Raw genomic sequence first — 228,726 nt, 5'->3', positions numbered from 1 at the left:
GCTTCATCGATCGCCACTTCCATCATGTTGACCTTGGCGTCGCCTTCGATCACGCGCTTGGCCAGCTCGCCATCCTGATTGTGCATCGCGGTGATGGCGTCGGTCAGCTGCTGCTCCACCAGCCCGCCCATGGTCAGCACCTGGGTGCGGATATGCTCGAGCTCTGCGTTGAACTGGCCGGAAATGTGTTTGTTTAAATTCAGGTTATCCATGATGCTTCCTATCAACCATAACGGCCAGTGATGTAGTCTTCAGTCTGCTTTTTCTGCGGCGCAGTGAACAGGTTATCAGTATCACTGAACTCGATCAGCTCGCCCAGATACATAAATGCGGTAGAGTCGGAGCAGCGCGCCGCCTGCTGCATGTTGTGCGTCACGATCACCACGGTGTAATCAGCCTTCAGCTCGCTGATCAGCTCTTCAATCTTGCCGGTGGAGATCGGATCCAGCGCCGAGCAAGGCTCATCCAGCAACAACACTTCCGGACGAATGGCGATGCCGCGGGCGATGCACAAACGCTGCTGCTGGCCGCCGGAGAGGCTGTAGCCGCTCTGGTGCAGCTTGTCCTTGGTTTCATTCCACAGCGCCGCCTTGGTCAGCGCCCACTGCACGCGCTCGTCCATATCGGCGCGCGACAGCTTTTCAAACAGGCGAACGCCGAAGGCGATGTTGTCGTAAATCGACATCGGGAACGGCGTCGGCTTCTGGAACACCATGCCGACCTTGGCACGCAGCAGCGCGATATCCGAGTTGTCGGTCAGGATGTTCTGGCCGTCCAGCAGGATGCCGCCTTCCGCACGCTGTTCCGGGTACAGCTGGTACATCTTGTTGAAGGTGCGCAGCAGGGTAGATTTGCCGCAGCCGGACGGGCCGATAAACGCGGTGACCTTGTTCTTGGCGATATCCAGCGTGATGTTCTTCAGCGCATGGAATTTGCCATAGTAGAAGTTCAGATCGCGTACCTGAATTTTGCTGCTGGAAGCGTCAGTAACCATACTCATCAAGACTTCTCTCTTTTCATCAGCGCCGCCAAAGCGGCGCTCAAAATTTTATGAATGCTTTTTCTTGGCGAAAACCACGCGCGCCAGGATATTCAGTAACAGTACGCACAGGGTGATCAACAGCACCCCGGCCCAGGCCAGCTGTTGCCATTCGGCGAACGGGCTCATGGCGAATTTGAAGATGGTCACCGGCAGGTTGGCGATCGGCTGCATCAGGTCGGTGCTCCAGAACTGGTTCGACAGCGAAGTGAACAGCAGCGGTGCGGTTTCCCCCGCGATGCGTGCAATCGCCAGCAGCACGCCGGTGATGATGCCGGACACCGACGCCTTCAGCGTGATGGCGGAAATCATGCGCCATTTCGGCGTACCCAGGGCATAAGCGGCCTCGCGCAGCGTATCCGGTACCAGTTTCAGCATGTTCTCGGTGGTACGAATGACGATCGGCACCTGCAGCAGCGCCAGCGCCACGATGCCGGCCCAGCCGGAGAAGTGTTCCATCTTCGCCACCACGATGGTGTAAACGAACAGGCCCACCACGATCGACGGTGCGGACAGCAGAATGTCGTTGATAAAGCGGATCACTTCCGCCAGCCAGGATTTACGGCCGTATTCCGCCAGGTAGATGCCGGCCATGATGCCCAGCGGCGTACCGAAAAGGGTCGCCCACAGGATCAACAGGCCGCTGCCGGCGATAGCGTTGGCCAAGCCGCCGCCTGCGGTATTCGGCGGCGGGGTCATCTCGGTGAACAGCGCCAGCGACATGCCGTCGAAGCCTTTGGTGACGGTGGCGATCAGGATCCAGATCAGCCAGAACAACCCGAACGCCATGGTCGCCATCGACAGGAACAGCGCGAGGCGGTTTTTCTGCCGGCGCCAGGCCTGCATTTTGCGGCGGCTTTCCGCCAGAACGACTGCGTTTTGCATATCCATCGTCGCCATGTTAACGCCCCTCATTCTTGGCCAGACGCATGATCATCAGTTTCGACAGCGCCAGCACGATAAAGGTGATAACAAACAGAATCAGGCCCAGCTCCATCAACGCCGCGGTGTGCACGCCGGACTCAGCTTCGGCGAATTCGTTGGCCAGCGCCGAGGTGATGCTGTTGCCCGGCATATACAGCGAAGCGCTGTCGAGCTGGTAGGTGTTGCCGATGATAAAGGTCACCGCCATGGTTTCCCCCAGCGCACGGCCCAGGCCCAGCATCACGCCGCCGATGACGCCGTTTTTGGTGAACGGCAGCACGATGCGCCAGATGACTTCCCAAGTGGTGCAGCCGATGCCGTAGGCCGACTCTTTCATCATTACCGGCGTCTGTTCGAACACGTCGCGCATAACCGCAGCGATGTAAGGAATGATCATGATCGCCAGGATCACCCCGGCGGCCAGGATACCGATGCCGAAGGCCGGGCCGGAGAACAGCTCGCCGACGATAGGAATGCCTGACAGCACGTCGCCCACCGGCGTCTGGAAGTATTCGGCGAACAGCGGGGCGAACACAAACAGGCCCCACATGCCGTAGACGATGCTTGGGATGGCCGCCAGCAGCTCAATGGCGATGCCCAGCGGCCGCTTCAACCAGTTCGGCGCCAGTTCGGTCAGGAACAGCGCGATGCCGAAACTCACCGGCACGGCGATGATCAGCGCGATGAGCGAGGTGACCACGGTACCGTAGATCGGCACCAGCGCGCCGAACTGCTCCGCCGGTGCGTCCCACTCTTTGGTCCACAGGAAGGCGAAGCCGAATTTCTGCATGCTTGGCCAGGAGGCGAAGATCAGCGAAACGATGATGCCGCCCAGCAACAATAGGGTAATCAGCGCAGCCAGTCTCACCAGCGCGCTGAAAATGATGTCACCGTTTTTGCCCGGTGCTTTGATGGTCGGCTTGTACTCAGCCATAGATTACTCTCTGTTTGAACCCTGGCAGCCCCAACCGGGATCGGAGCCTGAAGAACTGTGTGGGGCGCGGCGAACCCGCGCCCCTGCGTTGTTAGTACAGCGCTTTACCTGAACTGTCTTTTACGTTGGTTTTCCAGGCCGCGCGCACCTGCTCAACCACTTCTGTCGGCAGGGTGGCGTAATCCAGCTCGTTAGCTTGTTTTGCACCGGTTTTGTAGGCCCAGTCGAAGAACTTCAGCACTTCGGCGCCCTGAGCAGGGTTTTTCTGCTCTTTGTGCACCAGGATGAAGGTGGTGGAGGTGATTGGCCACACGTTGTCGCCTTTCTGGTCAGTCAGATCCTGAGCGAAGGTTTTGCTCCAATCCGCACCTTTGGCGGCGTTGCTGAAGCTCTCTTCGGTCGGGCTGACCGGTTTGCCGTCGGCGGACACCAGCTTGGTGTAAGCCAGGTTGTTCTGCTTGGCGTAAGCGTATTCTACGTAGCCGATAGAGCCAGGCAGACGCTGAACGAAGGCGGCGATGCCGTCGTTGCCTTTGCCGCCCAGACCGGTCGGCCAGTTAACGGTAGAACCGGCGCCGATCTTCTCTTTCCACTGCGCATTCACCTTGGACAGGTAGCTGGTGAACACGAACGAGGTGCCGGAACCGTCGGCGCGGCGCACCACGGCGATGTTCTGGTCAGGCAGTTTCACGCCTGGGTTCAGCTTGGTGATAGCCGGATCGTTCCACTTTTTGACGTTGCCCAGGTAGATATCACCCAGGGTTTTACCGTCCAGCGTCAGTTCGCCGGATTTGATGCCCGGGATATTCACCGCCAGTACCACGCCGCCGATCACGGTCGGGAACTGGAACAGGCCATCGGCCGCCAGTTTGTCGTCAGACAGCGGAGCATCGGAAGCGCCAAAGTCAACGGTGTTGGCCACGATTTGCTTCACGCCGCCAGAGGAGCCGATGCCCTGATAGTTAACTTTGTTGCCGGTTTCTTTCTGATAAGAATCTGCCCACTTGGCGTAAACCGGAGCGGGGAATGTCGCACCTGCACCGGTCAGGCTGGCAGCAGCGAACGCGGACACGGCGGTCAGGGAGAAGGTCGCTGCCACAATACTGGCGACGGTGGTACGCATCAGTTTCATAATCCCTCCTAATGGGATACTTAAAATCGACTTCGAGTCGTTTTAATCAGAGTAAGTATTGCTGCAGGAGGGAAAATAGGACAGTTTGGTGACAGAAAAATGTACGCAATATGACAGTTATATTACAGTGCGTTTGATGGGTATTGTTTTATCTATAAATCAAAAAGTTAGCTGTGAAGCAGCACATTTTCCAAGCAATAAAAAAACCGTTTTGGCGCGGCCTATCCGCTTGAATATGACAACGTTTATCGCCGAATCGGTCGCGCTGTCATCTTTAAGGCCGCTCATGAAAAAAGCCGGCGCGAAGGCCGGCTTTTGCAGTTTACCTGCGGCAAATTACTCTACGGTGACAGACTTCGCCAGGTTGCGTGGCTGGTCAACGTCGGTGCCTTTGATCAGCGCCACGTGGTAAGACAGCAGCTGCAACGGCACGGTGTAGAAGATCGGCGCGACGATTTCCTCGACGTGCGGCAGAGGAATGATGGTCATGCCTTCGCTGCTGACAAAGCCGGCGTCCTGATCGGCGAACACGTACAGCTGGCCGCCGCGCGCGCGCACTTCTTCAATGTTGGACTTCAGCTTTTCCAGCAGTTCGTTGTTTGGCGCCACCACGATCACCGGCATATCGGCGTCGATCAGCGCCAGCGGGCCGTGTTTCAACTCGCCCGCCGCATAAGCTTCGGCGTGAATATAGGAGATCTCTTTCAGCTTCAGCGCCCCTTCCATGGCGATCGGATACTGATCGCCGCGGCCGAGGAACAGCGCATGGTGCTTGTCGGAGAAGCCTTCCGCCAGCGCTTCGATCTCTTTATCCATCGACAGCATCTGCTCGATACGCGCCGGCAGCGCCTGCAGGCCGTGCACGATCTCCTGCTCCACGCTTTCCGCCATGCCTTTCAGGCGGCCCAGGCGCGCCACCAGCATCAACAGCACGGTGAGCTGCGTGGTGAAGGCTTTGGTCGAGGCTACGCCGATTTCCGTGCCCGCTTTGGTCATCAACGCCAGATCGGATTCACGCACCAGCGAAGAGCCCGCAACGTTACAAACGGCCAGCGAACCAAGATAACCCAGCTCTTTGGACAAGCGCAGCGCCGCTAACGTGTCGGCGGTTTCACCGGACTGCGACAGGGTGATGATCAGGCTGCCCGGACGCACCGCCGATTTGCGGTAACGGAATTCGGACGCGATCTCGACGTCGCACGGCACGCCGGCCAACGCTTCAAACCAGTAGCGCGCCACCATCCCGGAGTGGTAAGAAGTGCCACAGGCGATGATCTGCACGTGTTGCACCTTGGCCAGCAGCTCGTCGGCGTGCGGGCCCAGCTCGCTCAGGTTGATTTGGCCATGGCTGAAACGCCCTTCCAGGGTGTTTTTCAGCGCCAGCGGCTGTTCGTAGATCTCTTTTTGCATGTAGTGACGGTAAGCGCCCTTGTCGCCGGCGTCATACTGCACCTGGGATTCGATCTCAGGACGCTCGATGGCGTTGCCCTGCTTGTCGAAGATGTTGACGGTGCGGCGAGTCACTTCCACCACGTCGCCTTCTTCCAGGAAGATGAAGCGGCGGGTGACCGGCAGCAGCGCCAGCTGATCGGAGGCGATGAAGTTTTCCCCAACGCCGCGGCCGATAACCAGCGGGCTGCCGGAGCGCGCCGCGACCAATACGCTCGGATCGCGGCTGTCCATCACCACGGTGCCGTAAGCGCCGCGCAGCTGTGGGATCACGCGCTGAACCACTTCCAGCAGCGTACCGCCCTGCAACTGTTCCCAGTGCACCAGGTGCGCGATCACTTCGGTGTCGGTTTCGGAGCTGAAACGGTAACCACGTTCGATCAGCAGCTCGCGCAGCGGTTCGTGGTTTTCGATGATGCCGTTATGCACCACGGTAATGTAGTCGGAAACATGCGGGTGCGCGTTCGCTTCGGTCGGTTCACCGTGAGTTGCCCAGCGGGTGTGAGCGATGCCGGTACCGCCGTGCAGATCGGTTTGCTCCGCCGCTTCGGCCAGTTTTTGTACCTTGCCTACGCGACGCAGGCGGCTGACGTTGCCTTTTTCATCGACCACCGCCAGACCGGCGGAGTCATAACCGCGGTACTCAAGACGACGTAAACCTTCCAACAGGATTTCTGCGATATCACGTTGCGCTACTGCGCCTACAATTCCACACATCAGTTATATTCCTAATGAACGCCCTTCATGGGCGCTTTCGATGCCTTGACCTGATTTTTGCCGGTTTTTACCGTGCGTCCCCCGAGCCTGTAGATGGTGGGGGTTATTATGTTTTGTATTGGGCTCGTGAACAGAGCCCAACGCAAAACACACTATGACTTCTTCTTCACCGGACGTTGCCAGCCCTGAATGTGCACCTGCTTGACGCGGCTCAGCACCAATTCGTTCTCGGCAATATCGCGCGTCACCGTGGTGCCTGCGGCGATGGTGGAGCCTTTGCCGACCGATACCGGCGCCACCAGCTGAGTATCGGAACCGACGAACACCCCATCGCCGATCAGCGTCTTGTGCTTGTTGGCGCCATCGTAGTTACAGGTGATGGTGCCGGCGCCGATATTCACGTCATCGCCGATTTCGGCATCACCCAGGTAGCTGAGGTGACCGGCCTTGGAACCTTTGCCCAGACGCGCCTTTTTCATTTCCACGAAGTTGCCGACGTGAGCCCCTGCCGCCAGCTCCGCGCCTGGGCGCAGGCGGGCGAATGGCCCCACGGTGCAGTCGGCTTCCAGCACGCTGTCTTCCAGCACGCTATAAGGACTGATCTCGCAATCATCACCGATTACGCAGTTTTTCAGCACGCAGCCGGCGCCGATTTTCACCCGATCGCCCAGCTTGACGTGACCTTCGATAATCACATTCGCATCAATAGTGATGTCGCGGCCGTGAACAAGTTCCCCACGCAGATCGAAACGCGCCGGATCCAGCAACATCACGCCGGCCAACAGCAGCTTTTCAGACTGTTCCGACTGGAATACGCGCTCCAGGGTCGCCAACTGCAGGCGGTTGTTCACACCTTCCACTTCACTCAGGCGCGACGGGTGTACAGCCTCGATTTTCTTGCCGTCGGCATGGGCCAACGCAATGATATCGGTGATGTAAAACTCGCCCTGTGCGTTATCGTTATTCAACATCCCCAGCCAGCGCTTCAGATCGCGCCCGTTCGCCACCAGGATGCCGGTATTGATCTCATTAATCTGACGCTGTGCCTCGCTGGCGTCCTTGTGTTCAACGATGCCCACCACGTTGCCCTGCTCGCGCACGATGCGGCCGTAACCGCTCGGATCGTCCAGTTTCACCGTCAGCAGACCGATGCCGCCCTGCGGCTTGGCCGCAATCAGGCGTTGCAGCGTATCCACGGAAATCAAAGGCACGTCACCGTACAGCATCAGCACGTCTTCATCGTCGGCAAAATGCGGCGCCGCCTGCTGCATTGCATGGCCGGTGCCCAATTGCTCCGCCTGCAGCACCCAGTTCAGCGCGCCGTCCGTCAGCGTGCTTTTCAATAAATCGCCGCCGTGGCCGTATACCAGGTGAACATGTTGCGCGCCCAGTTTCATCGCGGCATCAATGACGTGCTGCACCATCGGCTTACCGGCCAACGGATGCAACACTTTGGGAAGATCGGAATACATGCGCGTACCCTTGCCCGCGGCGAGGATGACCACGCTCATTGCGCTGTTCGACATAAGCAACCTGATAACTCCATTTTGATAGACGAAAGTAAAACCGTTTAGCGACGATATTACTACATATTTCTCATCACGAACCCGGCGCAGGCCGCGCGCCTCTTGGCCTGCCGCCATCATGGCCGATTCGGCTTCAGGACGAAAAAACTGTCGGCGTTCGGCGACGTTTCTTTCCCGATATCAGGGGTTATACACCACACCGCCCGCCGGGCTGAAATGCTTATTTTAAAGTAAAAAAAAAGCGACCCTATAGGCCGCTTTCTTAAAGTTGGGTGCAGAGCACCCAAACATTACATCGCTTTTCTGGTGAGCTCGATAACGCGCAGTTTTGCGATCGCTTTCGCCAGTTCAGCGGATGCCTGAGCATAGTCGACATCGCCATGAGAGCTGCGAATGTGTTCTTCAGCTTTACGCTTAGCTTCCAACGCTCTCGCTTCGTCGAGGTCAGTACCACGGATAGCAGTGTCCGCCAGCACGGTAACCACGCTCGGCTGCACCTCGAGGATGCCGCCGGACAGGTAGATGAACTCTTCTTCACCGTGCTGCTTAACAATACGCACCATGCCAGGCTTGATGGCAGTCAGCAGCGGCGCATGGCCAGGGAAGATCCCCAGTTCACCTTCGCTGCCTGTCACCTGGATCTTCTGCACCAGGCCGGAAAACATCTGTTTTTCCGCGCTGACTACATCCAGATGGTAAGTCATAGCCATATCACCCTCCTCTCAAGGCGTTACAGTTTCTTGGCTTTTTCCACTGCTTCTTCAATGGTGCCAACCATGTAGAACGCCTGCTCCGGCAGGTGGTCATAGTCGCCGTCCATAATGCCTTTGAAACCACGGATGGTGTCTTTCAGCGATACGAACTTGCCCGGAGAACCGGTGAAGACTTCTGCCACGAAGAACGGCTGAGACAGGAAGCGTTGGATCTTACGCGCACGGGATACGACCAGTTTGTCTTCTTCAGACAGCTCGTCCATACCCAGGATCGCGATGATATCTTTCAGTTCCTGGTAGCGTTGCAGAATGGACTGCACGCCACGCGCTACGTCGTAGTGCTCCTGGCCAACAACCAGCGGATCCAGCTGACGGCTGGTAGAATCCAGCGGGTCAACGGCCGGGTAGATACCCAGAGAAGCGATGTTACGGCTCAGTACCACGGTTGCGTCCAAGTGCGCAAAGGTGGTGGCTGGTGACGGGTCAGTCAAGTCATCCGCAGGAACGTAAACGGCCTGTACGGAAGTGATGGAACCGGTCTTGGTCGAGGTGATACGTTCTTGCAGAACGCCCATCTCTTCCGCCAGCGTTGGCTGATAACCTACCGCGGATGGCATACGGCCCAGAAGTGCGGACACTTCGGTACCGGCCAGGGTGTAACGGTAGATGTTGTCAACGAACAGCAGAACGTCACGGCCTTCGTCACGGAATTTCTCCGCCATGGTCAGACCGGTCAGCGCAACGCGCAGACGGTTACCTGGTGGCTCGTTCATCTGGCCGTAAACCAGGGATACTTTGTCCAGAACGTTGGAGTCGGTCATTTCGTGGTAGAAGTCGTTACCCTCACGAGTACGCTCGCCCACGCCCGCAAACACGGAATAACCGGAGTGCTCGATCGCGATGTTACGGATCAGCTCCATCATGTTTACGGTTTTACCTACGCCCGCACCGCCGAACAGACCAACTTTACCGCCCTTGGCGAACGGACAAATCAGGTCCATTACCTTGATACCGGTTTCCAGCAGTTCCTGGGAGCTGGACAGCTCTTCGTAGCTTGGCGCCGCGCGGTGAATCGCCCAACGCTCTTCTTCGCCGATGTCGCCTTTCATGTCGATCGGTTGGCCCAATACGTTCATGATACGGCCCAGGGTAGCTTTACCCACCGGCACTTCAATCGGGTGGTCCAGGTTGTTCACTTTCAGACCGCGACGCAGACCGTCGGAGGTCCCCATTGCGATACAGCGAACCACGCCACCGCCCAGCTGTTGCTGAACTTCCAACACCAGTTTTTCGGTGCCGTTTTCTACCTCAAGGGCATCGTACACTTTTGGTACGGCATCCTGAGGGAACTCGACGTCCACCACGGCGCCGATTACCTGGATAATCTTTCCAGTAGCCATCTTGAATCCTCTACGTAATTCGTAAACCTAGCTTAAACCGCGGAGGCTCCCGAAACGATCTCGGTGAGTTCCTGAGTGATGCTGGCCTGACGCGCCTTGTTGTATACCAACTGCAGCTCTTTGATCAGGCTACCGCCGTTATCGGTTGCGGCTTTCATCGCGACCATTCGTGCGGCCTGCTCGCTGGCCAGGTTTTCCACGACGCCCTGATAAACCTGCGACTCCACATAGCGGCGCAGCAAGGTATCAAGCAGCACTTTTGGATCGGGTTCATACAGGTAATCCCAAGGCGTTTTCTTCAGCTCTTCGTCATCGGCTGGCGGTAACGGCAGCAGCTGAAGCACCTGTGGCTCTTGGGACATCGTATTAACAAATTTGTTGCTGACAATGTACAGCTTGTCCAAACGACCTTCGTCGTAGGCCTGCAGCATCACTTTCACCGGCCCGATCAGATCCGACAGGGAAGGTTTGTCCCCCATGCCGGTCACCTGGGCAACCACGTTGCCGCCCACGGAACCAAAGAAAGAGGCCGCTTTAGAGCCAATCAGCGCCAAATCGGTTTCGACGCCTTTTTCGGACCAGGCTTTCATCTCCGCCAGCAGCTTTTTGAACAGGTTGATGTTCAAGCCGCCGCAGAGACCACGGTCAGTAGACACCACCAGATACCCGACGCGCTTAACGTCACGCTCATCCAGGTACGGGTGCTTGTACTCCAGATTCCCTAACGCAAGGTGACCAATCACTTTGCGCATGGTCTCTGCATAAGGACGGCTGGCCGCCATGCGATCCTGCGATTTACGCATTTTGGAGGCGGCGACCATTTCCATCGCTTTAGTGATCTTTTGCGTGTTTTGCACGCTAGCGATCTTACTACGTATCTCTTTTGCGCCGGCCATCTCTGCTTCTCCTCAGTGCCAGACGGCCTGCTGTCTTTCAACAGCAGGACCGTTCGGCGTTACCAGGACTGGGTTTTCTTGAAGGTCTCGAGGACGTCTTTCAACTTGCCCTCGATCTCATCATTGAAGTTGCCAGTTTGGTTGATGTGGTTCAGCAGTTCGGCGTGCTCGCGGTCCGCATAGGCGACCAGCGCGGCTTCGAAGCTCACCACTTTGGCTACTTCGACGTCGTTCAGGTAACCGCGTTCTGCGGCAAACAGCACCAGAGACTGTTGTGCAACCGACATCGGCGCATACTGTTTCTGTTTCAGCAGCTCGGTCACTTTCTGACCGTGGCTCAGCTGTTTGCGGGTCGCGTCGTCCAGATCGGAGGCGAACTGGGAGAACGCAGCCAGCTCACGATACTGTGCCAGCGCGGTACGGATACCACCGGACAGTTTCTTCATGATCTTGGTCTGCGCGGCGCCACCAACACGGGATACGGAGATACCCGGGTTAACTGCCGGACGAATACCGGAGTTGAACAGGTTGGATTCCAGGAAGATCTGACCATCGGTAATCGAGATTACGTTGGTCGGAACGAACGCGGAAACGTCACCCGCCTGGGTTTCAATGATCGGCAGAGCGGTCAGTGAACCGGTTTGGCCTTTAACTTCACCTTTGGTGAAGGCTTCAACGTATTCGGCGTTAACGCGCGCTGCACGCTCCAGCAAGCGGGAGTGCAGGTAGAATACGTCGCCTGGGTAAGCTTCACGACCTGGCGGACGACGAAGCAGCAGGGAAATCTGACGGTAAGCAACGGCCTGTTTGGACAGGTCATCGTATACGATCAGCGCATCTTCACCGCGGTCACGGAAGTATTCACCCATTGCGCAACCGGCATATGGTGCCAGGTATTGCAGTGCAGCGGATTCGGAAGCGGTCGCCACCACCACGATGGTGTTGGCCAGTGCGCCGTGCTCTTCCAGTTTGCGCACCACGTTAGCGATGGTGGACGCTTTCTGGCCGATAGCCACGTAAACGCATTTGATGCCGGAGTCGCGTTGGTTGATGATCGCATCGATCGCCAGCGCGGTTTTACCGGTCTGACGGTCACCGATCACCAGCTCACGCTGGCCACGGCCGATTGGAATCATGGCGTCAACGGATTTGTAGCCAGTTTGAACCGGCTGATCAACGGACTGACGCTCGATAACGCCTGGCGCGATAGCTTCTACCGGAGAGAAGCCGTCGTTTTCAATCGGGCCTTTGCCGTCGATAGGTGCGCCCAGGGTGTTAACTACGCGGCCCAGCAGACCACGACCGACTGGAACTTCCAGGATACGGCCAGTACATTTAACCTTCATGCCTTCGGCCAGATCCGAGTACGGACCCATGACCACGGCACCGACAGAGTCGCGCTCCAGGTTCAATGCGATTGCGTAACGGTTGCCAGGCAGCGCGATCATTTCGCCCTGCATAACTTCGGCCAGGCCGTGTACGCGGATGATCCCGTCGCTGACGGAAACGATAGTACCTTCATTGTGAGCTTCGCTCACTACATTGAACTGAGCAATGCGCTGCTTGATCAGTTCGCTGATTTCGGTGGAATTCAGTTGCATGCTCCAGTCCCCTTAAGACTGCAAGACGTCTGTCAGGCGTTCAAGACGACCGCGAACGCTGCCATCAATCACCATATCGCCGGCGCGAACAACGATGCCGGCCAGTACAGACTTGTCAATTTTGCAATTCAGCTTAACTTTGCGTGACAGACGTTTTTCCATCGCAGCGGCGATTTTCGCCTGCTGTTCGTCGCTCAGCGCGCTCGCAGAGAGCACTTCGACTTCGACGGTGGATTCCAGCGAGGCGCGCAGTTCGATGAACTGCTGCAGCACGGCAGGAAGAACCAGTAAACGTCCATTTTCGGCCATTACACGGATAAAGTTCTGGCCATGTTCGTCGAGCCGATCGCCACAAACCGCGATGAACGTCTTGGACAGCGTTTCTGGCGCAACCGCGCCAGACAGCAGTTCAGAAATCTGTTCATTGCGAGTGACTTCAGCCGTAAACGCCAGCATCTCCTGCCAGCGCTCTACGCTTTGGTGCTCAACGGCAAAGTCAAAAGCTGCTTTGGCGTAGGGGCGAGCTACAGTTACAAATTCAGACATCAGCCCCTCCCTCCTTACAGTTCAGCGACCAGTTTATCAACGATGTCGCTGTTAGCAGCTTCATCCACGGAACGTTCGATGATCTTCTCGGCGCCGGCAATTGCCAGCATCGCGACTTGCTTACGCAACTCTTCACGAGCGCGCTTACGTTCGGCTTCGATCTCAGCCTGAGCCTGCGCCACGATTTTGTTACGTTCCTGCTCGGCTTCGGCTTTCGCTTCATCCATGATCTGAGCTTTGCGTTTGTTCGCTTGCTCGATGATCACCTGAGCTTCTGCTTTAGCAGTTTTCAGCTGGTCGGTCGCATTGGCTTGCGCTAAGTCCAGATCTTTTTTGGCACGCTCTGCAGAAGCGAGGCCGTCAGCGATTTCTTTCTGACGTTTCTCGATGGCAGCCATGATCGGCGGCCATACGTACTTCATGCAGAACCAGACAAACAGAACGAACGCGATGGCCTGGCCGAGGATTGTTGCGTTAAGATTCACAGCACAATGCCTCTTTAAAAGTTAATAGTTTGGTTACGTCGTAGAGGGTTACTCTACTTACGCGACGGCGAACATCACGTACAGACCCAGACCTACAGCGATCATCGGGATGGCGTCGACCAGACCCATAACGATAAAGAACTGTGTACGCAGCAGAGGAATCAGGTCAGGCTGACGAGCAGCGCCTTCCAAGAATTTACCACCCAGGATGCCGATACCGATCGCAGCACCGATTGCCGCTAAACCCATCATCACAGCGGCAGCCATGTACAGCAGATCCATACTCAGGTTTTCCATGACAGTCTCCAGTTTGTTTCAGTTTAAAAGTGCAAGTGTTTTAAGAAAATCAGTGCTCTTCAGACGCCATCGACAGATAGACGATCGTCAGAACCATGAAAATAAAGGCTTGAAGCGTAATGATCAGGATGTGGAAGATAGCCCAAGGCAAGCTCAGGACCCACTGTGACCACCACGGCAACAGGCCGGCAATCAGGATGAAGATCAACTCACCCGCATACATGTTGCCGAACAGTCGCAGACCCAGTGAAACAGGTTTGGACAGCAGGCTGACACCTTCAAGAATCAGGTTGATAGGAATGAATACAGGGTGGTTGAACGGCTGCATGGTCAACTCTTTAACGAACCCGCCAACGCCTTTCATTTTGATGCTATAGAACAGAATCAGGATAAACACGCCCAGCGCCATAGACAGCGTGACGTTCACGTCAGCGGTAGGCACCACGCGCAGCGCAGGCAGACCGAGATGCGCCCCGATGAACGGCAGGAAGTCTACCGGAATCAGGTCCATCAGGTTCATCAGGAACACCCAGACGAACACGGTCAGCGCCAACGGCGCAATCACCTTGCTCTTGCCGTGGTACATGTCGCGCACGCTGCTGTCGACGAAACCAACCACCAGCTCCACGGCGGTTTGCAGTTTACCCGGCACGCCGCTGGTGGCGTTTTTAGCCACTTTGCGGAAAATCACCAGGAACAAAACCCCGAGGACGACGGAGAAAAACATCGAGTCGAGGTTAATCGACCAAAACCCAGTCCCGACCTGAAGCTGCGTCAGGTGGTGACCGATATACTCCTGTGGACTGTTGTATCCCTCTGCAGACATGATGCCTCTACCCTTTATTTAGTTAATTTCGGTAACTGTTAATCACGGCCGGTGCCACTATCTGCACCACTAACACCGCTAAATAGGTCAGGCCAAGCGGTATAAACTCCGCCTTGAACACCCCCAGCGCCACGATCAGCAAAACGATGGTGATCACGACCTTTAGCCCCTCGCCGATGGCGAACGACCAGGCAACCCTACCGGGCGCCGGCGTTTGCACCTGATGGCGCAAGGCAAACAGCATAAACATTGCACTCGGCAACCAGGCGGCGAGACCGCCTGCCAGCGCCGAAGCGCTCCATTCCGGGCTTTTCAGCCAGAAAGCAACGCTGATCAGAACAAAAGTCATTAACTGCAAAAACAGCAGTTTGCGTGCGACTTTCCCGCTGTAAAGGGACACAGACATGACGTTTGTTCTCTCCGTACCCCTGAGGGGGTATGCTGAGTGACGTATACAACTGTTTTTGCTGTCCTGAGTCAAGCAGCAAAAAACGAGCAAATTATACGGGGCATACCAACGAATTCAATCGATAAGTAGCGAAAAGGTGAACAATTATTTAAATTTCCCTATTCCAGCCTATTTTCACAAGAAAACGGTCGGAATAATAGGACGCATTTAATTGTCTGATTATTCCAGCGTTGCGTTTAGAAACGCGAAGCCGATCACAGTAATACCCCTTCCTGATTTATAGCCGATGGTCAACCAAACCGTCTTTAGCAATTTGAGCGATCAAAAGATTATATAAATCAAAACATTATCAGTTAACTGTTCAAAAACAATCCGTATACCCGACGAAAACCTTTTATTGACAAGCAGCGAGGCAATATTCCAACAGCCAATTAACATTAGCAGCAAAGGCCAATCTTTCGCACATGATTGCTAACGTGACTATTTCAAAATGCAATTACTCTATTGTCGCTAATTAGCCGCGTTTTTTGTGTTAATAGAAAGTAAATTAACTAAAAAAAGCGACCAATTAATTAGCCTGCTTATCTTTACGCTTAGTACTACCTTTAATTCACGCTTGTTTGATCAAAAACAAACTCAGTTTGCCTTAAGCACCACCAGATGGCGTTCACCTTCCAATTCAGGCACCTGAAGCCGCACAATGGATTCCAGGCTGACGCCTTCCGGCAAGCGCGCCAATTCTTCATCCGGGCGCACGCCTTTCAATGCGTAAAAACGCCCCTGCCCTTTCGCCGGCAGGTGATGACACCAGGACAGCATATCCTGCAACGAAGCGAACGCCCGGCTTATCACGCCGTCGAACGGCGGCTCGGCGGGGAACGCTTCGACGCGGCTCTGCACCGGCTCGATATTGTTCAGACCCAGCTCATGCTGCACCTGGCGCAGGAAACGCACGCGCTTGCCCAGGCTGTCGAGCAGCGTGAAATGCGCGTCCGGGCGCACGATCGCCAGCGGAATGCCCGGTAAACCGGGGCCGGTGCCGACATCGATGAAACGCGAGCCTTGCAGATGCGGGTTGACCACGATGCTGTCGAGAATGTGGCGCACCAGCATTTGCTGCGGATCGCGCACCGACGTGAGGTTATAAGCCTTGTTCCACTTATCCAGCATGCCGACATAGCCCAGCAGCTGCTGTTTCTGCTGATCGGGCAGCTCAATGCCAGCTGCCGCAAGCAGCGAGTCTAATTTTTTTTGCACAACGGATCCTCTGGCAGGCGCTGAACGACCAGCGGATGGTTAGCTGGCGCAATGAGGCGACTATGATAATTCAGGGCGCAAGTGATGTCAGCGGCCGTTTGGCTACGGGATGAACAAACGGCCGCCTGGATGCGGGATTTATGCGCTGCGGCGCAGCAGTCCCTGCTTTTTCAGCCAGATCAGCAAAATCGAGATCGCCGCCGGCGTAATGCCGGAGATGCGCGAAGCCTGGCCGATGGAGTTCGGTTTGTGATCGTTCAGTTTGGCGATCACTTCGTTCGACAGCCCCGAAACCTGACGGTAGTCGAGATCCAACGGCAGCACGGTATTCTCGTTGCGCTGCTGTTTTTCGATCTCTTCCTGTTGGCGAGCGATGTAGCCCTCGTATTTGACCTGGATCTCGACCTGTTCGGCCGCTTGTACGTCGTCCAGCGGCGGTGCGAAGGCGTCGGTGCCGGTTAACTGCGCGTAATCCATCTCCGGACGGCGCAGCAGCTCTTCGCCGTTCGCTTCACGCGACAGCGGCGCTTTCAGCAGCGCATTGACCTGTTCGACGTTCTCGGCGTGCGGGTGCATCCAGATGTCGCGCAGGCGCTGGCGTTCGCGTTCGATTCGCTCCAACTTCTCGCTGTAACGTGCCCAACGCACGTCGTCCACCAGGCCCAGTTCACGGCCTTTTTCCGTCAGGCGGAGATCGGCGTTGTCTTCGCGCAGCATCAGACGATACTCGGCGCGTGAGGTAAACATGCGGTACGGCTCTTTGGTGCCGAGGGTGCTGAGATCGTCCACCAGCACGCCCAGGTAAGCCTGATCGCGACGTGGCGCCCAGCCTTCTTGTTCGTCGGCGAAGCGCCCGGCGTTTAAACCGGCCAGCAGGCCCTGCGCAGCGGCTTCTTCATACCCGGTGGTGCCGTTGATCTGACCGGCGAAGAACAGCCCCTGAATGAATTTGCTTTCCAGCGTCGGCTTCAGATCGCGTGGATCGAAGAAATCGTACTCGATAGCATAACCAGGGCGAATAATACGCGCGTTTTGCATTCCTTCCATCGAACGGACGATCTGCATCTGCACGTCGAACGGCAGGCTGGTGGAAATCCCGTTAGGGTAAATCTCGTTGCTGGTCAGGCCTTCCGGCTCGAGGAAGATCTGGTGCGCATTGCGATCGGCAAAGCGCATGACCTTGTCTTCGATCGACGGGCAGTAACGTGGGCCGATCCCTTCGATGATCCCGGCATACATCGGGCTGCGATCGAGGTTATTGCGGATCACGTCATGGGTTTTTTCATTGGTGTGGGTGATGTAGCACGCCATTTGTTCCGGGTGTTGGCTGGCATCGCCCAGGAACGAGAATACCGGTACCGGCGTATCGCCGTGTTGCGGCGCCAGTACGCTGAAATCGATAGTGCGGGCGTCGATGCGCGGTGGCGTACCGGTTTTCAAGCGGTTAACGCGCAGCGGCAGTTCTCGCAAACGTTGCGACAGCGAGATCGAAGGTGGATCCCCGGCGCGGCCGCCGCTGTAGTTTTCCAGACCGATATGGATCTTGCCGTCCAGGAAGGTGCCTACGGTCAATACCACCGCCTTGGCGCGGAATTTCAGGCCCATTTGGGTGACGGCGCCGACTACGCGATCGTTTTCGACGATCAGATCCTCAACAGGTTGTTGGAAGATCATCAGGTTGGGCTGGTTCTCCAACGCGGTACGGATCGCCTGGCGATACAGTACGCGATCCGCCTGAGCGCGTGTGGCACGAACGGCTGGGCCTTTGCTGGCGTTTAGTATCCTAAACTGGATGCCGGCGTGGTCGATCGCCGTCGCCATCAGGCCGCCGAGTGCATCAATTTCCTTAACCAGATGCCCTTTACCAATACCGCCAATCGCCGGGTTACAGGACATCTGTCCCAGCGTATCGATATTGTGTGTCAATAATAAAGTCTGACGTCCCATGCGTGCCGCGGCCATGGCGGCCTCGGTACCTGCATGGCCACCACCGATGATGATGACGTCAAATTGATCTGGATAAAACATGGAACTGCACCTCGCCGTATTGCGAACGATCGTATTTGCCCTGGGGTCGGGGATTCTACTCAAGTTTAGACGATCGACCAAGTGGTCAGGATCGTCGGTAATTAAAAGAAGATCTTTTTTATTTAAAGATCTCTTTATTAGATCTCTTATTAGGATCGCGATCCTCTGTGGATAAGTGACTATTCACGATGAAGATCAGCAGATTAAGGAGGATCGTTTGCTGTGAATGATCGGTGATCCCGACGCAGATAAGCTGGGATCTAAAAGGCTTGTTATGCACAGGACAAAAAGCGCACTACGGTTGTTATTGGGATAACTACGGCTTTTACCCTGCTTTTAAGCTTAGTTATCCACAATCGTTCGCGCGATCTTTAGACGAATTAGAGTAAATTAATCCAGTTTTTTACCCATTCCTCGGCCGGATCCTCGGGAATTTCATGCTCGGTCACGTCGATCTCGAGACGATCGCCGATCCTTTTAGCGCCTCTGGCGATCAACAGATCGTCGATCTGTTTGATCGCGCCGCAGAAGGTGTCGTATTCCGAACTGCCCAAACCGACGGCGCCGAACTGCACCTCGGAAAGATCCGGCTGCTGCTCTGCGATCTGTTCCAACAGCGGCTGAAGGTTATCCGGCAGTTCGCCGGCGCCGTGCGTGGAAGAGACCACCAGCCAGCGGCCGGTCAACGGCAGTTCATCCAGTTCAGGGCCGTGCAGCATCTCGGTAGAGAAACCCGCGTCTTCCAGCTTTTCAGCCAAATGTTCAGCCACGTATTCGGCGCTGCCAAGCGTACTGCCACTGATCAGAGTAATGTCTGCCATGAACCAACGATCCCAACCTTCTCACTCAAAGTGGCTGCATTGTACGCTGTGAATCGGCTGGGATCTACCTGTGGATAATGTGGGTATGCAATTTGGCGGGTTACGGCACGATGGTGCGCATAATGGGGTTCTGCAGCGAGATCAGCGTTTCGGTAGACTGGATCTCGTCGATGGTCTGGATCTTGTTGATAAGTACCTGTTGCAACGCGTCGATCGATCGGCACATTACCTTAATAAAGACGCTGTAGTGGCCGGTGGTGTAATAGGCTTCTACCACTTCTTCCAGGCTTTCCAGCTTCTTCAGGGCCGAAGGGTAGTCCTTGGCGCTCTTTAATATGATGCCGATAAAGCAGCACACGTCGTAGCCCAGTTGTTTGGGGCTGACGTCGATGCGCGCGCCGGTGATGATCCCGGCCTGTTTCATCTTCTCCACCCGCACATGAATGGTGCCGGGGCTGACGGCGAAGTTTTTCGCCAGTTCGGCGTACGGTGTGCGCGCATTGTCCATCAGGGCGTTGAGGATGCCACGATCGAGATTATCGATCTGATAAATTTCCGCCATTTAATCCCCCATTAATTAACGATTGTTGAATTCTGTCCGGGTAAAAATGAACGATTAAAAGTGAAAAGGCAATATTGATTAATGGATATTGAATTGACGTGTCATTTTGTTGCTTAATCGATGTCAACAGAGACAGGTTTACAAGAGATACGGCAATGAAAAAACAGTTTATCCAAAAACAACAACAAATCAGCCAGGTCAAATCCTTCTTCTCCCGCCAGCTGGAGCAACAGCTCGGCCTGATCGAAGTGCAAGCGCCGATCCTCAGCCGTTTGGGCGACGGCACGCAGGATAACCTCTCCGGCAGCGAGAAAGCGGTGCAGGTTAAGGTCAAAACTCTGCCTGACGCCACCTTCGAAGTGGTGCATTCGCTGGCGAAATGGAAACGCAAAACCCTGGGCAGCTACGATTTCGGCGCCGGTGAAGGCCTGTACACCCATATGAAGGCGCTGCGCCCGGATGAAGATCGCCTGACGCCTATCCACTCGGTGTACGTCGATCAGTGGGACTGGGAGCGGGTGATGGGCGACGGTGAGCGCAGCCTGGACTACCTGAAAAGCACCGTGCGCAGCATTTACGCCGCCATCAAGGCGACGGAGGCGGAAGTCAGCCGCGAGCATGGCCTGACTCCGTTCCTGCCGGAACAGATTCACTTTGTGCACAGCGAAACCCTGCTGCAGCGCTACCCGGATCTGGATGCCAAAGGGCGCGAGCGGGCGATTGCCAAAGAGCTGGGCGCGGTATTCTTGATCGGCATCGGCGGCAAGCTGTCGCACGGCAAATCGCACGATGTGCGGGCGCCGGATTATGATGACTGGACCACCCCGGCGACGGATGGCCTGGCGGGCCTGAACGGCGATATCGTGGTGTGGAACCCGGTGCTGCAGGACGCTTTCGAGCTGTCTTCCATGGGCATCCGCGTCGACGCCGCCGCGCTGAAACATCAGCTGGCGCTGACCGGCGATGAAGAACGCATGAAGCTGGAATGGCACCAGTCGCTGTTGCGCGGTGATATGCCGCAGACCATCGGCGGCGGCATCGGCCAGTCGCGTTTGGTGATGCTGCTGTTGCAGCTGTCGCATATCGGCCAGGTGCAGTGCGGCGTGTGGTCGCCGGAAGTGCGTGGGGCGGTCGAAGGCCTGCTCTAACCGCCTAGCGCCGCCAGCGGCGCATTAAACGGCTTTTCAGCCCGGTATCAAAGCGCCAGATATGATCGAAGATGCGCATGATGCCGGGTTTGCCGTAGGCGGACATCGCCACCGCATGGAAACGCTGCTGGTGGCTTTGCTGCTGTTGTTTCACCTTCTTTATTACCTCCTCCGGCAACCGCTGGGCGATAAAATCGGAAATGATCACCGCATCGGCGTCGAACCAGCCACTCTCCGCCATTTTGGTGACGGTGGCGTTCAGGCAGGCCGCCAGATCGGTGCCGCCGCGAAATTGCTGGCCGAGAAAGCGCACCGCCTGCTCGATGCCGCTGGCGGCGGTGAGCTCGTAATGCACGATCTGGTTGGCGAACAGCATGATGTAGCAGCGGCGGTTGTCCGCCAGCGCAATGCGCAGCAGCGCCAGGCAGAACGCCTTGGCGCACTGTTCGTTGAAGCCGCCCATCGATCCTGAGGTGTCCACGCAGACGATAAACGGCCCGCGTGGTTGCTGATCCTGCTGCTGGTGGGTGACCTGACGGATCAGAACCTGTTCCTGCCAGACGTCGCCCTGCAGGCGGTAGCTCAGCAGTCGCTTTTCCAGCAGGCGGCGATAAAACTCGAACTCCAGCTCTTCAATCCCCAGCGTCGCCAGCTCCGGCGGCAGCAGGCGCAGGATGTCGTCGCTCTGATGAATGCCATTTACTTCTTCCGGCAGCGTGGCCGGCACCTGCACCATGACCCTGAACGGTTCCGGCTGCGCGTCTTGTTGCTGCACCGCCTTGGCCTGGTAGCTGCGGCCCAGCTGCTGTGCCAGCTTTTTCAGCTCCGGCTGCTGCTGCAAAAAGTTGCCGTACTCCACCAGCCGTTGGTAATCGCCGCGCTGCAGCTGGCCTTTGCTCATATCCCACAGCCTGCCGGCGGCGGTGTCGTTTTCCGACAGCAGCGGCTCCAGCGCGCCGCTCAGCGCCAGACGCTCCTGCAGTTCCGCCATCAGCTGCTCGCGCTCTTGTTCCAGCAACTGGTGGTGCAGCATAGTGGCCTGCAGCGTCAGGCTGATGCGCCAGCGCTGCAAGAACAGGGTTTGGAAGCTGTCGTCCAGCGGGTGATTGGGCAGATCGGCGGCGTCCACCAGCGCGCGCGCCTGTTCATAAAACGGGGAAACCAGCTGGCGCAGCAGCTCCATCGTGTCGTTGAGGTTGTGATAGAACTGGGTATTGTTCTCCAGCTGGCACTGTTGGTAGCGGTAAAATTCCTGCGCCAGCGCCGGCGGCACCATGGCCTCCTGCAGACGCTCCTTGAGCTGCAGTTTCCAGCGTGGCAGATCGCGATCCAGCGCCCGGCGAAGGGCCGGAAACTTTTTAAAGAACACCGACAGCTGCGGCGCCGCCAGCATGCCGACGATCATCTCCTCGATCATCTCGCCTTCGGTGATCGCCAGAAGCAGATCGAGCGTCTCCAGACTGAGCATGGTTACTGGCCGCGCATTTGCTGCTGTTGCTGTTTAACCTGTTCCGCCACTTGCAGCAGACTGGCTTCGATCTTGGCCAGGCCAGCGGCAGGCGTGAACAGACAGGGCTGATGTTGGCTGAAGGCGCGGCGCTGCTCCGCCAGGCGCTGGGCCAACGCGTCCATTTCATCCAGCAGCGCCTGCGGCGTGGCGGTGGCCTGTTTGCCCGGCAGCGCCAGCAGCGAAGGCTGGCGGCTGACGTCCAGCACCGTCAGGTGCAGTTGGTCATCGACGTCCAAATCGATCGGCTGCGCGAAGCCAATGCCGTTCAGCTTGGCGCGCACGTCGCCGCCTTTTTGCAGCCAGTTATCCAGCACGCTGCTCTCAATGCTCAGATGGTTGACCTGAATGTCATGCAGCTGCAGCGGTTTTTGCAGCAGCAGGGTGAGGGTGCCGCCGGCGAACGGCGTGGCCGGCGCATATTGCGGTTTGCGGCTGAACATGCCGCCCTTTTTCACCAGGCTGATGGCCTGCCGATCGCTTTGCTGCTGCTGGTCCTGCAGCCAGCGGGTATGGATCTGTTGCAACTGGATCAGCATCGACTGCTGCTGATAGGCCGACTCGGTCAGCAGCTGATCGATCTGCTGTTGCAGCAGCTTCAGCGAGGTGAGATCGTGCCACAGGCAGTCTTTCAATAGCATCAGGTCGAGCGGGGCGATGGCATCGCGCCCGCTGAAGAAGGCGCAGGCCTGCAGCAGACGCAGGGCTTTTTTCCAGCGCCGATCGGAGACGTATGGCGCCTGCTCCAGCGCGTCCAGCCGCTGACGCAGCTGGAAAATCAGCTCAAAGCAGGCTTCCGGCAGCGCCACCTTGTCGATCTGCGGCTGCCACTGCAGAAACTCTTCGTCGCTGATGCTCAGCGCCGCCGGCACCGGGTTTTGGCTTTCGCTCTGGCGGTTGACCAGCAGCGAGCGGAAATTCTGTTTATCCTGCACCTTGTCCAGCCACAGGCGGATAAGCATGCGGTCATATAAGGCTTCGAGGCTGTTGTCCGCTTCGGGCAGTTCGTTGGAGGCGGTGACCAGCAGGCGCAGCGGGATCGGTTCTTCGCTGTTGCCGTTGCGAAAGCGCCGTTCGTTGATCGCCGTCAGCAGGGTGTTGAGGATCGCCGGGCCGGCCTTCCAGATCTCGTCCAGAAACACGATCTCCGCTTCCGGCAGATAGCCGGCGGTCAGGCGCTGATAGCGCCCTTCGTCTTTCAGCGCCTGAATCGAGAGCGGGCCGAAGACCTCTTCCGGCGTGGAAAAGCGCGTCATCAGGTATTCAAAGGAGCGGGCGTTGCGGAAGGCAAACTTCAGCCGGCGCGCGATCAGGCTCTTGGCGATGCCGGGCGGGCCGAGCAAGAATACGCTTTCGCCGCTCAGCGCCGCCAGCAGGCACAGGCGGATTGCCTCTTGCCGCTCATAGAGGCCGCTCTCCAGCGCGCTGCTGAGGCGGGAAATTCGTTCTGCCAGAAGGGATGATGGCGTCATATAATCGTCGTATTGTCCGAGAGTTAGCCAATCTTGGTCGATAATTCGATGATAAACCACCATTATTTTTAATGGTATAGCTTATTGATTAGTAAAATTTTTCTCAGTTGAGTCGGATATCCGGTTCACATTTTGTTTATTTTTCGGCTCTGATATAAGGGTAGGCAAGCCGTATAAATGGTGCATACTGTGCGGCTTTCTGGTGGGCGTGACGGATCTTTGAGCCCGTATTTTGCCTGATGCGGATGCATCGCTAACGGATGTTCTGATAAAGAAACGAATTATGAGCGCAGAGCATAAGCAGTCCCTATCGGCGGTAACCCTGGCTGCCATCGGCGTGGTCTACGGTGATATCGGCACCAGTCCTCTCTATACGTTGAGAGAGTGTTTCTCCGGCCATTACGGCTTCGATGTTCGTCCAGACGTGGTTTTCGGCTTCCTGTCGCTGATTTTCTGGATGCTGATCGTGATCGTTTCCCTCAAATATCTTACCTACGTGATGCGGGCGGACAACGCCGGCGAAGGCGGCATTTTGACGCTGATGTCGCTGGCCGGGCGAAATACCTCGGCGCGCACCACCGCAGTGCTGGTGATACTGGGCCTGATCGGCGGCAGCTTCTTCTATGGCGAGGTGGTGATCACCCCGGCGATCTCGGTGATGTCGGCGATAGAGGGGTTGGAAATCGCCGCGCCTGCGCTCGACGCCTATATCGTGCCGCTCTCGATTCTGGTGCTGACCCTGCTGTTCGTTATCCAAAAACACGGCACCGGCAGCGTCGGCAAGCTGTTCGCCCCGGTAATGCTGCTGTGGTTCATCGTGTTGGCGGTGCTGGGCGCGCGCAGCATCATTTCGAACCCGGAAGTGCTGCAGGCGCTGAATCCCAAATGGGCGCTCAACTTCTTTATGGAATATAAGAAGGTGTCGTTCTTCGCGCTGGGGGCGGTGGTGCTGTCTATCACCGGCGTTGAGGCGCTGTATGCCGACATGGGGCACTTCGGCAAGTTCCCGATCCGCCTGGCCTGGTTCACCGTGGTGCTGCCTTCGCTGGTGCTCAACTACTTCGGCCAGGGGGCGTTGCTGCTGAAAAACCCTGAAGCGATCAAAAACCCATTCTTCCTGCTGGCGCCCGACTGGGCGCTGATCCCGCTGCTGATTCTGGCGACCCTGGCGACGGTTATCGCCTCGCAGGCGGTGATTTCCGGCGTCTTCTCGCTGACCCGCCAGGCGGTGCGTCTGGGGTATTTGTCGCCGATGCGCATCATTCACACCTCGGAAATGGAATCCGGCCAGATCTACATTCCGGTGATCAACTGGACGCTGTATATCTCGGTGGTGCTGGTGATCATCGGGTTCGAGCACTCCAGCAACCTGGCGGCGGCTTATGGCATCGCCGTCACCGGCACCATGGTGCTGACCAGCATTCTGGTCACCTCGGTGGCGATCAACAACTGGCACTGGAACCGCTTCCTGGCGATCGGCATCGTGACCATATTGCTGATCATCGACGTGCCGATGTTCTCCGCCAACGCCCTGAAGCTGTTCTCTGGCGGTTGGTTGCCGCTGACCTTGGCGCTGGTGATGTTCATCATTATGACCACCTGGAAGAGCGAGCGCTTCCGCCTGCTGCGCCGCCTGCACGAACACGGCAACTCGCTGGAGGCGATGATCGCCTCGCTGGAGAAATCGCCGCCGGTGCGGGTGCCGGGTACCGCGGTGTTCCTGTCGCGCGCCACCAACGTCATTCCTTTTGCGCTGCTGCACAACCTGAAGCACAACAAGGTGCTGCATGAACGCGTGGTGCTGCTGACGCTGCGCACCGAGGATGCGCCTTACGTGCACAACGTGCGCCGGGTGACCATCGAACAGCTGTCGCCGACCTTCTGGCGGGTGGTGGCCAGCTACGGCTGGCGCGAAACGCCGAACGTCGAGGAAGTGTTCCACCGCTGCGGGCTGGAAGGGTTGCCGTGCCGCATGTCGGAGACGTCGTTCTTCATGTCCCATGAATCGCTGATCCTCACCAAGCGGCCATGGTACCTCTACCTGCGCGGCAAGCTGTTCGTCGCTCTGAGCCGCAACGCGCTGCGGGCGCCGGATCAGTTTGAGATCCCGCCGAACCGGGTCATCGAGCTCGGCACGCAGGTCGAGATCTAACCCGCCTGACAGGGGCTCAGCATGGCTGAGCCCCTTTTGTTTGCGCTTTTTCCACGCGCGAACGAAACGTTTCGATAGCGATCACACTTCTGCATTGTCCCGGTTGCCTTCCCCTGCCGTTTTTTTAAACTCCTCCAGAGAGCGAAACGTTTCGCTAGCGGAGTGAGAAGATGAAAAAAGGCGTATTACTGAATTCCGACGTGTCTGCCGTGATTGCCCGGCTGGGGCACACCGATCAGCTCACCTTGTGCGATGCGGGCCTGCCGATACCGGCGGCGACGCAGCGCATCGATCTGGCGCTGACGCAGGGCGTGCCGACCTTCATGCAGGTGTTCGCGGCGGTCACGCAAGAGATGCAGGTAGAAAGCGCCATCCTGGCGGAAGAAATCGTGAAACAAAATCCGTCGCTCCACGAGGTTCTGTTGGCGGAACTGACCGCACTGGGCCAACGCCAGGGTAATACCATCAGCGTGCGCTATATCAGCCATCAGGCGTTTAAAGCGCAAACCGAACACAGCCGGGCGGTGATCCGCAGCGGGGAGTGTTCGCCTTACGCGAACGTGATCCTGTGCGCCGGCGTAACTTTCTGAGGCGCGTATGCAACCTTTACTGCAACTGAAAGGGATTGATAAAGCCTTTCCCGGCGTGAAGGCGCTTTCCGGCGCCGCCCTCAGCGTCTATCCCGGCAAGGTGATGGCGCTGGTGGGGGAAAACGGCGCCGGGAAGTCCACCATGATGAAAGTGCTGACCGGCATCTACCAGAAAGACGCCGGCAGTCAGTATTTTCTCGGTAAAGAGGTGGTATTCAACGGGCCTAAGGATTCGCAGGAAGCGGGCATCGGCATTATCCATCAGGAGCTGAACCTGATCCCGCAGCTGACGATTGCGGAAAACATCTTCCTCGGCCGCGAGTTCGTCAACCGTTTCGGCCGCATTGACTGGAAGCGCATGTACGCCGAGGCCGATCGCTTGTTGGCGCGCCTCAACCTGCGCTACAGCAGCCACCGGCTGGTGGGGGAGCTGTCGATCGGCGATCAGCAGATGGTGGAGATCGCCAAGGTACTGAGCTTCGAATCGAAAGTGATCATCATGGACGAACCGACCGATGCTCTGACCGACACCGAAACCGCCTCGCTGTTCAAGGTGATCAACGAGCTGAAGGCCGAAGGGCGCGGCATCGTTTATATCTCGCACCGCCTGAAAGAGATTTTTGAAATCTGCGACGACGTGACCGTGTTTCGCGACGGGCAGTTCATCGCTGAGCGGCCGGTGAGCGAGCTGCAGGAAGATTCGCTGATAGAGATGATGGTCGGCCGCAAGCTGGAAGAACAATACCCGCGCCTTGATTTGCCGCGCGGGGAAAAGCGGCTGGACGTCAGCCACCTTTCCGGACCCGGCGTTGAAGACGTCAGCTTTACGCTGTACCGCGGCGAGATCCTCGGCGTGGCCGGGCTGATGGGCGCCGGGCGCACTGAATTGATGAAGATCCTGTACGGCGCCGCGCCGCGTAAGGCCGGCACCGTCAGCCTGGACGGCCGCGACGTGGTCACCCACTCGCCGCAGGACGGGTTGGCGAACGGCATCGTCTATATCTCGGAAGACCGCAAGCGCGACGGCCTGGTGCTGGGCATGTCGGTGAAGGAAAACATGTCGCTGACCGCGCTGCGCTACTTCAGCCGCGCCGACGGCAGCCTGAAACAGGCCGACGAGCGGCAGGCGGTGGGGGATTTCATCCGCCTGTTCAATATCAAAACGCCGTCGATGGAGCAGCCGATCGGCCTGCTTTCCGGCGGCAACCAGCAAAAAGTGGCGATCGCCCGTGGTTTGATGACCCGGCCGAAAGTGCTGATCCTCGATGAGCCGACGCGCGGTGTCGACGTCGGCGCCAAAAAAGAGATCTATCAGTTAATCAACCAGTTCAAGCAGGAAGGGCTGAGCATCATTCTGGTGTCTTCGGAAATGCCGGAGGTGATGGGCATGAGCGATCGCATTCTGGTGATGCACGAAGGGCATCTCAGCGGCGAGTTCCCGATTGAACAGGCCACCCAGGAAGCGTTGATGGCGGCAGCCGTCGGCAAGCAATACGGCGTAAAGCAGGAGTAATCAGATATGAGTTCCCAGACTATCGCAGCCAAGCGCTGGTTCAGTAAAGAGTGGCTGTTAGAGCAGAAGTCGTTGATTGCGCTGCTGGTGCTGATCGCCGTGGTCTCTTCCATGAGCCCGAACTTCTTCACCCTGAACAACCTGTTCAATATTCTGCAGCAGACTTCGGTGAACGCCATCATGGCGGTGGGGATGACGCTGGTGATCCTCACGTCCGGCATCGATCTGTCGGTAGGATCGCTGTTGGCCCTGACCGGCGCGGTGGCGGCGTCGATCGTCGGCTTTGAGGTCAACGCGCTGGTGGCGGTGGCGGCGGCATTGGCGCTGGGCGCTGCGATTGGCGCCTGCACCGGGGTGATCGTCGCCAAAGGCAAAGTGCAGGCCTTTATCGCCACGCTGGTGATGATGCTGCTGCTGCGCGGCGTCACCATGGTGTACACCAACGGTAGCCCGGTCAACACCGGTTTCACCGACGTGGCCGACACCTTCGGCTGGTTCGGTATCGGCCGCCCGCTGGGCGTGCCTACACCGATCTGGATCATGGCGATCGTGTTCATCGCCGCCTGGTATATGCTGCACCATACGCGCCTGGGCCGCTATATTTATGCCCTGGGCGGCAACGAAGCGGCGACCCGCCTGTCCGGCATCAGCGTCGATAAAGTGAAGATTATCGTCTACTCGCTGTGCGGCCTGCTGGCGGCGCTGGCCGGGGTGATCGAAGTGGCGCGCCTGTCGTCGGCGCAGCCGACCGCCGGCACCGGCTATGAGCTGGACGCTATCGCCGCCGTGGTGCTGGGCGGCACCAGCCTGGCCGGCGGCAAGGGGCGTATCGTCGGCACGCTGATCGGGGCGCTGATCCTCGGCTTCCTGAACAACGGCCTGAATTTATTGGGTGTTTCTTCCTACTACCAAATGATCGTGAAGGCAGTGGTGATACTGCTGGCGGTTCTGGTAGATAACAAAAGCAACAAGTAACCTCCCCCTACAGGAATCACGATGATGAAAATGAAAAAACTGGCAACCTTAGCTTCCGCCATCGCGCTGAGCGCCACCCTGAGCGCCAATGCCATGGCCAAAGACACCATCGCGCTGGTGGTGTCCACCCTCAACAACCCGTTCTTCGTCTCGATGAAGGATGGGGCGCAGCAAGAGGCCAACAAGCTGGGCTACAACCTGGTGGTGCTGGATTCCCAGAACAACCCGGCGAAAGAGCTGGCCAACGTGCAGGATCTGATGGTGCGGGCGCCCAAGCTGCTGTTGATCAACCCGACCGACTCCGATGCGGTGGGTAACGCCATCAAGATGGCCAACCAGGCTAAGATCCCGGTCATCACGCTGGACCGCGTGGCGAGCAAGGGTGACGTGGTGAGCCACATCGCTTCGGATAACCGCGTGGGCGGCAAAATGGCCGGTGATTTCATCGCCAAGAAAGCGGGCGCCGATGCCAAGGTGATTCAGCTGGAAGGCATCGCTGGCACCTCTGCCGCGCGTGAACGCGGTGAAGGCTTCAAGCAGTCGCTGGATCAAAATAAATTCAAACTGTTGGCCAGTCAGCCGGCCGATTTCGATCGCACCAAGGGCCTGAACGTGATGCAGAACCTGCTGACCGCGCACCCGGATGTGCAGGCGGTGTTCGCCCAGAACGATGAAATGGCGCTGGGTGCGCTGCGCGCGCTGCAAACCGCCGGTAAAACCGACGTGATCGTGGTAGGCTTCGACGGCACCGCTGACGGCGTGAAAGCGGTCGAAGGCGGCAAGCTGGCGGCGACGGTGGCGCAGCGTCCCGATCAGATCGGCGTGATCGGCGTGGAAACCGCCGATAAAGTGCTGAAAGGCGAAAAAGTGCCGGCGACCATCCCGGTCGATTTGAAACTGGTCACTCAGTAAGTCATACCAGCGCCATCGGAACGGGGCGTTTACGATGGCGCGCAATTCAGGAATCAATGCGATGGAAACAGGTAAGCTGGTGGTTCTTGGCAGCATCAATGCCGACCATATCCTCAATATTGAACAGTTCCCCCACCCGGGCGAAACGGTGATCGGGAAACAGTATAAGGTGGCGTTTGGCGGCAAGGGCGCGAATCAGGCGGTGGCGGCCGGGCGCAGCGGGGCGAAGATCGCCTTTATCGCCTGCGTGGGCGCCGACGATATCGGCGAACGTGTCCGCCGGCAGCTGGCGAGCGATTGCATTGATACCCAGCCGATTGAAGCCATCGCCGACACCACCACCGGCGTGGCGCTGATCTTCGTCAACGCCGAAGGCGAGAACGTGATCGGCATCGATGCCGGCGCCAACGCCGCGGTAACGCCGGATTACCTGGCGCGCTACCAACAAAAAGTGATCGACGCCGATGCCCTGCTGATGCAGCTCGAGTCGCCGCTGGAGACGGTGATCGCCGCCGCCCGCCTGGCGAAACAACATCAAACGCAGGTGATCCTCAACCCGGCTCCGGCGCGCGAGCTACCTGACGAGCTGCTGGGGATGATTGATATGATCACCCCGAATGAAACCGAAGCCCAGCGCCTGACCGGCATCGCCGTGGACAGCGACGCCGATGCGGCGCGTGCGGCGCAGGCGCTGCACGACAAGGGCATCGCGACGGTGATCATCACCCTCGGCAGCCGCGGCGTGTGGCTGAGCGAAAACGGCAACGGCAAACGGGTGCCTGGTTTCAAGGTGCAAGCGGTGGATACCATCGCCGCCGGCGATACCTTTAACGGTGCGCTGGTGACCGCCCTGTTGGAAGGCAAGATCATGGCTGATGCGGTGCGTTTCGCCCATGCGGCGGCGGCGATCGCCGTGACCCGCCCCGGCGCGCAACCTTCGGTGCCCTGGCGTGAAGAGATCGACGCCTTCTTGCAGCAGCAGGGGTGATCCTTTGGCCACCATGAAAGATGTCGCCCGCCTGGCGGGCGTTTCAACCTCTACCGTGTCGCATGTGGTCAACAATAATCGTTTTGTCAGCGACAGCGTGCGCGACAAGGTCATGGCGGCCGTGGAACAGCTGAACTATGCGCCTTCTGCGCTGGCGCGCAGCCTGAAGCTCAATCAGACGCGCACTATCGGCATGCTGGTGACCGCCAGCAACAACCCGTTTTATGCCGAAGTGGTGCGCGGCGTGGAGCGCAGCTGCTATGAACGTGGCTACAGTTTAATCCTGTGCAATACCGAAGAAGACGCCGCGCGCATGAACCGCAGCATGGAGACGCTGCTGCAAAAGCGCGTCGACGGTTTGTTGTTGATGTGCACCGAAAACCACCGGCCATCGCAAGATGCCCTGAGCCGCTACCCGTCATTGCCGATCGTGATGATGGACTGGGCGCCGTTCGAGGGCGCCAACGACATTATTCAGGATAACTCGCTGCTGGGCGGCGAGATGGCGACCGATTATTTGATCGCCCGCGGCTACCGCAAGATTGCCTGCATTGCTGGCCCGGAGGATAAAACCACCGCTCGTCACCGACTGGAAGGCTATCGCAACGCAATGCGTCGCGCCGGATTGCCGGTTTCGCCAGGGTATGAAGTGCATTGCGATTTTGAGTTTGAGGGCGGGGTAAACGCCATGCGCCAACTGCTGGCGCTGGACGAGCCGCCGCATGCGGTGTTCGCTGGCAACGACGCGGTGGCGGTAGGCGTTTATCAGGCGCTGTATCAGGCCGGGCTTTCCGTGCCGCAGGATATGGCGGTGATGGGCTACGATGACATTGAGTTGGCCCGTTATCTGGCGCCGCCGCTGAGCACCATTCATCAGCCGAAGGATTCGCTGGGCGAACTGGCGATCGATGCGCTGATCAACCGCCTGCAAAACCCGGAGCGCGCGCCCCAGGTGCTGGTGCTGACGCCCGAGCTGGTGGAACGCGCCTCGGTGGGCCGCCGTTAGCTCGCCACCTTCGCTTCTTTCTTGCTTTCCTGGCCGCTGATCAAATTGCGGCCATCTTTCCTTCTCAGCAACATAAACACCAGCGCCGACGCCACGGTGACGATCCCCATGGTGATAAAGGTGTAATGGAAGTGGTCGATCATGGTGCCTAACGACAGGGATTCGTAAAAACGCAGCACCGCTGCGCTGATCGCCACGCCGAAGCTGATGGACAGCTGCTGGGTGACCGCCAGGACGCTGTTGCCGGCGCTGGCGTTGGCGTCGTTCAAATCCGCCAGGCTGATGGTGTTCATGGCGGTAAACTGGGTGGACATCGCCATGCCCAGCACGAACAGCGGCAGGATCATTAGCCACAGCGGCATGCCCGGGCTTTGCAGGGCGAACTGGGCGATCAGCACTCCGATGATAACGGTAATGCCGACCAGCGTTTTACGGTAGCCGAACCAGCGCAACACCTGAGTGACGGTGGATTTCGCCATCAGCGAGCCGATGGCGGTTGGCGCCATCATGCAACCGGCGACGATCGCCGTATAGCCGAATCCCACCTGCAGCATGAGCGGCATTAAAAATGGCACGCAGCCGGTGCCCAGCCTGGAGGCGACGTTGCCGGCGATACCGACCGAGAAGGTACGGGTTTTGAACAGGTCGAGACCGATCAGCGGCTGAGGATGACGGCGGGCGTGCGTGATGTAGCCGAACAGCATTACGAAGCCACTGAGCAGAATACCCAGCGAAACGTAGCTTGCCAGTACCCGCTCGCCAAACAGCTCCAGCCCGGTGGAGATCAGCACCAGGCTTAGGCCGAACAGCATGAAGCCAAGAAAATCGAAGCGGCGTTTGGGCGTGGTGAAGTCCGGCATGTATTTGCGCGCATAGAAGATGCCGAGCAGGCCGATAGGGATATTGATCAGGAAAATCCAGTGCCAGGTGGCATAGGTGACCAGCCACCCCCCCAGCAACGGCCCCAGAATCGGCCCGACCAGGCCGGGCATGGTGACGAAGTTCAGCACCGGCAGCAGTTCGCTGCGCGGGTAGGCGCGCAGCAGCGCCAACCGTGCGACCGGCATCATCATCGCGCCGCCGATGCCCTGCAGCACGCGAGAGGCAACCAGCGCGCTCAACGTGGGGGAGAGGGCGCACAGCAGCGAGCCGAGGGTGAATAGCGTGACGGCGAAGATGAACACGCGCCGGGTGCCGAAGCGGTCCGCCAGCCAGCCGCTGACCGGGATCAGCATTGCCACCGTCAGCGTGTAGCTGATGACGGCCGATTGCATCGCCAGCGGCGATCGCCCCAGGCTTTGGGCGATCGCCGGTAGCGCCGTGTTGAGGATGGTGGCGTCCAGAGCCTGCATAAAGAACGCCATTGCGGCGATCCACGGTAGCCCTGCCATACTGCGCGCGGATTGGGTCATGGTCGGTCCTGGTTAAATGGTCGTCTGTCCCTCGTCTCTTTCTTCTATATATAAGCGGGGAGCGTGTCTAGTCTTTCTCTTTCAACAGCACCTGGCAGGCGACGAGCGCGCCGGCGCTGTCCCCGGCGAGTATTGCATCGACGATAGCCTGATGATGGCGCAGCTTGATCACTTCATTACCGGTGATGGCACGGAAGTAGCTTTGGTACACCGAACTGAACAGGTTGGCGAACGAGGTCAGGAACGGGTTGCCGCTGGCCTCATAGATGAGCTGGTGGAATTGGGTATCGACCTGGATCCAGCGCTCGCGATCAAACTGGGTATGCAGCGCGCGCATTTCCGCCATCAGTTCCGCCAGCAGCTTGGTTTGCTGCGGGCTGGCGTGGTTTGCCGCCAACGCGCAGGCCTGTGGCTCCAGCGAGGTGCGCAAGATAAGGAAGTGTTGCATCACCTGATCGAAGTTTTCCCGCGTCATCCACCAGGTCAGTAAATCCTGATCGAGGAAATTCCATTGGCTCTGCGGCATCACGCGGGTGCCGATGCGCGGGCGTGGTAGCAACATGCCTTTGGCGGCTAACATCTTTACCGCTTCGCGTACTGCGGTGCGGCTGACGCCGAATTGCTCGCCCAGTTCCATTTCACCGGGCAGGATGCTGCCGGCCTGATAATCGCCCGCCAGAATTTGTTGGCCGAGTTTCTCTGCAAGCAGATAAGAAAGATTGCGTTGGGCGGCCTGTTGTTGTGCATTTAACGGCATGGCTGCGGGTCCTTACTGACATCGTTATTTCTATTTTACTCCAGCGATCGCCAGCTTTTATGGCTGTTTGCCTGAAAAAGTGACATAAATTCGTCGCTTTTTCGCCCTTTTGCCGAAAAAATCCGCGCTTGAAAAGTTTTTTGCATTTAGGGGTTGCGGCCCGCCGAGAACTCCCTATAATGCGCCTCCACTGACCGGGAACAACGACTGACAAGCCGCCGGGTCAGCGAGAGAAAAGCGAAATAAACGCTTGACTCTCCGGGTGAAAAGCGTAATATACGCCACCTCGAGTTAGCAAGCGAAAGCGCCTAACTCACTGCTCTTTAACAATTTATCAGACAATCTGTGTGGGCACTCCACAAGACGATATCCAGCATCTTCGGATGCAAAAAAATATCAAGTCTTGAAGAGTGACTAACTGAAGTAAAATTCATGCAGTAAATCTTTGAGCATCGCTTCTCGAGTGGAAGCAAATCAAGCTTTTAATTGAAGAGTTTGATCATGGCTCAGATTGAACGCTGGCGGCAGGCTTAACACATGCAAGTCGAGCGGTAGCACAGGGGAGCTTGCTCCCTGGGTGACGAGCGGCGGACGGGTGAGTAATGTCTGGGAAACTGCCTGATGGAGGGGGATAACTACTGGAAACGGTAGCTAATACCGCATAACGTCGCAAGACCAAAGAGGGGGACCTTCGGGCCTCTTGCCATCAGATGTGCCCAGATGGGATTAGCTAGTAGGTGGGGTAATGGCTCACCTAGGCGACGATCCCTAGCTGGTCTGAGAGGATGACCAGCCACACTGGAACTGAGACACGGTCCAGACTCCTACGGGAGGCAGCAGTGGGGAATATTGCACAATGGGCGCAAGCCTGATGCAGCCATGCCGCGTGTGTGAAGAAGGCCTTCGGGTTGTAAAGCACTTTCAGCGAGGAGGAAGGTGGTGAACTTAATACGTTCATCAATTGACGTTACTCGCAGAAGAAGCACCGGCTAACTCCGTGCCAGCAGCCGCGGTAATACGGAGGGTGCAAGCGTTAATCGGAATTACTGGGCGTAAAGCGCACGCAGGCGGTTTGTTAAGTCAGATGTGAAATCCCCGGGCTCAACCTGGGAACTGCATTTGAAACTGGCAAGCTAGAGTCTCGTAGAGGGGGGTAGAATTCCAGGTGTAGCGGTGAAATGCGTAGAGATCTGGAGGAATACCGGTGGCGAAGGCGGCCCCCTGGACGAAGACTGACGCTCAGGTGCGAAAGCGTGGGGAGCAAACAGGATTAGATACCCTGGTAGTCCACGCTGTAAACGATGTCGATTTGGAGGTTGTGCCCTTGAGGCGTGGCTTCCGGAGCTAACGCGTTAAATCGACCGCCTGGGGAGTACGGCCGCAAGGTTAAAACTCAAATGAATTGACGGGGGCCCGCACAAGCGGTGGAGCATGTGGTTTAATTCGATGCAACGCGAAGAACCTTACCTACTCTTGACATCCAGAGAACTTAGCAGAGATGCTTTGGTGCCTTCGGGAACTCTGAGACAGGTGCTGCATGGCTGTCGTCAGCTCGTGTTGTGAAATGTTGGGTTAAGTCCCGCAACGAGCGCAACCCTTATCCTTTGTTGCCAGCGGTTCGGCCGGGAACTCAAAGGAGACTGCCAGTGATAAACTGGAGGAAGGTGGGGATGACGTCAAGTCATCATGGCCCTTACGAGTAGGGCTACACACGTGCTACAATGGCATATACAAAGAGAAGCGACCTCGCGAGAGCAAGCGGACCTCATAAAGTATGTCGTAGTCCGGATTGGAGTCTGCAACTCGACTCCATGAAGTCGGAATCGCTAGTAATCGTAGATCAGAATGCTACGGTGAATACGTTCCCGGGCCTTGTACACACCGCCCGTCACACCATGGGAGTGGGTTGCAAAAGAAGTAGGTAGCTTAACCTTCGGGAGGGCGCTTACCACTTTGTGATTCATGACTGGGGTGAAGTCGTAACAAGGTAACCGTAGGGGAACCTGCGGTTGGATCACCTCCTTACCTAAAGATATTAGTTCGAGTGGCGTGCTCACACAGATTGTCTGATGAAAAGTAACGAGCAAAGCGCTACCTGTTGATGCCATGAGTCATTCATGCTGATACGAACCGATTAAGTTATTCAGTTTAATCGGATTTTCGTGTCCCCATCGTCTAGAGGCCTAGGACACTGCCCTTTCACGGCTGTAACAGGGGTTCGAATCCCCTTGGGGACGCCATTCCGATAATGAGTGAAAGACATTATCACCGGTTAGCGATAACCGAAAAAATCTTAAAGATGACTTGCGAGTCATGTTTAAGATATTGCTCTTTAACAATCTGGAACAAGCTGAAAATTGAAACATGACGGCTGAAATTTATCCCTCCGTAGATGTACTGGGATAAAGAGTAACCTGTCATAGAGTCTCTCAAATGTTTGCAGCACGAACGATGGAAACATCTTCGGGTTGTGAGGTTAAGTGACTAAGCGTACACGGTGGATGCCTAGGCAGTCAGAGGCGATGAAGGGCGTGCTAATCTGCGAAAAGCGTCGGTAAGGTGATATGAACCGTTATAACCGGCGATACCCGAATGGGGAAACCCAGTGTGTTTCGACACACTATCATGTCATGAATACATAGTGGCATGAGGCGAACCGGGGGAACTGAAACATCTAAGTACCCCGAGGAAAAGAAATCAACCGAGATTCCCCCAGTAGCGGCGAGCGAACGGGGAGGAGCCCAGAACCTGAATCGGCTTGTGTGTTAGTGGAAGCGTCTGGAAAGTCGCGCAGCAAAGGGTGATAGCCCCGTACACTAAAATGCACAGGTCGTGAGTTCGATGAGTAGGGCGGGACACGTGACATCCTGTCTGAATATGGGGGGACCATCCTCCAAGGCTAAATACTCCTGACTGACCGATAGTGAACCAGTACCGTGAGGGAAAGGCGAAAAGAACCCCGGCGAGGGGAGTGAAATAGAACCTGAAACCGTGTACGTACAAGCAGTGGGAGCACCTTCGTGGTGTGACTGCGTACCTTTTGTATAATGGGTCAGCGACTTATATTTTGTAGCAAGGTTAACCGTATAGGGGAGCCGTAGGGAAACCGAGTCTTAACTGGGCGAATAGTTGCAAGGTATAGACCCGAAACCCGGTGATCTAGCCATGGGCAGGTTGAAGGTTGGGTAACACTAACTGGAGGACCGAACCGACTAATGTTGAAAAATTAGCGGATGACTTGTGGCTGGGGGTGAAAGGCCAATCAAACCGGGAGATAGCTGGTTCTCCCCGAAAGCTATTTAGGTAGCGCCTCGTGAACTCATCTTCGGGGGTAGAGCACTGTTTCGGCTAGGGGGCCATCCCGGCTTACCAAACCGATGCAAACTCCGAATACCGAAGAATGTTATCACGGGAGACACACGGCGGGTGCTAACGTCCGTCGTGAAGAGGGAAACAACCCAGACCGCCAGCTAAGGTCCCAAAGTCATGGTTAAGTGGGAAACGATGTGGGAAGGCATAGACAGCCAGGATGTTGGCTTAGAAGCAGCCATCATTTAAAGAAAGCGTAATAGCTCACTGGTCGAGTCGGCCTGCGCGGAAGATGTAACGGGGCTAAACCATGCACCGAAGCTGCGGCAGCGACGCTTAGGCGTTGTTGGGTAGGGGAGCGTTCTGTAAGCCGTTGAAGGTGGCCTGTGAGGGTTGCTGGAGGTATCAGAAGTGCGAATGCTGACATAAGTAACGATAAAGCGGGTGAAAAGCCCGCTCGCCGGAAGACCAAGGGTTCCTGTCCAACGTTAATCGGGGCAGGGTGAGTCGACCCCTAAGGCGAGGCTGAAAAGCGTAGTCGATGGGAAACAGGTTAATATTCCTGTACTTGGTGTTACTGCGAAGGGGGGACGGAGAAGGCTAGGCTAGCCGGGCGACGGTTGTCCCGGTTTAAGCGTGTAGGGGGTGTGACCTGGTAAATCCGGTTGCATACTAACCCTGAGGCGTGATGACGATGCACTACGGTGCAGAAGTAGTTGATGCCCTGCTTCCAGGAAAATCCTCTAAGCATCAGGTAACATTAAATCGTACCCCAAACCGACACAGGTGGTCAGGTAGAGAATACCAAGGCGCTTGAGAGAACTCGGGTGAAGGAACTAGGCAAAATGGTGCCGTAACTTCGGGAGAAGGCACGCTGGCATGTAGGTGAAGTCCCTCGCGGATGGAGCTGAAGCCAGTCGAAGATACCAGCTGGCTGCAACTGTTTAATAAAAACACAGCACTGTGCAAACACGAAAGTGGACGTATACGGTGTGACGCCTGCCCGGTGCTGGAAGGTTAATTGATGGGGTCAGCCGCAAGGCGAAGCTCTTGATCGAAGCCCCAGTAAACGGCGGCCGTAACTATAACGGTCCTAAGGTAGCGAAATTCCTTGTCGGGTAAGTTCCGACCTGCACGAATGGCGTAATGATGGCCAGGCTGTCTCCACCCGAGACTCAGTGAAATTGAACTCGCTGTGAAGATGCAGTGTACCCGCGGCAAGACGGAAAGACCCCGTGAACCTTTACTATAGCTTGACACTGAACATTGAGCCTTGATGTGTAGGATAGGTGGGAGGCTTTGAAGCGTGGACGCCAGTCTGCGTGGAGCCATCCTTGAAATACCACCCTTTAATGTTTGATGTTCTAACTCGGCCCCATAATCTGGGGTGAGGACAGTGTCTGGTGGGTAGTTTGACTGGGGCGGTCTCCTCCCAAAGAGTAACGGAGGAGCACGAAGGTTAGCTAATCACGGTCGGACATCGTGAGGTTAGTGCAAAGGCATAAGCTAGCTTGACTGCGAGAGTGACGGCTCGAGCAGGTACGAAAGTAGGTCTTAGTGATCCGGTGGTTCTGAATGGAAGGGCCATCGCTCAACGGATAAAAGGTACTCCGGGGATAACAGGCTGATACCGCCCAAGAGTTCATATCGACGGCGGTGTTTGGCACCTCGATGTCGGCTCATCACATCCTGGGGCTGAAGTAGGTCCCAAGGGTATGGCTGTTCGCCATTTAAAGTGGTACGCGAGCTGGGTTTAGAACGTCGTGAGACAGTTCGGTCCCTATCTGCCGTGGGCGTTGGAAGATTGAGAGGGGTTGCTCCTAGTACGAGAGGACCGGAGTGAACGCACCACTGGTGTTCGGGTTGTCATGCCAATGGCATTGCCCGGTAGCTAAGTGCGGAAAAGATAAGCGCTGAAAGCATCTAAGCGCGAAACTTGCCTCAAGATGAGTCTTCCCTGGGCCTTTAAGGCCCCTGAAGGAACGTTTAAGACTAAGACGTTGATAGGCTGGGTGTGTAAGTGCAGCGATGCATTGAGCTAACCAGTACTAATGATCCGTGAGGCTTAACCTTACAACACCGAAGGTGTTTTGGTGAGACCAAGACGATATTCAGCTTGTTTACAGATTGATTCTGATGGCTTCATGGAAGTGAGGCGGTTGGAATGAAACAGAATTTGCCTGGCGGCAATAGCGCGGTGGTCCCACCTGACCCCATGCCGAACTCAGAAGTGAAACGCCGTAGCGCCGATGGTAGTGTGGGGTCTCCCCATGCGAGAGTAGGACACTGCCAGGCATCAAATAAAGCCGAAAGCCCTGAACTGACGTTCAGGGCTTTTTGCTATGCGTAAAACGTAAAAAAGCGCAGCTACGCTGCGCCTTTCAACCACTCGACAATAAAATCGGCGATGCTTTCCGGCTGATTGAGATCCAACTGCTTAGCCGTGATGGATAGCGGTCGGTCGCTGGCTACCGCCACGACAAACTGATCCAGCATGTCTTCTAGCGGCCTACCGATCTCGGCCCGATAAAGCAGGATCTTGCTGACCGGCTCATGTTTGAACCCTTCCACCAGAATCAAGTCGACCTTATCGGCATCAAAACGCTCTGCCAGGTAGCGTAGATCCAAAGGTTGTTGCTCCGGCGTTTCGGTCATCAATGCCCAGCGGCGATCGCTGGCGACCAACGTTTGGTCGGCACCCGCTTTGCGCAGCTCATAGCTGTCTTTACCCGGTATATCCACATCCATATCGTGGTGCGTATGCTTTATCAGCCCAACCCGCACCTGGCGCTGTTTCAGCAGCGGGATCAGCTGTTTGAGCAAGGTGGTTTTTCCCGTTCCGCTATAGGCACCGATGGCCAGCAAAGGGGGCAATGAACGATTCATTACTTTAGCTCTCGTGCTTGCTGCCAATTCCGGCAGTCTTCCGGCGTATTCAGGTTATGAAATGCCGCTTGTTGTCCGCAGAACGCCACGCGTTGTGCCCCAATTTGATGCAGGAACAGCATCAGCTTGCGTTCACCTCGGGCCAGATAGTCAGCCAGCTGCGGTGCTATTTGGCTATGCAATAATGCCAGCGTAGGGTGATCTCGTTCACCATCGCTGGCAAAGGCCGCCTGCGCCGCGCCTTTTTGCCGCCAGAGTTGTGCGACTAAGTCGGCGGGAAAGTCGGGGACATCACAGGGGACAAAGACCACCCATTCGCTGTGAGCCAGTGTGAGCCCGGCGAGCATCCCGGCCAACGGCCCGGCGAAGTCGGGCGTCAGATCGCCAATCACCGGCAAACCGCTCGCCTGGTAACGTGCCTGATTGCGATTGGCGCTGATGGCGACGGAGGCCACTTGCGGGCGTAACCGAGCCAATACGTGTTGATAGAGTGCGATCCCGCCAATCGACACTAGGCCTTTGTCTTCACCGCCCATGCGCGTGGCCCGTCCGCCGGCCAAAATGACGCCGCTGATTTCTTTATGCATCTCGTTTATCCCGCCTTGTCGATGCGCTGATTGTAGCGCTAAAGCCAGCGCGACATCAGGATTTACCTTTATTGACAAGCCGGTTCTTTCACTGCGTGGGTAAGCCTGTTACTTTGTGAGTTTATTCATGCTATTGGACGATATTGAGATGAAAACGCATCGCGTAAACGAGTTGATCGAGCTGTTGCACCCGGCCTGGCAGGAAGATCCCGATCTCAATTTGATGCAGTTTTTGCAAAAGCTGGCGAAGGAAGCGGGCTTCCAGGGCGAGTTGTCCGAATTGAGCGATGATATTCTTATTTACCACCTGAAAATGCGCGGTAGCGCCGGCACGGATCAGATCCCGGGTCTGAAGAAAGATTACGAAGAAGATTTTAAAACGGCGCTGTTGCGCGCTCGCGGCGTTATCAAGGACTGATCCTCGTGCGGTGCGAGAAAGCATAGCGCGTGAAATGCGCCATTAATGCTACTATTTCTCATTCCCGGCACCATGCTGTCAGCGATCAAACGAACGTTATGAATAACTCTGCTTTTAATTTCGACACCCTGTCGCCCGATTTGATTATGGACGCGCTAGAAGGGATTGGCCTGCGCGTTGATTCCGGCCTGACGGCGCTGAACAGCTATGAGAACCGCGTCTATCAGTTTATGGACGAAGATCGCCGACGCTACGTGGTGAAGTTTTACCGTCCGGAGCGCTGGAGTGCCGCACAAATCGGTGAGGAACATCAGTTCGCTCTGGATCTGGCCGGCGCGGAGATCCCGGCGGTGGCGCCGCTGGCGCTGCAAGGCACTACGCTGCATATGCACGGCGGTTTTTTCTTTACGCTGTTCCCCAGCGTGGGGGGCCGGCAATATGAGATAGACAATCTGGATCAGTTGGAATGGGTAGGCCGTTTTCTGGGGCGTATCCATCAGGTCGGCGGTGAGCGTTTGTTTGCTGAGCGGCCGACCATGGGGATTGAAGAGTATCTTATTGCCCCGCGTCAGGCGCTGGCCGATTGCGAGCTGTTGCCGGCAGCGCAGCGTGAAGCGTTCCTGCAGGCGACGGATAACCTGATTGCGGCGAGCAAGCCGCACTGGCATCTGAACTGGCAGCCGCGCCGTTTGCACGGCGATTGCCATCCGGGCAATATTCTGTGGCGCGACGGCCCGCTGTTTGTCGATCTTGATGACGCGCGCAACGGCCCGGCGGTGCAAGACTTGTGGATGCTGCTGCACGGCGAGCGGCGCGATCAATTGATGCAGCTGGACGTCTTGCTGGAAGCGTACGGCGAATTTGCCGAGTTCGATCAGCGCGAGCTGGCGTTAATTGAGCCACTGCGGGCGATGCGTATGGTGTATTACCTGGCCTGGGTCGCTCGCCGTTGGCAGGATCCGGCCTTCCCTAAGAGTTTTCCGTGGATGGCGGAGTCTGATTTCTGGTTGTCTCAGACTGCGGCCTTCACCGAACAGGTTAAGCTGTTGCAGGAGCCTCCTCTGCAGCTGACGCCAATGTATTGAAGCTTTAACACAATGGAGAGTTTAGTCTTATGAAAAAAATATGGTTGGCGCTCGTTGGCATGGTGATGGCATTCAGTGCCTCGGCGGCACAGTTTAGCGATGGCACTCAGTATGTGACCCTGGACAAGCCGGTGACCGGTGAGCCGCAGGTACTGGAGTTCTTCTCCTTCTACTGCCCGCACTGCTACCAATTCGAGCAGGTCTATCACGTGTCCGAAAACGTGAAAAAGGCGCTGCCTGCCGGCACCAAAATGACCAAGTACCACGTGGAGTTCCTGGGGCCACTGGGCAAACAGCTGACTCAGGCGTGGGCGGTGGCGATGGCGCTGGGCGTGGAAGATAAAGTAAGCCCGCTGATGTTTGAAGCGGTGCAAAAAACCCAGACCGTGCAAACGCCGGACGATATCCGTAACGTCTTCGTAAAAGCGGGCGTGACCGCCGCAGATTATGACGCAGCTTGGAACAGCTTCGTGGTGAAATCTCTGGTGGTTCAACAGGAGAAAGCCGCGGAAGATCTGCAGCTGCGCGGCGTGCCGGCGGTATTTGTGAACGGCAAATACATGGTTAAAAACGATGGCCTGGATACCAGCTCGATGGACGCTTACGTGAAGCAGTTCGCCGACGTGGTTAAATTCCTCAGCCAGCAGAAATAAGCCTGATTCAACATGAAAAACGCCGGCATTGCCGGCGTTTTTTTTATCCATATTGCCGCTTCAATTTATCCAGCAACCGGTCTTTTTCCTGCCACAGCGTATTCAGCCATAGCTGGAAGCGCCGCTTGAACAGCTTGTCGTTGAAGTAGTCCCCGTGCAGGGTTTCATCGATCGGCAACGTCTCAATTCTTACTACGATACGCGTCAGACGACCGCACAGCATGTCCAGAAAAGGCCGTTGGTTATTTTCCGGATAGAGCAGGGTAACGTTCAGCACTTTGTCGAACTGATTGCCCAGCGCGCTAAGGGTAAACGCGATGCCGGCGGCTTTGGGCGCCAGCAAATTGCGGTAGGGTGAATTGCTTTTAATTTTCTTGGCTTCGGTGAAGCGCGAACCTTCGACGAAATTGACGATGGTGGTTGGGCGCTGGCGGAATTTTTCGCAGGAACGGCGCGTCGTTTCGATATCCTTGCCGCGTTTCTCCGGGTGCTTGAGCAAATAGGCACGGGAGTAACGTTTCATGAATGGCATATCCAGCGCCCAGCAGGCCAGGCCGACGAAAGGTACCCAGGCGAGCTGTTGCTTGAGGAAATACTTATTCATTGGAATATGATTTCTGAACAGCACGCACAACACGACAATGTCTGACCAACTTTCGTGATTGCTGATCAGCAGATACCAGTTTTTACGATCCAGCCCTTCCAGCCCTTCAATATCCCAACGCAATTGCCCGTTAATACGCAATAACAGCGCCAGCCCCTGACACCAACACCACATCATGAAATCGGCGAAAGCCGAGATATATCGCCAGACGGCGGGAATGGGCACCAGGAGTTTCACGATGCCGGCCAACGTGATGGGGATGGAACACAACACCGTCACCAGAATGGTGAGTATGACGGAAATGATAAAGATAACAGGCGTTAACAATCTTGGCATGGTTATGGGCTGACGGTTGTTGGGAACATCGTTGCATGCCAAAGCGCATGAACAAAAGCCTATTTTAACAGAGATCGTCGGGGTAAAGCGCCGCTAAAAATCACTGTTTTTCGTCTCATCGGATAACCATTTGCTGAGTTTTCGTGCAACTTTCCCAGCTTGTGCTAGGGTAATTGAGGCGCCGAATTTGATTAATAGTGCGATTAAAATCCGGCGAAAGTTATATCCACAAATTCAATAAAAGCCAGTAATAAAGCGTCGCCGGAATTCGTTCTTTTAACGCGGTGATTTAAATAGGAATTTTATTCGCCGTTATAACGATAATCACAGCGTTATAATTCGGTCTCTTTTCTATGCACAAAGTTATCCACAGGTAAGATCTTGCGGATCCTCGCGCACCATCACATCATTTTCGTCCGCAATGCACGCTAAGGTTCGTCTCCGGCGGCCAGCTATGGCATGCTTACCCCTATGTCCGATCACGATAAAGAAACGCTATGGCCCAGATTGCAGAAAACCCACTAATCCTGGTTGACGGTTCCTCCTACCTCTACCGCGCTTATCACGCCTTCCCGCCGCTGACCAACTCGGCGGGCGAGCCAACCGGCGCGATGTATGGCGTGCTGAATATGCTGCGCAGCCTGCTGCTGCAGTATCAACCGAGCCACGTTGCCGTGGTGTTTGATGCTAAAGGGAAGACCTTCCGCGACGATCTGTTCGCTGAATACAAGTCACACCGGCCACCGATGCCGGACGATTTGCGTGCGCAGATCGAGCCGCTGCACAGCATGGTCAAGGCGATGGGCCTGCCGCTGCTGGTGACGCCCGGCGTTGAGGCGGACGACGTCATCGGTACGCTGGCGCTGGAGGCCGAAAAGGCCGGCCACGCGGTGCTGATCAGCACCGGCGACAAAGACATGGCGCAGTTGGTGACGCCGAACGTCACCCTGATCAATACCATGAACAACACGATCCTCGGCCCGCAGGAAGTGTGCGATAAATATGGTATTCCGCCGGAGCTGATCATCGACTTCCTGGCGTTGATGGGCGATTCATCGGACAACATTCCCGGCGTGCCGGGCGTGGGCGAGAAAACCGCCCAGGCGTTGCTTCAGGGGATCGGCGGGCTGGATGCGCTGTACGGCAATCTGGAGAATATCGCCACGCTGAGCTTCCGCGGCGCCAAAACTATGGCGGCCAAGCTGGAACAGAACAAAGAGGTCGCGTATCTCTCCTATAAGCTGGCGACGATCAAAACCGACGTCGAGTTGGATCTGACCTGTGCGGACCTGACGGTCTCCGCGCCGGATGTCGACACGTTGCAACAGCTGTTCAAACAGTACGAGTTCAAACGCTGGCTGGCGGACGTGGAGGCCGGCGTCTGGCTGGAAAACAAGAAAGGCGCGGGCGCGAAAGCTGCCGGCGCCGCCAAATCGGCCATCGCTGCGGAAACGCCGAAAGCGCTGGCGGAGGCCAAGCTGTCTCAGGACGGTTATGTCACCATCCTGGACGAAACGACCTTTACTGACTGGCTGGCGCGGCTGAAAAAGGCCGACGTATTTGCCTTCGATACCGAAACCGATGGCCTGGATACGCTGACCGCCAACCTGATCGGCCTGTCCTTCGCGATCGCGCCGGGTGAAGCGGCTTATTTGCCGGTGGCACACGATTATCTGGATGCACCGCCACAGCTGGATCGCACCTACGTGCTGGAAGCGCTCAAGCCGCTGCTGGAGGACGAGAAGGCGCTCAAGGTCGGGCAAAACCTGAAGTTCGACATGAGCCTGCTGGCGCGCTACGGCATCGAGATGCGCGGTATCGCCTATGACACCATGTTGGAGTCCTATGTGCTGGACAGCGTCGGTGGCCGTCATGATATGGACAGCCTGGCCGATCGTTATCTGGGCCACAAAACCATCACCTTCGAAGAGATCGCCGGCAAGGGTAAAAACCAGCTGACGTTCAACCAGATCGCGCTGGAGCAGGCGGCGCCTTACGCCGCCGAAGACGCGGATGTCACGCTGCAGCTGCACCTGGCGATGTGGCCGCAGCTGAAACAGAGCGCGGAGCTGCTGACGGTATTCAATGAGATTGAAATGCCGCTGCTGCCGGTGCTGTCGCATATCGAACGCACCGGGGTGCTGATCGATCCGGCCATTTTGTCGGCCCACTCCCAGGAGCTGGCCAAGCGTTTGGCGGAACTGGAGGTGCAGGCCCATGAGCTGGCGGAAGAGCCGTTCAACCTGGCGTCGACCAAGCAGCTGCAGGCTATCTTGTACGAAAAACAAAAGCTGCCGGTGCTGAAGAAAACCCCGGGCGGGGCGCCGTCCACCAACGAAGAGGTGCTGGCCGAGCTGGCGCTCGACTACCCGCTGCCGAAGGTGATCCTGGAATACCGCGGCCTGGCGAAGCTGAAGACCACCTATACCGATAAGCTGCCGCTGATGATCAATCCGGTCAGCGGCCGGGTGCATACCTCGTACCATCAGGCGGTGACCGCTACCGGCCGTCTCTCCTCGAGCGATCCGAACCTGCAGAACATCCCGGTGCGCAACGATGAAGGGCGACGCATTCGCCAGGCCTTTATCGCGCCGGAAGGCTACCGCATCGTCGCGGCCGACTACTCGCAAATCGAGCTGCGCATCATGGCGCATTTGTCACAGGATGAAGGGCTGCTGAAGGCCTTCGCCGAAGGGAAAGACATTCACCGCGCCACGGCGTCGGAAGTTTTCGGCGTGCCGTTGGATAAAGTGACCGGCGAGCAGCGCCGCAGCGCCAAGGCGATTAACTTCGGCCTGATTTACGGCATGAGCGCCTTCGGCCTGGCGCGTCAGCTGGGGATCCCGCGTGGGGAAGCTCAGCGCTATATGGATCTCTACTTCGAGCGTTACCCAGGCGTGCTGGACTACATGGAGCGTACCCGCCAGCAGGCCTCAGAACAGGGCTATGTCAGCACGTTGGATGGTCGCCGTCTGTACCTGCCGGACGTCCGCTCCAGCAATGGCATGCGCCGCAAGGCGGCCGAGCGCGCCGCTATCAACGCCCCGATGCAGGGCACGGCAGCTGATATCATCAAGCGTGCGATGATTGAGGTCGACGCTTGGCTGCAAGGGCAGGAGAAGCCGTTGGTGCGCGCAATCATGCAGGTGCACGATGAATTGGTGTTTGAGGTGCACGAGTCGGTGCTCGAAGAAGCCAGCCAACGTATCCGCCAATTGATGGAAGGCAGTATGACCCTGGCGGTGCCGCTGAAGGTTGACGTGGGCGTCGGCATGAACTGGGATGAGGCGCACTGATCGTCGGGTTATCGCCGGATGCGCTAACTGGCGATAACCTAAGCACTTTTCGTAATTAAGCTACAAGATTCGGCGATAGTTTCCCCAACTTCGCCGTTCTTGCGCCGCAAATTGTGTAAGTAAACTACAAAAAATTCTTTTGCCCTGCGAAAAAATGATGTAGAGTTACAGGCGTAGGGTACAGAGGTAAGATGTTCTATCTTTCAGACCTTTTACTTCACGTAATCGGATTTGGCTGAATATTTAGCCGCCCCAGTCAGTATTGACTGGGGCGTTTTTTATTGTAAAAACAGCAGCAAACCATACGTTTTTCCTATCGCTCCGCACCGCTTTTCGTTCCTGCTTCCATCCTTTCGACTCGCGTAATCCGGCGAGATAAGCCAGCCCTGGCGATAAGTTTTTATGATGGCTTTATTTCAAAACTGTAATTAGATAACAAAAAATTTCGTCTGCGGCCGTTCGACGGGGATAAAAAAGCCGATGCGGTGAGGCATCGGCTCTGGCGTTAGGCCTGGGCTTATTCGCCGGTTTCGTCTTCCGGCAGCACTTCCGGCGGGATCTCGTTAAACCAGGTGTCCAGCTTCTGGCGCAGTTTGTCGACGCCGATCTTTTTCAGCGATGAGAAGGCTTCGACCTGGATATCCCCCATAAACGGCAGCACCGCTTCACGCACCATGTTGAGCTGCGCCTTGCGTGCGCCGGAGGCCAGCTTGTCGGCCTTGGTCAGCAGCACCAGCACCGGCGTGCCGACGTCGACCGCCCACTGGATCATCTGCTGGTCGAGATCTTTCAGCGGATGGCGAATATCCATCAGCACCACCAGGCCTTTCAGGCTGTTGCGCATCTGCAGATATTCGCCCAGCGCGCGCTGCCATTTGCGCTTCATCTCTTCCGGCACTTCGGCGTAGCCATAGCCCGGCAGGTCGACCAGGCGGATGCCGTCTTCCACTTCGAACAGGTTGATCAGCTGGGTGCGCCCCGGCGTTTTACTGGTGCGCGCCAGGCTTTTTTGGTTGGTCAGCGTATTCAGCGCGCTGGATTTACCGGCGTTGGAACGGCCGGCAAAGGCGACTTCAATTCCTGCATCCCCCGGCAGATGGCGAATATCGGGTGCGCTGGTGACGAAATGGGTCACATGATAGTTGTAGTTCTTGCTGGTCAAAATTTTTCGTCTCCGTGAGGATGGCTAACTGGTTGGCGATTATAACTGCATCAGCGGTAAAAATGGCGTGTTTCTCCGTTTTTAAGCGGCGGGACGCGATAAAACGGCAGTTATGCCGCGCGTGCGTTGTGAGACATTTGCCATTCGAATCGCGGGTAATGTCGCTTTATTCGAAAGTGATATTTTTGTTTTTGTTTTAAAAACAAAGCGTTGTTTTTTCGTTGTAGGGAAATGTCGTTCAAATTGGCGTCAGGTGCCTTGAGCCTTCGCAACAATAACGTAAAGTAGTCGTTAACGCAGGGTTGCGTAGGATTAGGGAACATCCGGGAAGGATGACAAATCTCAGGGAATGCACAGGGTGTGCAATGAGTGCCAGGATGAACGCAAAAGGAAGTGACCCTTTCGCACCGGAACAGGCGGCAGGCACATCGGATGGTGAAGTATCGGCAGTTTGGATGCCCGCAGGAAGCGCGCTCGGGAAGAGCGGATGCGAATGGATTGCGCCATGGACGATTTTCCTTTCAGGATGAAGGACGTAGTGGCAGGGAATGCGGTTATAGCAGAAGGAAAAACCGGGATGTTGCATGTACGCAAGGAGCGCGTAACAGGAATATCCTTCGCAAGAAGGTGCGAAATAGGCGGCAGGTTTAACCTGCCGCCTTTTTTCTTTGTCCGCTTTCTGCTAGATTCCGCCGCAATTCTATACTGAATCTACATACCTAAGAGCACACGCTATGAACCAGCCATCAAAAGCACCTCGCGGCAGCGCGGCGAAGTCAAAAACGAAAAAGAAAAGCCGTATGGAGCTCGATCAGGAAGCGCGTGAGCGCAAACGCTTGAAAAAGCGCCGCGGCCTCGCTTCCGGTTCGCGCACCCAGGTCGAGTCCGGCAGCCAGAAGAACAAATCGGCGGCAGAAGCCAAAGATCCACGTATCGGCAGTAAAGTGCCGGTTGCGCTGGTGGTCGACGAAACCAAAGTGAAGGCCAAACCGCAGCCGAAGCCGAAGGCCGAAGCGAAACCACGCCTGTCGCCGGAAGAAGAGTTGGCGAAGCTGGAAAATGACGAGCGCCTGAACGCGCTGCTGGATCGCATCGACGACGGCGAAACGCTGAACGCGGAAGAGCAGACCTATGTCGATAAAACGCTGGATCGCATCGATGTGCTGATGGACGTGTTGGGTATCGAACTGGGTGAAGACGACGACGAAGAAGAAGAGAAGCAGGAAGATATTCTGAAGCTGCTGAAAGGCGGCAATCCGAAAGACGCCTTTTAACGCGCCATGTGGCTAATCCCGACAATAGCCCTACTCTTGATGTGTTATCTGCTGTGGTTATTCGGTAAACTATGGCGGCTGTCTAAGCGCAAAGCGCGTTTTCGCAGTGCTTCCGTGGCCAGACAGCGCAGACAACCGCCTCTCTCCCGGCCCGGTAGAAAAAGATATCGGAAGGAGTGAGCATGTCAGAGCAGACGATTGTCTGGGATTTGGCCCTGATCCAAAAATATAACTACTCAGGGCCGCGTTATACCTCATACCCCACGGCGCTGGAGTTTAACCAGTGCTACGACGAAGCGGCGTTTCAACGCGCCGCTGCGCGCTATCCTGAGCGACCGCTGTCGCTGTACGTGCATATCCCCTTCTGCCATAAGCTGTGCTACTTCTGCGGCTGCAACAAGCTGGTGACGCGCCAGACGCACAAGGCCGACGAATATCTGAACGTTTTGGCGCAAGAGATCGCCAGCCGTGCGCCGCTGTTCGCCGGCCGTAAAGTCGGCCAGATGCACTGGGGCGGCGGTACGCCAACCTACCTGGACAAAGCGCAAATCAGCCGGCTGGTGGCGTTGCTGCGCGAACACTTTGATTTCCTGCCCGATGCGGAGATGTCGATCGAGGTCGATCCGCGCGAGATAGAGCTGGATGTGCTCGATCATTTACGCGCTGAAGGCTTTAACCGTCTGAGCATGGGGGTACAGGATTTCAACAAGCAGGTGCAGCAGCTGGTCAACCGCGAGCAGGACGAAGCCTTTATTTTCGCCCTGATCGAGCGGGCCAAAGCGCTGGGCTTCCGCTCAACCAATATCGATCTGATCTACGGCCTGCCGAAACAGACGCCGGAAAGCTTCGCTTTCACGCTGCAGCGGGTGGCTGAGCTGAATCCCGATCGCCTCAGCGTGTTCAACTACGCGCATATGCCCAACTTGTTCGCCGCCCAGCGCAAAATCAAAGACGCCGATCTGCCGGGCGCGCAGCAGAAGTTGGATATCCTCCAGCAGAGCATCGCGTTCCTGACCGACGCCGGCTATCAGTTCATCGGCATGGATCACTTTGCCCGCCCGGACGACGAGCTGGCGATCGCGCAGCGCGAAGGCAAGCTGCACCGCAATTTCCAGGGTTACACTACTCAGGGCGACAGCGATCTGCTGGGGCTGGGCGTGTCGGCCATCAGCATGCTCGGCGACAGCTATGCGCAGAACCAGAAAGAGCTGAAGCGTTACTATGACAGCGTGCAGGCGCAGGGCAACGCGCTGTGGCGCGGGCTGGCGCTGACGGACGACGATTGCCTGCGGCGCGATCTGATCAAAACGCTGATCTGTAACTTCCGATTGGCGTATCAGCCGCTTGAACGGCAATACGGCATCGATTTCACCGCTTACTTCGCCGAAGACCTGCAGCTGCTGGCGCCGTTTGAACGCGATGGGCTGGTGGAGCGCGACGAGCAAGGCATTCGCGTCACGCCGCGCGGGCGCTTGCTGATCCGCAATATCTGCATGTGCTTCGACCGCTATCTGCGGCAACAGGCGCGCAGCCAGCAGTTCTCTCGGGTGATCTGAGGATGAAAAAACAGCCGCTGATGCGGCTGTTTTTTTAACTGAAGAAGTTAATCAGCGCGGCGCACAACACCGCGGCGACCGCCGCCTGCGGGGTGTGGCTGGCGGCGGAGCCCAGCTCCGCGCCCTGAGAAATGAACACGATGAATGAGTCCAGCATCGTCAACCTCCAGAGTGTGCGACACGATCATACTGCGCCCGCTCCGGCTGTAAAGCCTGAGGTTGGCGTTTTTTTGTGCGCCGGACTGCGTTTTTCATCATCCACCCACGCTCCTATTCCATGCCCAGCTCTTTGAGCTTGCGGGTCAGAGTATTACGCCCCCAGCCCAGCAGGCGTGCGGCTTCCTGTTTGTGCCCCTGGGTGTGGCGTAGGGCGGTGGTGAGCAGCGTACGCTCCATCTCCGGCTGCGCTTCCGACAGCAGGTTTTGATGACCGGAACGCAGCGCGCGATCGGCCCACTGAGCCAGCAGCGTGGCCCAGCTGTCCGGCAGGCTGTGGCTGGGGCTCTCCGGCGCGGCGGTTTCGAACAGTTCGCTCGGCAGATCCTGAATCAGCACCTCTTGCCCGGCGGCCATCACCGTCAGCCAGCGGCAGGTATTCTCCAGCTGGCGCACGTTGCCCGGCCAGGGCAGGCGGGTCAGCGCGGTTTCGGTTTCCGGATGCAGGTTCTTGGCCTCGACGCCTAACTCTTTGGCGGCGATCTGCAGGAAGTGGCGCGCCAGCCGCGGGATGTCTTCCCGGCGCTCGCGCAGCGGCGGCAGGTGTACGCGGATCACGTTCAGGCGATGGAACAGGTCTTCGCGGAACTTGCCTTCCTGTACCCGCAGCTCCAGGTTTTGGTGCGTGGCGGCGATGATGCGCACGTCGACCTTCACCGGCGCATAGCCGCCGACCCGGTAGAACTGGCCGTCCGCCAGCACCCGCAGCAGGCGCGTTTGCACGTCGAGCGGCATATCGCCGATCTCGTCGAGGAACAGCGTGCCGCCGTCGGCCTGTTCAAAGCGTCCCTGACGGATTTGGTTCGCACCGGTGAAGGCGCCTTTCTCGTGGCCAAACAGCTCCGACTCGATCAGGTCTTTGGGGATGGCTGCCATGTTCAGGGCGATGAACGGCGACTTGGCGCGCGGGCTGTGGCGGTGCAGCGCATGCGCCACCAGCTCTTTGCCGGTGCCGGATTCGCCGTTGATCAGCACGCTGATCGACGAACGCGAGAGCCGGCCGATGATGCGAAATACGTCCTGCATCGCCGGCGCTTCGCCGATGATGTCCGCCGCCGGATCGCTGGCCGGCTGGCTGCGCACCGGCTGCTGCTGCTCCTGATAATGGCTGATGGCGCGCTCGACCAGCGCCACTGCTTCGTCGATGTCGAACGGCTTCGGCAGGTAGTCGAAGGCCCCTTGCTGATAGGCGCTGACGGCGGCGTCCAAATCCGAATGCGCGGTCATGATGATCACCGGCAGCATTGGATGGCGCTGTTTGATCTGTTTGAGCAGCGCCAGACCGTCTATACCCGGCATGCGGATATCGGATAGCAGCACGTCGGGGGTTTGCGTGGCCAAGGCTTCCAGCACGTCATTGCCGCCTTCGAAGGTGGCGCAGCTCAGGCCCGCGCCGGTGAGCGCGCGCTCAAGCACCCAGCGGATGGAGCTATCGTCATCGACGATCCAGACTATCCCTCGTTGCATAGCAAACCTCACTGACGAATGGGCAGGTAGACCGAGAATTCGGTATGACCTGGCCAACTGTTGAATTCAATTTTTCCGCAATGCTGATCGATCAGATTGCGGGCGATGGATAATCCCAGGCCGGTACCGCCTTCACGGCCGCTGACCATCGGGTAGAACAGCGTGTCCTGCAGCTGCGCCGGCACGCCGGGGCCGTCGTCTTCGACGTCGATACGTGCCGCCAGGCGGTAGCGGGTACCGTGCAACGTAATCTGAAACGCGGTGCGGGTGCGCAGCGTGATGGTGCCGCCCGCCTCGCCCAGCGCCTGCAGCGCATTGCGGGTGATGTTCAGCAGCACCTGTTCTATCTGATCCGGGTCATGAGCCATTTCCGGCAGACTCGGATCGTAGTCGCGCACCAGCGTGACGTTATCCGGCATTTCCAGGGACACCAGTTGGCAGACGCGCTCCGCGACCTGATGAATGCTCTGGGTAATATGCTGGCCGGGCCGCTGCGGCCCGAGCAGACGATCCACCAGATTACGCAGCCGATCGGCCTGCTCAATGATCACCTTGGTGTATTCGGTCAGCGCCGGATCGGGCAGCGCTTTGGCCAGCAGCTGCGCTGCGCCGCGCAGGCCGCCCAGCGGGTTTTTAATTTCGTGCGCCAAACCGCGCACCAGATCGCGGGCTGCCACCTGTTGGGCATGTTGCAGCTGTTCCTGGCTCAGGCGGCGCTGATTGTCCATCGGCGCCAGCTCGACCAGGATATAGCCTTCCGGCAGCGCCTGAGCGGTCAGGGAAAGGATATGCGCGCGGCCGTCGACCACCAGGGTCACTTCGTTGTCCGTGAAGCCCTGCCCGGCGCGCAGGCTTTCACGCATCAGAGAGACGTTCAGCGAAAAATAACCGAGCAAATCGGGCAGCGGCGTGCCGAACAGCTTGCGGGAGCTTTGCGCCAGCAGCTGCTGTGCCGCCGGGTTGGCGTAGTGAACCGCCAGAGAGTCATCCAACAGCAGGATGCTGTTGATGAGTGAATTGAGGATCTGCCCAGCATCGGGCAGCTTGCCAGTTGCCATACAGCAGACTCCTGCACCTTTTTAGTGCATCTATCCTACTCCATCCGGGATCGGCGCGGTATGGAATAGTTTTGCAGAAAATACGGTGGAGAAAAAAACCCATCCGAAGATGGGCTGAAAGTTTCCACGGCAACAAAAAAGCGATAACAAAAATATGGGCACCGTCCGCCTGCGCAGACGGCGCGGGTAGGGCTTAGACGCTGTAGTACAGTTCGAACTCAACCGGGTGTGGCGTCATACGAACGCGGTCCATCTCTTCTTTGCGCAGTTCGATGTAGGCATCGATCGCATCGTCGGTGAACACGCCGCCGCGGGTCAGGAACTCGCGGTCTTCGTTCAGTGCGGCCATCGCCTCGTCCAGCGAGCCGGCCACTTTTGGGATCTCGGCTTCTTCTTCCGGCGGCAGGTCGTACAGGTTTTTGTCCATGGCGTCGCCAGGGTGGATCTTGTTGATGATGCCGTCCAGGCCGGCCATCAACAGTGCGGCGAAGCACAGGTATGGGTTAGCCGCCGGATCCGGGAAGCGGGCTTCGATGCGGCGCGCTTTCGGGCTGGCGACCACCGGGATACGGATGGACGCGGAGCGGTTACGGGCGGAGTAGGCCAGCATCACCGGCGCTTCGTAGCCCGGTACCAGACGCTTGTACGAGTTGGTGGTCGGGTTGGCCAGCGCGTTGATCGCCTTGGCGTGCTTGATGATGCCGCCGATGTAGAACAGCGCGGTTTCAGACAGGCCGCCGTATTTGTCGCCGGCGAACAGGTTGGTGCCGTTCTTGGACAGCGACATGTGGCAGTGCATGCCGGAACCGTTGTCGCCGAACATAGGCTTCGGCATGAAGGTCGCGGTTTTACCGAAGGCGTGTGCCACGTTATGCACCACGTATTTGTAGATCTGAATTTCGTCGGCTTTTTTGGTCATGGTGTTGAAGCGGGTTGCCACTTCGTTCTGACCGGCGGTCGCCACTTCGTGGTGGTGCGCTTCAACCACCAGGCCCATCTCTTCCATGGTCAAACACATGGTGGAACGCAGATCCTGCGAAGAGTCGACCGGTGGAACCGGGAAGTAACCGCCTTTCACCGCCGGACGGTGGCCTTTGTTGCCGCCGTCGTATTGGGTGCCGGAGTTCCAGGCGCCTTCGATGTCGTCGATAGCCACGTGGGAACCGCGGATGCTGCTGCCGAAGCGAATGTCGTCGAACAGGAAGAATTCAGGCTCTGGCCCGAACAGGACGGTGTCCGCGATGCCAGAGGAGCGCAGGAAGTCTTCGGCGCGTTTGGAGATGGAGCGCGGGTCGCGATCGTAGCCTTGCATGGTGCCCGGCTCGAGAATGTCGCAGCGAATGATCAGCGTAGGTTCTTCGAAGAACGGATCCAGAACCGCCGTGCTGGCGTCCGGCATCAGCACCATGTCAGATTCGTTGATGCCCTTCCAACCACCGATAGAGGAGCCGTCAAACATTTTGCCTTCTTCGAAGAAGTCGGCGTTTACCTGATGAGCCGGGATAGTCACGTGCTGTTCCTTACCCTTGGTGTCAGTGAAACGCAGGTCTACGAATTTCACTTCATGCTCATTCAGCATCGTCAAAACGTGTTCAGCGGACATACTTAACTCTCCCGGTTTATCATTGTCGTCGTCGTGGAACGAATCTGTGGAACTGGCTTTTTTTCGCCTTGAAAAGACTAAAGCGAAAAGCGTGCCAACTTTTTAAAAAGGCGTTCATCGCCTTTCTGCGCGGGTTTTACCCAGCCACAGTATGCACCATCAGCGATAAATTGCACTGTTATGGTGCAATCAGGGTGGGCGTGGGCACTGAAATGGTGCAAAAGTGCAACGATTGCGGCTTTTTGCACCGTGAAAGGGATCACAAACTGACCGGTGCGCGGTTGTTTATAAGAGATGGTTGTGATCTTGTTTAGTCCCTCGCTTAATACGTGTACAATAGCGCGCTATTTCTAATGCCCGAGGCAAAGCTGTGATCGAAAATTTGCGTAACATCGCCATTATTGCCCACGTTGACCATGGTAAAACCACCCTGGTTGACAAGCTGCTGCAACAATCCGGTACTTTCGGAGAGCGTGCGGAAGCGACCGAACGCGTAATGGACTCCAACGATTTGGAGAAAGAGCGTGGGATTACCATCCTCGCAAAAAACACCGCCATTAATTGGAATGGTTACCGTATCAACATCGTGGATACCCCAGGACACGCCGACTTCGGCGGTGAGGTAGAGCGCGTGATGTCGATGGTTGACTCGGTGCTGCTGGTTGTGGATGCAATGGATGGCCCTATGCCGCAAACCCGCTTCGTGACCAAGAAGGCCTTCGCCAACGGTCTGAAGCCGATCGTGGTCATCAACAAGGTTGACCGCCCTGGCGCGCGCCCTGACTGGGTTGTGGATCAGGTGTTCGACCTGTTCGTGAACCTCGACGCGACTGACGAGCAGCTCGACTTCCCGATCATCTACGCTTCTGCGCTGAACGGCATCGCCGGCGTCGACCACACCGACATGGCGGAAGACATGACCCCGCTGTATCAGGCGATCGTCGACCATGTGTCTGCGCCGCAGGTTGAGCTGGAAGCGCCATTCCAGATGCAGATCTCCCAGTTGGACTACAACAACTACCTGGGCGTTATCGGCATCGGCCGCATCAAGCGCGGTAAAGTGAAGCCGAACCAGCAGGTCACCATCATCGACAGCGAAGGTAAAACTCGCAACGGTAAAGTGGGTAAAGTGCTGGGTCACCTGGGTCTGGAGCGTATCGACAGCACCCTGGCGGAAGCGGGCGATATCATCGCCATCACCGGCCTGGGCGAGCTGAACATCTCCGACACCATCTGCGACACCAATGCCGTAGAAGCGCTGCCGGCGCTGTCCGTCGACGAACCGACCGTCACCATGTTCTTCAACGTCAACACCTCGCCGTTCTGCGGTAAAGAAGGTAAGTACGTGACGTCGCGTCAGATCCTTGACCGTCTGAACAAAGAGCTGGTGCACAACGTAGCGCTGCGCGTTGAAGAAACCGACGATGCGGACGCCTTCCGCGTCTCCGGCCGTGGTGAACTGCACCTGTCGGTGCTGATCGAAAACATGCGCCGTGAAGGTTTCGAGCTAGCGGTTTCCCGTCCGAAAGTTATCTTCCGCGAAATCGATGGCCGCAAGCAGGAGCCATTCGAGAACGTGACGCTGGATATCGAAGAGCAGCATCAGGGTTCCGTGATGCAGGCGATGGGCGAGCGTAAAGCTGACCTGAAAAACATGGATCCGGACGGTAAGGGCCGCGTGCGTCTCGACTACGTGATCCCAAGCCGCGGTCTGATCGGCTTCCGTAACGAATTCATGACCATGACTTCGGGAACCGGTCTGCTGTACTCCACCTTCAGCCACTACGACGACGTGCGTCCGGGCGAAGTGGGCCAGCGTCAGAACGGCGTGCTGATCTCCAACGGCCAGGGCAAAGCGGTCGCGTTCGCGCTGTTCGGCCTGCAGGATCGCGGTAAGCTGTTCCTGGGCCACGGTGCGGAAGTGTATGAAGGCCAGATCATCGGTATTCACTCACGTTCCAACGACCTGACCGTAAACTGCCTGACCGGTAAGAAGCTGACCAACATGCGTGCTTCCGGTACCGACGAAGCGACTACCCTGGTTCCGGCCATCAAAATGACCCTGGAGCAAGCTCTGGAGTTCATCGATGACGACGAACTGGTAGAAGTGACGCCGACCTCGATCCGTATCCGTAAGCGTCACCTGACGGAAAACGATCGTAAGCGTGCCAGCCGCGGTCCAAAAGATGCTTAATCGCTGATTGAGTGTCCCCTGCTTAGGGCGCGGTTCTCGCGCCCTGAGTTTTTTCCTCTGTTGTTCCCCGTTTGTGCGGCGCGCTATGCGCTTTTCCGTTCGTTCCCTGTTCAGCTGTTCCTTTTCCCGCTACAGTGAAATCTCACCGGCCCATAGGAGAGGACTATGCTGTATATCTTTGATTTAGGTAATGTGATCGTCGATATCGATTTCAAGCGTGTGCTGGGTGTGTGGAGCAATTTGAGCGGCACGCCGTTGGCGGTGCTGTCCGATCGTTTCACCATGGGTGAGGTGTTCCAGCAGCATGAGCGCGGTGAAATCAGCGATGAAGACTTCGCCGGCAAACTGTGCGATGAAATGGGCATCGCGCTCAGCTTTGAGCAGTTCGCCACCGGTTGGCAGGCGGTATTCGTCGCGCTGCGCCCGGAGGTGATCGACATCATGCAGCGCCTGCGCAACGAAGGCCACCGGGTGGTGGTGCTGTCGAACACCAACCGTCTGCACTGCAACTACTGGCCGCAGCACTACCCTGAAGTGGCCGCCGCCGCCGATCATCTCTATTTGTCGCAAGATCTCGGCATGCGCAAACCGGAAGCCAACATCTACCAGCATGTGCTGGCCGCGGAAAACACCGCTGCCGCCGACGCGGTGTTCTTTGACGATCATCCGGCGAACGTCCTCGCCGCGCAGGCGCTGGGAATCAAGACGGTGCACGTCACCGATCGCGACGTGGTGCCGGCCTATTTTGCTCAATGAGTGCAGAGCGCGTTAAGCTTAAGGCGTATCAACGGACATCAAGGAGTGACCATGTCGTTTTTCCGCCGCAAGAAGCTACCCTCTGCGATTAAGCCAAGCGTCACCTTCGGACGGCTGCTGTACCAACGCATCGACCACGATGGCCTGACGATGTTGGCGGGCCATCTCGCCTACGTTTCCCTGCTGTCGCTGGTGCCGCTGGTCACCGTGGTGTTCGCCCTGTTCGCCGCTTTCCCGATGTTTTCCGACATCAGCGAACAGCTGAAGAGCTTTATCTTTTCCAATTTCGTGCCGGCCGCCGGCAATGTGATCCAGAACTACCTGGAACAGTTCGTCGCCAATTCCAACAAGATGACCGCCGTCGGCACCTGCGGGCTGATCGTTACCGCGCTGCTGTTGATTTCCTCGGTGGACAGCGTGCTGAACACCATCTGGCGCAGCAAGAACAAGCGGCCGATCGTCTTCTCCTTCGCCGTGTACTGGATGGTGCTGACGCTGGGGCCGCTGCTGGTGGGCGCCAGCATGGCCATCAGTTCTTACCTGCTGTCGCTCAACTGGTTGGCGCAGACCGGCGTCAATGGCCTGGTGGATCAGGTGCTGCGCATCTTCCCGCTGATTTTGTCGTGCATCTCCTTCTGGCTGCTGTATTGCATCGTGCCGACGGTGCGCGTGCCGCCCAAAGATGCACTGATTGGCGCGGTGGTGGCCGGATTGCTGTTCGAACTGGGCAAGAAGGGATTCGCGCTGTACGTCACCATGTTCCCCTCCTATCAGCTGATTTACGGCGTGCTGGCGGTGATCCCGATTTTATTCCTGTGGGTCTATTGGAGCTGGTGTATCGTGTTACTCGGTGCGGAAATCACCGTGACCATCGGCGAATACCGCGACTACCGTCGGCAGAAGGCGGAGCAACAGGAACAAAAACCAGAAGGGCAGCAGGAATGATTGCGTTGATTCAACGGGTGTTAAACGCCAGCGTCACGGTGGGTGGCGAGACAGTAGGCAAGATTGGCCCCGGTTTGTTAGTGTTATTGGGCGTGGAGCAGGGCGATAACGAGCAAAAAGCGCAGCGCCTGTGCGAACGCGTGTTGGGATACCGCATTTTCGGCGACGAAAACGACAAGATGAATCTCAACGTCCAGCAGGCCGGGGGCAGCGTGCTGGTCGTTTCGCAGTTCACCCTGGCGGCGGACACCCAGAAGGGCATGCGGCCCAGCTTTTCTCGCGGCGCCGCGCCGCAGGAAGCCGATCGGTTGTATCAATATTTTGTAGGCCAATGCCGTGAACGCGGCGTAGAGACCCAGACCGGCGAGTTCGCCGCCGACATGCAGGTGGCGCTGGTCAACGATGGTCCGGTGACATTCTGGCTACAGGTCTAAGCATTCGGAGAACAGGCGTCTATGTATCACCTACGAGTACCCGTAACAGAGCAAGAACTGAAGGAGTATTACCAGTTTCGCTGGGAAATGCTGCGCAAGCCGCTGCACCAGCCGGTGGGTTCGGAAAAGGATGCCTATGACGCCATGGCCCATCACCAAATGGTGGTGGACGAGGCCGGTAAAATTGTCGCCATCGGGCGGCTGTATATCAATGCCGACAACGAGGCGGCGATCCGTTTTCTAGCGGTAGACCCGACGTTGCAGGATAAAGGGTTGGGAACGCTGGTGGCGATAACGCTGGAGTCCGTCGCGCGGCAGGAAGGCGTGAAGCGGGTGGTGTGCAGCGCCCGTGAAGACGCGGTGGATTTCTTCGCCAAGCTGGGCTTCGTCAATCAGGGCGAGATCACCGCGCCGCAGACCACCCCGATCCGTCACTTTTTAATGATCAAACCGGTGGCGACGCTGGACGATATCCTGCATCGCCCTGATTGGTGCGGCCAATTGCAGCAGGCCTGGTATGAACACATTCCGCTGAGCGAAAAGATGGGCGTGCGCATCAGCCAATACACCGGCCAGCGCTTCGTCACCACCATGCCGGAGATCGGCAACCAGAATCCGCACCACACGCTGTTCGCCGGCAGCCTGTTCTCGCTGGCGACGCTGACCGCCTGGGGGCTGATTTGGCTGCTGCTGCGCGAGCGCCATCTCGGCGGCACCATCATTCTGGCGGACGCGCACATTCGCTACAGCAAACCGATTACCGGCAGGCCGCGTGCGGTGGCGGATCTGGGCTCGCTGAGCGGCGATTTGGCGCGTCTGGCGCGCGGCCGCCGCGCGCGCGTGCACGCCGAAGTGCATCTGTTCGGCGACGAGGATAAGGGCGCGGTATTCGAAGGCACCTACATGGTGTTGCCGGCTGAGCCGGATGTGCCGCTGGATCAGGGTGGCTCTGAAGCGCTGGAAGAGTAGGGTGGCGGCCCTGCCCTGAGGGCGGGCCGCGCAGTGCATTACGGCAGTTGTTGGTTCACCGCTTGGCCGTCGCCGGCGGTGGCCTGCAGATTGCCTTTCAATGAGGCCTTGAACGGCCCGTCGCTGTTCAGCAGCCCTTTCAACTGCAGCTCAAGGTTGCCGTCGCCCGTCAGCGGCACCGGCTGCCATCCCCATTGCTGCAAGGTATTGATCGGTACCGAACGGCCGTGCAGCATCAGCTGGAACGGCTTGCCCGGCAGCTGATCGACGGTCGCTTTGGCCTCCAGCAACCCATTGGGCATAAAGGCGCTGAGCTCGGTGACGGTGATCTGGTTGGCGTCGGCGTTCAGCGCCAGCGAAGGGCGCCGCACGTCGATTTTGTTGAAGGTGGCCTCGCTGCCGTTCAGGTTTAGCGAACCGGACCAAATGCCCCACTGGTGGTCGCGCGCCAGCAGCAGGTTGCTGCCGTAACCGTCCAGCGCGGTGATCTGGAATGGGAATGCCGGGTTGATATCGATGATCAGATTGCGGTTGGTGGTCAGCTTGGTGACGTACACCTCCGCCAGCCAGCCCGGCAGCGGTTTCAGCCACAGCTCGCGCCAGTCTATCGGCAGGGTGTACTCTAGCGCCGCCATGGCCACTTCATCCAGCTGCAGGCGTTTGCCGGCGCGCAGCCAGTTGCCGGAGGTGCGCAGCAGCCCGCCTTCCCAGCGGGTGGTGAATTGCTGAATGGCGATGCCGGCGGAAGAGAGCCGTAGGGTGGCGATCGGATCGATCAGGTGGAAACCGCCGTTGATCACGTCGCTGGCGTTGAAGTTGAGCGAGCCGTCTTCGCTGCGCCAGTCGCCTTTTTCGACGCTGACGTTTTGCAGCGACAAATCGAGATCGTTAACCGCCCATGCCTTGCCTTCCAGGCGCGCGTCGATAAGATCGAAACGCTTGAGGGTGACCGGCGGCAGAGTGGTAAAGCGCTGCATGAATTCTGCCAGCGTCAACGGGGTCTGCAGGCGCACGCCGCTCAGCCGCAGGCGCTCCACCCGCCAGCTGCCGTCGGCGGCGCGGCTGGCCACGCCGGTCAGGTCGCCCTGCGCCAGATCGGCGCCGAAGTTGTTCAACAGCAGTTGGCCCTGCTTTTGCTCCCCCTGCACCAACACCTTCGAGGCGGGGATGCCGTTCAGCGTCATCGAACCGGCGCTGAACTGAAACTGGTTGTTGTCCCCCAGCAGATGGCCGGCCAGCGGGCGCCACGGCGTGATGCCGGCAGTGACCTGCTGCGCGTTGAGCTGCCACTCGTTATCGTTGGACTGCAGCGCCATGTTGCTCAACTGCAGCACGTCGGCCTGTACAGGCAACGCCGCCGCCTGTGGCTGCACGTTCAGCGTGCCGTCGCGCAGCGTGACGCTGTGAAAATAGCGCGGCTCGGTGATTTGGCGCAGGCTGAGGCCGAGATCGACGCGTTTGGCAACCAGCGCCTGCGGCTGGCCGCTGCGCGCCAGCTGCACGTCTTCCAGACCGATCTGGTCCGGTTGGCTCCACGAATGGGTGATTTTTCCTATCGACAGGCGGTATTCGCTGTTGTCGCTGATCCAGGCACTCAGGCGGCCTGCCGCCCAGCGGGTTTGCCCGACCAGGTACAGCACCACCACCGCCAGCACGATCAGCAGCAGCAACGTCAGCAACAGCTTTCCGATAAATTTCATCGTCTACATCCGCATCGGTCAAAAAAGATACCCTGTTTATGCCGCAATTGGCCGGGCATCTCAAGGGCAATGGTCTGATAGACAATAAAAAACGGCCGCAAGCGGCCGTTTGAACGCCAATGGGCGGGTTACTTTTTCTCGTGTTCCTGCGGGAACACCAGGTTCAGCACGATGGCGGTAATGCCGCCGGCGGCGATGCCGGAAGAGAGTAGGGTTTTCAGCCAGTCCGGCGCGAACTGCAGGATCAGCGGCTGCTGGGAGACGCCCATGCCGACGGCCAGCGACAGCGCCATGATCATGATGGCGCGGCGGTTCAGGCGCTCGCGTGACACGATGCGCACGCCGGAGGCGGCGATGGTGCCGAACATCACGATGGTCGCACCGCCCAGTACCGGCTCGGGGATGTGCTGCACGAAGCCGGCTACCGCCGGGAACAGCCCCAGCGCGATCAGCATCAGCGCCACCACAAAGCCGACATAGCGGCTGGCGACGCCGGTCAGCTGGATCACGCCGTTGTTCTGGCCGAAGCAGGAGTTGGGGAAGGTATTGAACACCGCCGACAGCATCGAGTTCAGGCCGTTGGCCAGTACGCCCCCTTTTAGACGCTTCATGTACAGCGGCCCGCTGACCGGCTGTTCGGAGACATCAGAGGTGGCGGTGATGTCGCCGATGGTTTCCAGCGAGGTGACCATAAAGATCAGCATCAGCGGCAGCAGCAAGTTCCAGTCGAAGCCCAGGCCGTAATAGAGCGGCGTGGGAATAGTGATCGCCGCCGTGGGTGCCGCCGGAGCGTCGGCGGGCAGCATGTCCATCGCCCAGGCCAACAGATAGCCGACCGCCATGGCGATCACCAATGAAGCGACGCGCAGGTAAGGGTTGCGCTGGCGGTTCAGCAGGATGATGACCGCCAGCACCGCGCCGGCCAGCAGCAGGTTTTTCGGTGAGCCGAAGCTGTGATCGTTCATCGCGGCATAACCGCCGCCGATCGAGGTCAAACCGACCTGAATCAGCGACAGGCCAATGATCATCACCACGATGCCGGAAACCAGCGGGGTGATGATGCGGCGCGCCAGATGCAGCACGCGCGACAGCAAAATTTCGGTGCAAGAAGCGACCATCAGGGTGCCGAACAGCGCGGCCATCATGGTCGGCACGTCGGCGCCGCCGTTTTTCAGCGCCAGACCGCCCATGATCAGCGGCGAAACGAAGTTGAAGCTGGTGCCCTGAATCGACAGTAGCCCGGAACCCACCGGCCCCCAGGTTTTGATTTGCAGAATGGAAGCCAGGCCGGAGGCGAACAGCGACATGCTGATGATGTGCTGGGTATCCTGCGCCGGCAGGCCCAGCGCCTGGCAGATCAGCAGCGCCGGAGTGATCACCGCAACGAACATCGCCAACAGATGCTGGCCGGCGGCAAACAGCGTTTGCGGCAGCGGCGGGCGGTCTTCGAGGCGATAAATCAGTTCGCTGGCGCGGGATTCTGAGGCGGCTTGGCGTGTGGCATCAAGCTCGGAGGATGACATGCTCATGGTGTGGCGTTTCCAGATACGGCAAAGCAGGCATTTTAATGCGCCGCCCCGCAAAAGCAAACGGTTGCGCCTAAATATTATATTGTCAACTTTCCTGTTTATGTCGCATTTTCATTCATTTTTTCTTGTCATCTTAGCGTTTTTTACTTCTAATCCTGGACTCATCAAGTTTAAAAACTCAGTGGTTTTCTATAACTTATTATTTTTATTTGGATCTTTTCCCTTACATGGAGTACCTGGATGTTTCATCTTGATACTTATGGCACGTTAGTCGCCGCGACGCTGGTTTTGCTCCTCGGGGGCAAGTGCGTCAGAAGCATTCCTCTGCTGCGAAAATATACCATTCCTGCCCCCGTCGCCGGCGGTTTGCTGGTGGCCCTTCTGTTGTTAGCCCTGAAAAAGTTCGCCAACTGGGAAATCAGCTTTGACATGTCGCTGAAGGATCCGCTGATGCTGGCCTTTTTCGCCACTATCGGGCTGAATGCCAACCTGGCGCGGTTGCGCGCCGGCGGCAAGGCGCTGATGGTATTCCTGTTCGTGGTGCTGGGGCTGCTGTTGGTGCAGAACGCCATCGGCATCGGCATGGCGAAAATGCTGGGGTTGGATCCGTTGATGGGCCTGATCGCCGGGTCGATCACCCTGTCGGGCGGCCACGGCACCGGGGCGGCCTGGAGCAAGCTGTTCATCGAGCGCTACGGCTTTGAAAACGCGACGGAAGTCGCCATGGCCTGTGCCACCTTCGGCCTGGTGCTGGGCGGCCTGATCGGCGGCCCGGTGGCGCGCTATCTGGTCAAACACTCCTCTACGCCGGAAGGCACGCCGGAAGACAGCGTGCAGCCGAGCGGTTTCGAGAAGCCGGAAAGCGGCCGCCTGATCACCTCGCTGGTGATGATCGAAACCATCGCCATGATCGCCATCTGTCTGAGCCTGGGGCAGCTGATTGCCGGCTTGCTGAACGGTACGGTGTTTGAGCTGCCTAACTTCGTTTGCGTGCTGTTCGTCGGGGTGATCCTCAGCAACACGCTGGCCTTCACCGGTTTCTATACCGTGTTCGAACGGGCGGTATCGGTGCTGGGTAATGTCAGCCTGTCGCTGTTCCTGGCGATGGCGTTGATGAGCCTGCGCCTGTGGGAGCTGGCTTCGCTGGCGTTACCGATGCTGGCGATCCTGGCGGTGCAGACGCTGGTGATGGCGCTGTACGCGATCTTTGTTACCTACCGGGTGATGGGCAAGAACTACGACGCGGCGGTGCTGGCCGCCGGCCACTGTGGTTTCGGCATGGGCGCCACGCCGACGGCGATCGCCAACATGCAGGCGATCACCGATCGCTTCGGCCCGTCGCATCTGGCGTTTCTGGTGGTGCCGATGGTGGGAGCGTTCTTTATCGATATCGCCAACGCCATCGTTATCAAGCTGTATCTGCTGCTGCCGGTGTTCCCGGCGGTGGGGTAATATCGCGAGTCATCATGAGAAGGGCGCCTGCGGCGCCCTTTTTTATGCGTTGGAGTAGCGCGCCTTCTCCGGCAGCCAGCGTTCGATCAGCGCCTGGGCGTGTTCCGGGTAGTGCTGATGGAGATGGCGGGCGACGCGTTGCACTTCGGGGATCATCGCCTGGTCGCGCAACAGGTCCGCCACCTTGAATTCGGCGCTGCCGGTCTGGCGGGTGCCCAGCAGCTCGCCCGGGCCGCGGATCTCCAGATCGCGCTGGGCGATGACAAAGCCGTCGTTGCTGTCGCGCAGCACTTGCAGGCGCGTTTGCGCGGTTTTGCTCAGCGGCGTTTTGTACAGCAGCACGCAGTGTGAAGCCACCGCGCCGCGCCCTACGCGGCCGCGCAGCTGGTGCAGCTGCGCCAGGCCCAGCCGTTCCGGGTTTTCGATGATCATCAGGCTGGCGTTGGGCACGTCGACGCCGACCTCGATCACCGTGGTGGCGACCAACAGCTGCAGCTTGCCCTGTTTAAACGCCTGCATCACCGCCTGCTTTTCCTGCGCTTTCATGCGGCCGTGCACCAGCGCCACCTTCAGCTCCGGCAGCGCGGCTTTCAATTCTTCCCAGGTGGCTTCCGCCGCCTGCGCTTCCAGCAGCTCGGACTCTTCGATCAGCGTACATACCCAGTAAGCCTGCCGTCCTTCTTCCAGACAGGCGCTTTTCACCCGTTGAATGATGTCGGCGCGGCGGGTATCGGGAATGGCGACGGTGGTCACCGGCGTGCGGCCCGGCGGCAGCTCGTCGATGACCGAGGTATCGAGATCGGCATAGGCGGTCATCGCCAGCGTGCGCGGGATCGGCGTGGCGGTCATGATCAGCTGATGGGCGTGGAAGCCTTGCTCTTCGCCTTTCTCCCACAGCGCCAGCCGCTGATGCACCCCGAAGCGGTGCTGCTCATCAATGATCACCAGCGCCAGGCCGTTGAACTGCACCTGCTCCTGGAAGATGGCATGGGTACCGACCACCATCGATACCTGGCCGCTGGCGATGGCTTCCTGCTGCGCGATGCGCGCCTTGCCTTTCTGTTTGCCCGCCAGCCAGCCGACCTGCAGCCCCAGCGGTTCGAACCACTGGCGGAAGTTGTTGGCATGCTGTTCGGCCAGCAGCTCGGTCGGCGCCATCAGCGCCACCTGCTTGCCGTGCGCGATGGCGCGCAGCGCCGCCAGCGCCGCCACCAGCGTTTTGCCGGAACCGACGTCGCCCTGTACCAGCCGCATCATCGGGAAGTCTTTTTGCATGTCGGCTTCGATGTCGGCCACCACGCGCGTTTGCGCGCCGGTCGGCGAGAACGGCAACTGTGCGAGAAAACGGTTTTTCAGCCGATCGTCCGGCAGCAGCGGTTGCGCCTGATAACTCTGCGCGCCGGCGCGCACCGCCAGCATGCTGAGGTTATGCGCCAGCAGCTCTTCGAGGATCAGGCGTTTTTGCGCCGGGTGTTTGCCCAGTTCCAGATCCGCCAGCTGAATGTCCGGCGGCGGGCGATGCAGGGTGTGCAGCGCCTGCGGCAGGCTCATCAGGCCGCCGCTCAGCTCCGGCGGCAGCAGTTCGGCGATGGCGCAGGTATCCAGCAGCGCCAGCGCCTGGTCGGTCAGCTTGCGCAGCGTGGCCTGCCGCACCCCCTCGGTGGTGGGGTAGACCGGCGTCAGCGACTCCTGCAGCTCGACCTCGCTGGCTTCGCCCTGAATACGGTATTCCGGATGAATGATCTCCGCGCCGTGGTTGCCGCGTTTGATCTCGCCGTAGGCGGTCACGCGGCGGCCGGTGGCCAGGCTGTTCTTCATTGCGGCGTTGAAATTGAAGAACCGCATGGTGAGGATGCCGGTACCGTCGCTGATCTGGCAGGTCAGCATGCGACGGCGGCCGAAGCTGATGTCGCTGCGCAGCACTTCCCCTTCTACCGTGGCGTAGATGCCCGGCAGCAGATCGTTGATCGGGTAGAGGCGGGTACGGTCTTCGTAGCGCAGCGGCAGGTGCAGCAGCAGATCCTGAATGGTCTCGAGGCCAAGCTTGGCCAGTTTGCCCGCCTGGCTGGCGCCAACCCCGGAAAGCGTGGTGAGTGGGACAGCATCCAGCAGGCGGCCTTTCATTTGCGCACCGTCGCCTGCATGGCCGCCCACCATTCGGCGCTGGCGACCACCTGGCCCTGCTCGTCAATCTGCGGGCGTGGCAGCCCTTTGCGCTTGGCCACGTTGGCCAGCACCGGGTAGCCGCCTTCGAACAGCAGACGCTGCTGCTCTTCTTCATCCAACATGCTGTTGTCGCGGCGATACAGGCCGGCATTCTGCCGCTGGCGCTGCGCTTCATACAGGATCAGCGCCGAAGCCACGGAGACGTTGAGCGATTGCACCATGCCGATCATCGGAATGACGATGTCCTGGTCGGCGAGCGCCAGCGCTTCTTCGGTGATGCCGGTTTTTTCCTGGCCGAGCAGCACGCAGGTTGGCCGAGTGTAGTCCACTTCGCGGAAATCGACCGCGCGCGCAGACAGGTTGGTGGCCAGAATTTGCATGCCCTGCGCTTTCAGGTGACCGACCGCGTCGCCGATGGTGGGATGGGTTTTAACGCTGACCCAGCTGTTGCTGCCGGCGGCGGAGGAAACCAGGGTGCGCATGCGGGTGGTGGGCCACACGGCGTGGACCTGATGCACGCCGACGGCGTCGGCGGTGCGGATAATGGCGGAGACGTTATGCGGCTTGTGCACTTGCTCCAGGCAGACCGTCAAATCCGGCTGCCGGGTCGCGAGCATTTCACAAATCCGCGCATAGCGTTCAGGACTCATAAGCGCTAGTTTCGGTTGCGGTTAACTTTGATCACATCCGGCATGATACGGATTTTACGCATAATGTTTGCCAAATGGATGCGATCGCGGGTGGTCAAGCGGATAAAGGCGCTATAAACCCGACCGTCTTTCTCTTCGGTGTTCAGGCTCTGAATATTGGACTCGGCCGCGTTGATCGCTGCCGTCAGGTTGGCCAGCGCGCCCTGGTGGTTAAACATATCCACCTTGATCTCGGCGATGAACTCCTGCTCGGTCTCTTTATCCCACTCGACCGCCATGAACTTCTCAGGCTCTTTCTGATAGCCGCGAATATTGCGGCAAGATTCATGGTGGATCACCAGCCCTTTGCCCGGGCTGACGTGAGCGATAATCGGGTCGCCCGGAATCGGACGGCAGCACTTGGCGAAGGTGATCAACACGCCGTCGGCGCCCTTGATGGCCAGGTTACGCACGCCGGAGGTGGTGCCCAGGCTGGACTGATCGCCCTGCAGATTCTTCGCCACCACCACGCTCATGGCGTTGCCGAGGCCGATTTCCGCCAGCAGATCGTCCAGCGTCGCCAGCTTCATGCGGTCCAGCTCGTGCTGAATGTTTTCCTGCGGGATTTCGGCCAGCTTGCGGCTGCCGCCCAACGCATGGTTGAGCAGACGGCGGCCGAGGCCAACGGAGTCATCGCGCTTGAGATTCTTCAACATCTGGCGAATTTTGGCGCGTGCTTTCGAGCTGACCACGAAGTTCAGCCAGGCGGCGTTGGGCCGCGCGCCCGGTGCGGTGATGATCTCGACGGTCTGGCCGCTGGTCAGCGACTGTGACAGCGGGTATGGCTGACGATCGACGCGCGCGCCGACGCAGGCATGGCCGATATCGGTATGCACCGCATAGGCGAAGTCGACCGGCGTGGCGCCGGCGGGCAGCTCGACGATGCGACCTTCCGGGGTGAAAACGTAAATCTCATCCGGGAACAGATCGGATTTGACGCTCTCGATAAATTCAAACGAACTGCCAGCGCTTTGCTGCAGCTCCAGCAGGCTTTGCATCCAGCGTTGGGCGCGGATCTGCGCCGTGGTGCCGGTTTCGCCCTGTTCTCTTTCCTTGTAAGCCCAGTGCGCGGCCACCCCCATCTCAGCCATCTGGTCCATGTCTTCGGTGCGGATCTGCACTTCGACCGGTACGCCGTGCGGGCCGATCAGCGAGGTATGGAGCGATTGATAGCCGTTGGCCTTGGGAATGGCGATGTAATCTTTCACCCGCCCCGGGCGCGGTTTATACAGGCTGTGCACTTGGCCGAGTACGCGGTAGCAGGTATCGACCTCTTTCACGATCACCCGGAACGCGTAGATATCCATGATGGAATGGAAACGCTGTTCTTTCAGGTGCATCTTGAGGTAGATGGAGTAGAGGTGTTTTTCCCTTCCGCTGACGCGGCAGGCGATGCCGGCCTCGGTCAGCCGCCCTTCGATCTCGGAGAGGATTTTTTGAATCATCTCTTTGCGGTTGCCGCGCGCGGCTTTCACCACTTCCTTGATCACGCGATAACGGTTTGGGTACAGCGCCTCGAAGCCCAGCTCTTCCAGCTCGGTTTTCAGGTGATGAATACCCAGACGGTGGGCGAGGGGGCTGTAGATTTCCAGGGTTTCACGCGCGATGCGCCGGCGTTTGTCGGGGCGCAGCGAACCGAGGGTGCGCATGTTGTGCGTACGGTCGGCCAGCTTGATCAGCACGACGCGGATATCCTGCACCATCGCCATGATCATCTTGCGGAAGTTTTCCGCCTGCGCTTCTTTCTTGTCCTGGAACTTCAGCTTGTCGAGCTTGGAGACGCCCTCAACCAGTTCGGCGACGCTCTTGCCGAACAGCTGTTCCATATCTTGATAGGTGGCTGGGGTGTCTTCGATGACGTCGTGCAGCAACGCCGCCATCAGCGTCTCGTGATCGAGACGCATTTCCGCCAGGATGCAGGCCACGGCGACCGGGTGAGTAATGTAGGGCTCACCGCTGGAGCGTGTCTGGCCCTCGTGCGCGTCGCGCGCGACGAGGTATGCCTGTTTGAGGCGCTTAATCTGCTCCTCGGGCAGGTAACGTTGAATCAGCAGATTCAGGCTTTCAAACAGGTACAAGGCGGACTCGCAGTCTAATTAACGACGACCTTCAGCAATCGCGGTAACCGCTTGAATCTCTGCGGCTTCCTGCTCTTGCTGTTCCTGGCGCTCACGCACGTCGAGGATCTGGCTGGTGATCAGGCCTTCTTCGATTTCGCGCAGGGCGATAACGGTGTACTTGTCGTTCTCTTCCGGAACCAGTGCATCTTTGCCGCCGGTCTGGATCTGACGCGCCCGACGAGCAGCGACCAACACCAGGTCAAAACGGTTACCAATTTTCTCTACAGCGTCTTGAACAGTTACGCGTGCCATATTTGTGCTACTCCACAGGTGACGAAAAGACTGGGCATGATACTGAAACTGCCTTCAGTCTGCCAATAGTTTGCTGATTAAAGCGTCATGCCGCAGCAACTGGCGGCCCAAACGCAGGCGTTCGGCGCGAATGATGGTCTTCAGATCGGACAGCGCCAGATCGAAATCATCGTTCACGATCAGGTAATCGTACTCCGCGTAATGCGTCATTTCCGCCACGGCCTGAGCCATGCGTTTGGCGATCACCTCTTCGGAATCCTGCCCGCGCCCGCGCAGGCGGCGGCCCAGTTCTTCCTTCGACGGCGGCAGAATGAAGATGCTGCGCGCCTGCGGCATTTTGGCGCGGATTTGCTGCGCGCCCTGCCAGTCGATATCCAGAAACACATCCACGCCGGTCGACAAGACTTGTTCGATGGCGGCGCGCGAAGTGCCGTAATAGTTGCCGAACACTTCGGCGTGCTCAAGAAACGCGTCCTGCTCGATCATCCGGCGGAATTCGTCTTTCGAGACGAAGAAATAATGCTCGCCGTGATTTTCACCCGGGCGACTGTCGCGCGTGGTGTGCGAAACCGAAACCTGCGTGTCGTACAGCGGTTGCGTCTTTAACAAAGCCTGAATCAGACTTGATTTACCTGCGCCACTGGGAGCAGAGACAATATAAAGCGTGCCTTGAGCCATGATGATGTTCGTTGATAACGGTTGATATGCCAAAAACAGCGGATGTGTATTTTCTCCGCACAGTATACACGGCTAACGCGCCGGGTGCAGCGTTAGCTCGCATTTTGCCCGCGGCTTTGCGTGGAAAAAGCGTCGAAAGGGCGAATTTGCGCGCCGAAGGGCGACATTTTTGCAGTTTTGGCCTCGGCGGCGGCGCGTTGCCGCCCCGAGATCAGTGATCCGGATGCTGGTAGTTGAACACCGGCAGGCCGAGGCGGAAGCGCAGGGCGATAAGACGCGCGCTCAGGCCGGCGACCAAGGTGAGGATCACCACCAGATTGTGCGGCAGGCTGAGGTGCTGCAGGCCGATATACAGCCAGGCGGCGCTGAAGGAGATGCCGGCGTAGATCTCTTTCTGGAAAACCAGCGGGATGCGGTTGCAGAACATATCGCGCAGCACCCCGCCGAAGACGCCGGTGATCACCGCGGCGATGGCGGCGATAATGGCGCTGTGCCCCATATCCAGGGCCACCTGCGCGCCGATGATGGAGAAGACGATCAGGCCGACGGCGTCGAGCACCAGGAACAGGCGGCGCAGATGGCGCATCAGAGGAGCCACCCAGGTGGTGACGATCGCCGCTATCGCGACGATGACGATGTATTCCGGGTGTTTGACCCAGCCCAACGGAAAATGCCCGAGCAACATATCGCGCACCGACCCGCCGCCGATTGCGGTGACAGAGGCGATGATGATCACGCCGAACATGTCCATTTGACGGCGGCCGGCGGCCAGCGCGCCGGTCATGGCTTCGGCGGTGATGCCGATGATATAAAGGATGCTCAGTAACATAAGGGGTTCACAGCGTACTTGCCTCAGAATGATGGCCGGCAGGGTAATCGCCGCCGAGGACGCGCGCCACTGAGTTTTTTTCACCGATGGTGTTTCGGATTAATATAGCTAATCCAAAATCCGTTTTTATTGCCGATAAACAGCTTTTATTAACATCTTGATGTTAATAAAAGCATTAGAAATTTAGCGCTGATTTCCATTGCTGACTATGCTTTTTGCAGCGAATTCTTCAACCGAGAAACCGAGACTGCTGATGAAAAACTCCTCGAAACTGGCCGCCGGCGCCGTGATGGCCGCCCTGCTGCTGAGCGGCTGCGTGGCGCCAGGCCACCAGGCAACGTCACCCGCCCCGGCTTGTCGCACCGGTGATCCGCTGGTGCAGACAACGCTCTACTTCGGCCTGAACCGCCCTGCGGGGCCGGCGATCACCGCCGCCGAGTGGCAAACCTTCGTCGATAGCCAGGTAACGCCGCGCTTTAAAGACGGGCTGACGGTCTTTGATGCCAAAGGCCAGTGGCTGGGCCACGACGGCAAACTGGCGCGCGAGAACAGCAAGGCGCTGCTGCTGATCCATGCGCCGGACAAAGAGAGCGAGGCGAATATCGAGGCGCTGCGCAGCGGCTATAAGCAGCAGTTTGCGCAGGATTCGGTGATGCGGGTGGATGCGCCGGTGTGCGTGGCGTTTTAAAGCGAACTCCCGGCCCTGCGGCCGGGAGTGGGGATTACAGCACCAGGCCCGCGATGGCCGCCGACAACAGGCTCACCAGCGTCGAGCCGTAAACCAGCTTCAGGCCAAAACGGGAAACCACGTTGCCTTGCTGCTCGTTCAGCCCTTTGATGGCGCCGGCGACGATGCCGATGGAGGCGAAGTTGGCGAACGACACCAGGAACACCGACAGAATGCCCAGCCCGCGCGGCGACAGCTCCGCCGCGATCTTCTTCAGTTCAATCATCGCCACGAATTCGTTGGCTACCAGTTTGGTCGCCATGATGCTGCCCGCCTTCAGGGCCTCTTCCGCCGGGATGCCGATCAGCCAGGCCAGCGGATAGAACACGTAGCCGAGGATCTGCTGGAAGCTGATGCCGAGCACCGCAGAGAACAGCGCATTGACGGCGGAGATCAGCGCGATAAAGCCGATCAGCATCGCCGCGATGATCATCGCAATCTTGAAGCCGGCCAGAATGTACTCGCCCAACATTTCGAAGAAGCTCTGATCTTCATGCAGTTTGTTCAGCTTCAGCTCCGGCTCGTCTTCAACCTGATACGGGTTGATGATCGACAGGATGATGAAGGTGCTGAACATATTAAGGATCAACGCCGCCACCACGTATTGCGCGTCGATCATCGACATGTAGGCGCCGACGATGGAGAGCGAAACCGTCGACATGGCGGTCGCGGCCATGGTGTACATGCGGCGCGGCGAGATATCGCCGATGATGCCTTTATAGGCGATAAAGTTCTCCGACTGCCCCAGCACCAGCGTGCTGACGGCGTTGAACGATTCCAGCTTGCCCATGCCGTTGACCTTGGACAGCAGGGTGCCGACCAGGCGGATGATCAGCGGCAGGATGCGGAAATGCTGCAAAATGCCGATCAGGGCGGAAATAAAGATGATAGGGCACAAAACGCCGAGGAAGATGAACGCCAGACCATCCTTGCTCATGCCGCCGAACACGAACTCCGATCCTTGGGCAGCGTAGGCGAGCAGAGTGTCGAAGAAGCCGGCGACGTGTTTGATCACGCTGAGCCCGCTGGCGGAGTGCAGGAAGAAATAGGCCAGCGCGCCTTCGATCACCAACAACTGGATGATATAGCGCAGGCGGATTTTCTTGCGATTATTGCTGACCAGCAGCGCCAGGGCGATGATCACCACCAGGGCCATAATAAATTGCAGAATTTGTGGCATAAACGGTCCGTACGGTTCACGGGCAGGAAAAAAACACATTTAGCCACAGCATCGCCATCCTTTCATTACCTTGCGTGATAATTAGAACAAAATACTTATGGCATGCGGGATATCTTGCCGATTGTCATCCGCACGCGCTGCTCGGCAGTTTTTCATAAGCCCCCGGTGAGCCGTCTCCCCAGAGGCCTGCCGGCTCGCAACTTGATGTAATCCCCGTTACTTATGTGCAAACGCCTGGAATCTGGTTCGCAATCGGCGATTTTTCCCGACGTAAAGCGTGGTTTTCTTGGCTGAGGAAGAGAAACATGTTTGGAACAGGCGCCGTGACCGGCGCGCATTTTCTCGGACAAGGAGGCGAACGATGAATATTGGCACTTTGCTCAGGGCGCTGGCCAACGGCGTTAATCCCGACACCGGCGAGCTGTTGAAACCGGCTTCAGCGGCCTGCGCACCGGAGGCTATCCGGCTGCTGTTCGCGTTAGCCAACGAGTTTGGAGGTGAGGCCGAACTGCAGAAAAAAGCCCGGTTGACGCCGGAGGAGAAACGGCAGAAGAATCTGGTCGAGGGCCGACCTGCCAATGCCTACTTCCCCTGGCCGGAAGAGGAAAAACTGCGGCTGCGCGAGAGCCATGCGGCCGGGGCGACGCTGGAAGCGCTGAGCGATGAGTTCGAGCGCTCAACCTGGAGCATTGCGGTGCAGCTGCAGAAAATGGGGTTGATCGGTGAGGAGCAGGTGGCCGCCTATCGCTGATTTGCAGCCATAAAAAAGCCCGCGTGGCGCGGGCTTGATGACATTAGGGGCAGGATCACTCGATATTCTGGATCTGCTCGCGCATTTGCTCGATCAGCACTTTCAGCTCGATGGCGGAAGCAGTGACGTCGGCATTGATCGACTTGGAGGCCAGGGTGTTCGATTCGCGGTTGAACTCCTGCATCATAAAGTCGAGGCGGCGGCCGACGGCTTCTTTCTTTTTCAGGATGTTGTGCGTCTCTTTCACGTGCGCTTCCAGACGGTCCAGCTCTTCGGCGACGTCGATACGCTGCGCCATCAGCACCAGCTCTTGCTCCAGGCGGGTGTTTTCCAGCTGTACCTGCGCCTCTTCCAGCTTGCTGACCAGGCGCTCGCGCTGCCATTGCAGGATGTTCGGCATCTGGGCGCGCACTTTGACCACTTCGGCGCTGACGCCGTCGAGGCGTTGTTCGATCAGCGTCTTCAGCGCGGCGCCTTCGCTCTCGCGTGCGACGATAAAGTCATCCAGCGCGCCGTCCAGCGCCTGCATCAGCTCGACGCTGATGGCGTCCAGATCCTGCTCCTCCGCGGACATCACGCCCGGCCAGCGCAGCACGTCGATCGGGTTGATTTCCCCTTCGTCGCTCTGCATTTTCACCCAGTTGGCGGCTTCGACCAGCTGTTTGGCCAGTTTTTCGTTCAGGATCAGCGAGCTTTGCGCGCTTGGATCCAGTTCGAAACGCAGGTTGCATTCGACTTTGCCGCGGGTCAGGCGGCCACGGATACGTTCACGGATCACCGGCTCCAGGCTGCGGAATTGCTCCGGCAGACGGATGTAGGTTTCTAAGTAGCGCTGGTTAACGGAACGCAGCTCCCAGGCTGCGCTGCCCCATTCACCCTTGATTTCACGCCGGGCGTAGGCGGTCATGCTGCGGATCATTGATGCGTACCCGTAATAGGAAAAGATGGGGCGATTATAGCGTCGCGACTGCGGGCAGGATAGGCATTACGTCACGAAGCCCGTATAATGCGCAGCCAATAGTTGATTTGAAGCCGGAGAGAGCCCATGCGTCCTGCAGGCAGAGCACCACAGCAAGTTCGCCCCCTGACACTGACCCGTCACTATACCAAACACGCTGAAGGCTCAGTGCTGGTTGAGTTTGGCGATACCAAAGTCTTGTGCACCGCCACGGTAGAAGAGGGCGTTCCGCGCTTCCTGAAAGGCCAGGGGCAAGGTTGGATCACCGCCGAGTACGGCATGCTGCCGCGCTCCACCCACAGCCGCAACGCACGTGAAGCCGCCAAAGGCAAACAAGGTGGCCGCACGCTGGAGATCCAGCGCCTGATCGCGCGCTCGCTGCGCGCCGCGGTGGATCTGAAAAAGCTCGGTGAATTCACCATCACCCTCGACTGCGACGTACTGCAGGCCGACGGCGGTACCCGCACCGCCTCCATCTCCGGCGCCTGCGTGGCGCTGGCCGATGCGCTGAACACCCTGGTGGCCAACGGCAAGCTGAAAGCCAACCCGATGAAGGGCATGGTAGCGGCGGTTTCCGTCGGCATCGTCAACGGCGAAGCGCTGTGCGATCTGGAGTATGTGGAAGATTCCGCGGCGGAAACCGACATGAACGTGGTGATGATGGAAGACGGCCGCATGATTGAAGTGCAGGGCACCGCCGAAGGCGAGCCGTTCAGCCACGATGAGCTGTTGGCGCTATTGGCGCTGGCCCGAGGGGGCATCGAAACCATCTTCCAGGCGCAGAAAGCGGCGCTGGCGGACTGATTTTTTAAGGCGACTGAGAAGTCGCCTTTTTTATGCCCGACGATCGGGCGGCAGTAATGACAAGACCCAAGCAGATTCAGACGAGGAGAAGCAGTAATGAAAGCCTATCAGCGCCAGTTTATCGAGTTCGCGCTTAACAAGCAGGTATTGAAATTCGGCGAGTTCACCCTGAAATCCGGCCGCACCAGCCCGTATTTCTTCAACGCCGGCCTGTTTAATACCGGGCGCGATCTTGCGCTGTTGGGGCGCTTCTACGCCGAAGCCCTGATGGACTCCGGCATCGATTTCGATCTGCTGTTTGGCCCGGCCTATAAAGGCATTCCTATCGCCACCACCACGGCGGTTGCGCTGGCGGAACACCATGAGCGCGACGTGCCTTACTGCTTTAACCGCAAGGAAGCCAAGACCCACGGCGAGGGTGGTTCGCTGGTCGGCAGCCCGCTGCAGGGGCGTGTGATGCTGGTGGATGATGTGATCACCGCCGGCACCGCGATCCGCGAGTCGATGGAAATCATCGGCGCCAGCGGCGCTTCGCTGGCGGGGGTGCTGATCTCCCTCGACCGTCAGGAACGCGGCCGCGCGGATATCTCCGCCATTCAGGAAGTGGAACGCGACTATCACTGCAAGGTGATTTCGATCGTGACGCTGAAGGACCTGATCGCTTATCTGGAAGAGAAACCGGAAATGGCGGACCACCTGGCGGCGGTGCGCGCTTACCGCGAGCAGTACGGGGTATAAATAAAAACGCCGGGCATGCCCGGCGTTTTCGTTATTGCAGCTGTGCCGCCAATAGCGGCCAGCGGGCGTCGAATTCCTGCGTTGGACGATAGCGGAATTCCGAACGCACATAGCGCGACAACATGCCTTCGCAGAAGGCCAGCAGTTGGCTGGCCAACAGCGTTTCATCGACGATGAAGCCTTTGCCTTCGCGCAATTTGCGCTCTTTCAGCACCTGACGCAGCTGCGCCTCGATACGTTCGAACAGCTGGTTGATGCGGCCCTGCAGGCGATCCTGTTCAAACATCAGCGCGTGGCCGGTCATGATGCGCGTCAGCCCTGGGTTACGTTCCGCAAAGCCCAGAATCAGCAGTAAAATCAGGCGCAGACGATTAAACGTCTCTTTCTCGTCCTGCAAGATCAGGTTGATGCGGGTGATCAGGCTGTCTTCGATAAACTCGATCAGACTGTCGAACATCCGTGTCTTGCTGGGGAAATGCCGGTACAGCGCAGCTTCAGAAACACCCACGTTTGCGGCGAGCTTGGCGGTGGTAATGCGCTGGCTGCCGTCGCTGGATTCCAGCATCTGGGCTAACGCCTGCAATATTTCCTCGCGCCGATTCCTTTTCGTATTTTCTTTTTCTGCCATGTCTGATTAGACCCTTGCTAAAACTTAACTGACGGAAACCCGGGCACCGGCCGCTGCAGAGCAGGCTCTGTGCGGCTTATGTGATAGCTTTTTTACGATACTGGGGTCAGCGGCCTTAACGGCCTTTTTCCGCGCTGCCTGGTGTGCGCTGCAATTGTCGCGGTAAAACCTTGCCGCAGAGACATCCTTCTCCCCGGAAAGGCAAGGTTCAGGCGACGTTTCCCTGCCGGCCATCGTGCATTGGGTGGCGCTTAGTGGCGCCCCGAGTGGCCGAAGCCGCCTTCGCCGCGCTCGCTACTGTCGAACTCTTCCACCAGGTTGAATTCGGCCTGCACCACCGGCACGAAGACCATCTGCGCGATGCGTTCGCCCGGCTCGATGGTGAAGTGCTTCTGGCCGCGGTTCCAAACGGACACCATCAGCTGGCCCTGGTAATCGGAGTCGATCAGGCCGACCAGGTTGCCCAGCACGACGCCGTGCTTATGGCCCAGGCCGGAGCGCGGCAGGATCACTGCCGCCAGGCCGGCGTCGGCGATGTGGATCGCGAGGCCGGTGGGCAGCAGCGTGGTTTCACCCGGCGCCAGCTCTACCGCGCTGTCCAGGCAGGCGCGCAGGTCGAGACCGGCGGAGCCCGGCGTGGCGTAGGTCGGTAGCGGGAAATCCTGACCGATACGCGGGTCGAGGATCTTAACGTCGATTTTTTTCATCATAACGGCTGACTATCTCGTCTATTAAACGTTGGCCAAGGAGTGCCTTGTCGCTCAGCGCCAGGCGCTTTTCTCCATCCTGCCAAAAAAGGTGCAGGGCATTGGTGTCGCTGTTGAACCCGTGCTCTGCAAGCGATACATCGTTAGCGCAAATCAAATCCAGCTTCTTACGCGCCAGTTTTTGCCGCGCGTATTCTTCCACATTCTGGGTTTCGGCGGCAAACCCCACGACAAACGGTCGATTTTTGGTCATCGCGGCCACGCCGGCGACGATATCGGGGTTTTTTACCATCTTGAGGACGATTTCATCACCCTGTTTTTTTATTTTTTCATCGGCGATCTGCTCGGGGCGGTAGTCGGCCACGGCGGCGCAGGAGATGAAAATCTGCTGCTGCGCCGCGCGCTGTTGCACCGCCTGCTCCATCTCCAGCGCGCTGGTGACGTCCACTCGGGTGACCGATGGCGGCGTCGGCAGGCTGACCGGCCCGGCGATCAGCGTCACCTGCGCGCCGCGGGCGGCGGCGGCGCGGGCGATGGCGAAGCCCATTTTGCCGGAGCTGTGATTGCTGATGAAACGTACCGGATCCAGCGCTTCACGCGTTGGGCCGGCGGTGATCATAACCTGCAAATGTTGCAGATCCTGCGGGGCGGAGAAATGCGCGTTCGCCAGGTCGACGATGTCCAGCGGATCCAGCATGCGGCCCGGGCCGACGTCGCCGCAGGCCTGGCTGCCGCTGTCCGGCCCCCAGAGCAGCATGCCGCGCGTCTGCAGCGTTTGCAGGTTGGCCTGCGTGGCGGCGGCGCGATACATCTGCTGGTTCATGGCGGGGGCGGCGGCGATAGGGGCGTCGGTCGCCAGGCAGACGGTAGTCAGCAGATCGTTGGCCATGCCGGCGGCGACGCGCGCCAGCAGATCGGCGGTCGCCGGCGCCAGAATCACCAGATCCGCCCACTTGCCCAGTTCGATGTGGCCCATGGCGGCTTCGGCGACGGGATCCAACAGATCGTCGGACACCGGGTAGCCGGAAACGGCCTGCAGCGTCAGTGGCGTAATGAACGCCTTGGCGGCGTGGGTCATCACCACGCGCACTTCTGCACCCCTGTCGCGCAGGCGGCGCACCAGCTCTGGGCATTTGTAGGCGGCGATGCCGCCGCTGATGCCAAGCACAATATGTTTGCCGGAAAGTCCCGTCATCATCATTGTCCGATTGAAAGCCGAAAGATGCGCCATTTTAGCATATCCGCCGTTCAGGTGAGTGATTCCGCAATGGCTGCAGGGCGTTACATTGTGCTTTGCGAAACACTTCGCAATGTTATCAAACACCTGTCGAACGCGCCGGGCAGCACATGGCATGCTGTAGCCCTTTCAGGGAGGAACACGATGAGCAACCCGATTGTGGCGTGCTGGCCGGGCGCGCTGGCGCCGCGTGAAAAGCTGTTGATGCAGGGGGCGGCGGCGCTGTCCGACGCAGAGCTGTTGGCCATTTTCTTGCGCACCGGATTGCCCGGCGTGCACGTGATGCAGCTGGCGGAGCAGCTGCTGCGCCGGTTCGGCTCGCTTTATCACCTGATGTCGGCCGATCATCAGGCTTTTTGTAGCCAAAAAGGCCTGGGGGATGCCAGCTATACGCAGCTGCAGGCGATTGCCGAGCTGGCGCTGCGCTTCTTTTCCAGCCATTTGTCGCAGGAAAACGCCATGCTCAATCCGCGCGTCACCCAGCATTATCTGCAAAGCCTGCTGGCCCATCGCGAGCGAGAGGTCTTTTTGGTATTGTTTTTAGACAATCAGCACCGGGTTATTCGCCATCAGGAGATGTTTGCTGGTACCATCAGCAGCGTCGTCGTCTACCCGAGAGAAATTGTGCGTGAAGCGTTGAAGGCTAATGCCGCCGCGCTGATTCTCGCGCATAATCACCCCTCGGGTAAGGCTGAACCCAGTCATGCCGACCGTTTGATAACGGAACAGGTGGTGAAAGCCTGTCAGTTATTGGAGATCCGAGTGCTCGATCATTTGGTGATCGGTCGGGGTGAATGCGTCTCTTTTGCCGAGCGCGGATGGCTTTAAGCGATTTTTTCGCGATCCTTGTGGGATCTTTAGCTGTTCGGGACTTGAGCACTTACGCTTCAGAGCGTATACTACGCCACCTTTGAGAATCTTGGGTTTGGCGCAAGAGCCTATCTCAGCAGGTTTCTGACCTGATGTGTGGTTTCTACCTGATGACGAGAGTCTCCTCAGTATGAAGTTTGCTGAGATGGGCTCTAAAAGCCTGACGAGGCGGCCATACCCTATACGAAGCTCGAGCTGATTTGATTTTTGGAGAATAGACATGTCCCGAGTCTGCCAAGTTACTGGCAAGCGCCCGGTGAGCGGTAACAACCGTTCCCACGCAATGAACGCGACCAAACGCCGTTTTCTGCCTAACCTGCACTCACACCGTTTTTGGGTTGAGGCTGAGAAGCGCTTTGTAACTCTGCGTGTATCTGCTAAAGGTATGCGTGTTATCGATAAGAAGGGTATTGAGACGGTTCTGGCCGATCTGCGTGCCCGTGGTGAGAAGTATTAAGGAACTGAATCATGGCTAAAGGTGTTCGCGAGAAGATCAAGCTGGTTTCTTCTGCTGGTACTGGTCACTTCTATACCACCACGAAGAACAAGCGTACTAAGCCGGAAAAATTGGAACTGAAGAAATTCGATCCAGTTGTCCGTCAGCACGTAGTATACAAAGAAGCTAAAATTAAATAATTTTAGTGGATTAATGAAAAACCCGGCCTTGGCCGGGTTTTTTGTTTTATAAAGGGTAGAAAACGTCGGAGGGGAAGCCAGATGCCTGAATTACCGGAAGTTGAGACGAGCAGACGCGGTATAGAGCCTTATCTTGTCGGCCACAGCATTCAGTATGCGGTGGTGCGCAACGCGCGCCTGCGCTGGCCGGTTTCCGAGCAGATCCTGACGCTGAGCGATAGGCCGGTGCTCAGCGTGCAGCGCCGTGCCAAATACCTGCTGATCGAGCTGGAGAACGGTTGGATTATCGTGCACCTGGGCATGTCGGGCAGCCTGCGCATGCTGCGCGAGGAGAACGAAGATGAAGCGGGCAAACACGACCACGTCGATTTGGTGATCAGCAACGGCATGATCCTGCGCTATACCGATCCGCGCCGTTTCGGCGCCTGGCTGTGGTGCGAAGACCTGGCGACCAGCAGCGTGTTGGCGCATCTGGGGCCGGAACCGCTGAGTGAAGCGTTCAACGGCGACTACCTGTATGAAAAATCACGCAATAAGCGCACGCTGATCAAACCGTGGCTGATGGATAACAAGCTGGTGGTCGGCGTCGGTAACATTTACGCCAGTGAATCGCTGTTCAGCGCCGGGATCCTGCCCGATCGTCCGGCGGGATCGTTGAGCAAAGCCGAAGCGGAACGGCTGGTGAAGACCATCAAGGCGGTGTTGCAGCGCTCCATCGAGCAGGGCGGTACGACATTGCGCGACTTTTTGCAGTCGGACGGCAAACCGGGGTATTTCGCGCAGGAGTTGCAGGTTTACGGGCGGGCGGGAGAACCTTGCCGCGCGTGCGGCACGCCGATCGAATCCGCCAAGCACGGGCAGCGCAGCACCTTCTTTTGCCGGCGCTGCCAGCGCTGAGCATCACTCGGCGGCGAGCTTCGCCATCAGCGCCTGCGTAACCACGTCAGGCAGGAAAGGCGCGATATCGCCGCCGTGACGCGCGACCTCTTTCACCAGTGAAGAGGAGATGAACGACCACTCTTCGGAAGGCATCAGGAACACGCTTTCCAGCGTCGGCATCAAATGGCGGTTCATGTTCGCCAGCTGCAATTCGTACTCAAAGTCAGACACCGCCCGCAGGCCGCGCACCAGGATATTGGCATTCTGGTGAGCGGCAAAGTGCGCCATCAGCTCGCTGAAACCCAGCACTTCCACATTGCCCAGATGCGAGGTGACCTGCGTCGCCAGCGCCACGCGCTCATCCAGGCTGAACAGCGGCTTTTTGCTCGGGCTGGCGGCGATGGCCAGAATCACGTGATCGAACATCAGCGACGCGCGCGTCACTAAATCCAGGTGGCCGTTGGTCATGGGATCGAAGGTCCCGGGATAGATGGCTTTGCTGGTCATGATTCACTTCTCTGAGTAGTTGCGGCCCAATGCCCATAATGCGGCATATTTATTGAAGGTATATTGCGCGTTGACCACCGCTAACAGCAACCCCTGTTTACCGTCAAGGAAACCGGCCCGCAGCAGCCAGGTTTTGACGAAGGCACCGAGCGTGTGGGTCAGGATGGACAGATAGCCGCAACGCTTGCCGGCCCGGTGGCGTTGCGTGGCCCACTCTTCGGCATAGCGCAGCTGTTTGCGCTGGAAGGCGAAGAAGTCGCGGCAGGTCAGGTGCAGCATATCGCCGCTGAGGGGGATCACTTTGGCGTCGCCGATGTTCAGCGATTCGTGCACCAGATCGTCGTTATAGCGATAGCGTTGGTTGGCGTACAGGCGGTTGACGCGGTCGGGATACCAGCCGCTGTGGCGCATGAAACGGCCAAGGAACAGGTTGCGCCGCGCACAGCTGTAGACGGCGCCGTCGTCCGGTGCGTTCAACACCCGCTCGATGGATTGCCGCAGCTCGGGGGTGACGCGTTCGTCGGCGTCGATCATCAAAACGTAGTCATGACTGGCGTAGCTTTGCGCCAGCTGACGCTGCTTGCCGAATCCTTGCCAGTCGGTGTGCGTGAAGACTTTGGCGCCCAGACTTTCGGCGACGGCGACGCTGTCGTCCTCGCTGCCGGAGTCCAGCACGATGATTTCATCGGCCCAGGCGACAGAGCGCAGGCAGTCCGGCAACAGCCCGGCTTCGTTTTTGGCGATCATCACCACCGACAGGCTTTTGCGGCTGCTCATTCAGTGGCTCCGGGGCGGCAGATGCGGTTCAAGCAGCTGCAGCAGGCGCTGCAACGCTCCCTGATTCTGATACAGCACTTCCACCGCATGGCGGCCGTAGTAGCGACGGTAGTCTTCGTCGGTCAACAGGGTTTCCACTTCCTTCACCAGCGAATCCACGTCGGTCACGGTGATCAGGCCTTCGGCCTGCGAGAGCTTGGCGCAGATGTCTTTAAAGTTGAAGGTATGTGGGCCCATCAGCACCGGGATGGCGTGCGCGGCGGCTTCCAGCGGGTTGTGCCCGCCGCGTTCCACCAGGCTGCCGCCGACAAAGGCCAGATCGGCGATGCCGTACAGCAGCATCAGTTCGCCCATGGTATCGCCGATCACCACCTGGGTGCTGCCGGACGGGATTTCGCCGCTGCTGCGCAGGGTGTAGCTGAAGCCGGCCTTCTGCACCAGCTCTTTGGCGGTCGGGAAGCGCTCCGGGTGACGCGGCACTAGGATCAGCAGCAGGTCGGGGTGTTTTTCCAGCAGTTTGCGGTGCGCTTCAAGCAGGATGGTTTCTTCACCGTCATGGGTGCTGGTGGCGATCCACACCGGGCGGCGCGGCGCCCATTGGCGGCGCAATGTAACGGCGCGGGCGGCCAGCTCCGGGGTGACGGAGATATCGAATTTCAGGCTGCCGGTTACGGCCAGCTGCGAGCGTTTCAGGCCCAGTTCGATAAACCGATCGCCGTCTTCCTGGTTCTGTGCGGCGATCAGCGTAATGCGGCGCAGCATATCGCGCATGAATCCGCCAATTTTCTTGTAGCCAGCGGCGGAGCGAGCCGACAGGCGCGCATTGGCGATCACCAGGGGGATTTGCCGCTGATGCAGTGCGTTGATCAGGTTAGGCCATAGCTCGGTTTCCATGATGATCACCAGCTTGGGATTCACCTGGTCGAGGAAGCGGTTCATGGAACCGGGCAGATCGTAGGGCAGATAGACATGATGCACGTCTTTGCCGAAAGCGGACTGGACGCGTTCTGAACCTGTCGGGGTCATTGTGGTCACAGTTATCGGCAAAGCGGGGTAACGATGGCGCAGCGCCCGCACCAGCGGGATGGCCGCCAGCGTTTCGCCGACGGAGACGGAATGCAGCATAATGCCGCCCGGCACGACTTTCCCGGCGCAGAAGCCATAGCGTTCCGCCCAGCGTTTACGGTAGGCTGGAGCTTTGCGGCTGCGCAGCAGTAAGCGGAGCCAGATCAGGGGTTGGATGAGGTAGAGTAGTACCTGATATAAACGCAGCAACATTCTATCAATTTCATTTATATGGGTTATTCGGAATAGTACCATAACTGGAAGGGAAAGGCGCTAATTTGGTAACCTTGGGTGTCAGTTTCAGACAACCGGCGAGCGATTTCGCCGATAGGCTCGGAATGAAGAATATTTTAATTATTCGCCGCGACAACATCGGCGATCTTGTTTGCACTACGCCCTTGATTGAAGGGGTGAAAATTGCCTATCCAGACGCAAAAGTTTATCTGCTGATCAATAAAGTCAGCCAGGACGTTGTTAAAAACAACCCTCATCTCGAGAAAGTCTTTGTCTATAAAAAGGCCAAGCACAAGGCGAAAAATGAAACGACGTTGGGCGTTTATTTCGAACGTCTGATGATCTTCCTGAAGCTGCGCAAAATAAAGTTCGATGCGGTCATTCTGGCCAACCCGGTGCCTTGCAAATACAGCCTGCGTTTAGCAAAAATGGCCGGCGCCACCCATATCATCGGTGCCGATCTGGGCACGAAAGAGATTCAGCGCCCGTTCCGCAAGGACGATTTCCGCGGCCTCCATCAGGTCGAACACACCTACAGCTATTTATCGGCGATCACCGATCAAGCCATTCCGATCCCGCCGGTGCGGGTATTCCTGACGCCGGAAGAGCGGCAATTGGCGGTGCAGTGGCTGCAGGAACGTCTACCGTCGGTCGAACGGGTATGCGCCGTGCATATCAGCAGCCGCAGCCCGAAAAGACGCTGGCCGGTTGAACGCTATGCCGAAATCATCAACCGTCTGACCGCCGATCCCCACACCGGCGTGCTGATCTTCTGGTCGCCGCAGGGCACGCTGGCGCCGGACGACATCGGCGATCGGCAGCGCGCCGAACAGCTGCTGGCGCTGTGCCAAAACGAACGCGTCGCGCTTTATCCGACGGCGTCGGTGCGCGAGCTGTTGGGCGGGTTTGATTTATGCGACCGGGTGCTGTGCAGCGACGGCGGGCAGATGCATCTTGCCGCCGCGTTGAATAAGGACATGGTGGTGTTCTTTGGCGATACCGATAAAACGTCCTGGCATCCATGGACTGGCCGCCATCATATTTTGCAGAGTGAGTCGGGGCACTGTGAAGATGTTTCTGTCGATGAGGTTTGGCAGAAAATGCAGGCACTCAGCTAACGAAGAAAATAAGGCAGGTATCACCTGCCTTATTTATTTTTTTATTATTTTTCTTTCAGCTCAATATATTGACGGCAAATAGGGTCCAGCCCATAGCTTAGCAATTGCTGTTGATTTATCTGTGGCGGATTGGCGTAAATTTCCGCCATTTTTTCTGCCAGCGACGCTTCGTTTAATTCCGCCAACGCGTTAGCCATGCCGGCTTTTTCCAGAATTTCCGCAGGGCCGCCCGGACAGCGGGTGCTGACCACCGGCGTGCCGCACAACAGCGATTCTACCAGCACGTTGCCAAACCCTTCACTGTCGGAGCTGAGCACCAGCAGCGAGGCATGGCGAATAAATGGGTAGGGATTGGCCTGGAAACCGAGGAATAGCACGCGCTCTGCGATGCCCAAGTCTGCCGCCAGACGTTTGACCTCGGCGACGCGGGCGTCATCCCCGGTGCCGATCAAAGCCAGCGGCGCCTGAATGCCGGAGAGCGCATAGGCTTTCAGCAGGCGGTCATGCCTCTTGGTGGCGTGAAAGCGGCCGACGTGCACCAGATACTCCTGGCCGGCCAGTTCGCAAGGCGCCGCCGCCTGTTGCCGGATGGCGTCGATGTCGAACGGATTGTTGATGACCGCCAGGCGGCGCGGGCGGATCGGCAAGTTCCGCTGCAGGTCGTCGCCGACCGCCTGTGAAACGGCGACGATATTTCTCCCCTGGTAAACGTTGGCGATTTTACGTTGCTTGAGCCAGCGATCCAGGCCTTTGCGGTGGCCGAGGTAGGAAGTGGAGAGGATGCCGTGAATGCAGAACCACAGGCGATCCGCGGCCAACCGCTTGCTGCGGCTGACGATGCGATCGGTTTTATGCAGATTCGAGAACATCAGATCGAACGCGCCGTGTTGGCGCTCGTGTTCGGCTATTGCCCGATCCAGCGCGACAGCGCGGCGTGAGAGCTCGGTCAGCTTGCGCCAGGGGGCACGGCTGCGATCGGCCACCACCTGATAATCAATACCCGGCGGGATAGGGTAATTGCAGACGTCGCGCAGCGAGATCAGACTAACTTTATGCCCCTGTTGCTGCATGCCCTGGCACAGGGTCAACACCACTTTTTCCGCGCCGCCTCCCGGCAGGCCATCGATGATCATCAGAATACGCATAGCTAATCCAGTAACCGGTTATAGAGGGAAATGAGCTGTTCGGACAGATGCGCCGGCGTAGCCGTCATAATGCGCAATCTCGCCGCTTCGCCCATGGATGATCCCAGCGCCTGGCGCGGCAGCGCCCGAATGGCCTCCGTGATGGCCGGCACGTCGAGCGCGTCGGTCACGAAGCCGTTCTGGCCCGGGGTGATAAACTCGGCGCCGCCGCAGGTGGTGCTGGTGATAACCGGCAGGCCGCAGGACATCGCTTCCAGAATCACATTCGGGAATGGATCGTACAGCGTCGGCAGCAGCAGCGCATCCGCGGCCTGATAGAACGGCAAGGTCTGTTTCTGCACGCCCATAAAGTGAATGCGATCGCCGCAGCCTAGCGACTGCGCCAGCGCCCGGTAGCGTTTTTCGGCCTTGTCTTTGCCGACCACCAGGAGGTGGCTGTCGGTCACCGCCACGGCGCGGATGGCGGCGGCCAGCCCTTTGCGCTCGAAACCGGAGCCGACGAAGACCAGGCAGTGCGCCTGTTGCGGGATCTGATATTGCTCGCGCAGACGCCGGCGCTGGGCCTCGTCGGCGGGCGGGAACTTTTGGTTGTCGATGGCGTTATAGATCACCGTGATTTTGTCGGCGGGCACGCCAAAGTCGGCGATGATTTCCTGCTTGATCATCTCGGCGTTGCAGATGACGGCTTTCAGCTCCGGCGCGGCGTACATGGCGCGTTCGGCGCACATCACATAGCGGTGATAGCGGTTGGAGAACAGCCACTTGCGGCGCCACTCCGGCAGCAGACGCGCGCGTTGCAGCAGCCAGCGGCGGTGTACGCCGTCGCCGGCGCGGTAGATGTCGCAGCCGGGAATGCGTTCGTGGCTTTGCACCAGATCGAAGCGCTCTTTCTGCCACAGCGCCCTGGCCGCCACGGCGAAGCCCCGTTCGCGGCTGATGCGGCCGAGCTTTAACGGATTGCACAGGTGAATGTGCCAGTTGGGATTGGCGTCACCTTGCCATTCGCGGGTGATGACGTTCAGATCGAGATCCTGTTGTTCCAGCGCTTCCAGGGCGCGGGAAACGAAACGTTCGGCTCCGCCGTCCGGGCGGTATTTTTGGCGAACGATCGCCAAACGAAATGCTTTCATGCCAGCGTGCTCCGCGCGGCTGCAATCACCGCGTCTGTAGGAATAAGGTCGAGATACCGTTCGTCTGTGCCGGTATCAATGGCGTCCGGATCGGGCAGTTCGCCGAAGTCGCCGGCCCAGATCACGGCGCCGGTAGCCTGCCATGGCCGCCAGAAAGTCAGCTTGGAAGGGCCGAATAACGCCACGCACGGCGTTTGCAGCGCGGCGGCCATGTGCATCGGCACCGAATCCACGCCGATAAACAGCTTGGCGTGGTCAATCAGGGCAGCCAGTTGGCGCAGCGTCAACTGGCCGGCCAACGAGATTACGCCCTGCGGCGGGCAGAGCGCCAAAATGCGCTCGACCATGGCTTTTTCTCTGGCGTCGGGGCCGGAGGTGATCACCAACTGGTGTCCGTCGGCCTGCAAGGCGGTGAGGGTGGCGGCCATTTTCTCTTCGCTCCAGCATTTGAAGAACCAGCGCGAGGTGGGCTGCACCACAATATAACTGCCGGCGATGCCCTGTTTCTGCAACCGTTGCTCACAGGTCTGCCAATCCTGCGGATCGTAACTCATGGTGACATGCTCATTGAGCGTGGGCAGGTTCAGCGGCGCCAGCAACGAGAGATTTTGTTCGACGGTATGCAGGTGGGCGTGATTGTCGACCGGCACCAGCTGCGTGTGACAGTGGCGCCACAGGAAGCCGCGACGTTTGGGGAAATCGAAGCCCAAACGGATGCGCGCGCCGGTCAGGCGCGTGATGATGGCGCTGCGCCACTGATCGGCCAGATTGACCACCAGATCGTAGCGCTGCGCCTTCAGGCGGCGCAGCAGCGCCAGCTCGTGCCCCAGATGCGCGCGGACGCCCTGTTTCTTCCATTGGCGGTCGATGGCGAACAGCGTCGACAATTCCGGATTACTGGCCAGCATCTCCTGCGTTTCCTGATACAGCAGCACATCGATCTGCGCCTGCGGGTAGTTTTGCCGCAGGCTGCTGATGACCGGCGTGACCAGCAGCATATCGCCGTGATGGCGCAGTTTTATGATCAAAATACGCTGTACGGATGGGGCGGAAGTTAGTGCTGGCGCGTCGTTCATCATGAGTCGCTTTCTGGGAAACCAATCTTTGATTCTAAATGACCCGATCGCATGTGGCTACTGTTGCACGGTTTTCTTGCCGGGCCGCAAAAAAATCGCCGAGCCGGGGACGAATGCGCTTCAACGTTGTCCAAACCAGGCAGCAAAGTCGTTTGCCCTGGCGAAACGGCCTGCGTAACATAGTGCATTCTGTTGATATCAGGCTCGATATTCATGACTAAACCGGCGTTTCTCATCACCATTGATACCGAAGGCGATAATCTGTGGCAAAACCACGATCGCATCGCGACCGAAAACACGCGTTTCTTGCCGCGCTTTCAGGCGCTGTGCGAGAAATACGCCTTCAAGCCGGTTTATCTCACCAACTATGAAATGGCGATGGACCCGGCTTACGTCGAGTTCGCGCGCGACGTGATCGCCCGCGACGCCGGCGAGGTCGGCATGCACCTGCACGCCTGGAACAGCCCGCCGTTGACGCCGCTGACCGACGATGACTGGCGCCACAAGCCTTATTTGATCGAGTATCCCGCCGATCAGATCCGCGCCAAGGTCGATCACATGACCAAGCTGCTGGAAGATGCCTTCCAGACCAAAATGCTTAGCCATCGCGCCGGTCGTTGGGCGTTCAACGAATACTATGCCTCACTGCTACTGGAATACGGCTATCAGGTGGACTGTTCGGTGACGCCGCGGGTCAACTGGCAGTTTTCGCCGGGTAACCCGCAGGGCAACGGCGGTACCGATTACAGCCGGTTCCCGTCGCAGGCCTATTTCATCGATCCGCAGAACATCGCCAAGCCGGGCGCTTCGGCGCTGCTGGAAGTGCCGATGAGCATCCAGTACAAGCATTCGGCGCTGATGAATGCGTTCAAGCAGGGCTATGATCGGCTGCGCGGCAAGCGCCGTTCGCCGTCCGTCAACTGGCTGCGGCCGAGTGGCGGCAACGTGGCCAAGATGATCAGCGTGGCCGAGACGTCGCTGGCGCAGGGGCATGACTACGTCGAGTTTATGCTGCACTCCTCCGAGTTTATGCCGGGCGGCAGCCCGACGTTCAAAACTGAACAGGATATCGAAGTGCTGTACCGCGATCTGGAGCAGCTGTTTGACTGGCTGCAGCAGCGCACGGTGGGCATGACGCTGGCCGAGTATTATCAACTTAAAGCGAACTAAGCACGCACATGTCGAAGAAATGGAAAATCAAGGTTGCCGACTGGTTCTTGCGGCGCTATACGGCGAAGTACGGCCGTTTTCAGGACAAGGCGACGTTCGACGGCGCCCAGCAGTTTGACAATATCGTCATCTATTCCACCACGGCGTTGGGCGACTTCATGTTCAACACGCCGGCATTGAGGGCGATGCGGGAACGCTACCCCAACGCGCACATCACGCTGGTGGTGCACAAGAAAAACCGCGAGCTGGTGGAAAACGGCCGCTATTACGATCGCGTGGTGTATTGGGACAGCAAGATCAAGACGATACGCCCGTTGCTGAAATCGCTGCGCGAACATCAGCCGGATTTGGCGCTGATCCTGCACTCCCATCTGCCTTATGACATCATCAGCGCCGTACTGGCCGGGGCGAAGTACATTATCCGCGATAACTACAGCTCGGGCATTTGCGGGCTGGAGCCTTGGCTGACCAACTATGTCTTCCATTATTACGGCCACTTCGTGCGCCGCAAGCTGGAGCTGATTTCCATTTTAGGTTGCCGCAGCGACGATCCGACGATGGAAATTCCCGTGGATTATCAGCGCGGCGTCAAAAGCAGCGACCACCCCACCATCGGGTTTCAATTGGGGGCATCGACGGAGTCGCGTTGCTGGCCGGTTTCACACTATGCGCGGCTGGCCGATGAGCTGGTGGCGAAGCACCCCAATGTACGCATCGTGCTGATTGGTGCGCCGTTTGACGACGGCAAGGCCAAACAGTTTATGAGCTTGATCGGCCCGCAAACGCAGGCCTGCGTGGATAACCAGATCGGCAAAACGGGGCTGCAAGGCTTGCTGACGTTGCTCGACAGTTTCCATGTTCTTGTCACCGGCGACACCGGGCCGCTGCATCTGGCGGTGGCGTTGAAGGTGAAAACCATCAGCCTGTTCGTGACCGCCGATTCACGCTCCACCGGGCCGATTCAGGATCCTGAACTGCACCGCATCATTCAGGTGTCGCGTACCGGCTATACGATGCCGCTGGAGGCGGAAAGCCCGATGGGGGTTATTCAACCGCAGCGGATTTATGACGAACTGGTCGCGCACGTGCCTTTAGCGCGCTAAAGGTGCGGCGACGCATCGGCCGCGAGGCCGATGCGGTTAGCGCGGCCTGCGCCCGCGCAGCTTCGAAAGCAAGGTATCCACTCGCGCATAGCGCATCTGACGGACTTTTTTGCCCGGCACGTCGCTGTTGCGGCAGACAGCGGCGGCGCGGCGCAAAATGTGCAGCGTTGCCGGCGCGTAATGATAATACCCGTACACCGCTTTCGACATGCTTTTCACCTCGGAAAAGCAGTTGGCCAGCATCAGGGCGGCCAACCGGCGCAGCGGCTCATCCCCAGAATGCTGCGCCACAAAGCGCAGCATTTTCTCCATAGCGAACAACAGATCGTCAATATCTTTGGGTTTGATATTGCGAGTGATGCCCTGGCTGTTGTCCCGATAGAAGTAGAGTTCGCACTCAAGATGGGCGATGCGGCGAGTTTTGAAATACTGAAAAGGCGTGAAAATCACGTCTTCATAGCGCCTGCCGTCTTCGAACGCTTCCCCTGCCAGCAGCGTGCGTTTATATACCCGGCTCCAGAGATGCCACATTGAGCGCGCGAACAGCGGTTGCAGGCAGCTCAGCCCCAACTGTGAAAAGTCGTAGGCTACGGGCTGCGTCGCGCGGTTCTCGGATTTCGGCGGTTGTTCGGTGAACTTCTGATAATTAAAATCGATCAGGTCATACTCACCGGCGATCAGCAGGGGATGCAGGATCGCCAGATAGTCGTCGCTTAGCAGATCGTCGCCGTCGAGAAAGGTGACGTAGCGCCCGGTGGCTTGCTGCAGGCCGACATTGCGGGCGTGTGCAATACCGCCGTTGGCCTGAGAAATAAAAGCCACCTGCGGATGCTGCCGCTGCGCCAGATACCGGCTGACCAGCGCCCCCGACGCATCGGTAGAGCCATCGTCGATGATCACCACCTCAATATCATCAGAAATCTGCGTAAATAACGAATCCAGCGCAGCGATGATGAACGCTTCGTTATTATAAAACGGCACGATAACGCTGAGCAGCGGTGGCTGAATGTTCACGCGGCCTGCTCCTGTGTGGAAGTCTGTCTCGCCACGGAGAGCACTCCGGCGATCAGCGCCAGACAGAACATGGCGGTGCCTTCCGTGCTGAAGAAGATGACGTCGCTCAGCCCGTAAACGAACAGGCTGGCGCTCACGCTCAGCAACAGCGCGTTGCGCTGCGGCCGGAACGAAGAGAAGAACAGGCAGACATAGAGTGCCAGCAGCAGCAGTACGCCCCAGACGCCCTTGAGCGAGTAGGTTTCTAGCAGCTCGTTGTGCAGGTGGACGTTGATATAGGGCATAACGCCAGACAGGCGAGGTTGCTGTGCGACCATCGCACGGATCTCTTCGCCGCGCTGTTCGGCGGATTGGCCCCAGGGGGCTTGTGAGCCGGTACGCCATGCCAGCGTTTGCATCGACAGCCGTGAAATGATCGAGTTTTCAGTCTGTGGCTGATCCATCAGACGCATATCGGTCTCAAAGGCCTGAATGCGTTCTTCTATCTGCGGTTTAAACACCAGGCCGCAGGCTACGAGCAGCAGCGGTACCGAGGCCATCAACGCGAGCTTGTGTTTTCTGGAAACCAGTTGCTTGGTGGCCAGCAGCGACAGACAAATCGCCACCGGGTAGACCAGCATCGCCGCGCGGGTGCCGGTGAGCACCAGCGCAGAGAAGGACAGCAGGAATGCCGCAATGTACAACACCAGACGGTAGCGGGTGCGCAGCATCAGGATGGCTTGCATCATGACCAGATCGATGGCGGTCATCAGGTAGGCGGCGACCGTGGCGCGATCGAAGTTGAGCTCTACGCGCGGGATATCCAGACGCAGCCCTTGATAGAGGGAATAACCGTTGATCGCCAGACCGGTGACGAGAGCCACAACGATCAACAGGCGCTGCACGCACAACCGCTCATTGAGCGCAATCAGCAAGATGAAAGCGGTCGCGAGCTGCAGTTTGCCGGTCGACATATAAGAGCGATAGATATTGATGTAGTCACCCGGCTGTTTGAAGTGATGCATCCAGAGGATGGTTCCCATACCGACGCTGAACATCAACGCGGGCAGCAGCAGATTTCTAACGTTGCTGAAGTAGTAGCGCGGATACAGGCAAACGGCGATAAAGGCGATGTAGCTGGAAACGTAAAACAGATTGCGTCCGGTCGCGGAACCGAAAGGGATGGTGCAAAAAGCGATGGCGCACCCCAGATAGATCAGATAGCTGAAGGCAGGGTGCGGCGTTCTGTATTTTAGCATCGGGCGTGTTTTCCGGCTCACGTGTTGATTAAACGATAAAGGATCGCAGCGTGTCGTCGAATTCAACTTTGAACTGAGCATAGTTGAAATGTTCCGCAGGATAGCGCTGCGCATTTCGGCTCAGAGTCTGGTAGGTTTCTCGCTCCAGCAATTTCTCAACGGCATCCGCACAGTCGATATGCGACAGCAGCTTGGGCGCTACCAGGCTGTCGGTCAACGGATCGTAGACCTCATGCGGGAAGTCGACCTCGATATCGGTGAGCTGCCGGTGCTGTTCGATGGTGACCGACGGCGTCAGGCCAATGCCGCAGACCCCGTCTTTCACCGCTTCCGGCTGGCCGTCGACCTGCGGGAAGATGACCGGCACGCCGAAATAGAGCGATTCCATGCAGGACAAGCCGAACGGCTCGGTGATCGGCGTGCTCATGTAGATGTGCGTGCGATTGAAGAAACCGGCGACGTCATCCTGATAACCGCTGAAAGTGATGCGGTCGCCGAGCTGAAGCCGATCCGCCAGCGCCTCGAACGCCGCGCGATCCGGCCCTTTGCCGGCCACTTCCAGCGTGACGTCATGCCCGCGCCGCAGCAGCTCCTGCATCATCAATAAGGAAACGCTGATGCCTTTCAGGCTGACCAGGCGTGAGGCCGTGCCGATCCGGACCGGCTGCGACAGCGTTTTCGGTGTGTTGTCGATCCCTGCCGGCGTCTTGATGCGGTTGATCACCACGTGATTGGGGCAAGGCAGATTAAAGCGCAGCTCCATCACCCGCTTCGACGCGTGTGAGGCGGAAATGACGCCGTCCAGCATGGCGAAGAAACGCAGCGTCTTTTTATTCTTGGGGTAACGCCAGGAGCAGCCGTGATCGTAGTAAACCAGCTTGCCGCGCTTGGGTTTGGCCGCCAGCCCCGGCACCAGGTCCCAGACGATCACCACGTCGGCGTTGGCCCGCTCGATTTTCCACTTCAGCAAAAATTTGCGCAGGAACTGCGGGCAGCGCAGCGGCAGCGCATTGATCAGGCGGTTGGCGAAGGTGACGGGCTGATGCGCAGGCAACTGGCGGCGGATCTCTTCGCCAATGTCGCCGCTGATGCACAGGACCTGGTTGCTGCCGTCGGTGGTATCGTTGATGTACTGCAGGAACAGGCGCTCGACGCCGCCCATTTTACCCAGGTTGATAATGTGCAGTTTTTTCATGCTATAACCTTTTGCAACGCCTGCCATGCCGTATCGGCGTCAATTGTCGCCATGCTTTTTTCCGGCGAAATCAGCGAGTGCTGATTTTGCCCGTAGCCGCCGATCAGGCCGGGATCGGTTGGCCCGAACAGCGTGATGTTCGGTTTGTCGAGCGCGGCGGTCAGATGACTGAGTCCGGTGTCGACCGAGACCACGCCCTTGGCGCCGGCCAGCACGTCGGCCACCTGCTGCAGGCTGAGCTTCGGCAGCACTTCGACATGTGGAAAACCTTCCGCCAAGCGTAGCGCGCGCTGATGTTCATGCTCTGCGCCCCACGGCAGTTTGATCTTCAGCCCGCTGTCGGCCGTCAGCGCGATCAGCTCGCGCCAGTTCTGCTCCGGCCAATGCTTATCGTCACGGGTTGTCGCGTGCAGAAACACCAGATATTGACCGGCATCGACCGGCGGCTGGCTGAGAAAACGCGCGGCGATGGCGTAATCGCCGTAGCTGCCCGGTTTATCGTAGCCGAGGCTTTTGGCGAACAGCTCGCGCGTGCGTTCCACCGCGTGCTGCTGTTTGTCTATCTCATGACGCACGTTGTAGAACCAGCTGGCGAACGGCTCGCGCGCGCTCTTGCAGTCCGGGCCATGTTTGTTGCCTTTGGCGACGCGGGTGATCAGCGCGGCGCTTTTGATCAGGCCCTGCGCGTCGATCACCACGTCGTAATGGCGTTCTTGCAGCGCGCGCTTGAAGTCGCAGCGCTGCTGTCGGGTGTCGCTGCCGAACCAATTTTTACGCCAGCGGCGAATGGCCACCGGGATCACGCGATCCACTGCCGGATGCCAGGTGGGGATTTGGCTGAAACCTTCTTCCACCACCCAGTCGAAGCGGATATCGGGAATGGCCTGCAGCGCGTCGGTCAGGGCGGGCAGCGTATGCAGCACATCGCCCATCGAGGACGTTTTTACGATTAACACCTGCATGACTATTCCTCGCTGGCGACAAGTAACGGCGTCAGCGCATCCAACACTTGCTGCGGCTGAATATCGATCAAACTTTGGTGGTATCCCTGCTCGGCATCGCCTTTACGCACCTTGTGATAACCGCTGATCAAGCGGATAACCCGCGCCTTGTCGGAGAGCGGCGGCGTGAAGTCGGGGCTGCTTGGGCCGTACAAGGCTATCAGCGGTTTGTTCAACGCTGCGGCAACGTGCATTAAACCGGAGTCGTTGCTGACCACCGCCCGGCAGGCCGCGATCAGGATCACCGCCTGCTCCAGCTGGGTTTTTCCGGCCAGGTTAAGGCAGAAATCGCGCGCGTCTTCCTGCAACGCGGCGCGGATCTGTTCGCCGGCCTCGTGGTCTTTTGCCGAACCGAACAGCGCGATTTGATAGCCGCTCTCGATCAGCCGTTGAGCCAGCGCTGCGTAGTGATAGTGCGGCCAGCGCTTGGCGGGGCCGAACTCCGCGCCTGGGCAGAAGCCGACGATCGGGCGGCTGTCGGTCAGGTTGAAGGCCGAAGTAGTTTCGGCGATCTCTTCGTCGCTCACCCGCAGCTGCGGCCACAGCAGCGGCTGCGGCAGATCGTCGGCGCGCTGAACGCGGCCTTTGTCATAGGCCAGCGCCACATAGCGCTGCACCATCAGCGGGAAAGCGGCCTTGTCGAGCACGCGGACGTCGTTCAGCAGGCCGTAGCGCATTTCGCCCCGCCAGCCGGTGCGCTGCGGGATATCGGCGAAGAAAGGCACCAACGCGGATTTGAACGAGTTGGGCAGAACGTAAGCGCGATCGTAACGGTTGGCGCGCAGGGCGCGCCCCAGGCGGCGGCGTTCGCCGAGCCCCAGCGCGCCGTGGCCCAGCGGCATCGCCAGCGCCTGATTGACTTCCGGCATGCGCGCCAGCAGCGGACGGCACCAGGCCGGCGCCATCACATCGATCTCCGCCGACGGGTATTCGGCCTTCAGGGTGCGATAGAGACTTTGCGACATCATCATGTCGCCAACCCAAGAAGGGCCGATAACCAGTATTTTCATACCCAGCGTTAATTCCTTCAGCTTATGCGGTGCGGTTCAACCAGGCCATATACTCTTTCACGCCTTCGGCGACCGTTTTGAACGGTGCGTCGTAGCCGGCGGCGCGCAGCTTGGTCAGATCGGCCTGGGTGTACGCCTGATAGCGGCCCTTCAGCTTTTCCGGGAACTCGATGTATTCCACCGCGCCTTTCTGATGGAAGTCCACCACCGCGTCGGCCACCGCCTGGAAGGTTTCCGCCCGGCCGGTGCCGCAGTTGAAGATGCCGGATTTGCCGGTTTCCCAGAACCACAGGTTAACCGCCGCCACGTCGCCGACGTAGATGAAGTCACGCTTGAAGTTTTCGCTGCCGGCGAACAGTTTCGGGTTTTCGCCGCGGTTGATCTGGGTGTTCAGGTGGAAGGCGACGCTGGCCATGCTGCCTTTGTGGCCTTCGCGCGGGCCGTAAACGTTGAAGTAGCGGAAGCCGCAGATCTGCGAGTCCGCTTCCGGCAGGATCTCACGCACGTACTGATCGAACAGGAATTTGGAGTAGCCGTACACGTTGAGCGGAGCTTCATACTGGCGCTCTTCGATAAACTCTTCGCGGCCGCCGTAAGTGGCGGCGGAGGAGGCGTAGAGGAACGGGATTTCGCGATCCAGGCAGTAGTGCAGCAGATCTTTGGAGTACTGATAGTTGTTGTCCATCATGTACTTGCCGTCCCACTCGGTGGTCGCGGAGCAGGCGCCTTCGTGGAACACCGCTTCGATTTCGCCCAGATCGTCGCCGGCCACGATGCTGGCGATAAAGTCTTCTTTATCGATATAGTCGGCGATATCCAGATCGACCAGGTTGACGAATTTGGTGCCGTCTTTCAGGTTATCCACCACCAGGATATCGCGATATCCCTTGTCGTTCAGTGCCTTAATGATGTTGCTGCCGATCATGCCGGCGCCGCCTGTGACGATAATCATTGGGTTACCCCTGCTAAGCTGCTGGCGGGGCACAATGCCCCACGCTCAATGGCGGTTATCATAGCATTTCATGCCGCGGCAAACAGCGTAAGGGCTCCGAATATCCCGCATTGCCATTGAAGTCCGCTTTTTGCCGTGATATCTGCTGCAATTTTAATATTCTCTCCCGCGCATTCTCGTCAGTTTGGTTACAAATCAGTAAAATATGCCGTAAATAGCCCAATCCTGGAGATAACCGAATGTCAGCGTCTTTTTATCAGCAGTTGGAACAACAGCTTGCCGCCACTCGCAGTGAAGGGCTGTTCAAGGAAGAACGCATCATCACCTCCGCGCAGCAGGCGGATATCGCCGTTGCCGACGGCAGCCATGTGATCAACTTCTGCGCCAATAACTACCTGGGCCTGGCCAACCATCCGGCGCTCATCGCCGCCGCCAAGTCGGGGATGGACAGCCACGGTTTCGGCATGGCGTCGGTGCGCTTCATCTGCGGTACCCAGGACAGCCACAAGCAGCTGGAACAGAAACTGGCGGCCTTTTTGGGCATGGAAGACGCGATCCTGTACTCCTCTTGCTTCGATGCCAACGGCGGGCTGTTCGAAACCCTGCTCGGCCCGGAAGACGCGATTATCTCCGATGCGCTGAACCACGCGTCGATCATCGACGGCGTGCGCCTGTGTAAGGCCAAGCGCTATCGCTACGCCAATAACGACATGACCGAGCTGGCCGCGCAGCTGAAACAGGCCAAAGCCGACGGCGCGCGGCACATTCTGATCGCCACCGACGGCGTATTCTCGATGGACGGCGTAATCGCCAACCTGAAAGGGGTTTGCGATCTGGCGGACGAGTATCAGGCGCTGGTGATGGTGGATGACTCCCACGCGGTGGGCTTTGTCGGCGCCAACGGGCGCGGCACCCATGAATACTGCGAAGTGATGGGCCGCGTCGATATCATTACCGGTACGTTAGGCAAGGCGCTGGGCGGCGCGTCCGGCGGCTACACCGCCGCCAAGAAAGAAGTGGTGGAGTGGCTGCGCCAGCGTTCGCGCCCGTACCTGTTCTCCAACTCGCTGGCGCCGGCGATCGTCGCCGCGTCGATCAAAGTGCTGGAACTGTTGGAAGAGGGCGATGCGCTGCGCGATCGCCTGTGGGCCAACGCGCGTCTGTTCCGCGAAAAAATGACCGCCGCCGGCTTCACTCTGGCCGGCGCCGATCACGCCATCATCCCGGTCATGCTGGGGGAGGCGAAGCTGGCGCAGGAATTCGCCAATGCGTTGCTCAAGGAAGGCATCTATGTGACCGGTTTCTTCTATCCGGTGGTGCCGAAAGGCCAGGCGCGCATCCGTACCCAGATGTCCGCCGACCACACCCCGGAGCAAATCGAACGCGCAGTGGCGGCGTTTACACGTATCGGTAAGGATCTTGGCGTTATTGCATAAGGTAAAACCATGAAAGCACTGTCAAAACTGAAAGCGGAAGAAGGGATTTGGATGACCGACGTGCCTCAGCCGGAGCTGGGCCACAACGACATCATGATCAAAATCCGCAAAACCGCGATCTGCGGCACCGATGTGCATATCTACAACTGGGACGAATGGTCGCAAAAAACCATTCCGGTTCCGATGGTGGTCGGCCATGAATACGTGGGCGAAGTGGTGGCGATCGGTCAGGAAGTCAAAGGCTTCAGCATCGGCGATCGCGTGTCCGGTGAAGGTCACATCACCTGCGGCCACTGCCGCAACTGCCGCGGCGGCCGCACGCACCTGTGCCGCAACACCGTCGGCGTGGGCGTGAACCGTCCGGGCAGCTTCGCGGAATACCTGGTGATCCCGGCGTTCAACGCCTTCAAGATCCCGGATAACATCTCCGACGAACTGGCTTCGATCTTCGATCCGTTCGGTAACGCGGTACACACTGCGCTGTCGTTCGATCTGGTCGGGGAAGACGTGCTGGTGTCCGGCGCCGGCCCGATCGGCATCATGGCGGCGGCGGTGTGCAAACACGTCGGCGCCCGCCATGTGGTGATCACCGACGTTAACGAATACCGTCTGGAACTGGCGCGCAAGATGGGCGTGACCCGCGCGGTGAACGTCAGTAAGGAAAACCTCAACGACGTGATGGCCGAGCTGGGTATGACCGAAGGATTCGACGTCGGTCTGGAAATGTCCGGCGCGCCGCCGGCGTTCCGCACGCTGCTCAATGCCATGAACCACGGCGGACGTATCGCCATGCTGGGCATTCCGCCTTCGGATATGTCGATCGACTGGAACCAGGTCATCTTCAAAGGGCTGTTTATCAAAGGGATTTACGGCCGCGAAATGTTCGAAACCTGGTACAAGATGGCGGCGCTGATCCAGTCCGGCCTGGATTTGACCCCAATCATCACCCACCGTTTCTCGATCGACGAGTTCCAGCAGGGCTTCGACGCCATGCGCTCCGGCAAGTCGGGTAAAGTGGTGCTGAGCTGGGATTAATCTCGGCAGACGTGAAAAAGGCCGGAATTCCGGCCTTTTTTTATGCTTGCGGTTTGGCTTGCGTCCAGTGTTGCCAATGACGCTTGATGAAGGTCACCGGCGGCGAGGTGGCTATGCTGTCGGCGATGACGCCCAGCGCGGTGCCGGCGTTGGCTTTTTCCTTCGGCGGTTTGACCTTGCACTGTTTGATGCCACCGCTGAACGGATTTTTCGGCTGCGGTTTTTGCGGTTTGACCGGCGGTGGAACGTAGCTGCCGCCGCCGTTGCCCTGCGGTTCGTTCAGCAGCGCGCTCGGTTTGACCAGCACGATATCGGCGGGCAGCGACGGCAGCATCTGCTGCAGCACTTTCACCGTCGCCGGACGTGGATGCCCGATGGCGATGGCGGAACCGTTGCGCCGCGCCAATTCAACCGCGCGATTGAACTGGCGGCGGATGTCGGCTTCGTTCGCGGTATCGTCGAGGAACACCTTGCGTTTGATCACTTTCACGCCGGTGCCGGCCGCGGCGCGGGTCGCCTGGCTGTTGCCGATGGTCATGCTGTCGAGGAAGTACAGGCGGTAGCTTTCGAGCGCCAGCATCACTTTCTGCATGCCCGGCAGGCTGGAGGTCATGGCGCTGCCCATGTGGTTGTTCATGCCGACCGCGTAAGGCACATTGTTCACCGCGTTGCGGATGATGCGCTGGATCTCGTCGCTGCTCATGACTGGCTGCAGGGTATCGCGCTCCAGCGGCTGCTTGCTGAGCGGCGCCATTGGCATGTGGATCAAGACTTCGCGGCCCTGGCTGTGGGCGCGAGTGGCCATCAGGCGGGCATGCGGCGCGTTGGGCAATACCGCAACCGAGATCGCCGTCGGCATTTGCAGCACTGCGTTTTCTTCGTGAGGGCGGTAGCCCACGTCATCGATGACGATGGAGAGTTTTCCTGCCTGCGCAGCGTAAACCTGCAGCAGACAGCCTATTAACAGAGCTGTACGGGTTTTGACATAGTGCAAATCTATCTTCCCAACCACGGCAGTGGGTTAACCGCCTGTCCCTGACGACGGATTTCGAAATAGAGCGACGGCGTTCCCTGGCCGCCGCTGGTGCCGACCAGCGCGATCGGCTGGCCGGCGCGCACCTGCGCCCCGACGTTGACCAACGCGCTTTGGTTGTAGCCGTACACGCTCATGTCGCCTTTACCGTGTTCGACCACCACCATCAGGCCATAGCCTTGCAGCCAGTCGGCCAGCAGCACGCGGCCATCGGCGACGGCTTTCACTTCGCTACCTTCGCGGGCCTCAATCACCATGCCTTTCCAGCGTAGTTCGCCCTGCTGCTGTTCGCCAAAGCCGTGCAGCGTGCGGCCGCGTACCGGCCACATCAGCTGGCCGGCCGGACGACCGAGACCGCCGGTGCGCGCCATCAGCGAGCGATCGGCTTCGCTAGGTTTGTAGGTGGTGCCGGTTTTCTTCGCCTGCTGTTCCTTGATGCGCACCTGTTCGCGCACTTTGGCCGCTTCACGCGCTTCGCGTTCGGCGCGCGCACGGGCTTCGCGCTCCGCCCGGGCGATCTTGTCGCGCATGCGGGCTTCGTTTTGGCGCAGTTCCACCAGGCGTTGTTGGTCTTTTTCCAGCGAGGCTTCCAGCGCGGTCAGCGTTTTCTTGCGGGCGCCGCGCGCCTGCTCCAGCTTCTGCTGCTGTGTCTGTTGTTCGCTCAGTAAGGATTTTTGCTGGCCCTGTTTGGCCACCAGCGTGGTTTTTTGCTTCGCCAGCTCGGCGCGGGTCTGTTTCAGCTCTTCGATGGTTTTCTGGCGCGCTTCGTTCAGATAGCCGAAATAGGCCAGAATACGTTCGCTGCGCTGGCTTTCTTCACCGCTGAGGATCAGCTGCACGGCGCTGTGCTGCCCTTGCCGGAAGGCGGCGTCGAGCTGTTTGGCGAGGAGGTTTTGTTGGGTCGATTGCTGCTTTTGCAGTTTGGCTATCGAGGCGTTCAGGCCGGAAATATCCTTGCTCAACTGGGTGAGCGTGCCCTGGGTGTCGCGCAACTGGCGGCTGGCCTGGGCGATGGTTTTTTCCTGCTGACGCAGCTGATCCTGCAGCGAGCTGCGCTGCTGCTGCTGCTGCTTCACCGCTTTTTCTTTCTCGGCGATGCTCTGCTGGATGTCTTTCAGCTGGGATTTATTGTCTTCCGCCGCCTGGCCGGCGAGCGGCAACAGCAAGACGCCAGCGCAAAATACGCTGGCGCACATGGCGGTGAACGTCCTTGGCGCGGTGCGTTCAGGCAGCGGCCGGCTGCCTGCGTTTGCGCTTCGGGTTACCCTTGATAGTGCAAAAAACGCCTTCTCCCTCATGGAGAAGGATTATTCCACGATGAACAGCGGCTTACCAGTCATCTCTTGCGGGATTTCCATTCCCATCAGCGTTAACAGGGTGGGCGCGATGTCCGAAAGCTTGCCGCCTTCGACCGCCCGTGCCGGTTTGCCGACGTAAATCAGCGGTACCGGCAGGCTGGTGTGGGCGGTATGCGCCTGGCCGGTGGCCGGATCGCGCATCTGCTCGGCGTTGCCGTGATCGGCGGTGATCAGCAGTTGGCCGTCGACGTCGCGCACCGCGTCAACCACCTGGGCGATGCAGGCATCCAGCGTCTCCACCGCTTTGACCGCTGCTTCATACACGCCGGTATGCCCCACCATGTCGCCGTTCGGGTAGTTGCAGATAATGGCGTCGTATTTGCCGCTGCGGATGGCGCTCAGCAGTTTGTCGGTCAGCTCGGCGGCGCTCATCTCCGGCTGCAGATCGTAGGTGGCGACCTTCGGCGAATTGACCAGCACGCGGTCTTCCCCTTTGAACGGCGCTTCCACGCCGCCGTTATAGAAGAAGGTGACGTGGGCGTATTTTTCGGTTTCCGAGATGCGCAGCTGGGTTTTGTCGTGCTTCATCAGCCATTCGCCGAAGGTGTTGGCCAGCGACGCCGGCGGATAGGCGCAGGCGGTCGCGATGTTGGCGGCGTACTCGGTCAGCATCACGAAATCGCCGAACTGCACCCGCTTGGCGCGCGGGAAACCGTCGAAATCCGCGTTCACGAAAGCGCGGGTGATCTGGCGCGCGCGGTCGGCGCGGAAGTTCATGAAGATCAACGCATCGCCGTCCTGCATCGCGGCATCGGCCTCACCGGCGGCGCGAATGACGGTCGGTTTGACGAACTCGTCGTTTTCACCGCGCTGGTAGGCGGCCTGCAGGCCGGCGATCGCATCGTCGGCCACGTAGTCGCCTTTGGCCGCGGTCAGCAGGTCATAGGCCAGCTGCACGCGATCCCAGCGGTTGTCGCGGTCCATCGCGTAGTAGCGGCCGATCAGCGAGGCGATGCGCCCGACGCCCAGCGCGGCGAAGGCGTCGCGGCAGCGTTGCAGCGGGGCTTCGGCGCTGCGCGGCGGCGTGTCGCGCCCGTCGAGGAAGGCATGCAGATAAACGGCTTTGGCGCCGCGTTGGGCGGCCAGCTTGATCATGGCCAGAATGTGCTCGTCGTGGCTGTGCACGCCGCCCGGCGACAGCAGGCCCATGATATGCACCGCCTTGCCGGCCGCTACGGCTTTATCGACCGCGGCGGTCAGCACCGGGTTGGCGAAGAAGTCGCCGTCGGCGATCGCTTTGTCCAGCCGGGTCAGATCCTGGTAGACGATGCGCCCGGCGCCCAGGTTGACGTGGCCGACTTCGGAGTTGCCCATTTGGCCGTCGGGTAGGCCGACATCTAGCCCGGAGGCGGCGATCAGCGTATGCGGCTGCTCCCGCCACAGACGGTCCATCACCGGGGTGCCGGCGTTCAGGATCGCGTTGTCCTGCCGCTCCTCACGGTGGCCGTAACCGTCCAGGATCACCAGTACCATCGGTTTTTTGTTGCTCGACATTGCATTGACCTCTTATGAACTTTTTAAGCTGCGAATAGCCATGCGCCCGCCGCAAGCATGGCTGTTCGCCCTCGAAAAACCGGCTGATTTTACATCGCCGCCGGCGAGAAATAGCCCAAAGAGATCAAGGTTGCGGCGAATCGCGCGGGCTTTTATGCTCTGACCTCGGGAATTTCTCAGCGCAGCCCGCAGTTTCTACAATCGCGCTTGCTTATTGGCTGTATTTGCCGCACTCGGCAGGTATACTCTGGAACCTTGACTTATTTATCCCTTAACTGACGGGAGTTGTTACACCCCATGCTGCAAGAAATTATGCCATTCGTAAGCAGACACCCGATTCTGAGCCTGGCTTGGATCGCTCTGCTGGTCGCCGTGATCGTCATGACCTTCAAAAGCCGTTTCTCCAAGGTCAAAGAGATCGCTCGCGGTGAAGCTATCCGCCTGATCAACAAAGAAGAAGCCGTGGTGGTCGACACCCGCAGCCGCGACGATTTCCGCCGTGGTCACCTGGCCAGCGCCATCAACCTGACCGCCAGCGAAATCAAAAGCGGCAGCCTGGGCGAGCTGGAAAAACACAAAGCGCAGCCGATCATCGTCGTGTGCGCCAACGGCACCGCCTCCCGCGAGCCGGCGGAGAACCTGAGCAAGGCCGGTTTTGAAAAGGTGACGATGCTGAAAGACGGCATCGCCGGCTGGAGCGGAGAAAACCTGCCGCTGGTGCGCGGTAAGTAACCGTTTAACCTATTTGAGGTGGCAATCCATGGCTAACATTGATATCTACACCAAAGCGACCTGTCCGTTCTGCCATCGCGCCAAGGCGCTGTTGAACAGCAAGGGCGCGGCGTTTAACGAGATCGCCATCGACGGCGATAGCGCCAAGCGCGAAGTGATGATCGAGCGCAGCGGGCGCACTACCGTGCCGCAGATTTTCATCGATGGCCGGCATATCGGCGGCTGTGATGATTTATATGAACTCGATGCTCGCGGCGGCCTGGATCCGCTGCTTTAAGCAGCTTGCCGGCTCACCGAGTGTCAATAAGGACGTTTAACCAAGGGTATTACTCACATGTCAGAACAAAACAGCACCGAAATGGCTTTCCAGATCCAACGTATCTATACCAAGGATATCTCCTTCGAAGCGCCGAACGCGCCGCAGGTTTTCCAGCAGGAATGGCAGCCGGAAGTTAAACTTGATCTGGATACCGCGTCCAGCCAGCTGGCTGACGAAGTGTATGAAGTGGTACTGCGCGTAACCGTGACGGCGAGCCTGGGCGAAGAGACCGCGTTCCTGTGCGAAGTGCAACAGGCGGGCATCTTCTCGGTAGCAGGTATCGAAGGCACGCAGCTGGCGCATTGCCTGGGTGCATACTGCCCGAACATCCTGTTCCCGTATGCGCGCGAGTGCATCACCAGCCTGGTTTCCCGCGGTACATTCCCGCAGCTGAACCTGGCACCGGTCAACTTTGACGCGCTGTTCATGAACTATCTGCAGCAGCAGGCGGAAGGCGAAGGTGCCGCACCACATCAGGATGCCTGATGAACACCGTCAATGCTTCAATGACTGTTATCGGTGCCGGCTCGTACGGCACCGCATTGGCCATTACGCTGGCGCGTAACGGCCATGCCGTGGTGCTGTGGGGGCATAACCCCGCGCAAATTCAAACGTTGCAGCAAGATCGCTGCAATCAGGCGTTTCTGCCCGACGTTCCTTTCCCCGATACCCTGCTGCTTGAGGCCGATTTGGCGCGTGCGCTGGCGGCCAGCCGCGACGTGCTGGTGGTGGTGCCAAGCCACGTGTTTGGCGACGTGCTGCGTCAGCTGAAGCCGCATCTGCGCCCGGACGCCCGCATCGTGTGGGCCACCAAGGGGTTGGAAGCGGAAACCGGGCGATTGCTGCAGGACGTGGCGCGTGAGGCGTTGGGCGAGGCGATCCCGCTGGCGGTGCTCTCCGGGCCGACGTTCGCCAAAGAGCTGGCCGCCGGCCTGCCGACGGCGATCGCGCTGGCGGCGACCGATGCGCAGTTCGCCGACGATCTGCAACAGCTGCTGCACTGCGGCAAGAGCTTCCGCGTCTACAGCAATCCCGACTTTATCGGCGTGCAGCTTGGCGGCGCGGTGAAGAATGTGATCGCCATCGGCGCTGGCATGTCCGACGGCATCGGTTTCGGCGCCAACGCCCGCACCGCGTTGATTACGCGCGGGCTGGCGGAAATGAGCCGTCTGGGTTCTGCGCTGGGCGCCGATCCTTCGACGTTCATGGGCATGGCGGGGCTGGGGGATCTGGTGCTAACCTGCACGGACAACCAATCGCGCAACCGCCGCTTCGGCATTATGCTGGGGCAAGGTAAAGGCGTGCAGGAAGCGCAGGACAGCATCGGTCAGGTGGTCGAGGGCTATCGCAATACCAAAGAGGTGTTGGCGCTGGCGCAGCGGCACGGCGTGGAAATGCCGATCACCGAACAGATTTATCAGGTGCTTTACTGCCATAAAGACGCCCGCGAAGCGGCGCTGAGCCTGCTGGGGCGAGCCCGAAAGGACGAAAAACCCAGCGCGTGACATAAAACGATATGTCGGGGCAGCGGAATGCTGACCCCGCAAATGACCTGGGCCGCTCCGCGCTACCGTGTGAAGCGGCCCGTTTGGCAAGGCAAAGGGGTATGTGATGTCGTCAGAAGAGTTGGAACAGGTCTGGAACAGCATTAAATCAGAAGCGCGAGCACTGGCTGATTGTGAACCGATGCTGGCCAGCTTTTTCCATGCGACGTTGCTCAAGCACGAGAATCTGGGCAGCGCGCTCAGCTATATGCTGGCCAACAAGCTGGCGACGCCGATCATGCCCGCCATCGCGGTGCGCGAGGTGGTGGAAGAGGCCTACAAGTCCGACAATCAGATGATCGTTTCGGCGGCGCGCGATATTCTCGCGGTGCGGCTGCGCGACCCGGCGGTCGATAAATACTCCACGCCGCTGCTTTACCTCAAAGGGTTCCATGCGTTGCAGGCTTACCGCATCGGCCATTGGCTGTGGCAGCAAGGGCGGCAAGCGCTGGCTATCTACCTGCAAAATCAAATTTCCGTCGCCTTCGGCGTGGACATCCACCCGGCGGCGACCATCGGCTGCGGCATCATGCTTGACCACGCTACCGGCATCGTGATCGGTGAAACGGCGGTGGTGGAGAACAACGTTTCTATCCTGCAGTCGGTCACGCTCGGCGGTACCGGTAAAACCAGCGGCGACCGTCACCCGAAAATCCGCGAAGGGGTGATGATTGGCGCCGGCGCCAAAATTCTCGGCAATATCGAAGTGGGCAAGGGCGCGAAGATCGGCGCGGGTTCGGTGGTTTTGCAGGCGGTGCCGCCGCATACCACCGCCGCCGGGGTGCCGGCGCGCATCGTCGGGCGGCCGGAGAGCGATACGCCGTCGATGGATATGGACCAATACTTCAACGGTACCAACCACGGTTTCGAGTACGGCGACGGCATTTGAACGCCGTTTGCGTATCCATTCAGGGGGAGCTTTGGCTCCCCCTGTGTTTTTCAGGCGGCGGTCAGCCCTGTTTCGGGAACTGGGTGATATCGGTAACGATGTCGTCGATCGCCGCCTTGACGTCATCCGCCGTGACCGGCGTGCTGTCGTTGTTGACGGTTTTACCGTAGGCCTTGCGTACCACTTCCATCACCGTTTTACCGGTATCCTGGTCGATCAACTCGCCTTCAATATACAGCGCGGTATTTTGCGTCCGGTGCCCGGTAGCCGCCATGGTGCTGGCAACCACTGCAGCGACCGGCACCACTTCATAGAACTTCATGTCTTCGTTTTCGGCCGAAACGGCGGTGATGGCGAGTTTGGCCACCAGAACGCGCGAGCCCGTCGGGCTTGGCAGAATGGTAAAGCGGTTCTGCAGCGCGGTTTTGATTCGCTGGGTCGCGTAGGCCTTAATCTTGTTCAGCGTGTCCTGGCTGACGCGCGCCGTGGGTTTCTCCGCCGGGAAATAGACCACCGGTTGGAAATAGATACCGCGATAGTTGGATTCCTTGTAGCTTGGATCTACCCAGCGCAGCGTTTTATGACCGCTTGGCGAGGTGGTTTCCTGCAGTTTGCTGTAATCGGACAAGAAGCCCGAATATTGCGACGTTTGGGTGACTTTGGACGAACAGCCCGCCAGCAACAGGCCCGCTGCCAGAACGGCCATGGCAACGCTCAAGCGTTGTTTTTTCATGTGGTTTCCTATGATGAGTGGTGATTACCCTTACAAAACATAGCGCATTATCTGCGCCTCATCGGGCATTTTCGGGGCCGGGCGTGCCCTGCTGCGGCCTTTTTTCAGGATCGTGATGCGCCGCCGGTTTTCGCCACCAGTGCGGGTGATAAGGCAACGAGCAAGATGTCCGCTCTGGCCAGCGCCTGGTGTTGCTCTGCTTGCCATCGGGGCAACAAGGGCCAGAGATCCGCCTGATGTTCTGCCTGCAGGCACCAGACCTCCCGGTCGTGCCAATCGCCGAGGGCGTTTTGCACCGCTTTCAGGCCCGCCATTGCGGCGGGAGAGAGGGGGAGGCGTTGCGGGTAGGCTTCGGCCGCGTAGCGCAGGCGTTTGACCAGCAGCCGCAGACGGTGGCGATCGTAGCCGGTATCAGCCAACGCCCTGCGCAATTGCCGCTGCTGGCGCTGCAGGCGTCGGTTCACACGGTGTTTGGCGGGGCGCTGCGCGATGCGGCGAAAGCGGTGCGGCCAGGCGTGCAATAGCGAAGGGAAGCTGATGAGCAGCGGGTTGGCGAGCAGTTGGCGGCAGCGGGCCTGAAAATCGCTTTGGCGCACGTTGGCCTGCCAATCGAGGCGATGGTGCGCCAATTCGACGATCAGCACCTCGAGATCGCGCAGCGGCGTCGTGAGCTTGCCCAACTCGGCGGCGGCCCGATCGAGCCGCGTTGCGCCGGGGCAGCCGCGCAACGGACGCAGCAGGCTGCGAATGCGGCGCAGGCAGACGCGCAAGTCGTGTAGCGCCTCGGTGTCTTGCACCTGTTGCAGCCGCAACAGCGCCTCGTTCAGCGCCGATTCGAGCCGGCGAAGCTGGGTAACAATATCTGCGATGAAAGCCATGTGCCGTATCTGGAGAGGTTAACCCTTCCAGTATGGCGCGTCGTCGCGGATTACGCTTTGATCAGCGCGCCGGCATAGTCCAACTGCCGCCAGGCTTCATACACCACCACCGATACGGCATTCGACAGGTTCATGCTGCGGCTTTGCGCCTGCATTGGGATGCGGATTTTTTGCTGCGCGGGCAGCGCATCGAGGATGTCGGCAGGCAATCCACGCGTTTCCGGACCGAACAGCAGGTAGTCGCCGGCCTGGTAGCTGACGGCGCTGTGCGCCGGCGTGCCCTTGGTGGTGAGGGCAAACAGCCGCTGCGGATTTTCGGCGGCGAGAAAAGCGGCGTAGTCGGCATGACGGTGGACGCGGGTGAACTCATGGTAATCCAGCCCGGCGCGGCGCAGGCGTTTGTCGTCCCACGGAAAACCCAGCGGTTCGATCAGATGCAGATTAAAGCCGGTATTGGCGCACAGGCGGATGATATTGCCGGTATTGGGTGGAATTTCGGGTTCAAATAAAACGATGTTCAGCATGTTGCAGGCCCCTCGTGAACGAGGGGCGCAGGATAGCAAACTCTTACTGTTCTGTCTTAGACGATAGGCGTTGATGATGCAGCGGCAGCCACAGCACCAGCCGCAGGCCGCCAAGCGGGCTGTCTTCGGCCTTCACCCAGCCGCGATGCTGGTTGACCGCCGCCTCGACGATCGCCAGGCCGAGGCCGGTGCCGCCGGACTCACGGTCGCGCGCTTCATCGGTGCGGTAGAACGGACGGAAGATCTGCTCGCGGTCTTCGGCGCTGACGCCGGGGCCGTCGTCGTCAACCTGGATGGTCACGCCCTGATTGTCGGCGCTGAACGCCACGGCAATGCGGGTGTGTGAATACCGCAGGGCGTTGCGCACGATGTTTTCCAACGCGCTGTCCAGCGCGCTCGCGTTGCCGAACAGCGTCCACGGGCCGGGCGGCGCAGCGATCTCCAACTGCTTGCCCATCTGTTCCGCTTCGAAACGGGCGTTGTCCAGCACGTCGGCCCACAGTTCGTTGGCCTTCAACTGCTCGCGCGCCAGCTCGCCCTTTTGCTGCCCGCGCGACAGCGCCAGCAGATCGTTGATCATCGAATCCAGCCGCTGCGCTTCGGTTTCGATGCGCGCCAGTTCGTGCCCTTCGCCGTGGCGGCGGCGCATCAGCGCGGTGGCCAGCTGCAGGCGCGTCAGCGGCGTGCGCAGCTCGTGCGAGATGTCCGAGATCAGCCGTTGCTGAGCGTTCATCATGCGTTCCAGCGCGCTGACCATCTGGTTGAAGCTGGCGCCGGTGGCCAGGAACTCCTGCGGGCCGGCCTCCAGTTCCGGATGCTGCTTCAGGTTGCCGCGCGCCACGTCATCGGCGGCGTTCTTCAGCTTGCGTGCCGGTTTCGCCAGGCTCCAGGCCAGCCACAGCAGCAGCGGGGCGCTGATCAGCATGGTGACGATCAGCAGCAGCAGCGGCCGGTCGAACATCAGGTTGATGAAATCGGATTGCGGGCTGTTGGCGGGACGGATCAGGTACAGCTGGTAGTTGTCTTCGCCGTCGCGCACCGCGAACGGCCCGACCAGCTCGACGCGGCCGTACTTTTTCTTCTTGGGATGATCCGAATTATCGGATTGGCCGATGAAGTTGCGGACGATCTGCATTTCGTTGCGCTGCGCGCCGATCACCCGGCCTTCGCTGGTGACCAGCAACAGGCGTTGGCCCGGCGGCGCCCATTTGTCGATGGCGCGGAACAGGCGGCGCCACCACATCAGATCGTTGGCCGGATCGTTTTGCAACTCGGCCTCGACGTGCTGTTCCAGCATCAACCCCTGCCGCTGCTCGCTGTCGAGCAGCGAGGTCATTTGGCGGGAGTCGAGCTTGGGCACCATCAGCACCAGCATTAGCACCAGGGCTAACGTAAACCAGAAAATGGCGAAGATGCGTGCCGTCAAACTGTTGATCATGTTGCAGATACCATCAAATAACCACGCCCGCGCAGGGTTTTGAACCACGGATGCCCGTCTTTGCGATCCGGCAGCTTACGCCGCAGGTTGGAGATGTGCATGTCGATAGCGCGATCGAACGGAGTCAGGCGTTTGCCCAGCACTTCCTGGCTCAGCAGTTCGCGCGATACCACCTGCCCGAGGTGTTGCGCCAGCAGGTAAAGCAGGGTGAACTCGGTGCCGGTCAGATCCAGCACCTGGCCGTCGAAGCTGGCCTCCTGGCGGCCGGGATTCAGCTGCAGGCCATCGACATCCAGCGTCGGGGCGCCGCTGTCGACCTGCTGCTGCTGTTCGCTCCAGTTGGAACGGCGCAGAATGGCGCGAATGCGCGCGACTAGCTCGCGATCGTTGAAGGGTTTCGGCAGGTAATCATCGGCGCCCAGCTCCAGGCCCAGCACGCGGTCCAGTTCGCTGCCGCGCGCGGTCAGCATGATGACCGGTGTCTGGTGATGTTGGCGCAGTTCTTTCAGCGTATCGATGCCGTTTTTCTTCGGCATCATGATGTCGAGCAGCAGCAGATCGATGGAGCTGTCCAGCAGCGACAACGCCTGCTCGCCATCGTGCGCGACGACGATATTAAAACCTTCCATTTCAAGCAGTTCTTTTAACAGCGAGGTCAACTCGCGGTCGTCGTCAACTAACAGAATCTTGTTCATTATGATTTACCTCCAGACGCAAAATACGTCATCAACTGTTGCCATTCCATGACTTTACGTAGTTTTACATGCACTGACGCAGGTTTTCAGGTGTAGCGGTACACTGCTCCTCGTTGATTCGCAAAGTGAGAAAGCTTGAGGAGTTGAAATGCGTAAGGTGACCGCATTAGTTATGGCATCACTGCTGGCAATTGGTTCGACCGCTGCCTTCGCTGCCGACACTATACCGGACACAGCCCAACCTCCCGGCAACGACGCGATGACCCGAATACCCGGCCAGCACCATATGTTCGACGGTGTCAGCCTCAGCGAACAGCAGCGCCAGCAAATGCGCGATTTGATGCGCCAGGCCCGGCACGATCTGCCTGGTGTCAATGTAGCTGAAATGGAAGCCATGCATAAACTGGTGACCGCAGAGAAATTTGACGAAGCCGCCGTGTACGCCCAGGCGGAGAAGATGGCCCAACAGCAGGTCAAGCGCCAGGTCGAAATGGCCCGGGTGCGCAACCAAATGTATAACCTGCTGACGCCAGAGCAAAAAAGTGTTTTAGACCAGAAACATCAGCAGCGTATGCAGCAGATGGAGCAACAAATTTCTGGTTTGCAGCAAGCTTCTGCCCAGAAGTGAAGTACGACTGAGTAGTCCCCTGTTTTTCCTTGCCATAGACACCATCCCTGTCTTCCCCGCCATGATGGCGGGGTTTTTTTTATCCGACATTTCGCTATATTGAGCGCCACACCTTTTGACCGGGATCCCTTAATGGAACAGCGTTATGCTCGCCTGGTAAAGTCCGCTGCGTTGGCCGCAACTGCGTTGGCGTCGTCGCTGCTGTTGATCAAAATCGTCGCCTGGTACCACACCGGTTCGGTCAGCCTGTTGGCGGCGCTGGTGGATTCGTTGGTCGATATCGCCGCCTCGTTGACCAACCTTCTGGTGGTGCGCTATTCGCTGCAGCCGGCCGATGCCGAGCACACCTTCGGCCACGGCAAAGCGGAGTCGCTGGCGGCGCTGGCGCAAAGCATGTTTATTTCCGGCTCCGCCCTGTTTCTGTTCCTCACCGGCTTCCAGCACCTGTATGCGCCGCAAACGCTGCGCGATCCTGGCGTTGGGGTCGTCGTGACGGTGATCGCGTTAATCAGCACCCTGATTCTGGTCACCTATCAACGTTGGGTGGTCAGAAAAACCCGTAGCCAGGCGGTGCGCGCAGATATGCTGCATTATCAGTCAGATGTCATGATGAATGGTGCTATTCTTATCGCTCTTGGGCTAAGCTGGTACGGCTTCCACCGGGCAGATGCGCTGTTCGCGCTGGGCATCGGCGTATACATCCTCTATAGCGCGCTGCGCATGGGCTACGAAGCGGTGCAGTCGCTACTGGATCGGGCGTTGCCGGATGACGAACGCCAGGCGATTATCGAGGTGGTTTCCTCCTGGCCCGGGGTGAAAGGCGCGCACGATCTGCGCACGCGTCAGTCGGGGCCGACGCGTTTCATCCAGCTGCATCTGGAGATGGAAGACACGCTGCCGCTGCGTGAGGCGCATCGGTTGGCCGATCAGGTGGAACAGGCGTTGCGACACCGTTTTGCGGGGGCGGACGTCATCATTCACCTGGATCCGTGCTCCGTGGTGCCGCCGGGTAGGCAGGGGCATTGGGAGCTATAATCAGATAGAGGCATAGCGCGAAGTATTATCATGAATATCTGAGTTAGCTCAGCGTGCCATGCGGTGTTTTTACCGTTATATTGCGTGACTTGAATCAATTCAGCTGGGTGTTTTTGATATAATATCCAGCAATAAGCCGTAAAGCTGGTTTTCTGCAGCCGGAGAGGTTTCAAGACGATCGGCGGAGACAGAATTCTTAAGAAATTGCATCTACACAGTTCAGAGGTAGTCATGATCAAGAAAATCGGTGTACTGACGAGCGGCGGTGATTCGCCGGGTATGAACGCTGCAATCCGCGGCGTTGTGCGTTCTGCGCTTTCAGAAGGTCTGGAAGTTTTTGGTATTTACGATGGCTACCTTGGCTTGTACGAAGATCGCATGGAGCAGCTGGACCGCTATAGCGTGTCCGACATGATCAACCGCGGCGGCACCTTCCTCGGCTCGGCCCGCTTCCCGGAGTTCAGGGATGAAAACGTGCGCGCCAAGGCGATTGAAAACCTGAAGAATCGCGGCATCGACGCGCTGGTGGTGATCGGCGGCGACGGTTCCTACATGGGCGCCAAACGCCTGACGGAAGAAGGCTTCCCGTGCATCGGCCTGCCAGGCACCATCGATAACGATGTCGCCGGTACCGACTACACTATCGGTTACTTCACCGCGCTGGAAACCGTGGTGGAAGCGATCGACCGCCTGCGCGATACCTCCTCGTCGCACCAGCGTATCTCCATCGTGGAAGTGATGGGCCGTTACTGCGGCGATCTGACGCTGGCGGCGGCGATTGCCGGCGGTTGCGAATTCATCGTGCTGCCTGAAATCGAATTCAATCGCGAAGATCTGGTGTGCGAAATCAAGGCCGGTATCGCCAAGGGTAAAAAACACGCCATCGTGGCGATCACCGAGCACATCTGCGACATCGATGAGCTGGCGCGCCACATCGAGCAGGAAACCAAGCGTGAAACCCGCGCCACCGTGCTGGGCCACATTCAACGCGGTGGTTCACCGGTCGCCTACGACCGCATCCTGGCCTCGCGCATGGGCGCCTACGCCATCGAACTGCTGCTGCAGGGTTACGGCGGCCGCTGCGTCGGTATCCAGAACGAAAAAATGGTGCATCACGACATCATCGACGCGATCGAAAACATGAAGCGTCCGTTCAAGGGCGACTGGCTGGAAACGGCGAAAAAGCTGTACTGATTCGCCGCTCTCCGCGCGCCGAAAGCCTCCGCTTGCGGGGGCTTTTTTATGCTTGTCGGCGACATATTCCAGAATCATCTATCCCAAAATTTTTTATTCTTTAATTGCCGGGAAAGTTTCTGGCAGGCTCTGATGCTAAATCAACCGATTGAGGTTGCGTTAATTTTCTGGGAGAGCCTGTCGATGCGTAAATGGGGTGTAGGTCTGACATTGGTGCTGTTGGCGTCCGGCGCCATGGCGAAGGATATTCAGTTGCTGAACGTGTCATACGATCCGACGCGTGAGTTCTATCAGGCTTACAACACGGCATTCAGCAAGCACTATCAGGCGGAAACCGGCGACAAGGTGACGGTGCGCCAGTCGCACGGTGGTTCCGGTAAACAGGCGACCTCGGTGATCAACGGCATCGAGGCCGACGTGGTGACGCTGGCGCTGGCCTATGACGTCGACGCCATCGCCGAACGCGGGCGCATTGAGAAAGACTGGATCAAACGCTTGCCGGACAACTCGGCGCCTTACACGTCGACCATCGTCTTCCTGGTGCGCAAAGGCAACCCGAAGCAAATTCATGACTGGCCTGACTTGATTAAGCCGGGCGTGTCGGTGATCACCCCGAACCCGAAAACCTCCGGCGGCGCCCGCTGGAACTACCTGGCCGCCTGGGGCTACGCGTTGCACCACAACAACAACGATAAGGCCAAGGCGCAGGACTTCGTCAAAAACCTGTACAAGAACGTCGAAGTGCTGGATTCCGGCGCGCGCGGCTCGACCAACACCTTCGTTGAGCGCGGCATCGGCGACGTGCTGATCGCCTGGGAAAACGAAGCGCTGCTGGCGGAGAAAGAGCTGGGCAAAGACAAGTTCGAGATTATTACGCCGAGCGAATCGATCCTGGCCGAACCGACGGTGTCGGTGGTGGATAAGGTCGTCGATAAACGTGGTACCCGCGACGTGGCGACCGCCTACCTGAAGTATCTGTATTCACCGGAAGGGCAGACTATTGCGGCGCAGAACTATTATCGCCCGCGCGATGCGGCGGTGGCGGCCAAGTTCGCCGGGCAGTTCCCGCAGCTGAAGTTGTTCACCGTGGATGACACTTTCGGCGGCTGGACCGAAGCGCAGAAGGTGCACTTCGCTACCGGCGGCGTGTTCGACGAAATAAGCAAACGCTGATGCCGTTTGAGCGGCAATAAAAAACCCCGGCAAGCCGGGGTTTTTTTATGGCAAGCCTAGGGCAATCAGGCTTTTTTTGCTGCGGCAGCGGCTTTGACGATCACGGCGAAAGCGTCGGCTTTCAGCGAGGCGCCGCCCACCAGCGCGCCGTCGATGTCCGGCTGGGAGAACAGCTCTGCGGCGTTCTTGTCGTTCACCGAACCGCCGTACTGGATGATGATTTCAGCGGCAACCGCGGCATCGTGTTTGGCGATGTGATCGCGGATAAATTTGTGCACGGCCTGTGCCTGTGCAGGGGTCGCGGATTTGCCGGTACCGATGGCCCAGACCGGCTCATAGGCGATCACGGTGCCTTTCATCGCCGGTGCGCCCAGGGTTTTCAGCACGGCGTCGATCTGGCGCGCGCACACTTCTTCAGTTTTGCCCGCGGCGTTTTCCGCTTCGGTTTCACCGATGCACAGTACCGGGATCAGGCCGGCTTCTTTCAGCACGGCGAATTTCTCGGCGATCACTTCGTCGCTTTCTTTGTGGTAGGTGCGACGCTCGGAGTGGCCGATGATGATGTACTGGGCGCCGACGTCTTTCAGCATGTTGGCGGAAACTTCACCGGTGAAGGCGCCGGACAGGTTAACGTCCACGTTCTGCGCGCCCAGCGCGATGCGGCTGCCGGCCAGCGCGTGCTTGGCCTGATCCAGATACATCACCGGCGGGGCGATGGCGACGCCACAGCCGTCAACGCTGCTCAGCTCATTGCGCAGACCGGCGATCAGTTCGTTGACCATGTGAGTGCTGCCGTTAAGCTTCCAGTTACCCATAACTAATGGATGACGCATGTTTTTTCCTCCAACTAGGGAACGCGAGAGTCGAAATGACAACTGCCGGACCGGCAGTTTACCTGCCCAACAGTATAGAGATCATTAAGCGCGAAGGCTTTGCTTTTCGTCATTAAATGCCGCGCCGTTACGGCTCGGAAAGCGCTAGCTTAATCGGTTCAACCGCGAAGGTTACGCCTTTATCGCCGTTGTCCGAGACGACATAGCGAATGGCGCCGACCTGCTGTTGGTAAAAGCGCGATCCTTTGCCTTTTTCCAGCAGGCTGTTCACCTTGTTCTGGCTCTGCTCCACCGTCAACGCCGGTTCGAACTGGCGCATCAGCGCCGCCATGTAGCTGATGGCGATGGCGCGCGCGGCTTTTTCTTCATTGGCCTGCTGCAGCGGCAGATGAGTGATCTGCAACGTTTTGATTTTACCGGTGCCTTTCTCCAGCGCGGTGGAGGCATACAGGTTTTCGTTGAGTTTGCTGGCGGCGCGCGTCAGCAGCGGCGAATCGTCTTCGGTGGCGGGAATGGCGCGGAATTCGCCAATCGGCAGCTTCGGGTTGTCGCGATTGTATTTTTCGCGGAATTTGACCACCGTCAGATCGAACGTCGGCGCCCCGGCCAGCAGGTAAGGTGCGGCGGGTGCTGCATCGGCGGGCGGCGGATCGGCCCAGGCGCTGGCGGCGGCCTGCAACAGGCAGGCGATGACGAGGGTTTTTCTCAGCATGGCGTATGGCATCAAGGACAAAGATGGCTCCGATTAAAGCGATAACTCGCGGGCCTTGTCAAAGATCCCACGCCATTATCGGTTCGCTGACGAGAAAGCTGTGCGGCGCACCGCGTTATGCGAGGCGGAAAACTCGGCCCGGCAGCGCCTATGTTACACTGCGGCGCAGAATATGGGCAGGCTTAGAGCGCAGGAATCGATGACGTTACAACAGTGGTGTTTTTCTTTTAAGGGTCGCATTGGGCGGCGCGACTTCTGGATCTGGATGGGGCTGTGGTTGGTGCTGATGGCGGCGGCGTTTACGCTGGCCAATTATCAGCTGATCGCCATCCAATCCATCGCCTTCTTTATCGTGGCGCTGCTGTGGCCGACGGCGGCGGTGCTGGTCAAACGCCTGCACGATCGCAACAAGGCCGGCTGGTGGGCGCTGCTGCTGATCCTGGCGTGGATGCTGGCGGCAGGGAACTGGCAGATGCTGGCGCCGATCTGGCAATGGGGCGTCGGGCGTTTCATCCCGACGCTGATTATCGTGATGATGATGATCGATCTGGGCGCCTTCGTCGGCACGCCGGGAGACAATCGGTTCGGCCCGGAAGCCGAACCGGTGAAGTTTCGCTGATCCCCTTTGGGTTACCAGTAGTGTTCGCTGGTGATGTGGCCCGGTTTACGGCGCAGGTGTTTGCGCATCTGGCGGTGGTCTTTCAGCGTTTGCTGGGTGTCCCGCACCATCTGCGGGTTGCCGCACAGCATCACGTGGCTGGTTTCGGCGTCGATGGTCAAGCCGATCGCCGCTTCCAGCCGGCCGTCCTCGATCAGCGCCGGCACGCGGCCGGTCAGTGAACCGGGCGTTTCTTCGCGGCTGACGACGGTCTGGATACGCAGCTTACCGTTGTAGCGTTGCTGCAGTTGTTGCATCAGCGGCAGGTAGCTCAGATCGCGCGCGAAACGCGCGGCGTGCACCAGCACCAGGTTGTTAAAGCGTTCCAGGCCGACGCCCTGCTGCAGAATCGATAAATAGGGGCCGATGGCGGTGCCGGTCGCCAGCATCCACAGCGTGTCGCAATCGGGCACTTCGTCCAGCACGAAGAAGCCGGCCGCTTCTTTGGTCACCATTACATCCGACCCCGGCCGTAGCTGATTGAGGCGCGGGCTCAGTTTGCCTTCCGGCACCGTCACCAGATAGAACTCCAGGTTGGCGTCGTCGGGGGCATTGACGTAGGAGTAGGCGCGTTGCACCCGTTCGCCGTCGATCTCCAGCGCCAGTTTGGCGAATTGCCCGGCGGTGAAAGGATCGATGGGGGCATTGACCACCAGGCTGAACAGCCCGTCGGTCCATTGTTTTACCTGCGTAACTTTGCCGTTTACCCATTCAGCCATACTCTAAAGCTCCCGTGGTCGAATCAAATAAGCACAATGTCGTGAGCCGGAAATGGCGTGCGCGGTGCGCTCTACCCGGTAGTTGTTGCCGAACAGGCGATGAAACAGCTGCAGTTCGGAATTGCACAGGCTGCTGCAGTTGGAACCGGCCACGCCGATCGGACAGTGGTTTTCCACCAGTAGCGCACCGTGCGGATGGTCGAGCAATTCTGCCATGTAACCGTCGTGTTGCCGCAGACGCACTAGGCGGGTTAACCGGTCCTGATGGCTGCGTTCGGCGGACAGCTCTTCGGTGTAACGCAGATAAAGCTGCTCTTCGCGCGCGCTGAGCAACGGTTCCACGCCGGCGCCGCCAAACAGCTGCAGCGCGGATGCCCGCAGCCGCTCCTGATCGGCGGCCACATAGGCGTGCCCCCGTTCGGTCAGCGACCAGTAGCGCGTCGGGCGGCCGACCTTGCTGCGCGCTTCTTCGTAACAAACCAACTCACGTTTTTCCAGGGATTGCAGATGTTGTCGGATGCCCATCGGCGTGATGTCCAGACGCTCCGCCAGCATTTTGGCCGAGTGCGGGCCGAGAGCCTTTAACTGCAATAAAATCAGCTCAGGTGTTTTCATGAACCAAATCCCTATGGTGTTATTTTATTTCAAGTTGATGAAAATAATTATCGATTAAATGCTAAAGCCCGGCTACTGCAAGGGCGCTATTTTTAACTCCAAAGCGTTAGACGTACAGTTTAATTTACGAGCCTGGTCGGGTTTGCTGCCAGTGTGACCTGGATCAATATCTGCCTGAAACTCGCTAAAAAAATCAGATTTGATTAGTTTATGCCGCCATAGAGGGCTGCTCGCCGTTCTGGCTGCTGCAACGGCCATACCGGGACGCTGTGACGAGTTGAAACGTTAACGAAGATAATGAGAAAACTAGAGAATTTTCACCTGCTGGTGATGCTTATCCTGTTGGTTGCCGTCGGCCAGATGGCGCAAACCATTTATGTTCCCGTGATTGCTGATATCGCCCACGATCTGTCGGTTCGTACTGGCGCCGTGCAACGGGTGATGGCGGCGTATCTGCTGACCTACGGTTTCTCCCAGCTGATTTACGGGCCAATATCGGATCGTATTGGGCGTCGTCCGGTGATCCTGACGGGTATGATGATCTTCCTGGTTGGCGCGCTGGGCGCGTTGCTGTCCACCAACCTGACGATGCTGGTCGCCGCCAGCGCCATCCAGGGGATGGGCACCGGCGTGGCGGGCGTGATGGCGCGCACTATGCCGCGCGATCTGTATGCCGGCACCGCGCTGCGCTATGCCAACAGCCTGCTGAACATGGGGATTTTGGTCAGCCCGCTGCTGGCGCCGGTGATCGGCGGCGCGCTGGCGATGGTGTTCGGCTGGCGCGCCTGTTACGCCTTCCTGCTGGCGCTGTGCGCCTGCGTCGCCTTCGCGATGTTCCGTTGGTTGCCGGAAACCCGCCCGGTGCAAACTGAAAAACGCCGCATGCTGGCCAGTTTCCGCCAGCTGCTGAGCGACAGCACCTTCAGTTGCTATCTGGTGATGCTGATCGGCGCGCTGGCGGGGATTGCGGTATTTGAAGCCAGCTGCGGCGTGTTGATGGGTGGCGTGTTGGGGCTGAGCGGCCTGACCGTCAGCATCCTGTTCATTCTGCCGATCCCGGCGGCGTTTTTCGGTGCCTGGTACGCCGGGCGCGACGGCAAAACCTTCCACACCCTGATGTGGCATTCGGTGCTGAGCTGTCTATTGGCGGGAGCGATGATGTGGATCCCGGGCTGGTTCGGCGTGATGAATATCTGGACGCTGATCGTGCCGGCTGCATTGTTCTTCTTCGGCGCCGGCATGCTGTTCCCGCTGGCGACCACCGGGGCGATGGAGCCGTTCCCTTACCTGGCCGGCGCGGCGGGCGCGTTGGTGGGCGGTATGCAGAACATGGGGTCCGGTCTGGCGACCTGGCTTTCCGCCATGCTGCCGCAAACCGGGCAGTTCAGCCTCGGATTGCTGATGTTCGCGATGGCGCTGTTGATCCTGCTGTGCTGGTGGCCGCTGTCCAACCGGATGCAGCATCAGGGACACACCGCATAACGACAGGGCGCCATTCGGCGCCCTCATACCGTTGACAAAAGGGAGAAAAAGCGTGGTTTTTCTCCCCTTTGTGGCTATTAGCCGAAAATCAATAAATTGATTTTCCTTGTTTTCTATTCGCTGCTCTCTGCCAACCCGGCAAGGGCATGAGGTTTGCCATCAATCATCAGGGCGCCATTCGGCGCCCTGTTTCGTTACAGCAGAAACTCGTGCAGCGCCGGGTCTTTGCGATCCAGATAGTGGGTTGAACGGATGCGGCGGATGGTGCGCGACTTGCCGCGGATCAGCAGGGTTTCGGTTGTGGCCATGTTGCCCTGGCGGCTGATGCCCTCCAGCAGATCGCCCTTGGTGATGCCGGTGGCGGAGAAGATCACGTTGTCGTTGCGCGCCATCTGATCCAGACGCAGCGCCTGACCGGCTTCGATACCCATTTCCCGGCAGCGCGCCAGCTCCTGTTCGCCGATGCGGCGGTTTTCGGCGCTGTCGCCTTTCACCTTATGGCGCGGCAGCAAACGCGCCTGCATGTCGCCGTCCAGCGCGCGGATCACTGCGGCTGAGATCACCCCTTCCGGCGCGCCGCCGATGCCGTACATCACATCGACCTCGCTTTCCGGCATGCAGGTGAGAATGGAGGCCGCCACGTCGCCGTCAGGAATGGCGAATACCCGCACGCCCAGCTGCTGCATCTGCGCGATGACGCCGTCGTGGCGCGGTTTGGCCAACACGATGACCGTCAGCTGTGACAGCGGTTTGCTCAGCCGCGCGGCGACGTTCCGCAGGTTCTCCGCCAGCGGCAGATTGAGATCGATGGCGCCGCGCGCCGCCGGGCCGACCACCAGCTTCTCCATGTACATGTCCGGCGCGTGCAGGAAGGTGCCGCGATCGCCCACCGCCAAGACCGCCAGCGCGTTGGATTGGCCCATGGCGGTCATGCGGGTGCCTTCGATCGGATCAACAGCGATGTCGACCGCGTCGCCCTGGCCGCTGCCGACCTGTTCGCCGATATACAGCATCGGCGCTTCGTCGATCTCGCCTTCGCCGATCACGATGCGCCCATCGATGTCCACTTTGTTGAGCATGATGCGCATGGCGTGGACCGCCGCACCGTCGGCGGCGTTCTTGTCGCCGCGTCCCAGCCATTTGTAGCCCGCCAGCGCAGCGGCTTCGGTAACGCGGGAAAATTCGATGGCTAATTCACGTTTCATGGCAAACCTGTCTGTGAGAAAGGGAAGAAAATATCGGCAAAGTCTATCACAGCGCGGCGCCGGCGGGGCGGGGCAAAAAAAAGCGCCGCCCGCAGGCAGCGCAATTTGGGGGGTAACGGCAAGGCTGGGTTTAGTCGTGATCTTCCCACGCCTGCGCGCGTGCCACCGCTTTTTTCCAGCCGCTGTAGCGGTAGTTGCGTTCGGTGGTTTCGATGCTTGGGCGGAATTCACGCTCAATCACCGCTTTGCTCTTCACCTCATCCAGATCGTTCCAGTAGCCGATGGCCAGGCCCGCCAGGAACGCGGCGCCCAACGCCGTCGATTCACGCACTTCAGGGCGCTCTACGCGGGTGCCGAGGATATCGGACTGGAACTGCATCAGGAAGTTGTTGGCGACCGCGCCGCCGTCCACGCGCAGCGATTGCAGGCGGGTGTTGGCGTCGGCCTGCATGGCGTCCAGCACGTCGCGAGTCTGGAAGGCGATGGATTCCAGCGTGGCGCGGATGATGTGGTTGCTGTTGGCGCCGCGGGTCAGGCCAAAGATGGCGCCGCGGGCATACGGATCCCAGTAGGGCGCGCCCAGGCCGGTGAAGGCCGGCACCACGTAGACGCCGTTGCTGTCTTTCACTTTGGTGGCGAAATATTCGGAGTCGGCTGCGTCGCTGATCAGTTTCAGCTCGTCGCGCAGCCACTGGATAGACGCACCGCCGATGAACACCGCGCCTTCCAGCGCATAGTTCACTTCGCCGCGTGGGCCGCAGGCGATGGTGGTCAGCAGGCCGTTTTTCGAACGCACCGCTTCTTTGCCGGTGTTCATCAGCAGGAAGCAGCCGGTGCCGTAGGTGTTCTTCGCCATGCCCGGTTGAACGCACAGTTGGCCGTACAATGCCGCTTGCTGGTCACCGGCGATACCGGCGATAGGAATACGCGTGCCGCCCTTACCGCCGATGTTGGTCTGGCCGTACACCTCGGAGGAAGGACGGACTTTCGGCAGCATGGCGCGCGGGATATCCAGCACTTCCAGCATGCGCTCGTCCCAGTCCAGCTCGTGGATGTTGAACATCATGGTACGTGAGGCGTTGGTGTAATCGGTGACGTGTACGCGCCCCTGGGTCATCTTCCACACCAGCCAGGTATCGACGGTGCCGAACAGCAGTTCGCCGCGCTTGGCGCGCTCGCGGGCGCCTTCGACGTTGTCCAGGATCCACTTCACCTTGGTGCCGGAGAAGTACGGGTCAACCACCAGGCCGGTGTTGTGACGGATGTACTCTTCCAGGCCGTCGCGTTTGAGCTTCTCACAGATGTCGGCGGTGCGGCGGCACTGCCAGACGATGGCGTTGTAGACAGGCTTGCCGGTCTCTTTTTCCCAGACGATGGTGGTTTCGCGCTGGTTGGTGATGCCGATGCCGGCGATCTGATCGGAATTGATGTCGGCTTTCGCCAGCACTTCTACCAACGTCGAGCTTTGCGACGCCCAGATCTCCATCGGGTCGTGCTCAACCCAGCCGGCCTTTGGATAGATCTGCGGGAATTCGCGCTGCGATACCGCAACGATGTTGGCGTCGTGATCGAGCACGACGGCGCGTGAGCTGGTGGTCCCTTGGTCGAGTGCGACAATGTATTTTTTTTCTACAGTCATGGTAATTATCCTGCTGTTGTTAACCGTGTAAAACTGCACCCATCACGCTTTGCGCTGCTGGGTCTTGGCGTCGGGCTCTTCTTCCGTCACGCAGACGTCGCACGGCAGGTGGCGGCCAATCAGCGCGCGGTAACCGAAAGCGCCCAGGCCACAGCCGACGATAGGAGCGAAGATTGGCACCAGGAAGTATGGGATGTCGCGTGCGCCGGTGAAGGCGACTTTGCCCCAGCCGGCCAGGTAGGCGAACAGTTTCGGGCCGAAGTCACGCGCCGGGTTCAACGCAAAGCCGGTCAATGGTCCCATGGAGGCGCCGATCACGGCAATCAGAATACCGATCAGCAGCGGCGCCAGCGGGCCGCGCGGGATGCCGTTGCCATCGTCGGTCAGCGCCAGGATCAGGCACATCAGGATTGCCGCGATCACCATTTCTACCAGGAAGGCCTGGCCGACGGAGATGTGCGCGTTAGGGTAAGTCGAGAAGATGCCGGCCAGTTCGAGGCTTTCGTTGCTGCCGCGCACCATGTGGTGAGCCGCTTCGAAGTCGAAGAACAGGTTGTAGTACAGCCCATAGACCAGGGCAGCGGCGCAGAAGGCGCCGGCGATCTGCGCAATGATGTAAGGCACCACTTTGCGCCCGTCGAAGCAGGCGAACAGCCACAGGGCGAGGGTGACCGCCGGGTTGAGATGCGCGCCGGAAATGGCGGCGGTCAGATAGATGGCCATGGCGACGCCGAGGCCCCAAATGATGCTGATTTCCCACTGGCCGAAGCTGGCGCCCGCCAGTTTCAGTGCGGCAACGCAGCCTACGCCAAAGAAGATCAGCAGCGCCGTGCCGAGGAACTCGGCGATGCACTGGCCTTTTAATGTCGGACTGGTGGTTTGGCTCATAATGTTGGTGTCCTGCAAAACGGCGGTTGTTGGTTTATAGGCTCAGTTGGGTAGAGATCCGGCCTATGGGCACAGTTTTTTTCATCTCGTCCAATTATTGAATGAGGACGTGATGTAAATTTATCGTTAACGAACATAAACGAGAAATAGCGAAATCAAAATGTGTGTGGCGCGTCATAAAATTGAGCGATTTCGCGTCGTTTAGTGTTCTTTCTGAGCCATAAAAGTGTGATCTGACCAGTGGTTTGGTGAGGGCTGTTAACAACTCGCGGCGACGATGACGGGGATTTTCAGTTTTTACTGATGGTGAGGGCAGGAAAATTGCAACAGACTGCGCGATGATCCGGTATGTTGCTAGACAGGCGGAGACTGGCTACTTACAATCGTTTTTAACGAATCGAGACTGGCGCGCCTTCCGTAACGGCGCGCGTCACTGAGCGCGATGCAATATTCGCAGTAGCTGCAGCCGACGTTGCGGCCGCTACTTATAGATGTACGCCTTGCTATCATGAGGGGACTGAAGCATGTCATTTGAAGTATTTGAGAAACTGGAAGCAAAAGTACAGCAGGCGATTGATACCATCACCTTGTTGCAGATGGAAATTGAAGAGCTGAAAGACAAAAACAACTCTCTGTCGCAGGAAGTTCAGGCTGCCTCCGGCAACCACGAAGCGCTGGTGCGCGAAAACCAACAGCTGAAAGAAGAACAGCACGTATGGCAAGATCGCCTGCGCGCGCTGCTGGGCAAAATGGAAGAGGTCTGATTCCTCACGCCATGCAGCAACGAAAAGGGCGCCTCAGGCGCCCTTTTTCATGTCCGAAAATCACTCGATGTCGAGCGGGTCTTCGGAGAGGATGATGCCGGTGTTGTCGGCATACAGGTGATCGCCGGAGAAGAAGGTGACGCCACCGAAGTTGACGCGGATATCGCTTTCGCCCACGCCTTCGCTTACGGCACCCGCCGGGATCGCCGCCATCGCCTGAATGCCGATGTCGAGCTCTTCCAGATCGTCCACCTGGCGCACCGCGCCGTACACCACGATGCCTTCCCATTCGTTCTGGGCGGCCAGGCGCGCCAGTTCGGCGTTGATCAGCGCCCGGCGAACCGAACCGCCGCCGTCGACCAACAGCACGCGGCCGCGGCCGTTTTCTTCAAGCAGATCGAATAACAGGCCGTTATCCTCAAAGCATTTCACCGTGGTGATCTGCCCGCCAAATGAAGTACGCCCGCCAAAATTGGAGAACAGAGGTTCAACAACGTTCACCTCTTCATGATAGATGTCGCAAAGTTCGGAAGTATCGTATTTCATAGGATTTTACGTCTGTTTGCCGCAGGAATGTTCAGTATATCCCTTTATTCGCCCTGTTGGCAAAATCATCAGTTTTTAACTGAGCGCCACGCCGATGGCGAACAGCAGGTTGGCCAGCAACGCCGCCTTGACCATGTGCTCCAGCATCGGCCGCATGCCGACCGGCGTCGGATCGCGCAGCACGCGCAGGCCGTGGCGCACCAGCAGCGGGATCGCCAGCACGAACAGCCAACCCCACGGACTGTGGAGGTTGAACAGCGTAAACAGCGCGAAACACAGCACCGCGCCGCCGAGCAGCAGGGCATGGTAAATGCGCGCCTTGTGCGGACCGAGACGCACCGCCAGCGTATTCTTGCCGTTTTCGCGATCGCTCTCGATATCGCGCAGATTATTGATGTTGAGCACCGCCGTCGCCAGCAGGCCGCAGGCGGTGGCCGGCAGCATCACGACGCTGTCGAAGGTGTGCGTTTGCAAATAGTAGGTGCCGGCCACGCTCAGCCAGCCGAAGAACACCAGCACCGAGATGTCGCCCAGCCCCAAATACCCGTAGGGTTTGTTGCCGACGGTGTAAGTGATCGCCGCCACGATAGACAGCCCGCCCAGCACCAGGAAGCCCACCACGTCGCTGGGTTGCTCGCAGGCGACGGCGATCAGCGAACAGCCGGCGAGGGCGATCAGCACCACTGTCACCACCAGCGCCCGCTTCATCTGCGCCTGGGTGATCATGCCTTTTTGCATGCCGCGCAATGGCCCGATGCGATCTTCTTTGTCGCTGCCTTTGACCGCATCGCCGTAGTCGTTCGCCAGGTTGGAGAGGATCTGCAGCAGACCGGCGGTCAACAGCGCCAGCAGCGCCACTTCAGGTTTCAGGCTGCCGTGCCAGGCGGCGATCGCCGAGCCGACCACGATGGAGGCAAAGGCCAACGGCAGGGTGCGGGGGCGTAGACTTTCCAGCCAGGCGGAAATCGGGGTGGTGGAGGTTGATGAGCTCATGTTTCGCTTCTGTCAGTAAGTTGCGGTGTCCGTTAGAAATAATTGTGGGAGGCAATGCCTCCCACACAGATGACTGACAAGACAATGATTGAGCGATTATAGGATAAAACGACTCAAATCTTCATCCGCCACCAGTTCATCCAGATGACTGCGCACGTAATCCGCATCAATTGTAATGGATTGGCCATTAATTTCACTCGCATCGTAGGAAATATCTTCCATCAGACGCTCCAGCACGGTGTGCAGACGACGCGCGCCGATGTTCTCGGTGCTTTCGTTGACCTGCCACGCGGCTTCGGCGATGCGGCGGATGCCGTCGGCGGTGAACTCGATATTGACGCCTTCGGTGCCCATCAGCGCTTTGTACTGTTCGGTCAGCGATGCGCTCGGCTCGGTCAGGATGCGCTCGAAGTCTTCGGTAGTCAGCGCCTGCAGCTCAACGCGGATCGGCAGACGGCCCTGTAGTTCTGGGATCAGATCCGACGGGTTGGCGGTCTGGAACGCACCGGAAGCGATGAACAGGATGTGGTCGGTCTTCACCATACCGTGCTTGGTGGATACGGTGCAGCCTTCCACCAGCGGCAGCAGATCGCGTTGCACGCCTTCGCGCGAGACGTCCGGGCCGGAACTCTGGCCGCCGCGCTTACAGATTTTGTCGATCTCATCGATAAATACGATGCCGTGCTGTTCAACCGCTTCGATCGCCTGCTCTTTCAGCTCTTCCGGGTTCACCAGCTTGGCGGCTTCTTCTTCCACCAGCAGCTTGAAGGCTTCTTTGATCTTCACCTTGCGCGGTTTTTGCTTCTGTCCGCCGAGGTTCTGGAACATCGACTGCAGCTGGTTGGTCATCTCTTCCATGCCCGGAGGCGCCATGATTTCCACGCCCATTGGCGCGGCGGCCAGATCGATTTCGATCTCTTTGTCATCCAGCTGGCCTTCGCGCAGCTTCTTGCGGAATGCCTGGCGGGCGGCGGACGGCTCCTGATGCTCTTCCGGCTGGCCCCAGTTGTTCTTGGCCGGCGGGATCAGCACGTCGAGAATGCGCTCTTCGGCCAACTCTTCGGCACGGGTGCGGTTTTTCTCGATCGACTGCATACGCACCATTTTGATGGCGGCATCGGTCAGATCGCGGATGATGGAGTCCACTTCTTTGCCCACATAGCCCACTTCGGTGAACTTGGTGGCTTCAACCTTGATGAACGGCGCGTTGGCCAGCTTCGCCAGACGACGGGCGATTTCGGTTTTACCGACGCCGGTCGGGCCGATCATCAGAATGTTTTTCGGGGTCACTTCGTGGCGCAGCATCTCGTTGAGCTGCATCCGGCGCCAGCGGTTGCGCAGGGCAATGGCGACAGCGCGTTTGGCCTTGTTTTGGCCAATGATATAGCTGTCCAGTTCGCTGACGATCTCGCGCGGGGTCATTTCAGACATGGTATTCGATCCTTACGCTTTGGAAGGCAATTCTTCAATGGTGTGGAAATGGTTGGTGTAAATACAGATGTCACCGGCGATGTTGAGGGATTTCTCAACGATATCGCGGGCGCTCAGCTCGGTATTTTCCAACATGGCGCGGGCGGCGGCCTGGGCGTACGGGCCGCCGGAGCCGATGGCGATCAGATCGTTTTCCGGCTGCACCACATCGCCGTTGCCGGTGATGATCAGCGAAGCGGTTTCATCAGCGACTGCCAGCAGCGCTTCGAGCTTGCGCAACATGCGGTCGGTGCGCCAATCTTTCGCCAGCTCGACGGCGGCTTTCACCAGGTGGCCCTGATGCATTTCCAGTTTGCGTTCAAACAGTTCAAACAGCGTGAAGGCGTCAGCGGTGCCACCGGCGAAACCGGCGATCACTTTGTCGTTATACAGGCGACGCACTTTCTTGACGTTACCCTTCATCACCGTATTACCCAGGGTTGCCTGGCCATCACCACCGATGACGACCTGGCCGTTGCGGCGTACGCTTACAATTGTTGTCACGAGCAGACCCTCGTTAAAGACGGAAAGAAGTCCCCGTAGCGCCTGCTTTCGCAGACGCTACGAGGCATATTGAGAGTATAGATGGGGGGGGATTGACGCTTTTCAACCCCCAACGGAGAGGGGAATGCAACTCGACATGCCGACGCCCTTCAGGCGTGAAAGGGTTTTATCCGCTGCTGCGCGGCTGCTGTAGGGGCCGAGCACCACGCGATTCCAGCCGCCGCCGGCGGTGATGCGGCTCTCGATGCCTTCGAACGCCAGGCGTGCACGCACGGATTCAGCCTGATCGGTGGCGCGGAACGAACCGCATTGCACCATCCACTTCTGTTTCGATTCCGGCTTGGTTTCCTGCTTGGCCGTTTCCTGTTTCACTTCCGGTTTCGGCTCCGGCTTCGGTTGCGGCTTCGGCTCAGGCTGTTTCGCCTGCACCGGCGTTGGGGTGACCGGCTTCGGTTGCTGGTGCTGCTGCACCGGCGCGGTGGTGGCTCCGTTGTTGAACGGGTTGCGCGGCGCCTGGGTAACCTGCTGCTGTTGCTGTACCGGCTGCTGTTGCATTTGCTGTTGTTGCATCTGCTGCTGGCGGTTACTGCGCGCGTTGACCTGGCCCGGATCGTTATACGGCACTTCGTTCAGCTGCGTCGGGCGCTGCTGCATGTCGGCCTGCATCTGCTCCAGCAACTGCCGCTGTTCGGCGGTCAGCTGAGTTTTGGAATTGAGCTCGCCGCCGGCCGTCGGTTCGGTCGGTGTTTGCACGCCGATCTGCCGGTTTTCCAGCTCTTTGATGTAGCGCCAGCGCTCTTCCGGCTTCGGCGGCAGGCCGTTGCCGGGGCGCGTGGTGTGCGCAGGCAACAACGGCGCGTCTTCCGGCTTGTTGTGGGTAATGAAATAGAGGCCACCGACAAAGATAACCAGCAACGCGGCGGCTAACGCCAGCACGGTTTTGGAAACCTTCGGAGAACTGCGTTTTTTACGGCTGGGGGTTTTACGCTTAGCTCCTGCTGCGCGCCCACGGCTTACATAGTCTTTTTGTGCCACTATTATTCCGCTGTGTCCTGATGAGAGGATAAGTCCGTCATGTTACTGAACCCTAAAATATTTGACTAGCGTTTCGGGGCAGCGGTGCTGCCTCTGATAATCAATTCACTGTCCAACAGCCGGGAGCCGCTGGCCACCGTCTGGCCGTTCAACTGCTCCAACAGCAATAACATCGCCTGTTGGCCTATCTGGAAACGCGGCTGCGCCACCGTGGTCAGCGGCGGATCGCAATACTGCGCCAGCTTGAGGTCGTCAAAGCCGACGATCGACAGATCCTGCGGTACCCGCAGCCCCATTTTCTTCGCCTGGGACAGCACGCCGATTGCCATGACATCGCTGTGGCAGAACACCGCCGTCGGCGGTTTCGGCTGAGCCATCAGCTGGGTCAGCGCTTGCGCGCCGGCTTCGTAGGTAAAATCACCCCGGGTAATATAGCTGCTTTCGACGGTAATGCCATTACGACGTAGCGCTTGAACGTAACCCTGTAGCCGATAATGGCTCAGCGGCATCTGTTCCGGCCCGGCGACGCAGGCGATCTGCCGGTGGCCCAGTTGATGCAAATAATGCACGGCTTCAAAGGCGGCGGTCAGGTTGTCGATATGCACCGTCGGCAGTTCCAGCTCGGGCGCGAACTCGTTGGCCATCACCATCGGCGGCAGGTTGCGCTGCTCTTCCTTGCTGGCGTCGAACGGCAGGTTAGAGCCCAGCAGCAGCATGCCGTCGATCTGTTTGGTGATGATCAGATTGACGAAGGTGCGTTCTTGCTGGTTTTGCTGCGCGCAGTCGCCGATCAGCACCAGATAGCCTTGTTGGGCGGCGGTCTGTTCGATCCCCTGGATCACATCGGCGAAAAACGGATCGCAGATGTCGGGCACGATCACCAGGATAGTGCGAGATTCGTTGCGTTTGATATTGCGTGACAGAGCATGAGGAGAATAACCCACGGCCAGCACGGCCTGTTCTACTTTCTGGCGCGTTGGCGTCGACACCTTTTCCGGGTTCATCAGCGCACGCGATACGGTAGCCGTTGAAACGCCCGCCATTTCGGCGACGTCTTTCATGGTCGCCATGGATAACTCTTTCTTGTGTTCCAACGCCTTTCTCCTTGCGTCAGCCCCATGCCGACGCCACTACTGCTGTTTGCTCACAATGTCCGGCATGCGGTGGCGGGATTGTTGTCATTGAGCGCCACTCGCGTTTGGGCACTCCGTCGCGCTGCGATGTGGCGACAAAATTTGCCCTCGCAGACATTCTAAACAGAATACGCCCCGCCTTTGTTACCTAATTTGCATAAAAAATGTGACCTGAGAAGGTTTTTTAGCGTTCGCTCGCAATTTCAAGGGTAAACGTTTGCACTGCCGCAGCTAAATCGGACTTTTCCGGGATCAGCTGTCGATCGGATCGACATCCAGCGTCCATTTCACCTTGCGCGTTTGCGGCAGAGTGCCGATCAGCGGCAGCGAGCTTTTCATCAGCTGTTGCAGGACGCGCCGCGTCGGATGTTGCAGCAACAGCTGCCAGCGGAAACGGCCGCCGCGTTTCGACTGCAGCGCCGGCACCGGGCCCATCACCCACAGCGAGTCGTCCTTCAGCGGGCTGGCTTCCAACAGATTGCGCAGCTGCTGCAAGAACAACGGGGCCTGCTGGTTGTCGTGATCTTCGGCGCGCACGATGATGTGGCTGGTGTAAGGCGGCAGAAACACGCTGTTGCGCTCCGCCAGCGTCTGTTTGGCGAAGGCGTCGTAACCCTGTTGCAGCAGCACCTGCAGCAGCGGGTGCTCCGGGTGGTGGGTTTGCAGCAGCACTTCACCCTGTTTGCCCGCGCGGCCCGCTCGCCCGGAGACCTGGGTATACAGCTGAGCGAAACGCTCGGCGGAGCGGAAGTCGGCGGAGAACAGCGCGCCGTCCACGTCCAGCAACGCCACCAGCGTGACGTCGGGAAAATGGTGGCCTTTGGCGAGCATCTGTGTGCCGATCAGAATGCGCGCTTCGCCGCGATGAATATCCGCCAGGTGCTGCTCCAGCGATCCTTTGCGGCTGGTGGTGTCACGATCGATGCGGGTGATCGGCGTGTCGGGGAACAGCGGCGCCAGCTCATGCTCCAGCTGTTCGGTGCCGACGCCGACCGACACCAGATGGGTGGAGCCGCACTGTGGGCACTGGTGCGGCACCGGTCGCTGGCTGTCGCAGTGGTGGCAGCGCAGCTGGCGCTGATGCTGGTGGAAGGTGTAGTAGTGATCGCAGCGCTGGCACTCGGCGATCCAACCGCACTCGTGGCACAGCAGCGCCGGGGCGTAACCGCGGCGGTTGAGGAACAGCATCACCTGGTTGCCGGCTTTTAAATGGTGCTGCATGCTTTTCAAAAGCGGTTGCGACAGGCCGACCTTCAGCGGCAGCCCTTTCAGATCGATCAGGTGCTGCGCCGCCGGTTTGGCGTTGCCCGCGCGCTGGGTGAGCTTCAACTGGCGATATTTGCCCAGTTGCACGTTGTGCAGCGTTTCCAGTGCCGGCGTGGCGGAGCCCATCACCATCGGGATGTCTTCTTCCCGGGCGCGGAACACCGCCAGATCGCGGGCGTGGTAGCGCCAGCCTTCCTGCTGTTTATAAGAGCTGTCGTGCTCTTCGTCGATGATGATCACGCCCAGCTGCCGGAATGGCGTGAACAGCGCCGAACGGGTACCGATGACGATGGCGGCTTCGCCGCTGCGCGCGCGCAGCCAAACCGCCAGCCGCTCGCTGTCGTTCAGTCCGGAGTGCAGCACGTCCACCGGCGCGTTGAAGCGCTCGCGAAAGCGGGCGATGGTTTGCGGCGTCAGGCCGATTTCCGGCACCAGCACCAGCGCCTGTCGGCCTTTGGCCAGCACGTTTTCCAGCACGCTGAGGTACACCTCGGTCTTGCCGGAGCCGGTCACCCCGGCCAGCAGCCAGGCGGCGAACTGCTCATCCTCGCTTCTGATCGCCCCGACGGCGGTAGCCTGTTCGGTGTTCAGCCGCAGCCGCTCGCCGAGCACCGCGAAGTTGGGGCGCCAGTCGTGCGTATCCGCGACCTGAGCGCGCAGATCGATCAGCCCTTTGGCGCGCAGCGCCTGCAGGGCGCTTTCCGTCAGCTCCAGCTGGCTTACCTGATGGCGATAGACCGGGCGTTGCAGCAGCGCCGCCAGCGCCTGCTGCTGTTTCGGCGCGCGTTTCAGGCTTTCGGGCGGGGTGGCGCGCCCCTCTTCGGTGGCGAACCACTGCCACAGCGGCGCGGCTTCGGCCGGTTTGCCTTGCCGCAGCAGGATCGGCAGCGCGTGAAACAGCACTTCGCCGATGGGGTAGTGATAGTAATCGCTGGCCCAGCGCAGGATGCGCCACAGGCTGGGGGAGAACAGCGACTCGGCGTCTATCACGCTGTCGATCGGTTTGAGCTTGTCCAGCGGCAGTTCGCTGGTGTCGCTGCAGCCGGTGACGATGCCGATCGCATGCTGCCTGCCCCAGGGCACGCCCACGCGCGCGCCGGCCACCGGCTGCATGCCGGGCGGCAGCAGATAGTCGAAGGTGCGGGCGAGGGGGACCGGCAAGGCAACGTGTACGACGGGCATGATCTCATCCAAATTGAAAAAAAGTGGGCATCAGTTTACACGGCGCATCGGCAAATGTACGGTTCCGATTGCGCGCCTCGGCTAATGCTGTATAATTTGCCGCCTTTGGTATAATTCGATACCAAAATTCTATTATCAACCACGTGTGGTGTCTGGCGAAACAGGGCTGGATAGCGACACGGCCTTAACTGAGGTTTCCCATGAAACAAGGTATCCACCCAAAATACGAAGAAGTTACTGCTAACTGCTCTTGCGGTAACGTGATGAAGATCCGCTCCACCGTGGGCCACGATCTGAACCTGGACGTTTGTGGCGCATGCCACCCGTTCTACACTGGCAAGCAGCGTGACGTTGCTACCGGTGGCCGCGTTGACCGCTTCAACAAGCGTTTCAGCGTACCAGGCGCTAAGAAATAAGATTTCTTATCGTCCGATGAAAAAGGCGCCTTGGGCGCCTTTTTTCGTTTCTGCCGCCGGCGTTCGCCGGGCGGTTCTCAATATTCCCAGGTATCGGGATCGACACCCAGTTCGCGCATCAACACTTTTGCGGCTTCCGGGATTTCATCGCTGCGCTCTTTGCGCAGGTCTTCATCGTTCGGCAGCGGCTGGCCGGTAAAGGCATGCAGAAACGCTTCGCACAGCAGTTCGCTGTTGGTGGCGTGGCGCAGGTTGTTCACCTGGCGACGGGTCCGTTCGTCGGTGAGGATTTTCAGGACCTTCAGCGGAATGGATACCGTGATCTTTTTGACTTGCTCGCTTTTTTTACCGTGTTCAGCGTAAGGGCTGACATACTCGCCGTTCCACTCAGCCATGGGACACCTTAACTTTGTCAGAAAAATTACAAAATTCTAAAAACCGGCCAATTATGCCCGATCTTCACTGTTCTCACTAAATAAATGTCAATTTTACGCGACCAGGGTCACTGAATGCCCCGCTTCGGTCAGGCATTGCCGCTTAACATCTTATCGTCATGTCATATCGGCATAATTTTAGCGGGTATTGTGTCATTGCTCAATCTATACGCAAAGAAGTTTAGATGTCCAGATGTATTGACGTCTATCAATCCTGCGATTACTCTTTAGGCCTCATTCACCGAACCGAGAGCCGAGCGAGACCATGACGCGTAAACCAGCCACGATTGCCGTACGCAGCGGCCTGAACGATGACGAACAGTACGGCTGCGTCGTCCCGCCGATTCATCTGTCCAGCACCTATAACTTTACCGACTTCAACCAACCCCGAGCCCATGACTACTCGCGCCGCGGCAACCCGACGCGCGACGTGGTGCAACGTGCGTTGGCGGAGCTGGAAGGCGGCGCCGGCGCGGTGATGACCGGCAGCGGGATGTCGGCGATCCATCTGGTGACCACCGTGCTCCTGAAGCCCGGCGATCTGCTGGTGGCGCCGCACGACTGCTACGGCGGCAGCTATCGGCTGTTCGACAGCCTGAGCAAGCGCGGCGCCTATCGCGTGCTGTTCGTCGATCAGGGTAATGAAGAAGCCTTGCAGCAGGCGCTGGCGCAAAAGCCGAAGCTGGTGCTGATTGAAAGCCCCAGCAATCCGCTGCTGCGGGTGGTGGATATCGCGGCGATCTGCGCCGCCGCGCACGCGGCGGGCGCGTTGACGGTGGTGGACAACACCTTCCTCAGCCCGGCCCTGCAACAACCGATCGAACTCGGTGCCGATCTGGTGGTCCATTCTTGCACCAAATACCTGAATGGGCATTCGGACGTGGTGGCCGGCGCGGTGATTGCCAAAGATCCCGAGCTGGCGGTCGAATTGGCCTGGTGGGCGAACAATATCGGTGTGACCGGCGGCGCGTTCGACAGTTATCTGCTGCTGCGCGGCATGCGCACACTGTCGCCGCGTATCAAGGCGGCGCAGCAAAACGCCGAAGCGATTGTCGGTTATTTACAGCAGCAACCGCTGGTGAAAAAGCTGTATCATCCCTCCCTGCCGGAAAATCCGGGGCATGAGATCGCCCGCCGGCAGCAGCGTGGTTTCGGCGCGATGCTGAGTTTTGAACTGGACGGCGATGAAGCGGTGCTGCGCCGTTTTCTCTCTGCCCTTGAGCTGTTTACTCTGGCAGAATCGCTGGGCGGCGTAGAAAGCCTGATCTCGCATGCAGCGACCATGACCCACGCCGGCATGGCGGCGGAGGCGCGGGCAGCGGCCGGCATCTCCGAGAGCCTGCTGCGCATTTCCGTGGGTATTGAAGACAGTGAAGATTTGATTGCCGATCTGGAACGCGCTTTCCAGGCGGCGGCAACGAGGTAAGCATGAATGCAATTGCTGTAGCAGGGCCGGTGAGCGGGCGTCAACTGCACAAGTTTGGCGGCAGCAGTCTGGCGGATGTGAAGTGTTATCTGCGTGTGGCCGGGATTATGGCGGAATACAGCCAGCCGGGCGACATGATGGTGGTATCGGCCGCCGGCAGTACCACCAACCAGTTGATCAACTGGCTGAAGCTCAGCCAGAGCGATCGCCTGTCTGCGCACCAGGTGCAGCAGACGTTGCGTCGTTATCACAGCGATCTTATCAGCGGCCTGTTGCCGCCGGAAAGCGCAGAGCCGCTGATCGCCGAGTTCATTCAGGATCTGGAACGTCTGGCGGTGCTGCTGGACGGTAAAGCTGACGAGGTGTGCTATGCCGAAGTGGTCGGGCACGGCGAGATCTGGTCGGCGCGCCTGATGGCGGCGGTGCTCAACCACCTGGATATGCAGGCGGCCTGGCTGGATGCGCGTGATTTCCTGCGCGCCGAACGCGCCGCGCAGCCGCAGGTGGATGAAGGCCGTTCTTATCCGCTGCTGCAGCAATTGTTGGCTCAACATCCGGGCAAGCGCCTGGTGGTGACCGGCTTCATTTCGCGCAACGACGCCGGGGAAACCGTGCTGTTGGGGCGCAATGGCAGTGATTACTCCGCCACTCAGGTCGGCGCGCTGGCCGGCGCTGCGCGCGTCACCATCTGGAGCGACGTGGCCGGGGTATACAGCGCCGACCCGCGCAAGGTGAAAGACGCCTGCCTGCTGCCGCTGCTGCGCCTGGACGAAGCCAGCGAGCTGGCGCGTCTGGCTGCGCCGGTGTTGCACACCCGTACCCTGCAGCCGGTCTCCGGCAGCGATATCGATCTTCAGCTGCGCTGCAGCTACCAGCCGGAGCAGGGCTCGACGCGCATCGAGCGCGTATTGGCGTCCGGCACCGGCGCCAAGATTGTCACCAGCCACGATGACGTGTGCCTGATTGAGCTGCACGTCGCCGCTCAGCATGACTTCAAACTGGCGCAGAAAGAGTTGGATCTGGTGCTCAAACGCGCGCAGATCAAACCGCTGGCGGTGGGCATCCATCCTGACCGCAATCGGGTGCAGCTGTGCTACACCTCCGAGGTGGTCAACAGCGCACTGGCGATCCTGCAGGCCTCGGCGCTGCCAGGCGAGCTGCACCTGCGCGAAGGGTTGGCGCTGGTGGCGATGGTCGGCGCCGGGGTGTGCAAGAACCCGCTGCACAGCCACCGTTTCTATCAGCAGCTGAAAGATCAGCCGGTCGAGTTTATCTGGCAGGCGGAAGATGGCATCAGCCTGGTGGCGGTATTGCGCCAGGGGCCGACCGCGCTGCTGATCCAGGGGCTGCACCAAAGCCTGTTCCGCGCCGAGAAGCGCATCGGTCTGGTGCTGTTCGGCAAGGGCAATATCGGGTCGCGCTGGCTGGAGCTGTTCGCTCGTGAGCAGACCAATATCTCCGCGCGCAGCGGCTTCGAATTTATCCTGGCGGGGGTGGTGGACAGCCGCCGCAGCCTGCTGAACTATGACGGGCTGGACGCCAGCCGCGCGCTGGCATTCTTTGAGGACGAAGCGCAGGAGCTGGATGAAGAATCGCTGTTCCTGTGGATGCGCGCGCACCCGTTCGACGATTTGGTGGTGCTCGACGTGACCGCCAGCGAAGAGCTGGCCGGGCAGTATCTGGATTTCGCCAGCTACGGTTTCCACGTGATCAGCGCCAACAAGTTGGCGGGGGCCTCGTGCAGCGACAGCTATCGCCAAATACGCGACGCCTTCGCCAAAACCGGCCGCCACTGGCTGTATAACGCTACCGTCGGTGCCGGCCTGCCGGTCAACCACACGGTGCGCGATCTGCGCGACAGCGGCGACAGCATTCTGGCGATCAGCGGCATCTTCTCCGGCACGCTTTCCTGGCTGTTCCTGCAGTATGACGGCACGGTGCCGTTCACCGAGCTGGTGGATCAGGCCTGGCAGCAGGGGCTGACCGAACCGGATCCGCGGGTCGATCTCTCCGGCCAGGACGTGATGCGCAAGCTGGTGATCCTGGCGCGCGAGGCGGGCTACGACATCGAGCCGAACCAGGTGCGGGTCGAGTCGCTGGTGCCGGCGGGCTGCGAGCTGGGCTCCGTCGATCAGTTCTTCGAGAACGGTGAGGCGCTGAATCAGCAGATGCAGCAGCGCTTTGAGGCCGCCAGCGAAATGGGCCTGGTGCTGCGTCACGTGGCGCGTTTCGACGCCAACGGCAAGGCGCGGGTCGGCGTGGAAGCGGTGCGCCCTGAGCATCCTCTGGCCTCGCTGCTGCCGTGCGACAACGTGTTTGCCATCGAAAGCCGCTGGTATCGCGATAATCCGCTGGTGATCCGCGGGCCGGGCGCCGGCCGCGACGTGACCGCCGGCGCGATCCAGTCAGACCTTAACCGGTTGGCACAGCTGCTTTAATCCTCTGCGGGCGCGGGCTCACCGCGCCCCTTTGCTTTTCCTGCCATACTAATCCCTGCCGCCGTCATGAAATTCTCTCGTTGAGCGGGTGAGGATTAATCATCTTATTCCCCTCATTTTCCTGTTGACTCTTTAGCCAACATGCGGCATTTTCTATCTAGACGTCTAAACGTATAGACGCTCATCAAGATGAAATAAAAACAGTGATCGATAAAGAGGTGAGCAGGGTATGAGTTTTTTCCACGCAAACCAGCGGGAAGCGCTGAATCAGAGTCTGGCGGAGTTGAACGGCCAGATTAACGTATCATTCGAGTTCTTCCCGCCACGCACCAGCGAGATGGAAGAGACCCTGTGGCAGTCGATCGATCGTCTGAGCATCCTCAAACCTAAATTCGTTTCCGTCACCTACGGCGCCAATTCTGGCGAGCGCGATCGCACCCACAGCATCATCAAGGGGATCAAGGAGCGCACCGGCCTGGAGGCGGCGCCGCACCTGACCTGCATCGACGCCAGCCCGGCGCAGCTGCGCGACATTGCGACCGATTACTGGAACAGCGGCATCCGCCATATCGTGGCGCTGCGCGGCGATCTGCCGCCGGGCGGCGGCAAGCCGGACATGTACGCGACCGATCTGGTGGCGTTGCTGAAAGACGTGGGTGACTTCGACATTTCCGTCGCCGCCTACCCGGAAGTGCACCCGGAGGCGAAAAGCGCCCAGGCCGATTTGATTAACCTGAAACGCAAGATCGATGCCGGCGCCAGTCGCGCCATTACCCAGTTCTTCTTCGACGTTGAGAGCTATCTGCGCTTTCGCGACCGCTGCGTTGCCGCCGGCATCGACGTGGAAATCGTGCCGGGCATTCTGCCGGTGTCCAACTTCAAGCAGCTGCAGCGCTTCGCCACCATGACCAACGTGCGGGTGCCAAGCTGGATGACCAGCATGTTCGAAGGGCTGGACGACGATGCGGAGACCCGCAAAATGGTCGGCGCCAACATCGCCATGGACATGGTGAAGATCCTGAGCCGCGAAGGGGTGAAAGATTTCCACTTCTATACGCTGAACCGTGCAGAGATGAGCTACGCGATCTGCCACACGCTGGGCGTGCGCCCGGTGGCCGCCGCCTGACAGGCTTGTTCCATTGAAAAGGGCGTCGCTTTACCGCGGCGCCCTTTTTTTGTGGGGGAAAGGCATAAAAAAACGGCCCCGATAAACGGGGCCGCGATGAGGCTCACTAGCCGGTGTTGCGCATCCCGGCGGCGACGCCGGCGATGGTAACCATCAGCGCCTGCTCGACGCGGGCGTCCGGCTGTTCCTGCTGGCGCGAGCGGTGCAGCAATTCGGCCTGCAAGACGTTCAGCGGGTCGGTGTAAACGTTGCGCAGCGCGATGGATTCGGCGATCCACGGCAGGTCTTCCATCAGGTGCGCATCGTTGGCGATGGTCAGCACCACCTTGATGTCGCTTTCCAGCTGATCGCGCAGCTGTTGACCCAGCGGCCACAGTGCTTTATCCACCAGGCGCTGATCGTAGTATTCCGCCAGCCACAGGTCGGCTTTGGCGAACACCATTTCCAGCATGGCGATGCGGGTGGAGAAGAACGGCCAGTCGCGACACATCGCTTCCAGCTCCGCCTGTTTGCCGGCTTTCACCGCTTCCTGCAATCCGGCGCCGGCGCCGAGCCAGGCCGGCAGCATCAGGCGGTTCTGCGTCCAGGCGAAGATCCACGGAATGGCGCGCAGGCTCTCTACGCCGCCGTTCGGCTTGCGCTTGGCCGGGCGTGAACCCAGCGGCAGTTTGCCCAGCTCCAGCTCCGGCGTGGCCGCGCGGAAGTAAGGCACAAAGTCCGGGTTTTCACGCACGTAGCCGCGATACATCCGGCAAGAGGTCTCGGACAGATCGTCCATCAGCGCCCGCCATTCTTTCTTCGGTTCCGGCGGCGGCAGCAGGTTGGCCTCGAGGATCGCGCCGGCATACAGCGCCAGGCTGCTGATGGTGACTTCCGGCAGGCCGAACTTGAAGCGGATCATCTCGCCCTGTTCGGTGACGCGCAGGCCGCCCTTCAAGCTGCCCGGCGGCTGAGACAGCAGAGCCGCATGCGCTGGTGCGCCGCCGCGGCCGATGGAGCCGCCGCGGCCGTGGAACAGCGTCAGCGCTACGCCAGCCTTTTCACAGGTTTTGATCAGCGCGTCCTGCGCGCGGTACTGCGCCCAGGAAGCGGCCATCACACCGGCGTCTTTCGCCGAGTCGGAATAGCCGATCATCACCATCTGTTTGCCCTGGATGAAGCCGCGATACCAGTCGATGTTCAGCAACTGGGTCATCACGTCGTCGGCGTTGTTCAGGTCGTCGAGGGTTTCGAACAGCGGGGCGACCGGCAGCGCGAACGGGCAGCCGGCCTCTTTCAGCAGCAGGTGCACCGCCAACACGTCGGAAGGCGTGCGCGCCATCGAAATCACGTAGGCGGCGATCGAACCCTGCGGCGCTTCGGCGATCACCCGGCAGGTTTCCAGCACTTCCTGCGTATCGGCGCTCGGTTGCCATTTCAGCGGCACCAGCGGGCGTTTGGAGTTCAGTTCGCGGATCAGGAACGCCTGCTTATCGGCTTCCGACCAGCTTTCATAATCGCCCAGCCCCAGATAGCGGGTCAGCTCGGCGATGGCTTCGGTATGGCGGGTGCTTTCCTGGCGCACGTCGATACGCACCAGCGGCACGCCGAAGCAGCGCACGCGGCGCAGGGTATCCAGCAGTTGACCATTGGCGATGATGCCCATGCCGCAGGCCTGCAGCGACTGGTAGCAGGCATACAGCGGCTCCCACAACTGCTCGTTGTTCACCAGCAGGTCGTGCGGTTTCAGCACGCGCTCGCCCTTCAGGCGACCTTCCAGATAGGCCTGGGAGCTCATCAGCTGGCTGCGCAGCTGCTTCATGATTTCGCGGTACGGTTCCTGCACTTCGTCACCGCCGGCGCGGGCGCGCAGCTCCGGGGTGCACTCGGTCATCGACAGCTCGGAGACCAGTACCTGAATATCGCGGGTGAACAGGTCGCAGGCTTTCCAGCGGCTGAGCAGCAGCACATGGCGGGTAATTTCGGCGGTGACGTTCGGGTTGCCGTCGCGATCGCCGCCCATCCAGGAAGTGAAGCGCACCGGCACCGCTTCTACCGGCAGGCTGTAATCGATGGAGTTTTCCAGCTGTTCGTTGAATTCGCGCAGGAACGCCGGCACGCCTTCCCACAGGCTGTTTTCCACGACGGCAAAACCCCATTTGGCTTCGTCGATCGGAGAAGGGCGGTGTTTGCGAATTTCATCGGTGTGCCACGACTGGGCTACCAGCTGACGCAGGCGGCGCATGATCTTGTTGCGCTCGTAGTCGGCCAGATCGTTGTGATCGAGCTGGCTGAGGCAGGTGTTGACCTCCACCAGCTTGTGGATCAGGGTGCGGCGGGTGATCTCCGTCGGGTGCGCCGTCAGCACCAGCTCGATGGAGAGTTGCGACACCGCGTGCTGCAGCTCTTTGTCGCTGAGCTTTTTGTCTTTGAGGCGGCTGAACAGTTGAGCCAGCGCTTCCGGATTGCTGGCGGCTTCGCCGTTGGGCGAAATGCTGTGGTACTGCTCGGCGACGTTGGTCAGGTTGAGGAACTGGCTGAAGGCGCGCGCCACCGGCAGCAGCTCGTCGTTGGACAGGTTCTGCAGGGTGGAGAGCAGCTCCTGGCGATGCGCTTCGTTGCCGGCGCGTGAGGATTTGGAAAGCTTACGGATGGTCTCAACGCGATCGAGAATATGCTCGCCCAGCGCTTCTTTGATGGTATCGCCGAGCAATTTGCCGAGCATACTGACATTACTGCGCATTGCCGAATATTGTTCGTTCATATAACCCCTGACCCAGTTCTGTATGATTTTTATCTTGTAAATAAATTTCACGCGTCAGGCGCAGACCGCCTGCCTGATCACATCGCGTTCCTGTCCAATCGTCAATTGACACTATTTTTAGCAAAAAAACATCAAAATCGGCGCATTTTCTGAAATTTAATTACGCCGCGTGGGTTATCAGCGTGGCTTATTTCGCTGCCTTCTACTTATTTTGAGTTAGGGGAAGCATAAAGCATTTCCCCTGCTAAATGTCTGGTTTATTGCTGGCAAAAGTGATTGATCAGCTGGCCCAACAGTTTGCGCGTCGGTTCGATAAACGCGGTGTCGATGTATTCGTCCGGCTGGTGGGCCTGATCGATGGAACCGGGGCCGAGCACCAACGTCGGGCAGACCTGCTGAACGAACGGCGCTTCGGTGCAGTAGTTGACTACCTGCGTGCGGGTGCCCAGCAGTTCCTCGATCACTGCCACCATGCGGTGGTCGGTCGGGCATTCGTAGCCCGGTACCGACGCGTGCAGCTCTTCGATGGTCAGGCGGCCCGGCCAGCGTTGGCTCACCGGCTCCAATGCCTGATGCATCAGTTCGTTGATGTTGTCGAGCGTCATGCCGGGCAGCGGGCGGATATCCAGGTGCAGCTCGCAGCAGGCGCAGATGCGGTTGGCCGCGTCGCCGCCGCTGATATGGCCGAAGTTCATGGTGGGATAAGGCACGGCGAACGCCGGGTTGTTGTAGCGCTCCTGCAGGGTTTTGCGCAGCTCCATCAGGCGGCCGATGGACTCGTGCATCAGATCGATGGCGTTGACGCCGCGTGCCGGATCGCTGGAGTGGCCGGACTGGCCGACGATGCGAATGGCGTTGGCCATGTGGCCCTTGTGTGCGCGCACCGGCTGCAGCGAGGTCGGCTCACCGATGATGGCGAAATCTGGACGAATGGCGGTAGAGGCGGCGAAGTAACGCGCGCCGGCCATCGTCGTTTCTTCATCTGCGGTGGCTAAAATGTACAGCGGCTTGGTCAATTTGCTCGCGTCGATATCGCGCACCGCATCCAGAATAAAGGCGAAGAAGCCTTTCATGTCGGCGGTGCCTAGCCCGTAGAGCTTGTTGTCGTGCTCGGTCAGGGTGAAGGGATCGCGCGTCCAGCGGCCTTCGTCGTAAGGCACCGTATCGGTGTGGCCGGCCAGCAACAGGCCACCGCTGCCTTCGCCGATGCTGGCCAGCAGGTTGAATTTGTGGCGCGACTCCGGCACCGGCTGTACGTCGACGCGAAAGCCCAGGTCGGCAAACCATCCGGCCAGCAAGTTGATTAACGCCTCATTGCTCTGATCGAGGCCGGCATCGGTGGCGCTGATTGACGGAGTGGCGATCAACGCCCGGTACAGCTCAATAAATGGAGGTAATTTCATCTTCACTGTTGACAGCCTTTGGTTAGGATAGTATCAATATTCATGCATTTATTTTGAATAAAAATACAGTAAGCCGACGCGTAAGGGAACCCGATACCCGGATGTTTATAAAAGCATCAACGCCTGGCTCCGTGGGTGAACGGCGCAACAACGCTGGCTAGCCCTGTTACCTGGATCGCAAGCTACCGCACGTCAGTTTAGAAGGTGAAAGGCCACATGTTGAATACGCTGATCGTTGGTGCCAGCGGTTACGCCGGAGCGGAGCTCACGGCTTACCTGAATCGCCACCCACACATGAACATAACCGCTTTAGCGGTTTCAGCGCAAAGTGCAGATGCAGGAAAGTTGCTTTCCGATCTCCATCCCCAGTTGAAAGGCATCGTCGATCTGCCGCTGCAACCGTTGACCGACGTTGCCAAGGCGGCGCAGGGCATCGACGTGGTGTTCCTCGCCACCGCCCATGAAGTCAGCCACGATATCGCACCGGCCTTCCTGGCGGCGGGCTGCGTGGTGTTCGATCTGTCCGGCGCCTTCCGCGTGCAGGACGCCGGTTTTTATAGCCAGTACTACGGTTTCGAGCATCAGCATGGCGCCCTGCTGGAGCAGGCGGTGTACGGCCTGGCGGAGTGGCAGAGCGACAAGATCAAACAGGCGCAGCTGATCGCGGTGCCGGGCTGTTACCCGACGGCGGCGCAGCTGGCGCTGAAACCGCTGATCGAAAAACAGTTGCTGAATCTGGATCAGTGGCCGGTGATCAACGCCACCAGCGGCGTTAGCGGCGCCGGTCGCAAGGCCAGCATGACCACCAGCTTCTGCGAAGTGAGCCTGCAGCCGTACGGTATTTTCACTCACCGGCACCAGCCGGAGATCGCCGCGCACCTGGGCGTGCCGGTTATCTTTACGCCGCACCTGGGCAACTTCCCGCGCGGCATCCTTGAAACCATCACCTGCCGCCTGAAAGCCGGCGTGACCGCGCAGGACGTCGCGGCCGCCTATCATGCCGCCTATGACGACAAGCCGCTGGTGCGGTTGTACGACCAGGGCGTGCCGGCGCTGAAAGCGGTGGTGGGGTTGCCGTTCTGCGATATCGGTTTTGCGGTGCAGGGCGAGCATCTGATCGCCGTCGCGGTGGAAGACAACCTGCTGAAAGGCGCGGCGGCGCAGGCGGTGCAATGCCTGAATATCCGTTTCGGCTTCCCGGAAACCCAGTCACTCCTTTAAACCAGCGTGAGTAAACAGCAATGAACCCGTTAATTATCAAGTTAGGTGGCGTGTTATTAGACAGTGAAGAAGCGCTGGAGCGTCTGTTTACCGCGCTGGACAGCTACCGCCAGCAGCATCAGCGTCCGCTGGTGATCGTGCACGGCGGCGGCTGCGTGGTGGACGAACTGATGAAGCAGCTCGCTTTGCCGGTGGTGAAAAAGAACGGACTGCGGGTTACGCCGGCCGATCAGATCGACATCATCACCGGCGCGCTGGCCGGCACCGCCAACAAAACGCTGCTGGCGTGGGCGATTAAACATCAAATCAACGCCGTCGGCCTGAGCCTGGCGGACGGCGGCAGCGCGGTCGTGACCCCGCTCGATCCGGCATTGGGCCACGTCGGCAACGCGCAGCCCGGTTCGCCCGCGCTGCTCAATACCCTGCTGGGCGCCGGCTACCTGCCGGTTATCAGCTCCATCGGCATCACCGCCGAAGGGCAGTTAATGAACGTGAACGCCGATCAGGCGGCGACGGCGCTGGCGGCGACGCTGGGGGCGGACCTGATCCTGCTGTCGGACGTCAGCGGCATCCTCGACGGCAAGGGGCAACGCATTGCGGAAATGACGGCGCAAAAAGCGGAACAACTGATCGCGCAAGGCATCATCACCGATGGTATGGTGGTGAAGGTGAATGCGGCGCTCGACGCCGCCCGCACCCTCGGCCGCCCGGTGGATATCGCCAGCTGGCGCCATGCCGATCAGCTTCCTGCTTTGTTTAACGGCGTGTCGATTGGCACCCGGATCCTCGCTTAATTTTAGAATTAGAAAGGAATAGATCATGCAAAACCAAGGCATCAAAAAAATCGTTCTGGCGTACTCCGGCGGCCTGGATACCTCGGCCATCATTCCATGGCTGAAAGAGAACTACGGCGGCTGTGAAGTGGTGGCGTTCGTGGCGGACATCGGCCAGGAGCGCAGCGATCTGGAAGGCGTGGAGCAAAAAGCCCTGCAGTCCGGTGCCTCTGAATGTCACGTGGTCGATCTGCGTGAAGAATTTATCCGCGATTACGTTTATCCGGTGCTACAGACCGGCGCCCTGTACGAGGGCAGCTACCTGCTGGGTACCTCGATGGCGCGGCCGATCATCGCCAAGGCGCAGGTCGAGCTGGCGTTGAAAGTGGGCGCCGATGCGCTGTGCCACGGCGCGACCGGCAAAGGCAACGACCAGGTGCGTTTCGAGACCACCTACACCGCGCTGGCGCCGCAGCTGAAAGTGGTGGCGCCGTGGCGCGAGTGGAACCTGCGTTCCCGTGAAGCGCTGCTGGATTACCTGAAAGAGCGCAACATCCCGACCACCGCGTCGCTGGAGAAAATCTACAGCCGCGATGAGAACGCCTGGCACATCTCCACCGAAGGCGGCGTGCTGGAAAGCCCGTGGAATGCGCCGAACAAAGATTGTTGGGTATGGACCGTCGATCCGCAGGAAGCGCCGGATCAGCCTGAGCAGGTGACCGTCACCGTTGAGAAAGGCCGCGTCGTGGCGGTTAACGGGAAAGCGCTGTCGCCGTACCAGTGCCTGGAAACCTTGAACGCGCTGGGCGCCAAACACGGCGTCGGCCGGATCGACATCGTGGAAAACCGCCTGGTGGGCATCAAATCCCGCGGCTGTTATGAAACCCCAGGGGGCACCATCATGGTGGCGGCGCTGCGCGCCGTCGAGCAGCTGGTGCTGGATCGCGACAGCTTCAAATGGCGCGAGCAGCTGGGCCTGGAGATGTCCTATGTGGTGTACGACGGCCGTTGGTTCGCGCCGCTGCGCCGCTCGCTGCAGGCCTCTGCCGAAGCATTGGCTGAAGAGGTGAACGGTGACGTGGTGCTGCAGCTGTACAAAGGCCAGGTGACGGCGACCCAGAAAAAATCCGCCAACAGCCTGTACTCCGAAGAGTTCGCCACCTTCGGCGAAGACGAAGTTTACGATCACAGCCACGCGGGCGGCTTTATCCGCCTGTTCTCTCTGTCTTCACGCATCCGCGCGTTGAACGAGAAAAAGAATAAATAACCGATTGGCGTGACTCTGCAAGGGCGCAGCATGCTGCGCCCTTTCGCATAAAAATTCAGGAGTAAAGGTATGGCACTTTGGGGCGGACGGTTCACTCAGGCGGCGGATCAGCGGTTCAAGCAACTCAATGATTCGCTGCGGTTCGATTATCGCCTGGCGGAGCAGGATATCGTGGGCTCGGTGGCCTGGTCGAAGGCGCTGGTGACCGTTAACGTGTTGACGGCAACGGAGCAACAGCAGCTGGAGCAGGCGCTGAATGCCTTGCTGGCGGAAGTCCAGGCCGATCCTTTGGCGATCGTCCAAAGCGATGCCGAAGACATCCACAGCTGGGTGGAGCAGAAGCTGATCGAGAAGGTCGGCGATTTGGGCAAGAAGCTGCACACTGGCCGCAGCCGCAACGATCAGGTCGCGACCGATCTGAAGCTGTGGTGCAAACAGCAGATCGGCGATCTGCATCAGGCGATCGTCCAGCTGCAGCAGGCGCTGGTGGAGACCGCCGAAGCCAATCAGGATGCGGTGATGCCGGGGTATACCCACCTGCAACGCGCGCAGCCGGTGACTTTCGCGCACTGGTGCCTGGCCTATGTCGAGATGCTGGCGCGCGATGAGAGCCGACTGCAGGATACCCTGAAACGGCTGGACGTCAGCCCGCTGGGCAGCGGCGCGCTGGCCGGCACTGCGTATCCTATCGATCGCGAGCAACTGGCCGGCTGGCTGGGCTTCGCCTCGGCGACCCGCAACAGCCTGGACAGCGTATCCGATCGCGATCACGTGCTGGAGTTGCTGTCCAACGCCGCCATCAGCATGGTGCACCTGTCGCGCTTCGCCGAAGATCTGATCTTCTTCAACAGCGGCGAAGCGGCGTTTGTCGAGCTGTCTGACCGCGTGACCTCCGGCTCTTCGCTGATGCCGCAGAAGAAAAACCCGGACGCGCTGGAGCTGATCCGCGGCAAGTGCGGCCGCGTACAGGGCGCGCTGACCGGCATGATGATGACGCTGAAAGGCCTGCCGCTGGCGTACAACAAAGACATGCAGGAAGACAAAGAAGGGCTGTTCGACGCGCTCGACACCTGGATGGACTGCCTGCAGATGGCGGCGCTGGTGCTGGACGGCATTCAGGTGAAGCGCCCGCGCTGTCAGGAAGCGGCGGAGCAGGGCTATGCCAACGCCACCGAGCTGGCGGATTACCTGGTCGCCAAGGGCGTGCCGTTCCGCGAAGCGCACCATATCGTCGGTGAGGCGGTGGTAGAGGCGATTCGCCAGGGCAAACCGCTGGAAGCGCTGCCGCTGGCGGATTTGCAGCAGTTCAGCGCGACGATTGGCGACGACGTCTATCCGATCCTGGCGTTGCAATCTTGCCTGGACAAACGTGCGGCCAAAGGCGGCGTCGCGCCGCAGCAGGTGGCCGCGGCAATCGCCGCAGCGAAACAGCGTTTAGCTTGAGGACGATAAGGGCGGCCTGGTGCCGCCCTTGCACCTCTACCCCGCCAGGCGTGCGCACAGATAACGGTTCAGGCTCACGCCTTCCTCCATCGCGCCGATCGCCAGCCGGCGATGCTGTTCCGGCGTCATGCGTAACACTAGTTTTCCGCTGAAGTTCTTTTCCGCCAGCGCCTGCGGCGGCGTTTCACCTTGCGCCAGCATGTCGGCGATCGTTTCGCTCACGACTTTTTCGATACCCTCCAGTGCGCCGGTACGCGTGGCGGCCAGCCAGGACAGCGAGGGGAATTCGGCGCACAGCCCGACATATTCACGATCTTCCGCTGACCAGGTGATGCGATAGGTATAGTGTTCATGCTTTTCCATGTTCTTCCTCCATTCTGGCCAGTGCGGCGATGACCTGCTTAACCTGATATGCCTTGGCCGCGCCGTTGTTGCCGCGTTGGATATTGATGCGCGGATCGCCTGGCCAGGGCATGCGATAAACGTGATGGCTGCTACCGTTTATGCGCGGCGGCCCAAACCATCGCACGCAGACTTTCGCTAACTCGGCGAATTTGATGCTGTTCTGCCGCTGTTGCAAATCAGCGATGTCATCCCTGATCTCGTTCATGCCGCCTCCATTTTAGTATCGTTATTGGTATCACTTCAATGCCAAAGCATAAAAAATGAGCGCGGGCGGGCCGTGAGGCAAGCGGAGGGAGGAAATTGTGGAAAGTGCTGCGCAAAAAAACCGGGCCTGAAGGCCCGGTGGATATAAACGGAGAATAAGAGGTTACTCACCCGGACAGCGCTGGCAGCGCTCGATTTCGGCCGTGCCGAGTTTGAGCTTCGCCTGCAGATCGCGCAGCGCGGTGCGCAAGCCTTCTTCGATCACCGGATGATAGAACGGCATGTCCAGCATCTGATCGACGGTCACCTGCTGTTGGTGCGCCCAGGCTAACAGGTGCGCAATGTGTTCGGCGTCGGGGCCGATCATTTCCGCGCCGAGGAAACGGCCGGTGCCTTGCTCGCCGTAGACGTGCAAAATGCCCTTATTGCGCAGCATCACCCGCGAGCGGCCCTGATTCTCAAACGAGACTTTGCCCACTTCAAAGCAGCCGCAGGCGCTGAACTTCTCGCTCAGCTCGCGGAAAGTCGAGCCGACCATGGCGATCTGCGGATCGGAGAACACCACCGAAATCGCGCTGCGGCGCAGACCTGGATTGATCTCCGGGAAGCTGCCGGCGTTGGCGCCGGCGATGCGCGCCTGATCGCTGGCCTCGTGCAACAGCGGCAGCTGGTTGCTGGCGTCGCCGGCGATAAAGATATGCGGCACGCTGGTTTGCATCGTCAGGCGGTCGGCCAGCGGCACGCCTCGAGCGTCGAGCTGCAGGTCGGTGTTTTCGAGACCCAGCCGATCGACGTTGGGGCGGCGGCCGGTGGCGGCCAGCACGTAGTCCACCAGGATCTCCTGCGACTGGCCCTGCAGATCCTGATAGCGGATAAATACGCGGTCGCCTTCGCGCTGCATCATCTCCACTTTCACGTCGGCGTCGAGGTAGAACTCTTCTCCCAACGCCTTCGCAGCGTAATCGCGCACGGCGCTGTCGGTCAGCGGCCCGACGGCGCCGCCGATGCCGAAGACCTTGGTGTCGACGCCGAGGCGGTGCAGCGCTTGCCCCAGCTCCAGCCCGATGACGCCGGGGCCGAATACCGCCACGGACTGCGGCAAGTCATCCCAGTTGAACAGATCGTCGTTGACGATCAGGCGATCGCCCAGTTCGTTCCACGGCGCCGGCCAGCTGGGGCGAGAGCCGGTGGCGATCACGATGCGCTGCGCCACGATGCGCGTATGGTCATCGACCTGCAGCGTGTTGTCGTCGATAAAGCGGGCATAGCCCTGAATTTTGTCGGCGGCCGGGATCTCGTCCACGCCTTCCAGCACGAAGCCGACGAAACGATCGCGTTCGCGTTTGACGCGCGCCATCACCTCGCGTCCGTCGATACGCGTTTTGCCGGTTGGGTGCACGCCAAAGCCCGGCGCACGTTCGATTTGATGCACCGCTTCGGCGGCGGCGATCAATAATTTGGATGGCATGCAGCCAACGCGCGCACAGGTGGTGCCGTAAGGCCCGCCTTCAATCATCACCACGCTGGGGGTAGACAGTTTGGCCGCGCGATAGGCGCCGAGCCCTGCGGTGCCGCCGCCGATGACCGCAACATCAACGTTCAACAGTTTCATATCCGCTCCTGAAAGGTAAAAAAAGGGCGGGCCGTAGCCCGCCAAAGTTCACGTTGGCTTTGTTATTACTTATTAAGCTGACAGGAAAGTTTCCAGATCGTCGCTGCCGCCAATGTGACGGCCGCCGATGAACACCTGCGGCACCGTGGCGCGGCCGCTGACGGCGCGCAGGCTAACGGTGGTGGCGTCTTTGCCCAGGACGATCTCTTCATACTGAATGCCGCGCTCTTGCAGCATCTGTTTGGCTTTGGCGCAGAATGGGCAACCCGGTTTGGTGAACAGGGAGACCGATTCCTGCACTTTGAATTCCGGCGCCAGGTATTTCAGCATGGTGTCGGCGTCGGACACTTCAAACGGGTCGCCCGGCTTGTTCGGCTCGACGAACATTTTCTCGACCACGCCGTTGCGCACCAGCATCGAGTAGCGCCATGAACGAGGGCCAAAGCCCAGGTCCGCTTTCTCGACCAGCATGTTCATGCCTTTGGTGAATTCACCGTTGCCGTCCGGCACGAAGGTGATGTTTTCCGCATGTTGGTCGGCTTTCCAGGCGTTCATCACGAAGGTGTCGTTCACGGAGACGCAAAGAATGCTGTCGACGCCGTGCTGCTTGAATACGCTGGACAGTTCGTTGTAGCGCGGCAGGTGGCTCGAAGAACAGGTCGGCGTGAACGCGCCCGGCAGCGAGAAAACAATGACGGTTTTGTTTTTGAACAGGTCATCAGTGGTCACATCAATCCATTGGTCGCCCTGACGGGTGTGGAAAGTAACCTGAGGAACTTTCTTGCCTTCTTGACTGGTAAACATTGATTAACCCCTTAATTAGGAAAAGTAATTTTTAGCATTTAGCGCGATATCGCTTCGTTGGGACACATTATTGTCGCTGGGGCTTGATAGATCTAATCGCTCATTGCTATCTTATCTATCGCCATGAGCTATCATGGAATGGAGGGAAACAATGAATATTCGTGATTTAGAGTATCTGGTCGCCTTGGCCGAGCACCGGCACTTCCGCCGCGCGGCCGATTCATGCCATGTAAGCCAACCCACGCTGAGCGGGCAGATCCGCAAGCTGGAAGACGAGTTGGGCGTCATGCTGCTCGAACGCACCAGCCGCAAGGTACTGTTCACCCAGGCGGGCCTGTTGCTGGTGGAGCAGGCGCGTACCGTGCTGCGCGAAGTGAAAGTGTTGAAGGAGATGGCCAGCCAGCAGGGCGAGGCCATGTCCGGGCCGCTGCACATCGGTCTGATCCCGACCGTGGGGCCTTATCTGCTGCCGCAGATCATCCCGACGCTGCACAAAACCTTCCCGAAACTGGAAATGTACCTGCACGAAGCGCAAACCCACCAACTGCTGGCGCAACTCGACAGCGGCAAGCTGGACTGCGCCATTCTGGCGCTGGTGAAGGAAACCGAGGCGTTTATCGAAGTGCCTCTGTTCGATGAACCGATGAAGCTGGCGGTGTATTCCGATCACCCGTGGGCGCAGCGCGAGCGCGTGGCGATGCCGGATTTGGCGGGAGAAAAGCTGCTGATGCTGGAAGATGGCCACTGCCTGCGCGATCAGGCGATGGGCTTCTGCTTCCAGGCGGGCGCGGACGAGGATACCCACTTCCGCGCCACCAGTCTGGAAACGCTGCGCAATATGGTCGCGGCCGGCAGCGGCATTACCCTGCTGCCGTCCCTGGCGGTGCCGCCGCAGCGCGAGCGCGATGGCGTCTGCTATCTGGATTGCTACAAGCCGGAGCCGAAGCGCACCATCGCGTTGGTGTATCGCCCCGGTTCCCCACTGCGCAGCCGTTATGAGCAGTTGGCCGAAGCGATCCGCGAGCACATGCAGGGCTACATCGACAACGCGTTAAAACAGGCGGTTTAAGCCGTTAAGCGCTGCCACCCGGTAGGCTTCGGCCATGGTCGGATAGTTGAAGGTCGTATTAACGAAATACTCGATAGTATTGCCTTCACCTTTCTGTTCCATGATCGCCTGACCGATGTGGATGATCTCCGCCGCACGTTCGCCGAAGCAGTGGATCCCGAGGATCTGCAGGGTGTCGCGATGGAACAGGATCTTCAGGCTGCCGACGTTCATCCCGGCTATCTGCGCGCGCGCCAGATGTTTGAACTGGGCGCGGCCCACTTCATACGGCACCTTCATCGCCGTCAGTTCCTGCTCGGTTTTGCCGACGGAGCTGATTTCCGGAATGGTGTAGATGCCGGTCGGGATATCTTCGATTAAGTGACCGCTGGCTTCACCGGAGGCGATCGCCTGCGCGGCGATGCGGCCCTGATCGTAGGCGGCGGAAGCCAGACTCGGATAGCCGATGACGTCACCGACCGCATAAATGTGCGACAGCGCGGTTTGATACATGCTGTTCACTTTCAGCAGCCCGCGGCTGTCCGACTCCAGGCCGACGTTCTCCAACCCTAACGAATCGGTGTTACCGGTACGGCCGTTGGCGTACAGCAGGCAGTCCGCTTTCACCTTCTTGCCGGACTTCAGGTGCACGATCACGCCGTCTTCGGTGCCTTCGATCTTCTCGAATTCTTCGTTGTGGCGGATCACCACGCCGTTGTTCCAGAAGTGGTAAGAGAGCGAATCCGACATCTCCTGATCGAGGAACGCCAGCAGACGATCGCGGGTGTTGATCAGATCGACCTTGACGTTCAGGCCGCGGAAGATGGACGCATACTCGCAGCCGATCACCCCGGCGCCGTAAATGATCACGTGGCGTGGCTCATGGCTCAGCTCGAGAATGGAATCGCTGTCGTAGATGCGCGGATGGTTGAAATCGACGCTGGCCGGATGGTAAGGACGCGAGCCGCAGGCGATCACGATGTGATCGGCGCGGATGGTGTCCTGGGTGCCGTCCATGTAGCTGACGCTGACGGTGTTGGCGTCGATGAAGCGCGCGTCGCCGGCGAACAGTTTGCACTGGTTCCGCTCATAGAACCCTTGGCGCATTCGGGTCTGCTGGCTGATGACGTTATCGGCGTGGCGTAAAATGTCAGGGAAGGTCGCGCTGAGCGTGCGCGAGTTGTTGTAAAGCGGGTTCTGGTTGAATTCGATAATGCGGCTGACGGCGTGGCGGAGGGCTTTGGAAGGGATGGTGCCCCAGTGGGTACATCCGCCGCCTACGTTATTGTACCGTTCGATAACGGCCACGCGGGCGCCTTGTTTCACCAGCCCCATGGCGGCACCTTCACCACCAGGGCCCGAGCCAATCACAATGGCATCAAATTGATAGTGCTGTTGCATGTAGGAGAGACCTGTTTTTTTATACAAGATTACAACGGTATCTTAACATCATAGCGCTGCTCACCCAATCACCATTAGGCTTTTTGAGTCAAAGCACAATCGGCTCAGGGCGGAAGTGTGATAGAGCGCGTTAGTATAAATGCTGTTGCAATAAAATTTGCTATATTGCCGAGTCTAGGGCGTTAGACTGAGAAAATGGAACCTATCCGGATATGCATATGGGCGTCAGAGCACAACAAAAAGAACGGACTCGTCGTTCCCTGATCGAAGCCGCTTTCAGCCAGCTGAGCGCCGAACGCAGCTTCGCCAGCCTGAGCCTGCGGGAAGTTTCACGCGAGGCGGGCATTGCGCCCACGTCGTTTTATCGCCATTTCCGCGATGTGGACGAGCTGGGGCTGACCATGGTGGACGAAAGCGGCCTGATGCTGCGTCAGTTGATGCGCCAGGCGCGCCAACGCATCGCCAAGGGCGGCAGCGTAATCCGCACCTCGGTGTCCACCTTTATGGAATTTATCGGCAACAACCCGAACGCCTTCCGCCTGCTGCTGCGTGAGCGCTCCGGCACGTCGGCGGCATTCCGTGCGGCAGTGGCGCGCGAGATCCAGCATTTCATCGCTGAACTGGCGGACTACCTCGAATTGGAAAACCACATGCCGCGCAGTTTTACCGAAGCGCAGGCGGAAGCGATGGTCACCATCGTGTTCAGCGCCGGCGCGGAAGCGCTGGATATCGACGTCGAGCAGCGGCAGCAGCTGGAAGAACGGCTGGTGCTGCAGCTACGGATGATCTCCAAAGGGGCGTATTACTGGTATCGTCGCGAACAAGAAAAAGCTTCTGTGTCCCACGTATAAAAAAGGTAAAAAATGATGGAAAAACCAGGCCGTGAAAATGGCACCTTACTGCTGGCGTTAATTGCCGGCCTTTCGATCAACGGTTCCTTTGCCGCGCTGTTCAGCTCGGTGGTGCCGTTTTCGATCTTCCCGCTGATCGCGTTGGTGCTGGCGGTGTACTGCCTGCATCAGCGTTACCTGAACCGCGCCATGCCGGACGGCATGCCGAAGCTGGCGGCGGCCTGTTTCCTGCTGGGGCTGCTGCTGTACAGCGCCATCGTGCGCGCCGAATATCCGCAGATCGGCTCCAACTTCCTGCCGTCGGTGATCTGCGTGGCGCTGGTGCTGTGGATCGGGATGAAACTGAAGGCGCGCAAGGCGCCGGATGCGCCGACTCAAGAATCGTAATGAAACGGGGCGCCATCATGGCGCCCCTGTCGTATCAGCGATGCTTTTCCAGCAACACACCGCATTCCATGTGATGGGTATACGGGAACTGATCGAACAGCGCCAGGCGGCTGACCCGGTGGGTGGCCTGCAGCGTTTCCAGGTTGGCGCACAGCGTTTCCGGGTTGCATGAGATATAGAGAATGCGCGGGTAGGCCTGCACCATCTTCACCGTTTCCTCGTCCAGCCCGCTGCGCGGCGGATCGACGAAAATCGTCTCGCAGTTGTAACCACTCAGATCGATGCCTTTCAACCGGTTGAATTCGCGTACTCCGTTCATCGCCTGAGTGAAGTCTTCTGCCGCCATGCGGATGATTTGCACATTGTCGATATGGTTGGCGGCGATGTTGTACTGCGCCGCCGCCACCGACGGCTTGGCGATCTCGGTCGCCAGCACGCGCTCGAAATTGCGCGCCAGCGCCAGCGAGAAGTTGCCATTGCCACAGTACAGCTCCAGCAAATCGCCTTTGGAACCGGCGGTGACCGCCAACGCCCACTCCAGCATCTGCACGTTCATGGCCGCATTGGGCTGAGTGAAGCTGTTTTCCACCTGACGATAGATCATGTCGCGGCCGGCGACCGGCAGCACTTCGTCAACATAATCCTGGTCGAGCATGATCTTGGTCTTCGACGCCCGGCCGATCAGCTGCAGGTCGAAACCCTGAGCGCGCAGATCGTCACGCAACTGCTCGGCGCGCCGTTGCCAAACGTCATCCAGCTTGCGGTGGTACAGCAGCGAGGCGATGATTTTGCCGCTTTGCGTCGACAGATAATCGATCTGGAACAGCTTGTGACGCAGGATCGGTTCCGGTTTCAGCGCGGCGATCAGGGCGGTCATCAGGCGGTTGATCAGCTCGCTGGCCGCCGGGAACTGGTCGACGCGAATACGCTGCTTGGTCTGCTGATCGAACATGATGTGATACATGTCGTCCGCGTCGTGCCAGATGCGGAATTCGGCGCGCATGCGGTAGTGGTCGACTGGCGAGCGGAACACTTCCGGCTCGGGCGCCGCGAACGGTGACATCAACGTCTTCAGGCGGGCGACTTTCTCCGCCAGTTGGTCATCGTAACGTTCAATAGGCAAATTCTCGGGCGTCATGTGTGTCTTCTCGTCAGGCAAATTTGATCAGCGGGGATTGTAGGGAATCAGCCCGTGAAGTCCAGTTTTGTCGCGTTTATTATTTGTAACATTAGTAGCAGTCTAGACATCTATTTTCATTGATCGTAGCATTGCCGTCCGGCCTCAAGCAGCGAGTGAAAAGGGAATCCGGTGTGAATCCGGAGCTGACGCGCAGCGGTAAGGGGAAGTCACGGCGATAGCGTTTCGACGCAGACACTGTCCACTGCAGGATGGGAAGTCATCGCCCGTTGCTGGTCGCGCCCCGCGGCCCGCAAATCCCAAGCCCGAAGACCTGCCGGTGTTACGTCGCAATGTCCGTGGCCGTCGCGAACTACCGGCCATGATCCTGCGGCATCCGCCAATTAAGTTTGGATGCTTTTCTCATGACAATTACAAAAAATACGCTGCTGGCGGTGGTCTCCTCCGTCACGGCTTTTTCTGGATGGGCGCAAGACAACACCACAGCCACGTATGGCGATAACCTGGTGGTGACCGCCAACCGTTTCCCGCAGCCGGTTTCTTCCGTGCTGGCGTCGACCTCCGTCGTCACCCGCAACGATATCGATCGCTGGCAGGCCAAGAGCCTGACCGACGTGATGCGCCGTTTGCCAGGCGTGGACGTTGGCCAAAACGGTGGATTGGGACAAAAGAGCTCGCTGTTTATTCGCGGCACCAATTCCAGCCATGTGCTGGTGTTAATTGACGGTATTCGCCTTAATCAGGCGGGCGTCAGCGGCTCTTCCGATCTCAGCCAAATCCCGATTTCGCTGGTGCAGAAAGTCGAATACATTCGCGGCCCGCGCTCGGCGGTGTACGGTTCCGACGCCATCGGCGGCGTGGTCAACATCATCACCACGCGTGAAAAGAACGGCACGACGCTGGCTGCCGGCGTCGGCTCCAACGGCTATCAATCCTATGACGCGTCGACCCAACAACAACTGGGTGACAGCACCGTGGCGACGGTGGCGGGGAATTACACCTATACCAAAGGGTATGACGTGGTGGCTGAAGGTAATACCAGTATTCCTCAGCCCGATCGCGACGGCTTTATGAGCAAATTGCTCTACGGCGCATTGCAGCACCAATTTAACGAGCAAATCAGCGGTTTTGTGCGTGGTTATGGTTACGATAATCGTACAGGCTACGATGGATTCTATTCTTACGATAAAGACTTCAATATTACCGGTCTGCCCGATACCCGTAAGCTGTACAGCCAAACATGGGACACGGGGTTGCGCTATCAGGAAGGGATTTACGCCACGCAGCTAGTGGGGAGTTACAGCCACAGCAAAGACTACAATTACGATCCGCGCAAAGGCCAGTATGCGATCTCCTCCAGTTTGGATGATTCGGAACAGTACAATCTGCAGTGGGGCAACACGTTCAAGGTTGCCCAAGGCACCATTAGTGCGGGCGCAGATTGGCAGGATCAACAAATCAAACCGGGTACCGCGTCCGTCAGCAGCGAGAGAAGCCAGCGCAATACTGGCATCTATCTGACTGGGCAACAGTTGGTGGGACCGGTGACGCTGGAGGCTGCTGCGCGTGGCGACGACAACTCGGAGTTCGGTTGGCACGGCACCTGGCAAACCAGTGCAGCCTGGGAATTCATCGAGGGGTATCGTTTCATTGCCTCTTACGGTACCGCGTTCAAAGCGCCAAACATGAACCAGTTGTTTAGTACCACTTACGGCAACAATAATTTGAAACCGGAAGAAAGCAAGCAATGGGAAGGCGGTTTTGAAGGCTTGACCGGGCCTGTGACCTGGCGTATTTCCGGTTATCGCAATGACATTGATAATCTTATCGACAGCGATCCGGTGAGTTACCGCTATTATAATATCGGTAAGGCGACCATTAAAGGTGTAGAGGCCACGGCTTCTTTTGAAACCGGCCCGCTGACGCATCAGATTGGTTACGATTATGTCGACCCGCGCAATGCTAAAACCAACGAAGTGCTGCTGCGCCGCGCTAAACAGCAGGTGAAATACGAGCTGGATTGGCAACTGTACGACTTTGATTGGGCAGTAACCTATCAATACCTGGGTGAGCGCTACGACAAGGATTATGGCGTTTATCCTAGCCCGACGGTTAAACTCGGCGGCGTGAGCCTGTGGGATCTCGCAGTTTCGTATCCGGTCACATCTCATCTGACAGTTCGTGGTAGAATTGCCAACCTGTTTGATAAAGATTATGAGACGGCCTATGGCTACGCTACTCCAGGAAGAGAATACTACCTCACTGGAAGCTATACCTTCTAACAGCACCGCCACACCTCGCCCGACGGTGCTGGTTTTCGATTCCGGCGTCGGCGGGCTGTCGGTGTATCAGGAGATTCGGCAGTTGCTGCCGGATCTCCACTATATATACGCTTTCGACAACGTGGCGTTCCCCTACGGCGAGAAGTCCGAAGAGTTTATCGTTGAGCGCGTGCTGGAAATTGTCGGCGCGGTACAGCAACGTCATCCTCTGGCGATTGTCGTCATTGCCTGCAACACCGCCAGCACCGTTTCCTTGCCGGCCTTGCGCGAGCGTTTCAGTTTCCCTGTCGTGGGCGTGGTGCCCGCCATCAAACCGGCGGCCCGTCTTACCGTTAATGGCATTGTCGGCCTGTTGGCGACCCGCGGTACCGTACAGCGCAGCTACACCCACGAACTGATTTCCCGTTTCGCCACCGACTGCAAGATTGAACTGCTGGGCTCTTCAGAGCTGGTGGAGCTGGCGGAGGCCAAGCTCCATGGCGAAGCCGTGCCGCTGCCGGTGCTGAAGAAGATCCTGCATCCGTGGCTGAGCATGCGCGAGCCGCCGGATACCGTCGTGCTGGGCTGCACCCATTTCCCTCTATTAGCTGAAGAGTTGATGCAGGTGTTGCCGGAAGGCACCCGGCTGGTGGATTCCGGCGCGGCGATTGCCCGCCGCACCGCCTGGCTCATCTCAACGCAGGAAAATCTGGTCTCGAGCCAGGAAGAGAATCTGGCGTATTGCATGGCGTTAAATGAAGATACTGACGCTTTATTGCCCGTTTTGCAGGGTTATGGCTTTAAATCGTTGAAAAAACTGCCGCTTTAACGGTGTTTTGGTTAAACATTCAACGGTCGGAAAAAATATTGAAAATAGGGGTTGCGGCCTGCCGAGAACTCCCTATAATGCGCCTCCACTGACCGGGAACAACGACTGACAAGCCGCCGGGTCAGCGAGAAGAAAGCGAAATAAACGCTTGACTCTCAGGGCGAAAAGCGTAATATACGCAGCCCGCGCCGATGAGTTTCTCGGCACTGCTCTTTAACAATTTATCAGACAATCTGTGTGGGCACTCCACAAGACGATATCCAGCATCTTCGGATGCAAAAAAATATCAAGTCTTGAAGAGTGACTAACTGAAGTAAAATTCATGCAGTAAATCTTTGAGCATCGCTTCTCGAGTGGAAGCAAATCAAGCTTTTAATTGAAGAGTTTGATCATGGCTCAGATTGAACGCTGGCGGCAGGCTTAACACATGCAAGTCGAGCGGTAGCACAGGGGAGCTTGCTCCCTGGGTGACGAGCGGCGGACGGGTGAGTAATGTCTGGGAAACTGCCTGATGGAGGGGGATAACTACTGGAAACGGTAGCTAATACCGCATAACGTCGCAAGACCAAAGAGGGGGACCTTCGGGCCTCTTGCCATCAGATGTGCCCAGATGGGATTAGCTAGTAGGTGGGGTAATGGCTCACCTAGGCGACGATCCCTAGCTGGTCTGAGAGGATGACCAGCCACACTGGAACTGAGACACGGTCCAGACTCCTACGGGAGGCAGCAGTGGGGAATATTGCACAATGGGCGCAAGCCTGATGCAGCCATGCCGCGTGTGTGAAGAAGGCCTTCGGGTTGTAAAGCACTTTCAGCGAGGAGGAAGGTGGTGAACTTAATACGTTCATCAATTGACGTTACTCGCAGAAGAAGCACCGGCTAACTCCGTGCCAGCAGCCGCGGTAATACGGAGGGTGCAAGCGTTAATCGGAATTACTGGGCGTAAAGCGCACGCAGGCGGTTTGTTAAGTCAGATGTGAAATCCCCGGGCTCAACCTGGGAACTGCATTTGAAACTGGCAAGCTAGAGTCTCGTAGAGGGGGGTAGAATTCCAGGTGTAGCGGTGAAATGCGTAGAGATCTGGAGGAATACCGGTGGCGAAGGCGGCCCCCTGGACGAAGACTGACGCTCAGGTGCGAAAGCGTGGGGAGCAAACAGGATTAGATACCCTGGTAGTCCACGCTGTAAACGATGTCGATTTGGAGGTTGTGCCCTTGAGGCGTGGCTTCCGGAGCTAACGCGTTAAATCGACCGCCTGGGGAGTACGGCCGCAAGGTTAAAACTCAAATGAATTGACGGGGGCCCGCACAAGCGGTGGAGCATGTGGTTTAATTCGATGCAACGCGAAGAACCTTACCTACTCTTGACATCCAGAGAACTTAGCAGAGATGCTTTGGTGCCTTCGGGAACTCTGAGACAGGTGCTGCATGGCTGTCGTCAGCTCGTGTTGTGAAATGTTGGGTTAAGTCCCGCAACGAGCGCAACCCTTATCCTTTGTTGCCAGCGGTTCGGCCGGGAACTCAAAGGAGACTGCCAGTGATAAACTGGAGGAAGGTGGGGATGACGTCAAGTCATCATGGCCCTTACGAGTAGGGCTACACACGTGCTACAATGGCATATACAAAGAGAAGCGACCTCGCGAGAGCAAGCGGACCTCATAAAGTATGTCGTAGTCCGGATTGGAGTCTGCAACTCGACTCCATGAAGTCGGAATCGCTAGTAATCGTAGATCAGAATGCTACGGTGAATACGTTCCCGGGCCTTGTACACACCGCCCGTCACACCATGGGAGTGGGTTGCAAAAGAAGTAGGTAGCTTAACCTTCGGGAGGGCGCTTACCACTTTGTGATTCATGACTGGGGTGAAGTCGTAACAAGGTAACCGTAGGGGAACCTGCGGTTGGATCACCTCCTTACCTAAAGATATTAGTTCGAGTGGCGTGCTCACACAGATTGTCTGATAGAAAGTAACGAGCAGAAATACCTTTATAGGCTTGTAGCTCAGGTGGTTAGAGCGCACCCCTGATAAGGGTGAGGTCGGTGGTTCAAGTCCACTCAGGCCTACCACTTCTTCGAAGTGGAAAAGGTACTGCACGTGACTGTATGGGGCTATAGCTCAGCTGGGAGAGCGCCTGCCTTGCACGCAGGAGGTCAGCGGTTCGATCCCGCTTAGCTCCACCATATAGTCCGGTATTTCAATACTTCAGAGTATATTGGCGACAGTATGCTGCGAAGTATTTTGCTCTTTAACAATCTGGAACAAGCTGAAAATTGAAACATGACGGCTGAAATTTATCCCTCCGTAGATGTACTGGGATGAAGAGTAACCTGTCATAGAGTCTCTCAAATGTTTGCAGCGCGAACGATGGAAACATCTTCGGGTTGTGAGGTTAAGTGACTAAGCGTACACGGTGGATGCCTAGGCAGTCAGAGGCGATGAAGGGCGTGCTAATCTGCGAAAAGCGTCGGTAAGGTGATATGAACCGTTATAACCGGCGATACCCGAATGGGGAAACCCAGTGTGTTTCGACACACTATCATGTCATGAATACATAGTGGCATGAGGCGAACCGGGGGAACTGAAACATCTAAGTACCCCGAGGAAAAGAAATCAACCGAGATTCCCCCAGTAGCGGCGAGCGAACGGGGAGGAGCCCAGAACCTGAATCGGCTTGTGTGTTAGTGGAAGCGTCTGGAAAGTCGCGCAGCAAAGGGTGATAGCCCCGTACACTAAAATGCACAGGTCGTGAGTTCGATGAGTAGGGCGGGACACGTGACATCCTGTCTGAATATGGGGGGACCATCCTCCAAGGCTAAATACTCCTGACTGACCGATAGTGAACCAGTACCGTGAGGGAAAGGCGAAAAGAACCCCGGCGAGGGGAGTGAAATAGAACCTGAAACCGTGTACGTACAAGCAGTGGGAGCACCTTCGTGGTGTGACTGCGTACCTTTTGTATAATGGGTCAGCGACTTATATTTTGTAGCAAGGTTAACCGTATAGGGGAGCCGTAGGGAAACCGAGTCTTAACTGGGCGAATAGTTGCAAGGTATAGACCCGAAACCCGGTGATCTAGCCATGGGCAGGTTGAAGGTTGGGTAACACTAACTGGAGGACCGAACCGACTAATGTTGAAAAATTAGCGGATGACTTGTGGCTGGGGGTGAAAGGCCAATCAAACCGGGAGATAGCTGGTTCTCCCCGAAAGCTATTTAGGTAGCGCCTCGTGAACTCATCTTCGGGGGTAGAGCACTGTTTCGGCTAGGGGGCCATCCCGGCTTACCAAACCGATGCAAACTCCGAATACCGAAGAATGTTATCACGGGAGACACACGGCGGGTGCTAACGTCCGTCGTGAAGAGGGAAACAACCCAGACCGCCAGCTAAGGTCCCAAAGTCATGGTTAAGTGGGAAACGATGTGGGAAGGCATAGACAGCCAGGATGTTGGCTTAGAAGCAGCCATCATTTAAAGAAAGCGTAATAGCTCACTGGTCGAGTCGGCCTGCGCGGAAGATGTAACGGGGCTAAACCATGCACCGAAGCTGCGGCAGCGACGCTTAGGCGTTGTTGGGTAGGGGAGCGTTCTGTAAGCCGTTGAAGGTGGCCTGTGAGGGTTGCTGGAGGTATCAGAAGTGCGAATGCTGACATAAGTAACGATAAAGCGGGTGAAAAGCCCGCTCGCCGGAAGACCAAGGGTTCCTGTCCAACGTTAATCGGGGCAGGGTGAGTCGACCCCTAAGGCGAGGCTGAAAAGCGTAGTCGATGGGAAACAGGTTAATATTCCTGTACTTGGTGTTACTGCGAAGGGGGGACGGAGAAGGCTAGGCTAGCCGGGCGACGGTTGTCCCGGTTTAAGCGTGTAGGGGGTGTGACCTGGTAAATCCGGTTGCATACTAACCCTGAGGCGTGATGACGATGCACTACGGTGCAGAAGTAGTTGATGCCCTGCTTCCAGGAAAATCCTCTAAGCATCAGGTAACATTAAATCGTACCCCAAACCGACACAGGTGGTCAGGTAGAGAATACCAAGGCGCTTGAGAGAACTCGGGTGAAGGAACTAGGCAAAATGGTGCCGTAACTTCGGGAGAAGGCACGCTGGCATGTAGGTGAAGTCCCTCGCGGATGGAGCTGAAGCCAGTCGAAGATACCAGCTGGCTGCAACTGTTTAATAAAAACACAGCACTGTGCAAACACGAAAGTGGACGTATACGGTGTGACGCCTGCCCGGTGCTGGAAGGTTAATTGATGGGGTCAGCCGCAAGGCGAAGCTCTTGATCGAAGCCCCAGTAAACGGCGGCCGTAACTATAACGGTCCTAAGGTAGCGAAATTCCTTGTCGGGTAAGTTCCGACCTGCACGAATGGCGTAATGATGGCCAGGCTGTCTCCACCCGAGACTCAGTGAAATTGAACTCGCTGTGAAGATGCAGTGTACCCGCGGCAAGACGGAAAGACCCCGTGAACCTTTACTATAGCTTGACACTGAACATTGAGCCTTGATGTGTAGGATAGGTGGGAGGCTTTGAAGCGTGGACGCCAGTCTGCGTGGAGCCATCCTTGAAATACCACCCTTTAATGTTTGATGTTCTAACTCGGCCCCATAATCTGGGGTGAGGACAGTGTCTGGTGGGTAGTTTGACTGGGGCGGTCTCCTCCCAAAGAGTAACGGAGGAGCACGAAGGTTAGCTAATCACGGTCGGACATCGTGAGGTTAGTGCAAAGGCATAAGCTAGCTTGACTGCGAGAGTGACGGCTCGAGCAGGTACGAAAGTAGGTCTTAGTGATCCGGTGGTTCTGAATGGAAGGGCCATCGCTCAACGGATAAAAGGTACTCCGGGGATAACAGGCTGATACCGCCCAAGAGTTCATATCGACGGCGGTGTTTGGCACCTCGATGTCGGCTCATCACATCCTGGGGCTGAAGTAGGTCCCAAGGGTATGGCTGTTCGCCATTTAAAGTGGTACGCGAGCTGGGTTTAGAACGTCGTGAGACAGTTCGGTCCCTATCTGCCGTGGGCGTTGGAAGATTGAGAGGGGTTGCTCCTAGTACGAGAGGACCGGAGTGAACGCACCACTGGTGTTCGGGTTGTCATGCCAATGGCATTGCCCGGTAGCTAAGTGCGGAAAAGATAAGCGCTGAAAGCATCTAAGCGCGAAACTTGCCTCAAGATGAGTCTTCCCTGGGCCTTTAAGGCCCCTGAAGGAACGTTTAAGACTAAGACGTTGATAGGCTGGGTGTGTAAGTGCAGCGATGCATTGAGCTAACCAGTACTAATGATCCGTGAGGCTTAACCTTACAACACCGAAGGTGTTTTTAGAGAGATTTTCAGCGAAGTTCCGAGATTGGTTCTGATGGCTTCACGGGAGTGAGGCGGTTGGAATGAAACAGAATTTGCCTGGCGGCAATAGCGCGGTGGTCCCACCTGACCCCATGCCGAACTCAGAAGTGAAACGCCGTAGCGCCGATGGTAGTGTGGGGTCTCCCCATGCGAGAGTAGGACACTGCCAGGCATCAAATAAACGTTATCAGTGTGACGACTGGTAATGCGCAAATCGCAAAGCGCGAATTTGCCGGCATCGAGAGATGCAACGTAAAAGAATCGGTGGAGCGGTAGTTCAGTTGGTTAGAATACCTGCCTGTCACGCAGGGGGTCGCGGGTTCGAGCCCCGTCCGTTCCGCCACTTATTTAATTATGCCTGCTTTATTAGCAGGCATAATGTTAAGCGAGATTTAGGGGCGTAGCTCAGTTGGTAGAGCACCGGTCTCCAAAACCGGGTGTCGCGAGTTCGAGTCTCTCCGCCCCTGCCATATTAAGAACCCTTTGCGAAAGCAAAGGGTTTTTTTTTACCTATTATCCCTTCCCTTAGTGCATTCCCGCTTTGGAAAAGAGCGCTTTTGACGCTATATGCCGAGGTTTGCCCGATCCTGGCTGCTTCATGTTCTTCCGAGCTTTACCCTGCACGCCTCCGGATTCTCTTATCGTTTTGCATTATCTTCTCTCAGAAGGCGATGGGCGGCTTTTGGCATGATAGACAGTCATTACCACGATGACGGCATTTAAGGCCGCCATAATGCTTTAGGCTGCGGTATTTAAAGGTATTTTAAGTAATTGCCGAATCAAAGGCTGTTGATCGCTGTTTTGCAACCAGACGGCATACAGTGGGCGGATAATCGGCGGGATCTCAGTAGTGGCCACCAGCTGCGGATACTCCTTTTCCCACTGGCTGGGCAGGAAAGCGCATCCGCCCGTGGTTTCCAGCAACTGACGCGTCAGATGAGCGGAGGTAGTCGTGAGGACCGGCACGTTATCACCTTCCAACATGCGGCTTTCCTGTTGGTGGAAGTCGGCTCCCCATTCCAGCTTGATGTAGGGCATTGGGGCCTGTTTGTCACGATGCGCGGATGAGAACAGGCGTAATGAGAAGTTGCTCAGCTGTTGGCTGGCCAATTCGTCCATCTTCGGCGGTTCGGTGGTGATCAGTAAATCGAGCTGCCTTTCATGCAGTTGTTTTACCAAAGAGTGCCTTAATGCCACCCTGGCTTCGAGCTGCAGCGCCTCGCGTTGTTGATAGAGCGCCTGCAACCAAGGGGTCAGATAGGCCTCCCACAGCGAAGCGGTAGCGCCGATCGACAACTCGGTGTGTTGCAGCGAACGCACGACCTCCTTCTTCGCCAACTGCCAGGTGTTCATCAGGCTTTCGGCATAGGGCAGAAGCCGCTCACCGGCAGGCGTCAGGCGGATATTATTGCGATGACGGGTAAATAAATTTGCGCCCAGCTGGTTTTCTAACTGACGGATGCGGAAACTGACCGCGGACTGCGTTAAGTACAAAGATTCTGCGGCTCTGCCAAAGTGACGCGTTCTACTGACCTCCAAAAAGGTTTTCAGTAATTCGGTATCCACACCTATCTCCAAAAAAATTTGTCGTTAAGATTTAAATGTTTTGTTTTACACGCTGTCAAGCCTATCTAATACTCCGCGCCATAAACAGCACGGCCATAAGAGAATTAGGAGCGTGTCAGATGGCGGATAGCTTCACCACGACCAATCGTTTTTTTGATAATAAACATTACCCTCGCGGGTTCTCCCGTCACGGCGATTTCACCATTAAAGAGGCGCAATTGCTAGAGCGTTTCGGCTACGCGTTTAACGAGCTGGACTCGGGTAAACGCCAGCCAGCGACTGAAGAAGAACAGCTGTTCGTCGCAGTGTGCCGAGGTGAGCGCGAAGCGGCTACCGAGCAGGAAAAAGTATGGGCTAAATATCTGGCGCGCACACGTCGCCCGAAGAAATTCCATACTCTGTCCGGCGGTAAACCGCAGGCTGACGCAGTGGAAGATTACAGCGACAGCGAAGACTAAAGACGATGGGGCCTGCGGGCCCCATTTTCATTCCAGACTGCGATGCAGCTGTAACAACAGACGATCCATACTGCGATAGCCCAGCGCTTCGCTGAGGTGGCGCCTGTCGAGTTCAGTATCTCCCGCCAAATCCGCCAGCGTGCGAGCCACTTTCAGGATGCGCTGCCAGGCGCGTACCGATAGCCCTAACGCGTTTAATGTCGCTTCCAGAAACTCGGCGTCTGCCGGCTGCAACACGCAATCCCGTTCTACTTCGCGGTTGCTCAACAGCGCATTGACTTTACCGGCGCGTTCGAGCTGGCGGGCGCGTGCCAGTTGCACTCTTTCCTGAACCAGCTCACTGCTTTCTCCCTGCGTTTGCCGCTTACTGAGCGTACCCGGCGGCAACAGCGGCACTTCGATAGACAGATCGAAACGGTCGAGAAAAGGCCCTGACAGCCGGGCCAGATAGCGCAACACCTGCTGCGGCGAGGCGCGGTTGTGCAACCCCTGATAATGCCCTGTCGGGCTGGGGTTCATTGCCGCGATCAACTGTACTCTGGCAGGGAAACAGACCTTGGCGTTGGCGCGTGAAATCACGATCTCGCCGGATTCCAACGGCTCGCGCAGCGCATCCAGGACCTTACGCTCGAATTCCGGTAGCTCATCCAGAAACAGCACGCCGTTATGCGCCATCGAGATCTCGCCCGGACGCGGCAGTGAGCCGCCGCCGACCAATGCCGCCATCGATGCGCTGTGATGCGGCGCGCGAAACGGCCTCTGGCGCCATGGCAGAGCGCTCAGAAGAGGGTGTTGCAAGCTGGCGATCGCCAGGCTTTCCAGCGCCTCAGGCTCCGTCAGCGGCGGCAGTAAGCCCGTCAGTCGGCTGGCCAGCATGGTTTTGCCTGTGCCCGGCGGCCCAATCAGCAGCAGGTTATGCCCGCCGGCGGCGGCGATCTCCAGCGCCCGCTTGGCCTGCTCCTGGCCGATGATGTCGCGCAGATCGGCGTTTTCGTACGCATTGCCGGCTGCGGGAGGTGTGACGGCCACCGGCAGTTCGCCCTGGCCGAGTAAAAAAGCACAGACCTCCAACAGGTGTTGGGCGGTATGGGATTGTGACTGTGCGATCAGGCCGACCTCGGCGGCGTTGTCCGTCGACAGGATCAATTGTCGCCCGGCGTCAGCCGCCGCCAGCGCCGCCGGGATGGCGCCTCTGACCGCACGCAGTGCGCCGGACAGCGCGAGCTCGCCAAGAAACTCGTAGCGTGCCAACGGTGCGAGGGGCAGTTGCTCGGAGGCGGCGAGGATCGCCAGCGCTATCGGCAGATCGTAACGCCCGCCTTCTTTCGGCAGATCGGCCGGTGCCAAATTGACGGTGATGCGCCGGGCGGGAAAGGTGAAACCGTTGTTGATCAGGGCGCTGCGCACCCGATCGCGCGCCTCTTTTACCGTGGTTTCCGGTAGACCGACCAGCGTCAGGCCGGGCAGGCCATTGCTGATATGCACCTCCACCGTCACGGAAGGGGCCTGAACGCCGATGATGGCGCGGCTATAGATTACCGCCAGTGACATATCGCTCTCCTTGCTGAGGGCGGCATGATGCGCGATTTATCCAGGTACCGCGCGGCGTTCTTGGCATTTTTTCCATGAAACTCGCAGCATAATCACTGATTTTCATCGAATTGAACGAGATTGTGCGAACCGCCTCGCAACCTGCGGCAATACCCATTAACAATTCGCTGAAGGCTGCAACACATTAGCGGCCCATACGCATTGCAACCATAGGGTTAACGGGTGTATTTAACAATTGATTAAAAGAAAAATCACTTCTTTAACACACTCCGACCGCCGCCGCAGTCTGCCCGGCAGCCGCTAAACCTCCTGACTTCGTACTCTACGGTAGGGATAACACTATGTTTGGTTGGACCCCGCTGCAACGCAACGCGGCAATTGCCAGTTTTTCAAGCTGGACGCTCGACGCTTTCGATTTTTTCGTGCTGGTATTTTTACTCAGCGACATCGCGCAATCTTTTCACGTCGGTCTGGAACAGGTCACGTTGGCTATTCTGCTCACGCTGGCGGTGCGCCCGATCGGCGCGCTGATCTTCGGGCGTGCGGCGGAAAAATATGGCCGCAAACCGATCCTGATGCTGAATATCGTCTTCTTTTCGGTGTTTGAGCTGCTCTCCGCCGCCGCGCCCTCGTTGACGGTCTTCTTGCTGTTACGAGTGTTGTACGGCGTTGCGATGGGCGGTATCTGGGGTGTGGCGTCGTCATTGGCGATGGAAACCATACCGGACCGCTCGCGCGGCCTGATGTCGGGCATTTTCCAGGCCGGCTATCCGTTCGGTTATCTGCTGGCGGCGGTGGTGTACGGCCTGCTGTTCGAAACGGTCGGCTGGCGCGGCATGTTCGTCATCGGCGCGGCGCCGATCCTGCTGCTGCCGTTTATTTATTATTGCGTGCAGGAGTCGCCGGTGTGGCTGGCGGCACGTGAGCGCAAAGAAAGTACGGCTTTATTGCCGGTGTTGAAGAGCCACTGGAAGCTATGCTGCTATCTGGTGCTGCTGATGGCGGCGTTCAATTTCTTCTCTCACGGCACGCAGGATCTGTATCCGGTGTTTCTGAAAGTTCAGCACGGTTTCGACCCTAAAACCGTCAGTATCATCGCCATTAGCTACAATATCGCGTCAATTATCGGTGGCGTTTTCTTCGGTTCGTTATCGGAAAAAATCGGTCGTAAAAAAGCGATCATTATCGCCGCATTGCTGGCCTTACCGGTGATCCCATTGTGGGCATTTTCCAGCGGTTCGCTAATGTTGGGGATCGGCGCTTTCCTGATGCAGTTCATGGTGCAGGGTGCCTGGGGCGTAGTGCCGACCTACCTGACCGAGCTGGTGCCGGCCAACACCCGCGCGGTGCTGCCGGGGTTCGTGTATCAGTTGGGCAACCTGATCGCCTCGGTCAACGCCACGCTGCAAGCCACCATCGCCGAGCATCATGGGCATAATTACGGCCTGGCGATGGCGATCGTCGCCGGTACGGTGGCGGTGGCGATCGCCCTGTTGGTGTTCTTCGGCAAGGATACGCGCGGCAAGGCGATCACCGACGCGGTGAAAAATCCGGGCGTGCGCGCCAACGTGTGAAAGAGAGGCGATTCGCGTGAGGTATGACCAGATTGCGCCGAATAATAACGCAAAAAAAGTGTTGTCATGTCGCGCGCGGCTGTGGTACCTCTGTAAGCATTAGTTCTGAATGAGCACAGTGAACAAACCCATTATGAAAGCCTTTGCCCAAGTGATTAGCCTAGTCGTGATTAGCGTGGTGGTGATTATTATCCCACCGTGCGGGGCTGCACTTGGACGAAGAAAGGCTTAGCAAACAAGCCGGAATCGCAAGAGAACCCCCGCACCGTCAGGTCCGGGGGTTTTTTATTGGCAAGAGAAAAGTGGAGCAAGGGGCAGAGCATGAAAAACAGAACAAAATCCTGCGGTTGTCGAAGTAAGGCGGGGAAATAACCATGAATGGCGCTCAGTGGGTAGTTCAAGCGTTGCGTACGCAGGGGGTGGATACCGTATTCGGCTATCCGGGCGGGGCAATCATGCCGGTGTACGATGCGCTGTACGACGGCGGTGTGGAACACCTGCTGTGCCGCCATGAACAGGGCGCCGCCATGGCCGCCATCGGCTACGCCCGCGCCACCGGCAAAGTCGGTGTCTGTATCGCCACTTCCGGCCCCGGCGCCACCAACCTGATCACCGGCCTGGCTGATGCGCTGCTCGATTCCGTTCCCGTTGTCGCCATCACCGGTCAGGTGGGGTCCGCGCTGATCGGCACCGATGCCTTTCAGGAGATCGATGTTCTCGGCCTGTCTCTGGCCTGCACCAAGCACAGCTTCCTGGTGGAATCGCTGGACGCCTTGCCGGGCATCATGGCGGAAGCGTTCGCCATCGCCGCCGGCGGCCGTCCCGGCCCGGTGCTGATCGATATCCCGAAAGACATCCAGCTGGCGCAGGGCGACTTGCACCCGCACCTGATGCCGGTCGACGAAGCGCCGGCGTTCCCGGCGGCGGCGTTGGCAGAGGCGGCTGAGCTGCTGGCGCAGGCGCACAAACCGATGCTGTACGTCGGCGGCGGCGTGGGCATGGCGCAGGCGGTGCTGGCGCTGCGTGAATTTATCGCCGTGACCCGCATGCCGAACGTGGCCACTCTGAAGGGGCTGGGCGCGCCGGATGCGCAAGATCCGCTGTACCTCGGTATGTTGGGCATGCACGGCACCAAGGCTGCCAACCTGGCGGTGCAGGAGTGCGATCTGTTGATCGCCGTCGGCGCGCGTTTCGATGACCGCGTGACCGGCAAGCTGAACGCCTTCGCGCCGCACGCCAAAGTGATCCACATGGATATCGACCCGGCGGAGATGAGCAAGCTGCGCCAGGCGCATGTCGCCCTGCAAGGCGATTTGAAAACGTTGCTGCCGGCGTTGCAGCGCCCGCTGAACATCGCCGCCTGGCAGCAGCAGGTGATGGCGCTGAAAGCCGAGCACGCCTGCCGCTACGATCACCCCGGCCAGCCGATCTACGCGCCGCTGTTCTTGCGCCAGCTGTCCGCCCGCAAGCCGGCCAACAGCGTGGTGACCACCGACGTCGGCCAGCACCAGATGTGGAGCGCGCAGCACATGACGTTCGAGCGCCCGGAGAATTTCATCACCTCCAGCGGCCTCGGCACCATGGGGTTCGGCGTGCCGGCGGCGGTCGGGGCCCAGATCGCGCGTCCGCAAGATACGGTGATCTGCGTCTCGGGCGATGGTTCCTTCATGATGAACGTGCAGGAACTGGGCACTATCAAGCGCAAACGGCTGCCGCTGAAGATCGTGCTGCTGGACAACCAGCGTCTCGGAATGGTGCGCCAATGGCAGCAGCTGTTCTTCGACGGCCGCTACAGCGAAACCAACCTGTCCGATAACCCCGACTTCCTGATGCTGGCCGCCGCCTTCGGCATTCCCGGCCAGCGCATCAGCCGCAAGGATCAGGTGGAGGGCGCGCTCGAGGCGCTGTTCAATACCGAGGGCCCTTATCTGCTGCAGGTCTCTATCGACGAACTCGAAAACGTCTGGCCGCTGGTGCCGCCGGGCGCCGGTAACGAAACCATGTTGGAGGAAATATCATGATGCAGCATCAACTCTCGATCCAGGCGCGTTTTCGCCCCGAAATGTTAGAGCGCGTATTGCGGGTCGTGCGTCATCGCGGCTTTCAGGTTTGTGCTATGAATATGGTTTCCCCGACCAACGCCGACAGCATCAATATCGAATTGACCGTTGCCAGCCCGCGTCCGGTCGCCCTGTTGTCATCTCAGTTAAGCAAACTGCTGGACGTCTCCTGCGTCGAGATCCAGCAGCCAACATCACAACAAATACGCGCCTGAGGCGCCGAGAAGGATAAATAACAATGACAAAGAAAGCCGATTACATTTGGTTCAATGGTGAGATGGTTCCTTGGGCCGAGGCCAAAGTGCACGTGATGTCGCACGCGCTGCATTACGGCACGTCGGTATTTGAAGGCGTACGCTGCTACGACTCGCATTTGGGGCCGGTGGTATTCCGTCATCGCGAGCATATGCAGCGCCTGCACGACTCGGCGAAAATCTACCGCATGCCGGTGTCGCAAAGCGTTGACGAGCTGATGGAAGCCTGCCGCGCCACGCTGCGCAAGAACAACCTGGTCAGCGCGTACATTCGCCCGCTGGTGTTCGTCGGCGATGTCGGCATGGGCGTCAACCCGCCGGCCGGTTACAAAACGGACGTGATTATCGCGGCGTTTCCTTGGGGCGCTTATCTGGGTGAAGAAGCGCTGGATCAAGGCATCGATGCGATGGTCTCCTCCTGGCACCGCGTCGCACCAAACACGATCCCCACTGCGGCCAAGGCCGGCGGTAACTATCTTTCCTCCCTGCTGGTGGGCAGCGAAGCGCGTCGCCACGGCTATCAGGAAGGCATCGCGCTCGACGTGCACGGCTACATTTCCGAAGGGGCGGGCGAGAACCTGTTTGAAGTGAAAGACGGCGTGCTCTATACCCCGCCGTTCACCTCGTCGGCGCTGCCGGGCATCACCCGCGACGCGATCATCAAGCTGGCGAAAGACATGGGCTTCGAGGTGCGCGAGCAGGTGCTGTCGCGCGAATCGCTGTACCTGGCCGACGAAGTGTTCATGTCTGGCACCGCGGCGGAAATCACGCCGGTGCGCAGCGTGGACGGCATTCAGGTCGGCATCGGCAAATGCGGCCCGGTGACCAAACAGATCCAACAGGCGTTCTTCGGCCTGTTCAGCGGCAAGACCGAAGACAAATACGGTTGGCTGGATCCGGTAAACCCGTAACGACAAGGCTCGCCGCGCCGCGTGGCGGACGACAAGACAGACAAGATAAGAATATCCAGGCGGTTCGTTCGCCGCCTGTCATAAATACATTTGGAGTGAAAAGAGCATGCCTAAGTACCGTTCCGCCACCACCACCCATGGCCGCAATATGGCGGGTGCCCGCGCATTGTGGCGCGCGACCGGGATGACCGACGCCGATTTCGGCAAGCCGATCATCGCCGTGGTCAACTCCTTTACCCAGTTCGTGCCGGGCCACGTGCATCTGCGCGATCTGGGCAAACTGGTCGCCGAACAGATCGAAGCCTCCGGCGGCGTGGCCAAAGAGTTCAACACCATCGCGGTGGATGACGGCATCGCCATGGGCCACGGCGGCATGCTCTATTCCTTGCCGTCGCGCGAGCTGATCGCCGACTCGGTCGAATACATGGTGAACGCCCACTGCGCCGACGCGATGGTGTGCATCTCCAACTGTGACAAAATCACCCCAGGCATGCTGATGGCGGCGTTGCGCCTGAATATTCCGGTGATCTTCGTTTCCGGCGGCCCGATGGAAGCCGGCAAAACCAAACTCTCCAACCAGATCATCAAGTTGGATCTGGTAGACGCGATGATCCAGGGTGCGAACCCGAACGTCAGCGACGCCGACAGCGAGCAGATCGAGCGTTCCGCCTGCCCGACCTGCGGCTCCTGCTCCGGCATGTTTACCGCCAACTCGATGAACTGCCTGACCGAAGCGCTGGGCCTGTCGCAGCCGGGCAACGGCTCGCTGCTGGCCACCCACGCCGATCGCAAGGAACTGTTCCTCAACGCCGGCAAGCGCATCGTCGAGCTGACCAAACGCTATTACGAGCAGGATGACGAAAGCGCGCTGCCGCGCAATATCGCCAACAAGGCGGCGTTTGAAAACGCCATGACGCTGGACATCGCCATGGGCGGCTCGACCAACACCGTGCTGCACCTGCTGGCTTCGGCGCAGGAAGGCGAGGTGGACTTCACCATGGAAGACATCGATCGCCTGTCGCGCAAAGTGCCGCACCTGTGCAAGGTGGCGCCGAGCACGCAGAAATATCACATGGAAGACGTGCACCGCGCCGGCGGCGTGATCGGCATCCTTGGCGAGTTGGATCGCGCCGGCTTGCTGAACCGCGAGGTGAACAACGTGTTGGGGCTGACCCTGCCGCAGACGCTGGAAGCTTACGACGTGATGCTGACCCGCGACGAAAGCGTCAAGAAAATGTACTCCGCCGGGCCGGCTGGTATCCGCACCACGCAGGCATTCTCTCAGGATTGCCGCTGGGATTCGCTGGACACCGACCGCAAGGAAGGCTGCATCCGCACCCGTGAGCACGCCTACAGTCAGGACGGCGGGTTGGCGGTACTGTACGGCAACCTGGCGGAAAACGGCTGCATCGTCAAAACCGCCGGCGTGGACAAAGAAATCCTCACCTTCCGCGGCCCGGCCAAAGTGTATGAAAGCCAGGACGACGCGGTAGAAGCGATCCTCGGCGGCAAAGTGGTGGCGGGCGACGTAGTGGTGATTCGCTACGAAGGGCCGAAAGGCGGGCCGGGCATGCAGGAAATGCTTTACCCAACCACCTACCTGAAATCGATGGGGCTGGGCAAGGCGTGTGCGCTGATCACCGACGGGCGTTTCTCCGGCGGCACCTCCGGGTTGTCCATCGGCCACGCTTCGCCGGAAGCGGCCAACGGCGGCCTGATCGCCCTGGTGCAGGACGGCGACATGATCGCGATCGACATTCCTCATCGCGGCATCCAGCTGGATGTCAGCGAGCAGGAGTTGGCGGCGCGGCATGAGGCGGAACTGGCGCGCGGCGACGCGGCCTGGACGCCGAAAAACCGTGAACGTCAGGTGTCCTTCGCGCTGCGCGCCTACGCCTCGTTGGCCACCAGCGCCGACAAAGGCGCGGTGCGCGACAAGAGCAAACTGGGGGGATAAGCAGCATGGCGGTCTCTCAACCCCTACCCAGCGCCCCCTGCGGCGCGGAATATCTGCGAGCGGTACTGCGCTCGCCGGTTTACGAGGTGGCGCAGGTCACCCCGTTGCAGGCCATGAGCAAAATCTCTTCGCGTCTCGGCAACACCATTTTGGTGAAGCGCGAAGATCGCCAGCCGGTGCACAGCTTCAAGCTGCGCGGGGCCTATGCGATGATCGCCGGGCTGGACGAAGAGCAGAAGGCGCGCGGCGTCGTGACGGCTTCGGCCGGCAACCACGCGCAGGGCGTCGCCTTCTCCGGTAAACGGCTGGGGATCAAAACGCTGATCGTGATGCCGGTGTCCACCGCGGACATCAAGGTGGATGCGGTGCGCGGCTTCGGCGGCGAAGTGTTGCTGCACGGCGCCAATTTCGACGAGGCCAAAGCGAAGGCAATCGAGCTTTCCCATCAGCAAGGCATGACCTTCGTGCCGCCGTTCGATCACCCGACGGTGATCGCCGGGCAGGGCACGCTGGCGATGGAGCTGTTGCAGCAAGACGCGCATTTGGATCGAGTCTTCGTGCCGGTCGGCGGCGGCGGCTTGGCCGCCGGGGTGGCCGTGCTGATCAAACAGCTGATGCCGCAGATCAAAGTGATCGGCGTCGAAGCGGAAGACTCCGCCTGCCTGCGCGCGGCGCTGGATGCCGGCCATCCGGTGGATCTGGCGCGCGTCGGGCTGTTCGCCGAAGGCGTGGCGGTGAAGCGCATCGGCGACGAAACGTTCCGCCTGTGCCGTGAGTATCTGGACGACGTGATCACCGTGGACAGCGACGCCATCTGCGCGGCGGTCAAAGATCTGTTCGAGGACGTGCGCGCCATTGCCGAACCTTCCGGCGCGCTGGCTTTGGCGGGGCTGAAAAAGTACGTCCAGCAGCACAATATTCAGGGCGAGCGTCTGGCGCACGTGCTGTCCGGCGCCAACCTCAACTTCCACGGGCTGCGCTACGTTTCCGAGCGCTGCGAACTGGGTGAACAGCGCGAAGCGCTGCTGGCGGTGACCATTCCGGAACAGCAGGGCAGCTTCCTCAAGTTCTGCCAACTGCTGGGCGGCCGCTCGGTGACCGAATTCAACTACCGGTACGCCGATGCCGACAACGCCTGCATTTTCGTCGGCGTGCGGCTGACGCGCGGCCACCCCGAACGGCGGGAGATCATCGACGAACTCAACGCCGACGGTTACCAGGTGGTGGATCTGTCGGACGACGAGATGGCTAAACTGCACGTGCGCTACATGGTGGGCGGGCGTCCGTCGAAGCCGCTGCGCGAACGGCTGTACAGCTTTGAATTTCCGGAGTCGCCGGGCGCGCTGCTGAAGTTCCTGCAAACGCTGGGCACGCACTGGAACATTTCGCTGTTCCACTATCGCAGCCACGGTACCGACTTCGGCCGGGTGCTGGCGGCCTTCGAACTGGCGCAATCTGAGCCGGAATTCGAGCGGCACCTGCAGGCGCTGGGCTACGATTGCCACGATGAAACCGACAACCCGGCGTTCCGCTTCTTTTTGCAGGGATGAGTCGAATTGATAAGTAACCGTGACGCATGAGTCAGTTTATGGGTTGCGCGGTTGTGATTTTGTCGTGCATTTTTATACTGCCAAAACTTCTGACGTATAGGGATGCACGACAATGAAAACTGCTTTTTCTACGCCGTTCGGTTCTCCCGAAGACGATTTGACCAACGCCGAGTTTGCCCGCCTGTTGGGCAATACCGGCGTACAAGAATTCTATCGCGATATTAATCTGCAAGCCTTGCAGGACTCGCTGGACTGCAGCCTCGCCTTTCATGGCGTGGGAATTATTTTTTTCGACGGGCAAAACTCATTTTTAGTCCGCCCGACGCAGCACACCGGTTACTCGAACGCTTCGCAGGTTACCCACGTGGTCATCAGCAAAACGGTGGCTCATACCTCGCGCGTTGCCGCGACCAATACGCTGTCGGAAGCGTTGAGCAAACCCAGCGTCAGCAAAGAGCTGGCCTCGGCCGCGCTGTCGTGTGGAACGCTGCTGGTATCGGTCTTTTTACTGGCGTCGGGCAGCGTCGCCGTGCCATTTACCGGCGGTACCAGCTCAGCGGTGGCTTATCTGGGCTATGCCGGCATGGCCGCCAGCGCGTTGCAGTGCGGTAATGGGCTGTACCGCGTCAACAAGCTTTATGACGGGAAAGGCGATGAATTGGCTCAGCTCGATTCAGAGCAGTGGTATATCGCCACCAGTACCGTGCTCGATGTGATCTCGCTGGCCAGCGCCGGGGCCGCCCTGAAGGAAGCGACGATGACCTATCGCGCCATGCGCCGCATTTCGGCGCGCAAGGCGACGGAGTGGCTGAAAAGCATGCCCCGCAGCGAAAGGAAGCGACTGACCGAAAACATCATTCGGGCGGAAAATCCGGGAATTTCCAACAACGTCTTGAAAGAGATGGTGAAGAACGGCCTGTACCCGAAACGCTACCCGACGGAAGCGATCCAAAACGGGCTGCGCCAGCAATTGCACTCGGCGCTCAATAACGCGTTGACGTTTGTCGGCAGCGGCATCAGCGGCACCCTGTCGGCGCCGGTGAATGTGAAAACCACCGGGCAGTATTTTGTGGGCATTATGCAGAAATTGCCGCAGATGGTGAGGTAATGGCGGAGTGGATGATTAAACGCCTGATCGTGCAGGGTCGGGAGATGGAAAGCCAAATCGCGGCGCGCGATCGCGCTCTTTTCGCCGGTGTGGATGCGCAGCTCGAGCAGCATTTCATGACGCCGGGCCAGCGGTTGTCGCCGCCGGGCGTCGGCAACGTCATGTTGCTGATGGTGTGCCTGACGCTGGGGCTGGCGGGCGTGATGGGTCTGGTCACGGATGTGGCGGCCGCCTGGAGCGGCAAGACCTCCGCCGCCGTGTTGATGGGCAGCGGCGCGATCGTGGCGGTGTGGATGACGTTGATCCTGTTCCAACTGGTGCAGGGTAAAAACAGCGGGGTGGTATTGTTGCAATATTACCTTGGCATGCTCGGTCTGTGTTGCCTCGGCGCCGCGGCGGCGTGGGCGGCGGGCATGACCGGCATCGCCACCGGCGCCCTGCTGCTGGGGGGCGTGGTTGGCGGTGCGCTGTTCAGCAACCGGGCGGCGTTCTACCTGTATGTCGCCTATTTCCGCACGCGTCGGCGCGTGTTTATCAAATGCCGTTGGCAGAGGGAAGATCTGCGCAACACCCGATAAACCGTCAGAACGGAAAAACTTATGACGCAACCTTTCTCCGGCTTTAGCCAGCAGGGCCTGAATTTCCTGCAGCAGGTGCGGATCGAGAACGATAAGGCCTGGTTCGACGGCAATCGCGACATCTACGATCGCGAGCTGCTGGCGCCGTTTCGCGCGCTGGTGGAGCAACTGGCTCCCGGCATGCTGGCGATCGACCCGCAGTTCGAGACCCGCCCGGCGATCGGCAAAACGCTGTCGCGCATTCATCGCGATACGCGGTTTTCTCACGATAAATCGCGCTACCGCAGCCGCATGTGGCTGACGTTCAAGCGCCCGAGTAAAGACTGGAAAGACGCGCCGGTCTACTTTTTCGAACTGGGGCCGGACATGCTGCGCTATGGGCTCGGCTACTACAGCGCCAACAAGCCGACCATGGATCTGTTCCGCCATACGCTGAGGCAGCGGCCGCAGCCTTTCCTGGAGGTGGCCGCCTGCTGCCGGCCGCCGTTCGAGCTGGTGGGCGAGCGCTACAAGCGCCCGCTGGTGAAGGAACAGGCGGCGGAGATCGCCACCTGGTACAACCGCAAGTCGTTTGCGGTGATGGTGACGGACAGCGAAGTGGAAAAGCTGTTCAACGCCGATCTGGCGCCGCTGCTGGCCGGGGCATTTTTGCAGCTTGAGCCGCTCTACCACTGGTTGATGCAGGTAGAGACGATGAAGCAGATCGATCCGGCGGACCTTTGAAACCCCGCGTCAGCGGGGATGCAGTAACCGCCAAAAGGCGTCGATCAACGGATCGCTGAGGCGCTTTTTCTGAACGCAGACCCCCAGTTCAAACGGTTCGACCATCGAGATGTTATCCAGCTGCGAGATGCGGTTACGTACCGGCTCCGGGCTGTTGTCCACCACCACGCTTGGGATCAGCGCGATGCCGCAGCCCAGGGCCACCATCGACACGATGGCCTCGTGGCCGCCGACGGTAGCGTAAATCAGCGGATTGCTGATGCGATGGCGGCGGAACCACAGCTCGATGCGTTTTCGCGAGGGGCCGTGCTCCGGCAGGATGAACGGGATCTCGGCCCAGTCGGGCTTGTCGGCGAATGCCTGGCTGCGCACCGCACAGGGCAGCGCCGGCGCGATCAGCACTAGCGGAATTTCGCCGATTTTGGTGAACGCCACGCTGGCGGGCAGCGTTTCCGGCCGGCCGGCGATGCCGAGATCGGCCTCGTTGGACTGCACCTTGTCGACCGCGTCGGCGGCGTCGCCGGTGGTCAGCTTGATCTCTACCAGCGGGTGCTGCGCGCGGAAGCGGTCGAGGATCGGCGGCAGGTGGCTGTACGCGGCGGTCACCGAGCAGAACAGCCGCAGTTCGCCGCTCAGCGAAGGGCCGTGCTGGCCGAGCGAGTGCTTCAGCTGCTGATACTGCAGCAGCGTTTGCTGGGCGAATTCTTTCAGCTGTTCGCCGGCGTCGGTGAGCTGCACGGTGCGGTTATCGCGCAGGAACAGCGGCTGCCCGAGGATCTCTTCCAGCCGCTGGATCTGGCGGGAGAGCGTCGACGGGCTGACGTGCATCGCCTTGGCGGTGCGCCCGAAGTGATGGCTTTCGGCCAGATGCAGGAACAGCTTTAAATCACGTAAATCCATATCGATACGCTCGCAGTGAGAGTGTTGCAAAAATTGCAATGTCACGTTCTCAATATATCAATTTAAGCAACGCATTTCCTGTTATACATTGAGTTTAACGAATCTCCGCACAGACAGGGCGGGGAATGAAAATAACAATGCAAGACAACATCAAACCGGAGTACCACCATGGCTAACTATTTCAACACATTGAACCTGCGTCAGCAGTTGGCGCAATTGGGTAAATGCCGCTTTATGGCGCGCGACGAATTTGCTGACGAAGCCGGCTACCTGAAAGGTAAAAAAGTGGTGATTGTCGGCTGTGGCGCCCAGGGCCTGAACCAGGGGCTGAACATGCGCGATTCCGGTCTGGATGTCGCCTATGCCCTGCGCAAAGAAGCGATCGACGAGAAGCGCGCTTCCTGGCGCAAGGCGACCGAAAACGGCTTTAAGGTCGGCACCTACGAAGACCTGATCCCGCAGGCGGATCTGGTGGTCAACCTGACGCCGGACAAGCAGCACTCTTCCGTAGTGCGCGCGGTGCAGCCGCTGATGAAAGACGGCGCGGCGCTGGGTTACTCCCACGGCTTCAACATCGTTGAAGTGGGTGAGCAGGTGCGCAAAGACATCACCGTGGTGATGGTTGCGCCGAAATGCCCGGGCACCGAAGTGCGTGAAGAGTACAAGCGCGGCTTCGGCGTGCCGACCCTGATTGCGGTTCACCCGGAAAACGATCCGAAAGGCGAAGGCATGGCGATCGCCAAGGCCTGGGCGGCGGCGACCGGCGGCCACCGCGCCGGCGTGCTGGAGTCTTCCTTCGTCGCTGAAGTGAAATCCGATTTGATGGGCGAGCAGACTATTCTGTGCGGCATGCTGCAGGCGGGTTCGCTGCTGTGCTTCGACAAGCTGGTTGCTGAGGGCACCGATCCGGCTTACGCCGAGAAACTGATTCAGTTCGGCTGGGAAACCATCACCGAAGCGCTGAAGCAGGGCGGTATCACGCTGATGATGGATCGCCTGTCCAACCCGGCCAAGCTGCGTGCCTATGCGCTGTCCGAACAGCTGAAAACCATCATGGCACCGCTGTTCCAGAAGCACATGGACGACATCATCTCCGGCGCGTTCTCCAGCGGTATGATGGCCGACTGGGCGGAAGACGATGTGAAACTGCTGACCTGGCGCGAAGAGACCGGCAAAACCGCGTTCGAGAATGCGCCGCAGTTTGAAGGCAAGATCGGTGAACAAGAGTACTTCGATCACGGCGTGCTGATGGTGGCGATGGTGAAAGCAGGCGTCGAGCTGGCGTTCGAAACCATGGTCGATGCCGGTATCATCGAAGAGTCGGCTTACTACGAGTCACTGCACGAGCTGCCGTTGATCGCCAACACCATTGCGCGTAAGCGTCTGTATGAAATGAACGTGGTCATCTCCGATACCGCGGAGTACGGCAACTACCTGTTCGCCAACGCGGCGGTGCCGTTGCTGAAAGACTTCATGACCACTCTGCAGGCGGGCGATTTGGGCAAAGCCGTGGCGGGTACGGCGGTGGACAACGCGCAACTGCGCGACGTGAATGAAGCGGTGCGCAGCCACCCTATCGAAACCGTTGGCCGTAAACTGCGTGGCTACATGACTGACATGAAACGCATCGCCGTCGCGGGCTGATTTTCCGCAAGGCAAAGCACAAAGAGCCGGCAGCGATGCCGGCTTTTTTATGCTTCCGGCGGTGCGATAAGCTGCCGCTCGAGACAGCGCCGGATCGCGTGTTTGGCGTTCGTGACCCCCAGCTTACGCACCGCATTGCCGATGTGGAACTTCACCGTACGGGTTTTGATCCCCAGGATCAGCGCGATCTCGTGGTAGGTTTTGCCCTGGCTGGCCCAATAGAGAATTTCCCCTTCGCGCGGCGAGAGTCGATCCGTCCGGTTCGCCTCGGCATTGGCCAATGTCAGCGCGTGCTGGTGGGTATCGACCAATACCATCTGCAGGTTGGCCCTTTCGTCTTCCATCAGCTGCCGCAGTTCGGCGTCATCGGCCGCCGTCGCGCTGATCGACAAGATCGCCAGGTTGTTGTCGTGATCGTGCAAAACAAAGCTGCAGCCGTGCACGATGTCGTACTCCCGTGCCTGGCTGAAGATCTTCCGGTAATGCCGATCCTCGGTGGTGATTGGGGTGTCGTGCCACATAAAGGGCGCGCAGTGACTATGGGCGGCGCGCACGACGGGGTCGATGCGTTGATAGCGATTGTCGCTGTAGATGTTCAGCCATTCTTGCGGGTAGCTCGATACCAACAGATGGCGATCGGGATGGTGTTTGTTGAAGGTCAAATAAGCATATTTGAATCTGCCAAAGGCGTGCAGCCGGCTGTCCAGATGCAGTCTTGCGGCGACGGCGTTGGCGAATGCGACGGCCATCGGTAACCTCCCTGTCGTTCGGCGATTCAGCCCGACCTGCACCAAAGTCCAGCTAGTCAGTGCGGCGGATTGAAATTTATACTCGGCTAATAAATTCAAAAAGTCGGCAATGCCAAGACCTGAGCTTAGCAGTTCTGGGTATCAATAAGCCAACGCCAGGGAAATTCTTCAATCATCCTCTCATCAATACGTCTGGGAGCCATTGCGCCGGCGGCGAGGTCACCTCGCCGTCGTCTTATTGGTTGGGCATCGCTGCTGCGGGAATGATGGCGCCGCGATGTTGGATCACCGATGCGGCGAGCAGATGGCCGCGCTGCGCCGCCTGCTGGGCGCTGCCGCCGTTCAGGCGTACCGCCAGGTAACCGGCGCTGAAAGAGTCGCCTGCTGCGGTGGTATCCACCACGCGCTCCGGCGGCAGTGCGATCGCCGGTACCTCAAGCCGCTCTCCCTCCACGCTGAACACCAGGCAGGCCTCTGCGCCGCGTTTGATAACGATCTCGCCGACGCCGAGCGCCTGCGTGCGTGCCACCACCTGTTCAACCGGCTGCGCGCCCCACAGCAACGCTTCGTCATCCAGCGTCAGGAAGGCGATGTCGGTGCAGGCCAGCACCTCACGGTAGGCCTGCTGCGTTTCCTCACGGCTTGGCCACAGGCGCGGACGGTAGTTGTTGTCGAAGATGACTAGACCACCGTTGGCACGGCAGCGGCGCAGCAGCGCTAGCAGCTTCGTGCGGTCGGCAGGCGCGAGGATTGCCAGGCTAATGCCGCTGAGGTACAGGTAATCGAATTGCGCCAATCGGTCGCACAGTGCGTCGGCCTGGGGGCCCGCAAGCCAATACCGGGCGGCGGCGTCGTTGCGCCAGTAGTAAAAGGTGCGTTCGCCGGCGGCGTCGGTTTCGATCACGTACAGGCCCGGCAGTTTGTTGTCCAACTGCTGAATCAACCCGGTTTCGATGTTCTCCTGCCGCCAGGCCAGCAGCATCTCGCCGCTGAAGCTGTCGGTGCCGAGTGCGGTGACGTAATGCACCTGCAGCGTCTGTTCCGGCATTTGGCGGGCAAGGTAGACGGCGGTGTTGAGGGTATCGCCGCCAAAGCCGCGCGTCAGCTGTGCGCCCTGCTGTGACAGCTCGATCATGCATTCGCCGATCACGGCGAGATTTCGGATAGTCATCGTCAATAAGCCCTGGCTAAAGAAGAAGCAACAGCCGCCAGTCTCCACGTAAGGCGGTCAGGGAGTCAATAAATTAAAACAGTGTTTTAATTTTTTATGATCGCGATCGACCAACGCCAACAGGGTGAAGAGGAAAGCCTGCGGTAATTCGTGCTTAAAGTTTTACGCGGCGCGGCCGATAAGCTGGGTAAAGAAACAGCGGCAGCGCTCTCACTTCCCCGCCACGGCGATAGTACCGATGATAACCAACCTGATCTCGGGTCTGCTGGCGCCCTGTTTTGCCCTCTATGCCTGCGCCAAATCGCGGCGCTACTGGCGGCAATGCCGGCGCTTGTATACCTTCCAGCCGATTTATCGCACCAGCGGCGCGTTGCTGGCGGTGGAACTGCTGACGGCGGTGTATCACCCTAATGAGCCGGACAAACGGCAATCCCCGGAACAGTATTTTGCCTCGCTCGGCGTCGCCCAGCGTTTGCGGGTGATCCAGGAGCAGTTGGCGCTGTTGCAGCGCTGGCAGGCGTTGTTCATTCGCCACGCGGTGATGGTGTCGGTCAATATCGACGGCATGGCGCTGCAAGCGTTGCAGCGTCATGATGCGTTGCAACGGCAGATCGCCGAGATGCCCTACCTGCGCTTCGAGCTGGTGGAGCAAGCCGCAACGGCGTCAAACCGCCCGTTACAGCAGATCGTCGGCGGCGAACGGTTGTGGCTGGACGATTTCGGCAGCGGGCTGGCCAACTTCTCCGCCGTCGGCGCCTGGCGCTATCAATACATCAAGGTGGCGCGCGAATTGTTCACCTTGCTCAAACAGTCGGAAGAGGGCGTACAGCTGCTCGGCACCCTGATCAAGATGATGAATCAGCACAGCGACGGGGTGATCGTCGAAGGCGTGGAAACCGAACAGGAGTGGCGGCTGGTGCAGCGTTCCGGCGCGTTGGCCGCGCAGGGTTACTATCTTTCCCGCCCGGCGTGCTTTGAAACTTTACACAGCGTACCGACGCTGTTTGCCGCGCCCGGCGCGCCGGCGTGAACTCCGGCCTATCCTCAGCTAGGCTTAAACGGGGCTGCTCATTCCTTTTCCTTTCATTCGGCAGCCCGGTTTATGTGCTGAGGGAGCCCTATGACAAGAACAGGAAAGGTTTTCAGCTGGCTGGGCGGCATTGTGCTGCTGGTGCTCGCCGCGCTGGCGATCTTCATCGCCACCTTCGACTGGAATCGACTCAAGCCCACCATCAACGACAAGGTGTCGGCCGAACTGCGGCGGCCCTTCGCCATCCGCGGCGATCTGGGCGTCGACTGGTCGCGTAACCCGGATGAGGGCGGCTGGCGCGCCTGGGTGCCCTGGCCGCATATTCACGCCGAAGACGTGTGGTTGGGTAATCCGAAAAACATCCCCGGCGACAGCATGGTGACGCTGCAGCGCGTCGACGCCAGCATCGCACCGCTGGCGCTGCTGAGGAAAGAACTGCTGATCCCGCGCATCTGGCTCAAGCAGCCGAATGCGTCGTTGCAACGCCTGGCCAACGGCGACAACAACTGGACGTTTGACCTGGCCGGCGGCCAGGATCCCAAGCAGCCGCCTTCCGCCTGGTCGTTCACTGTGCATGATATCGTGTTCGACAAGGGACAGATCGCCTTTAAAGACGCCACGCTGAAGGCGGATTTCCGCGCCGTTATCGATCCGCTCGGCAAACCGCTGCCGTTCAGTGAAGTGACCGGCAAACAGAGCGGCGGCAAGGTCGCTACACCCGATTATGTTTTCGGCTGGCAAGTGAAAGGCAAATATAACGGCGAACCGCTGAGCGGCAGCGGCAAGATCGGCGGCATGCTGTCACTGCAGAGCGCCGATCTGCCGTTCCCGCTGCAGGCCGACGTGCGCTCCGGCAGCACCCGGGTGGCGGTGGCGGGCACCTTGTCCGATCCGCTGAACCTCGGCGGCCTGGACGTGCAGCTGAAATTTTCCGGTGAAAGCCTGGGGAATCTCTATGGCCTGACCGGCGTGCTGCTGCCGAACACGCCGCCGTATGCGACCGATGGCCATCTGATTGCCCGCCTGCACCAGCCGGGCGGCGCCGTGTTCGAATATCAGAAATTCGACGGCAAAATCGGCGACAGCGACATTCATGGCGACTTGAAATACGTTGCCGCTAAACCGCGGCCGACGCTGAGTGGCGCGGTGAGCTCCCGGCAGCTGAGGCTGGCGGATCTGGCGCCGCTGATCGGCGCGGATTCCAACGCTGCCAAAGCCGGCCGCGGCGAGAAGAGCCGCCAGCCGGCGGATAAGGTGCTGCCGGTTGAACAGTTCGATACGCAAAGCTGGAGCAAGATGGATGCGGACGTGAAGTTTGCCGCCGCGCGCATCGAGCGCGGCAGCGATTTACCGCTGAGCGATCTGGCCACGCACCTGAAGCTGAACAATGGCGAGTTGCGTCTGGATCCGCTGCGCTTCGGCATGGCGGGCGGCAGCCTGAACGCCGTGGTGCGCCTCGACGGCGGCAAAAAGCCGATGCGCGGCCAGGTAGATATGCACGCGCGCAAACTCCAGCTCAAACAGCTATTGCCTAACGTGGCGGCGATGAAGCGCAGCCTCGGGCAGATGAACGGCGACGCGAGGCTGACGGGCAGCGGTAATTCAGTGGCCGAGCTGCTGGCGACCAGCAACGGCGATCTGCGCCTGCTGATCAATAACGGGGTGATCAGCCGTAGCCTGATGGAGATCCTCGGTCTGAACGTCGGCAACTACCTGGTGGCGCAATTGTTCGGTGACGACGTGGTAGGCATCAACTGCGCGGCGGCGGACGTCGGCATCCGCAGCGGCGTCGCCGCGCCGCGGCTGTTCGTGTTCGACACCGAGAACGCGGTGATCAACATCACCGGTAACACTAACCTCGCCACAGAGCGGCTGGATTTATCCATCGATCCGGAAAGCAAGGGGATGCGCGTGCTGACCCTGCGATCGCCGCTGTACGTGAAAGGCACCTTCAAGCACCCGGACGCCGGGGTGAAAGCCGGGCCGCTGATCGCGCGCGGCGCGGCGGCGGTGGCGTTGGGGGCGGTGCTGACGCCGGCGGCGGCGCTGCTGGCGCTGGTCTCGCCCAGTGAAGGCGGCGAGGAGAACCAGTGCGGGCAGATCCTGCGGGAGATGAAAGGCAAAAAATAATCAGGCGCGCGGCGGTGGCGTAAGCAGCCGGCAGTCGTGATCCTGGATCTCTTCCGCCGAGGCCAGGGTGAACGGCAGCAGGCTGCGCTCGGTCGCCAGCAGCAGGAAATCGCCGTCCGGCAGCGCGGTCATCGCCAGGCCGAAGCTGCCCATGCGCCCGTCGGCGCGCGGCAGGCCGGCAGCCAACAGGCGGAAGGCGCCCTGTTGCTCCAGCTCGGCAGGGGTTACCCGCCGCCCCAGATAGTCATGTCCCAACAGGCCGCCGGGCAGTGGTTGCCATTGCTCGATGAAATCGGGGCCGATCTGCGCCAAGCGCTGTTTTACCGCCGGCAACAGGCAGGAGATATGAATGTGCAGCTGGTTTTGCGTGCGGCCATATTCCGAATTGATGGCCAGTGAAATATCACCGTCGTCGATGGGTTTGCCATAGCGTTCCGCCATCACGTGGCGCGCGCGCCAGGCCTGGGCGAAGAAATTCGGCGTGGCGGCATCCAGCACCGCCGGGCTTTCTATCCCGGTGATTTTGGCGCTGGGCATCAGCAGGTATTGCAGCGGTCCGTTGCGATCTTTAAACACCACGAAGCCGGCCTGCACATCCACCTGCTTGCAGGGCGCCGGGTTGTCATGCGCTTGCTGATTGGGCAGACATTGCTGGCTGACGATGCGCCACAGCGCATCGGGATGGTCGGGCTTCAACCCGTAATAGAGCGCGATGGCGAGAGCCGCCAGCAGCGCAACGCAGACAAATACCCCACGACGCAGAGACATCGGCCGATCCTGTTACCGAGATAAACATCCAGCATAGCCCGGTTTTATGACAGGAAACGAACAACGCGTGCGGCCCCCGCAGTGAGGGGGCCGCAGGGGATCACAGCGACTGGTGGCGGGTTTCTTTCATCAACAGCAGAGCCAGTAGCGTCAACCCGGCCATTGCCGCCAGGTACATGCCGACGTAGAACAGCCCGTAGTGGGCCGCTAGCCAGGTGGCGATATAAGGCGCCACGGACGCGCCGAGAATAGACGCGACGTTGTAGGAGAACGATGCGCCGGTATAGCGCACTTCGGTCGGGAACAGCTCCGGCAGCAGCGCGCCCATCGGGCCAAAGGTCAGCCCCATGATGCTCAGGCCGCACAGCAGGAAGCCCATCACCAGCGCCTGGTTGCCGGAACCCAGCAGGGTCGGGAACAGGAACGCGAAGCCGATCATCAGCAGGGTAATGGCGATCATGGTCTTGCGACGGCCGAACGCGTCCGCCAGCAGACCGGCGATGGGCACCATCACGCCGAAACCGATCACCGCCACCATCAGCATCCACAGGAAGCTGTTACGGGAGTAGCCGAGGCCCAGCGGCTGCGGCGCAGTGCCGTAGGTCATCGAATAGACCGTCATCAGATAAAACAGCGTGTAGGTCGCCAGCATGATGAAGGTGCCGAGGATGGTGGCTTTCAGATGCTTGCTCAGCAGCGTGCCGAGCGGCACTTTCACCTGTTTGCCGGCCTTGGCCGCTTTGGCGAACACCGGCGTTTCATGCAATGACACCCGGACGTACAGGCCAATCAGCACCAATGCGGCGGAGAGGATGAACGGCACGCGCCAGCCCCATTCCATAAATTGCTGGTCGCTCAGCAGCCACGAGAGCAGCAGGAAGGTGCCGTTGGCGAAGAAGAAGCCGATCGGGGCGCCCAACTGGGGGAAGGAGCCGTACAGCGCGCGCTTTTTGGCCGGCGCGTTCTCCGTTGCCAACAGGGCGGCGCCGCCCCATTCGCCGCCCAGCCCCAGACCCTGGCCAAAGCGCGCCAGCGCCAGCAGGATAGGGGCGAAGATGCCGATGGTTTCATAGCTCGGCAGCAGGCCGATCAGCACGGTGGAAATCCCCATGGTCAGCAGCGAGGCGACCAGCGTCACCTTGCGCCCCACGCGATCGCCGAAGTGGCCGAACAGCGCAGAGCCGATAGGCCGCGCGACAAAGGCGACGGCGAAGGTGGCCAGCGACTGCAGCGTCGCGGTGGTCGGGTCGCCCTGCGGGAAGAAGATGTGCGGGAACACGATCACCGCGGCGGTGGCATAGATGTAAAAGTCGAAGAACTCGATGGCGGTGCCGACCAGCGAGGCGACGATGACTTTCCCGCGGGAATTCACCGGTGTAGACGCGTCGTCGGCGTCGAGTGGGGGTGCGATGGTGGCTTGCATATCTATTTCTTATTGTTGGAGGGGGTAAAAATCCATCTTAGTGACAGCATTCGGCCTTTTCAACGCTGTAACTCTGGGCTGCGCCGCCGCTAACCGGTTAAAAAGACTAATGTTTTACCGGGCTTCTTTTCTGTAGCGTTAAACGTTGAGAAATGGGTTTCATACAGAGGGAATGGCTGTAAAAACGGGAAAGAAAAGTGAATTGGTAGTTTGTTATGCTGGTTTTCCGAATGTCATGCCACATGATTTAGAGGGATTGACTGGGTTTTTGCTTATTAACCAGAGGAAAGTGCCGGCGTGTGCGATAACACCGGCACGATTGCGTGGCTTCAGGGGGCCGGTGGCTCGCGTTCCGGCAAGGCTTTGTCGCCTTTGTAGTCGGCGGTAGCGATCCAGGCGGCACAAAACAGCGTCAAACGGGCGAAGAAGTAGAAGAACGCCATCAGCCCGATCACCGAGCCAAAGGCCGCGCCGGAAGGCGATTTCGCCACCTGCGGCAGCGTCATCGTCATCACGAACTTGATCACCTCAAATCCGATGGCGGCGAGCAAGGTACCGCGCAGCAGCGCTTTTTTCTTCGGTTTGTGGCGCGGCAGCATCCAGAAAATCCACAGGAACAGCAGATAGTTGGCGAAAATCGAGATCGACAGCGCGATCGTCGTCAACGCCGGCCGCAGCCATTCGATGCCGTCCAACCCCAGCGCGTTGACGATCGCCGCCTGTGCCGATCCGGCGACCGAGGTCAGCGACAGCGTAATGATGAGCGCGACCACCAGGCCGGTCAGCGAGATGAAGTCGCGGGTGTACTTGAAATAGATTTTCTCCTGATCCTGCGGATTGCGCTCCCAGACGTCACGCGACTGTGCGCGGATCGCCTCGCGCAGGTTGCCCATCCAACTGATGCCGGAATAGAGCGCCAGCGCCAGACCGGTCAACCCCACGGTGGTACGCTGCTGAATGGCGGTGTTGACGGTGTTCTTCAGCGTGCTGGCCAGCGTTGGATCGCTGATGCTGCCGACGATCCGGTTGATCAATCGGGCCAGCAGATCCGGGTTGGAGGCCAGCACGAAACCGGCGGCGGCGAATGACACCATCAGGATCGGGATCAGCGAGAGGAATGAAAAATAGGTGATGGCGGCGCCGAACTGGCTACCCAGCCGATCGTTAAAGCGTTCGGCCGCGCGCAGCAGGTGCGCAACGCTCGGCCAGGCTTTGATGCGTTCAATCAGACGTGAAAAACCACCAATGCGGCGGTCGAGGGTCTCATGGCCGGTCTTGATGGCGATAAGCGGCTTCGGCGGCGTGTCTTGTGCGGGCTGGCGGCGTTCCTGGTCTGGTCCTGTAGGCATTACTTCACGATTTCCTTAACGTTAAACGGCATGTATCCGTATTGATTATAGCCAAAGCCTCGCGGCGTTTTGAGCGCCGGGGCGGCAAACGGTCAATTTCCGAGCTTAACGCGTTAGCGCCCGGCATGAAATGCCGACGATGGCGCGATAGGTAAAATTCCTATGAAAAGCCCGTGGCGCCTCGGTTTTTTTCACTTCCCTACCTCCAATTTTTATCTGTTTCGTCGGCGAGAAAGCGTTTACTCATGATGTGGCGTCGCGCTTTACCGACCGCCGCTCCGCTGCAGCCGTAGGGGCTGGAACGGTCTCATCCGTCATCAACAGAAAAACTGGAAGGTCTTATGAAATTGCTTAATCACCCCACCTGCCGTCCGTTTACCGAAGCGGGCAATCTGTCGCAGCTTTCCGCCTACTATGAAGAGGAGAGGCATATCATGTGGATGCTGCTGCGCGCTGCGCCCCGCCCCTGCTTCAACCAGGCGCTGATCGAAGACATCATGACGCTGGCGCAGGCGGCGAAGGAGTCTTCGCTGCGATTCGATTTCTGGGTCACCGGCTCGCTGGTGCCGAACATGTTCAACGTCGGCGGCGATCTGCAGTTCTTCGCCGAAGCGATCAAAAACCGCAGGCGCGAGGCGATGATGGCCTACGCGCGGGCCTGCATCGACTGTGTGCATGCCGCTGCGCGCGGTTTCGACACCGGCGCGGTCAGCATTGCCATGGTTGAAGGTAGCGCGCTGGGCGGTGGCTTTGAAGCGGCGCTGGCGCACCATTTCGTGTTGGCGCAGAACAATGCGCGCATGGGGTTCCCGGAGATCGCGTTCAACCTGTTTCCCGGCATGGGCGGTTACTCGCTGGTGGCGCGCAAGGCGGGCATGCGCTTGGCTGAGGAGCTGATTTGGGGCGGCGAGTCGCACACCGCAGAGTGGTTCGAGAGCCGCGGGCTGGTGGATCAGCTGTTCCAGCCCGGCGATGCCTATATGGCGACGCGCACTTTCATCGATACCATCCGGCCGAAGCTCAACGGCATGCGCGCCATGCTGCGGGCGCGTCAGCGCGTATTGCAACTGACGCGTTCCGAGCTGATGGATATTACCGAGGATTGGGTCCACTCGGCCTTCACCATTGAGGAAAAAGATCGCGCCTACATTGAGCGGCTGGTGATGTTGCAGGATCGCCACACCCTGAACCTGCGTCGTGCCGGCTAACGTTAACGCGCCCGCCTCACGCGGAAGGTGAGCGCGGGCGATAGGACTGCAGCCAATGCTCCAGCTGTTCCGGGAGCATTGGCCGCGCAAACAGAAAGCCCTGTTTTTCGTCCACGCCGACCTCGTCGAGGAAGTGGTTTTCGCTCTCGGTCTCTACCCCTTCGGCGATCACCCGGAAGGCCAGCGCCTCCGCCGCCGCGACGATCGCGCGTACCAGGGATTGCGATACCGGATTGAAATTCACCCCGCGCACGAAGCTTTTATCCAGCTTGATGGCGTCCAGAGGTATACGCGCCAGCTGCGCCAGTGACGAATAGCCGGTGCCGAAGTCGTCGAGATGCACCTGCGCGCCCAGTTCGCGTAGCCGGGTGATCAGCGCGCGCGCGCGGTTCTCGTCTTCAATCAGACTGCTTTCGGTCAGCTCGAAGTCCAGCAGACAGGGGGCCATGCGATGATGGCGCAGCACCCCGAGCAGGTCGTTGACGATGCCGTCGTCGGCCAACTGCCGGGCGGAGAGGTTGACCGCTACCCGCAGGTTCAATCCCTGTTCTTGCCACTGCGCTGCCTGGCTGGCGGCGGTCTGCAGCACCCATTGGCCCAGCGGGCCGATCAGGCCGGACTCCTCGGCGTAGGAGATGAACTGCAGCGGCGGGATCAGGCCGCGCTCCGGCGAATCCCAGCGCACCAGCGCTTCCACGCTGTGCACTTCGCCGCTGCGCGCGTCGATTTTAGGCTGGTAATACAACACCAGCTGATTTTGCTCCAGCCCTTTACGCAGATTGGTGTCCAGCCACATGTATTCGGCGACGCGTTTGTTCATCTCCGGCGAGAAGACGGTATAGGTGCGTTTGCCGTGCTCCTTGGCGACGTACATGGCGGTATCGGCGCTGCGGATCAGGCTGTCGAGATCGTTGCCGTGCTCCGGGCACAGCGCGATGCCGATCGAACAGCCGGTATACACCTCAATCAGGCCGATGCGGAAAGGGGTTTTCAGCCTGTCGATAATGCGCTGCGCCAGCGTTTGCAGGCGCTCGCGATCGGTTTGCGGCGCCAGCACCAGAAATTCGTCGCCGCCGAGGCGGGCGAGCACCTGATCCGGGCTCAGGCAGCCGAGGATCGCCAGCGCGACTTCGACCAGCAGCCGATCGCCGAACATATGGCCGTAGGCGTCGTTGACCTTTTTGAAGTTGTCGAGATCGAGGTACACCAGGCCGAAGCTCTCTTCGCTGCGCGTAGCGATGGCGTGGTTGATCTTATCCTGGATAGCGTTACGGTTAGGCAGGCCGGTGATAAGATCGGTGTTGGCCAGCACCCGCAGCCGTTCCTGCGCACGGCGTTCTTCGGTGATGTCGGTGCCGGAGCAGATCAAAAACACCTCGTTCTTGCCGCTGCCGCTGTGCACGAACTTATTGCGGAACAGAAACAGCCGTTCGCCCTTGACCGTCTTTACCCAACGCTCCACCTCATAAGACGATCCGTTGCGGAAGAAGCCGGCGATGTTGCGCCGCGAGGCGGCGGCTTCTTCCGGGCTCATAAACAGCTGGAAAACGTTTTTGCCGATCACCTCGTGTTCGTGCAGCCCGGTGTACTCCTCGCTCAGCCGGTTGAAACGCTGAATGCGGCCGTGCTGATCGACGATCACGATCACCGAGTTGGCTTCGGACACCACCTGCTCGGCAAAGGAGAGGCCGTGCACCAGATCGCGCGCCACGGATGGGGTGTCGCTGAAGGCGGAAGCGGTGCCCGCCCATTCGAGGTTGTTGACGCGGCGCCCGACCAGATGCAGATGCAGCGGTTCGCCGGCCAGCGTAATGGTCAGCTCAAGGCTGGCGGTTACGCCGGTTAGACGGCGAATTTTCGCCGCGTCCATGGCGCTGAGTGCCACCGCGACGTGGGCTTTGCCCTTAACGGCGGACAGCTCCAGGGCATTGCTGTCAAACGCCAGCCGCCAGTGGGGGCTTTGGGTGCCGAAGTGGGCGTTAAGAAGCTCAGGGCCTTGGTCTGCGGGCATGATGATTCCTCAAAAGAGCACGGTCGGCCGGTCGGCGCAGCTCCGGGCAGCCTGTTGGCCCGAAAGCGATCGCCGTACGCATCTGTGCATCATATAACAGGTTTTTGCAGGCGGGACGGGTGATGGAAACTATTATATAAGCAATGATTAGTTTTGCGGTGTAAACGTCGCCCGGCGGCCGCTTGCCTTAAAGTGTAGGAGAACATCGGATCCTATGATGCTTGTACTGACTTCCCCCTGCTATCGGAAAACGGTTGAGGCAAGATTGCCGTGCTGGCGAGTAAATTATAGCGGTGAGGGGAAAGCGGAAAAATAACTCCACCGGGGGGATTTTTGCCGAGAAATTAAAATTTCCATCAAATAAACGCCATCTTCATAGTTTTCTCATAATTGGTGAATAAATCCGAGACGGGTTTTAAAAAGTTTACACACCCTCGCATTACTTGAATTTTATCAGCCTATTATTATCTCCGACGACGAATGAGCCTGTTAACGTACAGCGCTCCTGATGAAGAAAAACTTTTAAGGAAATGATTATGCGTAAATTGACGGCTTTATTTATTGCTTCCACGCTGGCTCTGGGTTCTGCTTCCGCGGCGTTCGCCGCCGATACGGTGACTGCCCCGGCGGCGGATGCGGCGCCGATGAAAATGATGCATCACAAGGGTGAAGGTAAAGGCGGCCCGTTCGCCGGGTTGAACCTGACCGAGCAGCAGCGCCAGCAGATGCGCGATATCATGAAAGAGTCGCACCAGAAGCGCGGGCCGGGCATGAAAGAAGAACGCCAGGCGCTGCACAATCTGGTCGCTTCCGACAGCTTTGACGAAGCGAAGGCGAAGGCGCAAATTGACGCGATCGGCAAAGCACAATCCGAACGCATGCTGGAACGCGCCAAAGCGGAAAATAAAATGTATAACCTGCTGACGCCTGAGCAGAAAAAACAATACAATGAGAATTATCAGAAACGCGAGCAAAAGATGATGGACCACATGAATAAAATGAAGGAGCAGATGTCCTCCGGTCAGTAATATCCGCTCGCGGTGAGTAAAAAAGGGCCAGGCTATTTGTCTGGCCCTTTTTCTATTTGGCGTTATCGCCGGCAGACTTTGTCGTGAGTGATAATCATTCTCCGCCGACAATGTGCTGGAAATGTTCGGCAACGGCCTGCGCAAAGCACGGGTCGTTAATATGATAAGGCGTTTTTATCAACCGGCGTTTGTCGGTGGCGTGCACCGTTTCTTCCAGCGCCTGCGTAAAGGCGGCCAGCGCCGCCGGATCCCAGAACGGTTGCCCGGGCGCATCCAAAGCCGATACGCCGCCCGTCGGGATAACGAAACGCACTTCGCCCGCGCAGGCGTTGATTTTTTCGCCCATCCAACGCCCCATTAACGCATTCTCCCGCGCGCTGGTACGCACCAGCGTCACTTGTGGGTTGTGATGGTGACGCAGACGGTTGGCATAGCGAGCCGGCACCGTATTCGGCGCGCCGAAGTTGATCATGTCTATCGCGCCACAGGAGAGCACGCACGGGATGCCGGTACGCGCGATGGCACCGAAACGATCCATATTGCAGGGCAGCACACCGCCAAACAGGTAATCGGCCATTTCGGTGGTGGTCAAATCGATGGCGCCGTGCAGTTGGCGGTTATCGATCAGTTTTTCCAACGACCTGCCGCCGCTGCCAGTCGCATGAAACGTCAGACAATCCCATTGTGTTCCCAGTTCGGCCACCAACGCCTGAATGCAGGGCGTGGTGACGCCAAACGTCGTCAGGCCGATCGCGGGTTTGTTGTCGTGATAGTCGACGGCGGCGAAGTGCACTGCGCCGGCTATCTGGCGTGCCGCGTTGCCTAGCACCTGTCGCGAGATGCGGTTAAGACCGGCGAGATCGGTGACCGAATACAGCATGTTGATATCGCTGGCGCCGACATAGGCGGAAACGTCTCCTGCCGCCATGCTTGAGACCATTATTTTCGGCAGGCCAATCGGCAGCTGCTGCATGGCCGGTGTGATGATGGCGGTGCCGCCGGAGCCGCCCAGACCCAGCAAGGCGGCGATATCGCGGCGCGTCAGGATAAAACGTTCGAAAGCGGTCGCCATAGCGGCGATCGCCTGGCCGCGACTGGCGCAAAAGACCGCACCGGCGCCTGCCGGATGGTGGCGAGCAACGTCCTCTGGACCGATATCGGCCGGGGAGTCAAACGGCAAGCGACGAGTGGAAAGATCGACGGTTCGCGTGGGTAAATTCAGGGCAGCGATTAGCCGCCGTACATACTCCAACTCTTGTCCTTTCGTATCTGCTGTGGTAGCAATATAGACAAAATTTGAAGTTTCTTTCATGTGTCTTCCTGGGGTGTTTCTAATTTTTATTTAAAAATCATTTTATTATATTTTTTAGGGTGCCCTGGTGTTGGCATTTAAATTAAATTGATTAATGTATTTATATAATGAGACGGCAGTATCATTTTTGCAAGGGCAGCTCAGTGCAAAATGGGACTCCTGTCTCATTTTTGAGCTTTTCAACGTGGCCGGCGCTTTGCCGGCAGCCAGTCGACAGAGGCGCATCCTCTGTTGCGCAAGCGTGTGCAGATGTATGAGGTTTAAGTGCCGATAAATGCTTTTCCCACCCCGTTCGATCCTTCACTGACTTCCACACGGGCAAAAACCTACCGTTTGTTGCTGGCCAGCGCGATGGCGTTGTATGACGAAGGGGCGTTTCCTTCGATCACCGAGCTGGCGGCGCATGCCCAGGTATCGCGCGCGACCGCCTACCGTTATTTTCCGACCCAGAGTGCGCTGATTAGCGCCGTGGTGGCGGAAAGCCTGGGGCCTATTCTGGAATGGCGCCCGCAGGACGACGATGCCCTGAAGCGTATCCAGCAGTTGCTGACCTTCGCCTATCCTCAGATGGAACGGCACGAGGGAGCATTGCGTGCGGCACTGCAGCTCTCTTTGCAGCAGTGGGCGCACGCCACGCCGGGCGAAAAATTCGTGCGCGGCAACCGCAAGCGTCTGTTGGCGCTGGCGGTAGAACCGTTGCAGGGCAAACTGCCGCCGGATTCTCTACAGAGAGTGATTCATGCTTTCTCGCTGATTTACGGCTCGGAGGTATTCCTGGTGTTGAAAGATATCTGGGGGCTGGAACTTGAGGGCATTCAGGACGTCACGCAATGGATGGCCAAAGCCATCCTGCGTCAGGCGGAAGAGGACGCGACGAACCGCAAAAAAACATCAGCAGGATAATCCAATTTTTGCCGATGACCGAGTGAAAAACCAGCATAATTCACTGAGTGAATATTGGCAAAATTTATAATTAAAAGTGATAAAAGACGCCTGTTAAGCACTTTTCAGGCGGCCATCTCCTTCATTCGATCTTTGTTTATATTTTTATTTATCAGTGTATTGAGGTTTTTCCTCTCACTTTTTATCGCCGCTTCGCTACCGGCAAACGTCATTGCCATTTCTTATTGGCGTTGGCCTGATTCACCCCTGAAACGTTCTCTCCCCCCGCCGAACTGCCGAGTGACACATTAAGCGCACTTGAGATTGTTGTGCTTTATTTATTTGGTGTTACCAAACTGTTACACAAAAAATCTTATAAAACATTTGCAAACAACAACGGACGGTATCTGGGATGGAGAAGAAACTTAGAGGAGTCAAATCCGCTCGGGCGGCCTTCGGCTGGCCTGAAATCGGAGTTCATCGCGCACAATGGAGCGCGATGCTGATCTGCCTGACGGCGATCGGCGGGGCGCAGGCCTCCAGCTATATAGAGAACGGCAAAGCGGGCGATCCGGCCAGTTGGCGCAGCAGTGAGTTCAACGCGGAATGGGGGCTGGGAGCGATCCACGCCGACCAGGCCTACGCCGCCGGTTATACCGGAAAAGGCATCAAACTCGGTATTTTCGATCAGCCAGTCTACGCCAAGCACCCCGAATTTTCCGGCCCAGATAAGGTGATCAATCTGGTTACCCATGGCACTCGCGAATACACCGATCCCTATATTCCAGTGAAAAAAGGCGATGACTTCCGCTATGACGGTACGCCAAGCACCGACTCCAGCGGCAAATTAGGCTCGCACGGCACCCACGTGGGCGGCATCGCCGCCGGCAGCCGCGACGGTGGCGCCATGCATGGGGTGGCATTCAACGCGCAGATCATCAGCGCAGAAAACGGCGACCCCGGCCCGGAGGACGGCATTGTGCTCGGTAACGACGGCGCGGTTTACCAGGCCGGCTGGGAGGCGCTGGTGGCCAGCGGCGCGCGCATCATCAATAACAGTTGGGGCATCGGCATCACCGAGAAATTCGATGAAGGCGGGTATGACCCGGCTTATCCGCATTTCACGGTGAACGATGCGCAAAAGCAGTTCGATCAGATCAAAACGATCCTGGGCACCAAGCCCGGTGGCGCCTATCAGGGCGCGATCGACGCGGCGCGCAGCGGCGTGGTCACCATCTTCGCCGCCGGCAACGACGGTAACCTCAACAACCCGGATGCCATGGCCGGCCTGGCCTATTTCGTGCCGGACATCGCGCCGAACTGGCTGTCGGTCGCCAGCCTGCAGGATCCCACCAATAGCGGTGATTACAGCATCAGCACCTTCTCTTCCCGTTGCGGCTATACCGCCAGTTTGTGCGTCTCGGCACCGGGTACCCGGGTGTACAGCTCGGTGATCGCGGGCACCGGTGTGGACGACCTGACGACCGGCTATGCCAATAAAAGCGGCACCTCGATGGCGGCGCCGCACGTGGCCGGCAGCGTTGCGGTGCTGATGGAGCGTTTCCCGTATCTGAATGGCGCGCAGGTGGCGGAAGTGCTGAAAACCACCGCCACCGACATGGGCGCGCCGGGCATCGACGCGCTCTACGGCTGGGGGATGATCAACCTGGGCAAAGCCATCAACGGCCCGGGCATGTTGGTGACCGCTGAGGATATTCCCGAAGAGTTCCGCATCCCGGATCCGACGGGCGTGGCTTATGGCCCGACCCAGTTCGTGGTCGATCTGCCGGGCGTCGGCGCGGTGCTGGACAAGGGTAAACCGACCGAGCGCGTCTGCAGCAGCGATCTTTGCGGCCTGGACTTCTGGAGCAACGACATCTCCGGCCACGGCGGCCTGACCAAGCAGGGCATCGGCACCCTGGTGCTGACCGGTAACAACACCTATGCCGGCCCGACGCTGGTCAATCAGGGGCGGCTGGCTGTCAACGGTTCGGTCACCTCGGCCGTCAGCGTGCAGAGCGGCGGTATTGTCGGCGGCAGTGGCACGGTCGGTTCGCTGACCGCCCGTGATGGCGGCACCGTGGCGCCGGGCAACTCGATCGGCACCCTGAACGTGGCCGGCAACGTCAGCTTCGAGCCGGGCTCGCGCTACGCGGTGGAAGTGGGCCCGAACGGCCAGAGCGATCGGATCCAGAGCAGCGGATCGGCGACGATCGGCGGCGGCGAGGTGGCGGTGACGCTGGAGAACAGCCCCAACCTGCTGACGCAAAGCGAGGTGCGCAGCCTGCTGGGCCAGCAGTACACCATTTTGAGCGCGCAGCAGGGGGTGAGCGGGCAGTTTGACGCGGTGGCGCCGAACTACCTGTTCCTCGGCACCGGGCTGAGCTACCAGCCGACCGGGGTGACGCTGAGCGTCGGGCGCAACGGCACGAGCTTCGCCAGCGTGGCGCAGACCTCGAACGAGCGGGCGGTGGCGGTGGCGGCGGATGCGCTGGCGGCGGGCAACCCGGTGTACGAGAGCCTGCTCACCAGCGGCACGGCGGGCGAAGCGCGGCAGGCGTTCCGTCAGCTGTCGGGGCAAATCCATGCGGATATCGCCTCGGCGCTGGTGAACGACAGCCGCTACCTGCGTGAGGCGCTGAACGGGCGTCTGCGTCAGGCGGAAGGGCTGGCGAGCTCGTCGGCCATCAAGGCGGACGAGGACGGCGCCTGGGCGCAGCTGCTGGGGGCATGGGACCACGCGTCGGGCGACGCCAACGCCACCGGCTATCAGGCCTCGACCTACGGGGTGCTGGTGGGGCTGGACTCGGCGGTTGCGGGCGACGGGCGACTGGGGGTGGCGACCGGCTACACCCGCACCTCGCTGCACGGCGGTTACGGGTCGAAGGCGGACAGCGACAACTACCACCTGGCGGCGTACGGCGACAAGCAGTTCGGGGCGCTGGCGCTGCGCGGCGGGGCGGGCTACACCTGGCACCGCATCGACACCAAGCGGTCGGTGAACTACGGGATGCAGTCGGACCGTGACACGGCGAAGTACAGCGCGCGCACCGAACAGCTGTTCGCGGAAGCGGGCTACGGCGTGCAGGGTGAATGGCTGAACCTGGAGCCGTTCGTCAACCTGGCGTACGTGAACTTCGAAAACAACGGCATCGCGGAAAGCGGCGGCGCGGCGGCACTGCGCGGCGACAAGCAGCATACCGACGCGACGGTGTCGACGCTGGGGCTGCGTGCAGACACCGCGTGGCAGGTGAGCCCGGGCACGACGGTGGCGCTGCGCAGCGAGCTGGGGTGGCAGCACCAGTACGGTGGGCTGGACCGTGGCACCGGGCTGCGGTTCAACGGCGGCAATGCGCCGTTCGTGGTGGACAGCGTGCCGGTGTCGCGTGACGGCATGGTGTTGAAGGCAGGGGCGGAAGTGGCGGTGAACGAGAACGCCACGCTGTCGCTGGGCTACGGCGGGCTGCTGTCGCAAAACCATCAGGACAACAGCGTCAACGCCGGCTTCACCTGGCGTTTCTAAGCAACATTGACTCAATCCTTGTACGGGAACCGTCTGCGGGCGGTTCCTTTTTCACATCCTGCTAATGAGAACCCGGCGCACCTGGGGCGTCGGCCAATAACAAGCAAAAGGTAAGGAAATGACAACAACAATGGGTTTTGATAGCAAAGGAAACGCTCGCCGCTCGCCGTGGCGGCTGAACGCGTTGGTCTGCTGCATGGCGCTGGCGGGGTATGCACAGGCGGCGCCGCACGAGGTGAACGGCCAACCCGGCGATCCGGCCAGCTGGCGCAGCGCCGAATTCAACGCCAACTGGGGGCTGGGGGCGATCCACGCCGATGAGGCCTACGCCGCCGGCTACACCGGCAAAGGGCAGAAGGTGGGCATTTTCGACACTCCGGTCAACCGTCATCCCGAGTTCGCCGGTGACGGCAAACTGATCAACGTCGTCACCGAGGGCTACCGCGCCTATACCGATCCACACCGGCCGGGGATTAACGCCGGCGATCGTTTTTACTTCGACGGCACCTTCCACTTCTACAGCGGTTCGCAGGGCATGCTGAGCAATCACGGGGTGCACGTCGCGGGGATCAGCGCGGCGAACCGCGACGGCATCGGCATGCACGGCGTGGCCTTCGATTCGCAGGTGATTAGCGTCGATAACGATAACGACGGCCCGGCCTACGGCGAATTCCTCGGCCTGGACGGCGCCGTCACCAATACCGGCTGGCAGGCGATGATCAACAGCGGTGCGCGGGTGATCAACAACAGCTGGGGCGTCAGTATTCCCGATTTCCTGTCCGACGGCGGCCGTGATCCTAACGCGCTGCACTTTGAGCTGAAGGATGCGCAGGAACAATTCGATCAGGTCAAACCGCTGCTCGGCAGCCTGGCCGGCGCAGGCTATCAGGGCGCGATCGATGCGGCGCGCAAAAACATTCTGGTGCTGTTCGCCGCCGGCAACGACGGCAACTACAACCAGCCGGATGTGATCAGCGGGCTGGCCTACTTCGTGCCGGACATCGCGCCGAACTGGCTGTCGGTCGCCAGCGTGGCGCAGGATGCGGCATCGACCAACAGCGTGCCTTACACCATCAGCAGCTTCTCTTCCCGCTGCGGCTATACTGCCAGCTTCTGCGTCTCGTCGCCGGGCAGCAAAATCTACAGCACCGTGGCCAACGGTTCCGATCCGGCCAATCTGGTGTCGGACTACGGCAATAAAAACGGCACCTCGATGGCGACCCCGCACGTGACCGGCGCGGTGGCGGTGTTGCTGCAGCGCTTCCCGTACATGAACTCGGCGCAGATTGCCGACGTGCTGAAAACCACTGCCACCGACATGGGCGCGCCGGGCATCGACGCGCTCTACGGCTGGGGGATGATCAACCTGGGCAAGGCCATCAACGGCCCGGGCATGTTCTATACCGTCGAAGATATTCCTGCGGAGTTCCGCATCCCGGATCCGACGGGCGTGGCCTACGGCCCGACCCAGTTTGTCGCCAATATTCCGGGGAGGGGCGCCGAGGTGGATGCCGGCACGCTACACGCCAGGAAATGTGATGATGTCCACTGTGGATGGGAAATCTACTCCAACAACATTTCCGGTCACGGCGGCCTGACCAAAGAGGGCGCGGGAATCCTGGAACTGACCGGTGCCAACACCTATGCCGGCCCGACGCTGGTCAATCAGGGTCGGCTGGCGATCAACGGCTCGGTCACCTCGGCCGTCAGCGTGCAGAGCGGCGGCATCGTCGGCGGCAGCGGCACAGTCGGTTCGCTGACCGCCCGCCGCGGCGGCACCGTGGCGCCGGGCAACTCGATCGGCACCCTGAACGTGGCGGGTAACGTCAGCTTCGAAACGGGCTCGCGCTACGCGGTGGAAGTGGGGCCGAACGGCCAGAGCGATCGGATCCAGAGCAGCGGAGCGGCGACGATCGGCGGCGGTGAGGTGGCGGTGACGCTGGAGAACAGCGCCAACCTGCTGACGCAAAGCGAGGTGCGCAGCCTGCTGGGCCAGCAGTACACCATCCTGAGCGCGCAGCAGGGGGTGAGCGGGCAGTTTGACGCGGTGGCGCCGAACTACCTGTTCCTTGGCACCGGGCTGAGCTACCAGCCGACCGGGGTGACGCTGAGCGTCGGGCGCAACGGCACGAGCTTCGCCAGCGTGGCGCAGACCTCGAACGAGCGGGCGGTGGCGGCGGCGGCGGATGCGCTGGCGGCGGGCAACCCGGTGTACGAGAGCCTGCTCAACAGCGGCACGGCGGGCGAAGCGCGGCAGGCGTTCCGTCAGCTGTCGGGGCAAATCCATGCGGATATCGCCTCGGCGCTGGTGAACGACAGCCGCTACCTGCGTGAGGCGCTGAACGGGCGTCTGCGTCAGGCGGAAGGGCTGGCGAGCTCGTCGGCCATCAAGGCGGACGAGGACGGCGCCTGGGCGCAGCTGCTGGGGGCATGGGACCACGCGTCGGGCGACGCCAACGCCACCGGCTATCAGGCCTCGACCTACGGGGTGCTGGTGGGGCTGGACTCGGCGGTTGCGGGCGACGGGCGACTGGGGGTGGCGACCGGCTACACCCGCACCTCGCTGCACGGCGGTTACGGGTCGAAGGCGGACAGCGACAACTACCACCTGGCGGCGTACGGCGACAAGCAGTTCGGGGCGCTGGCGCTGCGCGGCGGGGCGGGCTACACCTGGCACCGCATCGACACCAAGCGGTCGGTGAACTACGGGATGCAGTCGGACCGTGACACGGCGAAGTACAGCGCGCGCACCGAACAGCTGTTCGCGGAAGCGGGCTACGGCGTGCAGGGTGAATGGCTGAACCTGGAGCCGTTCGTCAACCTGGCGTACGTGAACTTCGAAAACAACGGCATCGCGGAAAGCGGCGGCGCGGCGGCACTGCGCGGCGACAAGCAGCATACCGACGCGACGGTGTCGACGCTGGGGCTGCGTGCAGACACCGCGTGGCAGGTGAGCCCGGGCACGACGGTGGCGCTGCGCAGCGAACTGGGGTGGCAGCACCAGTACGGTGGGCTGGGCCGTGGCACCGGGCTGCGGTTCAACGGCGGCAACGCGCCGTTCGTGGTGGACAGCGTGCCGGTGTCGCGTGACGGCATGGTGTTGAAGGCAGGGGCGGAAGTGGCGGTGAACGAGAATGCCACGCTGTCGCTGGGCTACGGCGGACTGCTGTCGCAAAACCATCAGGACAACAGCGTCAACGCCGGCTTCACCTGGCGCTTCTGACCTTCAACGGTCATCACAATGACAACGGAGCCGGCATGCCGGCTCCGTTTTTATTTGCGGCTGCGGGGTGAGTCCGTATGATGGCGCGGCGCCAGGGCAATAAAAAACCGGGACCCTGACGGATCCCGGCTCAAAAGTGGGTAAAACAGATTAGCGCTAAAGGCTCAAGCCCCGTTTTGCTTGTGCAGTCCGAGCGATGTGATCATCGTCTCAGTAGCGGCAACGGAACAAATTTTCCCTGGTGTTACTATGGTTATTATTAAAAAACGTGCTGGTGTTATTTTTTATAGTGTATTGCTGTATGTCTCTTTTGATACCATGTTTGACGATGCAACATGGTATGTCAAGCAACGTTTTTAACGCATAATTGCATCAGATGCTAGTTTTAGATGTGGCTTTTTCAGCGGAAATAATCAAAACGACTGATAAATCAGTAAAAAAAATCGAAGGAACAAATGGATAACAATCACCAAAAATTCGATTCACAGTCGATTGCCAATCGGGTCAGGGAGCTGTTTTTACATTACGGGATTGGAAAACGTCAGCATGCCCGCGAGCTCAGCCGCATCTTGGATCTGAGTTTTTCACATGCGCACCGCAAACTGAAAGGGCAAAGCCCCTGGACGCTGGAACAGATCAACAGCGTCGCGGCCGCGCTCGGAGAAACGCCGGCGGCGATCGCCGATTTGAGCGCCGAACACGAGACTCCCGAGCCAAACATGGCGCGCGATGCCATCTTTGTCGTGGCGGGGGTGGCGATACCTTGCGTCGGGCACATCGGCGACGAGCTTCCTGCCGGGCGGCCGGCGGAATTTGTGGCGCTGCGCGTGGAAGGGCAGTGGCATATCTATCGCACCGATGAGGCGCCGGCAGGCCCGCGTTACGGCGTCGATCTGATCGAAATCCGGCCCGGCTTCGGCGACGACGAGCGGCTGAGCATCGCGGTATTGGACGATTCGCATCAGGCGGCCGATGAACTGGCCAAGTATCTGGGTGGCTGCGGGTTCAACGCGGTGGCGTTTTACGACGTCGACAGTTTCTGTCAGGCGTTGCAGCAAAGCCTGTTCGACGGTTACGTGGTGGACTGGTTGATCGGTGAGGAAACGGCGGATCGCTGTATCGCTACCATCCGCGCCTCCGACAATCCGGACGCGCCGGTACTGGTGCTGACCGGTGAACTGGGCACCGACCGACGCGAATCGGAAATCGCTCAGGCGATGCGCGAGTACGACGTGCTCGGCCCTTATGAAAAACCGGTGCGGCTCCATGTGATCGAAGCCGCACTGCAACGCTGTTTTAATCTTTAGCGGGGAACACCTCGGCCAGCGCGCTCGACAGCGCATCCAGTCGAACCGGCTTCATCAGGTAGTTATCGAACAGGGCGCGCTGATCCGCCGTTAACTGCTCCGGCGTGTAGGCGCTGATGCCGATGATCGGCACATGGCGGTTGGGGCCGCGACGGTTGCGCAGCTGCCTGGCCAGAGCAGCGCCGTCGATGCCCGGCATCTGCAAATCCAGCAACAGCGCATCGTAAGGACGTCTGAGCAGCTTCTGCAGTGCGCGTTCCGGCGAGTCGCACAGTTCGTGCTGGTAACCCAGCTTGTCCAGCAGCGCCGCAAAGGCGTCACCCACCGACTTGTTGTCATCCACCACCAGAACCTGCTGCGGCTTATGCTGCAGAGAGGCATTGGCAGCGGCGGGCTCGTCGGCACGTTCGTCTTCACTGATCTGCACCGGAATGCTGACGATAAAGGTGCTGCCCTTCTTGATTTCGCTGTACACCGTGATGGTGCCGTTAAGCAACGTCACCAGGCCGTGCACGATCGCCAACCCCATCCCCACGCCGGCGTACTGCTTGGTATGCGACTGATCCAACTGGGTAAAGGGCTTGAAGATCTGATCGAGCTGGTCTTTTTCGATACCGATGCCGGTGTCAGTCACTTCGATAATCAACGAACTGCCGCCCGGTTGGCGGCGCAGGCAGCTGTGCAGCGTAATGCTGCCGCTTTCGGTGTACTTGTAGGCGTTGGTCAGCAGGTTGACGATAATCTGCCGGATGCGCAGCGGATCGGAGTGCACCAGCAGGTGGCTGCATTCCACTTCACAGCTGAGTTTGACCTGTTCTTTGCGGGTCAGGGTGGCGATTTCGTTGGCGGTCTCCGCGATCAGCTTCTGCGCGTCGAACGGTACGATGCGCAATTCCATCATGCCGCTGTCGAGGTGCGCGTAGTCGGTCAGATCTTTCATCTGGCTTTCGATTTGCTGCGCGGCGGTCTCCAGCCGCTGGAAGGTGTCCGCATGCTCTGCCGACACCCGGGTATTCACCAGCACGTCGATGGCCGACATCACGCTCTGCAATGAGGTGCGCAGCTCGTGGCCAATAGCGCCGAGGAAGGCGTTTTTGGTGCGCGTCGCTTTCTCCGCCTCAATCGCCTTGGCCTGTTGGCGAATGGTCAGCCGCTGCTGGCGGAACACGATCAGGGTGATGGCGATCAGCGCGATCACCGAGAACATGACGATCACCAGCCCATAGAAAATAATGTGCCGCTTCTCGATGTAGTCCTCATAGGCGGCGGTGCGCTGCTTCACCTCGGCATGGTCGGTCAGGTTGGCCATTTCGATGGAGTAAGGCTTGATGGCCTTCATGGCCGCGAAAACCTGGTCGAAGTCGATTTTCGGGCTGTCCAGCAGCTTATCGATGCGATCCATCTGCAGGCGCATCTGTTTGACCACTTCCGGATAACCCGGCTCGGCGTACAGCGGCTGGGTCGATTCGGAGACGGTTTCCAGCACGTAAAAACGCGAATAGAGGATTTCGAAGCGCAGCCGCAGGTTGTCGTTGTCCACCTGCGGCGCGTGACTTTGCTGTTCGACCAGCGTGTCGAACTCCGCCAGCTTGATGGAGAACTTGGCGATCGACCAGGAGTAGTTCTCCTGCGTGCCGGCGATGGCATACAGCCCTTTCTTCGACAGGGTGGCGCTGTAGTAATAGAGCGTGACGGTCGAAGCCACTAAAAACAGCGCGGCAAAGATGGCCGGGATCGCCAGCCTGCTGCCGTTCTTAAAGGTCGTCAGCTTCATTTGATCACGATCCTGTCGACTTGCCAGATAAAGCGTGAATTGTACAACGGCGAGTTCAGCTCAGGCCCGGCGGCGTCACGCGGGTACACCAGGAACAGCGGGCCGAAGTTTCTGAGCTTCAGCATTTCCCCGTCCATCTTGTAGGCCAGGATCATGTTGTATTTCGTGACGTCGGACAGCGGCACGTCGATGTAATAATCGTTCAGCGCGTAGAAGGTCAGCGTCTCGCCCTTGGCGCCGACGCGCTCCAGGATATCGGCCACCGAAATCCCTTCAAATTTTCTCTGCGGCGTCCAGGACGTGGAGGTGGTGATGCTGCGCACCGGCATCGCCAACAGTTGTTTATCGGTGAACAGATAGCTTTTGTTGACCGGGTCGGTCACGTTGTCGATCTTGCCCGCCACTTCCAGGGTAAAGCTGAGGGCGCTGCTCTGGGCGATAATCAGGGCCACGCAGGCTATCGCAAGGGTTTTGCATAGTTTGAACAGCATCGGTGTTCTCCAGAGGCGCGGGGAGGTTGTATCAGTCCCGCTAATTTATCAGGCAGAATAATGGCAGAAAAAGCAGGCGGGTGCGAAGGGAATAGTAAACCGCACAAAAAGAACAGGTCTGGGTCGGTCGGCCCGTGCGCGTAACCTTTCCCTTCCGTTTGTCAGCCGTTCCGATGTGCTTTCAACAGCTGGGCCAGCTGCGTCAGGCCTGCCGTTAGCTCGTCCAGTGAGGGGGAACCCAGGCACAGGCGAATGCCCGATTCACTTTCGCCGTCATTGACCATGACCGCGGCCGGCGGCGTGACTTTAACGCCCGCCAACGCGGCGGCGGCGGCCACAGGCTCGGCGGTTTCGCGCGGCATCGGCAGCCAGACATGGTAAGCGTCGGGATGCGATACGCATTCGTCGGCATCGAATATCGAGGTAGCCAGATGCACTCTTCGCTGAGCCTCATGGCGCAACGCTTGCGGTATCGCCTCGATCGCGCCGCTGGACAACCACTCCCCCACCACGGCGCAAGACAGTGGCGAAGGTGCGAAGGGAATATCTTGCAAGGCTTCTTCCGCCGCGGTTTGCATGTCGGGCGGTAGAGTCAGCATACCGATCCGCAACCCCGGGCCGAGCGTTTTCGACAGGCCATTGACATGGAACACCCGCTCGGGTGCCAACGTCGCGAGCGCAGGCACTGCTGAATGCCCTAGGGCATACACGCCATCCTCGATGATCCAGACATTCGCCTGCCGGCATATCTCGACGATAGCCCGCCTGCGCTCGGCGCTCATGGTGGCGGTCGTCGGGTTATGCAGCGTCGGTGTCAGATAGACCGCAATATGGCCGGAGGGGACACGCTCGAGCGCGCTCGCCAGCGCCTGCGGCACCATGCCTTGCGCATCGATCTCCACGCCGATCAGGCGATGGCCTTTACGTCGGGCCAGCGCGATCGCGCCGGGGTAGGTCAGCCTCTCGGTCAGTATCGTCCCGCGTGGCCCGCAGGCCAGGTCAAATGCCAACGAAATCGCCTGACGGGCATTGCTGGTCAGCGCCAGGTGCGACGGTTCGATCGTGACGCCGGCGTTTTCCAGCCAGCGGGCCAACAGACGCCGATGTTCCAAGTGCCCGGTCGGAGGGGAATAGAGGTTCAGATGATCCGCATCCATTTTCCGTGCGATGCCGGCCAGCGTGCGTGCCAGCAAACGGTCAGTCAGCATCGCCGGCGGCGCATTGGACGAGAAATCGATTTCACGTTCTTCACGGGCGCGGCGGATCGCCACGAACATCCCGCGCCCCTTCACGCTGCGGACCAGCCCGCGTCGTTCCAGGATGGCGTAGGCTTTGGTCACCGTGCCCAGACCGATCGCCAATTGCCAGGCGAGGGGGCGGTGTGCCGGCAAACGATCGCCTCCTTGCAGCTTGCCCTCGATAATGTCGTCAGCCAACGCCAGCACCAGCCGTTCGACGGTAGTGGCTTCCACGTTGGCCAGGCGGGGTTGCCAGGGGGATTGAAGCCGCATGGTCGCTCTCCGGAGAAAGAATATAGTGTCACGTGACACTATTTAAATAGGCGAAAAGTGTAACACATACTATGTTGGTGAGGAGTCCCGGCGTTTTCAACAACGGCTCGGCCGTAAGGCGGGCCAGCGGAGTTTTTCCATGATGGTCAGTCAGCTTGCGTTGGTTTACGGCGCCTATCTCCTCGCTACCGCCAGCCCCGGCCCCAGCAACATGGCGATCATGGGCGTGGCGATGCGTGACGGCCGCAGGCCCGCATTGGTGCTGGCCGCCGGCGTGGTGACCGGATCGCTGTGCTGGGCGATGTTGGCCGCGACCGGCCTTTCCGCCGTGTTGGCCACGTATGCGCAAGCGCTGTGGACCATCAAAATCGTTGGCGGCGTGTATATGCTGTATCTGGCGCTGCGCGCCGGAAAGTCCGCGTTACAGACGTCCGCCGCGACGCCGGGCATGGCCGCGGGGCGCGATGCGCGGCCTTATCGGGCGCTTTATCGGCAGGGTGTGCTGATGCATCTCGGCAATCCCAAGGCCATCATGTCCTGGATGGCGATCATGTCGCTGGGATTGCGGCAAGGCGCGCCTGAGCAGGTTTTACCGGCAATTATTGGCGGTTGCGCGCTGCTCGGCGTGACGATTTTCGGGGGGTATGCCCTGCTGTTCTCAACGGCGCCGATGATCGCGTTTTACACCCGGGTGAGGCGCTGGATTGAAGGAACGCTTGCGCTGCTGTTCGCTTTGGCGGGCCTGGAGCTGTTGATATCGCGGGGGTAATGAACGCCCGGCGTTAACCTGAGGAGAGAAGCGATGGTTTTTGGCATGCAGATGGTGGATGTCTTTGGCGCCGGGCCGCTCGCCGGCAATCCGTTGGCGGTGATCACGGGCGCCGAAGCGTTGTCGACGGAGGACATGCAGCGTTTGACGCGTTGGTTCAACCTGTCGGAGACGGCCTTTTTGCTGCCGCCGACGCACCCCCAGGCGGATTACCGGGTGCGGATATTCACCCTGGATCGTGAAATGCCATTTGCCGGACACCCGACGCTGGGCAGTTGTCATGCCTGGCTCACTGCGGAGGGGATGCCGCGCAATAGGGCGGAGATCATCCAGGAATGCGGGGCGGGCTTGGTGAGCATTCGCCGCGAGGCAGGACGGCTGTGTTTTGCCGCGCCGCCGTTGATTCGCTCCGGGGCGCCCTCAGAAGAGACGTTGGCCGACGCGCTGCAGTTTTTAGGTATCGCGCCTGAGGAGGCGCTCGATGCCGCCTGGATCGATAACGGTCCGGGGTGGCTGGGGATCCGGCTGGCCAGCGCTGAGCGGGTACTTTCCCTGACGCCGGCGAGAAGCTGGCCGCGCAGAGTGGACATTGGCGTCGTCGGCCCACATGCCGATGGTGACGCAGCCTTCGAAGTTCGCGCCTTTTTGAGCGATCATCTTGGCGCTATCGTCGAAGATCCGGTCACCGGCAGCCTCAATGCCTCGCTGGCCCAGTGGTTGTTCGCAAGCGGCGTGGTCAGCGGTGGCTATATCGCCGCCCAGGGCCGCTGCCGTGGGCGCAACGGGCGCGTGCATATCACCCACGACGAGAGCGGCCGGATTTGGGTGGGCGGCAATACGCGCACTCAGGTCGAAGGGCGGCTGCAAGGGATTGGCACGGCGTAGAAAGCGTCGCCGCACTGTGTGCGGCTGAACGGAATATCGATTTTCATCCGATAAGGAGTGAGCAGTATGTCTGCAACGGCCATCGATACCTTGAAAATGCTGGTGCGTTACAAAGCCTGGGCGAACGCCTTGACCTTTGACACCGTGATGTCCTTGCCGGCCGGTGAAGCCTTACGGCAGCGGCCGACCCGTTTTGGCAATATGGTGCATACCTTAAATCATGTGTACGTGGTGGACGATATCTTCAGGCACCATCTGCAAGGTCGAAAACATGGCTACCTCGCGCGCAACACCGAGCAAACGCCTGCGCTTGACGACTTGCGGTGTGCGGTGGAGGAAATGGACCGCTGGTATATCGAACAGGTGGACAACTGGTCACCCGAGGCGCTGGCGCAGGTGGTACATTTCGAGTTCGTCGGCGGGGGGGAAGGCCGGATGACGCGCCAGGAAATCGTGCTGCATGTCGTCAACCACGCTACCTATCATCGCGGTTTTGTCGGCGATATGCTCTATCAAGTACCCTTCGCCTCGCCGGCGAACGATTTGCCGGTGTTTCTTCGCGATCATTACCGCCAGGCGCGGTGAGGCGAGCGAGAGAAATAAAAAAGCCAGACGCTTTCGCGCCTGGCCTGTTACGCGCCGAAACTCGGCGAGGTTGCGCCTCAGCGCATGGTGACGAACTCTTCCGCCGCGGTCGGGTGGATCGCCACGGTGTTGTCGAAGTCCTTCTTGGTGGCGCCCATCTTCACTGCCACCGCGAAGCCCTGCAGGATTTCATCCATGCCGAAGCCGATGCCGTGCAGGCCGACGATCTTCTCTTCTTTACCCGCGCACACCAGCTTCATGCGGCACGGCTGGCGGTGCTGCGTCACGGCGCTGTACATGGCGGTGAAGGAGGATTTGTACACCTTCACGTTGTCCGCGCCGAATTTCTCGATGGCTTCCGGCTCGGTCAGGCCGACGGTGCCGATCGGCGGGTGGCTGAATACCACGGTGGCGATGTTGCTGTAATCCAGGTGCTCGTCCGGCTTGTTGTTGAACAGGCGCTCGGACAGGCGGCGGCCGGCGGCCACGGCGACCGGGGTCAGCTCTACCGCGCCGGTGTTGTCGCCCACCGCGTAGATGCCTTTGACGTTGGTGTTCTGGAACTTATCGACGTCAATGTAGCCTTGCTCGTTGGTTTTCACTCCGGTGACGCCGAGGTTCAGGTTGTCGGTCGCCGGTTCGCGGCCGATGGCCCAAATCAGGCAGTCGACGGTGAATGCTTTGCCGTTTTCCAGCTGCAGCGTCAGGCTGCCGTCGGCGTTCTTGACGATCGCTTTCGGCACCGATTCGGTGTGCAGGCTCGGCCCCTCGGTGTTCATTACTTCCACCAGGGTTTCGACGATCATCGGATCGAAGCTGCGCAGCGGCGCGTGCTTGCGCACGAACAGGTGCGTTTCCGCGCCGAGCGCGTTCAGCACGCCGGCGATCTCCACGGCGATATAGCCGGCGCCGACTACGGCGACGCGTTTCGGCATGGCGTCCAGCTCAAAGAAGCCGTCGGAGTCGATGCCGTATTCCGCACCCGGAATAGCCGGATGGCTCGGGCGGCCGCCGGTGGCGATCAGGATGTGGTCGGCGGTGATGGTCTCGCCGTTCACCTCCACGGTGTGCGCATCCACGAAGCGCGCGAAGCCTTTGATCACGTCGACCTTGTTCTTGCCCAGCACGTTATCGTAGGAGTTGTGAATGCGGTCGATATAGGCGGTGCGGTTGGCGACCAGCTTCTTCCAGTCGAAGGCGTTGACGGTGGTGTCGAAGCCGTAGTCCGGGCCGTACTGATGGATGGCCTCGGCGATCTGCGCCGCGTGCCACATGACTTTTTTCGGTACACAACCCACGTTTACACAGGTGCCGCCCAGCTCTTTGGCTTCAATCAGCGCACACTTTTGGCCGTACATGGCTGCCCGGTTGATCGATGCGATACCGCCGCTGCCGCCGCCAATTGCTAGATAATCGTAATGTTTCGTCATCTGGGATTTCCATGAGTTGTGAATTTGAAGAGGGTAAGAGTTTAACGCCTGACCGGGGTTTGTCGCAAAGATTGCGTCGATGGCTGCGATAGGTGGACGCAGGGCGCGGCAAACCGCGCCCTGATGGGGATTATTCCGGTACCACCCAGTTCACCAGATGGTGACCGATGCCCGACGGCACCAGCACCTTGTGCAGCCACGGCAGCACGTTTTTCATCTGCTGTTCCAGCTTCCACGGCGGATTGATGACGATCATGCCGGAGGCGGTCATACCGCGCTGATCGCTGTCGGGTTTCACCGCCAGCTCGATCTGCAGGATGCGGCGAATGCCGGTGGCTTCCAGATCGCGCAGCATGCGTTTGATCTGCTGGCGCATCACCACCGGGTACCACAGCGCATAGGTGCCGGTGGCGAAACGCTTGTAGCCTTCCTGAATGCCTTTGACCACGTCCTGGTAATCGGTCTTCATTTCATACGGCGGGTCCATCAGGATCAGGCCGCGGCGCGACAGGGGCGGCAGCTGGGATTTCAGCTGCTGATAGCCGTCGGCGCGCTGCACTTTGGCGCGTTCGTCTTTCTGGAACTCGCTGCGCAGCAGCGGGTAGTCGCTCGGGTGCAGCTCGGTCAGGTGGATTTTGTCCTGCGGGCGCAGCAGCTGGCGGGCGATCAGCGGCGAACCGGGATAGTAGCGCAGCGTGCCGGAACGGTTGAAGTTGTGCACCACGCTCATGTAGGCCGCCAGCTCTTCCGGCAGATCGTCGCGTTGCCACAGCAAGCCGATGCCTTCCAGGTATTCGCCGGTGCGCTCGGCGTGTTCGCCGCTGAGCTGATAACGGCCCGCGCCCGAGTGGGTATCCAGGTACAGGAACGGCTTCTCTTTTTCCTTCAGCGACTCGATGATCAGGCTCTGAACGGTGTGTTTGAGCACGTCGGCGTGGTTGCCGGCGTGGAAACTGTGGCGATAACTTAACATGACGGGTGGCGGTTCCTTGTGCTCCGCAGACGGAGCATTCAATGCAATAAGGCTTATAATCTGCACAGTATAAACTGTCTGGCCGGGAAAAACCGGACTCCGTTGCCGCAGACGTTAACAGAAAGGGACAGGACGATGAGCAAACAGGCGATTTTGGCGAATTACCCCGACGTGGCGCGCTGGGCGTTCGGCGACGGCCCGGCGTTAGCCGACGAACTGCTGGGATTGGTGCTGAGCGGGGATAAAACCGCCACCTGCAGTTCCTATGCGAGCTATCGTCGGGAACAAACCCCGCGGATCGGCGATTACAGCATCGTTCTCGATGGCCGCGGCGAACCAGCCTGCGTGATCAGGACCCTGGCGCTGCGCCTGGTGCGCTACGACCAGGTGACCGCCGAGATGGCGGCCAAAGAGGGCGAAGGCGACAAAAGCCTGGCGTTTTGGCGCCAGGGGCATCAGGCATTCTTTACCCGCGAGGGGAGCTTTGCGCCGGACATGTGGCTGGTGTTCGAAGAATTCGAACGGGTTGAAACGCTGTGAATCACAAGGAGAAAGGATGAGCTGCATTTTTTGCGACATCGTGGCGGGCAAGGCGCCGTGCCATAAAATCTGGGAAGACGACGACCATCTGGCGTTCCTGTCCATCTTTCCCAACACCGATGGCTTCAGCGTGGTGATCCCCAAGGCGCACCACCCGAGCTACGCCTTTGACCTGCCGGACGAGGTGCTGAGCGCGTTGATGCTGGCGACCAAGCGTGTGGCAAAGCAGCTGGATCGCGCGTTCGACGACGTCGGCCGCTGCGGCATGGTCTTCGAGGGCTACGGCGTTGACCATGTGCATGCCAAACTGATCCCGCTGCACGGCACCGCGTCGCTGGATCAGTGGCGGCCGATCGAATCGACCTCGCCGAAGTTTTTCGAACATTACGAGGGCTACATTTCCTCCCACGACGCCGCGCGCGCCGACGACGAACAGCTGGCGGCGCTGGCTGCCCGCATTCGCCAACGCGCCGTTTAAGGCACGAACGATCAACGCCGGGCATTGATTTTCCTGTTGCCTGGCTCCATGTTAGAGATTCATATGCATTTTAAGGCTCGCCCGTGCGGCGGGCCCCAACGCTAATCAGGACTGCCCTATGACAAATCCGTTGCTGACCCCGTTTTCCCTGCCGCCGTTTTCGGCGATCCGCCCTGAAGATATCGTGCCTGCGGTGCAATCCGCGCTGGCGGACTGCCGCGCCGCGGTAGAGCGCGTGGTCGCGCAGCCGGGGCCGTTCACCTGGGACAATTTGTGTCAGCCGTTGGCGGAGTCGGACGATCGCCTGTCGCGCATCTGGTCGCCGATCGGGCACCTGAACTCGGTGAAAAACAGCCCGGAGCTGCGCGCCGCCTATGAGCAGGCGCTGCCGCTGCTGTCCGAGTACGGCACCTGGGTTGGCCAGCACGAAGGGCTGTACCAGGCCTACCGCAGCCTCAAAGAGGGCGCGGCGTTCGAGACGCTGAGCGTGCCGCAGCGCAAGGCGGTGGACAACGCGCTGCGCGACTTCGAGCTGTCGGGCATCGGCCTGTCGGCGGACAAACAGCAGCGCTACGGCGAGATCGTCGCACGCCTGTCCGAGCTGGGCTCCACCTACAGCAACAACGTGCTCGACGCCACCATGGGCTGGAGCAAACTGATTACCGACGAAGCCGAGCTGAGCGGCCTGCCGGAGAGCGCCCTGGCGCAGGCCCAGGCGATGGCGCAGGCCAAAGAGCAGGACGGCTGGCTGCTGACGCTGGACATGCCGAGCTACCTGCCGGTGCTGACCTACGCCGACAACCGCGCGCTGCGTGAAGAGATGTACCGCGCCTTCGCCACCCGCGCCTCCGATCAGGGGCCGAACGCCGGCAAATGGGACAACAGCGAAGTGATGGCGGAAACGCTGGCGCTGCGCCATGAGCTGGCTCAGCTGCTGGGCTTTGACACCTACGCCGACAAGTCGCTGGCGACCAAGATGGCGGAAAGCCCGGAGCAGGTGATCGGCTTCCTGAGCGATCTGGCCAAGCGCGCCCGCCCGCAGGCCGAGCAGGAGCTGGCACAGCTGCGCGCCTTCGCCAAACAGCACTATGGCGTGGACGAGCTCGACGCCTGGGACATCACCTACTACGGCGAAAAACAGAAGCAACACCTGTTCTCCATCAGCGACGAGCAGCTGCGCCCGTACTTCCCGGAACAGCGTGTGGTGGAAGGGCTGTTCGAAGTGGTGAAACGCATCTACGGCATCACCGCCAAAGAGCGTAAAGACGTGGAGACCTGGCATCCGGACGTGCGCTTCTTCGATCTGTTCGACGCCGACGGCGAGCTGCGCGGCAGTTTCTACCTCGATCTGTACGCCCGCGAAAACAAACGCGGCGGCGCCTGGATGGACGACTGCGTCGGCAGCCTGCGCAAGGCTGACGGCACGCTGCAAAAACCGGTCGCTTACCTGACCTGCAACTTCAACCGTCCGCTGGGCGACCAGCCGGCGCTGTTCACCCATAACGAAGTGACCACGCTGTTCCACGAGTTCGGCCACGGTCTGCACCATATGCTGACGCAGATCGATACCGCCGGCGTCTCAGGCATCAACGGGGTGCCGTGGGATGCGGTCGAACTGCCGAGCCAGTTTATGGAAAACTGGTGCTGGGAGCCGGAAGCGCTGGCGTTTATCTCGGGCCATTACCAGAGCGGCGAGCCGCTGCCGAAGGCCATGCTCGACAAGCTGCTGGCGGCCAAGAATTACCAGGCGGCGCTGTTCATCCTGCGCCAGCTCGAGTTCGGCCTGTTCGATTTCCGCATGCATTTCGAATACAGCCCGGAAAAAGGCGCGCAGATCCTGCCGACGCTGGCGGAAGTGAAGAAAATGGTGGCGGTGGTGCCTTCGCCGAGCTGGGGCCGCTTCCCGCACGCCTTCAGCCACATCTTCGCCGGCGGCTACGCGGCGGGTTACTACAGCTACCTGTGGGCGGAAGTACTGTCGGCCGACGCCTACTCGCGCTTCGAAGAAGAGGGGATTTTCAACGCCGAGACCGGCAAATCCTTCCTCGACAACATCCTGTCGCGCGGCGGGTCGGAAGAGCCGATGACGCTGTTCAAACGCTTCCGTGGCCGCGAGCCGCAGCTGGATGCTATGCTGCGCCATTACGGCATTAAAGGATAACCCGACACGTGAGCGTGTGTTTATTGTGTGAAGCAGGCGCCGATCCCGGCGCCTTGTCTGTTTTGGCGCAGCGCTGGCAGCTGACGTCCGACGACGATGCGCCGATGGCGCTGGTACTGACGCCGGAACGGCTGGAGCTGCGTAAGCGCGACGAGCCGAAGCTCGGCGGGATCTATGCCGACTTCGTCACCGGCACCATGGCGCACCGGCGCCGTTTCGGCGGCGGCCGCGGCGAGGCGGTGGCCAAGGCGGTCGGCATCAAGGGCAGCTACCTGCCGGACGTGGTGGACGCTACTGCCGGGCTGGGGCGCGACGCCTTCGTGCTGGCGGCGCTGGGCTGCCGGGTGCGGATGCTGGAGCGCAATCCGGTGGTGGCGGCGTTGCTGGACGACGGCCTGCAGCGCGGCTATCAGGATGCGGAAATCGGCCCGTGGCTGCGCGAGCGCCTGACGCTGTTGCACGCCTCCAGCCTGACGGCGCTGGCGGATCTCAGCCCGCGCCCCGAGGTGGTGTATCTCGATCCGATGTTCCCGCACAAGCAAAAAAGCGCGCTGGTGAAGAAAGAGATGCGGGTGTTTCAATCGCTGGTGGGCAGCGACGATGACGCCGATGGCCTGCTGGAGCCGGCGCGCCGCCTGGCGACCAAGCGCGTGGTGGTGAAACGCCCGGACTACGCGCCGCCGCTGGCCGACGTGCCGGCGCACGCCGCCACGCTGACCAAAAGCCACCGTTTCGATATCTACATGCCGCTGTAATGTCAGCCGGGCCCGCCGTGTCGGGCCCTCAGTTTTCCTCCCGCAAACTTTTCCCCACGCCGCCGCCCGGATGCACCGCCAGCAGGGTCTCCTTGTCGTAACCGCTGCGCGCCATCAGGCAGGCGCAGGCGGCGTCGAAGATCGCCAGCACCAGCACAATTGAGGTGGTGGCCAGCATGTTCAGCGGATCTATCTCCTTTTGCACCCCGGTGGCGATCGTCAGCTGCGCCGCCTGCGCGATGGCGGAGTGCGGGTTTTCCGTCACCGCGATCAGCGTCACCCCTTTGGCCTGCAGCGTCGGCAGCAGGCGGGTTAGCTCGTCGGAATTGCCGCCGCGCGAGATCAGGATCAGCAGATCGTCGGCGCGCAGAAAGCCCAGATCGCCGTGCGCCGCGCCGGTGGCGTCGAGGTAGATCGCCGGCCGTTCCACGCAGGCTAGCATGTGGGCTATCTTGCGCGCCGCAATCCCCGAGGTGCCGACGCCGGTGACGGCGATTTTACCGCGGCAGTCGGCCAGCAGCGCCAGCAGCCGTTGCCAGGTGCGCGCGTCGAGGCGCTCGCCCAGCTGCGCCAGCTCCTGGCTGTAGGTTTGCCAACCCTGCACGGCCTGCCGCCACTCCTGCTGCATCACGCCTCCTCCTGCATCAGCCGGCGGTATTTCATGTGGTCGTTGTACAGCTCATGGAACACCCGGTATTTGCGGTCGTAGTAGCTTTTTATCTGATTGGTCTGCGGCGTCACCGTCTTGCCGATGCGGCTCATGGCGCTCATCGCCTCCGGCAAGGTGTCGAACACGCCCGCCGCCACGGTGCCCATCATCGCACCGCCGAGCAGCATCGCTTCGCTTTCCTCCGGCAGCAGCATGGCGCAGCCGGTGGCGTTGGCGTGCTCCTGCACGAAGATCGGGTTCTTGGTGCCGCCGCCGCTGGCCATGATGGTGTCGATGCTGTAGCCGCTGTGGTTCATGGTTTCGATGATGTGGCGGGTGCCGAGCGCGATGGCCTGAATGGTGGCCAGGTAGTGCAGCGCCATATCCTCCGGCGTGCGCGACAGCTTCAGCCCGGTCAGGATGCCGGTCAGCGTCGGGTTGGCGCGCGGCGAGCGGTTGCCGTGGAAGTACGGCAGCATGTGAATGTCCTGCGTCAGGAAGGCGATATTCTCCGGCTCGCCGGCCATGCGGCGCAGAATGGCGTTCAGCACCTCATAGATGGTCTGCCCCTGGGTTTTCGCCTGCGCCAGCAGCTCCGGGTAGCACGGGTGCGACTGGATGACGTGGTCGATCAGCGCGCCGGTGGCAGACTGGCCGCCCTCGTTCAGCCAGTATTCCGGTAGGATCGCCGAGTAATACGGCCCCCAGACGCCGCCGATAAAGCGCGCGGTGCGCGACATCGCCATATGACCGGTGGAGGTGCCGCCGATCAGCGCGACGCGGCGGTTGAAGTCGGCCACCTCACCGGAGACGCCGGTGGCGCCCAGCGTGCCGAGGGTGCCGGCGTGGGCATCGATTATCGATACGCTCACCGCCGTGCCGGCGATCAGCCCCATCTCGCTGGCGGCGCGCTGAGTCAGGCCGTGGCCCAGCGGCTCGCCCATCATTTTAACGTCGCTGCCGATCTTGGCCGCGTCGTGTTCCAGCACGTCTTCCAGCCCGATCTGCTGGAAGTAGCTCTTGTCCCAACGCTGCTCGTGGCCGAGATAGGTCCACTTGCACACCGTCGAGCACAGCGAACGGGTGGCGTCCTGGGTGGCGCGCCAGGTGAGGAAGTCCGGCAGATCGAACAGGTAGCCGGCGTTGGCCCAGGTGGTGGGCATGTGCTGTTTCAGCCACAGCAGTTTCGGCGTCTGCATCTCCGGCGAGATAATGCCGCCGACGAAGTCCAGCACCCGGTGTTTGGTGGCGTTGATGCGCTCGGCCTGGGCGATCGCCCGGTGATCCATCCACACGATGATGTTCTGTTCGGTGCGGCCGGAGGGGCTGACGGTCAGCGGCTTGCCCTCTTTATCCAGCACCACCAGCGAACAGGTGGCGTCGAAGCCCAACCCCTTGACCTGGATCGGGTTGATGTCGGCCTGGTTGACCGCGTCGCGCACCGCATTGCACACCGCCTGCCAGATGTTATCCGACGACTGCTCGACGAAATCCGCCTTCGGCCGGTACAGATCGATGGCCCGGCTGGCCTGGCCGACCATGCGGCCGTTGAGATCGAATACGCCTGCGCGCGCGCTTCCGGTGCCCACATCTACGCCAATAAAATAGCTTGCCATTATTTTCTCCTCAGGCTTTTCGATTCTGTAACGCGATAAACAGGATCAGCACGCCGCCCCACAGGGCCATGGTCAGGTAGCTGCTGACCCCCAGCAGATTGAGGCCGCTTTCCAACATTTGCAGCACGATCAGCGCCAGCACCAGCCCCAGAATACGGCCGAAACCGCCGTCCGGGTTAATGCCGCCCAGCACCGAGGCCAGAATGGTCACCAGCAGATAAGATTCGCCGTAGCCGGCCTTGGCCGAGTTGAACTTGGCCATCATCAGCAGGGCGGCGCCCCAGCCGAGCAGCGCCGACAGGATATACACCGCGATCTGCACCCGCGCGGTGTTCACGCCGCTGAAGCGGGTGGCCTGCTCGTTGGAGCCGATCAGGTACAGGCTGCGGCCCAGCGTGGTGTGCTCCAGCAGCAGCCACAGCCCGACCGCCACCAACAGAAACAGGATCAGTGCCACCGGCACACCGAGCACGGCGCCGTTGCCGAGAAATTGAATCGCCGCCGGGAAGCCGGAGATCACCGCGCCGTTGGACAGCAGGATATTCAGGCCGGTGATCAGGGTCATGGTGCCGAGCGAGGCGAGGATCGGCGAAACGCCGATCCAGGCCACCAGTACTCCGTTCAGTGCGCCGATCGCCACCGCCACCAGCAGGCCGGCCAGCAGCGCCAGCACCAGGAACAGCGGCTGGTCGGGATGGCTGACGATGATCGCCGCCATCACCAGCGAACAGGCGTTGGCGCCGGCGATGATCGACAGATTGATGCCGCCGGTCAGCATGGTGATGCCCATGCCGAGCGCCAGCAGGCCGAGGATCGGCAGCTGCGAGGCGATCGACTGGAAGTTGCCGAGGCTGAAGAAGCGCGATCCGAGCAGACCGGCGAACAGCAGCGCCACCGCGATGATGATCGCGCCCTGCAGACGAATGATCCGATCGCTTGGGATCAACCGAGTTAACTGCGTCATGTCAGATCTCCTTGAGCAGCTTGCGTTTTTCGTTCCAGGCGGTGGTGCTGATGCTGATCAAAATGATCGCGCCGCTGAACACCTGGTGCCAATAGGCCGAGACGCTGAGCAGCGTCAGCCCATTTTGCAGGAAGGCCAGCAGCACCACGCCGAGCAGGGTGCCGGTCAACGATCCGCGGCCGCCGCTCATGCTGGTGCCGCCCAGCACCACCGCCGCCAATACCGTCAGCTCGAAGCCGAGCAGCGAGTTGGGCGCCACCGACTGGGTGATCTGCGCCTGCACTACCGCCGCGACGCCGGCCAGAATGCCCATATAGCCGTAGACGCAGAAGTGCAGCCGCAGCAGGTTCAACCCCAGGCGCGACGCCGCGTCGCGGTTGCCGCCCATGGCGTAGATCTGGCGCCCCAGCCGGGTGCGGTTCATCAGCACGCCGGTGACGACGATGGTCGCCAGCAGGCACAGCAGCGGCAGCGTCAGGCCGTAGTCGTAACCGTCGGCGCCCTGGAACGAGAACCAGTTGATGCCGTTCATGAACCAGTCCGGGAAGCCGTACAGCCAGGTGCCGTTGGTGGCGTACACCAGCAGGCCGTAAAACAGGTTAAGGGTAGCGATGGTGATGATGATCGCCGGCACCTTCAGCCAGTACACCAGGAAACCGTTCACCAGCCCGAGCAGCAGGCCGACGCCGATCGCCAGGGCGAACGCCAGCGGGAAGCTGCCGCCGTGCTGGATCACCCAACTGGCCATCACATACTGGGCGATGGCGGTGACCGCCGGGAACGAAATGTCGATGCCGCCGGCGATCAGCACCACGAACAGCCCGCAGGCCAGAATGCCGAGAATGGCGTAGCTGGTGGCGACGTCGGTCAGGTTGCCGAGCGTCAGAAACTCATCGGTGCCGGCGCTTAGGCCGATCGCCAGCAGCAGCACCAACAGGCCGAGATAAAACTCGTGCCGCCCGGCCAGGCGGGCCAATAATGACTTATCCATTCACCACCTCGGCGATCTGTTGTTCGGTACTCTGGTGCGGCGCGAATTCGGCGATCAGTTCGCCCTTGCGCATCACCATCACCCGATGGCTGTTGTAATAGGCTTCCGGGATCTCGTCGCAGATCATCAGCACCGCCATGCCCAGCTGCGCCAGATCGCGAGCGATCTGGTAGATCCCCTCTTTGTTGGCAATGTCCACGCCGACGGTAGGCGAGTCGAGGATCAGGATCTTCGGCTGGGTCGCCACCCATTTGGCGATGGCGATACGTTGGGCGTTGCCGCCGGACAGGGTTTTCACCGGCAATGCGCTGTCGGACACCTTGATGTTCAAATCACGGATCAGCCGGTTGACCAGCTCGGTCGCCTTGGCGTGATCCAGCAGCCCGAGCGAGGTATGCAGCCGATCGAAGACGGTGACGATGGTGTTGTCGTAGATCGATTGCTCCATGATCAACCCCTGCGTCAGGCGATCTTCCGACACATAGCCGATGCCGTGGCGCACCGCTTCGCGGTTGTTGTGCAGCTGCACCGTGCGGCCCTCGATGCGGATCTCGCCGCTGTCCGGCCGCGTCATGCCGAACAGGCTGAGGCACAGTTCGGTGCGGCCGGCGCCGAGCAGGCCGACGATCGAGACGATCTCGCCGCCGCGCAGCGCCAGATTGACGTTGCGGTATTTTTCGCCGCGGCTGAGGTTGCGCACCTCGAGCAGCGGCGCTTGTTCAGCCGGCGGCAGCGGGGGCAGCGGGCTGTAATGGAAGCGTTGGCCGGTCATCAGGAACGCCAGTTCATGGCTGTCCAGTTCGCTGGCCGGCCAGGTGCCCACCAGCTTGCCGTCGCGCATTACGCTGATGCGATCGGCGACTTCCATCACTTCATCCAATCTGTGGCTGACGAACACCACGCAGATGCCGGCCGCCTTCAGTTCGTTAACCACCCGCAGCAGGCCGTCGACTTCCTGGCGGGTCAGCGAGGCGGTCGGTTCGTCCATGATAACCAACCGCGCTTCGGCGGCGATGGCGCGGCAAATCGCCACCAGCTGCCGATCGGCGATCGACAATTTTTCCACCTTTTTATCGGGATCGATGTGTACGCCGACCCGTGCCATGGCGTCCAGCGCCGTCTGGCGCATCACCCGCTTGCGCACCCAGAAGTGGCCGCCGGGCAGGTAACGGTGGATAGCGATGTTTTCCGCCACCGTCAGGTTAGGGAACAGCGACAGGTCCTGGTAGATCACCTGTATGCCGTAATAACCGGACAGCTGCGGCGTCAGGGCGTGGAAGAGTTTGCCTTCCAGCGAAATGTTGGCGCCTTTTTCCGGCTGATAGACGCCGGAGATGATTTTAATAATGGTGCTTTTGCCGCAGCCGTTTTGCCCGGCCAGGCAGTGCACTTCGCCTTTATTCAGCGTCAGGTTGATCTGGTCTAATGCCAGCACGCCTGGGAATCGCTTGCTGATATTCTCCAGGGTGATAAATGCGGGGGAGGCTGTCATAACGTTAACCTGTGCTTGCGTAGCGGCCGAAGCCCTGGGCGCAGCAACGCTGCGCCCCTACGAGGGTTTAACTTCTTTCCCGGTGTGGCGAAATTACGCGAAAAATCAGAATCCGAGCGATTTGGCGTTGTCTTTGGTCACTTCCAAAATCTTATTAAACCGAATCACTTTGTGTTCCATATCGACGTCGGCCTTACCGAGGCCCTCAATCGACAGGTCCTTATTCACTTCCTTGCCCTGCAACAGCTGGTCGGCCACCGTCACCAGCGCATAACCGGCGTCTTTCGGATCCCACAGCAGCGCTTTCTTGATGTCGCCACGCATCAGGTAAGGGGCGGCCTGCGCCGGCATGGCGATGCCCACCACTGCGATTTTGTCCTTGGCGCGTTTCTTGGCCACCGCCTGGCCGGCGCCGATCGGGCCGAGCGAACCGAAGCCGATGATGCCCTTCATCTGCGGATAGGTTTTCATCAGATCCAGCGTGGTGGCGTAGGATTTGTCGATGCTTTCCGCCACCGGCAAGCGCGAGGTGACTTCAAACATGTCCGGGTATTTTTCTTTCTGGTATTTGATGGCGAAGTCGGCCCAGGCGTTGTGCAGCGGCACGGTCAGCGAACCGACGTAGATCGCATAGCCGCCTTTGCCGCCCATGTCTTTCGCCAGCTCATCGACGTTGGCCTGCGCGTATTTCTCGCTGTCGATGGTCTCGATGTCCCACTGGCCGATCTGCTGGTCCGGGGATTCATGGGTCAGCACCACGATGCCTTTGTCGCGCGCTTTTTTCAGCACCGGTTCCAGCACCTTGGCGTCGTTCGGCACCACGATGATGGCGTTGACGTTCTTGGCGATCAGATCCTCAATCACCTTGACCTGCGCGGCCGGATCCGGCGTAGAAGGGCCGGTCTGGTAGGCGTTGACGTCGAGTTTTTTCGCCGCTTCGTTGACGCCCACTTCCATGCGGTTGAACCACGGGATGCCGGTCACTTTGGCGACTACGGCAATCTCATACTTATCAGCGGCGAACACAGGTGTTGTCGATAACATGCACGCAGAAACCACACATGCATTTAATAATGCGAGGTTAAATTTCATTAGCTGTACCTTTTTTTATCTGTAGGGGTGGCGGTTTTTCCACCGCTGCAGATTACAAAGGAATGGAAGAGGGGGCGTAGCTGAAGTTAATGAAATGTGATCTGCGCACATTTAAGTAAAATATTGGCGTATTTAGTGTTAAATAAATGTTTAATTATCTGGTGGTGGTAAATTTACTACCAATTAAATGGCATTAATTAACTATTTATTAACTTTTATTTAACTGGATTGCATCATTCTGATGGCGTGAAGGCATAAAAAAATGCCGGCGCAGAGGCCGGCATTGAAGCATTTAATCGATGTGTGAACAAGATCACCTTTACGACGGATTACAGCACGCCCTGCGCCAGCATGGCGTCCGCGACCTTGACGAAACCGGCGATATTCGCGCCGTGTACATAGTGGGTTTGCTTGCCCTCGCCGCCGTATTCCACGCAGGCATGGTGAATATCCGCCATGATATGTTGTAAACGTACATCCACTTTTTCCGCCCGCCAGCCGATGCGCGCGGCGTTTTGCGCCATCTCCAGCCCCGACGTGGCCACGCCGCCGGCGTTGGCCGCCTTGCCGGGTGCGAACAGCACCCCGGCGTCGAGGAAGGCGTCGGTGGCCTGGATGGTGGTCGGCATGTTGGCGCCTTCCGCTACCGCCTTCACCCCGTTGCGGATCAGCGTCTGCGCCGCCTCGAGATCCAGTTCGTTCTGGGTGGCGCACGGCAGGGCGATATCCACCGGCACGTTCCACGGCTGTTGGCCCGCCAGATAGGTCAGGCCGCGTTCGCGGGCGTAGTCCGCCACCCGGCCGTAACGCTGGTTTTTGATCTCCGCCAGGTGCGCCAGCTTCTCGGTAGTGAAGCCGTCTTCGTCCACCAGGGTGCCACCGGAATCCGACACGGTGATCACGCGCGCGTCCAGTTCCAGCGCTTTTTCGATGGTGTACTGCGCCACGTTGCCGGAGCCGGACACCGCCACCCGCATGCCCTCAAAGCCCAGGCCGTGGCGCTGCAGCATGGCGTCGGTAAAGTACACCAGGCCGTAGCCGGTCGCCTCGGGGCGGATCAGGCTGCCGCCGAAGGAGAGGCCCTTGCCGGTAAATACGCAGGCGGTGTTGTTGGACAGTTTCTTCATCATGCCGGCCATAAAGCCGACTTCACGGCCGCCGACGCCGATGTCGCCGGCCGGCACGTCGGTGTCCGGCCCCAGATGGCGGTACAGCTCGGTCATCAGCGCCTGGCAGAAGCGCATGATCTCGCCCTGGCTTTTGCCCTTCGGATCGAAATCGGAGCCGCCTTTGCCGCCGCCCATCGGCAGGGTGGTCAGCGCATTCTTGAAGGTCTGCTCAAAGCCGAGGAACTTCAGGATCGACAGGTTTACTGATGGGTGGAAGCGCATGCCGCCCTTATAGGGGCCGATGGCCGAGTTGAACTGCACGCGGAAGGCGCGATTGACCTGCACCTGGCCGCGATCGTCCACCCAGCTGACGCGGAACTGAATGATACGCTCGGGCTCCACCAGGCGCTCCAGCAGCGCCTGTTCGCGATAGCGCGGGTTGCGCTCGATAAACGGCCACAGCGAGGTGAACACTTCGCGCACCGCCTGTAGATATTCCGGCTGGTGGGGGTTATGGCGTTGTAACGAGGACAGGAAAGACTCTACCGATACGGCATATTCCATGGATAACTCCTTTTCGCATTAAATTTCCCCCGCTATTTCTTATAGATTTGGGTGTCGATGATGCCCGGGGGAGGATGTTGTGTCTTTAGCGACTATATCATCGGAGGGCGGTTGATTATCAAGCGATTAATCGGCGTGGCGGCATGAAAAACGCCCGCAGGGCGCGGGCGTGGGGTAGTTAGGTTAGCAAGCGCTTACTTTATTCGTCTTCTTCGTCGCGCAGCGGCACGATCAGCATATCGATGTGCACGGTATTGATCAGCTGGCGAGCGGAAGACATCAGCTTGCTCCAGAAGTCCTGGTGGTGGCCGCACAGTACCAGGTCCATGTCGTATTTCTTGATGGCATCGACCAATACCTGCGCCAGATCGCCGCTGCCGCTCAGGGTCTCGGTGATCGGGTAGCCGGCGTTCTGCGACAGCTCGGTCAGCGCCTGATGGGTTTCCTCAGAGATGCGTTTTTGCATGTCGCCGAGATTGACGTCGATCAGGCCAGTATAGAGGTCGGAATAGTTGACATCGACGTGGATCAGAGAAACTTTAGCGTTGTACGGCCGCGCCATCGAGACGGCTTTTTCTACCAGGATCTTGCTTTCCGGGGATAGGTCCACCGCGATCAGTATGTGTTTGTAAGCCATAAGAATACTCCTTCCATAAACATGCCGATTAAAAAGGGTTAGCAGGCGTTCCGTTTACCCGCCTGGCGCTTTTGGTTCCATAGTATCATTCGGATAACGCAATGATATGTTGGGGCGATCACACTGCGCCGCATCGAAAATCTCTCCGCCCGATACTTTTCGTTGTACACCCGCGCGGCGTAAAAGCCTATGGGTTATGCGGGCTTTAACGGTCTGACCGCTTGAATTATAAGCGTTATTAAACAAAGTATAGCGCTAAATGTGCAATCAGCGCTCCAGATGCGGCTGCAGCAGGCTTTCAAACCACTCATGAAACACCGCCAGGCGGCGCGATCGCTGGCGGCGATGGGGATAGATCAGGGCGATCGGCATGGAGGCGGCGCGGTAACCGGGCAGGACTTCCACCAGTTCACCGGCGTCGAGCAGGTGTTGCACGTCGTAGCGCGGGATTTGCATCAGCCCCAGCCCGGCGCGGCAGCAGGCGATATAGCTTTCGGCGTTGTTGACCACCACCCGGCTGGGCAGTTCGAGGCGTTGCGTATGGCCGTCGTCGGTCAGGTATTCCCAGGGGGATTCGCGGCCGGTTTTGGGCGAGGCGTAACCGATGCTCCAGTGCCCCTCAGCGAGGTCGGCGGGCTGGCGCGGATGGCCGAATTCGCTCAGGTAGGCAGGGCTGGCGCAGTTGATCAGCGCGATATGGCCGAGTGGGCGCATCACCAGGCTGCTGTCGTGCAGATCGCCGACGCGCACCGCGCAGTCGACCCCTTCCTGCACCAGATCGATGGCGCGATCGGCGGAGCCGAGCACCAGCTGCAGATGAGGGTGGCGCCGCAACAGGCTAGGCAGCGCCGGGGCGATCAACCGGCGAGCGATGCGGCTCGGCACGTCGACGCTGAGCCGCCCGGAGGCCTGCCGCTGGCTGGCCTGAAACGACTGATCGATGTCTTCCACCTCGGCCAGCAGCGGGCGCAGCCGCTCGAGCAGCTGTTCGCCGTCGGCGGTCAGCCGCACTTGCCGCGTGGTGCGGTGCAGCAGGCGCACGCCCAGCTGCGTTTCCAGTTGTTGCACGGCGGCGGACACCGAGGCGCGCGGCACCTCCAGCGCGTGGGCCGCCCGGATAAAGCTGCCCATTTCCGCCACCTGCACGAATACGCGGTATTGATTGAATCTGTCCATCTCGTGACCTGCTGTTCCTTGGCGCCGTTTCTGACAGAGAGTGTAGCCGTATGACGCGGTTGCGCGCGAGCAGGTGCGGGGGCATCTCCGCCCCCCGTCGAACTTATTTGGTGGTGTAGCCGCCGTTGATCAGGATGGTTTGGCCGGTTACCCACCAGCCGTCGCTGACCAGATGGCGGATGAACGGCACCACGTCTTCGATATCGGTCAGGCCGGTTTTGCTGAACGGCGACAGCGCCGCCGCCGTCTTGTGGTAGGCCACGGCGTCCGCACCCTCAGCCGGGTAGAAGAACGGGGTGTCCATCGGGCCGGGGCCGACCGCCGTCACGGAGATGCCACGCTCGCCGAACTCCTTGGCGGCGGCGCGGGTGAAGTGCTCCACCGGCGCTTTGGTGCCGGCGTAAGCGGCGTAAAACGGCGTGAAGGCGCCGAGCAGCGAGGTGACCAGCGTGCAGATTTTACCGTTGTCGTTAAGGTGCTTGCCCGCCTCTTTCAGGAAGAAGAACGCGGTTTTGGCGTTGACCGCGGTCATCTCGTCGTACTCGGCTTCGCTGATGTCGACCATCGGCTTTTTCAGCACCTTGCCGACGGTATTGATGGCGATATCCGGCTTGCCGACGGCGGCGACCGCATCGGCGAACAGCTTCTCGACTGCGCCCGCGGTGGTCAGATCGGCCTGCAGCGCGACGCCTTGCGCACCGGCGGCCTGAATGGCGGCGACGGTTTTCTCCGCTTCGGCTTTGGAGGCGGAGCTGTTGTAGTGGATCACCACCGCTTTGGCGCCTTGCTCAGCCAAATCGCGCGCGATCAGCCCGCCGAGGTTCTTGGCGCCGCCGGCGATGAGGACGGTTTTTCCCTTGATTGAATGGTTTGCCATAACAGTTTCCTTGGATGAACGTAACGGAAACCTGAGTCTAGCCAGCGTGGGGGGAAAGATCAGCGGCGTGGCGCGGGATAGACTATCCATAAAAACCGCCTAATCGAAAACGGGCGGTTATCGCTTATAACGTCCCGGCAGGTGACTTTTCGGCACAGGGCGGTAAATTTTATCCACTGCTCAGGCCAGTTTGCGTTTCATTAACCTACAATGATGGATATGGGCCTCATCATTTCCCCTCTGAGTGGAACCACGCCGTGCAAATCTCTCTGTGCGGTGCGGTAACGTCTCCGGAGGCGGTGGGTTATGGGCATGGTCCGTGCAGGCAAAAAAGGGGATGAGAGCGGTAAGCTCCAGCAGAGTATCGGGTAATGAGGTAGGGCGGTTGGACCCGGCGGAAGGCCGCGGATAACAACGCCTTGAGGGGGTAATCATGATCAGT

The 228,726-nt window shown here is 59.3% G+C and carries 199 protein-coding genes, 5 tRNA genes, 6 rRNA genes and 1 riboswitch (2 of these 211 running past the window's edge); of the genes, 97 read left to right on the top strand and 113 right to left on the bottom strand.

The annotated features are described in order from the left end of the window. The 20 genes from phoU to asnC all read right to left on the bottom strand — a co-directional run. Window positions 1-212 carry the 5' portion of a phosphate signaling complex protein PhoU gene (gene phoU / locus GUC32_RS24345; RefSeq protein ID WP_369435477.1) on the bottom strand. 523 nt of this gene lie to the left of the window's left edge, so 212 of the gene's 735 nt are visible here — the first part of the coding sequence; it begins with the start codon at window positions 210-212; the stop codon falls past the left edge of the window. An 11-nt stretch (window positions 213-223) separates the two neighbouring features. Next, a complete protein-coding gene (gene pstB / locus GUC32_RS24340) occupies window positions 224-1,000 on the bottom strand; it encodes a phosphate ABC transporter ATP-binding protein PstB (protein ID WP_004933831.1) in 777 nt (258 codons plus the stop codon). Between the two features lie 48 nt (window positions 1,001-1,048). Further along, window positions 1,049-1,939: a phosphate ABC transporter permease PstA gene (pstA, locus tag GUC32_RS24335; protein WP_025304746.1), complete on the bottom strand. Its 891-nt coding sequence runs from the start codon at window positions 1,937-1,939 to the stop codon at window positions 1,049-1,051. A gap of 1 nt (window position 1,940) precedes the next feature. Next, on the bottom strand, window positions 1,941-2,897 hold the full coding sequence (gene pstC, locus GUC32_RS24330; RefSeq protein ID WP_016929615.1) for a phosphate ABC transporter permease PstC: 957 nt from the start codon (window positions 2,895-2,897) through the stop codon (window positions 1,941-1,943). Between the two features lie 91 nt (window positions 2,898-2,988). Then, window positions 2,989-4,029: a phosphate ABC transporter substrate-binding protein PstS gene (pstS, locus tag GUC32_RS24325; protein ID WP_164099858.1), complete on the bottom strand. Its 1,041-nt coding sequence runs from the start codon at window positions 4,027-4,029 to the stop codon at window positions 2,989-2,991. A gap of 336 nt (window positions 4,030-4,365) precedes the next feature. Beyond that, complete coding sequence (gene glmS / locus GUC32_RS24320) at window positions 4,366-6,195, bottom strand: glutamine--fructose-6-phosphate transaminase (isomerizing) (RefSeq protein ID WP_043140722.1); 1,830 nt, start codon at window positions 6,193-6,195, stop codon at window positions 4,366-4,368. Window positions 6,196-6,347: 152 nt separating this feature from the next. Next, entirely contained in the window at window positions 6,348-7,721 is a 1,374-nt protein-coding gene (gene glmU / locus GUC32_RS24315) for a bifunctional UDP-N-acetylglucosamine diphosphorylase/glucosamine-1-phosphate N-acetyltransferase GlmU (RefSeq protein ID WP_369435476.1), read from the bottom strand. Between the two features lie 290 nt (window positions 7,722-8,011). After that, window positions 8,012-8,431 carry a F0F1 ATP synthase subunit epsilon gene (locus tag GUC32_RS24310; RefSeq protein ID WP_004933814.1) on the bottom strand — a complete coding sequence of 140 codons (420 nt, stop codon included), beginning with the start codon at window positions 8,429-8,431 and terminating at the stop codon, window positions 8,012-8,014. A gap of 20 nt (window positions 8,432-8,451) precedes the next feature. Continuing rightward, window positions 8,452-9,834 carry a F0F1 ATP synthase subunit beta gene (gene atpD / locus GUC32_RS24305; protein ID WP_004933813.1) on the bottom strand — a complete coding sequence of 461 codons (1,383 nt, stop codon included), beginning with the start codon at window positions 9,832-9,834 and terminating at the stop codon, window positions 8,452-8,454. Between the two features lie 32 nt (window positions 9,835-9,866). Beyond that, window positions 9,867-10,730, bottom strand: a complete 864-nt coding sequence (gene atpG / locus GUC32_RS24300; RefSeq protein WP_004933811.1) for a F0F1 ATP synthase subunit gamma — start codon at window positions 10,728-10,730, stop codon at window positions 9,867-9,869. 59 nt (window positions 10,731-10,789) lie between these two features. Then, window positions 10,790-12,331, bottom strand: a complete 1,542-nt coding sequence (gene atpA, locus GUC32_RS24295; protein ID WP_025304742.1) for a F0F1 ATP synthase subunit alpha — start codon at window positions 12,329-12,331, stop codon at window positions 10,790-10,792. 12 nt (window positions 12,332-12,343) lie between these two features. Beyond that, window positions 12,344-12,877, bottom strand: a complete 534-nt coding sequence (atpH, locus tag GUC32_RS24290) for a F0F1 ATP synthase subunit delta (protein ID WP_025304741.1) — start codon at window positions 12,875-12,877, stop codon at window positions 12,344-12,346. A gap of 14 nt (window positions 12,878-12,891) precedes the next feature. After that, entirely contained in the window at window positions 12,892-13,362 is a 471-nt protein-coding gene (gene atpF / locus GUC32_RS24285) for a F0F1 ATP synthase subunit B (RefSeq protein WP_004933804.1), read from the bottom strand. 57 nt (window positions 13,363-13,419) lie between these two features. Continuing rightward, window positions 13,420-13,659, bottom strand: a complete 240-nt coding sequence (atpE, locus tag GUC32_RS24280) for a F0F1 ATP synthase subunit C (protein WP_004093904.1) — start codon at window positions 13,657-13,659, stop codon at window positions 13,420-13,422. A 49-nt stretch (window positions 13,660-13,708) separates the two neighbouring features. Further along, entirely contained in the window at window positions 13,709-14,485 is a 777-nt protein-coding gene (atpB, locus tag GUC32_RS24275; RefSeq protein WP_025304740.1) for a F0F1 ATP synthase subunit A, read from the bottom strand. Between the two features lie 22 nt (window positions 14,486-14,507). Further along, window positions 14,508-14,891: a F0F1 ATP synthase subunit I gene (gene atpI, locus GUC32_RS24270; protein ID WP_369435475.1), complete on the bottom strand. Its 384-nt coding sequence runs from the start codon at window positions 14,889-14,891 to the stop codon at window positions 14,508-14,510. A 639-nt stretch (window positions 14,892-15,530) separates the two neighbouring features. Continuing rightward, window positions 15,531-16,151 (bottom strand): 16S rRNA (guanine(527)-N(7))-methyltransferase RsmG, encoded by a 621-nt coding sequence (rsmG, locus tag GUC32_RS24265; protein WP_148123840.1) that lies wholly within the window; start codon window positions 16,149-16,151, stop codon window positions 15,531-15,533. A 138-nt stretch (window positions 16,152-16,289) separates the two neighbouring features. After that, window positions 16,290-18,179: a tRNA uridine-5-carboxymethylaminomethyl(34) synthesis enzyme MnmG gene (gene mnmG, locus GUC32_RS24260; protein ID WP_033631384.1), complete on the bottom strand. Its 1,890-nt coding sequence runs from the start codon at window positions 18,177-18,179 to the stop codon at window positions 16,290-16,292. Window positions 18,180-18,559: 380 nt separating this feature from the next. Then, the gene (gene mioC / locus GUC32_RS24255) at window positions 18,560-19,000 is read right to left on the bottom strand and encodes an FMN-binding protein MioC (protein WP_016929621.1); all 441 of its coding nucleotides are present in this window, start codon (window positions 18,998-19,000) and stop codon (window positions 18,560-18,562) included. 100 nt (window positions 19,001-19,100) lie between these two features. Then, on the bottom strand, window positions 19,101-19,562 hold the full coding sequence (gene asnC / locus GUC32_RS24250) for a transcriptional regulator AsnC (protein WP_004933786.1): 462 nt from the start codon (window positions 19,560-19,562) through the stop codon (window positions 19,101-19,103). A 155-nt stretch (window positions 19,563-19,717) separates the two neighbouring features. Between asnC and asnA the strand changes: the two genes are divergently transcribed. Beyond that, a complete protein-coding gene (gene asnA, locus GUC32_RS24245; RefSeq protein WP_025304735.1) occupies window positions 19,718-20,710 on the top strand; it encodes an aspartate--ammonia ligase in 993 nt (330 codons plus the stop codon). 4 nt (window positions 20,711-20,714) lie between these two features. On the opposite strand, the gene viaA is transcribed toward asnA, so the two are convergent. Then, the gene (gene viaA, locus GUC32_RS24240) at window positions 20,715-22,178 is read right to left on the bottom strand and encodes an ATPase RavA stimulator ViaA (RefSeq protein WP_025304734.1); all 1,464 of its coding nucleotides are present in this window, start codon (window positions 22,176-22,178) and stop codon (window positions 20,715-20,717) included. 2 nt (window positions 22,179-22,180) lie between these two features. Further along, window positions 22,181-23,689 (bottom strand): ATPase RavA, encoded by a 1,509-nt coding sequence (gene ravA / locus GUC32_RS24235; RefSeq protein ID WP_025304733.1) that lies wholly within the window; start codon window positions 23,687-23,689, stop codon window positions 22,181-22,183. A 283-nt stretch (window positions 23,690-23,972) separates the two neighbouring features. Here ravA and kup point away from each other — a divergent pair, with 283 nt between their 5' ends. The 7 genes from kup to rbsR all read left to right on the top strand — a co-directional run bounded on the left by kup (window position 23,973) and on the right by rbsR (window position 31,825). Beyond that, entirely contained in the window at window positions 23,973-25,841 is a 1,869-nt protein-coding gene (gene kup / locus GUC32_RS24230; protein WP_015379467.1) for a low affinity potassium transporter Kup, read from the top strand. Between the two features lie 170 nt (window positions 25,842-26,011). Then, window positions 26,012-26,431 (top strand): D-ribose pyranase, encoded by a 420-nt coding sequence (gene rbsD / locus GUC32_RS24225; protein ID WP_025304732.1) that lies wholly within the window; start codon window positions 26,012-26,014, stop codon window positions 26,429-26,431. A gap of 7 nt (window positions 26,432-26,438) precedes the next feature. Beyond that, complete coding sequence (gene rbsA, locus GUC32_RS24220) at window positions 26,439-27,944, top strand: ribose ABC transporter ATP-binding protein RbsA (protein ID WP_025304731.1); 1,506 nt, start codon at window positions 26,439-26,441, stop codon at window positions 27,942-27,944. A 6-nt stretch (window positions 27,945-27,950) separates the two neighbouring features. Continuing rightward, window positions 27,951-28,919 (top strand): ribose ABC transporter permease, encoded by a 969-nt coding sequence (rbsC, locus tag GUC32_RS24215; RefSeq protein WP_025304730.1) that lies wholly within the window; start codon window positions 27,951-27,953, stop codon window positions 28,917-28,919. Window positions 28,920-28,943: 24 nt separating this feature from the next. Continuing rightward, the gene (rbsB, locus tag GUC32_RS24210; protein ID WP_025304729.1) at window positions 28,944-29,831 is read left to right on the top strand and encodes a ribose ABC transporter substrate-binding protein RbsB; all 888 of its coding nucleotides are present in this window, start codon (window positions 28,944-28,946) and stop codon (window positions 29,829-29,831) included. Between the two features lie 61 nt (window positions 29,832-29,892). Beyond that, a complete protein-coding gene (gene rbsK, locus GUC32_RS24205; protein ID WP_127146948.1) occupies window positions 29,893-30,819 on the top strand; it encodes a ribokinase in 927 nt (308 codons plus the stop codon). Between the two features lie 4 nt (window positions 30,820-30,823). After that, on the top strand, window positions 30,824-31,825 hold the full coding sequence (gene rbsR / locus GUC32_RS24200; protein WP_089196369.1) for a ribose operon transcriptional repressor RbsR: 1,002 nt from the start codon (window positions 30,824-30,826) through the stop codon (window positions 31,823-31,825). On the opposite strand, the gene mdtD is transcribed toward rbsR, so the two are convergent. Continuing rightward, complete coding sequence (gene mdtD / locus GUC32_RS24195) at window positions 31,822-33,237, bottom strand: multidrug transporter subunit MdtD (protein WP_049207092.1); 1,416 nt, start codon at window positions 33,235-33,237, stop codon at window positions 31,822-31,824. The genes rbsR and mdtD overlap by 4 nt on opposite strands. Before the next feature lie 67 nt (window positions 33,238-33,304). Continuing rightward, entirely contained in the window at window positions 33,305-33,994 is a 690-nt protein-coding gene (locus tag GUC32_RS24190) for a FadR/GntR family transcriptional regulator (RefSeq protein WP_033636503.1), read from the bottom strand. 483 nt (window positions 33,995-34,477) lie between these two features. Here GUC32_RS24190 and GUC32_RS24185 point away from each other — a divergent pair. The 4 genes from GUC32_RS24185 to rrf (GUC32_RS24170) all read left to right on the top strand — a co-directional run bounded on the left by GUC32_RS24185 (window position 34,478) and on the right by rrf (GUC32_RS24170) (window position 39,598). Beyond that, window positions 34,478-36,019, top strand: a 16S ribosomal RNA gene (locus GUC32_RS24185). Window positions 36,020-36,158: 139 nt separating this feature from the next. Continuing rightward, a tRNA-Glu gene (locus GUC32_RS24180) sits at window positions 36,159-36,234 on the top strand. A gap of 234 nt (window positions 36,235-36,468) precedes the next feature. Continuing rightward, window positions 36,469-39,376 (top strand): 23S ribosomal RNA (locus GUC32_RS24175). 106 nt (window positions 39,377-39,482) lie between these two features. Next, window positions 39,483-39,598 (top strand): 5S ribosomal RNA (gene rrf, locus GUC32_RS24170). Together the 16S, 23S and 5S rRNA genes with 1 tRNA gene alongside form the textbook arrangement of a ribosomal RNA operon. A gap of 72 nt (window positions 39,599-39,670) precedes the next feature. On the opposite strand, the gene mobB is transcribed toward rrf (GUC32_RS24170), so the two are convergent. Both mobB and mobA read right to left on the bottom strand, forming a co-directional pair. Then, window positions 39,671-40,189 (bottom strand): molybdopterin-guanine dinucleotide biosynthesis protein MobB, encoded by a 519-nt coding sequence (mobB, locus tag GUC32_RS24165; protein ID WP_049295012.1) that lies wholly within the window; start codon window positions 40,187-40,189, stop codon window positions 39,671-39,673. After that, window positions 40,189-40,776: a molybdenum cofactor guanylyltransferase MobA gene (mobA, locus tag GUC32_RS24160; protein WP_369435474.1), complete on the bottom strand. Its 588-nt coding sequence runs from the start codon at window positions 40,774-40,776 to the stop codon at window positions 40,189-40,191. The genes mobB and mobA overlap by 1 nt, the downstream gene beginning before the upstream one ends. A gap of 148 nt (window positions 40,777-40,924) precedes the next feature. On the opposite strand from mobA, the gene GUC32_RS24155 reads away from it, so the two are divergent. The 3 genes from GUC32_RS24155 (at window position 40,925) to dsbA (ending at window position 42,932) form a co-directional block, all read left to right on the top strand. Beyond that, window positions 40,925-41,194 carry a YihD family protein gene (locus tag GUC32_RS24155; RefSeq protein WP_004931268.1) on the top strand — a complete coding sequence of 90 codons (270 nt, stop codon included), beginning with the start codon at window positions 40,925-40,927 and terminating at the stop codon, window positions 41,192-41,194. 98 nt (window positions 41,195-41,292) lie between these two features. Next, the gene (locus GUC32_RS24150; protein WP_369435473.1) at window positions 41,293-42,279 is read left to right on the top strand and encodes a serine/threonine protein kinase; all 987 of its coding nucleotides are present in this window, start codon (window positions 41,293-41,295) and stop codon (window positions 42,277-42,279) included. Window positions 42,280-42,308: 29 nt separating this feature from the next. After that, entirely contained in the window at window positions 42,309-42,932 is a 624-nt protein-coding gene (gene dsbA, locus GUC32_RS24145) for a thiol:disulfide interchange protein DsbA (protein ID WP_025304721.1), read from the top strand. A 43-nt stretch (window positions 42,933-42,975) separates the two neighbouring features. Here the strand turns inward: dsbA and GUC32_RS24140 are convergent, their stop codons facing one another. Then, the gene (locus tag GUC32_RS24140; protein ID WP_025304720.1) at window positions 42,976-43,872 is read right to left on the bottom strand and encodes an acyltransferase; all 897 of its coding nucleotides are present in this window, start codon (window positions 43,870-43,872) and stop codon (window positions 42,976-42,978) included. 497 nt (window positions 43,873-44,369) lie between these two features. On the opposite strand from GUC32_RS24140, the gene polA reads away from it, so the two are divergent. Then, complete coding sequence (gene polA, locus GUC32_RS24135) at window positions 44,370-47,168, top strand: DNA polymerase I (protein WP_038630023.1); 2,799 nt, start codon at window positions 44,370-44,372, stop codon at window positions 47,166-47,168. A gap of 517 nt (window positions 47,169-47,685) precedes the next feature. Here the strand turns inward: polA and yihA are convergent. Then, the gene (yihA, locus tag GUC32_RS24130; RefSeq protein WP_025304719.1) at window positions 47,686-48,330 is read right to left on the bottom strand and encodes a ribosome biogenesis GTP-binding protein YihA/YsxC; all 645 of its coding nucleotides are present in this window, start codon (window positions 48,328-48,330) and stop codon (window positions 47,686-47,688) included. 734 nt (window positions 48,331-49,064) lie between these two features. Between yihA and yihI the strand changes: the two genes are divergently transcribed. Then, window positions 49,065-49,604: a Der GTPase-activating protein YihI gene (gene yihI / locus GUC32_RS24125; protein WP_072008264.1), complete on the top strand. Its 540-nt coding sequence runs from the start codon at window positions 49,065-49,067 to the stop codon at window positions 49,602-49,604. 182 nt (window positions 49,605-49,786) lie between these two features. Beyond that, window positions 49,787-51,160 (top strand): oxygen-independent coproporphyrinogen III oxidase, encoded by a 1,374-nt coding sequence (gene hemN, locus GUC32_RS24120; RefSeq protein WP_049209085.1) that lies wholly within the window; start codon window positions 49,787-49,789, stop codon window positions 51,158-51,160. Window positions 51,161-51,194: 34 nt separating this feature from the next. Here hemN and GUC32_RS24115 read toward each other — a convergent pair whose 3' ends face one another. The 4 genes from GUC32_RS24115 to glnA all read right to left on the bottom strand — a co-directional run bounded on the left by GUC32_RS24115 (window position 51,195) and on the right by glnA (window position 55,504). Further along, window positions 51,195-51,317, bottom strand: coding sequence for a YshB family small membrane protein (locus GUC32_RS24115; RefSeq protein ID WP_015379453.1), 123 nt, complete (start codon window positions 51,315-51,317; stop codon window positions 51,195-51,197). Between the two features lie 113 nt (window positions 51,318-51,430). Beyond that, complete coding sequence (glnG, locus tag GUC32_RS24110) at window positions 51,431-52,843, bottom strand: nitrogen regulation protein NR(I) (RefSeq protein ID WP_025304716.1); 1,413 nt, start codon at window positions 52,841-52,843, stop codon at window positions 51,431-51,433. An 8-nt stretch (window positions 52,844-52,851) separates the two neighbouring features. Then, window positions 52,852-53,901 carry a nitrogen regulation protein NR(II) gene (gene glnL / locus GUC32_RS24105; protein WP_004931246.1) on the bottom strand — a complete coding sequence of 350 codons (1,050 nt, stop codon included), beginning with the start codon at window positions 53,899-53,901 and terminating at the stop codon, window positions 52,852-52,854. Between the two features lie 193 nt (window positions 53,902-54,094). Beyond that, the gene (gene glnA, locus GUC32_RS24100) at window positions 54,095-55,504 is read right to left on the bottom strand and encodes a glutamate--ammonia ligase (RefSeq protein ID WP_033645173.1); all 1,410 of its coding nucleotides are present in this window, start codon (window positions 55,502-55,504) and stop codon (window positions 54,095-54,097) included. 370 nt (window positions 55,505-55,874) lie between these two features. Here glnA and typA point away from each other — a divergent pair, with 370 nt between their 5' ends. The 5 genes from typA (at window position 55,875) to fabY (ending at window position 60,802) form a co-directional block, all read left to right on the top strand. Continuing rightward, on the top strand, window positions 55,875-57,698 hold the full coding sequence (typA, locus tag GUC32_RS24095) for a ribosome-dependent GTPase TypA (RefSeq protein WP_004931243.1): 1,824 nt from the start codon (window positions 55,875-55,877) through the stop codon (window positions 57,696-57,698). A 165-nt stretch (window positions 57,699-57,863) separates the two neighbouring features. After that, window positions 57,864-58,454, top strand: a complete 591-nt coding sequence (gene yihX, locus GUC32_RS24090; protein ID WP_025304714.1) for a glucose-1-phosphatase — start codon at window positions 57,864-57,866, stop codon at window positions 58,452-58,454. A 51-nt stretch (window positions 58,455-58,505) separates the two neighbouring features. Beyond that, complete coding sequence (locus GUC32_RS24085; RefSeq protein ID WP_025304713.1) at window positions 58,506-59,399, top strand: virulence factor BrkB family protein; 894 nt, start codon at window positions 58,506-58,508, stop codon at window positions 59,397-59,399. Further along, window positions 59,396-59,833: a D-aminoacyl-tRNA deacylase gene (gene dtd, locus GUC32_RS24080; protein ID WP_025304712.1), complete on the top strand. Its 438-nt coding sequence runs from the start codon at window positions 59,396-59,398 to the stop codon at window positions 59,831-59,833. The genes GUC32_RS24085 and dtd overlap by 4 nt, the downstream gene beginning before the upstream one ends. Before the next feature lie 21 nt (window positions 59,834-59,854). After that, window positions 59,855-60,802, top strand: coding sequence for a fatty acid biosynthesis protein FabY (gene fabY / locus GUC32_RS24075; RefSeq protein ID WP_025304711.1), 948 nt, complete (start codon window positions 59,855-59,857; stop codon window positions 60,800-60,802). A gap of 38 nt (window positions 60,803-60,840) precedes the next feature. Here fabY and GUC32_RS24070 read toward each other — a convergent pair whose 3' ends face one another. Next, window positions 60,841-62,502 (bottom strand): AsmA family protein, encoded by a 1,662-nt coding sequence (locus GUC32_RS24070; RefSeq protein WP_261456919.1) that lies wholly within the window; start codon window positions 62,500-62,502, stop codon window positions 60,841-60,843. 128 nt (window positions 62,503-62,630) lie between these two features. After that, the gene (locus GUC32_RS24065) at window positions 62,631-64,031 is read right to left on the bottom strand and encodes an NCS2 family protein (RefSeq protein ID WP_025304709.1); all 1,401 of its coding nucleotides are present in this window, start codon (window positions 64,029-64,031) and stop codon (window positions 62,631-62,633) included. A gap of 240 nt (window positions 64,032-64,271) precedes the next feature. On the opposite strand from GUC32_RS24065, the gene gltS reads away from it, so the two are divergent. Further along, window positions 64,272-65,483, top strand: a complete 1,212-nt coding sequence (gltS, locus tag GUC32_RS24060) for a sodium/glutamate symporter (protein WP_025304708.1) — start codon at window positions 64,272-64,274, stop codon at window positions 65,481-65,483. A 42-nt stretch (window positions 65,484-65,525) separates the two neighbouring features. On the opposite strand, the gene recG is transcribed toward gltS, so the two are convergent. The 6 genes from recG to GUC32_RS24030 form a co-directional block, all read right to left on the bottom strand. Then, entirely contained in the window at window positions 65,526-67,607 is a 2,082-nt protein-coding gene (gene recG / locus GUC32_RS24055) for an ATP-dependent DNA helicase RecG (RefSeq protein WP_089196366.1), read from the bottom strand. Next, on the bottom strand, window positions 67,604-68,299 hold the full coding sequence (gene trmH, locus GUC32_RS24050; RefSeq protein WP_033639122.1) for a tRNA (guanosine(18)-2'-O)-methyltransferase TrmH: 696 nt from the start codon (window positions 68,297-68,299) through the stop codon (window positions 67,604-67,606). The genes recG and trmH overlap by 4 nt, the downstream gene beginning before the upstream one ends. Window positions 68,300-68,304: 5 nt before the next feature. Next, a complete protein-coding gene (spoT, locus tag GUC32_RS24045; RefSeq protein ID WP_015379445.1) occupies window positions 68,305-70,416 on the bottom strand; it encodes a bifunctional GTP diphosphokinase/guanosine-3',5'-bis pyrophosphate 3'-pyrophosphohydrolase in 2,112 nt (703 codons plus the stop codon). An 18-nt stretch (window positions 70,417-70,434) separates the two neighbouring features. Next, window positions 70,435-70,710: a DNA-directed RNA polymerase subunit omega gene (rpoZ, locus tag GUC32_RS24040; RefSeq protein ID WP_004931221.1), complete on the bottom strand. Its 276-nt coding sequence runs from the start codon at window positions 70,708-70,710 to the stop codon at window positions 70,435-70,437. A gap of 54 nt (window positions 70,711-70,764) precedes the next feature. After that, window positions 70,765-71,388 (bottom strand): guanylate kinase, encoded by a 624-nt coding sequence (gmk, locus tag GUC32_RS24035; RefSeq protein WP_033636481.1) that lies wholly within the window; start codon window positions 71,386-71,388, stop codon window positions 70,765-70,767. Window positions 71,389-71,599: 211 nt separating this feature from the next. Then, window positions 71,600-72,217, bottom strand: a complete 618-nt coding sequence (locus GUC32_RS24030; RefSeq protein ID WP_025304704.1) for a trimeric intracellular cation channel family protein — start codon at window positions 72,215-72,217, stop codon at window positions 71,600-71,602. A gap of 253 nt (window positions 72,218-72,470) precedes the next feature. Here GUC32_RS24030 and GUC32_RS24025 point away from each other — a divergent pair, with 253 nt between their 5' ends. Continuing rightward, window positions 72,471-72,905 (top strand): DUF3574 domain-containing protein, encoded by a 435-nt coding sequence (locus GUC32_RS24025; protein ID WP_197832635.1) that lies wholly within the window; start codon window positions 72,471-72,473, stop codon window positions 72,903-72,905. Window positions 72,906-72,939: 34 nt separating this feature from the next. Here GUC32_RS24025 and GUC32_RS24020 read toward each other — a convergent pair whose 3' ends face one another. Next, the gene (locus GUC32_RS24020; RefSeq protein ID WP_004931212.1) at window positions 72,940-74,124 is read right to left on the bottom strand and encodes a NupC/NupG family nucleoside CNT transporter; all 1,185 of its coding nucleotides are present in this window, start codon (window positions 74,122-74,124) and stop codon (window positions 72,940-72,942) included. Window positions 74,125-74,485: 361 nt separating this feature from the next. On the opposite strand from GUC32_RS24020, the gene GUC32_RS24015 reads away from it, so the two are divergent. Beyond that, window positions 74,486-74,875, top strand: coding sequence for a hypothetical protein (locus GUC32_RS24015; protein WP_197832636.1), 390 nt, complete (start codon window positions 74,486-74,488; stop codon window positions 74,873-74,875). A 55-nt stretch (window positions 74,876-74,930) separates the two neighbouring features. Here GUC32_RS24015 and GUC32_RS24010 read toward each other — a convergent pair whose 3' ends face one another. Then, the gene (locus tag GUC32_RS24010; protein ID WP_060435257.1) at window positions 74,931-75,794 is read right to left on the bottom strand and encodes a YicC/YloC family endoribonuclease; all 864 of its coding nucleotides are present in this window, start codon (window positions 75,792-75,794) and stop codon (window positions 74,931-74,933) included. Between the two features lie 126 nt (window positions 75,795-75,920). Between GUC32_RS24010 and rph the strand changes: the two genes are divergently transcribed. Both rph and pyrE read left to right on the top strand, forming a co-directional pair. Then, window positions 75,921-76,637: a ribonuclease PH gene (gene rph / locus GUC32_RS24005; RefSeq protein WP_025160305.1), complete on the top strand. Its 717-nt coding sequence runs from the start codon at window positions 75,921-75,923 to the stop codon at window positions 76,635-76,637. A gap of 96 nt (window positions 76,638-76,733) precedes the next feature. Continuing rightward, window positions 76,734-77,375, top strand: coding sequence for an orotate phosphoribosyltransferase (gene pyrE / locus GUC32_RS24000; protein ID WP_004931204.1), 642 nt, complete (start codon window positions 76,734-76,736; stop codon window positions 77,373-77,375). 31 nt (window positions 77,376-77,406) lie between these two features. On the opposite strand, the gene slmA is transcribed toward pyrE, so the two are convergent. From slmA to coaBC, 3 genes are all read right to left on the bottom strand, one after another. Next, entirely contained in the window at window positions 77,407-78,003 is a 597-nt protein-coding gene (gene slmA / locus GUC32_RS23995) for a nucleoid occlusion factor SlmA (protein WP_025304700.1), read from the bottom strand. A gap of 251 nt (window positions 78,004-78,254) precedes the next feature. After that, window positions 78,255-78,713: a dUTP diphosphatase gene (dut, locus tag GUC32_RS23990; protein ID WP_016929680.1), complete on the bottom strand. Its 459-nt coding sequence runs from the start codon at window positions 78,711-78,713 to the stop codon at window positions 78,255-78,257. Beyond that, window positions 78,691-79,908 carry a bifunctional phosphopantothenoylcysteine decarboxylase/phosphopantothenate--cysteine ligase CoaBC gene (gene coaBC, locus GUC32_RS23985; RefSeq protein WP_369435472.1) on the bottom strand — a complete coding sequence of 406 codons (1,218 nt, stop codon included), beginning with the start codon at window positions 79,906-79,908 and terminating at the stop codon, window positions 78,691-78,693. The genes dut and coaBC overlap by 23 nt, the downstream gene beginning before the upstream one ends. Before the next feature lie 183 nt (window positions 79,909-80,091). Between coaBC and radC the strand changes: the two genes are divergently transcribed. From radC to mutM, 4 genes are all read left to right on the top strand, one after another. After that, complete coding sequence (gene radC, locus GUC32_RS23980; protein WP_025304698.1) at window positions 80,092-80,775, top strand: DNA repair protein RadC; 684 nt, start codon at window positions 80,092-80,094, stop codon at window positions 80,773-80,775. A gap of 262 nt (window positions 80,776-81,037) precedes the next feature. Then, the gene (gene rpmB / locus GUC32_RS23975; RefSeq protein WP_004931195.1) at window positions 81,038-81,274 is read left to right on the top strand and encodes a 50S ribosomal protein L28; all 237 of its coding nucleotides are present in this window, start codon (window positions 81,038-81,040) and stop codon (window positions 81,272-81,274) included. 11 nt (window positions 81,275-81,285) lie between these two features. Continuing rightward, window positions 81,286-81,453, top strand: coding sequence for a 50S ribosomal protein L33 (rpmG, locus tag GUC32_RS23970; RefSeq protein WP_002442576.1), 168 nt, complete (start codon window positions 81,286-81,288; stop codon window positions 81,451-81,453). Between the two features lie 81 nt (window positions 81,454-81,534). Continuing rightward, a complete protein-coding gene (gene mutM / locus GUC32_RS23965; protein ID WP_025304697.1) occupies window positions 81,535-82,350 on the top strand; it encodes a bifunctional DNA-formamidopyrimidine glycosylase/DNA-(apurinic or apyrimidinic site) lyase in 816 nt (271 codons plus the stop codon). A gap of 3 nt (window positions 82,351-82,353) precedes the next feature. Here mutM and coaD read toward each other — a convergent pair whose 3' ends face one another. Genes coaD through waaA form a run of 3 tightly spaced genes read right to left on the bottom strand, consistent with a single transcriptional unit; the run spans window position 82,354 to window position 84,894 of the window. Then, a complete protein-coding gene (coaD, locus tag GUC32_RS23960) occupies window positions 82,354-82,839 on the bottom strand; it encodes a pantetheine-phosphate adenylyltransferase (protein ID WP_033631353.1) in 486 nt (161 codons plus the stop codon). A gap of 3 nt (window positions 82,840-82,842) precedes the next feature. Then, a complete protein-coding gene (locus GUC32_RS23955) occupies window positions 82,843-83,616 on the bottom strand; it encodes a glycosyltransferase family 2 protein (protein ID WP_025304696.1) in 774 nt (257 codons plus the stop codon). Then, a complete protein-coding gene (waaA, locus tag GUC32_RS23950) occupies window positions 83,617-84,894 on the bottom strand; it encodes a lipid IV(A) 3-deoxy-D-manno-octulosonic acid transferase (RefSeq protein WP_025304695.1) in 1,278 nt (425 codons plus the stop codon). Window positions 84,895-85,019: 125 nt separating this feature from the next. On the opposite strand from waaA, the gene GUC32_RS23945 reads away from it, so the two are divergent. Continuing rightward, window positions 85,020-86,033, top strand: a complete 1,014-nt coding sequence (locus GUC32_RS23945) for a glycosyltransferase family 9 protein (RefSeq protein ID WP_369435471.1) — start codon at window positions 85,020-85,022, stop codon at window positions 86,031-86,033. Between the two features lie 44 nt (window positions 86,034-86,077). Here GUC32_RS23945 and GUC32_RS23940 read toward each other — a convergent pair whose 3' ends face one another. Genes GUC32_RS23940 through rfaQ form a run of 3 tightly spaced genes read right to left on the bottom strand, consistent with a single transcriptional unit; the run spans window position 86,078 to window position 89,387 of the window. After that, entirely contained in the window at window positions 86,078-87,178 is a 1,101-nt protein-coding gene (locus tag GUC32_RS23940) for a glycosyltransferase (RefSeq protein ID WP_142591864.1), read from the bottom strand. Window positions 87,179-87,180: 2 nt separating this feature from the next. After that, a complete protein-coding gene (locus GUC32_RS23935) occupies window positions 87,181-88,308 on the bottom strand; it encodes a glycosyltransferase family 4 protein (RefSeq protein ID WP_043141035.1) in 1,128 nt (375 codons plus the stop codon). After that, window positions 88,305-89,387, bottom strand: coding sequence for a putative lipopolysaccharide heptosyltransferase III (gene rfaQ, locus GUC32_RS23930; protein WP_025304691.1), 1,083 nt, complete (start codon window positions 89,385-89,387; stop codon window positions 88,305-88,307). Before rfaQ ends, GUC32_RS23935 begins: the two co-directional genes overlap by 4 nt. 210 nt (window positions 89,388-89,597) lie before the next feature. Here rfaQ and GUC32_RS23925 point away from each other — a divergent pair, with 210 nt between their 5' ends. Both GUC32_RS23925 and GUC32_RS23920 read left to right on the top strand, forming a co-directional pair. Next, window positions 89,598-90,554, top strand: a complete 957-nt coding sequence (locus GUC32_RS23925) for a polysaccharide deacetylase family protein (protein WP_025304690.1) — start codon at window positions 89,598-89,600, stop codon at window positions 90,552-90,554. Window positions 90,555-90,562: 8 nt separating this feature from the next. Further along, window positions 90,563-91,657, top strand: coding sequence for a glycosyltransferase family 9 protein (locus GUC32_RS23920; protein WP_025304689.1), 1,095 nt, complete (start codon window positions 90,563-90,565; stop codon window positions 91,655-91,657). A 36-nt stretch (window positions 91,658-91,693) separates the two neighbouring features. On the opposite strand, the gene GUC32_RS23915 is transcribed toward GUC32_RS23920, so the two are convergent. From GUC32_RS23915 to rfaD, 6 genes are read right to left on the bottom strand one after another with little or no spacing between them, the layout of a single operon-like run. After that, on the bottom strand, window positions 91,694-92,671 hold the full coding sequence (locus GUC32_RS23915) for a glycosyltransferase (RefSeq protein ID WP_060448507.1): 978 nt from the start codon (window positions 92,669-92,671) through the stop codon (window positions 91,694-91,696). Then, window positions 92,668-93,909: an O-antigen ligase gene (locus tag GUC32_RS23910; RefSeq protein WP_043141024.1), complete on the bottom strand. Its 1,242-nt coding sequence runs from the start codon at window positions 93,907-93,909 to the stop codon at window positions 92,668-92,670. The genes GUC32_RS23915 and GUC32_RS23910 overlap by 4 nt, the downstream gene beginning before the upstream one ends. A gap of 28 nt (window positions 93,910-93,937) precedes the next feature. Beyond that, on the bottom strand, window positions 93,938-95,104 hold the full coding sequence (locus tag GUC32_RS23905) for a glycosyltransferase (protein WP_049209106.1): 1,167 nt from the start codon (window positions 95,102-95,104) through the stop codon (window positions 93,938-93,940). Further along, window positions 95,101-96,066 (bottom strand): lipopolysaccharide heptosyltransferase RfaC, encoded by a 966-nt coding sequence (gene rfaC / locus GUC32_RS23900; RefSeq protein WP_025304685.1) that lies wholly within the window; start codon window positions 96,064-96,066, stop codon window positions 95,101-95,103. Before rfaC ends, GUC32_RS23905 begins: the two co-directional genes overlap by 4 nt. A gap of 2 nt (window positions 96,067-96,068) precedes the next feature. Further along, window positions 96,069-97,115, bottom strand: coding sequence for an ADP-heptose--LPS heptosyltransferase RfaF (gene rfaF, locus GUC32_RS23895; RefSeq protein WP_025304684.1), 1,047 nt, complete (start codon window positions 97,113-97,115; stop codon window positions 96,069-96,071). Window positions 97,116-97,137: 22 nt separating this feature from the next. Next, window positions 97,138-98,067: an ADP-glyceromanno-heptose 6-epimerase gene (gene rfaD, locus GUC32_RS23890; RefSeq protein ID WP_025304683.1), complete on the bottom strand. Its 930-nt coding sequence runs from the start codon at window positions 98,065-98,067 to the stop codon at window positions 97,138-97,140. A 239-nt stretch (window positions 98,068-98,306) separates the two neighbouring features. On the opposite strand from rfaD, the gene kbl reads away from it, so the two are divergent. Then, window positions 98,307-99,503: a glycine C-acetyltransferase gene (gene kbl / locus GUC32_RS23885; RefSeq protein ID WP_004931154.1), complete on the top strand. Its 1,197-nt coding sequence runs from the start codon at window positions 98,307-98,309 to the stop codon at window positions 99,501-99,503. A gap of 9 nt (window positions 99,504-99,512) precedes the next feature. Next, window positions 99,513-100,538 carry an L-threonine 3-dehydrogenase gene (gene tdh, locus GUC32_RS23880; RefSeq protein ID WP_025304682.1) on the top strand — a complete coding sequence of 342 codons (1,026 nt, stop codon included), beginning with the start codon at window positions 99,513-99,515 and terminating at the stop codon, window positions 100,536-100,538. A 40-nt stretch (window positions 100,539-100,578) separates the two neighbouring features. Here tdh and GUC32_RS23875 read toward each other — a convergent pair whose 3' ends face one another. The 3 genes from GUC32_RS23875 to gpmM are packed head-to-tail and all read right to left on the bottom strand — an operon-like array spanning window position 100,579 to window position 104,423. Continuing rightward, the gene (locus GUC32_RS23875; protein WP_369435470.1) at window positions 100,579-101,532 is read right to left on the bottom strand and encodes a divergent polysaccharide deacetylase family protein; all 954 of its coding nucleotides are present in this window, start codon (window positions 101,530-101,532) and stop codon (window positions 100,579-100,581) included. A gap of 2 nt (window positions 101,533-101,534) precedes the next feature. Beyond that, window positions 101,535-102,869 carry a murein hydrolase activator EnvC gene (envC, locus tag GUC32_RS23870; protein WP_025304680.1) on the bottom strand — a complete coding sequence of 445 codons (1,335 nt, stop codon included), beginning with the start codon at window positions 102,867-102,869 and terminating at the stop codon, window positions 101,535-101,537. Window positions 102,870-102,878: 9 nt separating this feature from the next. Next, entirely contained in the window at window positions 102,879-104,423 is a 1,545-nt protein-coding gene (gene gpmM, locus GUC32_RS23865; RefSeq protein WP_313245188.1) for a 2,3-bisphosphoglycerate-independent phosphoglycerate mutase, read from the bottom strand. Between the two features lie 297 nt (window positions 104,424-104,720). Here gpmM and GUC32_RS23860 point away from each other — a divergent pair, with 297 nt between their 5' ends. The 5 genes from GUC32_RS23860 (at window position 104,721) to cysE (ending at window position 107,907) form a co-directional block, all read left to right on the top strand. Continuing rightward, window positions 104,721-105,155, top strand: a complete 435-nt coding sequence (locus GUC32_RS23860) for a rhodanese-like domain-containing protein (protein WP_016929700.1) — start codon at window positions 104,721-104,723, stop codon at window positions 105,153-105,155. 28 nt (window positions 105,156-105,183) lie between these two features. Beyond that, window positions 105,184-105,432 carry a glutaredoxin 3 gene (gene grxC, locus GUC32_RS23855; protein WP_019452217.1) on the top strand — a complete coding sequence of 83 codons (249 nt, stop codon included), beginning with the start codon at window positions 105,184-105,186 and terminating at the stop codon, window positions 105,430-105,432. 57 nt (window positions 105,433-105,489) lie between these two features. After that, window positions 105,490-105,960, top strand: a complete 471-nt coding sequence (gene secB, locus GUC32_RS23850) for a protein-export chaperone SecB (protein WP_025304678.1) — start codon at window positions 105,490-105,492, stop codon at window positions 105,958-105,960. Then, the gene (gene gpsA, locus GUC32_RS23845) at window positions 105,960-106,979 is read left to right on the top strand and encodes an NAD(P)H-dependent glycerol-3-phosphate dehydrogenase (protein ID WP_060448503.1); all 1,020 of its coding nucleotides are present in this window, start codon (window positions 105,960-105,962) and stop codon (window positions 106,977-106,979) included. Before secB ends, gpsA begins: the two co-directional genes overlap by 1 nt. 106 nt (window positions 106,980-107,085) lie before the next feature. After that, window positions 107,086-107,907 carry a serine O-acetyltransferase gene (gene cysE, locus GUC32_RS23840; RefSeq protein WP_025304676.1) on the top strand — a complete coding sequence of 274 codons (822 nt, stop codon included), beginning with the start codon at window positions 107,086-107,088 and terminating at the stop codon, window positions 107,905-107,907. Between the two features lie 61 nt (window positions 107,908-107,968). On the opposite strand, the gene GUC32_RS23835 is transcribed toward cysE, so the two are convergent. The 5 genes from GUC32_RS23835 to cpxR form a co-directional block, all read right to left on the bottom strand. Next, a complete protein-coding gene (locus tag GUC32_RS23835) occupies window positions 107,969-108,640 on the bottom strand; it encodes a DUF3313 domain-containing protein (RefSeq protein ID WP_025304675.1) in 672 nt (223 codons plus the stop codon). Between the two features lie 104 nt (window positions 108,641-108,744). Further along, on the bottom strand, window positions 108,745-109,518 hold the full coding sequence (locus GUC32_RS23830; RefSeq protein ID WP_313245190.1) for a CHAD domain-containing protein: 774 nt from the start codon (window positions 109,516-109,518) through the stop codon (window positions 108,745-108,747). A gap of 50 nt (window positions 109,519-109,568) precedes the next feature. Next, window positions 109,569-110,042: a tRNA (uridine(34)/cytosine(34)/5-carboxymethylaminomethyluridine(34)-2'-O)-methyltransferase TrmL gene (gene trmL, locus GUC32_RS23825; RefSeq protein ID WP_025304673.1), complete on the bottom strand. Its 474-nt coding sequence runs from the start codon at window positions 110,040-110,042 to the stop codon at window positions 109,569-109,571. Window positions 110,043-110,085: 43 nt separating this feature from the next. Next, complete coding sequence (gene cpxA / locus GUC32_RS23820; protein WP_015379421.1) at window positions 110,086-111,480, bottom strand: envelope stress sensor histidine kinase CpxA; 1,395 nt, start codon at window positions 111,478-111,480, stop codon at window positions 110,086-110,088. Then, complete coding sequence (cpxR, locus tag GUC32_RS23815) at window positions 111,477-112,175, bottom strand: envelope stress response regulator transcription factor CpxR (protein WP_025304671.1); 699 nt, start codon at window positions 112,173-112,175, stop codon at window positions 111,477-111,479. The genes cpxA and cpxR overlap by 4 nt, the downstream gene beginning before the upstream one ends. Before the next feature lie 148 nt (window positions 112,176-112,323). Here cpxR and cpxP point away from each other — a divergent pair, with 148 nt between their 5' ends. From cpxP to GUC32_RS23795, 4 genes are all read left to right on the top strand, one after another. Beyond that, the gene (cpxP, locus tag GUC32_RS23810) at window positions 112,324-112,803 is read left to right on the top strand and encodes a cell-envelope stress modulator CpxP (protein WP_004931122.1); all 480 of its coding nucleotides are present in this window, start codon (window positions 112,324-112,326) and stop codon (window positions 112,801-112,803) included. A gap of 132 nt (window positions 112,804-112,935) precedes the next feature. Then, window positions 112,936-113,838 (top strand): CDF family cation-efflux transporter FieF, encoded by a 903-nt coding sequence (gene fieF / locus GUC32_RS23805; protein WP_025304670.1) that lies wholly within the window; start codon window positions 112,936-112,938, stop codon window positions 113,836-113,838. 231 nt (window positions 113,839-114,069) lie between these two features. Further along, window positions 114,070-115,032 carry a 6-phosphofructokinase gene (pfkA, locus tag GUC32_RS23800; RefSeq protein ID WP_004931116.1) on the top strand — a complete coding sequence of 321 codons (963 nt, stop codon included), beginning with the start codon at window positions 114,070-114,072 and terminating at the stop codon, window positions 115,030-115,032. A 183-nt stretch (window positions 115,033-115,215) separates the two neighbouring features. Then, entirely contained in the window at window positions 115,216-116,205 is a 990-nt protein-coding gene (locus tag GUC32_RS23795) for a sulfate ABC transporter substrate-binding protein (protein ID WP_043140999.1), read from the top strand. A gap of 65 nt (window positions 116,206-116,270) precedes the next feature. Here the strand turns inward: GUC32_RS23795 and tpiA are convergent, their stop codons facing one another. Then, complete coding sequence (tpiA, locus tag GUC32_RS23790) at window positions 116,271-117,038, bottom strand: triose-phosphate isomerase (protein ID WP_004931113.1); 768 nt, start codon at window positions 117,036-117,038, stop codon at window positions 116,271-116,273. A gap of 127 nt (window positions 117,039-117,165) precedes the next feature. Then, window positions 117,166-117,750: a DUF1454 family protein gene (locus tag GUC32_RS23785; protein WP_060435280.1), complete on the bottom strand. Its 585-nt coding sequence runs from the start codon at window positions 117,748-117,750 to the stop codon at window positions 117,166-117,168. Between the two features lie 199 nt (window positions 117,751-117,949). On the opposite strand from GUC32_RS23785, the gene GUC32_RS23780 reads away from it, so the two are divergent. After that, entirely contained in the window at window positions 117,950-118,369 is a 420-nt protein-coding gene (locus GUC32_RS23780; protein WP_016929710.1) for a DUF805 domain-containing protein, read from the top strand. Between the two features lie 11 nt (window positions 118,370-118,380). Here GUC32_RS23780 and fpr read toward each other — a convergent pair whose 3' ends face one another. Both fpr and GUC32_RS23770 read right to left on the bottom strand, forming a co-directional pair. Then, window positions 118,381-119,127: a ferredoxin--NADP(+) reductase gene (gene fpr / locus GUC32_RS23775; protein ID WP_004931107.1), complete on the bottom strand. Its 747-nt coding sequence runs from the start codon at window positions 119,125-119,127 to the stop codon at window positions 118,381-118,383. 3 nt (window positions 119,128-119,130) lie between these two features. Beyond that, window positions 119,131-119,742, bottom strand: coding sequence for a metalloregulator ArsR/SmtB family transcription factor (locus tag GUC32_RS23770; protein ID WP_043140982.1), 612 nt, complete (start codon window positions 119,740-119,742; stop codon window positions 119,131-119,133). Window positions 119,743-120,039: 297 nt separating this feature from the next. Between GUC32_RS23770 and emrD the strand changes: the two genes are divergently transcribed. Beyond that, on the top strand, window positions 120,040-121,224 hold the full coding sequence (gene emrD / locus GUC32_RS23765) for a multidrug efflux MFS transporter EmrD (protein ID WP_025304666.1): 1,185 nt from the start codon (window positions 120,040-120,042) through the stop codon (window positions 121,222-121,224). 194 nt (window positions 121,225-121,418) lie between these two features. On the opposite strand, the gene glpX is transcribed toward emrD, so the two are convergent. The 3 genes from glpX to GUC32_RS23750 form a co-directional block, all read right to left on the bottom strand. Next, window positions 121,419-122,429: a class II fructose-bisphosphatase gene (gene glpX / locus GUC32_RS23760; protein WP_025304665.1), complete on the bottom strand. Its 1,011-nt coding sequence runs from the start codon at window positions 122,427-122,429 to the stop codon at window positions 121,419-121,421. Window positions 122,430-122,559: 130 nt separating this feature from the next. Then, the gene (gene glpK, locus GUC32_RS23755) at window positions 122,560-124,068 is read right to left on the bottom strand and encodes a glycerol kinase GlpK (RefSeq protein WP_025304664.1); all 1,509 of its coding nucleotides are present in this window, start codon (window positions 124,066-124,068) and stop codon (window positions 122,560-122,562) included. A gap of 42 nt (window positions 124,069-124,110) precedes the next feature. Next, window positions 124,111-124,956: an MIP/aquaporin family protein gene (locus GUC32_RS23750; RefSeq protein ID WP_004931095.1), complete on the bottom strand. Its 846-nt coding sequence runs from the start codon at window positions 124,954-124,956 to the stop codon at window positions 124,111-124,113. Between the two features lie 524 nt (window positions 124,957-125,480). Here GUC32_RS23750 and zapB point away from each other — a divergent pair. Continuing rightward, a complete protein-coding gene (zapB, locus tag GUC32_RS23745) occupies window positions 125,481-125,720 on the top strand; it encodes a septal ring assembly protein ZapB (RefSeq protein ID WP_004931092.1) in 240 nt (79 codons plus the stop codon). Between the two features lie 60 nt (window positions 125,721-125,780). Here the strand turns inward: zapB and rraA are convergent, their stop codons facing one another. From rraA to priA, 7 genes are all read right to left on the bottom strand, one after another. Then, the gene (rraA, locus tag GUC32_RS23740; protein WP_004931090.1) at window positions 125,781-126,266 is read right to left on the bottom strand and encodes a ribonuclease E activity regulator RraA; all 486 of its coding nucleotides are present in this window, start codon (window positions 126,264-126,266) and stop codon (window positions 125,781-125,783) included. A gap of 75 nt (window positions 126,267-126,341) precedes the next feature. After that, complete coding sequence (locus GUC32_RS23735) at window positions 126,342-127,259, bottom strand: 1,4-dihydroxy-2-naphthoate polyprenyltransferase (protein ID WP_015379416.1); 918 nt, start codon at window positions 127,257-127,259, stop codon at window positions 126,342-126,344. Window positions 127,260-127,355: 96 nt separating this feature from the next. Continuing rightward, window positions 127,356-128,690, bottom strand: coding sequence for an HslU--HslV peptidase ATPase subunit (gene hslU / locus GUC32_RS23730; RefSeq protein WP_025304663.1), 1,335 nt, complete (start codon window positions 128,688-128,690; stop codon window positions 127,356-127,358). A gap of 12 nt (window positions 128,691-128,702) precedes the next feature. Further along, the gene (hslV, locus tag GUC32_RS23725) at window positions 128,703-129,233 is read right to left on the bottom strand and encodes an ATP-dependent protease subunit HslV (RefSeq protein ID WP_004931085.1); all 531 of its coding nucleotides are present in this window, start codon (window positions 129,231-129,233) and stop codon (window positions 128,703-128,705) included. 102 nt (window positions 129,234-129,335) lie between these two features. Further along, entirely contained in the window at window positions 129,336-130,268 is a 933-nt protein-coding gene (ftsN, locus tag GUC32_RS23720; protein ID WP_369435469.1) for a cell division protein FtsN, read from the bottom strand. Window positions 130,269-130,333: 65 nt separating this feature from the next. Continuing rightward, window positions 130,334-131,362, bottom strand: a complete 1,029-nt coding sequence (gene cytR, locus GUC32_RS23715; RefSeq protein ID WP_025304661.1) for a DNA-binding transcriptional regulator CytR — start codon at window positions 131,360-131,362, stop codon at window positions 130,334-130,336. 291 nt (window positions 131,363-131,653) lie between these two features. Beyond that, the gene (priA, locus tag GUC32_RS23710) at window positions 131,654-133,849 is read right to left on the bottom strand and encodes a primosomal protein N' (protein WP_049205326.1); all 2,196 of its coding nucleotides are present in this window, start codon (window positions 133,847-133,849) and stop codon (window positions 131,654-131,656) included. A 200-nt stretch (window positions 133,850-134,049) separates the two neighbouring features. On the opposite strand from priA, the gene rpmE reads away from it, so the two are divergent. Then, window positions 134,050-134,265, top strand: a complete 216-nt coding sequence (gene rpmE, locus GUC32_RS23705; protein ID WP_004931078.1) for a 50S ribosomal protein L31 — start codon at window positions 134,050-134,052, stop codon at window positions 134,263-134,265. A gap of 77 nt (window positions 134,266-134,342) precedes the next feature. Here the strand turns inward: rpmE and metJ are convergent, their stop codons facing one another. Then, window positions 134,343-134,660 (bottom strand): met regulon transcriptional regulator MetJ, encoded by a 318-nt coding sequence (gene metJ, locus GUC32_RS23700; protein ID WP_006317756.1) that lies wholly within the window; start codon window positions 134,658-134,660, stop codon window positions 134,343-134,345. A gap of 304 nt (window positions 134,661-134,964) precedes the next feature. Here metJ and metB point away from each other — a divergent pair, with 304 nt between their 5' ends. The 3 genes from metB (at window position 134,965) to metF (ending at window position 139,689) form a co-directional block, all read left to right on the top strand. Further along, window positions 134,965-136,125, top strand: a complete 1,161-nt coding sequence (gene metB, locus GUC32_RS23695; protein ID WP_060448501.1) for a cystathionine gamma-synthase — start codon at window positions 134,965-134,967, stop codon at window positions 136,123-136,125. Between the two features lie 2 nt (window positions 136,126-136,127). Then, window positions 136,128-138,563, top strand: a complete 2,436-nt coding sequence (locus GUC32_RS23690) for a bifunctional aspartate kinase/homoserine dehydrogenase II (protein WP_043140969.1) — start codon at window positions 136,128-136,130, stop codon at window positions 138,561-138,563. A 229-nt stretch (window positions 138,564-138,792) separates the two neighbouring features. Next, on the top strand, window positions 138,793-139,689 hold the full coding sequence (gene metF / locus GUC32_RS23685; RefSeq protein WP_004931071.1) for a methylenetetrahydrofolate reductase: 897 nt from the start codon (window positions 138,793-138,795) through the stop codon (window positions 139,687-139,689). 106 nt (window positions 139,690-139,795) lie between these two features. On the opposite strand, the gene ppc is transcribed toward metF, so the two are convergent. Then, window positions 139,796-142,432, bottom strand: coding sequence for a phosphoenolpyruvate carboxylase (gene ppc, locus GUC32_RS23680; RefSeq protein WP_025304657.1), 2,637 nt, complete (start codon window positions 142,430-142,432; stop codon window positions 139,796-139,798). A gap of 257 nt (window positions 142,433-142,689) precedes the next feature. Beyond that, window positions 142,690-143,835: an acetylornithine deacetylase gene (gene argE / locus GUC32_RS23675; RefSeq protein WP_038630012.1), complete on the bottom strand. Its 1,146-nt coding sequence runs from the start codon at window positions 143,833-143,835 to the stop codon at window positions 142,690-142,692. A gap of 216 nt (window positions 143,836-144,051) precedes the next feature. Between argE and argC the strand changes: the two genes are divergently transcribed. The 4 genes from argC to argH all read left to right on the top strand — a co-directional run bounded on the left by argC (window position 144,052) and on the right by argH (window position 148,539). Continuing rightward, on the top strand, window positions 144,052-145,056 hold the full coding sequence (argC, locus tag GUC32_RS23670; protein WP_025304655.1) for an N-acetyl-gamma-glutamyl-phosphate reductase: 1,005 nt from the start codon (window positions 144,052-144,054) through the stop codon (window positions 145,054-145,056). A 20-nt stretch (window positions 145,057-145,076) separates the two neighbouring features. Beyond that, a complete protein-coding gene (gene argB, locus GUC32_RS23665; protein ID WP_016929723.1) occupies window positions 145,077-145,850 on the top strand; it encodes an acetylglutamate kinase in 774 nt (257 codons plus the stop codon). A 25-nt stretch (window positions 145,851-145,875) separates the two neighbouring features. Next, window positions 145,876-147,096: an argininosuccinate synthase gene (locus GUC32_RS23660; RefSeq protein WP_301481086.1), complete on the top strand. Its 1,221-nt coding sequence runs from the start codon at window positions 145,876-145,878 to the stop codon at window positions 147,094-147,096. Between the two features lie 69 nt (window positions 147,097-147,165). Next, a complete protein-coding gene (gene argH, locus GUC32_RS23655; RefSeq protein WP_025304654.1) occupies window positions 147,166-148,539 on the top strand; it encodes an argininosuccinate lyase in 1,374 nt (457 codons plus the stop codon). 36 nt (window positions 148,540-148,575) lie between these two features. Here the strand turns inward: argH and GUC32_RS23650 are convergent, their stop codons facing one another. The 4 genes from GUC32_RS23650 to GUC32_RS23635 all read right to left on the bottom strand — a co-directional run bounded on the left by GUC32_RS23650 (window position 148,576) and on the right by GUC32_RS23635 (window position 151,564). After that, entirely contained in the window at window positions 148,576-148,902 is a 327-nt protein-coding gene (locus tag GUC32_RS23650) for a type II toxin-antitoxin system HicB family antitoxin (RefSeq protein ID WP_019452249.1), read from the bottom strand. After that, complete coding sequence (locus tag GUC32_RS23645; protein WP_025304653.1) at window positions 148,889-149,149, bottom strand: hypothetical protein; 261 nt, start codon at window positions 149,147-149,149, stop codon at window positions 148,889-148,891. The genes GUC32_RS23650 and GUC32_RS23645 overlap by 14 nt, the downstream gene beginning before the upstream one ends. 162 nt (window positions 149,150-149,311) lie before the next feature. Then, window positions 149,312-150,760 (bottom strand): dihydrolipoyl dehydrogenase, encoded by a 1,449-nt coding sequence (locus tag GUC32_RS23640; RefSeq protein WP_369435468.1) that lies wholly within the window; start codon window positions 150,758-150,760, stop codon window positions 149,312-149,314. A 72-nt stretch (window positions 150,761-150,832) separates the two neighbouring features. Beyond that, entirely contained in the window at window positions 150,833-151,564 is a 732-nt protein-coding gene (locus GUC32_RS23635) for a glutathione peroxidase (protein ID WP_015379403.1), read from the bottom strand. A 151-nt stretch (window positions 151,565-151,715) separates the two neighbouring features. On the opposite strand from GUC32_RS23635, the gene oxyR reads away from it, so the two are divergent. Next, window positions 151,716-152,633: a DNA-binding transcriptional regulator OxyR gene (gene oxyR / locus GUC32_RS23630; protein WP_025304651.1), complete on the top strand. Its 918-nt coding sequence runs from the start codon at window positions 151,716-151,718 to the stop codon at window positions 152,631-152,633. Here oxyR and sthA read toward each other — a convergent pair. Further along, window positions 152,616-154,013, bottom strand: coding sequence for a Si-specific NAD(P)(+) transhydrogenase (sthA, locus tag GUC32_RS23625; protein WP_004931047.1), 1,398 nt, complete (start codon window positions 154,011-154,013; stop codon window positions 152,616-152,618). The two genes, oxyR and sthA, sit on opposite strands and share 18 nt — an antisense overlap. Before the next feature lie 218 nt (window positions 154,014-154,231). Here sthA and fabR point away from each other — a divergent pair, with 218 nt between their 5' ends. Both fabR and GUC32_RS23615 read left to right on the top strand, forming a co-directional pair. Continuing rightward, window positions 154,232-154,864 (top strand): HTH-type transcriptional repressor FabR, encoded by a 633-nt coding sequence (gene fabR / locus GUC32_RS23620; RefSeq protein WP_004931044.1) that lies wholly within the window; start codon window positions 154,232-154,234, stop codon window positions 154,862-154,864. A 15-nt stretch (window positions 154,865-154,879) separates the two neighbouring features. Beyond that, a complete protein-coding gene (locus GUC32_RS23615) occupies window positions 154,880-155,251 on the top strand; it encodes a YijD family membrane protein (RefSeq protein ID WP_025304650.1) in 372 nt (123 codons plus the stop codon). 34 nt (window positions 155,252-155,285) lie between these two features. On the opposite strand, the gene trmA is transcribed toward GUC32_RS23615, so the two are convergent. Further along, entirely contained in the window at window positions 155,286-156,389 is a 1,104-nt protein-coding gene (trmA, locus tag GUC32_RS23610; RefSeq protein ID WP_043140961.1) for a tRNA (uridine(54)-C5)-methyltransferase TrmA, read from the bottom strand. Between the two features lie 122 nt (window positions 156,390-156,511). Continuing rightward, a riboswitch (cobalamin riboswitch) is annotated at window positions 156,512-156,725 on the top strand. Between the two features lie 68 nt (window positions 156,726-156,793). Here trmA and btuB point away from each other — a divergent pair. The 9 genes from btuB (at window position 156,794) to GUC32_RS23565 (ending at window position 165,287) form a co-directional block, all read left to right on the top strand. Further along, entirely contained in the window at window positions 156,794-158,671 is a 1,878-nt protein-coding gene (btuB, locus tag GUC32_RS23605; RefSeq protein WP_169541030.1) for a TonB-dependent vitamin B12 receptor BtuB, read from the top strand. Next, on the top strand, window positions 158,616-159,479 hold the full coding sequence (gene murI, locus GUC32_RS23600; protein WP_025921004.1) for a glutamate racemase: 864 nt from the start codon (window positions 158,616-158,618) through the stop codon (window positions 159,477-159,479). The genes btuB and murI overlap by 56 nt, the downstream gene beginning before the upstream one ends. Window positions 159,480-159,852: 373 nt before the next feature. Then, a 16S ribosomal RNA gene (locus GUC32_RS23595) occupies window positions 159,853-161,394 on the top strand. 74 nt (window positions 161,395-161,468) lie between these two features. After that, a tRNA-Ile gene (locus tag GUC32_RS23590) sits at window positions 161,469-161,545 on the top strand. A gap of 38 nt (window positions 161,546-161,583) precedes the next feature. After that, a tRNA-Ala gene (locus GUC32_RS23585) sits at window positions 161,584-161,659 on the top strand. Between the two features lie 207 nt (window positions 161,660-161,866). Then, window positions 161,867-164,774, top strand: a 23S ribosomal RNA gene (locus tag GUC32_RS23580). A 99-nt stretch (window positions 164,775-164,873) separates the two neighbouring features. Beyond that, a 5S ribosomal RNA gene (gene rrf / locus GUC32_RS23575) occupies window positions 164,874-164,989 on the top strand. A 94-nt stretch (window positions 164,990-165,083) separates the two neighbouring features. After that, window positions 165,084-165,160: transfer RNA gene (locus GUC32_RS23570), tRNA-Asp, on the top strand. A 51-nt stretch (window positions 165,161-165,211) separates the two neighbouring features. Continuing rightward, window positions 165,212-165,287, top strand: a tRNA-Trp gene (locus GUC32_RS23565). A 268-nt stretch (window positions 165,288-165,555) separates the two neighbouring features. Here GUC32_RS23565 and hdfR read toward each other — a convergent pair. Further along, complete coding sequence (hdfR, locus tag GUC32_RS23560) at window positions 165,556-166,383, bottom strand: HTH-type transcriptional regulator HdfR (protein ID WP_369435467.1); 828 nt, start codon at window positions 166,381-166,383, stop codon at window positions 165,556-165,558. A gap of 119 nt (window positions 166,384-166,502) precedes the next feature. Between hdfR and GUC32_RS23555 the strand changes: the two genes are divergently transcribed. Further along, window positions 166,503-166,841, top strand: coding sequence for a DUF413 domain-containing protein (locus tag GUC32_RS23555; protein WP_004929946.1), 339 nt, complete (start codon window positions 166,503-166,505; stop codon window positions 166,839-166,841). Between the two features lie 27 nt (window positions 166,842-166,868). Here the strand turns inward: GUC32_RS23555 and GUC32_RS23550 are convergent, their stop codons facing one another. After that, window positions 166,869-168,392 carry a YifB family Mg chelatase-like AAA ATPase gene (locus tag GUC32_RS23550; protein WP_369435466.1) on the bottom strand — a complete coding sequence of 508 codons (1,524 nt, stop codon included), beginning with the start codon at window positions 168,390-168,392 and terminating at the stop codon, window positions 166,869-166,871. A gap of 341 nt (window positions 168,393-168,733) precedes the next feature. Between GUC32_RS23550 and GUC32_RS23545 the strand changes: the two genes are divergently transcribed. The 10 genes from GUC32_RS23545 (at window position 168,734) to GUC32_RS23500 (ending at window position 179,107) form a co-directional block, all read left to right on the top strand. Further along, on the top strand, window positions 168,734-169,966 hold the full coding sequence (locus GUC32_RS23545) for an MFS transporter (RefSeq protein ID WP_025304644.1): 1,233 nt from the start codon (window positions 168,734-168,736) through the stop codon (window positions 169,964-169,966). A 133-nt stretch (window positions 169,967-170,099) separates the two neighbouring features. After that, window positions 170,100-170,198 carry an ilv operon leader peptide gene (gene ilvL / locus GUC32_RS23540; RefSeq protein ID WP_013814970.1) on the top strand — a complete coding sequence of 33 codons (99 nt, stop codon included), beginning with the start codon at window positions 170,100-170,102 and terminating at the stop codon, window positions 170,196-170,198. A gap of 142 nt (window positions 170,199-170,340) precedes the next feature. Continuing rightward, window positions 170,341-171,987, top strand: coding sequence for an acetolactate synthase 2 catalytic subunit (gene ilvG, locus GUC32_RS23535; protein ID WP_369435465.1), 1,647 nt, complete (start codon window positions 170,341-170,343; stop codon window positions 171,985-171,987). After that, window positions 171,984-172,241 carry an acetolactate synthase 2 small subunit gene (gene ilvM, locus GUC32_RS23530; protein WP_049294986.1) on the top strand — a complete coding sequence of 86 codons (258 nt, stop codon included), beginning with the start codon at window positions 171,984-171,986 and terminating at the stop codon, window positions 172,239-172,241. Before ilvG ends, ilvM begins: the two co-directional genes overlap by 4 nt. A 23-nt stretch (window positions 172,242-172,264) precedes the next feature. Beyond that, window positions 172,265-173,191: a branched-chain amino acid transaminase gene (locus GUC32_RS23525; protein WP_016930475.1), complete on the top strand. Its 927-nt coding sequence runs from the start codon at window positions 172,265-172,267 to the stop codon at window positions 173,189-173,191. 106 nt (window positions 173,192-173,297) lie between these two features. Next, window positions 173,298-175,148 carry a dihydroxy-acid dehydratase gene (gene ilvD, locus GUC32_RS23520; protein ID WP_015379395.1) on the top strand — a complete coding sequence of 617 codons (1,851 nt, stop codon included), beginning with the start codon at window positions 173,298-173,300 and terminating at the stop codon, window positions 175,146-175,148. Between the two features lie 5 nt (window positions 175,149-175,153). After that, window positions 175,154-176,698, top strand: a complete 1,545-nt coding sequence (gene ilvA, locus GUC32_RS23515; protein WP_043142923.1) for a threonine ammonia-lyase, biosynthetic — start codon at window positions 175,154-175,156, stop codon at window positions 176,696-176,698. A gap of 112 nt (window positions 176,699-176,810) precedes the next feature. Further along, a complete protein-coding gene (locus GUC32_RS23510; protein WP_369435464.1) occupies window positions 176,811-177,806 on the top strand; it encodes a hypothetical protein in 996 nt (331 codons plus the stop codon). Beyond that, complete coding sequence (locus GUC32_RS23505; protein ID WP_049294982.1) at window positions 177,806-178,384, top strand: hypothetical protein; 579 nt, start codon at window positions 177,806-177,808, stop codon at window positions 178,382-178,384. The genes GUC32_RS23510 and GUC32_RS23505 overlap by 1 nt, the downstream gene beginning before the upstream one ends. 21 nt (window positions 178,385-178,405) lie before the next feature. Further along, window positions 178,406-179,107, top strand: coding sequence for a DUF2461 domain-containing protein (locus GUC32_RS23500; protein ID WP_025304640.1), 702 nt, complete (start codon window positions 178,406-178,408; stop codon window positions 179,105-179,107). Window positions 179,108-179,116: 9 nt separating this feature from the next. On the opposite strand, the gene ilvY is transcribed toward GUC32_RS23500, so the two are convergent. After that, window positions 179,117-180,007 (bottom strand): HTH-type transcriptional activator IlvY, encoded by an 891-nt coding sequence (gene ilvY / locus GUC32_RS23495; protein ID WP_004929971.1) that lies wholly within the window; start codon window positions 180,005-180,007, stop codon window positions 179,117-179,119. A gap of 168 nt (window positions 180,008-180,175) precedes the next feature. Here ilvY and ilvC point away from each other — a divergent pair, with 168 nt between their 5' ends. After that, window positions 180,176-181,651 (top strand): ketol-acid reductoisomerase, encoded by a 1,476-nt coding sequence (gene ilvC, locus GUC32_RS23490; RefSeq protein ID WP_025304638.1) that lies wholly within the window; start codon window positions 180,176-180,178, stop codon window positions 181,649-181,651. 47 nt (window positions 181,652-181,698) lie between these two features. Here the strand turns inward: ilvC and GUC32_RS23485 are convergent, their stop codons facing one another. After that, entirely contained in the window at window positions 181,699-182,400 is a 702-nt protein-coding gene (locus tag GUC32_RS23485; protein ID WP_151429184.1) for a LuxR family transcriptional regulator, read from the bottom strand. 235 nt (window positions 182,401-182,635) lie between these two features. Further along, window positions 182,636-183,571 (bottom strand): sugar kinase, encoded by a 936-nt coding sequence (locus GUC32_RS23480; protein WP_049209490.1) that lies wholly within the window; start codon window positions 183,569-183,571, stop codon window positions 182,636-182,638. 238 nt (window positions 183,572-183,809) lie between these two features. Here GUC32_RS23480 and pdeH point away from each other — a divergent pair, with 238 nt between their 5' ends. Together pdeH and GUC32_RS23470 are read left to right on the top strand one after the other, a co-directional pair. Then, window positions 183,810-184,601: a cyclic-guanylate-specific phosphodiesterase gene (pdeH, locus tag GUC32_RS23475; RefSeq protein WP_043142934.1), complete on the top strand. Its 792-nt coding sequence runs from the start codon at window positions 183,810-183,812 to the stop codon at window positions 184,599-184,601. A 90-nt stretch (window positions 184,602-184,691) separates the two neighbouring features. Beyond that, entirely contained in the window at window positions 184,692-186,731 is a 2,040-nt protein-coding gene (locus GUC32_RS23470; protein ID WP_049205996.1) for an AsmA family protein, read from the top strand. Here the strand turns inward: GUC32_RS23470 and GUC32_RS23465 are convergent, their stop codons facing one another. From GUC32_RS23465 to yhjD, 3 genes are all read right to left on the bottom strand, one after another. Continuing rightward, window positions 186,732-187,499 (bottom strand): CDP-diacylglycerol diphosphatase, encoded by a 768-nt coding sequence (locus tag GUC32_RS23465; protein WP_025304633.1) that lies wholly within the window; start codon window positions 187,497-187,499, stop codon window positions 186,732-186,734. It abuts the gene before it with no gap. A 100-nt stretch (window positions 187,500-187,599) separates the two neighbouring features. Next, window positions 187,600-188,922, bottom strand: coding sequence for an MFS transporter (locus GUC32_RS23460; protein ID WP_016930463.1), 1,323 nt, complete (start codon window positions 188,920-188,922; stop codon window positions 187,600-187,602). 329 nt (window positions 188,923-189,251) lie between these two features. Next, window positions 189,252-190,271, bottom strand: a complete 1,020-nt coding sequence (gene yhjD / locus GUC32_RS23455) for an inner membrane protein YhjD (protein ID WP_025304632.1) — start codon at window positions 190,269-190,271, stop codon at window positions 189,252-189,254. Window positions 190,272-190,612: 341 nt separating this feature from the next. Here yhjD and GUC32_RS23450 point away from each other — a divergent pair, with 341 nt between their 5' ends. Continuing rightward, entirely contained in the window at window positions 190,613-191,479 is an 867-nt protein-coding gene (locus GUC32_RS23450; RefSeq protein WP_025304631.1) for a crotonase/enoyl-CoA hydratase family protein, read from the top strand. Between the two features lie 16 nt (window positions 191,480-191,495). Here GUC32_RS23450 and pdeR read toward each other — a convergent pair whose 3' ends face one another. Next, entirely contained in the window at window positions 191,496-193,490 is a 1,995-nt protein-coding gene (pdeR, locus tag GUC32_RS23445; protein ID WP_025304630.1) for a cyclic di-GMP phosphodiesterase, read from the bottom strand. A gap of 536 nt (window positions 193,491-194,026) precedes the next feature. On the opposite strand from pdeR, the gene spy reads away from it, so the two are divergent. After that, window positions 194,027-194,518 carry an ATP-independent periplasmic protein-refolding chaperone Spy gene (gene spy / locus GUC32_RS23440; protein WP_043142950.1) on the top strand — a complete coding sequence of 164 codons (492 nt, stop codon included), beginning with the start codon at window positions 194,027-194,029 and terminating at the stop codon, window positions 194,516-194,518. 94 nt (window positions 194,519-194,612) lie between these two features. Here spy and GUC32_RS23435 read toward each other — a convergent pair whose 3' ends face one another. Then, window positions 194,613-195,830 carry a Tm-1-like ATP-binding domain-containing protein gene (locus GUC32_RS23435; protein WP_049294978.1) on the bottom strand — a complete coding sequence of 406 codons (1,218 nt, stop codon included), beginning with the start codon at window positions 195,828-195,830 and terminating at the stop codon, window positions 194,613-194,615. 264 nt (window positions 195,831-196,094) lie between these two features. Between GUC32_RS23435 and GUC32_RS23430 the strand changes: the two genes are divergently transcribed. From GUC32_RS23430 to GUC32_RS23415, 4 genes are all read left to right on the top strand, one after another. After that, entirely contained in the window at window positions 196,095-196,733 is a 639-nt protein-coding gene (locus GUC32_RS23430; protein WP_038630005.1) for a TetR/AcrR family transcriptional regulator, read from the top strand. Between the two features lie 478 nt (window positions 196,734-197,211). Further along, window positions 197,212-200,235, top strand: a complete 3,024-nt coding sequence (locus GUC32_RS23425; RefSeq protein WP_369435463.1) for an autotransporter outer membrane beta-barrel domain-containing protein — start codon at window positions 197,212-197,214, stop codon at window positions 200,233-200,235. A gap of 130 nt (window positions 200,236-200,365) precedes the next feature. Then, complete coding sequence (locus GUC32_RS23420; protein ID WP_369435787.1) at window positions 200,366-203,458, top strand: autotransporter outer membrane beta-barrel domain-containing protein; 3,093 nt, start codon at window positions 200,366-200,368, stop codon at window positions 203,456-203,458. 455 nt (window positions 203,459-203,913) lie between these two features. Next, window positions 203,914-204,765: a helix-turn-helix domain-containing protein gene (locus GUC32_RS23415; RefSeq protein WP_025304624.1), complete on the top strand. Its 852-nt coding sequence runs from the start codon at window positions 203,914-203,916 to the stop codon at window positions 204,763-204,765. Here the strand turns inward: GUC32_RS23415 and GUC32_RS23410 are convergent. From GUC32_RS23410 to GUC32_RS23400, 3 genes are all read right to left on the bottom strand, one after another. Continuing rightward, window positions 204,755-206,539, bottom strand: coding sequence for an ATP-binding protein (locus tag GUC32_RS23410; protein ID WP_025304623.1), 1,785 nt, complete (start codon window positions 206,537-206,539; stop codon window positions 204,755-204,757). The two genes, GUC32_RS23415 and GUC32_RS23410, sit on opposite strands and share 11 nt — an antisense overlap. After that, window positions 206,536-207,030, bottom strand: coding sequence for a molybdopterin-dependent oxidoreductase (locus GUC32_RS23405; protein ID WP_049205620.1), 495 nt, complete (start codon window positions 207,028-207,030; stop codon window positions 206,536-206,538). Before GUC32_RS23405 ends, GUC32_RS23410 begins: the two co-directional genes overlap by 4 nt. Window positions 207,031-207,191: 161 nt before the next feature. Beyond that, window positions 207,192-208,541, bottom strand: coding sequence for a PLP-dependent aminotransferase family protein (locus GUC32_RS23400; protein WP_197825328.1), 1,350 nt, complete (start codon window positions 208,539-208,541; stop codon window positions 207,192-207,194). Window positions 208,542-208,680: 139 nt separating this feature from the next. Here GUC32_RS23400 and GUC32_RS23395 point away from each other — a divergent pair, with 139 nt between their 5' ends. From GUC32_RS23395 to GUC32_RS23385, 3 genes are all read left to right on the top strand, one after another. Beyond that, window positions 208,681-209,310 (top strand): LysE family translocator, encoded by a 630-nt coding sequence (locus GUC32_RS23395; protein ID WP_127146856.1) that lies wholly within the window; start codon window positions 208,681-208,683, stop codon window positions 209,308-209,310. Window positions 209,311-209,343: 33 nt separating this feature from the next. Then, on the top strand, window positions 209,344-210,195 hold the full coding sequence (locus GUC32_RS23390) for a PhzF family phenazine biosynthesis protein (RefSeq protein ID WP_127146857.1): 852 nt from the start codon (window positions 209,344-209,346) through the stop codon (window positions 210,193-210,195). A 66-nt stretch (window positions 210,196-210,261) separates the two neighbouring features. Then, window positions 210,262-210,780 carry a DinB family protein gene (locus tag GUC32_RS23385; protein WP_127146858.1) on the top strand — a complete coding sequence of 173 codons (519 nt, stop codon included), beginning with the start codon at window positions 210,262-210,264 and terminating at the stop codon, window positions 210,778-210,780. A 77-nt stretch (window positions 210,781-210,857) separates the two neighbouring features. On the opposite strand, the gene gorA is transcribed toward GUC32_RS23385, so the two are convergent. Both gorA and GUC32_RS23375 read right to left on the bottom strand, forming a co-directional pair. Beyond that, entirely contained in the window at window positions 210,858-212,210 is a 1,353-nt protein-coding gene (gene gorA, locus GUC32_RS23380) for a glutathione-disulfide reductase (RefSeq protein ID WP_025304617.1), read from the bottom strand. Between the two features lie 130 nt (window positions 212,211-212,340). Further along, window positions 212,341-213,183, bottom strand: a complete 843-nt coding sequence (locus GUC32_RS23375) for a 23S rRNA (adenine(2030)-N(6))-methyltransferase RlmJ (protein ID WP_004931012.1) — start codon at window positions 213,181-213,183, stop codon at window positions 212,341-212,343. Window positions 213,184-213,318: 135 nt separating this feature from the next. Between GUC32_RS23375 and GUC32_RS23370 the strand changes: the two genes are divergently transcribed. The 4 genes from GUC32_RS23370 (at window position 213,319) to rsmJ (ending at window position 217,117) form a co-directional block, all read left to right on the top strand. Then, window positions 213,319-213,723, top strand: a complete 405-nt coding sequence (locus tag GUC32_RS23370; RefSeq protein ID WP_369435462.1) for an ASCH domain-containing protein — start codon at window positions 213,319-213,321, stop codon at window positions 213,721-213,723. A gap of 16 nt (window positions 213,724-213,739) precedes the next feature. Further along, window positions 213,740-214,201, top strand: coding sequence for an HIT family protein (locus tag GUC32_RS23365; RefSeq protein WP_049209146.1), 462 nt, complete (start codon window positions 213,740-213,742; stop codon window positions 214,199-214,201). A gap of 118 nt (window positions 214,202-214,319) precedes the next feature. Next, a complete protein-coding gene (gene prlC / locus GUC32_RS23360; protein ID WP_025304614.1) occupies window positions 214,320-216,362 on the top strand; it encodes an oligopeptidase A in 2,043 nt (680 codons plus the stop codon). A gap of 8 nt (window positions 216,363-216,370) precedes the next feature. Continuing rightward, entirely contained in the window at window positions 216,371-217,117 is a 747-nt protein-coding gene (rsmJ, locus tag GUC32_RS23355; RefSeq protein ID WP_369435461.1) for a 16S rRNA (guanine(1516)-N(2))-methyltransferase RsmJ, read from the top strand. A 28-nt stretch (window positions 217,118-217,145) separates the two neighbouring features. Here rsmJ and GUC32_RS23350 read toward each other — a convergent pair whose 3' ends face one another. The 10 genes from GUC32_RS23350 to GUC32_RS23305 form a co-directional block, all read right to left on the bottom strand. After that, window positions 217,146-217,745, bottom strand: a complete 600-nt coding sequence (locus GUC32_RS23350) for an SIS domain-containing protein (protein WP_025304612.1) — start codon at window positions 217,743-217,745, stop codon at window positions 217,146-217,148. Beyond that, complete coding sequence (locus tag GUC32_RS23345) at window positions 217,745-219,382, bottom strand: FGGY-family carbohydrate kinase (protein ID WP_038873847.1); 1,638 nt, start codon at window positions 219,380-219,382, stop codon at window positions 217,745-217,747. Before GUC32_RS23345 ends, GUC32_RS23350 begins: the two co-directional genes overlap by 1 nt. A 10-nt stretch (window positions 219,383-219,392) precedes the next feature. Next, window positions 219,393-220,346: an ABC transporter permease gene (locus tag GUC32_RS23340; protein ID WP_025304610.1), complete on the bottom strand. Its 954-nt coding sequence runs from the start codon at window positions 220,344-220,346 to the stop codon at window positions 219,393-219,395. A gap of 1 nt (window position 220,347) precedes the next feature. Further along, window positions 220,348-221,337: an ABC transporter permease gene (locus tag GUC32_RS23335; RefSeq protein WP_015379367.1), complete on the bottom strand. Its 990-nt coding sequence runs from the start codon at window positions 221,335-221,337 to the stop codon at window positions 220,348-220,350. Next, window positions 221,330-222,829 carry a sugar ABC transporter ATP-binding protein gene (locus GUC32_RS23330; protein ID WP_025304609.1) on the bottom strand — a complete coding sequence of 500 codons (1,500 nt, stop codon included), beginning with the start codon at window positions 222,827-222,829 and terminating at the stop codon, window positions 221,330-221,332. Before GUC32_RS23330 ends, GUC32_RS23335 begins: the two co-directional genes overlap by 8 nt. Before the next feature lie 105 nt (window positions 222,830-222,934). Then, the gene (locus tag GUC32_RS23325) at window positions 222,935-223,921 is read right to left on the bottom strand and encodes an autoinducer 2 ABC transporter substrate-binding protein (protein ID WP_025304608.1); all 987 of its coding nucleotides are present in this window, start codon (window positions 223,919-223,921) and stop codon (window positions 222,935-222,937) included. 329 nt (window positions 223,922-224,250) lie between these two features. After that, on the bottom strand, window positions 224,251-225,594 hold the full coding sequence (gdhA, locus tag GUC32_RS23320; RefSeq protein WP_033636378.1) for an NADP-specific glutamate dehydrogenase: 1,344 nt from the start codon (window positions 225,592-225,594) through the stop codon (window positions 224,251-224,253). Between the two features lie 199 nt (window positions 225,595-225,793). Next, window positions 225,794-226,231 (bottom strand): universal stress protein UspA, encoded by a 438-nt coding sequence (gene uspA, locus GUC32_RS23315; RefSeq protein ID WP_004930988.1) that lies wholly within the window; start codon window positions 226,229-226,231, stop codon window positions 225,794-225,796. Window positions 226,232-226,498: 267 nt separating this feature from the next. Then, on the bottom strand, window positions 226,499-227,407 hold the full coding sequence (locus GUC32_RS23310; protein WP_025304607.1) for a LysR family transcriptional regulator: 909 nt from the start codon (window positions 227,405-227,407) through the stop codon (window positions 226,499-226,501). A 103-nt stretch (window positions 227,408-227,510) separates the two neighbouring features. After that, window positions 227,511-228,284, bottom strand: a complete 774-nt coding sequence (locus tag GUC32_RS23305; protein WP_099817024.1) for an SDR family oxidoreductase — start codon at window positions 228,282-228,284, stop codon at window positions 227,511-227,513. Window positions 228,285-228,717: 433 nt separating this feature from the next. On the opposite strand from GUC32_RS23305, the gene uspB reads away from it, so the two are divergent. Beyond that, on the top strand, window positions 228,718-228,726 hold the 5' end (the start) of the coding sequence (gene uspB, locus GUC32_RS23300) for a universal stress protein UspB (RefSeq protein WP_369435460.1). 327 nt of this gene lie beyond the right edge of the window; the window shows 9 of its 336 coding nt (coding positions 1-9); the start codon lies at window positions 228,718-228,720; the stop codon falls past the right edge of the window.

Source organism: Serratia sp. NGAS9, from assembly GCF_009905295.1.
GTDB lineage: Bacteria > Pseudomonadota > Gammaproteobacteria > Enterobacterales > Enterobacteriaceae > Serratia > Serratia bockelmannii.
The sequence above is the reverse complement of the archived record's forward strand: the minus strand, read 5'-3'. Positions and strand labels throughout refer to the sequence as shown.

Excerpts from the sequence above, each read along its gene's own strand:
- mobA (WP_369435474.1), bottom strand. The coding sequence starts at position 40,776 with ATGCATAAAGAAATCAGCGGCGTCATTTTGGCCGGCGGACGGGCCACG.
- metF (WP_004931071.1), top strand. The coding sequence starts at position 138,793 with ATGAGTTTTTTCCACGCAAACCAGCGGGAAGCGCTGAATCAGAGTCTG.
- gpsA (WP_060448503.1), top strand. The coding sequence starts at position 105,960 with ATGAACACCGTCAATGCTTCAATGACTGTTATCGGTGCCGGCTCGTAC.
- ilvG (WP_369435465.1), top strand. The coding sequence starts at position 170,341 with ATGAATGGCGCTCAGTGGGTAGTTCAAGCGTTGCGTACGCAGGGGGTG.
- ravA (WP_025304733.1), bottom strand. The coding sequence starts at position 23,689 with ATGACGCCATCATCCCTTCTGGCAGAACGAATTTCCCGCCTCAGCAGC.
- coaBC (WP_369435472.1), bottom strand. The coding sequence starts at position 79,908 with ATGATGACGGGACTTTCCGGCAAACATATTGTGCTTGGCATCAGCGGC.
- envC (WP_025304680.1), bottom strand. The coding sequence starts at position 102,869 with ATGAGGGAGAAGGCGTTTTTTGCACTATCAAGGGTAACCCGAAGCGCA.
- glpK (WP_025304664.1), bottom strand. The coding sequence starts at position 124,068 with ATGACTGTAGAAAAAAAATACATTGTCGCACTCGACCAAGGGACCACC.
- GUC32_RS24085 (WP_025304713.1), top strand. The coding sequence starts at position 58,506 with ATGTCGTTTTTCCGCCGCAAGAAGCTACCCTCTGCGATTAAGCCAAGC.
- GUC32_RS23460 (WP_016930463.1), bottom strand. The coding sequence starts at position 188,922 with ATGCAAGCCACCATCGCACCCCCACTCGACGCCGACGACGCGTCTACA.
- yihI (WP_072008264.1), top strand. The coding sequence starts at position 49,065 with ATGAACCAGCCATCAAAAGCACCTCGCGGCAGCGCGGCGAAGTCAAAA.
- cpxP (WP_004931122.1), top strand. The coding sequence starts at position 112,324 with ATGCGTAAGGTGACCGCATTAGTTATGGCATCACTGCTGGCAATTGGT.
- oxyR (WP_025304651.1), top strand. The coding sequence starts at position 151,716 with ATGAATATTCGTGATTTAGAGTATCTGGTCGCCTTGGCCGAGCACCGG.
- gltS (WP_025304708.1), top strand. The coding sequence starts at position 64,272 with ATGTTTCATCTTGATACTTATGGCACGTTAGTCGCCGCGACGCTGGTT.
- slmA (WP_025304700.1), bottom strand. The coding sequence starts at position 78,003 with ATGGCAGAAAAAGAAAATACGAAAAGGAATCGGCGCGAGGAAATATTG.
- atpG (WP_004933811.1), bottom strand. The coding sequence starts at position 10,730 with ATGGCCGGCGCAAAAGAGATACGTAGTAAGATCGCTAGCGTGCAAAAC.
- yhjD (WP_025304632.1), bottom strand. The coding sequence starts at position 190,271 with ATGCCTACAGGACCAGACCAGGAACGCCGCCAGCCCGCACAAGACACG.
- pstC (WP_016929615.1), bottom strand. The coding sequence starts at position 2,897 with ATGGCTGAGTACAAGCCGACCATCAAAGCACCGGGCAAAAACGGTGAC.
- GUC32_RS23935 (WP_043141035.1), bottom strand. The coding sequence starts at position 88,308 with ATGAAAGCATTTCGTTTGGCGATCGTTCGCCAAAAATACCGCCCGGAC.
- ilvM (WP_049294986.1), top strand. The coding sequence starts at position 171,984 with ATGATGCAGCATCAACTCTCGATCCAGGCGCGTTTTCGCCCCGAAATG.
- argE (WP_038630012.1), bottom strand. The coding sequence starts at position 143,835 with ATGAAATTACCTCCATTTATTGAGCTGTACCGGGCGTTGATCGCCACT.
- fieF (WP_025304670.1), top strand. The coding sequence starts at position 112,936 with ATGGAACAGCGTTATGCTCGCCTGGTAAAGTCCGCTGCGTTGGCCGCA.
- GUC32_RS24190 (WP_033636503.1), bottom strand. The coding sequence starts at position 33,994 with ATGCCGTTAAATGCACAACAACAGGCCGCCCAACGCAATCTTTCTTAT.
- zapB (WP_004931092.1), top strand. The coding sequence starts at position 125,481 with ATGTCATTTGAAGTATTTGAGAAACTGGAAGCAAAAGTACAGCAGGCG.
- uspA (WP_004930988.1), bottom strand. The coding sequence starts at position 226,231 with ATGGCTTACAAACACATACTGATCGCGGTGGACCTATCCCCGGAAAGC.
- grxC (WP_019452217.1), top strand. The coding sequence starts at position 105,184 with ATGGCTAACATTGATATCTACACCAAAGCGACCTGTCCGTTCTGCCAT.
- GUC32_RS23465 (WP_025304633.1), bottom strand. The coding sequence starts at position 187,499 with ATGTCTCTGCGTCGTGGGGTATTTGTCTGCGTTGCGCTGCTGGCGGCT.
- rbsD (WP_025304732.1), top strand. The coding sequence starts at position 26,012 with ATGAAAAAAGGCGTATTACTGAATTCCGACGTGTCTGCCGTGATTGCC.
- GUC32_RS23330 (WP_025304609.1), bottom strand. The coding sequence starts at position 222,829 with ATGACAGCCTCCCCCGCATTTATCACCCTGGAGAATATCAGCAAGCGA.
- rbsC (WP_025304730.1), top strand. The coding sequence starts at position 27,951 with ATGAGTTCCCAGACTATCGCAGCCAAGCGCTGGTTCAGTAAAGAGTGG.
- GUC32_RS23785 (WP_060435280.1), bottom strand. The coding sequence starts at position 117,750 with ATGCTGAGAAAAACCCTCGTCATCGCCTGCCTGTTGCAGGCCGCCGCC.
- GUC32_RS23920 (WP_025304689.1), top strand. The coding sequence starts at position 90,563 with ATGTCGAAGAAATGGAAAATCAAGGTTGCCGACTGGTTCTTGCGGCGC.
- gdhA (WP_033636378.1), bottom strand. The coding sequence starts at position 225,594 with ATGGAATATGCCGTATCGGTAGAGTCTTTCCTGTCCTCGTTACAACGC.
- tpiA (WP_004931113.1), bottom strand. The coding sequence starts at position 117,038 with ATGCGTCATCCATTAGTTATGGGTAACTGGAAGCTTAACGGCAGCACT.
- argB (WP_016929723.1), top strand. The coding sequence starts at position 145,077 with ATGAACCCGTTAATTATCAAGTTAGGTGGCGTGTTATTAGACAGTGAA.
- GUC32_RS23555 (WP_004929946.1), top strand. The coding sequence starts at position 166,503 with ATGGCGGATAGCTTCACCACGACCAATCGTTTTTTTGATAATAAACAT.
- GUC32_RS23345 (WP_038873847.1), bottom strand. The coding sequence starts at position 219,382 with ATGGCAAGCTATTTTATTGGCGTAGATGTGGGCACCGGAAGCGCGCGC.
- ilvA (WP_043142923.1), top strand. The coding sequence starts at position 175,154 with ATGGCGGTCTCTCAACCCCTACCCAGCGCCCCCTGCGGCGCGGAATAT.
- GUC32_RS24115 (WP_015379453.1), bottom strand. The coding sequence starts at position 51,317 with ATGCTGGACTCATTCATCGTGTTCATTTCTCAGGGCGCGGAGCTGGGC.
- btuB (WP_169541030.1), top strand. The coding sequence starts at position 156,794 with ATGACAATTACAAAAAATACGCTGCTGGCGGTGGTCTCCTCCGTCACG.
- atpB (WP_025304740.1), bottom strand. The coding sequence starts at position 14,485 with ATGTCTGCAGAGGGATACAACAGTCCACAGGAGTATATCGGTCACCAC.
- mdtD (WP_049207092.1), bottom strand. The coding sequence starts at position 33,237 with ATGACCCAATCCGCGCGCAGTATGGCAGGGCTACCGTGGATCGCCGCA.
- secB (WP_025304678.1), top strand. The coding sequence starts at position 105,490 with ATGTCAGAACAAAACAGCACCGAAATGGCTTTCCAGATCCAACGTATC.
- GUC32_RS23450 (WP_025304631.1), top strand. The coding sequence starts at position 190,613 with ATGAAATTGCTTAATCACCCCACCTGCCGTCCGTTTACCGAAGCGGGC.
- GUC32_RS23635 (WP_015379403.1), bottom strand. The coding sequence starts at position 151,564 with ATGTTTACCAGTCAAGAAGGCAAGAAAGTTCCTCAGGTTACTTTCCAC.
- glnG (WP_025304716.1), bottom strand. The coding sequence starts at position 52,843 with ATGCAACGAGGGATAGTCTGGATCGTCGATGACGATAGCTCCATCCGC.
- GUC32_RS24065 (WP_025304709.1), bottom strand. The coding sequence starts at position 64,031 with ATGAGCATGTCATCCTCCGAGCTTGATGCCACACGCCAAGCCGCCTCA.
- GUC32_RS23505 (WP_049294982.1), top strand. The coding sequence starts at position 177,806 with ATGGCGGAGTGGATGATTAAACGCCTGATCGTGCAGGGTCGGGAGATG.
- pdeH (WP_043142934.1), top strand. The coding sequence starts at position 183,810 with ATGATAACCAACCTGATCTCGGGTCTGCTGGCGCCCTGTTTTGCCCTC.
- GUC32_RS23425 (WP_369435463.1), top strand. The coding sequence starts at position 197,212 with ATGCTGATCTGCCTGACGGCGATCGGCGGGGCGCAGGCCTCCAGCTAT.
- GUC32_RS23615 (WP_025304650.1), top strand. The coding sequence starts at position 154,880 with ATGGAAAAACCAGGCCGTGAAAATGGCACCTTACTGCTGGCGTTAATT.
- GUC32_RS23860 (WP_016929700.1), top strand. The coding sequence starts at position 104,721 with ATGCTGCAAGAAATTATGCCATTCGTAAGCAGACACCCGATTCTGAGC.
- ilvD (WP_015379395.1), top strand. The coding sequence starts at position 173,298 with ATGCCTAAGTACCGTTCCGCCACCACCACCCATGGCCGCAATATGGCG.
- rbsB (WP_025304729.1), top strand. The coding sequence starts at position 28,944 with ATGAAAATGAAAAAACTGGCAACCTTAGCTTCCGCCATCGCGCTGAGC.
- GUC32_RS24010 (WP_060435257.1), bottom strand. The coding sequence starts at position 75,794 with ATGATCCGCAGCATGACCGCCTACGCCCGGCGTGAAATCAAGGGTGAA.
- pyrE (WP_004931204.1), top strand. The coding sequence starts at position 76,734 with ATGAAAGCCTATCAGCGCCAGTTTATCGAGTTCGCGCTTAACAAGCAG.
- fabR (WP_004931044.1), top strand. The coding sequence starts at position 154,232 with ATGGGCGTCAGAGCACAACAAAAAGAACGGACTCGTCGTTCCCTGATC.
- pstA (WP_025304746.1), bottom strand. The coding sequence starts at position 1,939 with ATGGCGACGATGGATATGCAAAACGCAGTCGTTCTGGCGGAAAGCCGC.
- emrD (WP_025304666.1), top strand. The coding sequence starts at position 120,040 with ATGAGAAAACTAGAGAATTTTCACCTGCTGGTGATGCTTATCCTGTTG.
- GUC32_RS24020 (WP_004931212.1), bottom strand. The coding sequence starts at position 74,124 with ATGCCACAAATTCTGCAATTTATTATGGCCCTGGTGGTGATCATCGCC.
- rraA (WP_004931090.1), bottom strand. The coding sequence starts at position 126,266 with ATGAAATACGATACTTCCGAACTTTGCGACATCTATCATGAAGAGGTG.
- GUC32_RS24070 (WP_261456919.1), bottom strand. The coding sequence starts at position 62,502 with ATGAAATTTATCGGAAAGCTGTTGCTGACGTTGCTGCTGCTGATCGTG.
- GUC32_RS23435 (WP_049294978.1), bottom strand. The coding sequence starts at position 195,830 with ATGAAAGAAACTTCAAATTTTGTCTATATTGCTACCACAGCAGATACG.
- GUC32_RS23750 (WP_004931095.1), bottom strand. The coding sequence starts at position 124,956 with ATGAGCCAAACCACCAGTCCGACATTAAAAGGCCAGTGCATCGCCGAG.
- pfkA (WP_004931116.1), top strand. The coding sequence starts at position 114,070 with ATGATCAAGAAAATCGGTGTACTGACGAGCGGCGGTGATTCGCCGGGT.
- ilvY (WP_004929971.1), bottom strand. The coding sequence starts at position 180,007 with ATGGATTTACGTGATTTAAAGCTGTTCCTGCATCTGGCCGAAAGCCAT.
- mutM (WP_025304697.1), top strand. The coding sequence starts at position 81,535 with ATGCCTGAATTACCGGAAGTTGAGACGAGCAGACGCGGTATAGAGCCT.
- cpxR (WP_025304671.1), bottom strand. The coding sequence starts at position 112,175 with ATGAACAAGATTCTGTTAGTTGACGACGACCGCGAGTTGACCTCGCTG.
- rpmB (WP_004931195.1), top strand. The coding sequence starts at position 81,038 with ATGTCCCGAGTCTGCCAAGTTACTGGCAAGCGCCCGGTGAGCGGTAAC.
- GUC32_RS23415 (WP_025304624.1), top strand. The coding sequence starts at position 203,914 with ATGGATAACAATCACCAAAAATTCGATTCACAGTCGATTGCCAATCGG.
- GUC32_RS23410 (WP_025304623.1), bottom strand. The coding sequence starts at position 206,539 with ATGAAGCTGACGACCTTTAAGAACGGCAGCAGGCTGGCGATCCCGGCC.
- fabY (WP_025304711.1), top strand. The coding sequence starts at position 59,855 with ATGTATCACCTACGAGTACCCGTAACAGAGCAAGAACTGAAGGAGTAT.
- GUC32_RS23370 (WP_369435462.1), top strand. The coding sequence starts at position 213,319 with ATGAGCAAACAGGCGATTTTGGCGAATTACCCCGACGTGGCGCGCTGG.
- GUC32_RS23310 (WP_025304607.1), bottom strand. The coding sequence starts at position 227,407 with ATGGACAGATTCAATCAATACCGCGTATTCGTGCAGGTGGCGGAAATG.
- GUC32_RS23660 (WP_301481086.1), top strand. The coding sequence starts at position 145,876 with ATGCAAAACCAAGGCATCAAAAAAATCGTTCTGGCGTACTCCGGCGGC.
- dsbA (WP_025304721.1), top strand. The coding sequence starts at position 42,309 with ATGAAAAAAATATGGTTGGCGCTCGTTGGCATGGTGATGGCATTCAGT.
- argC (WP_025304655.1), top strand. The coding sequence starts at position 144,052 with ATGTTGAATACGCTGATCGTTGGTGCCAGCGGTTACGCCGGAGCGGAG.
- GUC32_RS24310 (WP_004933814.1), bottom strand. The coding sequence starts at position 8,431 with ATGGCTATGACTTACCATCTGGATGTAGTCAGCGCGGAAAAACAGATG.
- mobB (WP_049295012.1), bottom strand. The coding sequence starts at position 40,189 with ATGAATCGTTCATTGCCCCCTTTGCTGGCCATCGGTGCCTATAGCGGA.
- atpD (WP_004933813.1), bottom strand. The coding sequence starts at position 9,834 with ATGGCTACTGGAAAGATTATCCAGGTAATCGGCGCCGTGGTGGACGTC.
- GUC32_RS23385 (WP_127146858.1), top strand. The coding sequence starts at position 210,262 with ATGTCTGCAACGGCCATCGATACCTTGAAAATGCTGGTGCGTTACAAA.
- atpI (WP_369435475.1), bottom strand. The coding sequence starts at position 14,891 with ATGTCTGTGTCCCTTTACAGCGGGAAAGTCGCACGCAAACTGCTGTTT.
- mioC (WP_016929621.1), bottom strand. The coding sequence starts at position 19,000 with ATGGCAGACATTACTCTGATCAGTGGCAGTACGCTTGGCAGCGCCGAA.
- prlC (WP_025304614.1), top strand. The coding sequence starts at position 214,320 with ATGACAAATCCGTTGCTGACCCCGTTTTCCCTGCCGCCGTTTTCGGCG.
- sthA (WP_004931047.1), bottom strand. The coding sequence starts at position 154,013 with ATGCAACAGCACTATCAATTTGATGCCATTGTGATTGGCTCGGGCCCT.
- rpmE (WP_004931078.1), top strand. The coding sequence starts at position 134,050 with ATGAAACAAGGTATCCACCCAAAATACGAAGAAGTTACTGCTAACTGC.
- kbl (WP_004931154.1), top strand. The coding sequence starts at position 98,307 with ATGTCAGCGTCTTTTTATCAGCAGTTGGAACAACAGCTTGCCGCCACT.
- trmH (WP_033639122.1), bottom strand. The coding sequence starts at position 68,299 with ATGAGTCCTGAACGCTATGCGCGGATTTGTGAAATGCTCGCGACCCGG.
- ilvL (WP_013814970.1), top strand. The coding sequence starts at position 170,100 with ATGAAAGCCTTTGCCCAAGTGATTAGCCTAGTCGTGATTAGCGTGGTG.
- pdeR (WP_025304630.1), bottom strand. The coding sequence starts at position 193,490 with ATGCCCGCAGACCAAGGCCCTGAGCTTCTTAACGCCCACTTCGGCACC.
- cysE (WP_025304676.1), top strand. The coding sequence starts at position 107,086 with ATGTCGTCAGAAGAGTTGGAACAGGTCTGGAACAGCATTAAATCAGAA.
- coaD (WP_033631353.1), bottom strand. The coding sequence starts at position 82,839 with ATGACCAGCAAAGCCATCTATCCCGGGACCTTCGATCCCATGACCAAC.
- GUC32_RS23545 (WP_025304644.1), top strand. The coding sequence starts at position 168,734 with ATGTTTGGTTGGACCCCGCTGCAACGCAACGCGGCAATTGCCAGTTTT.
- gpmM (WP_313245188.1), bottom strand. The coding sequence starts at position 104,423 with ATGTCGAGCAACAAAAAACCGATGGTACTGGTGATCCTGGACGGTTAC.
- rpoZ (WP_004931221.1), bottom strand. The coding sequence starts at position 70,710 with ATGGCACGCGTAACTGTTCAAGACGCTGTAGAGAAAATTGGTAACCGT.
- atpE (WP_004093904.1), bottom strand. The coding sequence starts at position 13,659 with ATGGAAAACCTGAGTATGGATCTGCTGTACATGGCTGCCGCTGTGATG.
- GUC32_RS23400 (WP_197825328.1), bottom strand. The coding sequence starts at position 208,541 with ATGCGGCTTCAATCCCCCTGGCAACCCCGCCTGGCCAACGTGGAAGCC.
- viaA (WP_025304734.1), bottom strand. The coding sequence starts at position 22,178 with ATGCTCAGTCTGGAGACGCTCGATCTGCTTCTGGCGATCACCGAAGGC.
- hslU (WP_025304663.1), bottom strand. The coding sequence starts at position 128,690 with ATGTCTGAAATGACCCCGCGCGAGATCGTCAGCGAACTGGACAGCTAT.
- GUC32_RS24155 (WP_004931268.1), top strand. The coding sequence starts at position 40,925 with ATGAAAACGCATCGCGTAAACGAGTTGATCGAGCTGTTGCACCCGGCC.
- asnA (WP_025304735.1), top strand. The coding sequence starts at position 19,718 with ATGAAAAAACAGTTTATCCAAAAACAACAACAAATCAGCCAGGTCAAA.
- GUC32_RS23365 (WP_049209146.1), top strand. The coding sequence starts at position 213,740 with ATGAGCTGCATTTTTTGCGACATCGTGGCGGGCAAGGCGCCGTGCCAT.
- rpmG (WP_002442576.1), top strand. The coding sequence starts at position 81,286 with ATGGCTAAAGGTGTTCGCGAGAAGATCAAGCTGGTTTCTTCTGCTGGT.
- GUC32_RS23550 (WP_369435466.1), bottom strand. The coding sequence starts at position 168,392 with ATGTCACTGGCGGTAATCTATAGCCGCGCCATCATCGGCGTTCAGGCC.
- GUC32_RS24140 (WP_025304720.1), bottom strand. The coding sequence starts at position 43,872 with ATGCCAAGATTGTTAACGCCTGTTATCTTTATCATTTCCGTCATACTC.
- atpA (WP_025304742.1), bottom strand. The coding sequence starts at position 12,331 with ATGCAACTGAATTCCACCGAAATCAGCGAACTGATCAAGCAGCGCATT.
- rfaD (WP_025304683.1), bottom strand. The coding sequence starts at position 98,067 with ATGATTATCGTCACAGGCGGCGCCGGCATGATCGGCAGCAACATCATT.
- dtd (WP_025304712.1), top strand. The coding sequence starts at position 59,396 with ATGATTGCGTTGATTCAACGGGTGTTAAACGCCAGCGTCACGGTGGGT.
- GUC32_RS23955 (WP_025304696.1), bottom strand. The coding sequence starts at position 83,616 with ATGAGCAGCCGCAAAAGCCTGTCGGTGGTGATGATCGCCAAAAACGAA.
- cpxA (WP_015379421.1), bottom strand. The coding sequence starts at position 111,480 with ATGATCAACAGTTTGACGGCACGCATCTTCGCCATTTTCTGGTTTACG.
- GUC32_RS23470 (WP_049205996.1), top strand. The coding sequence starts at position 184,692 with ATGACAAGAACAGGAAAGGTTTTCAGCTGGCTGGGCGGCATTGTGCTG.
- yihX (WP_025304714.1), top strand. The coding sequence starts at position 57,864 with ATGCTGTATATCTTTGATTTAGGTAATGTGATCGTCGATATCGATTTC.
- dut (WP_016929680.1), bottom strand. The coding sequence starts at position 78,713 with ATGATGAAAAAAATCGACGTTAAGATCCTCGACCCGCGTATCGGTCAG.
- mnmG (WP_033631384.1), bottom strand. The coding sequence starts at position 18,179 with ATGTTTTATCCAGATCAATTTGACGTCATCATCATCGGTGGTGGCCAT.
- glnL (WP_004931246.1), bottom strand. The coding sequence starts at position 53,901 with ATGGCAACTGGCAAGCTGCCCGATGCTGGGCAGATCCTCAATTCACTC.
- ppc (WP_025304657.1), bottom strand. The coding sequence starts at position 142,432 with ATGAACGAACAATATTCGGCAATGCGCAGTAATGTCAGTATGCTCGGC.
- rfaC (WP_025304685.1), bottom strand. The coding sequence starts at position 96,066 with ATGCAGGTGTTAATCGTAAAAACGTCCTCGATGGGCGATGTGCTGCAT.
- GUC32_RS23335 (WP_015379367.1), bottom strand. The coding sequence starts at position 221,337 with ATGGATAAGTCATTATTGGCCCGCCTGGCCGGGCGGCACGAGTTTTAT.
- kup (WP_015379467.1), top strand. The coding sequence starts at position 23,973 with ATGAGCGCAGAGCATAAGCAGTCCCTATCGGCGGTAACCCTGGCTGCC.
- GUC32_RS23795 (WP_043140999.1), top strand. The coding sequence starts at position 115,216 with ATGCGTAAATGGGGTGTAGGTCTGACATTGGTGCTGTTGGCGTCCGGC.
- GUC32_RS23905 (WP_049209106.1), bottom strand. The coding sequence starts at position 95,104 with ATGAAAAAACTGCACATTATCAACCTGGGTAAAATGGGCGGCGTCGAG.
- polA (WP_038630023.1), top strand. The coding sequence starts at position 44,370 with ATGGCCCAGATTGCAGAAAACCCACTAATCCTGGTTGACGGTTCCTCC.
- GUC32_RS23510 (WP_369435464.1), top strand. The coding sequence starts at position 176,811 with ATGAAAACTGCTTTTTCTACGCCGTTCGGTTCTCCCGAAGACGATTTG.
- GUC32_RS23690 (WP_043140969.1), top strand. The coding sequence starts at position 136,128 with ATGAATGCAATTGCTGTAGCAGGGCCGGTGAGCGGGCGTCAACTGCAC.
- trmL (WP_025304673.1), bottom strand. The coding sequence starts at position 110,042 with ATGCTGAACATCGTTTTATTTGAACCCGAAATTCCACCCAATACCGGC.
- GUC32_RS23325 (WP_025304608.1), bottom strand. The coding sequence starts at position 223,921 with ATGAAATTTAACCTCGCATTATTAAATGCATGTGTGGTTTCTGCGTGC.
- glmS (WP_043140722.1), bottom strand. The coding sequence starts at position 6,195 with ATGTGTGGAATTGTAGGCGCAGTAGCGCAACGTGATATCGCAGAAATC.
- rbsA (WP_025304731.1), top strand. The coding sequence starts at position 26,439 with ATGCAACCTTTACTGCAACTGAAAGGGATTGATAAAGCCTTTCCCGGC.
- murI (WP_025921004.1), top strand. The coding sequence starts at position 158,616 with ATGGCTACGCTACTCCAGGAAGAGAATACTACCTCACTGGAAGCTATA.
- GUC32_RS23340 (WP_025304610.1), bottom strand. The coding sequence starts at position 220,346 with ATGACGCAGTTAACTCGGTTGATCCCAAGCGATCGGATCATTCGTCTG.
- GUC32_RS24015 (WP_197832636.1), top strand. The coding sequence starts at position 74,486 with ATGAATATTGGCACTTTGCTCAGGGCGCTGGCCAACGGCGTTAATCCC.
- hemN (WP_049209085.1), top strand. The coding sequence starts at position 49,787 with ATGTCAGAGCAGACGATTGTCTGGGATTTGGCCCTGATCCAAAAATAT.
- glpX (WP_025304665.1), bottom strand. The coding sequence starts at position 122,429 with ATGAAACGTGAATTAGCCATCGAATTTTCCCGCGTTACCGAAGCCGCT.
- atpH (WP_025304741.1), bottom strand. The coding sequence starts at position 12,877 with ATGTCTGAATTTGTAACTGTAGCTCGCCCCTACGCCAAAGCAGCTTTT.
- GUC32_RS24030 (WP_025304704.1), bottom strand. The coding sequence starts at position 72,217 with ATGTTACTGAGCATCCTTTATATCATCGGCATCACCGCCGAAGCCATG.
- fpr (WP_004931107.1), bottom strand. The coding sequence starts at position 119,127 with ATGGCTGAATGGGTAAACGGCAAAGTTACGCAGGTAAAACAATGGACC.
- glmU (WP_369435476.1), bottom strand. The coding sequence starts at position 7,721 with ATGTCGAACAGCGCAATGAGCGTGGTCATCCTCGCCGCGGGCAAGGGT.
- trmA (WP_043140961.1), bottom strand. The coding sequence starts at position 156,389 with ATGACGCCCGAGAATTTGCCTATTGAACGTTACGATGACCAACTGGCG.
- GUC32_RS24150 (WP_369435473.1), top strand. The coding sequence starts at position 41,293 with ATGAATAACTCTGCTTTTAATTTCGACACCCTGTCGCCCGATTTGATT.
- GUC32_RS23940 (WP_142591864.1), bottom strand. The coding sequence starts at position 87,178 with ATGCGTATTCTGATGATCATCGATGGCCTGCCGGGAGGCGGCGCGGAA.
- asnC (WP_004933786.1), bottom strand. The coding sequence starts at position 19,562 with ATGGCGGAAATTTATCAGATCGATAATCTCGATCGTGGCATCCTCAAC.
- GUC32_RS23910 (WP_043141024.1), bottom strand. The coding sequence starts at position 93,909 with ATGCTAAAATACAGAACGCCGCACCCTGCCTTCAGCTATCTGATCTAT.
- GUC32_RS23640 (WP_369435468.1), bottom strand. The coding sequence starts at position 150,760 with ATGAAACTGTTGAACGTTGATGTTGCGGTCATCGGCGGCGGCACCGCA.
- ilvC (WP_025304638.1), top strand. The coding sequence starts at position 180,176 with ATGGCTAACTATTTCAACACATTGAACCTGCGTCAGCAGTTGGCGCAA.
- GUC32_RS23835 (WP_025304675.1), bottom strand. The coding sequence starts at position 108,640 with ATGAAAAAACAACGCTTGAGCGTTGCCATGGCCGTTCTGGCAGCGGGC.
- GUC32_RS23780 (WP_016929710.1), top strand. The coding sequence starts at position 117,950 with ATGACGTTACAACAGTGGTGTTTTTCTTTTAAGGGTCGCATTGGGCGG.
- GUC32_RS23925 (WP_025304690.1), top strand. The coding sequence starts at position 89,598 with ATGACTAAACCGGCGTTTCTCATCACCATTGATACCGAAGGCGATAAT.
- GUC32_RS23305 (WP_099817024.1), bottom strand. The coding sequence starts at position 228,284 with ATGGCAAACCATTCAATCAAGGGAAAAACCGTCCTCATCGCCGGCGGC.
- GUC32_RS23500 (WP_025304640.1), top strand. The coding sequence starts at position 178,406 with ATGACGCAACCTTTCTCCGGCTTTAGCCAGCAGGGCCTGAATTTCCTG.
- GUC32_RS23645 (WP_025304653.1), bottom strand. The coding sequence starts at position 149,149 with ATGAACGAGATCAGGGATGACATCGCTGATTTGCAACAGCGGCAGAAC.
- pstS (WP_164099858.1), bottom strand. The coding sequence starts at position 4,029 with ATGAAACTGATGCGTACCACCGTCGCCAGTATTGTGGCAGCGACCTTC.
- GUC32_RS23390 (WP_127146857.1), top strand. The coding sequence starts at position 209,344 with ATGGTTTTTGGCATGCAGATGGTGGATGTCTTTGGCGCCGGGCCGCTC.
- GUC32_RS23485 (WP_151429184.1), bottom strand. The coding sequence starts at position 182,400 with ATGGCCGTCGCATTCGCCAACGCCGTCGCCGCAAGACTGCATCTGGAC.
- GUC32_RS23945 (WP_369435471.1), top strand. The coding sequence starts at position 85,020 with ATGAAGAATATTTTAATTATTCGCCGCGACAACATCGGCGATCTTGTT.
- GUC32_RS23480 (WP_049209490.1), bottom strand. The coding sequence starts at position 183,571 with ATGACTATCCGAAATCTCGCCGTGATCGGCGAATGCATGATCGAGCTG.
- priA (WP_049205326.1), bottom strand. The coding sequence starts at position 133,849 with ATGCCCGTCGTACACGTTGCCTTGCCGGTCCCCCTCGCCCGCACCTTC.
- GUC32_RS23420 (WP_369435787.1), top strand. The coding sequence starts at position 200,366 with ATGGGTTTTGATAGCAAAGGAAACGCTCGCCGCTCGCCGTGGCGGCTG.
- gmk (WP_033636481.1), bottom strand. The coding sequence starts at position 71,388 with ATGGCTCAAGGCACGCTTTATATTGTCTCTGCTCCCAGTGGCGCAGGT.
- radC (WP_025304698.1), top strand. The coding sequence starts at position 80,092 with ATGAGCAACCCGATTGTGGCGTGCTGGCCGGGCGCGCTGGCGCCGCGT.
- gorA (WP_025304617.1), bottom strand. The coding sequence starts at position 212,210 with ATGACGAAACATTACGATTATCTAGCAATTGGCGGCGGCAGCGGCGGT.
- metB (WP_060448501.1), top strand. The coding sequence starts at position 134,965 with ATGACGCGTAAACCAGCCACGATTGCCGTACGCAGCGGCCTGAACGAT.
- rfaF (WP_025304684.1), bottom strand. The coding sequence starts at position 97,115 with ATGAAAATACTGGTTATCGGCCCTTCTTGGGTTGGCGACATGATGATG.
- rfaQ (WP_025304691.1), bottom strand. The coding sequence starts at position 89,387 with ATGATGAACGACGCGCCAGCACTAACTTCCGCCCCATCCGTACAGCGT.
- GUC32_RS23395 (WP_127146856.1), top strand. The coding sequence starts at position 208,681 with ATGATGGTCAGTCAGCTTGCGTTGGTTTACGGCGCCTATCTCCTCGCT.
- tdh (WP_025304682.1), top strand. The coding sequence starts at position 99,513 with ATGAAAGCACTGTCAAAACTGAAAGCGGAAGAAGGGATTTGGATGACC.
- GUC32_RS24025 (WP_197832635.1), top strand. The coding sequence starts at position 72,471 with ATGAAAAACTCCTCGAAACTGGCCGCCGGCGCCGTGATGGCCGCCCTG.
- GUC32_RS23830 (WP_313245190.1), bottom strand. The coding sequence starts at position 109,518 with ATGGCTTTCATCGCAGATATTGTTACCCAGCTTCGCCGGCTCGAATCG.
- argH (WP_025304654.1), top strand. The coding sequence starts at position 147,166 with ATGGCACTTTGGGGCGGACGGTTCACTCAGGCGGCGGATCAGCGGTTC.
- rbsK (WP_127146948.1), top strand. The coding sequence starts at position 29,893 with ATGGAAACAGGTAAGCTGGTGGTTCTTGGCAGCATCAATGCCGACCAT.
- recG (WP_089196366.1), bottom strand. The coding sequence starts at position 67,607 with ATGAAAGGCCGCCTGCTGGATGCTGTCCCACTCACCACGCTTTCCGGG.
- GUC32_RS23770 (WP_043140982.1), bottom strand. The coding sequence starts at position 119,742 with ATGAAAACACCTGAGCTGATTTTATTGCAGTTAAAGGCTCTCGGCCCG.
- GUC32_RS23650 (WP_019452249.1), bottom strand. The coding sequence starts at position 148,902 with ATGGAAAAGCATGAACACTATACCTATCGCATCACCTGGTCAGCGGAA.
- metJ (WP_006317756.1), bottom strand. The coding sequence starts at position 134,660 with ATGGCTGAGTGGAACGGCGAGTATGTCAGCCCTTACGCTGAACACGGT.
- GUC32_RS23735 (WP_015379416.1), bottom strand. The coding sequence starts at position 127,259 with ATGAGCTCATCAACCTCCACCACCCCGATTTCCGCCTGGCTGGAAAGT.
- GUC32_RS23525 (WP_016930475.1), top strand. The coding sequence starts at position 172,265 with ATGACAAAGAAAGCCGATTACATTTGGTTCAATGGTGAGATGGTTCCT.
- glnA (WP_033645173.1), bottom strand. The coding sequence starts at position 55,504 with ATGTCCGCTGAACACGTTTTGACGATGCTGAATGAGCATGAAGTGAAA.
- rph (WP_025160305.1), top strand. The coding sequence starts at position 75,921 with ATGCGTCCTGCAGGCAGAGCACCACAGCAAGTTCGCCCCCTGACACTG.
- GUC32_RS23375 (WP_004931012.1), bottom strand. The coding sequence starts at position 213,183 with ATGTTAAGTTATCGCCACAGTTTCCACGCCGGCAACCACGCCGACGTG.
- waaA (WP_025304695.1), bottom strand. The coding sequence starts at position 84,894 with ATGTTGCTGCGTTTATATCAGGTACTACTCTACCTCATCCAACCCCTG.
- pstB (WP_004933831.1), bottom strand. The coding sequence starts at position 1,000 with ATGAGTATGGTTACTGACGCTTCCAGCAGCAAAATTCAGGTACGCGAT.
- GUC32_RS23350 (WP_025304612.1), bottom strand. The coding sequence starts at position 217,745 with ATGCAGCAGGAGTGGCGGCAGGCCGTGCAGGGTTGGCAAACCTACAGC.
- spy (WP_043142950.1), top strand. The coding sequence starts at position 194,027 with ATGCGTAAATTGACGGCTTTATTTATTGCTTCCACGCTGGCTCTGGGT.
- GUC32_RS23405 (WP_049205620.1), bottom strand. The coding sequence starts at position 207,030 with ATGCTGTTCAAACTATGCAAAACCCTTGCGATAGCCTGCGTGGCCCTG.